Annotated in this window: 202 protein-coding genes, 6 tRNA genes, 2 pseudogenes and 1 riboswitch (1 of these 211 cut by a window edge); of the genes and pseudogenes, 79 read left to right on the forward strand and 131 right to left on the reverse strand. The window is 44.1% G+C overall.

All coding sequences use genetic code 11. The features are described from left to right. Positions 1–422: hypothetical protein (locus tag K0625_RS02255; protein WP_220108182.1), on the forward strand; the 422-nt coding region annotated here is incomplete at its 5' end. On the opposite strand, the gene K0625_RS02260 is transcribed toward K0625_RS02255, so the two are convergent. From K0625_RS02260 to K0625_RS02275, 4 genes are all read right to left on the reverse strand, one after another. Beyond that, positions 419–2,272, reverse strand: a complete 1,854-nt coding sequence (locus K0625_RS02260) for an ABC transporter transmembrane domain-containing protein (RefSeq protein ID WP_220108183.1) — start codon at positions 2,270–2,272, stop codon at positions 419–421. The two genes, K0625_RS02255 and K0625_RS02260, sit on opposite strands and share 4 nt — an antisense overlap. Positions 2,273–2,367: 95 nt before the next feature. Then, positions 2,368–2,961 (reverse strand): heme utilization protein HutZ, encoded by a 594-nt coding sequence (gene hutZ / locus K0625_RS02265; RefSeq protein WP_065187796.1) that lies wholly within the window; start codon positions 2,959–2,961, stop codon positions 2,368–2,370. Between the two features lie 29 nt (positions 2,962–2,990). Beyond that, positions 2,991–3,497, reverse strand: coding sequence for a heme utilization cystosolic carrier protein HutX (hutX, locus tag K0625_RS02270; RefSeq protein WP_220108184.1), 507 nt, complete (start codon positions 3,495–3,497; stop codon positions 2,991–2,993). Between the two features lie 189 nt (positions 3,498–3,686). Next, positions 3,687–5,723 (reverse strand): TonB-dependent hemoglobin/transferrin/lactoferrin family receptor, encoded by a 2,037-nt coding sequence (locus K0625_RS02275; protein WP_220108579.1) that lies wholly within the window; start codon positions 5,721–5,723, stop codon positions 3,687–3,689. A gap of 181 nt (positions 5,724–5,904) precedes the next feature. Here K0625_RS02275 and K0625_RS02280 point away from each other — a divergent pair, with 181 nt between their 5' ends. The 7 genes from K0625_RS02280 to K0625_RS02310 all read left to right on the forward strand — a co-directional run bounded on the left by K0625_RS02280 (position 5,905) and on the right by K0625_RS02310 (position 11,026). Beyond that, positions 5,905–6,651 carry an energy transducer TonB gene (locus tag K0625_RS02280; RefSeq protein WP_220108185.1) on the forward strand — a complete coding sequence of 249 codons (747 nt, stop codon included), beginning with the start codon at positions 5,905–5,907 and terminating at the stop codon, positions 6,649–6,651. Between the two features lie 38 nt (positions 6,652–6,689). Further along, positions 6,690–7,424: a MotA/TolQ/ExbB proton channel family protein gene (locus K0625_RS02285; protein ID WP_065187793.1), complete on the forward strand. Its 735-nt coding sequence runs from the start codon at positions 6,690–6,692 to the stop codon at positions 7,422–7,424. Beyond that, positions 7,421–7,834: an ExbD/TolR family protein gene (locus K0625_RS02290; RefSeq protein WP_220108186.1), complete on the forward strand. Its 414-nt coding sequence runs from the start codon at positions 7,421–7,423 to the stop codon at positions 7,832–7,834. Before K0625_RS02285 ends, K0625_RS02290 begins: the two co-directional genes overlap by 4 nt. 42 nt (positions 7,835–7,876) lie before the next feature. After that, positions 7,877–8,791, forward strand: a complete 915-nt coding sequence (locus K0625_RS02295; RefSeq protein WP_220108187.1) for a heme/hemin ABC transporter substrate-binding protein — start codon at positions 7,877–7,879, stop codon at positions 8,789–8,791. Positions 8,792–8,832: 41 nt separating this feature from the next. After that, positions 8,833–9,849 (forward strand): FecCD family ABC transporter permease, encoded by a 1,017-nt coding sequence (locus K0625_RS02300; RefSeq protein ID WP_220108188.1) that lies wholly within the window; start codon positions 8,833–8,835, stop codon positions 9,847–9,849. Positions 9,850–9,862: 13 nt separating this feature from the next. After that, positions 9,863–10,627 (forward strand): heme ABC transporter ATP-binding protein, encoded by a 765-nt coding sequence (locus tag K0625_RS02305; RefSeq protein WP_220108189.1) that lies wholly within the window; start codon positions 9,863–9,865, stop codon positions 10,625–10,627. A 66-nt stretch (positions 10,628–10,693) separates the two neighbouring features. Further along, positions 10,694–11,026, forward strand: a complete 333-nt coding sequence (locus K0625_RS02310) for a DUF2956 domain-containing protein (RefSeq protein WP_220108580.1) — start codon at positions 10,694–10,696, stop codon at positions 11,024–11,026. A gap of 80 nt (positions 11,027–11,106) precedes the next feature. Here K0625_RS02310 and K0625_RS02315 read toward each other — a convergent pair whose 3' ends face one another. The 7 genes from K0625_RS02315 to K0625_RS02345 all read right to left on the reverse strand — a co-directional run bounded on the left by K0625_RS02315 (position 11,107) and on the right by K0625_RS02345 (position 19,868). Continuing rightward, positions 11,107–11,934: an ion transporter gene (locus tag K0625_RS02315; RefSeq protein ID WP_220108190.1), complete on the reverse strand. Its 828-nt coding sequence runs from the start codon at positions 11,932–11,934 to the stop codon at positions 11,107–11,109. A 173-nt stretch (positions 11,935–12,107) separates the two neighbouring features. Beyond that, positions 12,108–12,398: a winged helix-turn-helix domain-containing protein gene (locus K0625_RS02320; protein ID WP_012326610.1), complete on the reverse strand. Its 291-nt coding sequence runs from the start codon at positions 12,396–12,398 to the stop codon at positions 12,108–12,110. Positions 12,399–12,617: 219 nt separating this feature from the next. Then, positions 12,618–13,418, reverse strand: coding sequence for an aspartate/glutamate racemase family protein (locus K0625_RS02325; RefSeq protein WP_220108191.1), 801 nt, complete (start codon positions 13,416–13,418; stop codon positions 12,618–12,620). Then, the gene (locus K0625_RS02330; RefSeq protein WP_220108192.1) at positions 13,411–15,087 is read right to left on the reverse strand and encodes a hydantoinase B/oxoprolinase family protein; all 1,677 of its coding nucleotides are present in this window, start codon (positions 15,085–15,087) and stop codon (positions 13,411–13,413) included. Before K0625_RS02330 ends, K0625_RS02325 begins: the two co-directional genes overlap by 8 nt. Further along, positions 15,080–17,215 carry a hydantoinase/oxoprolinase family protein gene (locus K0625_RS02335; protein WP_220108193.1) on the reverse strand — a complete coding sequence of 712 codons (2,136 nt, stop codon included), beginning with the start codon at positions 17,213–17,215 and terminating at the stop codon, positions 15,080–15,082. The genes K0625_RS02330 and K0625_RS02335 overlap by 8 nt, the downstream gene beginning before the upstream one ends. Next, on the reverse strand, positions 17,212–17,706 hold the full coding sequence (locus tag K0625_RS02340; RefSeq protein ID WP_220108194.1) for a GAF domain-containing protein: 495 nt from the start codon (positions 17,704–17,706) through the stop codon (positions 17,212–17,214). The genes K0625_RS02335 and K0625_RS02340 overlap by 4 nt, the downstream gene beginning before the upstream one ends. Positions 17,707–17,708: 2 nt before the next feature. Beyond that, complete coding sequence (locus tag K0625_RS02345; RefSeq protein WP_220108195.1) at positions 17,709–19,868, reverse strand: TonB-dependent receptor; 2,160 nt, start codon at positions 19,866–19,868, stop codon at positions 17,709–17,711. Positions 19,869–20,113: 245 nt separating this feature from the next. Here K0625_RS02345 and K0625_RS02350 point away from each other — a divergent pair, with 245 nt between their 5' ends. From K0625_RS02350 to K0625_RS02365, 4 genes are all read left to right on the forward strand, one after another. Next, entirely contained in the window at positions 20,114–22,804 is a 2,691-nt protein-coding gene (locus K0625_RS02350) for a winged helix-turn-helix domain-containing protein (protein WP_220108196.1), read from the forward strand. A gap of 113 nt (positions 22,805–22,917) precedes the next feature. After that, positions 22,918–23,631, forward strand: a complete 714-nt coding sequence (locus tag K0625_RS02355; protein ID WP_220108197.1) for a PH domain-containing protein — start codon at positions 22,918–22,920, stop codon at positions 23,629–23,631. Between the two features lies 1 nt (position 23,632). Next, a complete protein-coding gene (locus tag K0625_RS02360) occupies positions 23,633–25,189 on the forward strand; it encodes a PH domain-containing protein (protein ID WP_220108198.1) in 1,557 nt (518 codons plus the stop codon). Positions 25,190–25,262: 73 nt separating this feature from the next. After that, positions 25,263–25,841 (forward strand): DUF924 family protein, encoded by a 579-nt coding sequence (locus K0625_RS02365; RefSeq protein WP_220108199.1) that lies wholly within the window; start codon positions 25,263–25,265, stop codon positions 25,839–25,841. A gap of 176 nt (positions 25,842–26,017) precedes the next feature. On the opposite strand, the gene K0625_RS02370 is transcribed toward K0625_RS02365, so the two are convergent. The 8 genes from K0625_RS02370 to K0625_RS02405 all read right to left on the reverse strand — a co-directional run bounded on the left by K0625_RS02370 (position 26,018) and on the right by K0625_RS02405 (position 31,516). Continuing rightward, positions 26,018–26,206, reverse strand: a complete 189-nt coding sequence (locus K0625_RS02370) for a hypothetical protein (protein ID WP_220108200.1) — start codon at positions 26,204–26,206, stop codon at positions 26,018–26,020. 31 nt (positions 26,207–26,237) lie between these two features. Continuing rightward, a complete protein-coding gene (locus K0625_RS02375; RefSeq protein ID WP_220108201.1) occupies positions 26,238–26,813 on the reverse strand; it encodes a pyridoxamine 5'-phosphate oxidase family protein in 576 nt (191 codons plus the stop codon). Between the two features lie 13 nt (positions 26,814–26,826). After that, positions 26,827–27,675, reverse strand: coding sequence for a DUF6999 family protein (locus K0625_RS02380; RefSeq protein WP_220108202.1), 849 nt, complete (start codon positions 27,673–27,675; stop codon positions 26,827–26,829). After that, positions 27,668–28,351 carry an iron-containing redox enzyme family protein gene (locus K0625_RS02385; protein WP_220108203.1) on the reverse strand — a complete coding sequence of 228 codons (684 nt, stop codon included), beginning with the start codon at positions 28,349–28,351 and terminating at the stop codon, positions 27,668–27,670. Before K0625_RS02385 ends, K0625_RS02380 begins: the two co-directional genes overlap by 8 nt. 3 nt (positions 28,352–28,354) lie before the next feature. Further along, a complete protein-coding gene (locus K0625_RS02390) occupies positions 28,355–29,461 on the reverse strand; it encodes a beta-ketoacyl-ACP synthase III (protein ID WP_220108204.1) in 1,107 nt (368 codons plus the stop codon). Then, the gene (locus K0625_RS02395; RefSeq protein WP_220108205.1) at positions 29,458–30,024 is read right to left on the reverse strand and encodes a diguanylate cyclase; all 567 of its coding nucleotides are present in this window, start codon (positions 30,022–30,024) and stop codon (positions 29,458–29,460) included. Before K0625_RS02395 ends, K0625_RS02390 begins: the two co-directional genes overlap by 4 nt. 156 nt (positions 30,025–30,180) lie before the next feature. Beyond that, complete coding sequence (locus K0625_RS02400; protein WP_220108206.1) at positions 30,181–31,050, reverse strand: AraC family transcriptional regulator; 870 nt, start codon at positions 31,048–31,050, stop codon at positions 30,181–30,183. Between the two features lie 139 nt (positions 31,051–31,189). Beyond that, on the reverse strand, positions 31,190–31,516 hold the full coding sequence (locus tag K0625_RS02405) for a DUF1330 domain-containing protein (protein ID WP_220108207.1): 327 nt from the start codon (positions 31,514–31,516) through the stop codon (positions 31,190–31,192). Between the two features lie 183 nt (positions 31,517–31,699). On the opposite strand from K0625_RS02405, the gene K0625_RS02410 reads away from it, so the two are divergent. Beyond that, positions 31,700–32,392 (forward strand): winged helix-turn-helix transcriptional regulator, encoded by a 693-nt coding sequence (locus K0625_RS02410; protein WP_220108208.1) that lies wholly within the window; start codon positions 31,700–31,702, stop codon positions 32,390–32,392. A gap of 130 nt (positions 32,393–32,522) precedes the next feature. Here K0625_RS02410 and K0625_RS02415 read toward each other — a convergent pair whose 3' ends face one another. From K0625_RS02415 to K0625_RS02430, 4 genes are all read right to left on the reverse strand, one after another. After that, a complete protein-coding gene (locus K0625_RS02415) occupies positions 32,523–33,011 on the reverse strand; it encodes a gamma-glutamylcyclotransferase family protein (RefSeq protein ID WP_220108209.1) in 489 nt (162 codons plus the stop codon). Between the two features lie 43 nt (positions 33,012–33,054). Beyond that, complete coding sequence (locus K0625_RS02420) at positions 33,055–33,399, reverse strand: Fis family transcriptional regulator (protein ID WP_220108210.1); 345 nt, start codon at positions 33,397–33,399, stop codon at positions 33,055–33,057. Positions 33,400–33,443: 44 nt separating this feature from the next. Then, positions 33,444–33,881, reverse strand: coding sequence for a hypothetical protein (locus K0625_RS02425; protein ID WP_220108211.1), 438 nt, complete (start codon positions 33,879–33,881; stop codon positions 33,444–33,446). A 243-nt stretch (positions 33,882–34,124) separates the two neighbouring features. Beyond that, the gene (locus K0625_RS02430; RefSeq protein ID WP_220108581.1) at positions 34,125–35,177 is read right to left on the reverse strand and encodes an alkene reductase; all 1,053 of its coding nucleotides are present in this window, start codon (positions 35,175–35,177) and stop codon (positions 34,125–34,127) included. A gap of 126 nt (positions 35,178–35,303) precedes the next feature. Between K0625_RS02430 and K0625_RS02435 the strand changes: the two genes are divergently transcribed. From K0625_RS02435 to K0625_RS24520, 3 genes are all read left to right on the forward strand, one after another. Next, positions 35,304–35,885 (forward strand): TetR/AcrR family transcriptional regulator, encoded by a 582-nt coding sequence (locus K0625_RS02435; RefSeq protein WP_220108212.1) that lies wholly within the window; start codon positions 35,304–35,306, stop codon positions 35,883–35,885. Between the two features lie 173 nt (positions 35,886–36,058). Next, positions 36,059–36,349 carry a YkgJ family cysteine cluster protein gene (locus tag K0625_RS02440; RefSeq protein WP_220108213.1) on the forward strand — a complete coding sequence of 97 codons (291 nt, stop codon included), beginning with the start codon at positions 36,059–36,061 and terminating at the stop codon, positions 36,347–36,349. 109 nt (positions 36,350–36,458) lie between these two features. Continuing rightward, positions 36,459–37,295, forward strand: coding sequence for a LysR family transcriptional regulator (locus tag K0625_RS24520; protein ID WP_220108214.1), 837 nt, complete (start codon positions 36,459–36,461; stop codon positions 37,293–37,295). A 73-nt stretch (positions 37,296–37,368) separates the two neighbouring features. Here the strand turns inward: K0625_RS24520 and K0625_RS02450 are convergent, their stop codons facing one another. Next, a complete protein-coding gene (locus tag K0625_RS02450) occupies positions 37,369–37,812 on the reverse strand; it encodes a universal stress protein (RefSeq protein WP_220108215.1) in 444 nt (147 codons plus the stop codon). A gap of 77 nt (positions 37,813–37,889) precedes the next feature. Then, a complete protein-coding gene (locus K0625_RS02455; RefSeq protein ID WP_220108216.1) occupies positions 37,890–38,321 on the reverse strand; it encodes a universal stress protein in 432 nt (143 codons plus the stop codon). A gap of 458 nt (positions 38,322–38,779) precedes the next feature. Between K0625_RS02455 and bufA2 the strand changes: the two genes are divergently transcribed. The 3 genes from bufA2 (at position 38,780) to K0625_RS02470 (ending at position 41,034) form a co-directional block, all read left to right on the forward strand. Next, positions 38,780–39,247: a BufA2 family periplasmic bufferin-type metallophore gene (bufA2, locus tag K0625_RS02460; RefSeq protein ID WP_012326646.1), complete on the forward strand. Its 468-nt coding sequence runs from the start codon at positions 38,780–38,782 to the stop codon at positions 39,245–39,247. 75 nt (positions 39,248–39,322) lie between these two features. Next, complete coding sequence (gene bufB / locus K0625_RS02465) at positions 39,323–40,228, forward strand: MNIO family bufferin maturase (protein WP_220108217.1); 906 nt, start codon at positions 39,323–39,325, stop codon at positions 40,226–40,228. Further along, positions 40,228–41,034 carry an HvfC/BufC N-terminal domain-containing protein gene (locus K0625_RS02470; protein WP_220108218.1) on the forward strand — a complete coding sequence of 269 codons (807 nt, stop codon included), beginning with the start codon at positions 40,228–40,230 and terminating at the stop codon, positions 41,032–41,034. The genes bufB and K0625_RS02470 overlap by 1 nt, the downstream gene beginning before the upstream one ends. Positions 41,035–41,050: 16 nt before the next feature. Here the strand turns inward: K0625_RS02470 and K0625_RS02475 are convergent, their stop codons facing one another. Continuing rightward, the gene (locus K0625_RS02475; protein WP_232846891.1) at positions 41,051–41,467 is read right to left on the reverse strand and encodes a nuclear transport factor 2 family protein; all 417 of its coding nucleotides are present in this window, start codon (positions 41,465–41,467) and stop codon (positions 41,051–41,053) included. 219 nt (positions 41,468–41,686) lie between these two features. Between K0625_RS02475 and K0625_RS02480 the strand changes: the two genes are divergently transcribed. Next, positions 41,687–43,126, forward strand: a complete 1,440-nt coding sequence (locus K0625_RS02480) for a coniferyl aldehyde dehydrogenase (protein ID WP_220108220.1) — start codon at positions 41,687–41,689, stop codon at positions 43,124–43,126. 170 nt (positions 43,127–43,296) lie between these two features. Further along, positions 43,297–43,878, forward strand: a complete 582-nt coding sequence (locus K0625_RS02485) for a TetR/AcrR family transcriptional regulator (protein ID WP_220108221.1) — start codon at positions 43,297–43,299, stop codon at positions 43,876–43,878. A 59-nt stretch (positions 43,879–43,937) separates the two neighbouring features. On the opposite strand, the gene K0625_RS02490 is transcribed toward K0625_RS02485, so the two are convergent. Both K0625_RS02490 and K0625_RS02495 read right to left on the reverse strand, forming a co-directional pair. Further along, positions 43,938–44,159 carry a hypothetical protein gene (locus K0625_RS02490; RefSeq protein WP_220108222.1) on the reverse strand — a complete coding sequence of 74 codons (222 nt, stop codon included), beginning with the start codon at positions 44,157–44,159 and terminating at the stop codon, positions 43,938–43,940. Then, positions 44,160–44,747 carry a hypothetical protein gene (locus tag K0625_RS02495; protein WP_220108223.1) on the reverse strand — a complete coding sequence of 196 codons (588 nt, stop codon included), beginning with the start codon at positions 44,745–44,747 and terminating at the stop codon, positions 44,160–44,162. It lies immediately after the preceding gene. Positions 44,748–45,080: 333 nt separating this feature from the next. On the opposite strand from K0625_RS02495, the gene K0625_RS02500 reads away from it, so the two are divergent. Continuing rightward, a complete protein-coding gene (locus K0625_RS02500; RefSeq protein ID WP_220108224.1) occupies positions 45,081–45,989 on the forward strand; it encodes a LysR substrate-binding domain-containing protein in 909 nt (302 codons plus the stop codon). Between the two features lie 339 nt (positions 45,990–46,328). Then, positions 46,329–48,296, forward strand: a complete 1,968-nt coding sequence (locus K0625_RS02505; protein WP_220108225.1) for a PKD domain-containing protein — start codon at positions 46,329–46,331, stop codon at positions 48,294–48,296. 207 nt (positions 48,297–48,503) lie between these two features. Here the strand turns inward: K0625_RS02505 and K0625_RS02510 are convergent, their stop codons facing one another. The 12 genes from K0625_RS02510 to K0625_RS02565 all read right to left on the reverse strand — a co-directional run bounded on the left by K0625_RS02510 (position 48,504) and on the right by K0625_RS02565 (position 60,977). Next, positions 48,504–49,895: a sensor histidine kinase gene (locus tag K0625_RS02510; RefSeq protein ID WP_220108226.1), complete on the reverse strand. Its 1,392-nt coding sequence runs from the start codon at positions 49,893–49,895 to the stop codon at positions 48,504–48,506. A 25-nt stretch (positions 49,896–49,920) separates the two neighbouring features. Continuing rightward, positions 49,921–51,348, reverse strand: a complete 1,428-nt coding sequence (locus K0625_RS02515; RefSeq protein ID WP_220108227.1) for a sigma-54-dependent transcriptional regulator — start codon at positions 51,346–51,348, stop codon at positions 49,921–49,923. Positions 51,349–51,475: 127 nt separating this feature from the next. Continuing rightward, complete coding sequence (locus tag K0625_RS02520; protein WP_220108228.1) at positions 51,476–52,690, reverse strand: ABC transporter permease; 1,215 nt, start codon at positions 52,688–52,690, stop codon at positions 51,476–51,478. Positions 52,691–52,715: 25 nt separating this feature from the next. Continuing rightward, a complete protein-coding gene (locus tag K0625_RS02525) occupies positions 52,716–54,017 on the reverse strand; it encodes an ABC transporter permease (protein WP_220108229.1) in 1,302 nt (433 codons plus the stop codon). Between the two features lie 11 nt (positions 54,018–54,028). After that, positions 54,029–54,790, reverse strand: a complete 762-nt coding sequence (locus K0625_RS02530; RefSeq protein WP_220108230.1) for an ABC transporter ATP-binding protein — start codon at positions 54,788–54,790, stop codon at positions 54,029–54,031. A gap of 79 nt (positions 54,791–54,869) precedes the next feature. After that, positions 54,870–55,166 (reverse strand): hypothetical protein, encoded by a 297-nt coding sequence (locus K0625_RS02535; RefSeq protein ID WP_220108231.1) that lies wholly within the window; start codon positions 55,164–55,166, stop codon positions 54,870–54,872. A gap of 10 nt (positions 55,167–55,176) precedes the next feature. Continuing rightward, on the reverse strand, positions 55,177–56,439 hold the full coding sequence (locus tag K0625_RS02540; protein ID WP_220108232.1) for an efflux RND transporter periplasmic adaptor subunit: 1,263 nt from the start codon (positions 56,437–56,439) through the stop codon (positions 55,177–55,179). 334 nt (positions 56,440–56,773) lie between these two features. Then, on the reverse strand, positions 56,774–57,259 hold the full coding sequence (locus tag K0625_RS02545; RefSeq protein ID WP_220108233.1) for a DUF6691 family protein: 486 nt from the start codon (positions 57,257–57,259) through the stop codon (positions 56,774–56,776). Positions 57,260–57,302: 43 nt separating this feature from the next. After that, on the reverse strand, positions 57,303–57,734 hold the full coding sequence (locus K0625_RS02550) for a YeeE/YedE family protein (protein WP_220108234.1): 432 nt from the start codon (positions 57,732–57,734) through the stop codon (positions 57,303–57,305). Beyond that, positions 57,731–59,377 (reverse strand): FAD-dependent oxidoreductase, encoded by a 1,647-nt coding sequence (locus tag K0625_RS02555; RefSeq protein WP_220108235.1) that lies wholly within the window; start codon positions 59,375–59,377, stop codon positions 57,731–57,733. The genes K0625_RS02550 and K0625_RS02555 overlap by 4 nt, the downstream gene beginning before the upstream one ends. A gap of 309 nt (positions 59,378–59,686) precedes the next feature. Then, positions 59,687–60,070 carry an MAPEG family protein gene (locus K0625_RS02560; RefSeq protein ID WP_220108236.1) on the reverse strand — a complete coding sequence of 128 codons (384 nt, stop codon included), beginning with the start codon at positions 60,068–60,070 and terminating at the stop codon, positions 59,687–59,689. Between the two features lie 82 nt (positions 60,071–60,152). Continuing rightward, entirely contained in the window at positions 60,153–60,977 is an 825-nt protein-coding gene (locus tag K0625_RS02565; RefSeq protein ID WP_220108237.1) for a cobalamin-binding protein, read from the reverse strand. Between the two features lie 188 nt (positions 60,978–61,165). On the opposite strand from K0625_RS02565, the gene K0625_RS02570 reads away from it, so the two are divergent. Next, positions 61,166–61,252 (forward strand) — tRNA-Leu (locus K0625_RS02570). 416 nt (positions 61,253–61,668) lie between these two features. Here the strand turns inward: K0625_RS02570 and cobO are convergent. The 8 genes from cobO to K0625_RS02610 form a co-directional block, all read right to left on the reverse strand. Then, positions 61,669–62,319: a cob(I)yrinic acid a,c-diamide adenosyltransferase gene (gene cobO / locus K0625_RS02575; RefSeq protein WP_438944483.1), complete on the reverse strand. Its 651-nt coding sequence runs from the start codon at positions 62,317–62,319 to the stop codon at positions 61,669–61,671. A 58-nt stretch (positions 62,320–62,377) separates the two neighbouring features. After that, positions 62,378–63,961, reverse strand: coding sequence for a cobyric acid synthase (locus tag K0625_RS02580; protein ID WP_220108238.1), 1,584 nt, complete (start codon positions 63,959–63,961; stop codon positions 62,378–62,380). 4 nt (positions 63,962–63,965) lie between these two features. Continuing rightward, complete coding sequence (gene cobU / locus K0625_RS02585) at positions 63,966–64,508, reverse strand: bifunctional adenosylcobinamide kinase/adenosylcobinamide-phosphate guanylyltransferase (protein ID WP_220108239.1); 543 nt, start codon at positions 64,506–64,508, stop codon at positions 63,966–63,968. Next, a complete protein-coding gene (locus tag K0625_RS02590; protein ID WP_220108240.1) occupies positions 64,505–65,278 on the reverse strand; it encodes an adenosylcobinamide-GDP ribazoletransferase in 774 nt (257 codons plus the stop codon). The genes cobU and K0625_RS02590 overlap by 4 nt, the downstream gene beginning before the upstream one ends. A 75-nt stretch (positions 65,279–65,353) precedes the next feature. Continuing rightward, positions 65,354–66,394 (reverse strand): nicotinate-nucleotide--dimethylbenzimidazole phosphoribosyltransferase, encoded by a 1,041-nt coding sequence (cobT, locus tag K0625_RS02595; RefSeq protein ID WP_220108241.1) that lies wholly within the window; start codon positions 66,392–66,394, stop codon positions 65,354–65,356. A gap of 162 nt (positions 66,395–66,556) precedes the next feature. Then, complete coding sequence (locus K0625_RS02600; protein ID WP_220108242.1) at positions 66,557–67,606, reverse strand: FecCD family ABC transporter permease; 1,050 nt, start codon at positions 67,604–67,606, stop codon at positions 66,557–66,559. After that, positions 67,584–68,429, reverse strand: a complete 846-nt coding sequence (locus K0625_RS02605) for an ABC transporter ATP-binding protein (RefSeq protein ID WP_220108243.1) — start codon at positions 68,427–68,429, stop codon at positions 67,584–67,586. The genes K0625_RS02600 and K0625_RS02605 overlap by 23 nt, the downstream gene beginning before the upstream one ends. Positions 68,430–68,593: 164 nt before the next feature. Then, a riboswitch (cobalamin riboswitch) is annotated at positions 68,594–68,796 on the reverse strand. A gap of 134 nt (positions 68,797–68,930) precedes the next feature. Beyond that, positions 68,931–69,578: a histidine phosphatase family protein gene (locus K0625_RS02610; RefSeq protein ID WP_220108244.1), complete on the reverse strand. Its 648-nt coding sequence runs from the start codon at positions 69,576–69,578 to the stop codon at positions 68,931–68,933. Positions 69,579–69,879: 301 nt separating this feature from the next. Here K0625_RS02610 and metH point away from each other — a divergent pair, with 301 nt between their 5' ends. The 6 genes from metH to K0625_RS02640 all read left to right on the forward strand — a co-directional run bounded on the left by metH (position 69,880) and on the right by K0625_RS02640 (position 83,811). Next, the gene (metH, locus tag K0625_RS02615) at positions 69,880–73,635 is read left to right on the forward strand and encodes a methionine synthase (protein WP_232846892.1); all 3,756 of its coding nucleotides are present in this window, start codon (positions 69,880–69,882) and stop codon (positions 73,633–73,635) included. A gap of 1,096 nt (positions 73,636–74,731) precedes the next feature. Then, positions 74,732–76,642 carry a hypothetical protein gene (locus K0625_RS02620; RefSeq protein ID WP_220108245.1) on the forward strand — a complete coding sequence of 637 codons (1,911 nt, stop codon included), beginning with the start codon at positions 74,732–74,734 and terminating at the stop codon, positions 76,640–76,642. 66 nt (positions 76,643–76,708) lie between these two features. Next, on the forward strand, positions 76,709–77,914 hold the full coding sequence (locus tag K0625_RS02625) for an RHS repeat-associated core domain-containing protein (protein ID WP_220108246.1): 1,206 nt from the start codon (positions 76,709–76,711) through the stop codon (positions 77,912–77,914). Positions 77,915–77,938: 24 nt separating this feature from the next. Further along, positions 77,939–81,742 (forward strand): RHS repeat domain-containing protein, encoded by a 3,804-nt coding sequence (locus tag K0625_RS02630; protein ID WP_220108247.1) that lies wholly within the window; start codon positions 77,939–77,941, stop codon positions 81,740–81,742. Between the two features lie 236 nt (positions 81,743–81,978). Next, the gene (locus K0625_RS02635) at positions 81,979–83,178 is read left to right on the forward strand and encodes a DUF418 domain-containing protein (protein WP_220108248.1); all 1,200 of its coding nucleotides are present in this window, start codon (positions 81,979–81,981) and stop codon (positions 83,176–83,178) included. Positions 83,179–83,436: 258 nt separating this feature from the next. Next, the gene (locus K0625_RS02640) at positions 83,437–83,811 is read left to right on the forward strand and encodes a TM2 domain-containing protein (protein WP_220108249.1); all 375 of its coding nucleotides are present in this window, start codon (positions 83,437–83,439) and stop codon (positions 83,809–83,811) included. 106 nt (positions 83,812–83,917) lie between these two features. Here the strand turns inward: K0625_RS02640 and K0625_RS02645 are convergent, their stop codons facing one another. After that, complete coding sequence (locus tag K0625_RS02645) at positions 83,918–84,448, reverse strand: hypothetical protein (RefSeq protein WP_220108250.1); 531 nt, start codon at positions 84,446–84,448, stop codon at positions 83,918–83,920. Positions 84,449–84,946: 498 nt separating this feature from the next. On the opposite strand from K0625_RS02645, the gene K0625_RS02650 reads away from it, so the two are divergent. Further along, positions 84,947–85,810: a delta-class carbonic anhydrase gene (locus K0625_RS02650; protein WP_220108251.1), complete on the forward strand. Its 864-nt coding sequence runs from the start codon at positions 84,947–84,949 to the stop codon at positions 85,808–85,810. Positions 85,811–85,883: 73 nt separating this feature from the next. Here the strand turns inward: K0625_RS02650 and K0625_RS02655 are convergent, their stop codons facing one another. Together K0625_RS02655 and K0625_RS02660 are read right to left on the reverse strand one after the other, a co-directional pair. Beyond that, positions 85,884–86,792: a DMT family transporter gene (locus K0625_RS02655; RefSeq protein ID WP_220108252.1), complete on the reverse strand. Its 909-nt coding sequence runs from the start codon at positions 86,790–86,792 to the stop codon at positions 85,884–85,886. Between the two features lie 61 nt (positions 86,793–86,853). Further along, entirely contained in the window at positions 86,854–88,062 is a 1,209-nt protein-coding gene (locus K0625_RS02660) for a bifunctional alpha/beta hydrolase/OsmC family protein (RefSeq protein ID WP_220108253.1), read from the reverse strand. A gap of 407 nt (positions 88,063–88,469) precedes the next feature. Here K0625_RS02660 and K0625_RS02665 point away from each other — a divergent pair, with 407 nt between their 5' ends. The 9 genes from K0625_RS02665 (at position 88,470) to K0625_RS02705 (ending at position 100,898) form a co-directional block, all read left to right on the forward strand. Next, positions 88,470–90,422 (forward strand): BCCT family transporter, encoded by a 1,953-nt coding sequence (locus K0625_RS02665; protein WP_220108254.1) that lies wholly within the window; start codon positions 88,470–88,472, stop codon positions 90,420–90,422. Positions 90,423–90,733: 311 nt separating this feature from the next. Further along, a complete protein-coding gene (locus tag K0625_RS02670) occupies positions 90,734–91,672 on the forward strand; it encodes a diguanylate cyclase domain-containing protein (protein ID WP_220108255.1) in 939 nt (312 codons plus the stop codon). Positions 91,673–91,743: 71 nt separating this feature from the next. Further along, positions 91,744–92,583: an EAL domain-containing protein gene (locus tag K0625_RS02675; RefSeq protein ID WP_220108256.1), complete on the forward strand. Its 840-nt coding sequence runs from the start codon at positions 91,744–91,746 to the stop codon at positions 92,581–92,583. 164 nt (positions 92,584–92,747) lie between these two features. Next, positions 92,748–93,488 carry an ABC transporter ATP-binding protein gene (locus tag K0625_RS02680; protein WP_220108257.1) on the forward strand — a complete coding sequence of 247 codons (741 nt, stop codon included), beginning with the start codon at positions 92,748–92,750 and terminating at the stop codon, positions 93,486–93,488. Between the two features lie 48 nt (positions 93,489–93,536). Beyond that, entirely contained in the window at positions 93,537–96,059 is a 2,523-nt protein-coding gene (locus tag K0625_RS02685) for an ABC transporter permease (RefSeq protein WP_220108258.1), read from the forward strand. Continuing rightward, positions 96,059–97,231, forward strand: a complete 1,173-nt coding sequence (locus K0625_RS02690) for a lipocalin-like domain-containing protein (protein ID WP_220108259.1) — start codon at positions 96,059–96,061, stop codon at positions 97,229–97,231. Before K0625_RS02685 ends, K0625_RS02690 begins: the two co-directional genes overlap by 1 nt. Positions 97,232–97,620: 389 nt before the next feature. After that, positions 97,621–97,872, forward strand: coding sequence for a chaperone NapD (locus tag K0625_RS02695; RefSeq protein WP_220108260.1), 252 nt, complete (start codon positions 97,621–97,623; stop codon positions 97,870–97,872). A 90-nt stretch (positions 97,873–97,962) separates the two neighbouring features. Further along, complete coding sequence (gene napA, locus K0625_RS02700) at positions 97,963–100,443, forward strand: nitrate reductase catalytic subunit NapA (RefSeq protein WP_220108261.1); 2,481 nt, start codon at positions 97,963–97,965, stop codon at positions 100,441–100,443. A 26-nt stretch (positions 100,444–100,469) separates the two neighbouring features. Beyond that, on the forward strand, positions 100,470–100,898 hold the full coding sequence (locus tag K0625_RS02705) for a nitrate reductase cytochrome c-type subunit (RefSeq protein ID WP_220108262.1): 429 nt from the start codon (positions 100,470–100,472) through the stop codon (positions 100,896–100,898). Between the two features lie 65 nt (positions 100,899–100,963). Here K0625_RS02705 and K0625_RS02710 read toward each other — a convergent pair whose 3' ends face one another. After that, positions 100,964–102,313, reverse strand: coding sequence for a hypothetical protein (locus tag K0625_RS02710; protein WP_232846893.1), 1,350 nt, complete (start codon positions 102,311–102,313; stop codon positions 100,964–100,966). A 171-nt stretch (positions 102,314–102,484) separates the two neighbouring features. Between K0625_RS02710 and K0625_RS02715 the strand changes: the two genes are divergently transcribed. Further along, positions 102,485–103,510 (forward strand): AraC family transcriptional regulator, encoded by a 1,026-nt coding sequence (locus K0625_RS02715; RefSeq protein ID WP_220108264.1) that lies wholly within the window; start codon positions 102,485–102,487, stop codon positions 103,508–103,510. A gap of 124 nt (positions 103,511–103,634) precedes the next feature. Next, positions 103,635–103,895 (forward strand): DUF5062 family protein, encoded by a 261-nt coding sequence (locus K0625_RS02720; protein ID WP_012326703.1) that lies wholly within the window; start codon positions 103,635–103,637, stop codon positions 103,893–103,895. A 91-nt stretch (positions 103,896–103,986) separates the two neighbouring features. On the opposite strand, the gene K0625_RS02725 is transcribed toward K0625_RS02720, so the two are convergent. From K0625_RS02725 to K0625_RS02745, 6 genes and pseudogenes are all read right to left on the reverse strand, one after another. Further along, positions 103,987–105,618: a GGDEF domain-containing protein gene (locus K0625_RS02725; RefSeq protein ID WP_220108265.1), complete on the reverse strand. Its 1,632-nt coding sequence runs from the start codon at positions 105,616–105,618 to the stop codon at positions 103,987–103,989. Beyond that, positions 105,605–106,018 (reverse strand): hypothetical protein, encoded by a 414-nt coding sequence (locus K0625_RS02730; RefSeq protein WP_232846894.1) that lies wholly within the window; start codon positions 106,016–106,018, stop codon positions 105,605–105,607. The genes K0625_RS02725 and K0625_RS02730 overlap by 14 nt, the downstream gene beginning before the upstream one ends. 8 nt (positions 106,019–106,026) lie before the next feature. After that, complete coding sequence (locus tag K0625_RS02735) at positions 106,027–107,340, reverse strand: hypothetical protein (protein ID WP_220108267.1); 1,314 nt, start codon at positions 107,338–107,340, stop codon at positions 106,027–106,029. A 220-nt stretch (positions 107,341–107,560) separates the two neighbouring features. After that, entirely contained in the window at positions 107,561–108,457 is an 897-nt protein-coding gene (gene rimK / locus K0625_RS02740; protein WP_232846917.1) for a 30S ribosomal protein S6--L-glutamate ligase, read from the reverse strand. A gap of 84 nt (positions 108,458–108,541) precedes the next feature. Continuing rightward, positions 108,542–108,940, reverse strand: a pseudogene (locus tag K0625_RS24525) (ATP-dependent zinc protease family protein); the annotation flags it as partial. Between the two features lie 309 nt (positions 108,941–109,249). After that, the gene (locus tag K0625_RS02745; RefSeq protein ID WP_220108269.1) at positions 109,250–113,806 is read right to left on the reverse strand and encodes an ATP-binding protein; all 4,557 of its coding nucleotides are present in this window, start codon (positions 113,804–113,806) and stop codon (positions 109,250–109,252) included. A gap of 120 nt (positions 113,807–113,926) precedes the next feature. Here K0625_RS02745 and K0625_RS02750 point away from each other — a divergent pair, with 120 nt between their 5' ends. After that, a complete protein-coding gene (locus tag K0625_RS02750) occupies positions 113,927–114,838 on the forward strand; it encodes a LysR family transcriptional regulator (protein ID WP_220108270.1) in 912 nt (303 codons plus the stop codon). Positions 114,839–114,930: 92 nt separating this feature from the next. Here K0625_RS02750 and K0625_RS02755 read toward each other — a convergent pair whose 3' ends face one another. The 6 genes from K0625_RS02755 to K0625_RS02780 all read right to left on the reverse strand — a co-directional run bounded on the left by K0625_RS02755 (position 114,931) and on the right by K0625_RS02780 (position 121,114). Then, complete coding sequence (locus K0625_RS02755; RefSeq protein ID WP_220108271.1) at positions 114,931–116,238, reverse strand: transporter; 1,308 nt, start codon at positions 116,236–116,238, stop codon at positions 114,931–114,933. 207 nt (positions 116,239–116,445) lie between these two features. After that, positions 116,446–117,162, reverse strand: a complete 717-nt coding sequence (locus K0625_RS02760) for a hypothetical protein (RefSeq protein ID WP_220108272.1) — start codon at positions 117,160–117,162, stop codon at positions 116,446–116,448. 8 nt (positions 117,163–117,170) lie between these two features. Beyond that, positions 117,171–117,878, reverse strand: coding sequence for a C39 family peptidase (locus tag K0625_RS02765; protein WP_220108273.1), 708 nt, complete (start codon positions 117,876–117,878; stop codon positions 117,171–117,173). A 55-nt stretch (positions 117,879–117,933) separates the two neighbouring features. Further along, positions 117,934–118,998, reverse strand: coding sequence for a FapB/FapC family functional amyloid domain-containing protein (locus tag K0625_RS02770; protein ID WP_220108274.1), 1,065 nt, complete (start codon positions 118,996–118,998; stop codon positions 117,934–117,936). Between the two features lie 25 nt (positions 118,999–119,023). Continuing rightward, positions 119,024–119,608, reverse strand: coding sequence for a FapB/FapC family functional amyloid domain-containing protein (locus K0625_RS02775; protein ID WP_220108275.1), 585 nt, complete (start codon positions 119,606–119,608; stop codon positions 119,024–119,026). Positions 119,609–119,773: 165 nt separating this feature from the next. After that, positions 119,774–121,114, reverse strand: a complete 1,341-nt coding sequence (locus K0625_RS02780) for a sigma-54 dependent transcriptional regulator (RefSeq protein WP_220108276.1) — start codon at positions 121,112–121,114, stop codon at positions 119,774–119,776. A gap of 449 nt (positions 121,115–121,563) precedes the next feature. On the opposite strand from K0625_RS02780, the gene K0625_RS02785 reads away from it, so the two are divergent. From K0625_RS02785 to K0625_RS02810, 6 genes are all read left to right on the forward strand, one after another. After that, positions 121,564–122,724 carry a PA0049 C-terminal domain-containing protein gene (locus K0625_RS02785; protein WP_220108277.1) on the forward strand — a complete coding sequence of 387 codons (1,161 nt, stop codon included), beginning with the start codon at positions 121,564–121,566 and terminating at the stop codon, positions 122,722–122,724. A 68-nt stretch (positions 122,725–122,792) separates the two neighbouring features. Continuing rightward, complete coding sequence (locus K0625_RS02790; protein ID WP_220108278.1) at positions 122,793–123,383, forward strand: SprT family zinc-dependent metalloprotease; 591 nt, start codon at positions 122,793–122,795, stop codon at positions 123,381–123,383. Between the two features lie 146 nt (positions 123,384–123,529). Then, positions 123,530–124,267, forward strand: a complete 738-nt coding sequence (locus K0625_RS02795) for an endonuclease (protein ID WP_333473832.1) — start codon at positions 123,530–123,532, stop codon at positions 124,265–124,267. A gap of 8 nt (positions 124,268–124,275) precedes the next feature. Next, positions 124,276–125,007: a 16S rRNA (uracil(1498)-N(3))-methyltransferase gene (gene rsmE, locus K0625_RS02800; RefSeq protein ID WP_220108279.1), complete on the forward strand. Its 732-nt coding sequence runs from the start codon at positions 124,276–124,278 to the stop codon at positions 125,005–125,007. Positions 125,008–125,073: 66 nt separating this feature from the next. Then, positions 125,074–126,024 carry a glutathione synthase gene (gene gshB / locus K0625_RS02805; protein WP_220108585.1) on the forward strand — a complete coding sequence of 317 codons (951 nt, stop codon included), beginning with the start codon at positions 125,074–125,076 and terminating at the stop codon, positions 126,022–126,024. 11 nt (positions 126,025–126,035) lie between these two features. Next, complete coding sequence (locus K0625_RS02810; RefSeq protein WP_220108280.1) at positions 126,036–127,451, forward strand: alkaline phosphatase; 1,416 nt, start codon at positions 126,036–126,038, stop codon at positions 127,449–127,451. A gap of 46 nt (positions 127,452–127,497) precedes the next feature. Here K0625_RS02810 and K0625_RS02815 read toward each other — a convergent pair whose 3' ends face one another. From K0625_RS02815 to K0625_RS02825, 3 genes are read right to left on the reverse strand one after another with little or no spacing between them, the layout of a single operon-like run. Beyond that, on the reverse strand, positions 127,498–129,924 hold the full coding sequence (locus K0625_RS02815) for a putative bifunctional diguanylate cyclase/phosphodiesterase (RefSeq protein ID WP_333473829.1): 2,427 nt from the start codon (positions 129,922–129,924) through the stop codon (positions 127,498–127,500). 58 nt (positions 129,925–129,982) lie between these two features. Then, complete coding sequence (locus K0625_RS02820; RefSeq protein ID WP_220108282.1) at positions 129,983–131,155, reverse strand: hypothetical protein; 1,173 nt, start codon at positions 131,153–131,155, stop codon at positions 129,983–129,985. Continuing rightward, the gene (locus K0625_RS02825) at positions 131,139–131,552 is read right to left on the reverse strand and encodes a type 2 periplasmic-binding domain-containing protein (protein ID WP_220108283.1); all 414 of its coding nucleotides are present in this window, start codon (positions 131,550–131,552) and stop codon (positions 131,139–131,141) included. Before K0625_RS02825 ends, K0625_RS02820 begins: the two co-directional genes overlap by 17 nt. Before the next feature lie 484 nt (positions 131,553–132,036). Here K0625_RS02825 and K0625_RS02830 point away from each other — a divergent pair, with 484 nt between their 5' ends. The 6 genes from K0625_RS02830 (at position 132,037) to K0625_RS02855 (ending at position 141,769) form a co-directional block, all read left to right on the forward strand. Beyond that, positions 132,037–133,074, forward strand: coding sequence for a methyltransferase (locus tag K0625_RS02830; protein WP_220108284.1), 1,038 nt, complete (start codon positions 132,037–132,039; stop codon positions 133,072–133,074). Between the two features lie 209 nt (positions 133,075–133,283). Further along, positions 133,284–134,954, forward strand: coding sequence for a flagellar assembly protein A (locus K0625_RS02835; RefSeq protein WP_220108285.1), 1,671 nt, complete (start codon positions 133,284–133,286; stop codon positions 134,952–134,954). Between the two features lie 103 nt (positions 134,955–135,057). Continuing rightward, complete coding sequence (locus K0625_RS02840; protein ID WP_220108286.1) at positions 135,058–136,200, forward strand: site-2 protease family protein; 1,143 nt, start codon at positions 135,058–135,060, stop codon at positions 136,198–136,200. Between the two features lie 381 nt (positions 136,201–136,581). Continuing rightward, complete coding sequence (locus K0625_RS02845; RefSeq protein ID WP_220108287.1) at positions 136,582–137,613, forward strand: efflux RND transporter periplasmic adaptor subunit; 1,032 nt, start codon at positions 136,582–136,584, stop codon at positions 137,611–137,613. After that, positions 137,610–138,704 carry an efflux RND transporter periplasmic adaptor subunit gene (locus K0625_RS02850; RefSeq protein ID WP_220108288.1) on the forward strand — a complete coding sequence of 365 codons (1,095 nt, stop codon included), beginning with the start codon at positions 137,610–137,612 and terminating at the stop codon, positions 138,702–138,704. Before K0625_RS02845 ends, K0625_RS02850 begins: the two co-directional genes overlap by 4 nt. After that, a complete protein-coding gene (locus K0625_RS02855; RefSeq protein ID WP_220108289.1) occupies positions 138,704–141,769 on the forward strand; it encodes an efflux RND transporter permease subunit in 3,066 nt (1,021 codons plus the stop codon). The genes K0625_RS02850 and K0625_RS02855 overlap by 1 nt, the downstream gene beginning before the upstream one ends. 214 nt (positions 141,770–141,983) lie before the next feature. Here K0625_RS02855 and K0625_RS02860 read toward each other — a convergent pair. After that, a tRNA-Leu gene (locus K0625_RS02860) sits at positions 141,984–142,068 on the reverse strand. 355 nt (positions 142,069–142,423) lie between these two features. On the opposite strand from K0625_RS02860, the gene K0625_RS02865 reads away from it, so the two are divergent. Next, positions 142,424–142,552 carry a DUF3149 domain-containing protein gene (locus K0625_RS02865; RefSeq protein WP_012326731.1) on the forward strand — a complete coding sequence of 43 codons (129 nt, stop codon included), beginning with the start codon at positions 142,424–142,426 and terminating at the stop codon, positions 142,550–142,552. Positions 142,553–142,661: 109 nt separating this feature from the next. Here K0625_RS02865 and K0625_RS02870 read toward each other — a convergent pair whose 3' ends face one another. After that, the gene (locus K0625_RS02870) at positions 142,662–143,273 is read right to left on the reverse strand and encodes a superinfection exclusion B family protein (protein ID WP_220108290.1); all 612 of its coding nucleotides are present in this window, start codon (positions 143,271–143,273) and stop codon (positions 142,662–142,664) included. 235 nt (positions 143,274–143,508) lie between these two features. Between K0625_RS02870 and K0625_RS02875 the strand changes: the two genes are divergently transcribed. Beyond that, on the forward strand, positions 143,509–145,149 hold the full coding sequence (locus tag K0625_RS02875) for a sensor histidine kinase (RefSeq protein ID WP_220108291.1): 1,641 nt from the start codon (positions 143,509–143,511) through the stop codon (positions 145,147–145,149). A 51-nt stretch (positions 145,150–145,200) separates the two neighbouring features. Here K0625_RS02875 and pepT read toward each other — a convergent pair whose 3' ends face one another. Beyond that, positions 145,201–146,433, reverse strand: a complete 1,233-nt coding sequence (pepT, locus tag K0625_RS02880; RefSeq protein ID WP_220108292.1) for a peptidase T — start codon at positions 146,431–146,433, stop codon at positions 145,201–145,203. A gap of 197 nt (positions 146,434–146,630) precedes the next feature. Beyond that, positions 146,631–147,437, reverse strand: a complete 807-nt coding sequence (gene tcdA / locus K0625_RS02885; RefSeq protein ID WP_220108586.1) for a tRNA cyclic N6-threonylcarbamoyladenosine(37) synthase TcdA — start codon at positions 147,435–147,437, stop codon at positions 146,631–146,633. A 722-nt stretch (positions 147,438–148,159) separates the two neighbouring features. Between tcdA and K0625_RS02890 the strand changes: the two genes are divergently transcribed. Beyond that, positions 148,160–149,206 (forward strand): porin, encoded by a 1,047-nt coding sequence (locus tag K0625_RS02890; protein WP_220108293.1) that lies wholly within the window; start codon positions 148,160–148,162, stop codon positions 149,204–149,206. A gap of 408 nt (positions 149,207–149,614) precedes the next feature. Continuing rightward, positions 149,615–150,643: a porin gene (locus K0625_RS02895; RefSeq protein ID WP_220108294.1), complete on the forward strand. Its 1,029-nt coding sequence runs from the start codon at positions 149,615–149,617 to the stop codon at positions 150,641–150,643. A gap of 93 nt (positions 150,644–150,736) precedes the next feature. Here the strand turns inward: K0625_RS02895 and K0625_RS02900 are convergent, their stop codons facing one another. Together K0625_RS02900 and K0625_RS02905 are read right to left on the reverse strand one after the other, a co-directional pair. Beyond that, positions 150,737–151,408, reverse strand: a complete 672-nt coding sequence (locus K0625_RS02900) for a thiopurine S-methyltransferase (RefSeq protein ID WP_220108295.1) — start codon at positions 151,406–151,408, stop codon at positions 150,737–150,739. 158 nt (positions 151,409–151,566) lie between these two features. Further along, positions 151,567–151,911 carry a hypothetical protein gene (locus tag K0625_RS02905; RefSeq protein WP_220108296.1) on the reverse strand — a complete coding sequence of 115 codons (345 nt, stop codon included), beginning with the start codon at positions 151,909–151,911 and terminating at the stop codon, positions 151,567–151,569. Positions 151,912–152,233: 322 nt separating this feature from the next. Here K0625_RS02905 and K0625_RS02910 point away from each other — a divergent pair, with 322 nt between their 5' ends. Next, positions 152,234–154,105, forward strand: coding sequence for a serine/threonine protein kinase (locus K0625_RS02910; RefSeq protein WP_232846895.1), 1,872 nt, complete (start codon positions 152,234–152,236; stop codon positions 154,103–154,105). Between the two features lie 40 nt (positions 154,106–154,145). Here the strand turns inward: K0625_RS02910 and K0625_RS02915 are convergent, their stop codons facing one another. After that, positions 154,146–154,709, reverse strand: a complete 564-nt coding sequence (locus K0625_RS02915; protein WP_220108297.1) for an FxsA family protein — start codon at positions 154,707–154,709, stop codon at positions 154,146–154,148. 274 nt (positions 154,710–154,983) lie between these two features. On the opposite strand from K0625_RS02915, the gene cutA reads away from it, so the two are divergent. Together cutA and K0625_RS02925 are read left to right on the forward strand one after the other, a co-directional pair. Next, positions 154,984–155,307, forward strand: coding sequence for a divalent-cation tolerance protein CutA (gene cutA / locus K0625_RS02920; RefSeq protein WP_220108298.1), 324 nt, complete (start codon positions 154,984–154,986; stop codon positions 155,305–155,307). Between the two features lie 91 nt (positions 155,308–155,398). Then, positions 155,399–157,234: a protein-disulfide reductase DsbD gene (locus K0625_RS02925; protein ID WP_220108299.1), complete on the forward strand. Its 1,836-nt coding sequence runs from the start codon at positions 155,399–155,401 to the stop codon at positions 157,232–157,234. 48 nt (positions 157,235–157,282) lie between these two features. Here the strand turns inward: K0625_RS02925 and K0625_RS02930 are convergent, their stop codons facing one another. Further along, positions 157,283–159,766, reverse strand: coding sequence for a S9 family peptidase (locus tag K0625_RS02930; RefSeq protein ID WP_220108300.1), 2,484 nt, complete (start codon positions 159,764–159,766; stop codon positions 157,283–157,285). Positions 159,767–159,952: 186 nt separating this feature from the next. Beyond that, positions 159,953–160,525: an anthranilate synthase component II gene (locus K0625_RS02935; protein WP_220108301.1), complete on the reverse strand. Its 573-nt coding sequence runs from the start codon at positions 160,523–160,525 to the stop codon at positions 159,953–159,955. Between the two features lie 130 nt (positions 160,526–160,655). Between K0625_RS02935 and K0625_RS02940 the strand changes: the two genes are divergently transcribed. Continuing rightward, positions 160,656–161,756, forward strand: coding sequence for a GGDEF domain-containing protein (locus K0625_RS02940; protein ID WP_220108302.1), 1,101 nt, complete (start codon positions 160,656–160,658; stop codon positions 161,754–161,756). Between the two features lie 46 nt (positions 161,757–161,802). Here the strand turns inward: K0625_RS02940 and K0625_RS02945 are convergent, their stop codons facing one another. The 14 genes from K0625_RS02945 to K0625_RS03010 all read right to left on the reverse strand — a co-directional run bounded on the left by K0625_RS02945 (position 161,803) and on the right by K0625_RS03010 (position 175,796). Then, the gene (locus K0625_RS02945; RefSeq protein WP_220108303.1) at positions 161,803–162,267 is read right to left on the reverse strand and encodes a ClpXP protease specificity-enhancing factor; all 465 of its coding nucleotides are present in this window, start codon (positions 162,265–162,267) and stop codon (positions 161,803–161,805) included. Beyond that, a complete protein-coding gene (sspA, locus tag K0625_RS02950; protein ID WP_220108304.1) occupies positions 162,268–162,897 on the reverse strand; it encodes a stringent starvation protein SspA in 630 nt (209 codons plus the stop codon). It abuts the gene before it with no gap. 108 nt (positions 162,898–163,005) lie between these two features. Further along, a complete protein-coding gene (locus K0625_RS02955) occupies positions 163,006–163,707 on the reverse strand; it encodes a cytochrome c1 (RefSeq protein ID WP_220108305.1) in 702 nt (233 codons plus the stop codon). Then, positions 163,707–164,921, reverse strand: coding sequence for a cytochrome b (locus K0625_RS02960; RefSeq protein WP_220108306.1), 1,215 nt, complete (start codon positions 164,919–164,921; stop codon positions 163,707–163,709). The genes K0625_RS02955 and K0625_RS02960 overlap by 1 nt, the downstream gene beginning before the upstream one ends. After that, positions 164,921–165,511 carry a ubiquinol-cytochrome c reductase iron-sulfur subunit gene (petA, locus tag K0625_RS02965; RefSeq protein WP_220108307.1) on the reverse strand — a complete coding sequence of 197 codons (591 nt, stop codon included), beginning with the start codon at positions 165,509–165,511 and terminating at the stop codon, positions 164,921–164,923. The genes K0625_RS02960 and petA overlap by 1 nt, the downstream gene beginning before the upstream one ends. A 323-nt stretch (positions 165,512–165,834) precedes the next feature. After that, a complete protein-coding gene (hflC, locus tag K0625_RS02970; protein WP_220108308.1) occupies positions 165,835–166,713 on the reverse strand; it encodes a protease modulator HflC in 879 nt (292 codons plus the stop codon). 2 nt (positions 166,714–166,715) lie between these two features. Then, positions 166,716–167,855, reverse strand: a complete 1,140-nt coding sequence (gene hflK / locus K0625_RS02975) for an FtsH protease activity modulator HflK (RefSeq protein ID WP_220108309.1) — start codon at positions 167,853–167,855, stop codon at positions 166,716–166,718. Positions 167,856–167,898: 43 nt separating this feature from the next. Next, on the reverse strand, positions 167,899–169,197 hold the full coding sequence (gene hflX / locus K0625_RS02980) for a ribosome rescue GTPase HflX (RefSeq protein ID WP_220108310.1): 1,299 nt from the start codon (positions 169,195–169,197) through the stop codon (positions 167,899–167,901). Between the two features lie 22 nt (positions 169,198–169,219). Next, a complete protein-coding gene (hfq, locus tag K0625_RS02985) occupies positions 169,220–169,504 on the reverse strand; it encodes an RNA chaperone Hfq (RefSeq protein WP_012326755.1) in 285 nt (94 codons plus the stop codon). A 93-nt stretch (positions 169,505–169,597) separates the two neighbouring features. Further along, the gene (miaA, locus tag K0625_RS02990; RefSeq protein WP_220108588.1) at positions 169,598–170,488 is read right to left on the reverse strand and encodes a tRNA (adenosine(37)-N6)-dimethylallyltransferase MiaA; all 891 of its coding nucleotides are present in this window, start codon (positions 170,486–170,488) and stop codon (positions 169,598–169,600) included. Between the two features lie 31 nt (positions 170,489–170,519). Beyond that, complete coding sequence (gene mutL, locus K0625_RS02995; protein WP_220108311.1) at positions 170,520–172,367, reverse strand: DNA mismatch repair endonuclease MutL; 1,848 nt, start codon at positions 172,365–172,367, stop codon at positions 170,520–170,522. Between the two features lie 61 nt (positions 172,368–172,428). Further along, positions 172,429–173,748: an N-acetylmuramoyl-L-alanine amidase gene (locus tag K0625_RS03000; protein ID WP_220108312.1), complete on the reverse strand. Its 1,320-nt coding sequence runs from the start codon at positions 173,746–173,748 to the stop codon at positions 172,429–172,431. 2 nt (positions 173,749–173,750) lie between these two features. After that, on the reverse strand, positions 173,751–174,209 hold the full coding sequence (gene tsaE / locus K0625_RS03005; protein WP_220108313.1) for a tRNA (adenosine(37)-N6)-threonylcarbamoyltransferase complex ATPase subunit type 1 TsaE: 459 nt from the start codon (positions 174,207–174,209) through the stop codon (positions 173,751–173,753). A gap of 108 nt (positions 174,210–174,317) precedes the next feature. Next, on the reverse strand, positions 174,318–175,796 hold the full coding sequence (locus tag K0625_RS03010; RefSeq protein ID WP_438944486.1) for an NAD(P)H-hydrate dehydratase: 1,479 nt from the start codon (positions 175,794–175,796) through the stop codon (positions 174,318–174,320). 137 nt (positions 175,797–175,933) lie between these two features. On the opposite strand from K0625_RS03010, the gene K0625_RS03015 reads away from it, so the two are divergent. Then, positions 175,934–176,101 carry a hypothetical protein gene (locus K0625_RS03015; RefSeq protein WP_012326761.1) on the forward strand — a complete coding sequence of 56 codons (168 nt, stop codon included), beginning with the start codon at positions 175,934–175,936 and terminating at the stop codon, positions 176,099–176,101. A gap of 114 nt (positions 176,102–176,215) precedes the next feature. On the opposite strand, the gene K0625_RS03020 is transcribed toward K0625_RS03015, so the two are convergent. The 6 genes from K0625_RS03020 to orn form a co-directional block, all read right to left on the reverse strand. After that, positions 176,216–176,671 carry a hypothetical protein gene (locus tag K0625_RS03020; protein ID WP_220108315.1) on the reverse strand — a complete coding sequence of 152 codons (456 nt, stop codon included), beginning with the start codon at positions 176,669–176,671 and terminating at the stop codon, positions 176,216–176,218. Positions 176,672–177,260: 589 nt separating this feature from the next. Beyond that, positions 177,261–177,336, reverse strand: a tRNA-Gly gene (locus K0625_RS03025). 132 nt (positions 177,337–177,468) lie between these two features. Continuing rightward, positions 177,469–177,544 (reverse strand) — tRNA-Gly (locus K0625_RS03030). A 164-nt stretch (positions 177,545–177,708) separates the two neighbouring features. Next, positions 177,709–177,784: transfer RNA gene (locus tag K0625_RS03035), tRNA-Gly, on the reverse strand. A gap of 48 nt (positions 177,785–177,832) precedes the next feature. After that, positions 177,833–177,908 (reverse strand) — tRNA-Gly (locus K0625_RS03040). 225 nt (positions 177,909–178,133) lie between these two features. Beyond that, a complete protein-coding gene (gene orn, locus K0625_RS03045; RefSeq protein ID WP_220108316.1) occupies positions 178,134–178,679 on the reverse strand; it encodes an oligoribonuclease in 546 nt (181 codons plus the stop codon). Between the two features lie 111 nt (positions 178,680–178,790). On the opposite strand from orn, the gene rsgA reads away from it, so the two are divergent. The 5 genes from rsgA (at position 178,791) to K0625_RS03070 (ending at position 185,699) form a co-directional block, all read left to right on the forward strand. Continuing rightward, the gene (rsgA, locus tag K0625_RS03050; protein ID WP_220108317.1) at positions 178,791–179,849 is read left to right on the forward strand and encodes a small ribosomal subunit biogenesis GTPase RsgA; all 1,059 of its coding nucleotides are present in this window, start codon (positions 178,791–178,793) and stop codon (positions 179,847–179,849) included. Positions 179,850–179,885: 36 nt separating this feature from the next. Then, complete coding sequence (gene asd, locus K0625_RS03055; protein WP_220108318.1) at positions 179,886–180,749, forward strand: archaetidylserine decarboxylase; 864 nt, start codon at positions 179,886–179,888, stop codon at positions 180,747–180,749. After that, positions 180,749–181,642: a DMT family transporter gene (locus tag K0625_RS03060; protein WP_220108319.1), complete on the forward strand. Its 894-nt coding sequence runs from the start codon at positions 180,749–180,751 to the stop codon at positions 181,640–181,642. Before asd ends, K0625_RS03060 begins: the two co-directional genes overlap by 1 nt. Before the next feature lie 137 nt (positions 181,643–181,779). Then, positions 181,780–184,992, forward strand: a complete 3,213-nt coding sequence (locus K0625_RS03065) for a mechanosensitive ion channel domain-containing protein (protein WP_220108320.1) — start codon at positions 181,780–181,782, stop codon at positions 184,990–184,992. Beyond that, entirely contained in the window at positions 184,992–185,699 is a 708-nt protein-coding gene (locus tag K0625_RS03070; protein ID WP_220108321.1) for a glycerophosphodiester phosphodiesterase, read from the forward strand. Before K0625_RS03065 ends, K0625_RS03070 begins: the two co-directional genes overlap by 1 nt. Before the next feature lie 17 nt (positions 185,700–185,716). On the opposite strand, the gene K0625_RS03075 is transcribed toward K0625_RS03070, so the two are convergent. Continuing rightward, positions 185,717–186,049: a DUF3392 domain-containing protein gene (locus tag K0625_RS03075; RefSeq protein WP_220108322.1), complete on the reverse strand. Its 333-nt coding sequence runs from the start codon at positions 186,047–186,049 to the stop codon at positions 185,717–185,719. 48 nt (positions 186,050–186,097) lie between these two features. Here K0625_RS03075 and K0625_RS03080 point away from each other — a divergent pair, with 48 nt between their 5' ends. Beyond that, positions 186,098–187,024, forward strand: a complete 927-nt coding sequence (locus K0625_RS03080) for a D-2-hydroxyacid dehydrogenase (protein WP_220108323.1) — start codon at positions 186,098–186,100, stop codon at positions 187,022–187,024. 190 nt (positions 187,025–187,214) lie between these two features. Here the strand turns inward: K0625_RS03080 and K0625_RS03085 are convergent, their stop codons facing one another. Beyond that, positions 187,215–188,795, reverse strand: coding sequence for a methyl-accepting chemotaxis protein (locus K0625_RS03085; RefSeq protein WP_220108324.1), 1,581 nt, complete (start codon positions 188,793–188,795; stop codon positions 187,215–187,217). A 279-nt stretch (positions 188,796–189,074) separates the two neighbouring features. Here K0625_RS03085 and K0625_RS03090 point away from each other — a divergent pair, with 279 nt between their 5' ends. Next, complete coding sequence (locus K0625_RS03090; RefSeq protein ID WP_012326772.1) at positions 189,075–189,266, forward strand: bacterioferritin-associated ferredoxin; 192 nt, start codon at positions 189,075–189,077, stop codon at positions 189,264–189,266. 80 nt (positions 189,267–189,346) lie between these two features. Here K0625_RS03090 and parC read toward each other — a convergent pair whose 3' ends face one another. From parC to nudF, 7 genes are all read right to left on the reverse strand, one after another. Continuing rightward, positions 189,347–191,620, reverse strand: a complete 2,274-nt coding sequence (parC, locus tag K0625_RS03095) for a DNA topoisomerase IV subunit A (protein ID WP_220108325.1) — start codon at positions 191,618–191,620, stop codon at positions 189,347–189,349. Then, a complete protein-coding gene (locus tag K0625_RS03100; protein WP_220108326.1) occupies positions 191,620–192,780 on the reverse strand; it encodes a PQQ-dependent sugar dehydrogenase in 1,161 nt (386 codons plus the stop codon). Before K0625_RS03100 ends, parC begins: the two co-directional genes overlap by 1 nt. Before the next feature lie 51 nt (positions 192,781–192,831). Then, complete coding sequence (parE, locus tag K0625_RS03105; protein WP_220108327.1) at positions 192,832–194,718, reverse strand: DNA topoisomerase IV subunit B; 1,887 nt, start codon at positions 194,716–194,718, stop codon at positions 192,832–192,834. Positions 194,719–194,766: 48 nt separating this feature from the next. Continuing rightward, positions 194,767–195,345, reverse strand: coding sequence for a YqiA/YcfP family alpha/beta fold hydrolase (locus tag K0625_RS03110; RefSeq protein ID WP_220108328.1), 579 nt, complete (start codon positions 195,343–195,345; stop codon positions 194,767–194,769). Between the two features lie 239 nt (positions 195,346–195,584). Then, positions 195,585–196,424, reverse strand: coding sequence for a 3',5'-cyclic-AMP phosphodiesterase (gene cpdA / locus K0625_RS03115; protein WP_220108329.1), 840 nt, complete (start codon positions 196,422–196,424; stop codon positions 195,585–195,587). Between the two features lie 9 nt (positions 196,425–196,433). Beyond that, a complete protein-coding gene (locus tag K0625_RS03120) occupies positions 196,434–196,895 on the reverse strand; it encodes a DUF1249 domain-containing protein (protein WP_220108330.1) in 462 nt (153 codons plus the stop codon). A 34-nt stretch (positions 196,896–196,929) separates the two neighbouring features. Beyond that, positions 196,930–197,532 (reverse strand): ADP-ribose diphosphatase, encoded by a 603-nt coding sequence (nudF, locus tag K0625_RS03125; RefSeq protein WP_220108331.1) that lies wholly within the window; start codon positions 197,530–197,532, stop codon positions 196,930–196,932. 313 nt (positions 197,533–197,845) lie between these two features. Between nudF and tolC the strand changes: the two genes are divergently transcribed. Further along, entirely contained in the window at positions 197,846–199,177 is a 1,332-nt protein-coding gene (gene tolC / locus K0625_RS03130) for an outer membrane channel protein TolC (protein ID WP_220108332.1), read from the forward strand. 116 nt (positions 199,178–199,293) lie between these two features. On the opposite strand, the gene K0625_RS03135 is transcribed toward tolC, so the two are convergent. The 3 genes from K0625_RS03135 to K0625_RS03145 are packed head-to-tail and all read right to left on the reverse strand — an operon-like array spanning position 199,294 to position 201,532. Continuing rightward, the gene (locus tag K0625_RS03135; RefSeq protein WP_220108333.1) at positions 199,294–200,043 is read right to left on the reverse strand and encodes a TIGR04219 family outer membrane beta-barrel protein; all 750 of its coding nucleotides are present in this window, start codon (positions 200,041–200,043) and stop codon (positions 199,294–199,296) included. A 7-nt stretch (positions 200,044–200,050) separates the two neighbouring features. Continuing rightward, positions 200,051–201,022 carry a DUF2333 family protein gene (locus tag K0625_RS03140; RefSeq protein ID WP_220108334.1) on the reverse strand — a complete coding sequence of 324 codons (972 nt, stop codon included), beginning with the start codon at positions 201,020–201,022 and terminating at the stop codon, positions 200,051–200,053. Positions 201,023–201,055: 33 nt separating this feature from the next. Then, positions 201,056–201,532, reverse strand: coding sequence for a copper chaperone PCu(A)C (locus K0625_RS03145; RefSeq protein ID WP_220108335.1), 477 nt, complete (start codon positions 201,530–201,532; stop codon positions 201,056–201,058). Between the two features lie 32 nt (positions 201,533–201,564). Here K0625_RS03145 and K0625_RS03150 point away from each other — a divergent pair, with 32 nt between their 5' ends. Further along, entirely contained in the window at positions 201,565–202,302 is a 738-nt protein-coding gene (locus K0625_RS03150) for an enoyl-CoA hydratase-related protein (RefSeq protein WP_220108336.1), read from the forward strand. A 44-nt stretch (positions 202,303–202,346) separates the two neighbouring features. On the opposite strand, the gene K0625_RS03155 is transcribed toward K0625_RS03150, so the two are convergent. The 4 genes from K0625_RS03155 to dusA form a co-directional block, all read right to left on the reverse strand. After that, entirely contained in the window at positions 202,347–202,700 is a 354-nt protein-coding gene (locus tag K0625_RS03155; RefSeq protein ID WP_220108337.1) for a hypothetical protein, read from the reverse strand. Between the two features lie 78 nt (positions 202,701–202,778). After that, complete coding sequence (locus tag K0625_RS03160) at positions 202,779–203,000, reverse strand: PspC domain-containing protein (protein WP_220108338.1); 222 nt, start codon at positions 202,998–203,000, stop codon at positions 202,779–202,781. A 156-nt stretch (positions 203,001–203,156) separates the two neighbouring features. Beyond that, a complete protein-coding gene (locus tag K0625_RS03165) occupies positions 203,157–203,456 on the reverse strand; it encodes a hypothetical protein (protein WP_220108339.1) in 300 nt (99 codons plus the stop codon). 293 nt (positions 203,457–203,749) lie between these two features. Continuing rightward, positions 203,750–204,745, reverse strand: a complete 996-nt coding sequence (dusA, locus tag K0625_RS03170) for a tRNA dihydrouridine(20/20a) synthase DusA (protein ID WP_220108340.1) — start codon at positions 204,743–204,745, stop codon at positions 203,750–203,752. 324 nt (positions 204,746–205,069) lie between these two features. On the opposite strand from dusA, the pseudogene K0625_RS03175 reads away from it, so the two are divergent. Continuing rightward, positions 205,070–205,531 (forward strand): annotated as a pseudogene (locus tag K0625_RS03175) (chemotaxis protein CheX); the annotation flags it as partial. A gap of 186 nt (positions 205,532–205,717) precedes the next feature. Here the strand turns inward: K0625_RS03175 and K0625_RS03180 are convergent. The 3 genes from K0625_RS03180 to dnaB all read right to left on the reverse strand — a co-directional run bounded on the left by K0625_RS03180 (position 205,718) and on the right by dnaB (position 209,623). Beyond that, positions 205,718–207,040 (reverse strand): BamA/TamA family outer membrane protein, encoded by a 1,323-nt coding sequence (locus tag K0625_RS03180; RefSeq protein ID WP_220108342.1) that lies wholly within the window; start codon positions 207,038–207,040, stop codon positions 205,718–205,720. Positions 207,041–207,130: 90 nt separating this feature from the next. Beyond that, a complete protein-coding gene (gene alr / locus K0625_RS03185) occupies positions 207,131–208,207 on the reverse strand; it encodes an alanine racemase (RefSeq protein WP_220108343.1) in 1,077 nt (358 codons plus the stop codon). A gap of 9 nt (positions 208,208–208,216) precedes the next feature. Next, the gene (gene dnaB, locus K0625_RS03190; protein WP_220108344.1) at positions 208,217–209,623 is read right to left on the reverse strand and encodes a replicative DNA helicase; all 1,407 of its coding nucleotides are present in this window, start codon (positions 209,621–209,623) and stop codon (positions 208,217–208,219) included. Positions 209,624–209,729: 106 nt separating this feature from the next. Between dnaB and K0625_RS03195 the strand changes: the two genes are divergently transcribed. Further along, entirely contained in the window at positions 209,730–211,949 is a 2,220-nt protein-coding gene (locus tag K0625_RS03195) for a S46 family peptidase (protein WP_220108345.1), read from the forward strand. A 272-nt stretch (positions 211,950–212,221) separates the two neighbouring features. Here the strand turns inward: K0625_RS03195 and rplI are convergent, their stop codons facing one another. Genes rplI through rpsF form a run of 4 tightly spaced genes read right to left on the reverse strand, consistent with a single transcriptional unit; the run spans position 212,222 to position 213,673 of the window. Next, a complete protein-coding gene (gene rplI, locus K0625_RS03200; protein WP_012326794.1) occupies positions 212,222–212,674 on the reverse strand; it encodes a 50S ribosomal protein L9 in 453 nt (150 codons plus the stop codon). Positions 212,675–212,700: 26 nt separating this feature from the next. After that, positions 212,701–212,928 (reverse strand): 30S ribosomal protein S18, encoded by a 228-nt coding sequence (gene rpsR, locus K0625_RS03205; RefSeq protein ID WP_005497284.1) that lies wholly within the window; start codon positions 212,926–212,928, stop codon positions 212,701–212,703. Positions 212,929–212,939: 11 nt separating this feature from the next. Beyond that, positions 212,940–213,245, reverse strand: coding sequence for a primosomal replication protein N (gene priB, locus K0625_RS03210; protein WP_220108346.1), 306 nt, complete (start codon positions 213,243–213,245; stop codon positions 212,940–212,942). A gap of 8 nt (positions 213,246–213,253) precedes the next feature. Continuing rightward, a complete protein-coding gene (rpsF, locus tag K0625_RS03215) occupies positions 213,254–213,673 on the reverse strand; it encodes a 30S ribosomal protein S6 (protein ID WP_012326796.1) in 420 nt (139 codons plus the stop codon). A 233-nt stretch (positions 213,674–213,906) separates the two neighbouring features. Here rpsF and K0625_RS03220 point away from each other — a divergent pair, with 233 nt between their 5' ends. After that, positions 213,907–214,656 carry a DUF481 domain-containing protein gene (locus tag K0625_RS03220; protein WP_012326797.1) on the forward strand — a complete coding sequence of 250 codons (750 nt, stop codon included), beginning with the start codon at positions 213,907–213,909 and terminating at the stop codon, positions 214,654–214,656. A 106-nt stretch (positions 214,657–214,762) separates the two neighbouring features. Here the strand turns inward: K0625_RS03220 and K0625_RS03225 are convergent, their stop codons facing one another. The 11 genes from K0625_RS03225 to zapE form a co-directional block, all read right to left on the reverse strand. After that, complete coding sequence (locus K0625_RS03225; protein ID WP_220108347.1) at positions 214,763–216,088, reverse strand: SPFH domain-containing protein; 1,326 nt, start codon at positions 216,086–216,088, stop codon at positions 214,763–214,765. Beyond that, entirely contained in the window at positions 216,063–216,419 is a 357-nt protein-coding gene (locus tag K0625_RS03230; protein ID WP_220108348.1) for a methanolan biosynthesis protein EpsI, read from the reverse strand. The genes K0625_RS03225 and K0625_RS03230 overlap by 26 nt, the downstream gene beginning before the upstream one ends. Before the next feature lie 231 nt (positions 216,420–216,650). Next, positions 216,651–217,694, reverse strand: a complete 1,044-nt coding sequence (locus K0625_RS03235; protein WP_220108349.1) for a hypothetical protein — start codon at positions 217,692–217,694, stop codon at positions 216,651–216,653. Between the two features lie 473 nt (positions 217,695–218,167). Then, complete coding sequence (gene rlmB, locus K0625_RS03240) at positions 218,168–218,905, reverse strand: 23S rRNA (guanosine(2251)-2'-O)-methyltransferase RlmB (RefSeq protein ID WP_012326800.1); 738 nt, start codon at positions 218,903–218,905, stop codon at positions 218,168–218,170. 17 nt (positions 218,906–218,922) lie between these two features. Further along, positions 218,923–221,403 (reverse strand): ribonuclease R, encoded by a 2,481-nt coding sequence (gene rnr, locus K0625_RS03245; RefSeq protein WP_220108350.1) that lies wholly within the window; start codon positions 221,401–221,403, stop codon positions 218,923–218,925. Positions 221,404–221,463: 60 nt separating this feature from the next. Continuing rightward, the gene (locus K0625_RS03250; RefSeq protein WP_438944487.1) at positions 221,464–222,057 is read right to left on the reverse strand and encodes a tetratricopeptide repeat protein; all 594 of its coding nucleotides are present in this window, start codon (positions 222,055–222,057) and stop codon (positions 221,464–221,466) included. Positions 222,058–222,330: 273 nt separating this feature from the next. Continuing rightward, positions 222,331–223,626: an adenylosuccinate synthase gene (locus tag K0625_RS03255; RefSeq protein WP_012326803.1), complete on the reverse strand. Its 1,296-nt coding sequence runs from the start codon at positions 223,624–223,626 to the stop codon at positions 222,331–222,333. A 66-nt stretch (positions 223,627–223,692) separates the two neighbouring features. Next, entirely contained in the window at positions 223,693–223,881 is a 189-nt protein-coding gene (locus K0625_RS03260) for a DUF2065 domain-containing protein (RefSeq protein ID WP_220108352.1), read from the reverse strand. Between the two features lie 160 nt (positions 223,882–224,041). Next, positions 224,042–224,434 carry a 30S ribosomal protein S9 gene (rpsI, locus tag K0625_RS03265; RefSeq protein WP_012141096.1) on the reverse strand — a complete coding sequence of 131 codons (393 nt, stop codon included), beginning with the start codon at positions 224,432–224,434 and terminating at the stop codon, positions 224,042–224,044. A 14-nt stretch (positions 224,435–224,448) separates the two neighbouring features. Beyond that, positions 224,449–224,880 (reverse strand): 50S ribosomal protein L13, encoded by a 432-nt coding sequence (gene rplM / locus K0625_RS03270; RefSeq protein ID WP_012326805.1) that lies wholly within the window; start codon positions 224,878–224,880, stop codon positions 224,449–224,451. Positions 224,881–225,141: 261 nt separating this feature from the next. After that, the gene (gene zapE / locus K0625_RS03275) at positions 225,142–226,248 is read right to left on the reverse strand and encodes a cell division protein ZapE (protein WP_220108353.1); all 1,107 of its coding nucleotides are present in this window, start codon (positions 226,246–226,248) and stop codon (positions 225,142–225,144) included. 114 nt (positions 226,249–226,362) lie between these two features. On the opposite strand from zapE, the gene K0625_RS03280 reads away from it, so the two are divergent. The 3 genes from K0625_RS03280 to degS all read left to right on the forward strand — a co-directional run bounded on the left by K0625_RS03280 (position 226,363) and on the right by degS (position 229,454). Then, positions 226,363–226,737, forward strand: coding sequence for a ZapG family protein (locus tag K0625_RS03280; RefSeq protein WP_220108354.1), 375 nt, complete (start codon positions 226,363–226,365; stop codon positions 226,735–226,737). Positions 226,738–226,885: 148 nt separating this feature from the next. Further along, positions 226,886–228,238, forward strand: a complete 1,353-nt coding sequence (degQ, locus tag K0625_RS03285) for a Do family serine endopeptidase DegQ (RefSeq protein ID WP_220108355.1) — start codon at positions 226,886–226,888, stop codon at positions 228,236–228,238. A gap of 130 nt (positions 228,239–228,368) precedes the next feature. After that, complete coding sequence (gene degS / locus K0625_RS03290; RefSeq protein ID WP_220108356.1) at positions 228,369–229,454, forward strand: outer membrane-stress sensor serine endopeptidase DegS; 1,086 nt, start codon at positions 228,369–228,371, stop codon at positions 229,452–229,454. Between the two features lie 74 nt (positions 229,455–229,528). Here degS and murA read toward each other — a convergent pair whose 3' ends face one another. Further along, on the reverse strand, positions 229,529–230,686 hold the 3' portion of the coding sequence (gene murA, locus K0625_RS03295) for a UDP-N-acetylglucosamine 1-carboxyvinyltransferase (RefSeq protein ID WP_012326810.1). The gene runs 102 nt beyond the window's last position; the window shows 1,158 of its 1,260 coding nt (coding positions 103–1,260); the start codon falls outside the window, past its right edge — the gene reads right to left on this strand; it ends in the stop codon at positions 229,529–229,531.

Consider the following 230,686-nt stretch of genomic DNA (forward strand, 5'->3'; position numbering starts at 1 on the left):
AATCTGGCGCGGATCTCATCGTAGAGCTGGGACTAATGAAGGTCTCAATAGACTCTGAATACATTAGCGCAAACCAACTCCTGTTATCTTGCTTTATTATTTGCAATAACGGGGCGTACCATACATTCTGTCCAAAAATGAGTTACAACAAGAGTCCACTTCGAAGAGGTAAACAACCTCGTGTGAATGCGGCTATGACCTTCGACAGCATGGACGCTGCCGTAGAGGCTATAGGGATATACTTGCGCCGAGTCATAGAAGTATTTACACATCAGCATGCTGCAAGCAATAAATACCAGTTCAGCTATGATTCCCAACAAGCTAATCAAACACAAACTAAGCCCAATGAAACCAATCAAAAGATATTTAAAGGGCTTGTTATCCGGCAAGCTAAGCCTATTTGTTATCCCACAAGCCCCTAAGTTTCTGTTATCAACTGCAAACTCGCAAACTCACGATAAAGCTCACTCGATTGCATCAACTCTTGATGAGTTCCAGTTGCGACTAGCTCTCCCTTGTCCATCACAAGAATTCTATCGGCATTGAGTACCGTTGCTAGGCGGTGGGCGATGATCAGCGTGGTCTTCCCCTCCATTAAGGTTTCCAGCGCTTGCTTAACCTGCTGCTCACTGATGGCATCTAGCGCACTTGTGGCTTCATCGAGTAGCAGTATCGGCCTGTCGGCAAGTATGGCTCTGGCAATGGCGACACGTTGCTTCTGCCCGCCGGATAACCTAACCCCCCGCTCACCTAAATAGGTCTGGTAGCCATCACTAAACTCACTGATAAATTCATGGGCTCGAGCGGCCTTACACGCTGCGATCACCTCCTCCTCACTGGCATCGAGTCTGCCGTAACGCACATTCTCTAGCACACTCATGGCGAAGATGACTGAGTCTTGGGGAACAAGGGCATATTGCTGACGCAGCTCTTGAAGTTTTAACTGGGCAATGTCGATCCCATCTAACTCTATTGCACCACTGTTTAAGTTGTAAAACCTCTGCAATAGCTCAAACAGGGTACTCTTACCTGCGCCACTCTCCCCCACTAAAGCGACTCGCTCACCGGGCTGAATATTAAGTGATAAATCGCGGATCACCTCCTCATCCAATACTGCTTTTCCGCCACCCTCTCGGATATTTTGATAGGCGAAACGCACCTCTTTTAGCTTCAGGCCACCTGTGACCTTAGCCGGTAACAACAAAGGCTGCTCGACATCAGGAATATCCACGGGGGCTTCTACCAGCTCAATCAGGCGCTCGGCTGCACCAGCCGCTCTTTGGATCTCACCAATCACTTCACTGATGGTGGCAACCGATCCCGCCACCATCACAGCATAAAACATAAATGCAGACAGCTCGCCGCCAGTAATGGCTCCAATCATCACATCCTGTGCGCCGACCCAAGTGACCAATGAGATAGCTAAAATACTGAGAAACATCACAGTGGAGATTAAGATAGAGCGGTATTTTATTCGGCCACTGGCCGCACTCATCACAGCTTCGACACGGTCGTCAAACAGATATCTATCCCGCGCTTCATGGGTATAAGCTTGTACTGTGTGTATCTCGTGCAAGGTTTCATCGACGTAGGAGCCCAGATCCCCCACTCTATCCTGGCTCTGACGAGACAGATCCCGCACCTTACGTCCAAAGAAGAAGATAGGTCCTAGCACCACTGGTACCGCAAGCAACACTAAACCAGTCATCTTCAAACTAGTGATCGCCATCATCACGATGCCGCCAATAACGGTCACGCTTGCCCTAAGCGCCATTGAGAGGCTAGAGCCGACGACTGATTGCAGCAGAGTTGAGTCAGCAGTAAAGCGGGAGATCACCTCACCGGTACGCAGCTTGGCATAAAAGGCCGGTGAGAGTTTAAGCAGATGGTCATACACTTTTAGACGAATATCGGCGCTCACCCGCTCACCCAACCAGGTCATCAGATAAAATCGACAAAACACTGCTGAACTGCTGATGGCAGTGATGCCGATAACTAGGAAGATGATCTGATTCAGCCTCTCACCATTATCTTGCAGAAATCCTTCATCCACCATCAAACGCACTCCTTGGCCTAATGAGAGCCAAGAAAGAGAGCCGATAAATAGGAATATAATGGCAGCGATAACACGAGTTTTATAGGGACGAAGAAAACCGCCAATCCAGGGAAGTACCGCACGTTTAGCTGACTTATCCCTGCCAGAGTGAATTGGAGCCCTTGCTGTCGTATTTGAACTTACATTCATGGGCGCAGAGGAGAGATCTTGGCTCAAGGCTATATCCTTAGGGCAATAACATTTAGGGTATCTTGCTAGAATAACAAAACCCACGTATAAACGTGGGTTTTGTTTGTATCAGAAGGTTATTTTTAAATTGCTGCTGTTGGGCTTGTAAACTCAGACTTGGCAGGAGCGCCATGGTGGCCATCGCGCTTCCAATTTACATCTAGCAGTTCAGAACCTGTCAGGCTAAACGCTTGACCAAAGCCCTTCACATAGAGCCCCTGCTGAGGATTTAATTTAAATAGATTAAAATCACTCAATTTAGCTAGGTTATCTATCATCTCACCAAATCGTGCTGAGAGTGCTTCCACCCCTTTGTCGAATCCTAGACTATCTCTTGCCACTAGCTCAGCCACAGCATCGAAAGTGAGTCGCTTACGGGCGAAGACGCTTTTAGCCTCCGTCTCATCTTCAAGTAACATCACAGAGACCATTGAAGATTCTTTGAGATTTACACCATGTCGAGCTAACTCACTGACCAGTATATAAAAGCCGTCATCGGCCAGTGCAAAGGGGGCATAGCTTGCGTTAGGCACACCCGCTTTATTTTGAGTCGCTAACTGTAGCGTCGAGCGCTCAGCTTTAAAGCTCTCTATCTCTGGCAGCAGTCTCTCCCTTAATCGCTGGTTTTTCTCTTGAGTAGACACTCCACTCTCACTACTTTTCAGCTCTTGTGACATAATTTTCTCTCCTGCGCTATTTTGTAAAGCTAAGCCGCAATGGCTCGCTCCTTCAATGCATTAAAACGAGTCACCTGCTCAGGAAGGAGAACTCGGTTACTATCTCGCCCTAAATACACCTTAAAGATCATCTCCCCTTCACTGCCAAAGAAGTTGATTGAGTGACTCTCCTTTCCTCGAAATGGACGGCTCACCAGCGCAATAGCTGTGAGGCCATCAAGACTCAGATGACCGTGCAGACCATTACCTTGAGTGATCAAGTTGTAATAGCCATAGGCATATTTCCCCTGTGGGAAATCCCCCTTAAACTCAAAAATACTGCCAGAGACTGAGACGATGGTGGTCATCGGCCCCCAGTGAGGCAGACAGGAAAGCAGCTCATCTTTATCCGCCAATGGAAATAGACAGACCTGATCTTCGGGCAGGGCGGATACAACCACCAGCTCTGAAGTGCCAAGTTCGGCAGCGGCCTGGCTTGGCATCGCATTGGGGTGACTGTCGAAATACTCACGTATCACATCATTACTGGGCTGCATCAATTGACTCCCTATTTTTGAAGCTAAAATCGGATAGCAAAGCCTGACCTCTACTATCCGATCCGCTCCTGTAAACTTATATATAGATATCAACAAGGGAATAACCATTATCCTCAATCACTGCCTTGTTCAGCTATCCTACGGGAGCTCTGAAACGAGCATCTTGAGGTAGCTTGGGTATAGACCATGTTAGAAACGGTAACGGGCGGAGAGCTTCATGTTTCGACCTTGCTCATAGAGGGTCTGCCATGCTTGGCGATACTCCTCATCACCGATATTTTCAATGGCAAAATCGACACGAAGACCTTCAAATGTTCCCATAGCAGGCTCCCATGCTAAGTAAACATCCCACAACGTATATGAATCGTAATCTTGCTTGTTCTCGCTTGGTAGTTGATCTTGCTGGGCCACATGGGTAACACGTGTCCCAAGCTTCATATCTCCCTCCATGATCCCCTGCGAGAGATCTACGCCAAACTTCTTAGCTGGAATATTGCTTAAGTACTCATCAGAGCGCTTATCTTTCCCCTCTGTCTGGCCGTAATCAAGTGTCAGACGAGTCTGGTTAAAGCGGTAACGCGTCTTAAACTCAAACCCAGTAAGACGAGCTTCGTCGACATTATTCCAAGAGGTTGTTTGCTCGAGCCCTGGAATACCCATAAGCGGGTTCGATACCGATTGCTCAATAAAGTCGTCCACATCATTTCTAAAGACGTTAAGGGTGATCCCTAGCTCATCATTACCCGCTAAATCGGTGAAATGAAGATCCGCTTTCAGCTCTTTATTCTTCGCCTTTTCAGCCTTTAGATCGGGATTGATCTCGAAGGTGTTACATAAGCCACCGGGCAGAAAGCCTGGAATTGGCGGAATGCAGTAGTGAGTGCCTGTGGAGTACATCTCCTCAAAACTCGGCGCACGAAAAGCCTCATCGTAACGCGCACTAAGAGTTAGCCAAGAACTGGTATTCCACACGAGACCTAAAGAGGGAGACCATGCAGTGTCATCTGAAGATTTTGACAACGTTTTGCTTTCATTTTCAAAAGTGTCGTATCTAAGTGCTGGCTCTAACGACAGTGAGTCTGTCAGTGTCACCTGAGCCTTAGCAAACGCGCCCCAAACTGATGTTTCACCATCAATATCACCTGGGCGCTGCCCCACTTGGCCGGCATCATCTCTGACTGTTTTTATCTTGTCCTGATAACCATCGACACCATAGGTCAATGTTGTGTCGCCAAAGATAGAACTGTTGTTAATACTAAAACCTAAGGTCTCATATTCGGTGCTATCGATTTGACCCTTAGTGACTCTGTCTTCATCATAATCTGTGCTGTTCCAGTAGAGCGTACTCTTGATATCCAAATAAGGATTACCGCCAGAGTTAAAGCTGTGCTCTAAGGTGAAGTTTTTATCTTTCGTCTTACGCTTAACAAGCGGGACAGATCTGCCCACTTCTGCCGCAGGATTACTAGGCACCAACTCATCGGTATCTGAGAATCGAGCCGAGAACTGTAGACGCTGTTCATCACTTGGCTCCCAACCAAACTTCATCAAGCCACTGCTTCTTTGTGAAGCGCTATTTGCTAATGTTTGGTCTCGACCTATCTTGATATTATTACTGTCGTTATAGCTCCCATTAATCAACCAATCGAAGCTATCGGCGATCCCATAAATGGCGCCACTGGTTTTTACATTATCGCCGTTAGTTTCATAACCTTGTTTAAGGTAACCTCCAAAACTTTCGCCTTCATCGAGCATCTCTTTAGCTGACTTGGTATTTTGCGCTACCACACCACCAATAGCACCACTCCCCCACAAGCTACTGGCTGGGCCGCGAACCACCTCAACCGAGCTTAGGAGCTCAGGATCCATAAAATAGGTTCCTCTGTGCCCAGAGGCTGTATTTTGTCTGGCACCATCTATAGTCTGCAGAACTCGCTGCCCCCCCAAGCCTCGGATCTCAACCCCTTGTGACGAGGCTCGGGGACCATTACTCACAGTGACATTGGCTTCATTGCGCAGTGCTTCAGCCACAGATGCAGGTTGCTCCTCTTGTAGCTCCTCTTCATCGACAACTGCAACGCTGCGGCTACTCTGAGATGCCTTTTCGGCAATTCGAGTAGCAGTCACTAATACTTCATCAAATTCAGTTACTTGTTCAATTTGTTGAGCGTAAGCAGTTGAGCTAAAAGCCATGGTTAGCGCAACCACAACAGGCTTCTTGGTCATCATCTTCATTTTCAAGTTCTCAGTTTTATGCAGTTATATGTAAGGTATATGTGGTTATAAGGTCTATTTTTGGCACTCTACCTGAGAGTAAAAAATAGATCAAATGAAAATCATTATCATTTGCGATCTTATTTTTATTCGTATATCTTGGATGGGTAATAAACAAAGAAGCCCAGCAAACATGACACCTAAACGATATTTTACCTTTGCCTGTTTAACAGCCCTCATTCAGGGCGGGGTCATTGCATCGCAAGGAAAACCATCACAGCTTCCAGCTGGAGTAGCGATGGGATCACTACAAAGTGTGAGCCTAGCACTCTCAACCCCAGCCGCTCAGGCATCACAAACTGCAGATAGTAAGCCTGTAGAGAAAAAGGTGGATCAAACAGCCGAGATAAGCACAACACCCGAGCTAAAGAGTAAACCCAGTGCACCGAAAACAGTGGAGCATCAAGTCGCTAAACATAAAAAACAGGTTGAACAGAAGAGTCTCGATAACAATTCAGCCCCACAAACTAAACCGAAAAGCAAAATAACAGAGCTTAATCAACAAGCTGACACAGAAACATTAATGGCTGATACAGCCTCCAAAGCAAACTTAGCCCCCGAACAAGTCGAGGTTCAGGCGAAACAGGGAGTATCACAAACCAGTATCGCCCTGAGCCGCCCCACTTTTTCGGTGCCTCCATCACGACCCAGTTATCCTAAACTGGCCAGAAAACGGGGATTTGAAGGAACTGCAACTATCGAAGTGATGTTTAACCAAATAGGAGAGCAACTCTCCCTCACCTTGATCAACAGTTCAGGTTTTAACCTGCTAGACAGGGCTGCTTTGAGCGCAGTAAAGAGCTGGCAATTCGCGGCTCCATCACCACAAACAGCCTACGCCTATACCGTGAGAGTGCCGGTTAAATTTGCCCTTAACTAAATAAGCTGAAGATTAGTCATATCATCAAGGAACACCCCATGCCCCACTCGCTTTATCACACTCTGAGTGAACAGTTAGGTTATCTCACTTGGCCACTGTTTATCTGCGCCTTCATCACCTTGATGATCATCTTGGAGCGGCTAGCCCTTATGCTGTTTGAGCTACCTAAACGTGATACTTGGCTAACTAAGCTTAGAGAGGGAACAAGTAGCGCTACTTCGGAGCAGTGTCAGCAGCTATTAACCCAACTAAGCAGAGGCAACAGCATGTTGGCTAAAGGCAGCTACCTTCTGCTCACCCACAGAGATCAGAGCCGCGAGATGCGCGAAGAGATCATCAATCTGTGGCTGCTAAAACAGCGTGGAAAACTGCAATCGGGGCTAAAAGTACTACAGGTGATGGGGATCATCACTCCCCTACTTGGATTATTGGGAACTGTGCTTGGACTGATAGAGATGTTTAACCAACTTGGATTATCGCAAGGCCCAGTAACGCCAGCCCAACTCGCATCCGGGCTAGGATTAGCCATGAACACCACTGCGGCAGGACTTATCATCGCCGTGCCAGCAATCACCTTAGCTCACCTGTTCACCCTCTGGGCAGAACAGCGCTGCAGTAGTATCGCCCACGGACTTAACCAGCTTAATCTCTGGTTGGACGGTTTTGATCAAGCCATGAAAATAGGTCAAGAAGCTGCCGGCCACCAACAGATAATGACACAAACCAGTTTAGACAAGATTCAGGAAAACAGGCCTGAGAGCACCACACCATGATAGAAGTTCAAAATGAAGGAAATAACACGATTTCTGGACTAGATCTCACGCCTCTAATCGACATTATCTTTATCGTTTTAGTCTTCTTGCTGCTCACGGCGAATACTCAACTGCTTAGTCTGCCAGTGGATGTTCCCACAGAGTCCAGCGCTGAACTAACCCCGATAGATCAAGTTGAAAATATCACGATTAATGTTCTGGCTTCAGAGCCTCACTGGGCACTCGACGGAATAGCCTTTGAGCAGTTTACTGAGTTCGAACACGCCTTTATCAAACAGTATCAGCAACAGAGCGAGGCCAAGGTGATTATTGCCGCTGACAAAACTGCGCCAGTTCAACCTTTAATGACTTTACTTTCACTGCTGCAGAGGCAGCAGATAACCAATACTCAAATTTTGATGGAACAGTAACCAACAGTTCCCTCAACACATCTATCGATTTGGAGAGATATCATGTTAAACAAGACAAAACTAAATGGGTTTATTCCGCCAAAAATAGTGGCCACGACCCTACTTTGGGCTGGACTGTCAGCTGGCATTTCGGCACATGATGCTGAGCATCACAATGAAGTCACTCGCCTAGTCAGTGCTGGGGCTGGTATGACAGAACTGGTCATTGCACTCGATGCTGGCGATGAGCTGGTTGCAGTCGACTCCACCAGTCAACTTCCTGAAACATTGAGCTCGGTAGAGAAATTGGGTTATCACAGAATGCTATCAGCTGAAGGTATTTTAGCCTTAGAGCCTGACTTGGTCTTGGGAAGCGATGCCATGGGACCGGAAACGACCTTAGAGGTACTAGAAGGCGCCGATATTAAAGTCGTAAAACTTGCAGGGGCGGAAACTGCAGAGCAACTACTGAGTAATATTAATAAGCTAGGTGAACTGCTAGACAGGCAGAAGCAGGCTGAAACACTGAAATTTCGTGTTGCCCAATCCTTCGACTCAATTAAGCAAAAAAGAGTGAGTATTACAGGTTCCGACAAGGTTCCCTCTATCCTGTTTATGTTGCTGCAAGATGACAGACCCGTACGTGTTGGCGGCGAAGGAACTGCTGCCGATACCATCATTAAACTCGCTGGAGGAAAAAACATCGCTGACTTTGTTGGCTACAAAAGCCTCTCTCAAGAGGGAGTACTAGCGCTTCAGCCGGATCTTATCTTAATTTCAAGCCGCTCAGAGAGTGAGGAGCAGAGCGCGCCAGATAAGGTCTTAAAACAGATGCCGCTGCTTATCCACACTCCAGCGGGTGAACATAAGATGATCCATACCTTAAAGGCACAGGCACTGCTCGGCGGTTTAGGGCTAAGCTCACTCGAAGCCGCTGATAAGTTAGCAAGCAGCCTTATTGAGATACAGAAGTATTAGTCGATCTCAAATACAGCAAACTTTAGAGAAAGATAACTCCTATGGAAAATCGCGCCTGGCTTTGGCCTAGTATCCTTACTTTTTTAGTGATCACTTGCCTACTATCGATTGTGACAGGGCCGCTACAGATAGCCCCCTTAACCAGCTTCAATGCGGTGCTGAACTGGGCGACACATTTAGAGCTTGGCGCTGTCGCTCCCCACGAGCAGCTCGTCATTAATAACGTTCGCCTTCCTAGGACACTGCTGGCCATGACTGTCGGAGCAACGCTAGCTCAATGTGGCGCCGTGATGCAGGGGTTGTTTCGCAACCCTTTGGCAGATCCCGGGATCATAGGCGTTTCATCTGGCGCTGCTCTTGGGGCCGCTATTTGTATCGTGCTTTTCCCTGGAAGTGGTGAGTATTCAGTCGCTTTTGGGGCATTTATTGCAGGCCTAATTACGACACTGGTGGTTTATCGTTTAGCAAGTAGTTCATCGGGAACCTCTGTCGTCCTTTTACTACTTTCCGGTGTCGCTATTGCAGCCTTAGCAGGGGCTGGTATCGGCTTGCTAACCTACTTGGCTGATGACATGGCACTTAGGGATCTAACACTGTGGCAGATGGGATCTATTGCTGGGGCGCAGTGGCAATATGTCACCTTAAGCCTGCTGGCACTCCTGCTGATTAGCTGGCAGTTCTATCGCTCCTCTAAAGCATTAAACGCCCTACTGTTAGGTGAGGCAGAGGCACGCCATTTAGGGGTCGAGGTAGATAAATTAAAGTTTAAGCTTATTTTTCTGTGCGCTGTTGGCGTTGGGATATCCGTTGCCGCCACAGGGATTATCGGCTTTATCGGTCTGGTGGTGCCCCATATAGTCCGCATGATTATCGGCCCAGATCATAAGCGTCTACTACCTATTAGCGCCGTACTCGGTGCCATCATCTTAGCTTTAGCCGATGTGGGAGCCCGATCATTGGTCGCTCCCTCAGAGCTGCCAGTTGGTTTAGTTACGGCTATGCTCGGTGCGCCTTTCTTTATTTTTATGCTGCTAAAGCAGAAAAACAGGCTGATTTAGGAGCTTAACAACCATGATAGATATCAAGCATGTTTCAGTCAGAATTAATCACAAGCCAGTACTCACCAATATCAATCTGCATATTCCATCTGGCAAAGTCACCGCGTTACTTGGCCCTAACGGTGCAGGCAAGTCCACCTTACTTAAAAGCCTCAGCCAAGAGGTGCAACTCGATGCGGGAAAAATAACCTTAAATGATCGACCGCTGCAGGATTTTGATCGTCTTGAATTAGCCAAGCATCTCGCTGTTCTACCACAACATGCCAGCCTCACCTTTCCCTTTGCGGTTCATGAGGTCGTGGCCATGGGTCTCTATCCACTGACCTTAAGCAGTAAACAGGGGATGGAATTGGTAGACGAGCAGCTCAGCAGGTTAGCGCTAACCTCTTTAAAATACAGAAGCTACCCAACACTCTCAGGCGGTGAAAAACAGAGGGTGCAACTGGCTCGAGTGCTCACCCAACTCCAGCAAGCACAAAGACCGCCAGTATTACTCTTAGATGAGCCCACTTCCGCATTAGATCTCGCCCAACAACACAGAGTCCTATCTTTAGCAAAAGAGTTGGCCCACCAGCACAACTATGCTGTGGTTGTGGTGCTACACGACCTTAACCAAGCCTCACGCTACGGCGATAACTTAGTGATCCTTGAACGTGGCCAAATTGTAAGTCAGGGGCCAGCAAGAACCACCTTAACACCACAGACTATCAAACAGGTCTGGCAATATGAACCTCAGATAGTTAACGCCCCAGGATGTGAAACACCTTTGCTATTTTAAGGGCATGTACCTCACCAAGGATTTTCGATATAGTCTTTGCCATTCGCGCTTAAGTAAATATGAATGATGGCAAAAACAATCTCAAACGAAACTCAAAACGAAGCCATGAAGGTGGCTAAAGCGACTCAAAAGCCGGGACAGACCAAAGAGCAGACTAAGCTGATTGCTGCTGGTATCGAAAAAGGGATAGCTGAATATAAGAAGCAGCACAAGAGTAAAGCTCGTGACAGAGACAAGGCTCGCAAGCAAGATATCAAGGCAAAAGCGCGCGCCAATGCCGATAAAAGTGAAGCCAATACAGAGGAAGAACCAAGCACCAGCTCCACCACTCAATACCTGCCTTGGGGACTACTGCTATTGAGCTGGGCTGGATTTATTGGCTTCTACCTTACCCGTTAAAAACGGGAAGTATCAAGCTACGAGCTTATCTGTTCAACTCGTAGCTCGAAACTCATAACCCGTAACTCGCAACAGGGAGTCTACCCCGCCTTTTGCATCAGCATCCCTTTCAGCTCAGCTATCTGGGCCTTAAGCTCAGCCACATCGGCAGCACTAGCAGGTTTATCCACTTCAAGCGACTCATCGGCCTCCTCTTCACGCATAGCCTGAGTTTCTTGGGTCATCACATCCAGCACTGCACCCACCATCATGTTTAAAAACACAAATGCTGTCAGGAAGATAAAGCTTAAGTAATAGAGCCAACTTAGGGGATACACCGCCATGGTCTCATACATAACCGAGGTCCATGATTCGAAGGTTGATACCCTAAACAGGGTTAACATGGCAACCGACACATCGCCCCAAAGAAAGTCATTGATATGAGCGAACAACATGCTACCAATCGCGCCATAAATGTAGAAGATCACAAACATCAGCAGGGCGATATAACCCATACGAGGGATCGCTTTAAGCAGTGCATTGACCAACATTCGCAGCTCAGGGATCATCGACACCAGACGCAGCACCCTAAAGATACGCAGCAGTCGTGCAATCAAAATACCCGCGCCACCTGCTGGAATTAGACTGCCGATAACAATCAAGGTATCGAAGATGTTCCAGCCGTTACTGAAAAACTTTTTCGGTCCATCGCTGGCCAAAAAACGGATAACAATCTCAATCGCAAAAAATACCGTGATCCCCACGTCTAACACTACTAAGCTCTGCTCCATCCAAGTCGGAAGATGATAGGTGTGGGCACCAATTGAGAGCGCAGAAACGATAATCACAAAAATAACAAAGCCCTGAAAGGCCTTACTGTTATCAATCAACTTAAGCTTGCTCTGTAATCCAGAAACATTTGCCAGCACGACATTCTCCTAGCATGTATAAGGTTTGTTTGTTTATGTATGGATGATGGAGTGGCAATTCAAGTTGGGTAAAGGTGATTATACCTGTTAGCCATAAGCACCACAGCCGATCGAATCTAGCAGAGATTACTTAAGAGGAGCTTAATAGAGACTAGAGGCTATAGCTAAATAGCTTATGCTAAAATCTCAGTGATCTCGCTTAGGTGAGTATCAACCCAAGCACTGCTGATAGGCCCCCAAGTTATGATGCGGTAGTAGCCAGAGTTATTGCGCTCACCATCTTGAATAAAACGGCACTCGATACCTATGTCACCCAATACGGCGATGGCATCTTGCAGCGTTCGTCTAGGCATACCTGTTAACTTATTTAATGAGAGCAGATTATGTTGTTCACTGTCGATATGATGTGCAAGGTAGAGTTTGCGCAAAAACGCTTTCTTCTGTTTAGAGATCTCAATGTCCAAATCGGTACCTAAAGGGTTAAATTATTCTTGTTCTGCTAAACATGCTAACAGAGAAAAACCTTATCCCCTAAAAGTCGCTCTAAAGATGTTCATAAAAAGGCCCCTGGATAATAGTAGAGACAGGTGTAGGGTGTCCTGTACCTTCTAATCTGGGGCTGAGTTAATATAATATTTAGATATCAATGTCACTCAAGAGTTAACACCTCCCTGTGCTAACAGCTAACTTATTAAAAAACGGTTTCCTATCGACTCTGTTAGGCTGTGCAACCCAAATTTAAGCATCTCACTCTCAGAAGGCGGCTCACAACTCCACTTATTACTCGGAGCCAAATTAAAAGCATGCTTCATTGATGCCAGCATCTCAGCCTGTTTTAGCGCTGCGATTAACGGGTCGATGACAGGAACGCCTAACTCCTGCTGCACTTTTTCATACAGGCCAAAGTTACAGGTACAGCCTAAAATTAACGCCTCAGCATGATCTTCCTCTATCGCCAACCTTCCTGCCTCAATAATACGATCGGTTGTCACTTGAGTATCACACTGCAATGAATTTGCACTCATATCAATTGAGCGCATAGAAGCTAAATACCCCCCATACCCGTAGCGTTCAGCCCTCTCTGTCATCTGTTCAATCCACTTTACCTGACCCACAATCACAGAGAACTTATTGGCAATATTAGCTGCAACTTGCATACTCGCCTGACAGGGAGCGACAACCAAAGTGTTTTGGCAGATCTCGCGGCAATCCTCCAAAGCCAGATCGTAGAAACAACCAATCACCATGGCATCGACGCCATTCACATCTCCCTCCTTAGCAACTTTCACCACATCGCCTATTACGAGTGATTCATAAAAACGGTATTCCAAGTTATCCATCTTGGCTTCTGATTGAAGCGAGACAACTTCAACCTCAGTACCTTCATTTGCAACCTGCTTTAATGCCATTCCCATAGGTTCATCATAATGAGATTGAGCAATAGGATTGAGCCAGCGAATGCGAATTTTACTTTGGTTATTCATAACTTCCTCCATGAGTGACATCGAATCCATACTTAGCTTTGGCGTACTCAAGGCTGACGTAGCCATTATTTATATCATCCACTAACGCCGCTGTTTTGCGCTTTTTCGGATCCCCAAAACCTGCACCATTTGCCGTAATGACCCGCACAATATCATCTGTATCAAGGGTCACTTCAGACGCCATCGCATGTACCTCAATCTCACCATTGGTGCGGATAACCTCAACTCGGTTTACGCTACCGTCCTCACCTTTGTTAAGCCCCCATGGAGCTATTTTATTACGTGTGTACGCACAGGTGAGGAAGCTATTATCGGAGCGAATAACATAATCAATCACCACGCCTTTGCCACCTCGATACTCACCCGCCCCAGCATCTTCATCATTCAACGCCACTTGTCCTACGGTCACGCCGTAGCGAGTTTCAGCAATTTCTGCTGGGCAGTTAAACGTATCGCCATGCATGGCGCAAAACATAGCATTGGCACCATCAAAGCCATCTCCGGCTCCCCAACCACCAATTTCGGGCTCAATAATGGAGTAGTGCAGTCCTGTATCAGGGTGCTTTCCTCCCATAATGGTGGCGCAAATTGAAGAGAAGTTACCACTGGGCAGGGTGTCGGTGACTTTTTCTGCCAAGCAACGCCAGATAAGATCATTAAGGCGGATCATGGTTTCAAAATAGATCCCACAGGGCCCTGGCGCTTGCACATCATAGATGGATCCCGAACGAGTTTTGACATCCAACACTCTGAAACAGCCCCCATTCGCAAGCTGACGGTCACCAATCAAGCCCATCAGAGCCATCTGACACGCCAACATGGTGCCATCTTTAGAGAGGTTGATAGGCAGAGGGCTCTGAATAGGCGCCTGAGTTAAATCGATAACCAATTTGCTTCCTGATACCTCGATAGCAACAGATAGATGGCTACCATCGTCTTGAGCTTCATCTATCTCATACTGGCCATCAGGTAGTGCCTTAATGGCTTTCTCTGCCATGGCTTGACCCAGTTCAAGATAATTCTCCACCGCATGGACATAGCTGGAACGACCATATTTATTGACCAGACTCAGGATTCGTATGCCCCCCAATCTCAATGCCGATATCTGTGCCCATAGATCACCCTTTAGAAATTCCGGCATTCTAGAGTTTGCAGTGAGCATATCAAACACCGAAAGTATCGGCTCATCATTGACGAACAACTTAACGGCGGGAATACGGATCCCCTCTTGATAGATCTCAGTCGCATCCACAGACATTGAGCCAGGAGATTTACCGGAAACATCATTCCAATGGGCAATATTCACCGCCCACGCTAGGAGCTCCCCCTCCATAAATACAGGCTTAATCAGCACCACATCATTGAGGTGGGTTACGCCGCCATAGTAAGGATCGTTAGTGATAAATATATCGCCATCATTGATATCTTCAGGCTTGAACTTGTTGATAATGGCTTTAACAGACTTGTCTAGCGCCCCTACAAAAGCAGGGATCCCGGCGCCCGCACTCGCTAACTCTCCTTTGGGATCGGTTATCGCCGTCGCCATATCTAATACCTCATAGATAATCGGACTCATCGCCGTCTTGGCTATGGTGTAAAACATCTCATCACTGATTGAGCGTAATGAATTTTGAATAATTTCCAGTGTAATGGGGTCGTCATTAAACATGCTCGCCTCCCTTATTCTTTAGCAGCTCAACAATCACATTGCTGTATTCATCAAGAAACACGGTTTGATCAGGATGGATGACAATCGTAGTGCCAGTTTGCTCGATAATCGCAGGGCCGGAAAATGCCATCATCGGCTCCAGCAGATCACCGTCATATATTACAGAGGTATGCACGCCGTCTTCGGCAAAGTCGACTTCACGCTCCCCTTTGATGGTTTCGGCAATCAAACGTCCGCTTTGCTGCTGTTTAGCTAACTTCACTTTGCCAACGTCCGCTTTGCCAACAAGATGCAATCCGACCAGCTCTATCTCATTATCTAGGTTGTAGGTGTATTCCTGTTTATAGAGTTGCTGAAAAGACTCCCTGACTTGATCGATAGAACTCTCATTGAGTATCAATGGCAAAGGCACCTCAATAGAGTGCTCCTGGTTCTCATACCTAAATCTGCCGAAGAACTGAAATCGAGTATCTTTTGATGTGAAGTTTTCACTAATAAACTCATCCGATAGCTCTTGGTACAGCTGCGCCATCTGCTCATTAATAAATACTAAGGTTTGATGTTCCCACGGGCTTAAGTAGGTTAATAATATGTCTCTTCGAATATCAGACATCATCATCCCCCAGGCGGAGAATACTGCGGCTGTTGCGGGGATAATCAATCTCTTAATACCTAACTCTGCCGCCAATGCTGCTGCATGCATCGCACCACCGCCGCCAAATGCAACCATAGTAAAGTCTCGTGGATCATGGCCTCGATTGACCGAAACCAGCTTTAACGCATTTACCATATTATTATTGGCAATCCGCACGATCCCCCGTGCCACATCTTGAGTTGAAATACCCATTGGTGCGGCAATCTTCTCTAATGAGGTTTGAACACTGGCCATATCCGCTTTTAATTCGCCACCACAGAAGAACTCAGGATTAATACGGCCCAAAGCCAGATTAGCATCTGTGGTCGTTGGTGCTGTGCCACCTTTGCCATAAGCAACGGGGCCAGGATAAGCCCCTGCACTTTGAGGGCCCACATGAAGTTTATTAAAATCATCAACCCAAGCGATTGAACCACCACCGTTACCAATTTCAACCAGATCAACCACAGGTACCATAATCGGATAACCAGCACTGAGATGACTCTTCTCGATGTAATAGTCTGAGGTGATTTTAACTTCGCCGTCACTAATCAATGCGCACTTGGCCGTGGTGCCACCAATATCTAACGCAATGATATTGGGCTCATTGATTATTTTACCTAGTTCGGCAGCGCCCCATATACCACTTGCGGGACCAGACTCCACCATAGTGATCGGAACCTGCTTAGCTGATTTTAAGGTATCTACACCGCAGTTAGACTGCATCACATAGAGCTGACCTGAGAAATCCTTCTCCTGCAAACCATGATGCAAACGGCTTAAATAACGCGAAGCGATAGGTTGCACATAGGCAGAGAGAGCTGTGGTACTCGTCCTTTCATATTCACGCCACTCTCGGGATATTTGATGGGAGCAGATAACCTCCAACTTATCCGTCAAAGCATTAATAGCGTTTGAAAGGAGAGTTTCATGTTGTGGATTCTTGTAGGCGTTCAATAAACAGATCGCCACAGCTTCAACGCCCTTATCCTCCAACTCCCTTATGATATTTGCCAAAGGGAGTAACTCTAATGCCTGAGTCACCTCGCCGTGATAATTAACTCTTTCATTAATCTCAAACCGCAAATGCCGCGGTACATAAGCTGGTGGTTTTTGGTAGTTAAGATTAAAGAAGTCTGGTCTATTCCCTCGACCGATCTCCAAAACATCTCTGAAGCCTTGAGTGGTTATTAGCGCAGTTTTGGCGCCTTTCCTTTCGGTTAAGGCATTAATAACAACAGTAGTACCATGAGCCATCACATCTATCTGTTTGGCATCAACCAGTGCTTTGTCCATGACATTCAACACCCCCAGTTCAAAGTTAGGAGGAGTGGTATCTGATTTTGCCGTTTTAAGCTGCTGCCTTCCTGTTTTAGGATCCTCACTTAAGTACACAAGGTCAGTAAAGGTACCGCCCACATCTGTCGTCACGAAGACCTTATCTTTTACCCTACCTTCCTTCATGATATTTTCCTCCTTAATCACTGCTTTCATAAAGAACTCTCCTGTAACACCGGCAATAAGAAGGCGATAACAAACCAGGAATACAGCGCCTCAAACTCTTCTAGGTCGCAATCTAGGTAAGCATTTTCACTGGAAAGAATATTGACTGTCCCAATCACCTTTCCCTCAACAATGACGGGCCAATTAATCACAGCACCTAAGCCCATGGATGAGATAAGCTGATGATCAAAAAACACTTCAGATAGTGCTTTCTCGGTATTAGCGATAAAGGCTTCACCCTGTTCAAGAACCTGTTTACTCCAGTCATTGGTTTCTATCTGTTTATAACCCCCAATAGGATACTGCTTAGGGGCAGAGCTATAGATCCGTTTAGCTTGTCCCCCCTGATGATCGATCTCTGTTAGCGTAAATAGTCTGATGGAGTAGCTCTTAGCCAGCTCATTATTAAGTACCTCAAAGAAGAGATCTGCTGACACTTTTCTAAGGGAGTTAATCAGAGCACGTTGTATAAAAGGCGTCATAATTACTCCATATTCCAGCGCAGCTCGATACCAAAGGTTCGCTCTTGAGCTGGGTGAGCAAAGCCACCTAGTACCCATTCAGCAAGATACTCTTCGTTACCTAGGTTTTTGGCCCAAAGGTTCACGCTCCAATCCCCTTCATCACGATTAAAACCCAGTCGTGCATTGACTAAATTAATGGCATCACGGGCACTGGTATTAGAGGGATCCCAATACTGCTCACCTCTTTGCTCCCAATCTAGTGTTAAAGTTGATAACCAACCGCTAAAGAGTTCAGCATGGAACTGAGCACCTAAATTAATTGTATATTCAGGTACATAAGGAGCCTTATTCCCAACATCTGCAGGATTTAAGCTGTAAGCTTTAATTTCACTATCTGTAATACCAAATGAGCCATAAAGGTCGATGCTGTCATGTAACTCGGTCTTAAAATCAAATTCACCACCAATCAGGGATACCTCATCGATATTGGTCAATACCTGCGCCCCCAATGACCCAACAAAAACAAAATAGTGTTGGTTATCGATACTGGTATTAAATAGCGATGCATTAAAACGGGTAGATATATCTGGGTAGAGCCCCTTAATGCCTAGCTCAAAGTTACTGGACTCCTCCGCTTTATAGAGATCACTTACCCCAGATAACCCAGCCGATGCAGCTAAGTCGCCCACACCACTTTGGTTAAAGCCACCACTTCTGAACCCTTCTGAGAAGTTGGCATAGAGGCTTAAGTTAGGTAAGCCTGTATAGACGTAGGAGACTTTAGGTTGGAACTTACTGAAGGTCTCTTCGCGAACCTCACCTGAGTTCGAGTCAAAACTAGCCGGAGCACGATTGGTTTGCTCTCGAGTGTCCGAATCATAACGCCCTGATATGCTTAACTCTTGAGTATCTGTAAGGTCATAATTGAGTTGTGCAAATATTGCATAGGATTGGTTATCGTTACTATCAGCTAAAAAAACGGTCGCCGGACTAATGTCATCATTCAGCGGTGGTGTCTTTTCAACTCTTGGGATCCCTTTTCCCAAATCTAAGCCGTTAAAAGATGAGATAAAGCGATCAGTTTGCAGATAGTAGAGGCCGGCAATCCAACGTAGATCACTGTCATCATCAGAGGTAAATCTCAGCTCAGCACTTTGAGAACTGGTATCTAAATATTGAGTTTGTACCCCATCAAATACATTTGGACCAAAAGGTGATGTGGCTGAAATATTACGGCTATAGGGAAACTGGTCGCCAGATAAAAACTCTGTCAGCTCATCAGCTGAAAGGATGAGTCCTGCCGTCACATCTGAGATATTCCAATCAAGCTTTAAAGAGGCCGAGGTGATTTGACGATCATTTTCACCGAGATTATTCGCTTCAATATTTAGACTGGCATCATTAGCGTCGTTAACTCCAAAGAGTGGCTGATAGATATAGTTAACCGCCCCTCCCTCAGTCTCTCCCCTCGCAATTCGTAGATCGGCAGAAAAATCATCATTTGGCTGCCAGATAAATCGACCTCGAATGTTTTTATCTTGTTGAAAATCGACTTTTTTGTTGAGGTAAACATTATCAATCAAGCCATCAAAGTCTTTATAGGAGGCCGTAATGCGATAGTTTAAAGTATCTGTCATCGGCCCACTTATCGCGCCAGACAAGGCTTTCAAACCACCATTACCGAGATCGAGCTCAGCATAACCCGTTAGCTCATCCGTTGGCGCTTTCGTGGTGATATTGATCGCGCCACCGATGGCATTTCGCCCATAAAGTGCGCCTTGCGGCCCTTTTAAGATCTCTATTTGCGCTATGTCATAAAGATCCTGATTAAATTGATTAGGGCTAATTTGCAATACCCCATCAACCGATATGGCCACAGGCGACTCACCATTTCGAACCTGAGTCAGTCCTCTTATGGTGATAAAGCTAGTTCCAGCATTCTGAGCTTCAACCATGGTCATATTCGGCGTCAGTGAGATAAAATCTGCTGCACGCTCAATCCCTAGATCTTCAATATCCTGCTCACCAAATACAGTGATAGCCATTGGTACTTCTTGTATATTCTCTTTACGCTGCCTAGAGGTGACCTCAATCACCTCCATCTCACTCTCTTGTAATTCGCTCTCTTCAGCTTGCAGTGAAAAGCTCACCAAAAGCAGGTTACTTATTGTCGCTGTCACGCATGCTCCAGCTGTTATAACTCTTGAAAATATGCTCATCTCTCCCCCTATTACTCTGCTTTAATCTTGTTCAAATGTGACTAAAGTGTTGCAATCCGCTAAGGTTTGTTCAATGAACACAAGGGGTAGTTAATCGAGCATAGAGTGAAAACCTACCCCATTGGGTAGTTCTTAATGGGTAAGTGTGTTTCAAAGGTTTTTTAGTATTTAATAGATCAGATAATAATGAGAAAAGGGACCTAGCTTTGCCAAAAAAACCGATGCCAAGCTTTCTGCTACAGAAGTTCAAGCCACCTCAGCAACAGGTAAAACTGTCACTGAGAACCCAGCTACTGGAGCTGCTTAGCCAAGCAGAAGCAAAGAGCTTGATCACGGCTGTCAGCCCAGCAGGTTATGGCAAATCAACCTTGCTCTCTCAATATGTAGAGATGCTGAACCAGCAAGGTAAAGCTCAGGTGATCTGGATTGCTATCGACCCATCTGACAATGAGCCTAATAAGTTTTTCAACATTTTCTCTCATGCATTGGTTCACCACAATATCGCCGATAAACAGCTGATCAACCGAGCAAACAGCATCTCAGCGAATACAGATTACGACTCTTTTTTTATCGATATAGTGGCTATTCTTCATGAGGTTAAGCACTCTATTTATCTCTTTATTGACGATTTTCATTTTCTGTCTGATAAGGTGATCTTGCATTTTTTTAATCAAATTTTGCAGTATGCTCCTCAACAACTTCAGTTGATCATTTCTAGCCGGATCCAACCCAGATTAGAGATAGCTAACCTTTTGGCCAGTGGGCAGATGCTGATGCTTCAGCCGGAACATTTTAAACTCAGCATTGATGAAGCCTTTCAGCTCTACTCAGAGCAATTTAGTCAAAGTGAAATCACCGCTTTTCATGATAAGACTGAGGGGTGGGTCGTTGCTATGCAGCTTATAGCCCTCTTTCATCAGCAGCACCCAGAACTTGCTTTGACCAGTCTTCTCAACCAATCTATCGATATTCTCGACCTCTATATGTCAGAGCAGATCTACCACAAGCTCGATGCTAATGTTCAGCACTTTCTGCTGCATACTTCACTGCTGGATAGGTTTGACCCTCTCATTGCCAATTATGTCTGTGAGATAGATAACTCAACCCAATTAATGTCACAGATCATCCCCTTTAGTTCTTTAGTTATCCCCATAGACAGTCAGCAAGGCTTTTTTCGCTATCACCATCTATTTGCTGATTTTTTGAAACAGAGACTATTACAGGAGGTAGGAGAACAAACATGTAGAGAACTAAGATGCAAAGCAGCTAAATATTACGCCAATAATGACTACTTTGAAGAAGCAGTTAACCAATATATTCGCGCTAACCATATTGAATCGGCTATCGCACTTATAGCGTCAGCGGGAGGGTGGGAGCTAATTTTAACGCGAGGAATTGGCTATGTAGAATCACTCTTAAGTCAGTTTAATCGCACCCAGATCACTAACTCACCAACTCTCGGTCTCATTCAATGCTACCTGTATTTGAAACTGGGTGAGGTGAATCAAGCGTCAAACTCCTATGAGCTCGCCTACACCCTTTTCAAAGAGTACCAACAGCAAGAGAAACCCAGCTCAAGCCAGTCTCGCGATTTTAGTATTATCAAGATGCTTATCGATCTCTATCTAGACAGAGGTACCGACAATCGGCTGATTAATACATTAACTGAACTGCTCGAAACCCTTGAAGAGAGTGACCATTTAGGTCGTGGAGTGGTATTGGCAGGCCTTGGGCTTATTCATAACCAACTAGGACGATTTGAAGAGGCACATTCAGCAGCCATCTCCAGCCACCAACAGATGCAACTGGCAAATTGCTGGGTAGGGATTAATTATAATATCTTCCATCAAGGACAAAGCCTTGCTTATCGTGGACAGTTAAGCGAAGCACATGAGCTGTTTAAACGTGCCAGTAAAATGGCAAAAGAGCACCTTGGTTTAGATAGTGGACTACAATCCATGGCGAGCTGTCTCAAAGCCGATATCCACTACCAAGTCTACCAGATAGAGAAGGCAGAGGAGTTACTCGCCAGTGGCATTAAGGTATTGGAAAGTAAAGACTGTTGGCATGATATTTATGCGGTAAGCTTCAAGTTAGCCATCAATCTTGCCATTGCTCATGATGATCACAGCCTATGCCAACATTACTTACAAAGGGGTTATCTGGTCGCCCAAATAAGGCAGTTGGAGAGGCTTGAAAAACTACTAGATGTACTTAACCTAAAGGTCACAGATAAGTTTTGTCACTTGGACAAATTTAACCAACTAAACAGTCAGATCATTCGTGAAACTTATTGGCAAGCTCCTCAACCTATGTGGTTTGTAATAAGCGAGTATTACTATGTCATCGCTAACCACTATTTATCACGTAATATGAGTAATCAAGCACTCAGTTATAGCCAGAAACTCAGCCTACTAGCCCAAGAAAACAACCAAAAAATCGATCAAGTTAAAGCCTTGGGCATTCAATGTTTATCCCAGTTTTCTATCGGTAATGAGAAAAAAGCATTTAGATTAGTGACTCAGATGTTAGAACTTGCCAGCCAAGTTGGCTGTAAACAGGTGTTTTTTGAGCTTCCTAATCACATTGAGGCTCTACTGCTTAAACTGAACCTTCATAGCGACGAAAACCAACTTAGCAGTGAGGGAAACAGCTTACTTACTTGGCTAATCTCTGAGCTAAAAAAGTCACACCAAGCTCAAAATAACCCTTGGCACCTCTCCTCGCGGGAGCAACAGATCTGCCCACTACTCTCTCAAGGTTTCACCAATAAACAGATCAGTACCACCTTAGGGATCTCTGAAAACACAGTGAAGTTTCATCTTAAAAACCTCTTTCAAAAATTAGGAGTCATTAATCGTCAGCAAGCCGTACTCGCATTAGCGACACCTAAATAGCCCCTCTTTAACATCGGTAATCTTATTTAATTGTAGGTAAATATGTCTCCCCCTAGAGATACAACACTGCTTGCTGATATAGTCGTTCACATAATAAAAAATGGAAACTGATTATGTCTGAGCCAGTTAACTCAAAGGTAGAAGCAAGCGAACAGCCAGTTCATCACCTTGAAGCTGAGAGTTATGCCTGCAACATAGATCATGAGCCACTCTCCCCTGCCCAGTGGCAGGGTTTTGATCAAACTCCATTGACCTTAGTTGAGGGCCGCTACTACACCCAAGTGTTAATCGAAACTTCAGTCGCCGCACTCCTGTTTATCACTCTGCTCACAAGCTTCCTTATTATTGGTGCTGAGATGCCAATGCATATCATAGCCATCATTGTTCCGGGTCTGGTGTTAATCGCAGCAACAATTATCTGGCTTAGAGTCTCCCATGTTAAATCCATCGCTTATGGAGTCTGTGAACATGAACTCCTGATGCAGAAAGGGATAATCTGGTTTAAACGTATCTCGCTTCCCTATACACGCCTACAACATATCTCCCTCTCTCAAGGGCCTATAGAGCGTAAATTTAACTTAAGAACGTTAAAATGTTTCAGTGCTGGCAGTGGCAGCGCCGAGATTGAGCTGCCAGGACTCGAGAGCAAGGCCGCCGAAAAGCTCAGGCAGCATCTGCTCACCATGGCGAGTAAAGCCTCGCAAAAGGGTATCGAGGAAACAGAGATAACAGCTCCATTGTCACAAACAGCTCCAAGCCTCGAAGAGCTCGCTACAGACACCCGAGTAGACAGTGATAACCAAGTTGAAAACGATGCAAAGCGCTAATATGTCAGTCCAAACATCCAGATGGGCAGGGCTCTCTGCTTGGTCTATTATCAGCTATAGCTTTAGCACTATTCGACAAGTGTTGACGAATGGCTATGCCATCATCCCCTTCGTTTATACAGGCTGGCAAACAGGCTTTAACTCCCCTTGGCTTATCATAGCGATAGTTGGCGCTATCTTGGCTGTTTTTGCCTACGCCACAGTTCAGTGGGCCATGTTTCGTTATCGCCTCTATGAGGACAAACTCGGTGTTCGCCACGGGCTAATATTTAAGAAAGCCAATGAGCTCCCCCTAAGTAAAATACAGAATGTTCGTCTTGAACAACCTCTCTACTTCAGGCCGATGGGACTCTATAGCTTAGTGGTGGAAACCGCAGGTTCCAAAGAGGATGAGGCAGTATTAGCAGCGGTTAACTATGAAAGAGCGATAGCAATAAAGCAGCATCTGGTCGGGGAAAGAGCTAAAACTCAGCAAAAAGTTGGCTCCCCTTTCACTGAAGCAAAAAATCAGCCAGCGCAAGGCGCTATTCTAGACTCAGCTCTAGAATCAGTCCAAGAGCAAACCCAAGAGCAAACATTAGTGACTAAGGGGGTTAAGGATCTACTACTGTTTGGTTTATATCAAAACAACCTCTTCTGGTTTTCCATTATTGCAGGTCCCATCTTAAGCCAATTAGATTGGAGTGATATCGCCGATACTCAACTGGCGCAAAGTTCACTGCAATGGTACAACCAAGCCGCAAGCAGCAGCCTACTTTACCAAGTGCTCATCATCACACTGCTCATTATCGGCTTCTACCTGCTGCTATCACTCATCTCTATGACTGCAGCCGTACTGAAATATTACCCCTACCACTTAGGGTTAAACAGCAAAACACTCCATAGAACCGGTGGCGTGATTGCAAAACAAAATGATGCTTTAGCCCTGCATAGGGTTCAAGTCACACGTTTCTCACAAACCCTAATAGGCCGCTTATTAAAACTTTGGACGCTTCATTTTAAGCAAGTTCAAGGCACCGAGATTGAGCAAAAAGCTAAAAAGCATATGTTGATCCCAAGCATGAGCCGAGCACAGATATCTGAGTTGATGCCCCAGATTGATGAGTCTGGCACTAAGCCACAACAGCTACCAACATATTACAACCCCATCCACTTCGGTTGGTATTGGCGCAGAGCCTTACTGCCCCTACTTATCCCTCTGATCAACACCATAGGGTTAGGGCTCAACCCTATGACAGAGGTGATGTGGGCAGTTGGGCTAGCACTGAGCTTGGCTATCTACCTTAGATACCGTCAATGGGGCTACCGATTAATCGAGAATACTTGTTGGATACACAATGGTGTATTGGGGCAATCTTGGTATCAGGTTCCGCTCATCAAGGTACAACACGTCGCGATAACGCAAACCTCTGGCCAACGTAAACGTGGAACCGCCACGTTAGAACTAGGCCTGGCTAGCGGAACACAGACCATCCCCTATATGCCAGTTGAGGATGCAAGAGAGATAGCCGAACGTACACTTGTAATTACCAGTAAAGATCCCAATAACTGGATATAGATTGATAAAACCTAGTACCTAGGACCTAGTATCGAAACCAAAAAATCTAGGCTTCAAATAAAGGAGAATTATCTTGAGTAGTAAGGAACAAGTATCCCAGCAAGCAGAGCATATCACCCCAGATACCATTATCGACTTCTGGTTTAAAGAGATAGATCCTAAATGTCACTGGGTTAAAGATTTAGATTTTGACCAGCAGCTCCGTACCTGTTTCGGGCCACTACTGGAGCAAGCGAAAGCTGGCGAACTCTATCACTGGCGGGCGACTCCACAAGGCCGCTTAGCTGAGATAATTGTATTAGATCAGTTCTCCCGTAACATCTACCGCGATACCCCCCAAGCCTTCGAAGCGGATCCAATGGCATTAGTCTTAGCCCAAGAAGCCGTCGCATTTAAGGTAGATCAGGAGATTAACCCAACATATGTTCCTTTTTTGTTTATGCCCTATATGCACAGTGAATCAGCCAAGATACATGAAATAGCCATGGTGTTATTTAAACGTGAAGCTGCACAGGTAAGCTTAAGCTTTGAAGAGAGACATAAGGCGATCATCGACCGCTTTGGTCGTTACCCCCATAGAAATGAGATCCTTGGCCGGTCTTCTACGGCTGATGAGTTAGAGTTTTTGTCAGAGCCTGGGTCGTCATTCTAGTAATACAGAGCAGACTTGTCCGATAACAAGCAAGTTATCTCTTAGATTGGGCTTTAATATCAAAAAGGGTTAGCGGCTCTATTTTTTATTGGTTTGAATTTTTACATGGGCCGTTAATCGCTTTTGAACATAACCACACAGAAGCTTGTAAGTACTATTAATGAGTTTATTACACCCTATGTTTCAGATAACTCTATTAAAAGAGTAAATGATACCAGATTACCAAATAGATCAGTGTTCGCAGAGACAGAGATTATTTCATGACCTTCGCCTTCCATCTCTTCGATTTGAGCATTTAGCAATGTTAAGTCAACTTCCCCGAAGAACCTATTTGTTCTTTTATTAAAAATAACAACTTTACGCATATTAAAGCTCCATCTCTTATGCTCATCAATATTAAGAATCGCTACTGTTTTGCTTTATGCCTGCGCGCTGAACAATCTCAGTATCGAAGCCATCGATGCTCTTTTGGTTTCTTTTAACCCAATAGTTTTCGATCCCCTCAGCCCCATGTTTATCTGACCACTTTTTCAAATCATCTCGATCGCTTTCAAAAGTAAAATAGGGAACAGACATGCCACATGATGATTGCACCAGACTGATATCTAATACAAAGATTTGACGAGCAGCGACACTCTCAGGAAAGAGTTTGGCATACTGCTCCCACTCGGTATCTTTAATATGCAGTACTTCAGCTTGACCATAAGTGCGTAGAATGAGTGGCGAGCCTTCAAATGCACAAAACATGATAGTCATTCGAGGATCTTGCAGTACATGAGAGGCCGATTCATTGCCACTACCAGTTAGGTTTAACCAAGCAATTTTACTTGGACTAATCACTCGTAATGAGTCGCCCCCTTTCGGCGATAGATTCACACTGCCAGTTTGAGCTGCGGTAGCGACAAAATAGATTTTTTGCTTCTCAATAAACTCAATATGTTTACTTGAAAGCTCTGCAAATTGCTTTCCCATAAAATAAATCTCCCTATTCACCTTCATTTGAAGGCGGTATAGCATCATTTCGTATCGATTCTAGCTCGGCGTAGAGATACTCAGTAAAGAAACCATGCATCAGAAAACGTTGACTTAAATTCCAAGGGCCAACGAGGTAGTGTGGGTATTTGTTGTAGGCCATCTCTACTATCTCAGGCTTACCGATAATACGACCGATACGGATAGCGATAGATTGATCTAAGTTAAAACCGTTGATCGCATCTCGGTATTCATCCCGCTTAAGTAAGAAACAAAAAAGGCACATAAACAGCGCATGAGCAGTTTCAAAGTCAATAACTTGAGTTAGCTTTCTATCAAGTTCAAATGCCTTCATATCTATCTTTTTCCAGCGCTTCCATTTCAGCTCTGTATGCGCAATTTCCTGGGCATCTTTTGCATCCCCCAAATGATAAAAGGCATCAAATAGCTCTTGGTCATGCTTAATAAAGGTATCTCGCATCATGTCGTCGACACACTTAGGGTACAGATCAACAACCACCTCTTTGCCACTGTTTTCGGCTAAAAAGTTAATCACATTTGATTCGGTTGAGAAGTGCCTAAGGATTAACAGGTTGGCTTCAGGCGAGACGAGATTTTTACAGAACCAACAGATCATCTTTTGCAGTAATGAATGCCCACTAAACTGAGGCAGCGGCAGCCTTTTGAAGAACCAAGTTAAGTGCAGCAAGATAGCAAAAAGGAACTGTAGTATTGGCCTCAACGTCCAACGAAATGGGTTATCGAGATCTTTAACCCAGAGCTCAACCGCAGCTTTTTCAATCGGTAGTGAGTTGTCGTTCCCTATCGCCCGTATAAATGCACTCTGCTCTCTATTAGACATGGTCAACCTCCTCCAATTGAAGAATATAGAGTCTGGCAACCACTTTCGCGGTTCGCTCAATCGCTTTTATTGCCCCATCATCCACTGCAACGCGATCCACCAGCTTGTAGAGCTCTTCAAGATGATGTTCATCATTTTCACCGTGATAACGCATAAATTGAGTAGCCTCTTTGGGTAGCTCAAGCTGCTCCTCAATCAACTCTGCCCATTTGCTTGCCATCTTGTTGCCAAGCCCCTCAATGATCCACATAGCACCAATGAGATCGACAGGGTTTTCTTGACTAGCTCGATACATCAAAAAGCCGTGCAGCGCCTCTGAGCCAATATTCTTACTGCTGTTTTGAATCACATTGATATCACCACCAACAGCCACATAATCACTCTCCAACATCAGAAAATCTTTATGTTCATCTTTGGCGTGGCCAATCACAATTGAGCGAACATCGGCATACTCCCGGTTGAAACTCGATGCACAGCGGGTGATCCAGCGGGAGCCCTCGATCACCTGCTGACGTAGGTTTAACAGCAGTTTTTGGTAATCTTCATGGCTCAAGCGGCCTTGCTCTAAACGTTTAACGATAGGGGCCTTAGAGAGCGCCAGATCAAAATCAAACCAGACTTTAAGTAATGACTGAAGACAAGTTTGGCCAGAGGTTGTTAATACATCTGCTGTCATAAGCTACTCCACTACCGTTAAATGCATATAGGCACAATTAAATCGGCCACTTTCAGGCACCATACAAAACAGGGTTTCACCAACAGATAAGTCCTGTGTGGCGAGAAACTCATCCAGCATAATGAAAATAGACGCGCAGCCCGTATTTCCCCGTTCATACAGGTTTGTGTACCACTTATCCTCTGGGATCTGCACTCCAGCAACCTCAAGCATCTCAACGATTTTGCTTTTAAAGTAGGCCGATGAAAAATGACATAGCACGTGATCTATCTCTGGCACTTTGAACATCCCATCTTGTAACAGCTTTAAGAAGCCATTTACTCCGACCGAAACAATATTATCGAGCAGGCGAACATCTTGACGTAGCAGCAAGGCACCCGCTTGCTCAGCCTCACTGTACGTTGGAAAGTCTTGCCAGCTTTTAGTTGCATTTTTAGGCATCCCCACCGACATACACACTGGGTATACATCCGCATGAGAAAAGCTTTTTATCCAATCAATTCTTAAACTTTTGCCTGTTTTTCTTGGTTGGCTCTCAAGTAACAAGGCCCCTGCACCATCAGACAACATCCAACGCAAAAATTCAGCATTGAAATCTATTTCCTTCCCCTCAACTTGCTCATATCGAGTATGTTTAAACAAGCGAGAGGCTAGTTCACTGGCGATAACTAAAGCGTTAGCAGACTCCTGCGCCTTAATATTGGTATAAGCCGATTTAAGTGCCATCATGCTGCTGGAGCAGATCCCATGACTCGTCTGTAACTCAACAGAAGAGATATCTAACTCAGCTTGCACCATGCTACCAAAGCCTGGTAACACCAGATCCCCTTGGCTGGTCGCCACACTGAGCATCTCTATCTGGTGAGGCGAAATATAGCTAGCATCTAAACACCTCAGTCCTGCATTTGCTGCCATCTCGCTGTTTGATATTTGCGTTTCTTGCTGCTGATTGATCGCATAATGGCGTGTTTTTATGCCATTCGATTGCAATATTTTATGTTTCAGTCGGCTCTTTTTACCGTTTACCAAGCCTAAGATATTCTCTATCTCATCATTATCAATCGGCGGCCCTGGCAGGTAATGCCCTGTACTATTAATGTAGACACTCACTTTATTGCCCTCGATTTAATGGCCACTCGAATACATCGAATATTTTCCTCAATGTAGGGAAATACACAGACAATCGACATAAAACTTAAATAGGTCAGCAGATAACCACTGCCGCCATGTGGGGTGTCCACAGGCACAAGTGACATATTCCCTTCCCAATTAAAGGTGACTAAATTGATGAATTGTGGCCAGTTAATAATAATGATGGTGATTAACATATACATGGGAAGTGTCCCAAGATAGTTATGAGCATGCATCTCCCAGATAGAGATCTCTCTTTTTGGAGAGGCATATCTCACATCGGCATGAGCAACCATCTCGTGCAGTATCCAAGTAAAAAAGCAGATAATTAGGATGAGGACGTTAACCATATACAACAGACAGAGCACCATGGGGATTGCGATTTGAATCCCCATTAACGAGTGCATTAGGGTCTCTTTAACCCCAGAGGTGTGCTCTATTTTTGTTGCTCTATGACAGAACCAATCGGCTAATCCTGCAATGCCCCATATTGGCAATAACATAAAAAGCAAAAAGTTAATCAGTAGCTGTGACGTATCCATGTCACCGTTTCCTTAAGCGTTTATTCCAACCTTGCTAGACACGTTAACATCCCTGTATCAATTTGTAAGTGAAAAATCATTAATCTCCATGCCCATAAACTCATGGAAAATAGAGTTAAGTTGCAGTTAACTCTATTGATTAAATTGTCGACTTTATTAATTTAGGGGCAGATAGATATCGGTGATAAGTTCATGTTCAGCCACTTCAGGGAAGAAGTTGTGATAATGAAAGAAACAGGGGAAGTCGCGAAGAGATTCGCCACTTTGGGGTAACCATTGACCGTACAGATAGTGCACTTTTGCATCTAAATTATCATGGGAACCATGATGACGGATCACGGCGCAGCGTCCTTGAGGTATCACTTTATTAAGCACACCCAGGCTGTTATCAGGCACTTCATGCAGTACCGAGCCACAGATATCAAACCTGAAATCTTTAGCTGGCACAGATTTAGGATCTTCATAGATCATCCCAAATGTCTGGCTTTTGCTCACTGGTGATAAGCCAGTCTGTTTACGCCAGGCGATAAACTTAGCCGCAGACTCATTAACCAACTCAGGGGCACCACGGTGCTCAAAAACGGCAATTTTAGTCTCTGCAAAATTTACCAATTCAACCTTTTGATCTTTACCCATCTTTTTTACTCCAAAGTGATATTTCTCATTCCATTCCAACCATTTTGGCTGGCGGCGAAATTCAGTAGGAGATTGGTCAAACGCCTTCTTAAATGCCCGAGCAAAAGACTCGGGGTAATCAAACTTAGCGTCTAAGGCGATATCGATAATCTTGGCCTCATGGTCGAAGTAGAGCCGGTATGATGCCCTCTTTAACCGTAAAAGCTGAATATATTTGGCTATGCCTATACCAAGGTAATCTGAAAACTGACGGTGAAAATGATACTTAGAAAACCCTGCAAAATCACTCAGGTGATCAACTGTGAGCTCCTCATCCAAGTTTGCATAGATATAATCACAAACCCTGTCCATCACTCTGATGTAATTATCTAGATCTCCATTAGCTTGCATATCTTCCCTTGTCTGTTTAATTAGCCACTTATTATTGGGATACTCCTGTTTAGCATACCCCCTACTGAATTGTTAGCCAGTATCTAGGGAATTTAAGACGCTTTCCTAACCAAAGTTGCTCAATTGCCGAATATCTCGGTCATCCCTTACTTAAATAGGGGATGGTACCAGCAAGATCTGTATCATCGATAAGTTGAAAGCGGCTTTCACTACCAGCAACTCTAGCGCGGCCATAGGGAGCGTATTCAGGATCAGATATAAACGCCTGCACCAATGCTTCGGTTGGAAACGCTAGCAAAGCGATGAGTGTTGTCTCCAATGGGCTCCCCTCAAGGGTTTTCACATTACCACTGCGAGACAGGTATTTTCCTCCATGTCGGTGCACGATCTCATGCACTGAGGCGGCATATTCCGGCACCCAAGTATCCTCAATAATTTTAATATCTGCGATCACATATACAGTCATGTTTCTCTCCTTAGTCGAAATTAACTATGCTAATTATGCTCAATTGCTATGCCTTTCAGCTTGCCTCTAACACAACATCCTAGATAGTCCAAAAACTGGACTCGAGCAGTACAGTTTCCGTACTAGTGTTCGTAAATGGCATTTGCTAATCTTTTGGCTAAGCCCCACCTCTTGGAAACCGAGATGAGTCAACCTGGTTATAAACAATTTTGCCCAGTAGCCATGGCTGCAGAGATCTTATGTACTCGCTGGACTATGGTACTTATAAGAGAGTTAGTCGCTGGTACAACCCGTTTTAATGAGCTGCGTCGTGGGGTGCCAAAGATGTCACCTACGCTTCTATCACAAAGATTAAAAGAGCTTGAAACTGCAGGTATTTTGGAAAAAAAAGAACATAGATTCGAGAAAGGAATATTTGAATATCATTTAACCAAAGCAGGCAAAGATCTCTACCCCGTTGTTGAAGCCATGGGGAACTGGGGGCAGAAATGGGTCGAGTCTCAGATCTCTCTTAAAAATCTAGACCCCTCGTTACTCATGTGGGATATGCGTAGAAACTTAGATCCAACTCCCCTACCAACAAAACAGACGGTCATTCAGTTTCTGTACCCTGAACTATCCAGATCTAAGCAGCGTTGGTGGTTGGTTATCGAGCCCAAAGGCGATGTCGATCTCTGCTGGGCCGATCCAGGCTTTGATATCGATCTCTATGTCACCACTGACCTTCGTACCATGACAGCAATCTGGATGGGACTAACCACGGTCAAACGGGAAAGTGAGCAGATGAAACTAATAGGCACCAAAGAGATCGCATCATCGATGCAAATCTGGCTGGGGTTGAGCCCATTCGCCACGCAGAAAAAGCTGGTGCCTTAAGGTGAGATTACAGTTAACTCCATGCCCTCTGCGACTTGATAGGCGCTCTTCTAATACGTCCTCCCCCCAAACTCTTCTATCAATCAAATACAACTCAAAAGTAGCTAACTGCGCGAGAAAATGACAACAATTAGTAAACTCCCCGCTCCAGTTTATCTCTAAGCAAGTCTTCATCTTCAATCGATTCTGTAGTTTGAATAAACTTAAGATATGGTGTGGGGAGTTGGCTCTCCATTGCACCTATGATGACGTGGTTGAGATACCAAGAATAAGGCTTGAGTGATGCCGAAATATTAAGGGCGTAGTAAGTGATCGCCTCATGCTCTTCACCTGTAGCACTCACAACCTTGACCACTTTCTCACCATAGCCAACTCCCAGACTTTCGGCGAGATCTAGGTTCAACTTCTCATTTTCATCTATCTCGAAAAGAGCACCGAAAATTTGTGATTGAGGCTCATCTGTTTGATAGGCATCACACTTGCCTGAGCCATCTCTACCTAGCTTATGAAACCGCAGCTCATGGCCAGTTAAAATAAATGTGCCGATCCGTTTAGCGCTGGGGGTTCGCGCTTTTAACCTGGCAATCGACATGTTTGAGCCATATGCGAAGTATTTCATTGTTTTAAATTCCTAAGATATCTAAAAGATATCCTAATCAATACTAAGCAAGGTCGCTAACATCACATAAGGTGCGTTTAGATTTGGTATAGGGATCTTCACACTCAAAGCTAACATGGCGCTTGATATCTTTAATATCGATATCGATTGAGGAGAGTGCTAACTTTATTAATTGATAGAGGTACTCATCATGTTGAGCCGATTTTGCACTGCTAAGCTCTGAGCTTGAGCCAAATACACAAGTTATCTGAATAGAACCAGCCACATTGCCATAATGGACTCTATGGGTCAGCCACTCAAAACCTTCGACGTTCTCCAGTGCGGTTTCACACACCTGAGTCAAGACCTCTCTGATATTATGCTCAATCTTCTTGTCTGACTTTTTCATTACTGTTTAATCGAGTAATCTTCGAAATAACACTCAGCTCGATATTACTCTGATCCCTCCTGTTTTGCCTTCTCTTCATATAATTTTATAAGCATTCCCGATAGTTGCAAGATTTCCGCATTTATCATCTCTCGTTTCTTCTGTGCAACCTCTGATTTATCTCCCTGCAGATCCTTCAACTCCTGCTTGAGCTGCTCTATCCGCTCTTTAATTCGCTCGATCTGCTTATCTATTATAGATGAAGACTCAGATTCACTCCTCTCTGTGGCTTCTGCCCCCCTATCTTTAAGCTGCACCATCGCACTGCCAACATCTAATTTTTGTGCCGCTTTGCCAGCTCGTGAGATAGATACGGTGTCAGCGCTACTTATCTGAGCCGAGGTTTTATCCGGTGAGCCCCTATCCAGTTTGGGAGTGATATATCCCTCTGACACAGATCTTGTCTCTGACTTTAATGAGGTACTAAATCCATTTATGTTCACAGCTCCCCCCTATTTCAGTCGTTACTCTCAAGGTATTTTTATCAAAGCAGACGCCAAATACCCATGACTCAAGCGAACGTATCAATACGTATCAGCCTATACCCACTTATCGGCTAGCTAAGAGGTTGCTTAAGCTTTATTGAAAATAAAAAAAGAGGCTAGCCTGAAGACTAACCTCTCTGTCTAACATATCTATGGGGATAGGTGAGACAAGGTTGATGATTTTGGTAAAACTAAACGCCTCTACAGTAAGGTCGCTAACATCTCATCGGAGTATTCAACGAGCTCCTTGCCCTCACGGACTCTAGATACATAATCTGGATTTGCAATAAAAGGCCTGCCAATAGCGAGCAGATCAAATTTATCTTGAGCTATGGCACTGCTACCTGATTGGGCGGTATAACTTCCGACCCCCACTAGTGTCTTGTTATACACACTACGGACATAAGCAGATGCACTACCTCCCAAATAATCAAACTCCATGGCATCATCAAAAATACCAATATGCAGGAAGGCTAGGTTTCTCAGCTCAAGCTGAGGAAGAAGATAATCGAAAACAGCGCGATCACGCTCATCACTGGCCATATTGAAATAAGCACCTGGCGAGACTCGCAGCGCGGTTCTTTCATTGCCAATACGCTGGGCAACTGCATCCACAACTTCCAGTGCAAAGCGGGCCATATTTTCAGGAGTTTGGCCATATTCATCTTGGCGATGGTTACTGTCATGGTGCAGGAACTGATCAAGTAAATACCCGTTAGCACCATGGATCTCGACGCCATCAAAGCCTGCATCTATCGCATTTGCCGCAGCTTGTGAATAATCAGCAACAAGCTGAGCAATATCTTCATGGGTCACAGCTTTAGGCACTTGATAAGTAAGCTCACGCATTCTTGGAACACTGCCCTCTACGCCTACTGCAGAGGGAGCTAAGACATCAGTTGATCCTGTTTTCTTAAAAAAGTGTGGGTGGGCAACCCGACCTGTATGCCATAGCTGGGCAAATATCTTCCCCCCACCTTGGTGTACCGCATCAGTCACCACTCGCCAACCATCTATCTGCGCTGAGGAAAATAGACCTGGAGTATTAGGATAACCTTGACCGTCAGGGCGAATAATCACGGCTTCAGAGATAATGAGTCCAGCCTCTGCACGTCGAGCATAGTAATCCGCCATCGCCTGAGTCGGTACGAGTTCCTCATCAGCCATGCAACGGGTCAGTGGTGCCATCAAAATGCGATTTTGCAGGGTAATGGTCTCGTTGAGCGCAAAAGTTTGAAAAAGGTTATCAGTCATAGCGACCTCTGTTTCTTGAATGTTCATTCAAGATATTCTTATTTGAACGATCATTCAAGTATTATTTTGAACAAACATTCAAAATTAAGTACAATCCAGTGAACGAGAGTTAATGAGTCGCCGCCCATGCGTAATGCTGAGTTTGATAGAGAGAAAGTACTGAGATCCGCCATGACCGCCTTTATGGACAAAGGTTACGGTAAGACAAGTATGCAAGATCTGACCAAAGCGACTGGATTGCATCCCGGCTCTATCTACTGTGCTTTCGAAAATAAGCGCGGTCTTCTATTAGCCGCGTTAGAGCAGTATAAGATCGACAGAACAACTGAGTTTCAGGGTTTCTTTACTGGCAAGAAAAGTGTATTAGCAGAGCTGAAAGACTATCTGGATAATACGGTTCAGGAGTGTATTAGCTGTGAAGCCGCCAAAGCGTGTCTGCTGACAAAAGCCCTTAACGAGATGGCTCAGCAGGATGAAGAGGTGCAGAAGATCATCACTGAGAACCTAGCCAACTGGCAACAGGGGCTCGCCGACGTGTTTACACGCGCCCAAGAGCAAGGTGAACTCAGCGCAGAGCGTGACAGTCAACATCTAGCACGTTTTCTCGCCATGGGGATCTATGGACTAAGAACTTTTGCTCACACTCACCCTCAAGGAGACACACTGCAGGAGCTAGCCGATCAACTCTTCAAGGATATCTGCGCCTAGTCTTTTTAAGCTCTAAAATAGTAATCAAGCGTTCAGTCCTTAGTAGATAAAAACCTATCTGCTTGATAAATAGAGCTAGCTGGCTCATCAGTACAAAACCTTGCAAGATAAGCACAGACAAGGGCCCTGTTTTTGCGGTATTCTGTCTACTTCAAGTACTATCAAAGCGCCCTATGACCATAGATGTAACTAATCTCAACGAACCAGAAATTACCTGTGGCACTTGCCAAGCATGTTGTTGTCGCCTCCAAGTTCTAATCATCTCTGACACAGGTGTGCCCGATGAGCATATCGAAGAGGCTGAGTGGGGGGGAGAGGTGATGCGCCGTCTGGACGATGGTTGGTGCTCCGCGCTAGATCGTGAAACTAAGATGTGCACCATCTACGAACAACGTCCTTGGATATGCCGTGAATTTGAGATGGGCTCCTATGAATGCAAAACAGAGCGCACCGATAACATGTAACCTCTTGCTATAAGCATTACCTATAGCTCAACCTTGTTAACATAACTAATCCTGAGTAAGCTAACATTTATGACCCATTTCATAGCTCGTAGCTTATTAAGGATCCCCAGTGAAGCTAAGATCGATACACTACTTTCAATCTGTCTATGAACAGGGCAGTATCACCGCAGCTTCACGTCAATGTTTCGTCTCTCAGCCCTCAATCACTGCGGCAATTTCACAGCTAGAACAGCAACTCAATGTTGAGCTGTTTGTGCGCCATACAGGTGGCGTTCGTCCAACTTCCGCCGCCGATAAACTCTATCCATTGGCGAGAGAGATGAGTGAAAATGAGCAAGCTATTCTGCATCTTTTTAAAGATAGTCCCGCCCCAGTGCCGCTCCGTTTAGGCCTAATGCGCTCTCTCGGTGCTCAACGTATGAGTGATTTACTGACAGAGTTGACCCAAAGGATCGACAATCTTGAACTCACTCTTGTGGAGCCTGACGAGCCCAGTGATGCCAGAGTCGTTTTATCTCAATCAGCATCCAGTAGCGAAGACTTTATCCCTATTTGGGAAGATAAGTACCAACTCGCAATCCCCTGTAACTGGTCTTTAGCTTCTAAACCTATTATCAAGATAGAAGATCTCGATGGACTGCCCTTCATTAATCGCACGCCATGTGATGTACAGGACAGGGTTAAACATGCCATGACCAAATGTGGCGCCCAATTTCAGTCCAGAGCCAATATACGCACCATAGAATATACTTGGCCCATGGTCTGCGCTGGCGTAGGCGCAGCTCTCCTTCCCGATTGGCAGGAGATAAAACACAATAAGGCCTTAGTGTTAAGGCCGATTGAGGGGGAGAAATTAATTAAACAGATAGGGTTAGCTTACAGTGCCAGTCGGCTGAGTGAGCCAGTTATTGCGGCGGTGATATCCGTTTGCCGAGGCAAGGCATAACAGGCGCTAACAGCTGTAAATGCTACTGATGAGGCGACAGTAACTTGAGTCAACTAACGCCTCATTTAACGGATCATTTAACCACAAGCACCGGACACTTAGCTTTATTAGCAACGGCTTCCGATACATTAGGGTTAAGCAAGTGAGATAAACCTGTGTGACCATGACTGGCGATCACTATCATCCCCACTTCCTGCTCAATACTCTCCTCTATTATTTGCGCCATCACATCCCCGCTCCTAACCACAGGAATGACACTGAGCGCTTCATCTAGATAAGCCTCAATTTCACTGGCTAACTTAGTGAGCTTCTCTTTTGAGAAATTTTCCATCTTATACTCAAGCTCAGCCGGCGTTTCTACCGCTATGCCATAGTTATGATGGCCTAATGCTTCGCTATTGATATGCAGCAATCGAATATCGACATGATAAAGATTCGCCATCTCGATGGCATATTTCAGCGCATGGGAGGCAGTTTCAGAAAAATCCGTTGGGCATAAAATCTGACGAGTACGCATAATTAGCTTCTCCTAACTCACTGTTTAACTTCAATTCCGTTTAAACTCAATCATCCAATCTCATTACTTCACGGCTTTTATTTCACCACTAAGACTGGACATTTAGCACGATTCGCTATCCCTTCGGCGACATTTGTGTGTAGAAAATGTGATAAACCGCTACGGCCATGACTGGCCATGACTATCATTCCAACATCAAACTCAACTGCATCAGCTAAGATCTCCTCAATGGGAGAGCCCCGCCTAATAACAGTCTCCATCGGTAGCTCACTTTTTAGTTCAGAGAGCAGGTGGCGCATCTTATCTGCAGCCGCGTCCTCCATGCTCTTAGCCAACTCCTCGGGAGTAATGGCGAGTATCTGGTAGTTTTCAGCACCCACAGGCTGATCCACCACATGGATTAATCTCAACCCTACCTGATAAAAATTGGCCATTTCAATAGCGTACCTTAATGCATGAGATGCCGTTTCGGAAAAGTCCGTTGGACAGAGTATTTGTCTGGTTCTCATAACTACCTCCTATGACCTCATAATTATAGTTTTTTCTTAGCCATCCTTTACCGAAAAACCTCTCTCCTTACATTAATTCTAGTTTTATGCAGCCCTAAAAATGTTGATCTTGATCACACATACTGCTTACTTAGTCTCTTAATTTATATGCTAAATAAAGCCATGTTCCGCCTACAACCCGCTTTAAAAACTTAAGACTAAATATCAAGGTAATTAAAGTTAAAACAACCAGAAAACAGCCACAAAAACAGTTCTCATCACTAAAAACCTCATTTTTAATATATGAATACCTGAAATTTTAGCTAACTAAGCTCGGTCTTGATTTTAGGTAGATATGCTGGCTTTTGAGACCGGATAAATGAGCCGTTCACAATCAAAACAGTTTTTTTATGTGGTTACCTGAAAATTGTCACTAATCTTATACCTGAGTTCAATAATTAATCAAAAAGGGTAATATCATGAATACTAAAGCTCAAGCCACCCTGACAGGGGCAGCTCTTGCACTGACAATGGCAGGACTAACTGGTTGTGCTAGTACAGAAAAGTCGGAAACAACTCAAGCGGCAATGGCAAAAGGTAGCACTGATCTCGTCCACTGTTATGGCGTTAATGTCTGTAAAGGTCATAACGATTGTAAGACAGCAACCAACGCTTGTGGCGGTCATGCAAGCTGTAAAGGCACTGGTTTTGTCGCTATGCCATCAAAGAGCTGCGCAGATGTGGGTGGCAAGATTCAGGATGATTGGGTCGGCAGTATCGCTAAAACTGACTTAGTTCATTGCTACAGTGTGAACGTCTGTAAAGGTCACAATGACTGTAAAACAGCCAATAATGCTTGTGGTGGACACGCCAGCTGTAAAGGCACAGGCTTTGTTTCGGCTCCAGCTAAATCATGTGCGGATATTGGCGGCAAGGTAGGCGCTTAATCTTATATCGTAAACAAAACAGGCAGCAGATCCTTTTCGCTGCCTTTATTTACCACTAATCAAGGTGAACCCAGAGTGACAGAAACGGCACTGACACAAGATTTTCTCGGATTTGGATTGGGCTTAAGAACCAATCACTTTGACCATGTTCTGACAAATCGCCCCGATATAGACTGGTTTGAAGTATTATCGGAAAACTACATGGTGGCAGGTGGCAAGCCTAGATACTATCTTGAAGCCATAGCCGAACAATATCCGATTGTGATGCACGGTGTGTCTATGTCCATCGGCAGTACCGACCCTCTGGATATGGAGTATTTAACCGCCCTTAAAAAGCTCGCTAATGATGTTCAACCTCAATGGATCTCAGACCATATCTGCTGGACCTCTATTCATGGAGTGAATAGCCATGATCTTCTGCCCCTGCCCTACACCGAAGAGACCATCAAGCATGTGGCTGAGCGCGTAGTTCAAGTTCAAGATTTTCTAGGCAGACGGATCTTGTTAGAGAACGTCTCCAGCTACCTCTCCTATCAAGACTCAACCATGGACGAGTGGACGTTTCTCAATGCGGTCGCTGAGCAAGCCGACTGCCTCATACTTTTAGATATCAATAACATCTATGTAAGTGCTAGAAATCATAATTTCGACCCTGTCACTTACCTCAACAAGATCGACCCTAAACGGGTACAACAGTTTCATCTTGCTGGCCACTCTGACTATGGAGATTATGTTGTCGATACCCATGATCACGACGTGCCTAATAGTGTGTGGGAGCTTTACCGTATCGCCCTTGAACGTTTCGGTGCCGTCAGTACTATGATAGAGCGAGATGGCAATATCCCTGAGTTTCCGGCATTAGAACAGGAATTACAGATAGCCAGAGATATTGCAGATAAGACATTGCCTGAACTCGCTTCTCAGCTAGCGAGTCTCAATAGACAAGCTCAAAAACAGAGCTCAAAAACAGGAGTGTTTTGATGACGAGTCTTAAGCAAACACAAGCACTCTTTATGGATTACATACTCTCAGATAAAGAGAGTGATGCCGCCCAAGGTGATAAGTTTTCAGCTTTCTCCTCTATTATCACAGCTAAGAGTGAAGAGGATGGCAAAACCCGACTTGGGATCTATGCCAGCGCCTATCGACTTAGATTAATTGAGACCATAGAGACAGATCACGAGATCTTAGGGATATACCTAGGCGATGAGCTTTTTGACAAGATGGCTCAAGCCTATATCAATGCGCACCCTTCATCATTTCGCTCGCTGCGGCACTTCTGTGACGCCCTACCGCAATTTTTAAGTGACGATAGCTTCTTCAGCCAATACCCTATCTTATCCCATATTGCCGCTTTCGAGCGTCGTCTACTCAACGCTTTCGATGCCGAAGAGCAGCCTAGAGCTAGCTTTACCGAACTTGAACAACTTGCCCCAGAGCACTGGCCCGAAAGCCAATTCAGATTCCACTCTAGCGTGCAAATATTTCAGTGCCAAAGTAATGCAGTCGAAAGCTGGCAAGCCTTGAAAAATGCGCAAACACCGCCCCAACCCGACTACAGTATCGCCAGTGCCTGGCTGCTCTGGCGAGGTGAAGAGCGACTCACCGAGTTTATCTCTCTCACTGAGTATCAGCTGGTGCTTTTAGAGGGCTTCATCAAGGGTAATACCTTAGCCCAGCAGTGCGAACTCATGCTCAACTACTTTGATGAGGAGCAAGCTCCCGTTAAGATATTACAAGCGATACGAGCTTGGTTCGAGATGGGGATCATCCGCGCAATCGCGTAAACATTGATAGTTAAAGTTACTTGGGATAAGCCTCCCCCTCCTCTTGGCTGACACTGGCTGAAGAGGCATGCCTATGTATCCATCGCCAGCGATCCGTTTTCTTCAACACCACACTCCATCTAATAGGGATCAATAACTGCTCTCCCTGATAGTCAACATCTATGGTTAACGAGACAGACACTACGGCGCAGTCACCTGAGATGATGATATTTCTCCAGCCCCACAAAAAACGATTCGCTTTGGCTTCGGCAAAGTTTCTAAGAAACAACTGCCTTACCGAATCTCGCCCCTCACAGAGTTCATCCTCCCCAGTTCCAATAACAGAGATCTCTTCACTGTCATCAAAAACATGCATTAAGGCTTCGATATCTTTTGCACAGTAAGCCGATGCATAATCTTCAAGGGTTTTGAGTATTGCTTCGAGTTCACTCATCTTCTCTCCTTCATTCGCTCCCATTTCACTAATCTAGGTCTAGTTCACCAATAACAGGTTATACCTAAGCCAGTAGCAAGCCAAAATAAACTGGACGTTTTTTATTCACTGATTTAAGATAGACAAATAGACCGACCAATCAGTCGGTTTATCTTTTGTATATTTTGATGAAACAAAAGAGCAGCCGTACTCACATTTACCCTAAGCAGGAGCGAGCAGATGAACATGCCTATTCAACAGACAGAGAGTGACCTAGCTCAAGGAGTTAACTTAAACGAACTTCTTCAATCTCAGCAGCAAAGCTATCGCTCTCAACCCGCTCCCACCTATGAACTTAGAGTAAAACAACTTAATGCACTTAAAGCTGCACTACTTAAATTTAAGCAGCCTCTAGCTGAAGCACTTAACCGAGATTACGGCACACGATCTGTCGACGACACAATGATCTCAGACATCATGCCCTGCCTTAACAACATCAACTACAGTCTTAAAAACCTTAAGAAGTGGATGAAACCAAGCCGCCGTCATGCTGGGCTCCTGCTCGCTCCAGCTAAGGTAAAGGTTCAATACCAACCTGTAGGAGTTGTCGGCATTATCGTGCCTTGGAACTTTCCAGTGATGCTCTCGGTTGGCCCACTTATTACCGCACTCTCTGCCGGTAATCGTGCCATGTTAAAGCTGTCTGAGTTTACTCCTGAGACCAATAAGGTGATCACAGAGATGCTAAGCAGTATCTTTGATATCAATACCGTTGCCGTCGTTGAAGGGGAAGCCGATGTGGCCGCAGAGTTCTCAGCACTCCCTTTCGATCACCTGCTTTTTACAGGCTCTACTACAGTGGGCCGCCATGTGATGCGTGCAGCAGCTGCTAATCTAACGCCAGTCACTCTAGAGTTAGGTGGAAAATCCCCTGTTATCGTAGCGCCTGATATGCCGATAGAGACTGCCGTTGAGCGAATGATCTATGGTAAATGCCTCAACTCAGGCCAAATATGTGTGGCACCGGATTACATCTTAGTGCCGAAAGAGAAACAGGTTGAGTTTATTACCGCCTACCAGAAAAAGTTCACCGCCATGTATGGCAAAGTGAGTGAAAACAGTGACTACGGCGCTATCATCAATCAGCGCCAGTTCGAGCGCTTAACCTCAGTGCTCGAAGATGCCAAAGCTAAAGGCGCCACTGTAGTCAGCGCCAATAATGAAGCGATCAACACAGAGAAACGCAAAATTCCCACTCAACTTATCACCAACGTCAGTGATGAGATGATATTAATGCAAGATGAGATATTCGGGCCTCTGCTGCCCATATTAGGTTATGACAATCTCGATGAGGCGATAGCCTACATCAATGACAGGCCCCGCCCACTAGCACTCTACTTGATGAGCTTTAACCAAGGTACTCAAGATAAGGTGCTTAATAACACCCACTCAGGTGGTGTCTGTATCAATGAAACCGTCTTCCACGTTGCGGCCGATGATGCGCCATTTGGCGGTATCGGACCATCGGGCATGGGACATTATCACGGCAAAGAGGGCTTCTTGACCTTAAGTCATGCCAAAACAGTACTTAGTCGAGGTAAACTCAACACAGGTAAATTTGTTCACCCACCTTACGGTACGGGTATTCAGGCCATGCTATACAAGCTATTTATGCGATAGCTATTTCGAGTTTCGAGTTTCGAGTTTCGAGTTTCGAGTTTCGAGTTTCGAGTTTCGAGTTTCGAGTTTCGAGTTTCGAGTTTCGAGTTTCGAGCAGTAGCCTAAAGCAACGCCTAATAGCACTTAAACGAATAATATGAATATAAAACAGTGATAAATATAAGCAATCGATGAGCAAACCAGATAAGAAACAAGCGATTTTAGATACCGCACTGACGCTATTTGTCAGCCAAGGTTTTTATGCTACCTCCACCGCCTCTATCGCCAAACAGGCGGGGGTGGCGACAGGTACCCTGTTCCACCATTTCCCCTCAAAAGATGAGTTGATGAACCACCTGTTTATCTCCATTAAGCAGGAGTTTGCTGACGCTATCATAGTTTCAATCACTGACAGCGGTGAACTAGAACAGGATGCACAACGTCTCTGGTACGCTGCGATTCAATGGGCCATGGATAATCCCCTCAAGCAGGAGTTCTTCCAACAATACTCCATGTCCCCCTCTATCCCACTTGAGATCCGCGAACAAGCGATGAACTCAATACTCAGCTTCATGGGATCCCTGATGCAACAAGGACAAGCCCTAGGACTGTTTGCATCTTACCCATTAGATCTTATGCAGGACAACTGCCACGGCCAATACCTCGCCGCCACCCGTTACTTTCTCGATAACCCAGATAAATGGCAGCTGCCGGCACACAAAGAAGCCAGCTTTGCGATGTTTTGGAATGCGATGAGAACGGATAACGGATAACGGATAACGGATAACGAAAATATAATAGTGCCTCACTAGCAATGAGGCACTATTAAGAGTTACTCCTTCTCTTTCTTACTTTTGCTCTCTTTTTTACCACCAGGCTTACGCTCTTTACTTTTTGGAACACCACTGCCATGGGCATCATTCCAGTGCTTATCATCTAGGTTTTTCTCTGCTTTCTCATGAGCCTTATCATCATGCTCAGGTTCAGCGGCATAAGTGGCGGTACTGAAAAGTAAGATTGAAATAAGTAGTATTAGCTTTGTATGTAACATCATTTAATCTCCATTTATTGATGATGGTGCGCGATTAGCACGTTTTTTTGGGGTAATTTCTTTAGGGAAAACAAGATAAAACGGAGCGGACTCATCATAAATAACGGTGGGCAGCTCCGAAGAGTAAAGGTCCTCTTCCTGTGTTGATTCTTGCTTGATGATCTCTTCTAAAAGCTCAATTTCTTCACTTCTAATTTGATATACCTTTGCTACATCTTCATCTGAATATCCGAGCAAGTTCATCTTCTCTTTCACCAGAATCCAATCCAACGCCTCTTTAGTACTCCTTGGTTTAGCCGCTCCCTCCCAAGGTAGTGTCTGCTCAACTTGAATATAAGACTCAGTACGATAAAAACCTCCAGAAATCGTACCAATAAAAAGTGAAATAGAGACAGCAAGCATGCTAATGCCTAAAAACCTAGCGCCATACTTGTTAGCATTATTTATATTCAGCACATATTGAGTACCCAATAAAGTACCAATAAAACCAAAAATGCTGGTTAAGAACAGCCCGATAACAGGGGTATTCGATGCCCCTAAGAGAAAACCTATAAACAGTGAAAAAAACGTAAATCCAAGATATAGACTCATAACGCTCCCTGTACAATCGATTACGCTCAAAACTGACACTCATTCAAATCAATATATCGAAAAATAGCGCTTTTCCGATTAAAAGCGCCACAAATCAATATATTCTCAGATAACATAACAGAACAAATAATAACCACAAGTCTAAACAATTGAGTCTTGTTACTCTCAGTTCACTGAACCGAAGCAAAGAACAACCTAAGCCTATTTATCTCGACTACAGTCTGGTTATACTCTGCGCGTGTGTTAACCTCTTTACTCATTGGTTAACTGATTATTTCATTTACTCTTTATGACACGTATATCGGTTTATTTTAACTCTAAGGTCGTTTCATTATGGTAGATGCAAAAAAGCACCGATTACCTTCGCTCAATATTCTACGAGTATTTGAATCTGCAGCACGACACCTTAGCTTTAAAAAAGCAGCAGAAGAGCTGTTCATTACTCCTCCAGCTGTAAGTCACCAAATTAGAACCCTTGAACAACAGCTAGATGTGTTGTTATTCAAACGCTTAAATCGTTCGTTGACACTGACCAACGACGGACAGGTCTATTTTTATAAAGTCCAACAGTCGCTCCAACAACTGCAAAGTGCAACCGACGAACTGATTGCCAACAAGGAGAAATTCACCTTTGTGATCAACAGTGTCCCTATGGTCATCAGTGCTTTACTCGCTCCCTTTATCCATGAATTTCAGGAACACCACCCAGATATCAGCATTCAAATGGACTCGGCACCAAATATGATGGACTTTGCGATAAAAGATCTCGATGTCGCGATTAGACGCACTAAAGGTGAAGAGCCTCATCTCATCTACGTACCCATTTTTAAAGTAGAGATAACCCCAATCTGTCGACATGATTATTTCGCTATCAACCCTAGTGTTAATCCTGACACATTAGAAAACAGCCGGCTCATTCGGCTCACAGCAGATAAACATAACTGGCCTCACTGGCTCAATGAGTGGGATCTTGACACCCCGTCGGGCAATGAGCTCATACTCAGTAGTTTTCGCTCTGCCATTGAATCTGTTCGCTCTGGCGCAGGGATAGGTATGGGCTACAAACCTATGATTAACCATTTATTGCAGGAGGGAGAGATCATCACCCCTTTCCCAAATAAAATTTCATCTTACAGTGAGGCCTATTTAGTTTATCGCAAACAAGATAAAAACAGAGCGATCATCCAGGCATTTGAAATCTGGCTAAGAGCAATAATCAAGAGATTGGGTTGGTCTGAATAAGAGCAAAGAATTGATTGAATTAACCTAAGCCCTAGTAACATAAATAAGAGGTCATCATTTCATTTCAAACAAATAACCTTCCCTACCTAGCTTTCAGATAAGAATAACTTACCTGAGAGTATGGCTATTTGCATTTGACCCTTCTGGTCACTCCTTTTAACCTTATTTAATCCATTTTACTTCGAGCACGATTAACCGAAAGTAATACTGATCAGTTTAGTTTCAAAACTCAAAATACACTCTCCAAAACATCTTTATAGGAATAGATGGGATAAATGCTGCCGACTAGAAATAGGTGACCTTATTTATCTGAATAAATTAATAATAAAGGAATAAATAATGAAACAGATCCAGCCTCAATTAACACCACTGCTTATCACTACATTATTAAGCACAAGTATGCTGCTAGGTTGTGGCAATGGAGATAATGAAGCCCCAACACCGACAGATAGAAGCAATACCCCTCCCATTGTATCAATTACGGGGGAGAATACGGTTGTTGAGGGGCAAGCATTAACTCTTACCGCCAATGCATCGGATGCAGATGGCAGCATTAGTAGCATCAAATGGTCCACATCATCAGCAGATATCACCCTAATCGATGATCAAGCCGCCAGCGTTAGATTTATCGCACCAGCGGTAGACAGTGATAGCGAGCTAACACTTGATGTACAAGTTACTGACAACGATGGAGCCACCACAACTGAAAGCATAACCATTACCGTAACCCGCATAACCTCCAGCGTCACGATCAGCGGTCTAGTTACTGATGATATTATCAGTAATGCCACTGTCGAAGTGTTAGTCGCCGATAAGGTCTTTACGACAACAGCTAACTCCCAAGGTCAATACTCAGTTGCAGTCACACTCGATGGTATTGAGCAAAATGATCATTTAGTGCAGATAAGAGCAACCGGTGATGCCGAGATAAATCCCGAGGTTGAATTTGTCTCACAACTTGGATCTTTAAATCGCTTAATCGAGCAAGCTGGGAGTGACAACACCTTAGTAAAGAATGAGAGCTTAGGCGTAAACGTGACTAACGTATCGACATCAGAGTTTGTATTACTCAGTCGTGATGGAGAGCTACCCGCAACTAATGATGCCCTTGATACCGCTAAATTAGCCATAGATCAAAATGAGAAACTCACCCTATCTGCATTGATCAAAATCGTTGTAGATGGTGAGGGAGATAATGCCTTTAGCTTGCCAGAAGGTGTTGATTCAACCCTTGATTTAATTGATGATGCGCTCACTGTTGATGCCTTTATCGACACAGTTAATCAGCATGATGACAGCTTAATCGCAGACACCATACGAACCATATCAAATGATGAAGATCTTGTGGCGCCACTAGCTATTGTTGGCTCTTGGATCTTTGAAGGCTCACATGATCTGGTGATCAATTTCTCCAAGTCAGGTTTTTATACCCATATGGAAGTGTCATCAGATGACTGCGGACAAGATGGCTTTGAAGTAGGAAACTACACTTGGAGCCCCGATACTGGCGTCATGAGCATAACCACGATTGAAGATACTAATGGCTGTATTGGTATGCATGATGAAGAGCCGCTTAATCAAGAGGTCGTTCAAAGTGGCATATTTACTGTTAATGGCAATAGCATGACAGTGACAGAAGAGCATGACGGCGAAACCCTTACGTTTACCTTAACACGCTTAATAAGTGCTACTAACCCTCTAGTCGGTGGCTATTTTAATCCGACCAGCACTGGTTATCAAATATTAGCCATTTTTGAGGATAACCACTTCTTAGATCTCGGCCACTCCCAAAACCGATATGGGTTAAATGCTGGTACTTACCTGTGGGATAGCAGCACAAACTTACTCAATTACACAGACGTAGCACTTAACCAACAAAACGTACAGTACAGTGAAACTGTGGTTGCCGTTCACGGTGATATTGTTATTTGGAAAGATGATGAAGATGCAGGTGTGATGCGTAGAACACGAACAACGAGTCAACAACCTAAGTTAAACTTCGATGATCTGGCAGGTCACACCTTTACAGGTATCGATAATGAGTCCGGTTGGCAGCATGATATAACCTTTAATAACGACAATACCGCCCAAGAGATCAGCAACGATGGTATTGTCGACTTTAATTGGCAACTCAGATTTGGGCAGTTATACATTAATGAAGATGGCTGGACGTTAGTGGGATCGCCTACCGATATCTCGGCAGGAACCCTTAAGTTCGACATCTACGATTTCGAACTCGATGCCAATGATAACGGTACAGAAGCAGGCTTTTATACTATGTCATCAGAAACATGGACTAAAAAATAGCCTAGCTTTTCTACAGTAGAGTGAAGTTAACCAACAAGATAAAGTAACCCTGTTGGTTAACTACTCGATGTTCCATAATACTCTCTCGTTTCCTTGACTGTAATAGTACCAGTATCCCATAGCTCTACTGACAGCTTTGTATCAGTAGATATTCATTAAAGCTCGAGTAAAACTAGAAAGTATAATCAAGCTTCATTCGAAGGCTGGCTAGACAGATGGTAACCAAACCCTTACACAAAGCCCCATATCATCGCGATTATGTAGGCTGATCCGTCCATCGTGGGCTTCAATAATTTCACGGCAAAGAGGCAGGCCAAGTCCTGTACCAGACTGCTTAGTAGAGTAGAAAGGCAGTAGAGCTTGTTTAAGCACATCGGCAGGCATTCCGCTGCCCTCATCTTTTACCTCAATCACAGTCCCACTCATCACTCGTCCTTCACTATCCAGAGCGCGATTATTGGCATTATGTGGGGATGATGCTTCAATGCTTAGACTCACTCCCGCTATTTTTGAACCTGATTCATGGGCATTTTTCAGCAGATTCAGTAGCACCTGTTCCATTTGAATAAGATCAAACTCACCATCCTCTTCAGGCAGTTCACCAAGCAGAGTAAACTGGTAGTGCTGGCCTAACTGATCCACCAGCTTACGCCAATTAACCCGCTCCTTTTTAGGTAGGGGAAGTTTAGCAAAGCGGGCATAATTAAAGATAAACTGGCTGAGGTGACTCGTCCTGTCCTCAATCGTATCGAATATCATCTTAAGCTTAGGATCCTTGAGCTCTTTGGTGATCATACGCCCGGAATTGACCATAGAGGCGATAGGGGCCACAGAGTTATTCAGCTCATGACTGATTATCCGTATCACCTTTTTCCAAACAGCCACCTCTTGTCTATTCAGCTCATGAGTCATCTGCCTTAGCAGTACCAGATGATGATACTGACCATTTAGCAAAAATTGTCCTCGAGAAAGGTGCCAAGTCTCATCCTCATCTTGCCCTTCAACAGAGAGAGTAAACAGCCCGCCTTTGGGCTTGCTGAGTGCCGATGCCAGTTCATCACTGACCCTGTCCATCAACTCCTGCAACAGGAAGCCATTAATATGGTTTCCTTGATGTAATAGATGTCTCGCAGCATCGTTGGCGTAGATTACTCGCTGATCATCATCGAGCAGTAACATCACATTTGGCGAACTCTGGATCACTTTATCCAGCAACAGTTCACGCTGATAGATGTACTGCCGCTCCTGCCTTAGGGTTTCTGCAGACTCATTAAATAGCTCAATCAGAGCCTGTAGCTGAGGATCTCCACTAGCTGGAATCGTGACACTAAAATCGTTATCTTTAAAATTAAGCAAACCCACCTCAAGAGCATTAAGGCTAGTGGCGAGAGTACGAGTGGCATAATAACTAATAACCCAAGCGCACAGGCCTGCAAGCATAAATATCATGATAAAAGAGAACATTGAGGCGGCGATAAAGGTTTGTGGCTGCGTCATCTTAAACATGACAAGTAATGACAAACCGGTACCGACTTGGGAGGCTAATACAGCCCCCAGAATCAGTTTAATGCGAAGCGAGAGTAACGATAGCAGTGCCATAAACAGATATACCTTTAAAATTCGATCATTTATCGATACCAAACTTTTCCATTCTGCGATAAAGGGCCTGTCTACTCAAACCTAATGATTTAGCCACTCTGGCAATAACGCCACCGTGTTGAATCAATGCCGCTTCGATCTCACTCTTCTCGATCTGAGTTTTATCTGTTACTGGCTTATTTAGGTCAAGTGGATCTGTTTCTGAGGCTTCGACAGGACTCACTATATCGGGCTGGTTCTGCTCTTGAACAGAACTAGCTCCTCCCTCCTGTAGATGACCCGCGCTCACTAAACCAAAATCTGACGATGTTAAACTCGCACTGCTCGCCAAGATCACAGCACGCTTACAGGCATTTTCCAGCTCACGCACATTTCCCGGCCAAGGGTGTGCGACTAATGATTCTTGCGCTTGCTTATTCAGGGAAAACTCCCCACCAATAAAGTGCTCTACTAGAGGCAGTATGTCGTCCTGACGTTGATTGAGCGGTGCTAAGGCAAGCTCAATCACGTTAAGTCGATAGAAGAGATCTTCTCGAAAATGTCCCAGTTTAATATCTTCTGCAAGATCAGAATTAGTCGCACTCAGTACCCTAACATTCACTTTTTTCGTTTGGTGACTCCCAAGGCGCTCAAACTCACCAGTTTGTAACACCCGCAGCAGTTTTATCTGACCCGACAAGGGCAGATTACCTATCTCATCCAGAAACAAAGTCCCACCATCGGCCGCCTCGAAACGACCGATACGTGTCTTGTTAGCACCTGTAAAGGCTCCAGCCTCTGCACCAAACAGCTCAGCTTCTAATAGATCGATCGGCAGAGCACCGACGTTAACCTTGATAAAAGGCTTAGTTTTGAGCGATGAGTTGGCGTGTATGATATCGGCAAGCTTATCTTTACCCGCACCATTGGGGCCAGTGATCAGCACTGATACATCGGAGCGAGCAATCTGCAGCGCCAGATCCACGCTGCGCTGCATGGCACCACTGCCAAAGACGATGCCACAGAGATCAGCACCTTTAATCGCTGACATACGATCATTCTCAACCCGAGTCAGTTGAGTATTGGCTTTAGATAACGCATGCAATGAGATCAGATTATTGATACTGGTGACTAACTTGGTGTCATCCCAAGGTTTGCCCATGTAATCTGCTGCTCCCTCTTTAACTAACTCAACAGCTATCTCAAGTTGAGTCCAGGCCGTCAGCAATACGATAGGTAGCTCAGGCTGCTGCTCTCTCAGTGCATAAAACAGGGCCTTTCCCTCTTCACCAGAGGTAGTATCTTGGGTGAAATTCATATCCTGAACCACTAAGGCGATATCGTGTAATCGAATGAGCTCAAGGGCAATTTCTGGAGAGAGACAAGTAAGGGTATTAAAGCCGTTCAGCTCTAACATAAGCGACAGTGCGTTACACACTGCCTGGTTGTCATCGACGATGAGAATCGTATCCATGCTTGGTTATAGTTCTTATATTGTTGAATATCGAAGTATTAGATCCATCAAAGTAACTGAAAGTGAAAGAGAATTAAAGACCAATACTTACAAGCCTCTTTCACTCACGGTTGACGCTCACTAATAACTAAACGCTGCGTGTTGCTATCGCTGGAGATATCTTGGCCGCTTTTCTAGCTGGCAGAATCACAGCTACCGTCGTCAACACCACTAAACCTACAACGGTAGCGATAGGGTAGATAAGCTCAAGCTGAGGTAAGCTGTAAACACTCATTAGCTGCCTTCCTAACTGCACAGCAACCAGCGCACCTATAACCCCACCAGTTAGACAAATAATGTAGTTCTCGACTAGGAAGAAGCTAACAATATCACGCTTCTTCGCCCCTAAAGCGCGGCGCGTGCCTATCTGTTTAGTACGACGTTCAATATTAAACATCACCATGCCCGCTAAGCCCAGAGAGGTGATAAGCAATAATAGAATCACCATCATAGAGAGCACTGTCGCCATCAACTCATGATCACGATAGACACGCTTTCTGTGCTCAGTGATCATAGTAAAACCATCAATCACTCGATTCTTATTCTCTTTGTGTAGAGCCGCTATAATCTGTGGCTTAAGCTCTGTCATCAAGCCCGGTTCTGCACGAACAAGGAAACGGTTAAATGAGGTAAGCCCGAGCTCAACATTCAAAATAATCGCATTATCTAAGTGGCTGCTATTCACCCAAGCCCCTTGTAAGGTTTTAACCACCCCGATCACCTTAAGTGCTTGCTCTCCATAACCGCCAGCATAGATGGTCTGACCCACAGCAGGCTCATCCCCCCAAGTTACAGTAGCAAAAGCTTGACTAACAATTGCAAGGTTGGCGGTATTAGGATGGCCAGACTCAATCTCAGATTGATAGAAGTTACGACCAGCAATCATCTCAACCCCTAAGGTTTCCACCATCTGCTCATCACCATAATAGATCGCAGCCTGCGGTGCATCTTTCGCGGTCTCTTCACTCTGACCATAGGTGAAAGTTGATGACCAGCCACCACCGCTCAGTGGTGTCATACTGCTGGTGGTTGAAGCTTTAACTCCAGCTAAGCCACGAATAATATCCATATCTCGACTGTTTTGAGCCGTATAGTCGACCCCCTCTTCGAAGTTATAGACGGTGAAGTCAAAAACTTCATCTTCTACTAAGCCTGACTCACGACTCATCAACTGCACCCGCTCATTGATAATAAAGCTGGCATTGGCAACGATGGCCACTGATAAAATAATCTGTAGCAGTAACAGTAGCGGACCGCTTTTGTTATGTCGTAGCGTGCTGATAATCGGTTTGATCTGCAACATAGTTCTTTTCCTTAAACTCTTTTGTCTACTGACTCTTCAGGTGAACACTAGGATTCGTAGAGCAGATCCGCCAAGCTGGATAAAGCCCTGCAATCAATGCACTCGCAATAGCTACACCAGGAGCTAACACCCACATACTCATTCCAAGTTGAGTTAATGCCTCCTCAAGTTTGAAGTGCGCTGACAAAATCGATAGCGATCCCCAAGCCCAGAGCAAACCAATCACACCACCAAAGAACCCAATCACTCCCACCTCTACCATATGCTGAGCAAATATTTGTGCTCTGCTAGCACCAATAGCGCGGCGAACCCCGACCTCTGGAGCACGTTTAAGGAACTTGGCCAACAATAGGCCTAACATATTGACTAAACAGACAATTAAGAACAGTACGCTTAGACCCACCAATACCTTATTATCTTCAGGGACAACATTGTTCACCTTAAGCCAAGTGGCCACATCAGAGAGATCTGCTTTAGCTTCTGGCATCTCAAAACGGCCAATCAATTTTTGCTGCTCGATATAGTTGCTAAGCCAGAGCCGATACTCTTTTACCTGCTCAGGGGTATTAAGTTCGACCCAATACTGGTTCCAGTGAGTTTCTGAAGCAAGTCTGTCGGCGTAGGTCACAATATCTTCACGCTTCCAACTTTGGTTATTACCCCAACTCTCAAACTCCTCGATAGGCGCTAGAGAAAAGGGAACGAACATCCGCTCTGCATCATTAAAAGCACCGTTGTTAACGTCATAGTATTTAGGGCTTGGGTTCCAGTACTTGATCACACCTACAATCTGATAGGGCTTCTGGTTAAGATAGATAGTGCGGCCAACACTGTTTTCACCGCCAAATACCTCTTTGTTCAGATCTTCTCGGATCACCACTTGATAGGCAGGATCGATATCGACCTGCTTACCCCAACTGTTACCGTAAAGAAACTCCACAGAGAACAGACCGAAGAAATCACTGTCTGCCACACGTGCGCCCTCTAGGATAGGCACGAAATTGTCATCGTCAGTTTGGACCGCCATCCCAGTTCGAAACATAGGGCTTTGACGAGTAGCAATACTGCTTTTTCGTAGATTAAAACTATCTTGATAGGTGATCTGTGGGTTGATTTCATCCCAAGAGTCGAGCCCTTGGCTCATCAAGCGCACCTCATAGAGCTGGCTTGAACGCTCACCCGCTGGATTAATGTTGGCCATCTGATAGATATTCAGGCTGGTGATAGTAATGCCAATACCGATAGAGATCGCCAGTACCATCAACAGGGACAATAGCGGCGTTTTTTTAATACTGCGCCAAGCTAAATCGAGATAATAGAAAAACATAGCCTCTCTCCTTATCCTGCAACTTGTTCAGTTTGAGCCTGCTGCCCATCACTAGGCGACTCTGTATCAGAGACTAGATGGGGCTTCTCAGCACCACCTTGATACATGGTAAAATCACACACCTGACCATCGACAATCTGGATGTTTCGCTGCGCGCGACGAGCCAGTTCAGGGTCGTGAGTTACCATAATAATCGTGGTTCCCGCCTTATTGATCTCCTCAAGCAGCTCCATCACCTGACGTGCCATCATGCTGTCTAAGTTACCCGTTGGCTCATCGGCCAATAGAAATCTTGGCTCTCCCGCCAGCGCACGTGCAATGGCCACACGCTGCTGCTGACCACCGGAAAGCTGTGACGGCAAATGCTTCATTCGTGCAGCCAATCCAACCTGCTCCAGTGCATGTTGCACACGACGTTTACGCTCGGCGGCATTAAAACCGCGGTAGCGCAGTGGCACCTCAACATTCTCAGCAAGGTTTAGATCTGGAATTAAGTTAAAACCCTGAAAGATGAAACCTATCTTCTCGTTTCGAATCGCCGCACTCTTGTTATCACTCAAGTTAGAGATATTCACGCCATCAAGAAAGTAATCACCATGAGTAAAGCCCTCGAGCAGACCAGCAATATTAAGGAAGGTCGTTTTGCCTGAGCCCGATGGCCCAGTGACAGCCACAAACTCCCCCTCTTTCACCTCTAAATTAAAATCTCGCAGCGCATGGGTCTCAACTAAATCCGTTTTAAATACTTTACTGATACTCTTCATCGATAACATTTTAATATTCCCTGTTTTTATTCGTTCTAAAAGTCAGCTTATAACCGCCCACTTCTGATTCGTTTTCTATCACTTTGGCTTACCGAAAAATGAACTCAACCAAAGCCTTCACCAACTTCCAAATTATCTCGCGTAAATGCTCTAACCCACCAACAGCATCGCTACCCACATTGGAGAGTTCATGGACGGACACATTCATCGGTGCCGTGACCTCCAATACATTCAAACCAAACACAAACCAATCTTCGACGCTCTGAGTTGAAACCTGCACCGCAACCAACAAGATCAGCAATGCACTCACTGTGATCACTTTTTGTGGGCTAAGTCTTCTCTCTTGAGTAAGTTGCATCTCAATTTTTTGCTCTAATCTATTCATCTTGCTCTCCTTAGCGAACCAAGACTTGCTGAGCTTGCTTGAAGGGCTGAACGCTTGAGATGACCCATACATCACCTGCCTTGCCCCCCTGTAGCACCTCGATATGACTCATGCTGCGAGCCCCCAATTGGATCTCTGTCTGCTCAGCGATATCGCCATTCATGGTGTACACCTCTCGCCCACCACCGGTTGATACAAATGCCCCACGCTTCACCATCAAGACGTTGGGTCTGTTTTCAAGTAATACTCGTGCTGATAATCTTTGATTTTGACGAAGGTGCAAACGGTCATCTTGCTCAAAACGGACACGGGCAGTAACCTCACGATTTCTTACCTCAGGAGAGATAGAGGAGAGCTCCCCCATCAAGGTCAGTTCACCAAATTTCAACTCAACATCCATGCCTAGACCAAGTTCATCGGCGTAGGATTCTGGTACCGCTAACTCAGCTTCAAAAGCACTTAAATCCACCACAGTTAAGATAGGTTGGCTCTGACCAATACGCGCTTTCTGCTCTGTTAACCAGTTACCGATGATTCCGCCAACTGGCGCTTTAATATTCAGTGCTGCAACTTGACGCTCAAGCTCACTCACCACTAGCTTCTGACGGTTAACCTCTGAAGCCTTATTTTTAATCTCAAAAGCTAAGGTATCACGAGTCAACTCAGCTTCTTGCTGTGCATGGGCCGATAGTAGCTTAGCCTTATGCAGATCATCTTTACCCTTCTCGAAATCGATCTTTGAGATAAGTTTATTCTCAATTAACTCATCACCACGACGACTCTCTCTGTCTGCGGCCTCAAGGTCGACCTTAGCCATATCCAGTGTCTGTTGCGCTTTTAACTGCTCTCGACGAGCGTCAAGACGGGCGCGCTCCAATGAGCTCTGCATCCCCTCAAGCAAGGCTTCCTGCTGCTTAAGACTATTCGTTAACTGATGGCTTTCGATAGTGGCCACCACATCCCCGAGCTCAACTTTGTCACCGGGTTTTGCCAGTAACGTCACCGTACCTTGATCTGTGCTGTAGAGGATTGGTGCATTAGCTGCAACAATTTTACCTGTGGTGGCAATATCTCGAGTTAGAGTCCCCTGCTCTAAGGTCGCAAACCTTAAGTCACTACGACTAATCGACTCACTGACATTACTGCCACCAACACTTGACCAAACCAGACCTGAAACCAAAAGTGCTGCGGCAGTTGCAATTAAAGGCCATTTAAGTCTGCTAGCTTTGCTTGCCTGTACCACAGTGTCCTGTCCGCTCGTATCCTGAATCATCTTCCTGTCCTGTCCGTTTGGTAAGTGTTTATCGCTCATCTAACTTGATTAATACAAGGTATGTGCCAAAAGCAACTTAACATTAAAAATCAACAAGATAAGCAAAACAAAAGGATAAGAGATTAAGAAAGTGTCCGCGGACAGATAGAGAATGTGTCCGATCTTCTACTCATATCAGTAGAAAGTGTCCGATCTATTCTCATATGGGAAAATAAAGTGTCCGCAGGCCAAAAACTTGGGCGGACACACTAGAGATTTCACGTTATGAAGCTGTGACTTTAAAGAGGGGAAGAACTATCTAAAAATGTGGCTCAGCGCATCGCTCAAGATAAAGCTAGGCTTGGGCTTGACTCCCTAGGTAGTTTTGACTCAGCTTACCGATATAGAGCCCAGTGATCATCGCGAGCATAAATAACCCTAGGCTGATATCTAAGCTGCCGAGATTCACCAGCGCAGGTCCCGGACAGATCCCTGCTATTCCCCAACCTAAGCCGAAGATCCCAGCGCCAAATATCAACTGACCATCAGGCTTTTTCACCTCAGGCAGGTGATACTGACTATCACAGACAGGCCCTGAACTAATCGCAGAGTTTGCGCTGGTTCTAGATTTAACCCTTGGCTTAACATAGAGATGAAACACTGATATATAAACCGATAGTGCACCAGCCATCACAAACATTAGCGAGGGATCCCAGCTGCCATCGAGCAGACCCTTAAGATCGAGAAAACCGATAACCTTTGTTGGTTCTGCCATACCAGAGAGCAACAAACCTGCACCAAACAGCAATCCTGAAAGAGATGCAATCCACTTATTATTCATTTTTTACTCCAAAAACGGCAAGAGTGATTAATATCATTTGATACTAATGGATTAAAACAGCAGCAAGCATGCCAGTTAGCATAAATACTCCAGTCGCAATCACTGAGCGAAGAGATAACCTGCCGATGCCACAGATCCCATGACCACTAGTACAGCCAGAGCCTATGTTGCTGCCAAGTCCCACCAGCAAGCCCCCTATGATTAACAAGGGAGTGGAAACCTGATTAAATTGAGGTTGATTATGTGATGATGAGCCTGAAAGCAACGCATAAACAAAGCCCGCTGAGACTAAGCCAAACAGAAAAAACCACTGCCAAGCTAAGCCAGTTTCTTTATCACTACCAGCCCTCTCCTTGGGCAAGAGAGCCGAAGATAAAATGCCACTGATCCCTGCAATTCGACCATTGAAGAACATCAAACCAATAGCGGCTAGACCAATTAAACTCCCACCTAAAAACGACATTAATAGGCTCATGCAGTCACCGCCTGATAGGTCTTAAACCCACCGCTTAAGTTTCTGGCCTTAAAACCATGACTAACCAACATTCGATAAGCTACATGCCCTCGTAATCCCACCTGACAGAAAACCAGTACTTCCCTATCTCGGGGCAGCTCATTGAGCCTCTCCCTAAGTTGATCCAGTGGAATGTTTACCGCTCCCGCTATTGAACCCGCTTTAAGCAACTCGCCAGGATTTCTAACATCGAGTAAGATCTGGCTGTCATCACGAGCATCAATATCTGCGCTGTGACATAAGCATGTCTCGCCTTTCAATCTATTAGTGGCGACAAAGCCAGCCTGATTAAGCAGATCCTTAGCCGAGCCATAGGGCGGTGCGTAGGTCAGCTCCATATCTTGCAGATCATAAACAGTTAATCCCGCTCTTATGGCCACAGCCAACACATCGATTCGCTTATCAACGCCATCACGTCCCAAGGCCTGAGCCCCTAAAATTTTGCCGTTATCTGTATTAAACAAAAGCTTTAATGAGATAGGGTGCGCACCAGGGAAGTAGCTCGCATGACTGGCGCCATGCAGATAGACTTTATCGAAAGGTATCTCTGTTTTAGCGAGGCGCTTTTCACTCAGGCCTGTACTGGCAATCGCTAAGTCAAACACTCGACAGATAGCCGTTCCTTGGGTCTTTTTATAGCTATCATGACCACCGAAGATATTGTTTGCAGCGATACGACCTTGCCTGTTTGCCGGCCCTGCCAGTGGCACTAGGCACTTTTCACCTGTTAATAGATCAAACTCCTCGACCGCATCTCCCACCGCATAGATATCGGCATCACTGGTTCGCATCATTTCGTCAACAATGATCCCCCCCAGCTCACCGATGGCCAGCCCAGCATCTACTGCTAAACGGGTCTCAGGTTTGACGCCAATAGCGCAGATTAATAGCTCTGTATCAAGAGACTCACCATTGCTTAAGAAGAGGCTCAATCCAGAGCTTGTCTGTTCGACACTAGCAAGGCCAGTATTAAGTCGCAGATCTATCCCTTTCGCTAGAATCTCACTGTGGAGCATATTCGCCATCTCTACATCCACAGGCGCCATCACCTGATTCGAGAGCTCCAGCATGGTCACCTCAATATTAAGAGCATGAAAAGACTCCATCATCTCAAGGCCGATAAAGCCGCCCCCTACAACCGTGACATGGCCAGGCCTGCTTTGTTTAACACTGGCTAAGATCCTATCCATATCGGGGATATTGCGTAGCGAGAAAGTAAGCGGTGTATTTAAACCTGGGATTGGTGGCGTGATTGGCTCAGCTCCTGGAGATAAAAGTAGTGCATCGTAGCTTTCACTGTACTGCTCACCGGTAATGAGGTTCTTCACCAATAGGGTTTTGGCGACTTTATCGATGGCAATCACCTCCTGCTGTACGCGCACATCGACATTAAAGCGGGACTTGAAGCTAGCAGGCGTTTGCAGAATAAGCGAACTGCGCTCAGGGATCTCACCACTGATATGATAAGGAAGACCACAATTAGCAAAAGAGACAAATTCACCACGTTCAAACATGATGATCTCGGCCTCCTCATTCAAACGCCTTGCACGAGCCGCTGCCGATGCACCACCAGCTACACCACCAATAATCAGTAACTTCTTCATCTTCAACCTCAAGCTTTTAGAATATGGATGCAGTCTATTATATTTTTAAGTCCATTAGAATTTTTTTTATTAAAAAAATCTAATGTAACAGTTGTAACATAAGAAAAACTAAAAGATTCATATTGTAGAGTGGAGATAAAGCCTGAATAATTAGCCTAGAACAGACTCATAAGTCGTAAAAAAATATAGGGAGCGCTTGTTCAAAGTAGAAGTGCACCAAAAAGTGAAGAAAGATATATACCTTAGCTCGCAGCTAGAGTTTCGACACTCGACACTCGAAATTCGAAACTCTTAGCCTTTAACCTCTAACTAGAACGCCTGACAGAAGATAGTGAAGGAGGAGATAATGGCAACAAACCAGCTTAAAGAGCGCAATGTGCCTTTGTCGATAAGGTATAACACTTGATAGGCGATGCGAGCTAGCACATGCACGATAGCAAAGATCACAGCGGTATCGTTAACACTGTTTGTCGCGATCACGGTCACGACCGCGAGTCCAAAAGTCAATAAAGATTCAAATGCATTTTGATGACCAGCCACAGCCCGAGCACCAAAACCTGTTAACTTTGCCTGTTGATCTCTCGGGTGAGCATTATCATAGCCACCGGCTTTTGCCATCGCGACAGCTACGGGGCCTTTCGCTAGATAGGGCAACAACATAGCAATAAACAGACAAATAAGTAGGGTGGTCATAGGGTAGAGATCCTTTATTAGTTAAAAACAGGTGCGAGTTAAAGATAAAGCTAAGAAAGTTACTAGTATCATAACTAGCAACTTATTTTCTCGCTTTATCTAAAGCTTCACAAAGCGCATTAACCCCTAATAGTGCCCTAGGCGCTGCCCTATGTAAAAGATCGGCATTAAGCTGGTAGATATGTTGCTGTTTTACCGCAGGGATCTCCTGCCACTTGCTCCAATCAACACCTAGCACATTGCCCTCATCTTGGCTCTGAAGGATCACTTGTGGCATCTTAAGCAGTACACTCTCAAGACTCACCTGAGGGTAATCACTGGCAGCATCAATATAGACATTATCACCATGACAAACATCGATGATCTGTTGGATCCAGCTGTTTTTAGCCACTGTCATCAAGGGGGTAGACCAGAGTTGATAGAAGACTTTTACCTTCTGCTTAGCTAAATTGTCCTTGCGTAACTTAGCCAGCTGAGCAAGGTACTCATCACCAACCCTACCAGCTTGCGCCCTATTTCCGGTCAACTCCCCCAAGGCCTTAAGCTCGTCGGCGACCGCCTCTAGTGTCTTAGGGTCGCTATTAAATACCTTAAACCCTAAGCTCTTAATCCGCTCAATATCTTCTGCTTTATTGCCACTGCCCCACACCAGAACCAGATCAGGGTTAAGCTCAATCACACGTTCAATTTGGACCCCGTGATAGCCGCCAATACGTGGGATATCAAGTGCAGCTTCAGGAAAGTCAGCATGATCTGTGGTGGCTACAATCGTCTCACCCGCCCCTATGGCATAGAGCATCTCCACCGAATGAGGTGATAAAGCAATCACACGTTTCGCAGGCGCAGCCACCACTATGGATATAGGCAGAAAAACAATCAACAACAGCATCTTATCTATTAACTTCATCACACTCTCTTTTTAAATTAATCCACTTTTATCGCTAAAAACCATGCCAACTACAACAGATATCACAGAGCGAGGATATCAGTCACTCGCCATATTGACAGTAAAAACAAACAGCAGTAATATTTATCAATCAAGGACAAAGTAAGTTATTAGTAATCAATAACTTGAAACGCTTCAATCCTTACCTTGCAGATGTGGTGGAATTGGTAGACACGCTAGCTTCAGGTGCTAGTGCCCGCAAGGGCGTGGGAGTTCAAGTCTCCCCATCTGTACCAAACTTCTCAGTCTTGTTTCCAAGTAAAGCCTATACTTTTATCCCCCCCAGAACATACACACTTCGCACCCAAAAGCCGCTGAAGGCTCATGTGATGGGGTGAGCCAGCATAGACAATACGTCACAGTTATGGCTGCGAAGAAATGCAATTTCAAACTGATCGGGATGAGGGGTAAGCCGTCAAGTTTTTCCAGACTATGAGCATATGCACCTTTTACCCTAAAGCCGCTGAAGGCTCATGTGATGGGTGAGTCAGCGTAGACAATAACGCCACAACAAAGAAAGCGAAGAAAGTAAATGGTGTCATGAAGAAGCGAAGTACAAGGCGCCCCACAGCGAACAACGATGACATACCTTTAGGTAGGCGAGTTGTGAGCGAGGACGCAACGCAGTAATTCGCTTCTGCAATAACCATTTTCAGTAGTCGAAGCCGGGCTGGGCTTTGATTCCGGCTTCAAACGCATGTTTGATCGGCTGCACCTCACTCACGGTATCCGCTAGCTCGACAATGGCTCGATGACACGCTCTCCCCGTCACTATCACATGCTGCATCTTAGGCCTGTTTTTTAACGCTTCAACTACCCGCTCAACATCTAGGTAGTGATAACTTATCATGTAGGTAAGCTCATCGAGCATCAGGCAATCAATAGTCTCATCTTTGAGTAACTTCTCTGCCGCAGCCCAGGCACTTTCCGCGGCTTGAGTGTCCTTTTCTCTGTCTTGGGTCTCCCAGGTAAAACCTGTGCCCATCACATGAAAATCAACACCCGCCCCCTCAAGTAGAGTACGCTCACCACAGTCCCAATTTCCCTTGATAAACTGAACAACGACGGCTTTCTTACCATGGCCGACAGAGCGAGCTATGGTACCAAAACCTGAAGTGGATTTACCCTTACCATTACCCGTTAACACGAGCAGTATGCCCTTCTCCTCTTGAGCGGCAGCAATTTTGGCATCCACTGTCTCTTTGACTCTCTGCTGCCTCTCTTTATGGCGCTGAGCTTTTCGCTCCTCCTGAGTCATCTCACTCTTATCTGTCATGTTCGACGCTCCGTTATTTTCTGTCATGATATTTCCATCAATTAGTTAATTGCTCAGGCAAAATTCAGCGATAAAGCTGGTAGCTTCACGATCTCAAAATCTCTTCTATCTTCTCTATATCTAAACTTTTCTCTAGCTGATCGGCAAACCGGTTGAGTTGCTCCTCACGGATGGCATCGATATCCACCACTTGGGCATGATCCAATCCCGCCCATTTGAGGATAAGAGTGCAAGCCTGAGGCGAATCAAATACGCCATGAAGATAGGTGCCTAAAATTTGGTTGTCTTTAGAGAGCATGCCATCACTAAACTTTTCAGCTTCATTCTCAACGGTGAGACTAAACGGAGAGTTTTGGCTCAGCTCAGGATTTAATATTTGAGACTCACCACAATGGATCTCGTAGCCTTTCACTGCAGCCTGCTCCCCTAACAAAGAGAGCTCGCCAGTGACCTGTCTTAATACCTTGTCTGGCTTAAGCTCTGTTACGAGTGAGAGGTAACCTAACCCTTCTGTATCACCCACCTCACCTTCAACCCCACTAGGGTCGTCAATCACCAAGCCTAACATCTGATATCCGCCACAGATCCCCATCACCTTACCGCCATACCTAAGGTGTTTAGCTAGGGCGATATCCCAGCCCTGCTCACGCATAAAATCCAGATCAGCCCGAACATTTTTACTGCCCGGCAGTATGATCAGATCGGCTTGAGGAAGTTCACCAGAAGTCAATGGAAATTGAGACTGAGTCTGCACTGAGACATAGTTAAACTTAATCTGCGGGTGCAACCTAAGGGGATCAAAATCGGTGTGATTACTGATGCGAGGAAACACTAAAACAAGGACATTAAGCTTGCTGTTTTGGGATTTAATGGGCGATACAACCAAGGCATCTTCAGCGTCCAGGTGCAGATCATGTAAATAGGGCAACACACCTAACACAGGTTTATTGGTATAGGACTCTAGCCAATCGAGTCCGGATTGCAGCAGCGCAATATCGCCACGAAAACGGTTAATCACAAACCCTTTCACCCTAGCCTGCTCAGACTTAGAAAGCAGCGCTAAAGTGCCAACCAGATGAGCGAAAACACCACCTTTGTCGATATCGGCTATGATGATCACAGGGCAATCTACCGCTTCGGCAAAGCCCATATTAGCAATATCACCTTCACGCAGATTAACCTCAGCAGGGCTACCTGCCCCCTCTACAAACAAAGTGTCATAACGCTCAGATAGACGCTTAAAGGAGTCGAGTACTGCCGACATCGCCTTGACCCGATACCCTCCTTTCTCCTTTACTCGCTCGCCATCTTGACCAAAAAAAGTCTTAGCTTCCATCTGTTCAAGGGCTCTACCTTGCACAATCACTTGAGCGCCCGTATCTGAACTTGGCTTAAGCAAAATTGGGTTAAAATCTGTGTGCAGAGGTAAACCACAGGCTATCGCTTGCAGCGCTTGGGCACGTCCTATCTCACCACCATCGGCAGTGACCGCACTATTAAGCGCCATATTTTGTGGCTTAAAGGGAGCAACGTTAACACCGCGACGGGCAAACAAACGGCACAAACCTGCGACTAAGGTGCTTTTTCCGGCATCAGAAGTGGTGCCCTGTACCATAAGTACTTGAGCTGGAACTGCTGTATCTGATACAAGTTTATTTTTGGGGCTCATCTATCTATCCCTTTAACCTCATGGGAAGCCCAGCTGTGACTAACACAACTTCGTCAGCAATCTTGGCGATATCCTGATGCAACCAGCCAGCTTCGTCGACAAAGCGGCGGCTTAACTCCCCCATAGGCACTATGCCACACCCTACCTCATTGCTCACTAAATAGAGCTCTCCAGGCAACAATGGCAGGGCTTGCAACAGCATAGTTTTGGCTTTATGCCAACTCTCTTCTGACTGAGTTTTAGGCTCAATGAGCAGATGATTGGTCAGCCAAAGCGTTAAACAGTCCACAACTATCACTCTGTTATCTCTAGCAATGGCTTTAAGTGTCTCCACCAGCTCAAAGGGCGTCTCATAGGTTAACCACTCAATACTGTCTTGCTCTCTATCGAGCTGATGTCTGGCGATCCTTTCATGCATCTCACTGTCCAGCGCCTGAGCAGTCGCGAGATAAACACATTCATACCCCTTTGTAGCGAGTGCAACTGCGGCTTGAGTAGCAAAACGGGTTTTGCCACTCCTAGCGCCCCCTAAAATCAGATGGTTCACAGTGAGAATCCCAACAACATAAGGTAACAGGCTAACTCAGCAAACTGTTGAGTCGCCCCCAGAGTATCTCCTGTATAGCCGCCAATTTGACGATGAAATAGATAGATAAGCCCCCAGCGCAGCAGCACAAGTCCGATAGCAATATAGAGGGCGCCGCTCAATCCACTACACCAGAGCACAAACACTGCCGTCGCCAGTAAGATCAATAACTCATTGACTGTCTGATTTTGAGCCAGAGGTTTGCTTTTACTAGAATCATCATCGCGAACATAGGATTGGGAAAAGATAAGGCTCGCCGCGGTCACTCGGCTCAAGGTGTGGCCGACTATCAGAGCTGTCACGACGATATCTGGGTTATAGAGCGCCAACTCACTGAGCACAATGAACTTAAGCATAAGCCCCATCACCAGAGCGAGCGCCCCATAGGTGCCTATCCTTGAGTCTTTCATTATCTTAAGTTTATCGGCCACACTCCATCCACCACCTAAACCGTCGGCGGTATCGGCCAATCCATCTTCATGAAAGCCACCAGTCACCACTAATCCGGCGATCATGGCAAATATAATGCTGACAGAAACAGGGAGAAACCCGCGAGTTATCTCATAAACCAGCGCACAGATCCCTCCCACTAAAAGTCCAATCAGTCCAAAGTAACGATTAGCTTTATTTAAACTCTCGCCATCAACCTTAACCCATCCCGGCATTGGGATACGGGTAAAAAAGCCCATGGCGATAAAAAAAAGAGTCAACTGTTGACGAAAAACATCCATAGAAATATCCAAAAAGCATTGACGAGTAGAAGCTCGAAACTAGAGACTCGAAGCCCGTAACTCGCCAATCGTGTTTTAAATCTCGATCCCAGCATCACTAAAGCTGGCCATCTCATTGTAAAAACCAGCAGCAGCTTGGATCATAGGCAGAGCTAGAGCAGCTCCGGTGCCTTCACCTAATCTCATATCCAGTTTCAATAGCGGGCGCGCATGCAGGTGCTCCATCATCAGGCAGTGACCCCGTTCATCTGATTGATGGCCAAAGATCATATAACCGCGCACATTGGGGTTTATCTTTACCGCTACCATGGCTGCAGCCGTGGCAATAAAGCCATCAACCACCACCAACATGCCTCTCTCGGCAGCGGCAAGCATGGCGCCGGTCATCTGCACTATCTCAAATCCGCCAAGGCAGGCTAAAATATTAAAGGGATCGGTCAACTCAGATTCATGCACATGCATCGCCTGCTCCACCAACATCTGTTTACGCTTTAAAGTTGCCGCGTCGATCCCTGTGCCACGACCCACACAATCGACACTATCCATCTCCATTATGGTTGCCATAATCGCTGCAGCCGAGGTGGTATTTCCTATGCCCATCTCACCTAGGGCAATTAAGTTACATCCAAGCTGATGGTGATGCTCAATACGTGCTCGCGCCATCTCCATCCCTTGTTTCACCGCACCTAATGTCATTGCAGCTTGACGATGGATCGGCGCAGTCCCTGCTCCCAATCGCTGATCGATAATACCAGCAACGCCTTCTAGCGGCTGTAAAATCCCGCAATCGATCACTTCAAGTTCAAAGCCCACCTGACGGCAGAACACATTGATAGCCGCGCCGCCATTAATAAAGTTCATCACCATCTGAGTAGTCACTTCGCTCGGGGCTATCGATACTCCCGCAGCAGCAATACCGTGGTCGGCAGCGAACACCAACAGTTTAGGGTTCAATATTTGAGGCTTATCTTTACCTAGCACACGCGCTATCTGTTTAGCCAAAAACTCAAGTTCACCAAGCGCCCCTAATGGCTTGGTTTTATTGTCAATTCTATGCTGAATTTCATCATCGAACTCATGATTGATTGGCGCAATATCAAACCCAATATCTAACATATTCTACACCTTGATTTAATCATTTATAATTTCAGTACTACAGGCAAGCCATAAGTCAAAAGTCGTAGCAAATACGAGAACTAAGAAAACATGAAAGCGGTAAAGCCGCAAGCCCCATAACCACTCTTTACCTCAAAGGCTCTATTATTTACCAGTAATGAACTAACTCTTTCTCCGCAAAATTGTCAGGAAGAAAACACTACCAATCACAGCCGTAATAATGCCGATAGGCAACTCCTGATGTTCCAATAGTGTCCGAGCCAATACATCAATCCAGATCATAAATAGACCACCGAATAGCGCTGTGGTCAGCAGAGGAAAGTAGCCAGGAAACAACATTCTGACCGTGTGTGGGATCATTAAGCCAACGAAGCCAATCCCACCACAATTCGCCACTAAAATCGCAGTGATGAGCGAGCAGAGCAGCAACATCTGCAGGCGCAAACGGGCGACATTAACGCCTAATGTATGGGCGGTTTCATCTCCTGCACGCATAGCCATTATCTGACGTTTAAATAACAGTATGATTACAGTAGAAAATATCACGACAGCCAAGGGAAGATACAAAGTATCCCAGCTGGCTTTTGCGAAACTACCTAGACTCCAGAAAAGCACTGATGCCGCAGCCTGAGGGCTAGAGAAGTAGAGTAGGAGACTCGTGAGTGCACCAAACATAAATGAGATAGCGACACCAGAAAGCAGCATGCGCTCAATCTGGCTGCTCATGGTGCGGCCACACAAACTCAGCACCATCAATACTGACAAACCAGCACCGATAAATGCCCCCAATGGCAAACTTAACCACTCGTAACGCTCGAACAGCCCTGAGCCAGATAAGAGCCCAGAGCTAGAGAACAGCGTCAACACCACCACAGCGCCAAACGAAGCGCCCGATGAGATCCCAAACAGATAGGGATCCGCCAACGGATTACGGGTCACGGTCTGTAACACACTACCTGCAATAGAGAGACCCGCTCCCGCCGTAAAAGCCAGTAAGATCCGCGGAAACCTAAGTTCTATGATAATCCGCTCGGCAATTCCTGCGCTCTCTCCCGAACCAAAAGCTTTATGCTCTAGTACATTCAACACGTCGGCAAAGGAGAGATCCGCAGCGCCAAAACTCGCTGCAGCCACCAAGGAGACAAGCGAGATGATCAATAAAGAGAGGTTAATCCCAACCTGATGTAGGCTAGGCTTTATGGCCACAGTCATCTTGCCCTCCCTGCTTCTCTCTAATGGAGGAGTAGCCATAGAAATAGCTGATCTGAGGATTGGCATGTTGAGGATGCGGCTCGACTTTACAGCAAACACCAAATACGTCCCCAATTCGCTGCTCTGTTAACACCTCTACTGGTGTGCCATGAGAGATACACTTGCCAGCATCTAATAACAGCAATTGATCGCACAGTGCACTGGCAAGATTTAGATCATGAATAGAGGTGATAACCGAAATATTAAGGCTGCGAAGCAGCTCTAAGATCTGTATCTGGTAACGAATATCAAGATGATTAGTAGGCTCATCTAAAATCAGCAGTTTAGGTCTTTGGACTATCGCCCGGGCAATTAATGCACGCTGCTTCTCACCACCAGAAAGGTGCTCATAAGTTTGCCCTGCTTTATGGGTCAACCCCACTTTTGCTAGCGCATCAGTGATAATTTCTCTGTCTTTAGCTGTGGTTATATCGAAAGGTCCCTTATGGGGCGTTAACCCAATAGCCACAAGCTGTGCTGTGGTCAGGTCAAAATGGTGTGGCGTATCCTGAAGTACAACCGCAACTCGCTTAGCAAACTCCTTTGCTGATAGTGTTGTTATCTCATCACCAAAAAGGGTAATTGTGCCTGAACTTGGTTTAATGTAGCGGTAAAGGCAGCGCAGTAGACTGGACTTACCTGCGCCATTGGGACCAATGATGCCTAACATCTCCCCTTTCGTCAGACAGAAGTGGATACCGGATAAGATCTCACGCTCATCGGCATGCCAGCTTAAATTATCGACCTTAAGTATTTCAGTCTCTTGAACACTCTGCTTTATCACTTAACGCTCCGAGTGAAGCTTGAGCGGCAAATTTCAGGCACAACAAACATCGAGATGTGGAGCAACCCGAACTGGCTTAACTTGTTGATGATGACGTGGCACTGCCAATTGATGCAGTGAAAAAACAGCATTTGAAACGCTCCCTCGAGTTACCCGCTCGAGTTTTTTAGCGACAAAGTTAGGCAGGTATCCTGACTCATGGTTTAAAGAGGTACTCATGTCCTAGGTCCTAGATTTAGATCCTAACGACCTCTTTAAAACACATACAGTTGCGGGTACAGTTTGGGCTATTAATAGCTAAATGCTACTCCCCAATTCCCTATTAAGATTGAGTTCGCTTTCAAGCGCTTTGTTGTACTCAGCACTTGCTCGCTCCCAACACCTCACTTTGCGGATCTACCTCTGGGCATTCACTCTATCAGCAGCCAAGTTAAACAGATCCTAGGTGGCGCTATTATGCCGTGTTTAATAGCTGAGTAAAACCGTACCGATTGAATAAATTCACTTGGTATTACCGCCCCAATGCAGTTTAGTGAATAGCTCCCCTTGAGCTGAACTGTAAACGGTGATCTTCACCACACAGGCATAATCCAGTGCAAGCTGAGTATAAAAGCCTGCAACTCCTGTTGCACCTAATGCCTTAGACATTAGATGACGGATCACACCACCATGGGTCACCAGTAGCAAGGTCTGCCCGCTGTACTGGCTTATTATCCTCTCCCATCCCTGATTTACTCTGGCCTCAAACTCCTGCATCGTCTCGCCATTAGGTGGCGTAAACGCCCAAGGGTTCTTCCAGTACATATCCAGCACACTTGAGCTCTGCTGAAACAGTGTCTCTAGTGTCTCACCATCCCAGTCGCCAAAATCTATCTCCTTGAGTCCATCCTCCATCTTCAGCGGGATCCCCTTTTCAAGGTAGAGGCTCAAAGCAAATTCGCTACATCGGCGCAGTGGAGAGCAGATCACCTGCTCAAACTCAATATCTAACCCAGCTAATGCATGCTGCATCTGCTCCTTGCCAAGCTGACTCAAGGCCACATCGGTCTGGCCTCGTAATATATCACCGCCTTCGCATTCACCGTGACGCATCAGGTAAAGGCTGGTCGTTTTACCATTGCTCCAATCTTGCGTTTCACTTTCTTCCATCCATCGCCTCCGACATTCACTTCCTTCCACACCTTCAATATCCACACAGCCTAAGTTTGCAATCTATCCCCTCTTAGTCAAGCAATACTAATCGGTATAGGATGGATACTCGACTATCACCGGACTCTGGTTTATTATGGACGTCTATACGTATAAACATCCAAAATAAAGTTCAGATAAAACCACATGCCAAATTAACTGAAATTGGTATAAAAACAGAGTAAACATCTGAAAGTATAGATTTATAATATAGGCACACGCTTGAGCCTGAGCAATTAAGTCGTTAAAACAGGTAGAATTTATGACCACTGGAACCCTAAGTACCAAAAACATAAAAGCGAAAGGCCAACAACTCGAGCAGCAGCTGAAACAGCAATTGAGCGACGGGATCCTTATCCTAGATGGCGCCATGGGCACCATGATCCAAGACTGCAAATTCGAAGAGGATGCCTTTCGTGGTGAGCAGTTTAAGGAGTGGCATTGTGATGTTAAGGGCAACAACGACATGTTGGTGCTCACCCAGCCAGATGCGATTAAACAGATCCACAAAGATTACCTACTGGCCGGTGCCGATATTATCGAGACCAACACCTTTAACGCGACCCGTATCGCCATGGCCGATTACGACATGCAGGAGCATTCGGCCTCGATCAACCTTGAGGGGGCTCGCTTAGCCCGCGCCGCTGCCGATGAAGTCGAACAAGAGACAGGTAGAAGCTGTTATGTGGCTGGTGTTCTAGGTCCAACCAATCGAACCTGCTCAATCAGCCCCGATGTGAACGATCCTGGCTATCGTAACGTCAGTTTCGATGAATTAGTCGAAGCCTATATTGAATCTATCAATGCATTAGTCCAAGGCGGCGCCGATATCATCATGGTGGAAACCATTTTCGATACGCTCAACGCCAAAGCTGCACTGTTTGCTATTGAAACCGTGTTTGATGAGCAAGATTTCCGTTTACCTATCATGATCTCAGGCACCATAACCGATGCCTCAGGCCGTACCCTTACCGGACAAACCACCGAAGCCTTCTACAACTCATTACGTCACGTTAAGCCGCTCTCTATCGGCCTTAACTGTGCACTGGGACCAAAAGAGCTACGTCCCTATGTAGAAGAGTTATCAAAAATCTCTGAGTGTTTTGTCTCGGCGCACCCCAATGCGGGTCTACCAAATGAGTTTGGCGGTTATGATGAAACACCGAAACAGATGGCCGATATCATTGGCGAGTGGGCCGAGGAGGGTTTTCTCAATATTATTGGCGGCTGTTGTGGTACCACACCCGATCACATCCGAGTTATTCGTGAAGCTGTGATTAAGCACCCGGCGCGTAAACTACCCGATATTCCAGTAGCTTGTCGCCTCTCAGGCCTTGAGCCTCTGACCATAGATGAGAACTCACTCTTCCTTAACGTGGGTGAGCGTACTAACGTCACCGGCTCTGCCAAATTCCTACGCCTGATTAAAACTGGCGAATATGAAGAAGCACTGAGTGTCGCCCGCGATCAAGTGGAAAACGGCGCTCAGATCATCGATATCAACATGGATGAGGGGATGCTCGACGGCGTCGAGGTGATGCAGAAATTCCTCAACCTTATCGCTTCAGAGCCAGATATCTCCCGCGTACCGATCATGATCGACTCCTCCAAATGGGAGGTGATCGAAGCCGGCCTAAAATGCATTCAGGGCAAAGGGATCGTTAACTCCATCTCCCTAAAAGAGGGCGAAGAGAAGTTTATTGAGCAAGCCAAACTGGTTAAACGCTATGGCGCTGCTGCCATTATCATGGCTTTTGATGAAACAGGCCAAGCGGACACCGAGGCACGTAAAGTCGAGATCTGTACTCGCGCTTACAACGTTTTGGTCGACAAGGTTGGCTTCCCACCAGAAGATATTATCTTTGACCCCAACATCTTCGCCATCGCAACCGGTATCGAGGAGCATGATAACTATGCCGTCGATTTTATCGAAGCAACCCGCGAGATAAAGCGTACCCTGCCCCACGCTATGATCTCAGGAGGAGTATCCAATGTCTCCTTCTCATTTCGCGGTAATAACCCAGTGCGAGAAGCGATTCACGCCGTATTCCTCTATCACGCGATTCAAGCTGGCATGGACATGGGTATCGTTAACGCTGGGCAGCTAGCCATATATGACGATATCGACCCTGAGCTAAAAGAGAAAGTTGAAGCCATAGTACAAAACCTCCCCTGCAGCGCAGTGGATAAAAACGGTGAAGCAACCAATAACACTGAGCTATTGCTCGAGGTTGCAGAAAAATTCCGTGGCGATGGCGCTCAAACTGGCAAAAAAGAGGATCTCGAGTGGCGCACTAAGCCCGTGAATGAGCGTCTAGCTCACGCACTGGTCAAGGGCATTACCGACTATATCGATGAAGATACTGAAGAGGCGCGTACAGCGGCCACCAGACCACTGGATGTAATTGAAGGTCCTCTGATGGATGGCATGAACATCGTTGGCGATCTCTTTGGCTCCGGTAAGATGTTCCTACCACAGGTGGTGAAATCCGCCCGAGTGATGAAAAAAGCCGTAGCTTACCTCAACCCTTACATCGAGCTTGAAAAGGTCGCCGGTCAATCTAACGGTAAGATCTTAATGGTCACGGTAAAAGGTGACGTACACGATATCGGCAAGAATATTGTTGGCGTGGTACTGGCCTGTAACGGCTATGAGGTGATCGATCTCGGTGTGATGGTTCCTGTTGAGAAGATAATTGAGGTCGCCAAAGCGGAGAATGTCGATATTATCGGGATGTCAGGACTTATCACCCCAAGTCTAGACGAGATGGTGCATAACGTTAAAAGCTTCCATAAAGCGGGCCTAACCATCCCTTCGATTATTGGTGGTGCCACCTGCTCTAAAATTCACACCGCAGTGAAAATAGCCCCACATGCACCAACTGGCGCCATCTATATTGCCGATGCCTCGCGCGCCGTTCCTATGGTTTCTAAGCTAATTAATGATGACACTCGTCAAGCCACCATAGATGAAGCCTATAACGAATATGATGTGATGCGTGAAAAACGCCTTTCACAGGCTAAACGTAAAGTGATCACCTCAATCGAAGCTGCCCGTGAAAATTGTTGCCAGCACGACTGGGAGAGCTACACCCCATTTGTGCCTAACCAATTAGGTCGTCAGGTATTCGATGATTACCCACTAGAAGATCTCGTCGATCGCATCGACTGGACACCGTTTTTCCGCAGCTGGGAGCTGTACGGCCACTTCCCTAAGATTTTAGATGATGAAGTCGTCGGTGAAGAGGCACGTAAACTGTTTAGCGACGGTAAGGCCATGCTTAAGAAGATCATCGATGAGAAGTGGCTCACCGCCAAAGGCGTTATCGGTCTGTTCCCTGCAAATACCGTGGGACATGACGACATAGAACTCTACACAGATGAAAGCCGTAGTGAACTTGAGATAACCACCCATCATCTGCGGATGCAGATTGAGCGTGTGGGCAATGACAACTTCTGCCTCGCCGACTTTGTCGCTCCTAAAGACTCTGGCGTTGCCGATTACATGGGTGGCTTCGCAGTCACCGCAGGTCACGGTATCGACGAGCATGTTGAGCGTTTCGAAGCTGACCACGATGACTACAGCGCCATTATGCTCAAGTGTCTGGCAGACCGCTTGGCCGAAGCCTTTGCAGAGCGTATGCATGAACGCGTTCGTAAGGAGTTCTGGGGTTATGCTGCCGATGAGGTACTCGATAACGAAGCGCTTATTCGTGAGAAATACAAAGGGATCCGCCCCGCACCCGGTTACCCAGCTTGTCCCGATCACACCGAGAAAGGCTTGCTATGGGATCTACTAAAACCCGATGAAACTATCGGCCTTAACATCACCGAGAGCTTTGCTATGTTCCCCACCGCCGCAGTTTCAGGCTGGTATTTTGCTCATCCTAAATCACGTTACTTTGGCGTGACCAATATCGGCCGAGATCAGGTAGAGGATTATGCAGCGCGTAAAGGGATGAGTGTGGAGGAGGTTGAGAGGTGGCTAGCACCAGTGTTGGACTATGACCCAGAGTAAGAGTGACCCAGAATAATCTGGTCGTTCCTATTATTTAAATTGCGCCTGCTGGCTGATGAGATATCTGTTTTGATTCTTATTGGTGGCAGGTGTTTTTGTATCAATTGTGAGAAGTTACGGCGGTCCTATTTTTTCATTGCCATCCCAGTGTTCTTTCCTCAATTAAATCAGCGGAAGCATAGCGCTCAGTAGTGGGAATGTTCTTTGCTTCTTCTCTTATGCTGCAAGCTATTCACCACAGAGGACACGGAGAAAATCAAAAGCGATAATCTTTTACTCTTGTTTTTTCTCACAGCGCAGCGTTCTGTTATCCGTAAGCGAAGCGTTCCGTCAACCATGAGCAGCTCGTTCTGTACTCAAGCGGCCGCCCTCGACGTTCATCTAAGTTTTTCTAACAGTGAGCCTGCGAACGACCTCGCAGGAACCTAGTGCCGTCCTAGCAGGGCAAAGCCCGCCCTCTGCTTCTCCCACTATCTCTCGCAATTATCTCTGCCACTATCTTTCACCACAACCAGACGCCTTCATTAACATTATATAAATTAATATTCTTCTTAATATTATTTAATATAGCCCAACGGTTCTATCAGCTTATCAACCACACACTTTCAAACTCACAACAAAACCGAACAAATAGAGCTTTTAATCTATTAAAAAATATCAAAAAAATCAGATTTAAAAACCTCCAGCGTATATAAAATTGATACGTTCCATATATAAAACTGATACGTCATAAACATCTTTTCATATTTACTCGCCCAAAATTTCGTGATCAAAATCACACTTCAGCACATAGGAATAAAACTTACATAAAATAACAACTAAACCAATTAAAACATATAGATAAAAACAAACACCACAAACCAAGCAGACACAATACAGGCACAAATGAAATATATAACCCCAAGAAAAAGATACATACGACGCGAAAATGTTAACCAGTCAGCGTTCAACCTATAAATTTAAACATATAAAAACCATCATGAAAATAAATAAAAACCAAAACGATTGACACTATTTAAATAAAAAATCTAACATCACAAAAAACAACAAAGTTAATTATTCAAATAGCACTAAAATATAAAAAAGAGGATTAAACATGATAAGAAACCGTTCGGAATCTACAATAATTACCAGTATCAAAGTAATAAGTTCACTAATTGTAAGTGTTATTAGCTTCCAGTCATACGCATTGACAATTGATGCTAAAGATCTACTGTACGGGCAGATCCCTTCATCAGATGAAGTTGTCACTGTCTATGCAAGTGATGCTAACTGGAAGAGAGAGATATTCCTTCCTATCAAGCCAAAAAATAATACAAAAATTAATGTTTCATCAGATGCGGCTTACCATTTTGATGTAAATGGGGAGATCGTTGGATTTAATGAAATAACGGTCAGCAAAGGCGAACGATACCAATTTGTATATAAAAATAATCTAAGAAGTTGGTTACTTACAACTAACAATTTTACCCCCAATAGTATCGGCCAAACCATTCCAAACAGTAAAAAGTATGTCACTTACACACTTTCAAATGCGAATTGGTATAACACCATATTCTTACCAAGCGAAAAAGGAGATGCTGACAAAATACTCATACGTTCAGTCGCAACCTACGACACTCATTTAAATGCTGACAACCTGCTTCATGGACAAGGTGATCTGCTTATAAAAACTGGTGATAGCTTTATTCTTAATTGGAGCGATAAAGAGAGTAAGTGGGCTGTACAAACTGTTGGTTACAAAGCTAAAGCAACCTCAACAATACGCGATATTACTTTTGCAGAGCTATCGATAAACACCTCCACTAAAGGCAATCAACTATACAATAATGGTTATATGCAAAAACCTATTGAGATCAAATATAGAGCCTACCTTTATGGCGATGATATAGCTCAAACCCCCATAGAGTTATCAGCCGAAGAGGAAAAATATTACTTAAAAATAGCTCAATTTGGAGAGTCAACGCCACAGCCTATATCGTTACTTTATCCACAGATAGATATCTCATCCTCAGTCAATGAGCGATATGAATCCAGCCTTGGTCAAAGTAGTTACCGTGCAGAGCCACGCAGCAACAATTACTTCAAGGCCACCGTTTACATGACTTATAAAGGGCTTTCGGGAACTGATACAAACAATAGCTTAGATCTATGTGTATTCGCTAACCCAGAAAGAACAGATGACTATGGTCCTATTTCAGGCTACCCAAATGATAACTGTAACTCCGCGGCACCAGGAAATAACTATAGAAGAGTCAACGTTATCAAAGGGGAATACAATCGATATGTCGACAGTGGCTATGACGCAAACAGTGTCAAAATGTCATTTGATGAAGACAAGGTTCTCTGTGTGAATGAGGTCGATTGTCATAACAAATATAGAGTAAGAAATGGTTGGACCCGAGGTGTCAGTTACGCAAAAGAAAATCATTATGTTTTTAGCTCACAAAGGAATAATCATTATTTCAGACCTGTCGATGGTGTTAAATCGATAGGAGTGGCTAGAGGGTGTGTTTTTGACAGCAAAGGCGATCAAGTTGATGGTATTTGTAACAATGTAAAAAGTAGTAACTGGGATTTAGAAGACTGGTACACGACAGACTTTTTATTTGGCAATACCTCTATGCGTGACTTCTCATACTCAACAAAAGATAAGAACAGTAGTAATAGTGGTTTTAGCTCACAAGATACTTGGCGCTTCTATTTAACCGATGTTAATAGAGAGAACTCATTTTCTATTGTGGCAACCAAATCTGTCATCGATTTTTACTCAGGTGATAGTGGTAACTTTGTATTTTGGACAGACGCAGGTCACTGGTCAGCTTCGACCTCAGGAAACAAAGTCGATATCAGTCATCAAATAGAAGATAACTACGGCAATCATTTCATATTCAGCGCTAAAGTCATTGGCGAAACGAATATGGGGGCCAATGCGGGTGTCTCTGATCAATACGTATTAACTAAACTCGATAGATCTAGCATAAAAATAGTGCCTGTCTACGATTAGTATCCCCACTTAAAAATATAAGGCCGAAAAACGGCCTTTAACTCAATTAGCTTATTGGGAATCCCCATGGAAAATTCAAATAAGAAAGATGCATTAAATTGCATAAGTAGACGAAACTTTTTAAGTGGTAGCATTTCAATTGCGCTCTTAACAGGAATTTCATTAACCTCGATAAAAAGCATGGCAAAAGCCATTAACCTCGATTCAAATTTATTGTTAACTATCATCAAGCATGAACTGTCTGGATTTAATGGTGAACTGCTAGACCCTATTACTGGTAACTATCAGCTTGGGCAAGGTTATCGTTTCTATAACCCCATTTTAATGCGCTTTCAATCACCTGACTCCATGAGCCCCTTTGGTGAGGCTGGCCTTAATGTATATGCCTATTGCCACGGTGATCCGGTCAATTTCAATGACCCAACGGGTCATTTAGACGGATGGAAAATTGGTTTTGGAATTTTTGCTGTCGTCACAGGCATTATTGGTGCCGTTTTAGCCCCCTTTACTGGTGGAACATCATTTGCTGTAGCTATGGGGGTCCTTAGCGGCGTATTAGGAGCTATTGGAGGCAGCTTAACCATAGCTTCGGCTGCTGTTGAAGATTCAAACCCAACAGCCGCTGCAAATTTAGATATTGCCTCAATTGTCTTTTCTGTCGCATCCATTGCTGCTGGCGTTTCCGGCGCACTAAAAGGCACAGTGAGCGGATTTAAATCTCGCTTTAGTACAAGTAACTTTAAAACCACATCGAAATTAAAAATTGGTAAAAGCGCCAAAGCTCGTAATGATAAATTTTTTACCAAAATTAAAGATAATTCTTTTAAAGAAGTCGACGCACGTAGCGGTGCGTTAAGCGTTGAGACTGCCGATACTGTTATGGCAACTAAGCTAGAGTCTCATGTTGTCGGCCAACGTGATCTCTCCTCAAAGTTTATCTCCATGAAGCCAAAAACACAGTATAAACCCACACGTTTTTTGAATAACACCATGGCTTGGAAAGTTGAAAATATAGCTAAGACAGGGATGAACTCTGGACATTTTGCTAGGAGCTTTGCTGGGGCACTTGTTAGGCAGGGCTTATCTATGTCTTCAGGCAGTTTTTTAGCAGCATCAAAACTAGTCACAGCAAGAGATAAACTAGACAATATCAACGAAAACAACAATACCGATACACCACAAGCGCCCGGAACATTCGGACAGATCCAAGCCACCTTCTCTCTCGACACTGACATCGTCAACCGCCAAATACGTAATGGTATTTTCGCCTAAACCTAATAGATATGGAGTGACAAAATGGCTGATCAGGTTTTCACATATGCGAATAACTACAATGGCTTTGCTACAGGTGATGTTAATGAACGCACTGGGTCTTTTGATTTTTCAATACATCTCGTCAAAATTAATGCGAACAAATTAAAAGGGCCTGAATTAGAGATAAATACAAGCATTGATACCTTTAATCAACAGGATCATGGCTTTGGTCCTGGGCTAAAATTAAGCTTATCAAAAATAGATTTGATTAATCATATTTTCACTAATTCAAGTGGCGTTTCAATTAAGTTAGATATTAGAAATATTTTACCAGCAGAGCCCTGTTTAAATGACTTTAAGATTGAATATAACTCAAGGGTAAAAGAGTACAAAGTTAGCTATATAGATGGGCAAAAGGACTTTTTAAAAACTGATGCTCAGGGTAAATCCGCAAACCTAGTGAGAAAAGAAAATACATTAGGGAATGGGGTTAATTTTAGATGGTCATCAACCAATCAATTAATTGAAATAAAAGACGATTCTGGTTTTATATTTTTAAGCGTAAAAAAAATAGGGGCAGGTGGAGCAAAAGAGATTAGCCTGCTAGGCGGTAAATACTTTGTATTCATCAATTCTAATGAAAAACTCACCACGCTTTCTCTACCTTATGAAAACCAAGGCGCTTACCAGAACGCATTAAACTATAAAATAGTTAAAAAATACGATGGGAAAAGCAACGTTTACTGCATTGATGAGGTGCTTTTACCCGATGAAACAGCCCATAAGCTAGTATATGGTCAATATCTATCACTCCCTGCACGTGCCGGTTTTACATCACTGCCCGTTGTCACTGAACATTCGCTAATACGCTCAGGGCAGACAATCAGGAAGACGACCTTCGACTTCCTGCTAGAGGGTCATCAAGGCAATAATGCTTATGGCCTAGGCGCTTCTGTGCCCTATCAAGCCTATAGCGACACCATGTATAGAATAAAAACTCCCTACTTCTATCGTAGTCAAAAAACCAGTGTCGATCATGAAGGACATTCACTGGTAACCACTCAAAAGTTTGATAAATTCCATAATATTCGTGAAGCAAAAATCGAGTATAAGAACTGTATAACAACAGAGGAGACAACTTACTTCTCTACAGACAATGGTGATATATCAACCCAAGATCCAAGATTAAAGCTGATAAAGAACCATAAGAAGCAGTTTTCAAACAATGGTAGCAGTCGCACTGAATCAATTTATTATCAGTTTGATAATTATGGCAATTTACTCAACGAGTATGATCCTGAAGAGGGTGTATCGATTACTTATGAATATTACAACACCCTTAATGGTGCAATAGATAACGCGATTGAAAAATGCCCTAAATACGGCTTTATTTACTTCTTAAAGTCGCAATCAATTACAGATACTAAAACAGATGAAGCACGCATCGTTTCTCGAAGGAAATATCGTTTACTCCATGATTCTGTTTGTATTGAAGAAGATAAAAATGAATATTCACAAACAAAAGTTAGCTACAGCTACTGTCCAGCAGGAGACGATCTTGGCCGAATAAGTGCAATCATATTAGAGAGCAATAACCATCAAAATAGAGAAGAGAGTCATTATGAGATCATTGATAATAAGCTAAAGGTAACGACTACGACGTCCTGCTCTAGTGAATTAAATGACTCCATTAAAAACTTTACACTGTTTAACATGACATCTGGAGAGATAGTAGAGAAAAACGAACAAGGAAGATCCGTTCGTTTAGATTATTATTTTGATGGAAGGCTCCAGGCTGAAATCACAGCTCCAAACTCGGAGTATGAATGCAAAAAAGAGTATATTTACTTCGACTCTCAAAGCAAAATTGAAGAATTCGATTCTTATGGTAATAATAAAACGACTCAGTATGACGCACTCGGCCAAGTAAGAGAGGTCTATCTAACCATACCTGGAGTGATAGAGAACTACCTGAATATAAGCAATGAGTTTAATTCGCTGGGACAGCAAATAACAGAAACTCAATACGATAAAACCTTGCCATCAAGCCTTCAATTACCCATCGCAGAGCAAACATGGGCACTGACCAAAAAATTTGAATATGATGGCTGGGGAGAGTGTTTCCAAGTCACGTTACCAGATGGTCAAATTCAAATCGATCAATTTGATCCCATAAGCTTGAAACAGGTAACAGGCACTGCAGGTCAGCCCTATTCAGTTAACCAACGTGATCCCTTAAATCGTCAGGTGATTACCGAGCAATTTGATCAACACAATCAGAAAATGAACGTTGGAACTACGACGGTTTATGATGGATTTGGTCGCATCCGCAATAGCGTGAACCATCTTGGTGTCAACCAAGATTTTGGCCATGATTTACTCAACAGGGTGACTTCAACTAGAGTGCATTACCTACATAATGCTGACTTTATCGATTTCACCACATCAAAAATATACTCGCCGTACCATACCAGTATCGACTTTATCGAGTCTGTCTCCCTAGACAACATAAAATTAGGCCAGCGTAACTTTGATGGCTTTGGTCGCTTAATAGATGAAACCATTGGACAAACTCAAACGAGTTATCATTATTCGGCAGGGGCGATACATTTTCATAAAGTAAAATTGTCAAACGGACAAGAAGTCGATGCACATTTCAATAGTGAGATTGGCGATTATACTCAATTGGGTTTGAAGCATTACATCCCAGATAACTTACGCGGTTCCATCCGTAACGCAGTCAGAGAGGATACTGGCAACCATGTTGATTACGAATATCGATTCGATGGTTTAACCTCAATAGAGAGAAACCACTCCGATACTCAGCACTATGAGTACACGTTATTTGGCTTCCCAGTTGCTTCTAAATTCAGCGATACAGACTATGAGCTTATCGAATACGATGATTTTCAGAGAGTAAAATCGACCTTCGATGGAAGTAATACAGTTAATTATATGAACTATGACCAATTTTCTCGTGTAACAAAAATCATAGTCACAGGTGCTAACCCTACTGAAATAAACCACGATTACTCAAAATTTCCCTATGAGGTCGTGACAACTAGCACACAGGAGACACATCAACTGATTGAAACACGTCAATTTACTGATGACGGTAAAGTTAGAACAAAGCTCACCAGCCTAAACGGCGATATCTTAACTGAACATTTTGAATATGATCCTATTGGACGTTTAACCTCTTACCGAGCAGATGGCGCCAGAAGCCCTAAAGATCAATATGAAAATACTATAGTAAGTCAGGTGTTTCGTTATGATAATTTGAATAATATTTGCCATGTAGCAACCGTTTTTGATGACAGTTCAGTAGATAACTCTGAGCTTATCTATGACATAAACAATCCCACTCAATTAATGCATATTTCACATACCCATGCCTCATATGAAGATATAGATTTGAGTCACGCTTATAATGAGTTTGGCAAGCTCACTCAAGATGAGAAAGGCTTACAGTATTCATATGATGAATACGGTGAAATGAGGGCTATTTATGATGAGCATGGACTATTAATATCATCCTATGAATACGACGCTGTTGGACGACTGATAAGCCAATCGATTAATAATGAACCTAACTTAGAGTTAATCTATTCAGGTAATAAATTAATAGGTCAAAAACAGGGAGAGTTAAGAGTACAGCACCTGCTCGCCGACAATAAACTTATCGGGAAAAAGTTCAGCAGTGCTGAAACTCAACTGGTTTCATCATACCTAACAGACTCAAGTAACACGCCCCTAAGCGTCTCAAAAAAAGGAGATATCAACAATACAGAAAACTACCTTTATACCACTTATGGGTATAGGCACCTTCTAGCTCCACCTTCGTAATTATCGAACTTAAAGTATCAAGGCACGCTCCGTGCCTTCTTCTCTGCTTTCAACCTTTCCACTCGTACCTCGAAGCAAAGTGAGCTAACAGTGGGCCTGCAAACATTCTCACAGGTTCGAAATGCTCCCCAAGCAGAGTAAGGTGATTCCTATCAACTTCAAAAGCTTTCCGCTGAGCCCTAAATACTGATATTGTGTTTTTTACTTTTATGGCACATGGAATGTAGGCCAAACTGATGGAATCGATAACTCAAGTCTCTGATACCCCAGAAAATCACAGTACAAAACCTATACGTAACGCAAATATTGATGCTATTCGTGGACTCGCAGTACTGGGGATTTTGTTTATGAACATCTATTATTTTGGTAACGCCGTTTCAGGTTACGCCAGCCATGAAATATCCCCTCTTCATGACACCTTAGTGGAACTATTTAGTAATTTTTTTCTTGAAGGACGCTTTATCAGCCTATTTGCAATGTTATTTGGTGTAGGCTTAGCGGTTCAGTTCGATCGGTATTCTAAACAGAATATCGACGCCTATAAGCAGATTAAATCACGACTGAAGTGGCTATTAGTTTTTGGCGCCGTACATGGGATTGTTATCTGGTCTGGTGACGTACTGTTTGCTTACGGGCTCAGTGGTTTTTTAGCCCTTTGTTACCTGCAGCTTGATAACGATAAACTAATAAAAAAATCACTGCTGTTTATTGCCATCTCAGTGTTTACTTTTACTCTTTTTAGTATCTTCTCTCCCGAAGAGCGGTTTATTCGAGGGTCTGAGCTATTTGAAGAGGAGTACTTGATATGGTTCAGCACATACTCTGAACAGCTATTGATGCAACTGATTATATTTACGACTTTGTTGTTGGTTGTCCCATTAACACTAATGTGGCTTTCAGCAGGTTTGATGCTGCTTGGCGTAGCACTTTATCGTAAAGGCATTTTTCAGCAAGGATTTAGCAAGCGACATCTTATCTGGTTTGCTTTGACGAGTATTTTTTTCTCTACTCTAGATAGCCTACTCTCCTTTTCTGAAAATCCAATATTACATACCCTATCGGGCGTGATCGTACTGCTCAGTGCAATTCCGATGGCGCTAATTTACATGCATCTGCTGATAAAAATATGCCAAAATCGCTCAACAGTTTTAGCTCCTCTACAAAAAGTAGGTCGACTTGCCTTCAGTCTATACATACTGCAATCAATTTGCGGAGTATTGCTGTTTCGTCACTTTGAGCCAACTCTGGTAAACACCCTAGATAGACCAGACTATATGCTAATTGCCATTGGCTACTCAATTCTCCAGCTTATTCTAGCCACCATATACCTTAACTATTTCAATCAAGGGCCATTAGAGAAACTGTGGCGGAGACTAGCAAAAGCTAAACCAAATGCGGTTCAAGAAAACGATCAACTTCTAGATCAAAGGAGATGATAAGATTGATAAAGAGATATCAAGCTCCTACTCAAATTACCTATCAAACATAGTTGATACAAAAGTACCCGCTAAGCTCGCTGTGAAGGTTAACTCAATCTTGAAGGAGGGATAAAAAGCCACTCAAACCTTCAGAGCTGCTGAGATTGTTTTTATTTCAATTATGTGAACTGTGCAACTAGGTTTCAGCGCACACTTGTACTCATAATAAGCCACGCCAAATAGTATCTGACCACTTTTTGACAACTGGAGCTTGTAATGAAAACTAGTGACTACCCACTCTCACAGCATAAAGAGTCTCTATGTACGCAGTGCAGCCAAAAGATCGACTCAAGTTTAATTACCTGCCCTGAATGTCATGCAACCCAAGGGTTAGAAGCCCTTGCTGGCGTCGATCCAAACATACATATCAAGAACCAAAAACTCGCAATTTGGTTTAGCTTTCTGCTGAGTGGGCTCGGAATACACAAATTCTATTTAGGCCAGTATATGAAGGGCAGCTTATACCTAGTCTTTAGCTGGACTTTAGTCCCTGTACTCGTCGGCTGGATTGACGCTATCCGAACTTTGAATATGAGCCCCTTTAACTTTGCCCAGCGTTACTCAAAAAGAGTAGAGCGCTATTGCATATAACAAATACCAACTTAACTCATTATCTAGATTACCTGTCACACCTAGGCACATATTTAACGAGGTGATCTAGCAGATGAGGCTTCAACTCTAACCATACCAAGTAACATTACTGCTTATGGTATTCCTCAAAATCTGATGCGATATCTTTCATCTCCTGCATCTGTAATTCACGTTGCTTTTTAGAAAGTTGCATAAGCTTATTTTCCAACTCAATAATCTGTTTCTCATCTACAGCTGTTAAATCCTCTTTCTCTTCAAGCTGTAATATCTTCTCGTTTATCAGATCCATCTCATCAAGGAGCTTTTCTGAGGGCATTTGCGCCTCACCTTCCCCCTCCCAAGCATCCAATTGCGCTGCAGATAAGCCTGTTGCACTGGGAACTTCTCTACTCATGCATGCCTCAAGCTCTGACTCATCCCCTTGCATGTTATGATTTTTCAAACAGTGGGTTAAAGCAGCTCTAAAGCCTTTTTCTAAGTGGGCTTCAGATACGCCAGTTGCAGAAGAGAGCCCCTTAAACTCTCCCATACGCTTCATTTGAGTTACGGAAAACTCGACCATCTTATCCACTTCATTGGCAATTGAAGAGAAGCTAAGCGATGCTAACAGCAACAGTGGTAGTACGTTCACTTTCATAAATTAATCCTTTAATTCCTAGGGATGAGTTACAAATCAACTTACATTCACCATACCTAAAGTAAAAGTGAAAGTCTGTAACTTCAATAGAGGATAAAACTGACGAAAGAGATGAAATTCTAAGAGTACAAAACGGGCTTGGAACGGGAAGCTTTGCTAACAGAAAAATTAAACCCACTTTTCGGTATGAAAGGGGAGGTATTGCGCTGAGCATCACTCTCCACGCCAATAGAGTTTCCACTCATTAGGCCCTATTTCGCCTTAAAATAGGGTGAAATCATAAATTTATGTCTAAACTCAAATGGCTCAATGCTTCTCTTGACGGAGCTTGTCCGTGGCGAGATCTATAACAAATAAAACTTGAATTTATGGTTTTTTATCTCGCAGACGGTTGCAAATGCAGAGGATTATCAATAGATTATTTTCAAGCCTGTAATCCCTTCTCACTCAACCCTAAACCTAGCAGACACGATCTGCTTGCTAAAAAAGGACTAAAAGATGAGTTACAAGACACGAGTATTATGCGCGACAGCGATGCTTCTACCATTTTTGACAACTGCCGCTTCCGCTAAAAGTGCTGAGCACAACGTTTCAGATCAAGTGATCGAAAAGCAGAGAGCCGCACTGGCCGCCAATACAAAAGGTAAAGGTTACGGCCCTCAGTCGCCACGTGATATTGATACCATCCAAGGCAGTAACAAACGAATATTTGCTCAGGCCCCTATCTACACACAAATGAACCTATGCAACATTCATTTTCACAAAAATGCAGAACATAAAGGTGGTGAATTCACCAAATATGCCGGAAATGGTGATGGTCATGGATACCACAGTGGTTACCAATACTCAGGAAAATTATCCAAAGCGGAGCTCACTCCACTTAAGCATAAAGTAGGTGCAAGTAAGCATGGTAGCCTGTATCCAGGAGATACCATTGAAGTCCACTATGTGCACTCAACAGCTCAAGTCGCACCGGGAGCAACATTAGGTGCCTGCCTTAGCGATGCCAATAAAAATCCTCAACTCAGAGTAGAGACTCAGGTGTATGTGTTGGTCAATGACGCTAAGGCTAATAACTTTTTAACACTCACTGAGTTAGGCATGAAAAACGGCTTAAATCAGGCTATTAATATTCCAAGTAATACTGGAAAGCCAGTTCAATATACAGGATCGACAACAGGACCTGGCTATAACGAAAAAGCCTCACCACTTCAGGTAAGTTGGAGTGTTCGACCTCAGGTGATGAAGGTTGATATTAATAGTGTTGGTAAGTGGTTAGAATCGAATGCTTTCGATGAAGATCATGCCCATGGCGTGAGAAATCTAGTGACGAACCCAGATCTTCTCTCTGCTGCTCATTAGCCTTGGCATAGGCGATAATTAGAAGTTATTTTATATTATCAAGGTAACTATCATGATGGTCACCTTGATAAATCTACGCCTCTTCTCCTCTAGAGGCTTGGAGGTACTGACGCCCCAACAGCACAAGTAAAATCCCACCTAACACAGCAAACGATGAGATAACCAGTCGCATCGTAATCGCTTCACTGGCAAATATCACTCCACCAATTGCGGCAATAATTGGCACAAGCAACTGCAATGCCGCCGCTTGCATAACTGACAATCCCCTCAAAGCAAAATACCATAGCGCATAGCCAACACCGGATGCGATGACACCAGACAAGACAGCAAAGATGATCCCAGCTTGAGTCAAGCTGGCAGATTGGATTGTGAGTAGAAGTAAAATGGCGATAAAAGGTAAGGTTCTAATAAAGTTATAGGTCGTATCTAATATGGGGTCTTTACAACCTCTCCCCTTTACCGTGTACAAACCCCAAGCTACGCCCGAGAGTGTCATCAAAATAAAGCCTGCCATTGATGGTGTACTCAAGGTTGGCAGAACTAAATAGACAAATCCGCTAAAGGCGATAACCACTCCCATCCACTCAAGATAGTGCAGGCGATTACCGGAGAGTAGGCTTATCAAGATCATGGTTAACTGCACCGCACCAAACAGAATCAAGGCGCCAACTCCAGTATCTAGAGAGATATATGCATATGAGAAAGTCACGCCGTAAAGGAATAACATAAAGCCCGCTAGCCAAGAGCCTCGCCCTGTTCTTATCTCTTGCTCTTTATAGGTTTGTCGCTGTTTTATCAGCCTAGTCAGCAACAAAATAATCACTAATACTAAACTGCCGGATAGAAACCGAATGACGGTAAAGCTGGCGGCATCTATAGCCCCGTCACCTAAGGCTAAACGACATAAAACGGAGTTCCCTGCAAATGCCAGTAATGCGAAAATAGTGGCTAAGATAACCTTTAACTGAGCAGGACTCTTCATTAAATGCTCCACCACAAACCCCTTCGGATGACTGGACTTAACCCTTTAACGACAAAAGAGATCACTCTTTAAGCTCTGTCGCCACTTTCAGTTTACTGTGCAGTGTTTTATGAACCGGACACTTTTCCGAGATAGCTAACAAGCTCTGCCTCTGCTCCCCGGTAAGCGCACCAACTAGCTCTATCTCTCGGCTTAAGGTGTCGAGTTGAGTATTAGCAGTCTCACAATCTTCACAGTCTTTGATATAAGTTCGGGAGTGAGAAAGATCTATCTTAATATCTTCCAGAGGCCACTTTTTTCGTTCTGCATACATACGCATGGTCATCGATGTGCAGGCACCAAGAGCTGCGAGCAGGTGCTCATAGGGATCTGGACCTAAATTTTTACCCCCCACTTTTAATGGCTCATCGGCGAGCCAAACATGGCTATCGCTGATAATAGTCTGAGTAAATTTATGATCTTTCTCCTCCACTCTTAAGTGCCCCTCTGTCACTTTATGAGAATGCTTAGCTGCGATGGAGAAGTCCAGATAACGGCCACTCCAACTGGCAACCACACTCGCGACATAATCAGCATCAGCTTTACTGGTCAACAGGTGATCGGCAGTATCTAAACTCACAAAGCTTTTAGGGTGCTTAGCTTGGGTATAGATCTTCTCAGCCTGTGCGATAGAGACCGCATCATCAACCGGAGAGTGCATCACTAAAAGGGCTTTTTTATCCAGAGAGAAAGCCTGTTTAGCATGATGATCCAGATCCTCCAAAAAGTGCTTTTTAATGGTAAATTGTCGTGGACCTAAATTAACAGCAGCTAAACCTTGTGAATTGATTTCATCAATTGCACCGGAAAAATTATGCACCACATGCTCTGCGTTTGCGGGAGCCGCTATTGTCACCACCGCCTTGCACTCTGGAATGTCATTAGCAATAGCGAGCACTGCAGAGCCACCTAAACTGTGACCGATAAGCAGCTGAGGTGCATCGTATTGTGCTCTTAAAAAGTCAGCAGCAGCCTTGAGATCGTCAAGATTGGATGAGAAGTTAGTATTGGCAAAGTCACCATCACTGTTACCTAATCCAGTAAAATCAAACCTCAATACAGCAATCCCTTTTTGCACCAAAGCGCGGGAGATCCTTGAGGCCGCAGCAATATCCTTACCACAGGTAAAGCAGTGAGCAAACAAGGCGTAAGCACCAATCTCCCCCTCCGGACGTTCTAGCAGACCTGCCAAGGTGATACCGTTACTGGGAAACTCAATTTTCTCTTTCATTTTAACAACCTCAGGTAAGGGGTTTACAGGGAGATTAGGACCACTAATTAAACTGCGCAACCGGATTCAAGATATAGACCCGAGCAAAGAGGAAAAGCTTTCCTATCCAAATAAAATATAGCCTATCTCAAACGACTGAAATTATCAGACATGCATCACAATTCCTGATTATTCAGGAGATAAGTCTGTCGACAAAAAAAGCGATTCGAATTATTTTATCAAAAGATAATACTCACAAAAATCAGGTAAATAGCCGGGTAATAAAGCCCAAAAAACAGCACTTCAACACCAACAATTCGCGCACAACTGAAAAATGTAACTTAACAAACAACCCCTATCGGATCCTCAGGTAGCGGGGCTTTTCTGTGTGCGCTCTCAACAGCTATACAGTTGTTACGGAACGTAAAATGAAAAAACACTTTGAACTTATCGATAAGCCAACCTTTTTTGGGGCTTTAATACTGCTTTTTTCGGTTGTGATCCCCTTGCTTATATTCCCAGCAGAGGGAGCACATTGGATTGCTGTAGCTAAAACTTTTATGACAGATAAGCTAGGTTTTGCTTATCTTGGCCTAGGGTTAGCGGCATTCTTCTTTATGATATATATCGTCTTCTCCGATATAGGTCAGATAAAACTAGGGGACCCTGATGAGGCACCCGAATTCGCTCTCGCCTCCTGGGCAGCCATGCTATTTTGTGGCGGTATCGGTGCTAGCATCCTCTATTGGGGAACGATTGAGTGGGCCTACTACTATCAAAATCCCCCTTTCCAATTGGAAGCGGGTAGCGAGGAAGCTGTCCGCTGGGCAGCGACCTACGGCCTATTCCATTGGGGACCGATTGCTTGGTGTATCTATATGATCCCAGCAATCCCGATTGCCTACTTCTTCTATGTTCGCAAGCAGCCTGTACTTAAAGTTTCTGCCGCACTTATGCCTGTTATCGGTGAAGCAAATAGCTTTGGTAAACTTGGTAAAGTGATCGATATTCTGTTTATCTTCGGTCTATTGGGCGGAGCAGCAACCACACTAGGTTTAGCCGCACCTCTGATCAATGAGGGGATAAGTTATCTGTTCGGCATTCCTACATCCACAGACAGCCAGATTGGCGTACTTTTACTTTGTACGGCTATATTTGCTTACTCATCCTATAAAGGGATGGACGAAGGGATTAAAGTTCTAAGTAACATCAACTTCTGGGGCGCGTTAGGCCTACTGGCTTTTGTACTTGTCTGCGGTCCTACCATCTTTATGTTAGAGACAGGTTTGGACTCTATCGGTCGCATGCTATCTAACTTTTTTGTTATGGCGACTTGGGCAGAACCTTTTGGCGGCTTAGGAACCTTTGCTGATACCCACTTCCCTCAAGATTGGACCATATTCTACTGGGCTTGGTGGTTGGTATTTGCACCTAGTATGGGTCTGTTTGTTGCGCGTATCTCTCGAGGCAGAACCATTAAACAGATGGTATCTGGAGCCGTATTCTTTGGTTCGCTAGGTTGTGCAATGTACTTTATGATCTTAGGTAACTACGGATTATCACTGCAGTTATCGGGTCAACTCGATGTCGTCGGCATACTGAACTCAGAAGGGGCAACTCGCGCTATCTTCTCTATCTTAGAGCAGCTACCGTTTAGCACCTTGATCATCGCTCTATTTACCTTACTATGTATCATCTTCACTGCGACCACTTTCGACTCTATCTCCTACATTCTAGCGTCGGTAGTACAGACAAATGTCACTGAAGACCCTATGCGTTGGAACCGACTTTTCTGGGCTTTTACCCTCTCGTTTATGCCATCAGTTCTGATGTTTATGGGCGGCTTAGCCACACTACAAACCGCCGCGATTGTAGGAGGCCTGCCCCTACTTGTTATCGCGATAATGTTGATGATCTCAGGCGTTAAAGCAGCCATGTTAGATCTGAGCCATCAGGATGATTATGTGGATCCGGTGATCAATATATCTGATCTGCCAGAGGTCGATCCTTGGAGTAAAGAGGGCCAAGCCCTTGCGCGTTTTGAACTGTTACGAGATAACGCCATTGAAGCCGCAAATTTAGAGCGCGAAGCCATCGATGCTATCTGGTTGCTAAAGAAACAACTACGCAGGGAGGCTCTATCTCGTGGTGAGTCTAGCCTAGAGCTTGGCAATGCTCCGGATGAAATTATTACAGAGTTACGCCAACTGACTGAGGATGCGATGAAAGCCAAAGAGCGCAAGCTAGAAGCTTCAGAACAAGCTCAAGCAGCTAGAGCCTCTTTTAACGAGCTTATGCGTGACAAGGAGGAGGGTGAACTATCATTGGCTCAAGAGGAAGCTAAAGCCGCTATTCAAGCAAGATTGAATACACAAGGCTAATCCATTAATTAGAATAATCCTAACAAAAAATACCTAACTTATGCCCGTAGTAACCACTTCTGCGGGCATTTAATACCGCCCTACCAAAAAACACCTGCCAAAAGTACAATCAACTACAAGAAAAAGCCTTAGCAGTTCCAAACCCTACCACCTCAAGAAAATTCAGCTATACAAGAGGGAAATATCACATTTTAAATTTAAAACCTCTTATCACACCTAGAACCACGTCTATACTTTATAAACTTATCTGAAGTGCATCTTTATCGCTCAGAACAATGCAATCAAATGAAAACTAAAGAGGTTGACCATTAATGACTGAATCTAATGTTTTTCATATTGGACACCAGCAATCAGATCAACTCAGAGTAAAAGAGTTGAGTCACTATATATCGGTCATTGAAGAGAGCGAGTCTTCATTAAACTCTTTGGTCACCCTATTAGCACAGCTATGTGATGTTCCCTTCGCAGGAGTCAGTGTTATTGATAGTGATAAAGTATGGATCAAAGCCCATTACGGCATTGAAGCTAACTACTTACCCAGAGAGGGAGCATTTTGCGCCGAAGCGATAGAATCGGCGCAACCTTTGTTTGTGGTAGAGAATGCTATTAAAGATAAACGCTTTATGAATAATCCCTTAGTGATTAATAATCCATATATTCGATTCTATGCTGCAGCCCCCTTTCATGGTGAACATGGGTTCGCTATCGGAACCTTATGGGTCATGGATATCAAACCTATAAAAATAACTGACAAGATGGCGCTGATAATAAAATGTTTAAGCGCCTACTTAGCACAGGCACTGGAGACCCAATATAAATGTGAAATCACCCAACTCCCTAATAAACAGTGCTTTCAACGGCAGCTGCAAGGGTTAATGAATAATGTAACCAATCGGTTTTCCGTAGGAACAATTCATATCCAAAGGTTGCGGCACATCAGTAATATCTATGGGCCTGAATTTCGAGATGAACTCATTGCTACCATAGGTCGTCGATTTAATAGTTGGGCTCAAAGTGATCAACTGGTTTCCCACTTTGGTAATGGAAATTTTGCCTTCTCTTTTATCGGTGAGAGAGAACAACAGAACATCGAAGCGCTCTTATCCTTATTAACATCCCCTATCACTTTATCAGGTATCACCACCTCAGTGACTGTTAATGCAGGCATCGCCTATACACTAGCAAAAGAGGCAAGCGCAGCTGCATTAATTGATATGGCGGAATTGGCTTCAGTGGAAAAAAGAGCATAGGTATCACCAATATTCATTATCAGGAAAATGGAAGCAGTAACAATCAACTGGCGATTGATATTAGATCTTGCATGCATCAAGATGAAGTCGACAACCATCTGACTCCCTTCTATCAGCCTCAAATTGATATGGTGACAGGAACTTTAATCGGCTTTGAAGCCTTAATGCGTTGGAATAACTCCCGCTATTTAAACACCTCAACCTGGCAAGTATTAAGCATTGTCGAGTCAATGGGGATGATACCAGCACTGGATCTGGTTATTTTTCGTAAAGTGTGCAGAGATATCGCTGACTGGAAAGCTAACGGGTTAACGGTTCCTAAAGTCTCTACCAACCTATCTAGAACTACACTACAAACGGCTTCATTACTGGATGAATTAGAGCAAACTCTTAAACAGTATGGGCTTGAAAACACAGATGTAGAACTGGAGATCACGGAGAGTGGCTTCTCTTTGGATGATAAACTGTTTTCAAAGCAGATCTCGGTTCTCAAAGAGGCCGGATTTAACATTGCCATCGATGACTTCGGGACAGGCATGTCCAACATAGCCACGATTAGGGACGTTGAATGTCACCTACTTAAGGTCGATAGGCAGTTTGTTCATGGAGTATCGATCAACCAACATATAGCCGCTTTGCTCAGGTTAATCAAAGGAACTGCCGATCTGTTAAATATTCCTTTATTGGTGGAGGGGGTGGAAACTCAGGATGACTTAGACTGGTTAACTAATGAAGGTATCAATTTAATCCAAGGTTGGTACTTCTCCAAAGCACTCCCTGCAATTATGATCCCTGGACTATTGCAAAAAATCAACAGTACCCCCAAAGAAGAGCAAGGGAGATACTCCAACAATGCTGAGCAACTACGCTGCCTATTGACAACCATAACCGCAGGACAAACACTTCGTTAAGCTTATCCGCAGGAAGACCTATCTCGCTTATATTTGCGATGAGCCCCTCTCCCATTTAACAGCTATTTCACTATATTAATCCTAACTGTAAATAAGTTATCCTAGCTTCGCATTTAAAACCCTTACCTAAAAATGCCGAATTGAGCACAAGGAATGAAGCTGGAATGATCGCACCCGAACAGTTGGTTCAACTATCAGGTATCAGTAAGACCTTTATCGATGGTGACCAACGCCATACTGTGTTGAATAAGTTAGATCTCACGCTTTCTCAGGGAGAAACCATAGCGCTAACTGGTGCCAGCGGCAGTGGTAAAAGCACCCTGCTCAATCTCATCGCAGGTTTCGAAAGAGATGATGCTCACTCAACTGTCACAAACTCAGCCTCCTTGACTGACCATCATTCACACTCAAGCGATACAAACAGCGGTACACTCACCTTACTCGGTCAAGATACCACCCATTGGAAAGACAGGGATTGGAGCCAATTTCGCCAGACCTCTTTAGGAGTTGTTTTTCAGCAGTTTAATCTACTCACGCCACTCAATGTCAAAGATAACATCGCTTTTCCTCTCAGGCTCAATGGTCAAGATTGGAACTCTTGGTGCACGCATCTGGCCAGTACTTTAGGCCTAAATGAACTATTAAACCGCCACGTAGAGAGCTTATCTGGTGGACAACAGCAACGAGTCGCAATCGCGCGGGCTCTTGCCCACAAGCCGCCACTTTTATTGGCCGATGAGCCTACCGGAAACCTAGATCAAACAGCCAGTATGGAGGTAATGCGACTCCTATGTGAGCTGGCTGGTGAACATAAAACCTCAATTCTCATGGTGACCCACAGTCTAGAGTGCGCTGACTTTATGCTTCGAAGATGGCACTTAGACAGAGGCAAGATCCATGAGTAAAACCGCTCAAAATAGAGCAGCGAGTTTTTTATGCGAGCTCAATAATCGATGAATAACTTCTGGCTGAGCCTGACTGTTTTTATCAGTCATTACCGACAAGCGCCACTGCAGGCTGGCGCGATCACTATTGGCATCATTTTGGCTGTCATGCTACTCACTGGTGTGCGGGCCACCAATGAAAACGCAATAAAAAGCTACAGCTCTGTCACTGAACTATTAAGCCAACAAGCTAAATGGAACATCACCCCAAGCTTAGGTAAGAAACACTTAGATGAGTCACTCTATTTCGACATTCGCGCAGCTGGATTTAACCTTAGTCTGCCAGTGATTGAAGGGGTTGCCACCAGCTCGGATAACAGACGATGGCGAATACAGGGAAGCGATTTAATCGCAGCATTAAGTTCAACCTTAAGCAGCAGTGATAACAGCAGCCAAACCAACTCAGAAAGCAATCACAGTCAACCCGCTCTTTTCTCCACGGCTATCCCACTAGGGAAGATCCTTTCGGGTACTCCTATCGTTATCATGAGCCAATCGATGGCCAAACAGTTCGATAAGGGAGCTAAGTTCTCGCTCTCTGGCATCGAGCTTGAGATAGTCGCCCTCGATGATAGTAGTCAATTAGGTTCGAGTATCTTAATGGATATCTCTTTAGCGCAGAAGATACTCAAGCAGACAGGGCAGCTGAGCTACATCGCGCTATTTAGTGATGTCTCAAGCCAGAGAATTCAGCTTGAAACCCTGCTCAGAAAACGTGGCAATCTGATTGAAAGTGATAACGGTGATAGTCTCACCGCCCTAACTGAAAGCTTTCATCTGAACTTGACAGCCATGAGTTTACTGGCTTTTGTTGTGGGGTTATTTATCGCTTATAACGGAGTTAGGTACAGCTTGCTCAAGCGGCAGCGATTGCTCACTCAGCTGCAACAGCTAGGGGTGAATAAGACTGCCTTGATGTCGGCATTGCTCACTGAACTCACCATCTTAGTGCTGTTGGGGTCTATAGCAGGCTTTATCTTAGGTCTTCAGCTAAGTCACTGGCTACAACCTATGGTTTCAGTCACCCTAGAACAGCTCTATGGCGCTAAGATTCTACCCGGTAACTGGCAGTGGTCCTGGCTATTTCAGGCATTTGCTTTAACCCTTTTTGCTGCACTTGCAGCATGTAGTTCACTCCTATTCCAATTAACCCGCCAGGCTTTATCGGGAAGCTCTAACCATTTTACCCAGATAAGCAATACGGCTAAGGTACAAAGATATCAGCTATTCACGGCGTTTATTCTAGGCATTATCGCTTGTATACTCCTACCTCTAAGCCAAGATTATCGCTATACCATGGCTCTGCTCGGGCTCGTTATCATCGCCATTCCACTGGCACTGCCTACCTCTTTAACCATCATGATTAACCTACTACTTAAATGTATTAATAAACTCCAGCAGAGAATTGGATTTAAGGGGTTACTGCATTATCAGATAGCGGAAACTAAAGAGTTAATCGCGCCACTCTCTCTGGCCATGATGGCAATGTTACTTGCACTCACCGCCAATATTTCAATGAATACCTTGGTAGGGAGTTTCGAAACGACCCTCAAGCAGTGGTTAGAATCACGTTTACACGCTGAACTCTATATCAGACCCGCCGCCGATCAGATGCTAGAGGTCGAAAGCTTCTTAACTAAGCAAGCAGGTGTCGATGCCGTCTACAAACAGTGGTACCTCAGGAGTCAGCATGAAAAGCTACCTATTAACTTAGTCACCCGCGATGAAACCTCATTAAGAGAAACCACAGTACTAAAATCATCCCTCAAAAACCTCTGGCCTGAGCTGCAAAGAGGCACACAGGTGATGATAAGTGAGCCTTTGGCCATAAAGCTCCAGATTAACTTAGGTGATGAATTAACCTTAGCAGCCATCCCAAGTATGCGTTTTACTGTGGGCGGCATATTTTATGACTATGGCAACCCTTATGGTGAGATTATTACCTCACCTAAGGTATGGCAAGAGCAGGACTTTCCTTCTACCCCCTTAAGTTTAGCGGTGGGTTATCAGGGGGAAACAGATAGATTAAAACAGGCTTTGCAGGAACAGTTCTCCATCCCTGATGCGATGATCTACAGCCAAGAGAAGATAAAGCAACAAGCGATTATCATGTTTAAAAAAACCTTCTCTATTACTCAGGTACTCAATACATTAACCCTTCTTGTCGCGGCTATCGGACTCTTTAGCGCCTGCTTTATGCTAACTCAAGCCAGAATGGCGCCTATGGCCCGCCTATACACATTGGGAGTGAGCAGGGTGCAACTCACCCAGATGGTGTTCATTCAGATGGGGATCATCGTCTTGTTTACCTGCTTTGTCGCGCTGCCGACCGGTGCGATATTAGGCTATCTGTTGATCCATAAGATCACTTTGCAAGCATTTGGTTGGAGCATCGCCATGGAGTGGGACTGGTTAGCTTACGGCAAAGTCGTAGCCCTTGCACTTGTCGCAAGTTTATTTGCTGTTGCGCTGCCTCTGTATCGCCAGACTAAAAAACCACTTATCTCCAGCTTACAAAGTGAGGTTTTGTAATGACGATTGTTCAGATAAAAATAATTCGAAAAAACATCCTCACAACCATCTTAGCTTTAGCCATAAGCTTTATGCTATTTGCCTGCTCCAAACCACACAACACAGAGCAAGCCGTTTCAATGGGTAAGCTAATGGGACACTCTCAAGAGGGAGCAGGTCAAACCTACACTCAAGTCGAGAAAAGCCGAGCTATCTCTTTTCCCCAAGACCATTTAGCTCACAATGACTTTCGTCAAGAGTGGTGGTATTTAACCGCTAATTTAGAGACTGAACAGGGGGAAAAACTCGGTCTACAATGGACTCAATTTCGTATCGCGCTAGCGCCTAAAGAGCTCCTCTCTGCCTCAAATAAAAAGCCTGAAAATGAGGAGACAGAGAACAACAGCTGGGTAAGCAAACAGCTCTATATGACTCACGCAGCAGTCACCACACAAGAGCAACACTTTGCCGAAGAGAGATGGTCCAGACATCACCCAATGCTTGCGGATGTATCAACAGTGCCACTGACCATAAAAATCGATAACTGGCGCTGGATAGGCACTGGGGAAGAGCTCTTTCCTGCCTCACTCGCAGTAGATGGCGACCAGTTTAGTTATCAATTATCTTTAGACACTCATGCTCCCTACCAGCTACAGGGTGAGCAAGGTTATAGCGTTAAAAGTGCAGATGGATCAGTGGCTTCACACTACTATAGCCAGCCTTTTATTCAGGTCTCAGGCCAAGTTACCCTGCAAGGTGAATCCCATCAAGTGACAGGAAAGGCTTGGTTAGACAGAGAGTGGAGCTCACAGTTTTTAAATAAAGATCAAGCAGGCTGGGATTGGTTTGCACTCAGGCTAGATGACGGCTCTACCTTAATGCTGTTTCAGCTTAGGGGAGAGTCAGACAGTGGAGCTAGCTTCTACAGTGGTCGGCGTATGTTTAGCGATGGCAGTGGCCGCAATATTGAATCTGATGAGATAACAATAGAGGTACTAGAGTGGCATCAGATAGACACAAGCCGCTACCCAATCTCATGGAAAATAAGTATCCCTTCAGAGAGTATTCAACTCACAACCCAGGCCTTGAATCCAGATGCAAAGATACCACTAAGTATCAGTTACTGGGAGGGACCTGTGGTGATATCTGGCAGTCATCAAGGTGAAGGCTATATGGAGCTAACCGGATACTAAGTCTAGCTTCTAGCAGAATCAGGTAAAAACATATCTAATTTTAGTTAACACCAGTCAATTTCACTACCTCTAAATGATAATAACCACCGTATTTCACGAGTGTAACAACTCTCCTATCTAACGAACAAAAATCGTTCACTAAATAAGCTTTTTATGAACTAATCTATCAACTAATCAAAGTGTTCGAGCTGATATAAACAATAAAGGTCAAAATGTGAACTCCATCACGCACAAAATATTGATCTTGATCTACTAATACCTCAGATACCCCTTACTAGGTATACCCACAAAATATGTAAGGTCTAGACTCGATAGTAACTTAGACAGGTAGCCCTCCTAAAACTAACCCCAACTGCTACCTGTCACTTCTACGTCGAGGTAAAACAGAGATGAGTCAGGAATATCATGTTACCAGTCTGGTCGTACACGCAGCACCCGCTGAAGTTTCACAAGTAGAAGCCAAGATACGATCACTCGATGGTGCGGATATTCATGCCGTGACCTACGAAGGTAAATTTGTGATCACTTTAGAGGGCAAGACGCAAAAATCTATCTTAGATAACGTTGAAGCGATAAATGCCTTTGAGGGGGTTCTCAACAGCAGTCTGGTCTATCACCAAGTGGAGCCTATAGAAGAGTAAGCAGTGAAGTAACAAGCTGAAAAGCAATAATAAGATCTAATACTAACATCAAATAAATTTAAGCAAGAAAACAGAAGAGTGAGGAACACCATGAGCATTAGCCGTCGCGAGTTTCTAAAAGCCAACGCTGCCGTTGCCGCTGCAACCACAGTTGGTGTGACTCTGCCAGTGAGGATCGTTGAAGCCGCTGAGCAGAAAGATAACATCAAATGGGATAAAGCCCCCTGCCGTTTTTGTGGCGTAGGCTGTAGCGTTTTGGTAGGCACCAATAATGGCAAAGTCGTTGCCACAAAGGGTGACCCAGAGAGCCCAGTTAATAAAGGCCTTAACTGCATTAAAGGCTACTTCCTATCGAAAATCATGTATGGGAAGGATCGTCTAACGACACCACTTCTACGTATGACCGATGGAAAGTACGATAAAGAGGGTGAGTTTACCCCAATCAGCTGGGATAGCGCCTTTGATATCATGGCTGAGAAGTGGAAACACACTCTAAAAGCTAAAGGGCCAACTGCAGTCGGTATGTTTGGCTCTGGTCAGTGGACAGTCTGGGAGGGCTACGCCGCCTCTAAGCTGCACAAAGCAGGTTTTCTCACCAACAATATCGACCCTAATGCTCGTCACTGTATGGCTTCGGCAGTAGGTGGCTTTATGCGTACCTTTGGCATTGATGAGCCAATGGGCTGTTATGATGACTTAGAAGCGGCTGACCACTTCGTGTTGTGGGGCGCCAACATGGCAGAGATGCATCCCATTCTATGGGCTCGCCTGTCAGACCGCCGCTTAAGCAGTCCAACGAGCCGCGTTCACGTACTCTCTACCTTTGAAAACCGTAGTTTCGATCTAGCCGATAACGCCATGGTTTTCCGCCCTCAATCAGATCTCGTCATCCTTAACTACATCGCAAACTACATCATTCAAAACAATGCAGTTAATAAAGAGTTCGTTAACAAGCACACTAAGTTTGCCTTAGGCACCACAGATATCGGTTATGGCCTTCGTCCTGAGCACCCGTTAGAGCAGAAAGCGAAAAACCCAGGTAATGGTAAGTCGGCGCCGATAAGCTTCGATGAATATGCAAAATTTGTCAGCACTTATACCCTTGAATATGCGGCCAAGATGAGTGGTGTTGAGCCAGCAAAACTCGAAGAGATGGCCAAAGCTTATGCCGACCCATCCATCAAGGTAATGAGTTTGTGGACCATGGGCATCAACCAACATACACGTGGTGTTTGGGCAAACAATATGCTCTACAACATCCATTTGCTAACGGGTAAGATCGCTACCCCAGGTAACAGTCCATTCTCACTAACAGGGCAGCCTTCAGCATGTGGAACCGCACGTGAAGTGGGTACCTTCGCTCATCGTCTTCCAGCAGATATGGTTGTAAAAAACCCTAAACACAGAGCACTATCAGAAAAACTGTGGCAACTTCCTGAAGGCACCATACCACCAAAACCAGGCTATCATGCCGTGCTTCAGAGCCGTATGCTCAAAGATGGCAAGCTTAACTGTTACTGGACCATGTGTACCAACAATATGCAGGCAGGCCCTAACATTAACGATGAAATTTATCCAGGGTTCCGCAACCCAGAGAACTTTATTGTCGTGTCAGATCCCTACCCAACTGTCACTGCAATGGCGGCAGATCTTATTCTACCGACTGCGATGTGGGTGGAGAAAGAGGGCGCTTACGGTAATGCCGAGCGCCGTACTCAGATGTGGCATCAACAGGTGAAAGCTCCCCAAGGGGCTAAGTCAGATCTGTGGCAGCTGGTTGAGTTCTCAAAGCGCTTCAAAGTTGCGGAAGTTTGGCCAGCAGAGTTAATCGCTAAGAAGCCTGAATATGCCGATAAAACACTCTTTGACGTGCTATTTGCTAACGGCGAGGTCAATAAGTTCCCAACCTCGGACTGTAAGGGTGAGTTAAACGAAGAGTCTGATCACTTTGGCTTCTACCTGCAAAAAGGTCTGTATGAAGAGTATGCTCAGTTTACTCGTGGCCATAAGCATGACCTTGCAAGTTTCGATACCTACCATGAAACTCGCGGCCTACGTTGGCCCGTAGTGGACGGCAAAGAGACACTACGTCGCTTCTCGAAAGGCGATCCCTACCTCAAGGCAGGTGAAGAGTTTAACTTCTACGGTAAACCGGATGGCAAAGCGGTGATCTTCGCACTGCCATTTGAACCAGCAGCAGAGGAGCCAAACGAAGAGTTTGACCTATGGATGTCAACAGGCCGAGTACTCGAACATTGGCATACAGGCTCTATGACAGCCCGCGTACCTGAGCTATATCGCGCTTACCCTGATGCCCAAATCTTCCTCCACCCTGAGGACGCTAAGGCCCGCGGTCTAAAACGTGGGGATGAAGTGATCGTAGCTTCACCTCGCGGTGAAGTGAAAACACGGGTCGAGACTAAAGGTCGAAACAAGCCACCGAGAGGCGTGGTATTTATGCCATTCTTCGATGCTCGCCAGTTGGTGAATAAGCTTTTACTAGACGCGACGGATCCGCTCTCGAAAGAGACAGATTTTAAGAAGTGCCCCGTCAAAGTAATGAAAGCCTAATGTGCCTAAATAGCGGAGAACAAACGATGAAGAAATTATTCACTGCAGCGGCGCTTATCATGGCGCTGGGTGCCTGCTCTGGTCAGCAAACTGATACACAAGCTGATCCGGTCAATATTAACTCTCTTGGAAAGTCTGAGATCACAGAAGTGCGCGCCGCCGATGCGATGCCTCTCTACCCTAAACGCGGTAAGTCAATTGAGCGGGAGTTTGTCCACCAGCCTCCTATGCTCCCCCATAAGGCAGATTATAAGATCACCATGAAGAAAAATGGCTGTATGTCTTGTCACAGCTGGGATAAAGCTGAGAAACGTAAGGCAACACCTATCGATATCTCACATGTTAAAGATGATAAAGGTAGTCTGAACAACCAATATTATTCATGCTCTCAATGCCACGCTCCTATGGCAGAGAATAAGCAACCACTGGTCGAGAACACTTTTTCGAACAAGTAGATGCTAGAGTAAACTGTTAATAAAAAACCACCTTTTCAGGTGGTTTTTTATTTAGCTTAATCTCTTTATTGACTGCAACCTAAGCTCTCAAACTCTTCTGTCGACATATACTCTGTCGTTGGCAGGTAATCCCCCATTACAGCGTATTCATCGCCTGGCATGGAAGTATTTTGAATCGCTTGGGGAAAGTCCTCTTTCGGCAGCATATTTCTGACGATAAGCAGCGCCTCATTCAAACGGTTTTCTCCACCCTCAATTACACGCCCAAATCCATCACCTTGCTCAGTCCAAGGCAGGTAGTTATGCCCGCACTCATTTGTCGCGTTAGTCGGTTTATCGGCTAATAGACTCGTCACAACAGTGTAGTAACCATCCTCATCCAGCGTTAACTCCTCATCAAACAGACAAGCAGTAACGGCCTGAGAGTAATACTCATTTTGACATATAGACCAGTACCTTAGCTGAGAGTCTCTCTCATCATAAGTTGGCACTGATGTTAACGTTCTAGGAACAGATGGGAGCTTTCCTCTTGTCACTGCCACCGCACCAAAATCATTGTTCAGAAATGTACTGACATATTGATTATCGGCATTGGCATAAAAGGTCACCTGCCGCTCAGGCATACCGTCACAGCGACCTAAAAAGGCGCATTGAAAACCAAATGTGCCATTGTAAGCCGCTCTCCAAACAGCAGGGTTGTGAGCAGGTTCTACCGCGGGGTTAGCCCTTACCTGCTGATAAGTTTGTGCAGGAACTAGAGGAATAGATAAATTATCGGTATCAACCTGCAGGGCACTACATGCCTGCTCACCCACAAGCACCTCTCCTGACTCAAGGGTCAATTCAACAGCGGGAAGTGGCACATCTCCAAGCCCATCACGGCCCTCATCAGTGACATAGATACGATAAAGCAGTACCGACTTATCACCCGAATTAACATAGTCATAGAGAGTATTTGGGGCCCCCTCTCCATCAGGTTCGCCTTGGGCTATCTCAATGGTAAAATCTCTTGGACTAAGTTGACGTTCTGCTCCCTGCAGATAGGGATTAAACGATCCCAGATCTGGCACTATGTTCTGATCGGTTAAAGATGATGCCGGAGAAGTATCTAGACGATAACTGTTTAGCGACATATACCTAGCATAAGGATACTGGCCATTGAGGGTTAACTTGGCACCACTAGGCAGTTTGTAGCCCGCATGCCAGTAGTTAGCACCAGTATCTGGGTAGGCAAAGTTACGCTCGGGATGATCAATATTGTAAGGCCCTACCCAAAAACATGGACTCAGTGTCACCTCCTTTTGAACCACCTCTTCAGTGGCATCATCACAACCACTAAGCAACAGTGCTGATAAAGAAGCGCTGATGACAGCAAGCATAAAGCGCTTTCCTCCTAACCAATTTAAGCTATTCATACCCATACACCCTTCCCCTTCTATTTATCATTTTTTATTAAGCTTGCCCCTACAGGTACAACTAAATCAGCACTCTGTTACAAAACTATCTGAGCAGGTTTGAGATCAAGCCTATTTATTTGTAACCTAGCTTATCTGGGAGTGAATTAATGGTTACATCGGGACAGGTTTATGACTTTAGAAGACAAGTTCACCGTACCAGCTGAGGCAACCACCTTATCTTCCTGGGCCCTTGCTATCTGTCGAACCATAGACAGCTACGGCGTTGAAAGTGGCGAGCTGCTGCAACAAGTTGGTATTAACCCCACACTACTTCAAGACCCCAATGCCCGCATACCAACAAAGCTAGTCACACAACTTTGGCATCTAGCGGTGGTGACGACCGGAGATGAGTCCATAGGGCTAAAGGTGGCTAATTTTGTTCAGCCAACCAGCTTTAATGCTTTAAGTTTTTCGCTGCTGGTCAGTGAATCTCTGCTTGATGCTTGGGAGCGGGTAAAACGCTACTATGAGATCATCAGTAATGTGCTAGAGATGAAAATCGAGCGAGGAGAAAAAGAGTCTGCACTCTGCTTTATCCGTTTACCCGAAAAACACTATGCTGATGAAGCGATAGATGCCTTTATGGCGACAAACCTCTCTATGTCGCTACAGATAAGTCTTGGAGAACTGCAACCAAGCAAACTCGAACTTGAGCGATCCTCTCCCTCAGATCCTAGTCCCTTCCACTCGCTATTTCTCTGTCCAATTGAATTCAATGCTGATGCTAATCGTATCTACTTTACCAATGAAGCACTTAACATCCCATTTCCCTCAGCTAACAGGGCGCTAGCACTGAAAAATGATCTTGCCGTTGAGGAGTACTTAGCTCAGCTCTCGACTCAATCCTTCAGCAGCAAGGTTACTAAAGAGATTGTTATCGCCATGAGTCTTGGTAATCCAGAGCGAGAAAGCATAGCTAAAACATTCCACATGAGCAGTCGAAACCTCCAGCGAAAGCTAAAACATGAGCAGACCAGCTTCAGTGAACTGTTAGATCGCATCCGCAAAGAGCTAGCATTGAAGTACATACTTAATTCTGAAGTTGCAATTATTGAGATATCTTTTCGATTAGGCTTCAAAGATCCAAGTAATTTCACCCGTGCATTTAAACGCTGGTACCAGCAATCTCCCCTCCAATACCGTAAACAGAAGTAACTTTTAATCTCTACGCTATAAGGTGTTTATTTAATAACCATCTCGTTCAACAATCGATATTATCACTATTGCTATCTCATCGAATTAAGGTAATTTGATTAAAACGCCAATTAAGGAGCCTTATATGAAACAAGGTAAGCACGATCCGCAACTGTTAAAACTCGCGATGGAGATTGGTGTAGGCTACGCAAAGAAAAGAGGGTTCGCCGATTTCGACAAGGGGATCTCACCTAAAGATAAGGTAGAGTGTATCTACCGTTTACTGGTGACAGATAAACTGATCCAACCTCTGGCAAAAGATAAAGAAGATGGGCCAAATATGAAACATAAGCTGATCTTATGGATCACTCGTCAACTGCCTGCAGATCATGAGCTATTAAACTAGTGGTTCAGTCTAAAGTGTGGGGGGATTGCCGTATCCCTTCGATATAGCACCACTCCTACAGCGCTTGCTCCTTATCTCTTATTGAGTTTTGTTAACTTAGATTTTGAGCTGGCAGCTCTGGCTGGTAGATGCTGTACTGATTCCTTCCTGCTTGTTTTGACTGATACATGGCTAGATCTGCTACCGTCAATAAACGCTCTAAATCACGACCATGTTGAGGGTAAACTGAGATACCAACACTGGCCCCCATCTCTATCGTCACATCATCAGATAAAGAGAAATGTTGGCTCATTGTCTTGACCAACTTTTCCCCCAAGGACGCTATTGCAGCTTCACCTCTGTCTTCAAGTCGGCTTGTATCAAAGTAGCAACCAACAACAAACTCATCCCCCCCCCAGCGGATGCAGATATCATCATTTCTAAACAGAGACATTAATCGCTTACCGACCTCAACGAGCACCGAATCTCCCGCTTCATGGCCATGGATATCATTAACGGCTTTAAACTTATCCAGATCGATATTCAGGATCACTGCCATCTCACTGTTCTCGCTTGCTCTATTAAATAAAGACCTCAATAACCGCTCACCAGCACGCCTATTTTTCAAATGAGTTAGTGCATCATGATCAGCCTCAAAGCGTGTGCTCACCTCTCTCTCTGTCCTCTCAGTCACATCATACATTAAGACCTCGATGATAAGCCCACTCTCCTTATCGCTATCCATCACTTTTGAAAATAAGCAGTGCACCCAACAGTCACGGCTATTGGCCTGGGTTTTCAACTTTAAATCCAGAGCAACTGTGTCCAAATTATGGTCATGGCGGATTTTTAAAAGAAACTCCTCCAACTGCTCTTGCTCATGAAACCAATCAGTTAGCTTTAAGCCTATCGCATCTGAAATGGAGTGAGTTTTTAAAAGAATATTCTGAAAGGCTGGATTGGCGGTAACAAGCAAGTTGTTGCCATCGATTAAACAGATCCCAGCGCTAGCCTGCTCAAAGATCAGCCTAAATTTCTTCTCCAAGACCTCTGTTTTCTCCCTCATATCTCGCTCTGACTCGATAGAACGATTCAATGAAGAGATAAGTCGGTTTATCCCTTTAGCAAGACTGCCAATCTCATCACCGTGATGGAATCTAGGAACCTTAATCTCTATATCTTTTCCAGGCTCTACCTCTTCAAATTTGTCGGTGATCTCATTGAGTGGAGAGGTTAACGTTTGATGTACAATAAGAGAAACAAGAAGGGCTGTTGTGACCGTTAACAGGGCTAGCATCTGAGCTTGGTTAACCGCAGAGCCTTTAGCGTTGTGGTTAATAAACACCTCATCAGCTAACAACTTTAACTCACCTATCTGTTCTGTCTCATTAAAGGGATGAAAGAGCTTTATCTTTTCAACATGATCTAAATTTAACAGTGAGCCTGAACCTGAATCCAGAGAAAACCCAGCAATGCTCATCAACTCAACGGCAGCAACAAGATCATTCATCATCAAACCAGTAATAATCTCTTTAGCCAGCTCCTGATCTTGGACATAAACAGCAATAGTCGCTGTCTTCTCGACCGTTTTCACCAGCTGATGAATGTCAGCTCTGGCTCGCTCCTCAATTCTAGTCACTTCACCAAAATAAAATGCAAAGGAGCTTAAGGCAGCAATAATTGCAGCTCCTACGGCAATAGCAGCTGCAACTTTAAAGTAGAGCTTACGACTAAAACGCCTCAAAACGGTAAACCACCTTCAAACCTTCTGTTAGGTCTTGACTGGAGATATAACCAATCGCCAAATCTGTTTGTTTGATCTGCGTAATTAATGCCTCTGGTGAATCAGCTTCCTCAGGAGGAACACTTCTGCCAGAAAAGAGTAGCCTAGCCCAATAAGCATTCACTTGAGCCTCTGTTCTATTCACCAGAAGTTTATAAAATTGTCCCTTTGTTCTTGATTTAGATGCCAGATCAAACACTTTAGCTTTATCACCATTTGGAAAGGTGACATAACGGCCCATAAAGAGGTCCACCACTTCCCCCTTTGTGAGGGACTCAACCCGACTACTCTCGCTGACCACAACCAACAGCTCTTCGGCTACCACAGTGGGCAATAAGCTAATCAGGGTAAGTAACACCATTAAGCATTTCATAGGCTAAAGATAAAACTGAAGTTGAGTGAAAAGAGGTTGATCTTTTCATCTTGAAGCTGCGGCATTGAGTTTGGCTTAGTCCATAGCACATTACCCGCCATATCGACCTTTGTGTGATCCCATTGAAACTTAAGGCTAGTGTTAGGGTACAGATCCCACCTGACGCCTAAACTGTAGGATCTTTGTTCACCCCTTACCGCATTCACAGCAAACTGTGAACCTTGATATAGCCCATTGATCTGGCTAACAACTTCAGGTGAAAGCAACTGAACAGGAAGCTGAGGTGGTTTAAATGATATTGGATCGTCAAGGTTATTTAAGTAGGAGGCTACAGAGTAAAAAGTAAGATTATCAAAACGATATCCAACACTTAAATAACCACTATAGTAAGGTGGAACTATTCCCCAGTCAGATTCTGTTAAACTAAATTCAGACTGAACAACCCATCTATCACTGTCATATTGCAAACCTAATGCATAGTACTGAATCCCTTTTTTAGGCCCATCTAAAACATTAGAGATACTGGCAGCATCAGGCCAAAGCTGACTCGGCAGCGCCCTCAACCCCTCCACAAGATCTTGAGTGACAAAATCAACCTCATCAACTTCAGCATCTGTTATCGCTAGCCTGAACAACCAAGGAGCCTGAGTAAATATCGAGGTGAAAACAACAACATTGTTAAGATCAATTTCAAATTGATTAGCATTTGCGCTCAGCACTGAGTGCGATTGGCCATACGCTAACTTATTCTCCCATACCCCATCGCCAAAATTAGCAACATAACTGACATCGACACCATCAATTTTAGCTATTGAAGTAGAGAGCTCATAAAACTCTGTAACAGGCCTAGCCCATAAGTAGGCATAACCTACATTTCTATATTCTGAGAGCATATAAAGATCTGAGCTGGTCCGACCGACCCTTAATGCCCAGTGACGACTAGGACGGTAGCGCAGAAACAGTAGCTCCAGACTATCTATCGCTTCGCTGCTTATTCTATCTTTAATAACCACTTGAGCCACTGCATCGAAGCGTTTAGGAAGCCTTGCATTGAGTTGTAAACCTAGCAGGGAGTCGGCATTAAATGAGTAGGTATTATTGGCTGGTTTAACGGTTAATTCACTATGAAATTTAAGTGCATCATTACTGTTATGAACCACACCTAATGTCCCAAAACCGCTAAAAGTCAGGTCAAACTCAGACTCTCCTGCGTGAAGTGAGTCAATAGGTGCCAAAGATAGCGTTAGAGATAAAGAGAGTATCCATCCCCTAGCTAACCATACCTTTGCAATATAAGATTTGATATTCATCCCCTGGGTTCATTCGCTCAAAAGCTGTAACCATTAAACTCAAACTTTCACCGCCTCTATTAAACGTAGAACATCTACCTCTAAATCAGCAATGTATGAAGCTAAATAGTTTGAAAACTCATTGGGATTATTCGCAGGGTAAAACTGAGGAGCTAAAAACAAAAAAGCAGCAGTGAGAAGGTATCTCAACCGCTGCTTCCATTTAGTTAGCTTTTACTATTTAAGCTGTCTCTTTTTTCCAGCCCAATCTTTTCTCAATAGAGTCAATCATCGCTGAGGCAACATCAATACCAGTCGCAGTTTCGATGCCCTCAAGTCCAGGTGAAGAGTTAATCTCTAGCAACAAAGGACCTTTACTTGAACGGATGATATCGACACCAGCAACTTCTAACCCCATGGTTTTAGCCGCTTTAATTGCAAGCTTTCTCTCCTCTGGAGAGATCTGAACCAATGAAGCAGTACCACCTTGGTGAATATTAGCTCTAAACTCACCCGGCGCCGCAGTACGCTCAATCGACGCAACAATTTTGCCGTCGATAACAAAACAGCGCAGATCTTTACCTTGTGCTTCCTTGATAAACTCTTGAACCAACAAGTTAGCCTTCAGAGATTTAAATGCATTGATCACACTCTCCGCCGCTTTTCGGGTTTCGGCAAGCACGACGCCTTTACCTTGGGTTCCCTCAAGTAGCTTAACAATCAGAGGAGCCCCACCAACCATATCAATCAGATCGGTTGTGTCCGCTGGCGAGTTTGCAAAACCACTGGTCGGAATATCTAAGTTATTCTTCTGCAGTAACTGTAGAGAGAACAGCTTATCTCTAGAGCGAGTGATCGCTTCAGAGGTATTCAATGCCATCACACCTAAACTCTCAAAGTGGCGAGTCAGTGCACAGCCGTAAAACGTCATACTTGGGCGAATACGTGGAATAACAGCATCAAGATCATTTAAGATCCGACCATCACGGTAGTGAACCTCAGGTTGAGATGCATCTAACTTCATATAGCACTGCTTCACATTAAGGAAGTACATCTCGTGACCACGTTGCTGGCCAGCTTCAATAATGCGCTGGTTACTGTATAAGTTTGGATTACTAGCAAGTAAACCTATCTTCAATCCACTGCGAGGAACCTCTATATGGCCATACAGCTCTTTAGCTTCATCGTCGCTCATCTCACCTAAACAGCAAGTGGTCGAAGGATCGACTAAGATCTTACTGCCCATAGCTTCACGGCCCAACAACATGCGATATCCCATGTTGGCACGGTTAGTCAAAGTCAGCTCAATCTCCCAACTCTGCTCACCAAGTTGTAGCTGTTCGCGTACAACATAGCGCTTCTCTGTTTCGCCATTGGAACTCTTGATCACACGACGATCGATAAGTTTTGACTCACACTGTAAGGCAACTTTACGGCCACCCTGCAGAGGGTGAACTTCGTAACTCACCCAAGTGCCATCTTCGCGCTTAGAGGTTGAGATATTGATTGCGTGGATAGATGATGTTTTAGCTCCGGAATCGACACGGGCCTTAATCGCTTTAATACCTAAACCAGGTAAAGCGCACCACTCTTCACTACCGACAATGATTTTATTACTCATATTTTTTGCTACATGAATAGATTAATTAAAACGAGAAAGTACACCTGTTTTCTATTTTTACAAAGATATTATTTCTAATATATTTAAATTGATTATTTTCATTAGGTTAGCTAGTTAAACATACCTAAAAAGCCAGCCTACCCATTACTTTTTCTATTGCTAGTACTTTTTTTTGCTCTAAAAACGACCAATTTGTTCAGCTTCAGGCAAAAAAATACCTATCAAAGTGATAGGTATTTTTATTAGTTAATACTTAAGTTGCAGCTAATTTAACCAAAGCTAAGCCCGCTAAACTAGACCTACTTAAGATTAAGCATCTACAGGCGATACAACAAACAGCAGATCACCTTGTGAGACTTGCTGACCATTGCTGTTTAGCACTCGTTCGATACGGTATTTCTTATCTTCAGGATAAAGCACAGCGTCTTTACGGTTATAACCAGCAAGGTTGAGCTGAGAGAACATCTTCATCGCTTCTGTCAACGCTAAAGTCTGATCCGCAGTGACAATGTCACCCTCTTTAACAAAATCAGCCTCACCTGGCGCTGGAGAGGTGTAGAAGATACCTGCACCTTGTGCCATCACTTTAAGCTCATTACTCTCACCAACACGCAGTGATGCAGTATCAACACCCACAGTTTCTGCCGCCGCTTCCATCTCAGCTATCAGTTCAGGAATATCTAGCTCAGCCATCAAACGAGGTAGGTAGTTAGTGTCATACACACCTTCGTTGAATGTACCGTCTTTCAAGATACGGGTCAGTAGTGGGATATTCGTTGCAATCCCCTTAATAACCACACTGTTTGCTAAGTAGTCATGCAGCTTAGTGATCACATCTTCACGGCTTTCACCACGACAGATTATCTGCGCAATTAGGCTATCGTAATAAGGTGATACCTCTTTACCTTCGCCAGCAATAGAGATAATTTCGATATCATCACGCTCTGGCATCACATACTCAGTGATCAAACCAGGATGTGGTAGCAACTGTAAAATACCGTTGCTATCCAGTGCCGCTTTCTCAGCCGTCACACGCACTTCAATCGCATAGCCTTTATCTTGTGGCTCTAAGTCTTCAATTGAACGACCCGCAGCAATATCAAAACCAGCGCTTACGATGTCGATGCAAGAGGTCGCTTCGGTTACTGGATGTTCAACCTGTAATCGAGTGTTCATCTCCATAAAGTAGACTTCATTCGCGTCTAAGTTATAGATAAACTCAACAGTACCAGCCCCCATGTAATCAGTCGCGTTACCTAGTGCACGAGTATACTCAAGTACCTTCTCTTTCAGCTCTTCAGGCAACATAGTCGAGCCTGACTCTTCAACAACCTTTTGGTTATTACGCTGAACTGAACAGTCACGAATACCCAATACCTTAGTGTTACCAAACTGGTCACGAAGCAACTGAACCTCTATGTGACGCAGTGAAGTGACATATTTTTCAAGGTAAAGGTCGCCATTACCAAATGCTGCAGCAGCTTCGGTAGAGGTCTGCTGGAACAGGCTTATCATGTCTCCTGGACGTTCAACAACCTGAATACCTTTACCGCCACCACCTTGTACCGCTTTAAGCAGTACAGGATAACCAATCTCATTGGCTACGTTTACCGCTTGCTCAGCATTAGTCAGGATACCGTGACTGCCTGGAACAACTGGAACACCGTTGGCTTGGGAGGTCTTAATTGCGTTCGACTTGTTACCCATGGTCGTCATCGAGTGAACACTTGGTCCAACGAAGTTAACGCCATTGTTAACACACAAAGCAGCAAACTGCGGACTCTCAGAGAGGAATCCAATACCAGGGTGAAGTGCATCTACATTCTCATATTCAGCAACTTTCAGTACTGAGTATGCGTTTAGGTAACTCTCATCTGAAGTGTTACCCCCGATACAGACAAGCTTATCGTGATCTTTAAGCATATCGGCAGGTACTGAGGTCATATCCGGATCCGATGCAACCAGCACGACATTGATGTCGTTGTCATGTGCCTTGCGGATAAGTTTAACCGCAGTACAACCACGAGCATGAACCAGTACCTTGTTGATAGGCTTCATTAGCTGACGAGGATCGTCTTGGACAATCTCTTCATCGGCCACCAACATCTCAGGCACTAAGGTTGATAACGCTTTGGTGATCACCTCTTCAATCTTCGCCGTTGGTTTAGGCATAAGCGGATCGATTCCCGCTAGCTGCTCATCAATGGTGTCACTAAACGGGTTAGTCACTAGCGCATTCATCGCACCAGGCACTTTTGACAAGTAGTTAGACAGAGTTGCAGTCGATGGCAGGTACGCAGGAACAACCATTTGGCCTGCAAAAGGCATGTTAGTACCAGACAGGTAGTAAGTTTGCACAAGTGGGTGAGTCACAAAGCTCGCCTGTGCACCACCAGTACAGTCACCATAACCAAACATCAGAACTGGAAGCTCATTGTCACGAATAAAGCGTGTGATACGATCGTTTACCACAGCCATAGAGAATAGCGCTGCCGCCCCCTCTTTCGTCTGCATACCACCTGAGCTGATAAAACAGATAACAGGCAGCTTACGCTTAGCACACTCAATTAGCAGTGCAGAGAACTTCTCGGCACTGGCCATATCGAATGCACCCGCCTGGAATGCCGTGTTTGATACCGCTACACCGACTTTCATCTGCTGACCATCTTGCTCAAAATCAGCCATACCTGTGATAAGACCACAAGGACGGATACCTTTATCCAGTGCATCTTCAATAGAGAGTCTAAAACCTGGGAAATTAAGCAAGTTGGCAGACATCTTGTCGCCATTAATCTCTTCAAAATCGGTGAAGAACTTGTTGGTGATATTTTCCCAACTCATCTTACCGCTGCGCTTCTCATCACGTAGCACTTTCTGGATCAACAGATCCTGATAGCCCATGGTGAGACGGTTCCAGAAATCTTTACGACGACCGATACGCACAGGGTTGATAGCACCTGTATACTCATTGTCTTCGCTTTCACTGTCGAAATACTCAGGCAGTAAGCGCTCAAAGAAGTAGGTCAAGATAACGAACAGACTGTCATTTAACTGAGGGAAACCAACACTCTTCCACTGCTCAGTTTTAGTAAGTAGCTCTGCACGATTTGACTGAGACATAAAGAACTTCAGCCACTTGTAGAACTTACCCTTATCGTTAGCCGTATCTTGAGTCGAAATCGCACGGTCGATAGAATCATGAAGCAAGTTATCGACAGATGCGCGAGACAAGCTCTTAGACATCATGGCTTCCTTAGCGATTGACGCTAAGTTACCCACAACATTGTCATAAAGTGCGTTAAAGATAAGAATGTTGTAACACTGCCAGATAAAGTCTTCACGTAACTCGTCGTGAATAACCACATCAAGTACAGTCAGCTGGTTCAGCTCTGGCCAATCGGCTTGAGTGACTTCAGGTGGCAAGGTTTCAAGGTACTGGATAAGCCCTTTAAAGTTGTTCTCAGCGTTGCCTTTCCAGCGGTGGTATAGAGACCAACCAATGTTAAATAACAGCGCCTTACGTGCTTTCTTGTAGTTCTCTTTTGGCTCACCCAAAATCAAACGAGTCAGCATGTTACGCTCTGTAGAAACCTCATCACGCTTAGCAGTAAAGTTGCCCCACAGCTTATTTAGCTCTTCATCGTAAACCAGTTTATCTGGGCTTGATAACCAAGACTGGAAGACTCGATCTTGCTCCTGCTGAATACGCGCTAATAGATCGCCTTCAGGCACACTGACTTTAGACAAGCGGCCATACTGCTCTTGAGAGATAGAGTGAATACGGCTACGTAGCGTCAGATAACGCAAGTAACGATATGCACTACCAAACAGGTTAAGGTGCATCGTCGGGTTATTCGCTACAGCCAGCTCAGCATGATCCTCTAGCGCCGCTAGATTTTTAGAGGGGCTTAGGAAGCGACCTAAACTACGATCATAGTGTTCACGTAGGTCGTCAGACTCACGCACAAACTGAATAGCCGCCTGCTCTACAGCTTCAACACTGCTGATGATTGCACGGCGTAGGTTATGTTGACGCTCATCTTTATCTGATGGAGAGAAATCGATAATGCCGTCGATACAACCTGATGTGTATAGCTCTTCAGGTGATACACCAACAGACTTAGCACACTCCTGCCAAGAGAGGTTGTACTTACGAGCAATGCTCTGCAAACCCTGTGGCTGAATGGTGTTGAAGATACCGTCACGTAGTGAAAGTAGAATGTTAGCTGCTGCTAATGGGATAGCGCCACCAGAGTAACCAGCACCAATCACGATACCGACTGTCGGTACGTCAACGTTAGCACTCTCAGCAATCGCTTTAGAGATACTGTGTGCTTGGTTCTGGCTGTTGGCAATCTCACCGGCATCGGCACCGGGGGTGTCGATAAGGTAAATAATCGGCATCGCCAATTCAGCATACTGACGGATAGCCTTACAAGCTGCGAGGTGATGCTCTGGCAACCAAGCACCATTACCCGTTGTACGCTCTTGGGCAATAAAGCCTAAGCGGCGGGTACGAGTTCCGAAATTAAGTTCAATTTCAGCACTGTAAAATGGGCCCATATGAGTTTCGGCAATCAACTTGCCTTTAAGGTCAGCAATGACGCGCTTAGCGCCAAGGCGGCTCTTATCCAATGTAGGTTGTATCACGCGCGCGACATAACCATCTACATCTAGCTGCTCCAGTTCTTTAAGATTTGACTGGATAGCTTCGTCATCTAAGAGACCTTTAATCTCTTCAGATAAACTCTGTTTACTGTGCTCAGGAAACAGTGAAAAGTCTTGTGACAGGTGCTCAGCTTTCAGAAAAAGCGGATCGGCTGATTGAGCTTGAGTCATGTTTGTGGGCTTATTGTTGCTGGTCATCAATTGATCCTCTGCTTAGCCTCTAAAATTTTTAGCTAATAAATATAACTTTGTTAAGGTGTCAAATACCATTAAACTAGCCTAGACGCTTTGTTCCATATTTGAGACAGTGACAAAAATATGCCAGATCTTAACGGTATGATGCTGTTTGCAGCGGTTGTTAGAGCCAAAGGCTTCTCTCAAGCCGCCCGTGAAATCGGCATGCCAAAATCAACCATAAGTCGTAAGGTTGCTCAGTTAGAGGAGCAGCTTGGAGTCAGATTACTGCAGCGAGACACTCGAAATTTGAGTCTCACTCAGGTAGGCGCACTCTTTTTTCAGCACTGTACTAGCATCAGTGATGAGATTGAAGCTGCTAAGGCCACCATTGAAAATACCCATAATGATGTATCTGGCTCATTGAGGGTGGCGATCCCTGTCTCATTCAGTCAGGAGCTGATTGCCAATCTGTGTAGTAGCTTTATGCGCCTTTACCCAAATATCGAATTAGATGTGCAGTTTACCGACAGAGAGGTGGGACTGGTAGGTGAAGGTTACGACATTGCAATTAAGTATGGACCACTGCAATCATCCGATCTGGTGGCACGCTTACTTCTAGAGCGACAGCCTATTCTGGTTGCCAGCCCAGGTTACCTAAAAGCCAACGGCACACCTGCAACACCACAAGAGTTGATGGAGCATAGCGGTATCTTATTGGGTACTTCACGCTCGGCACCAATCTGGCCTCTGGGTAAAGGCGCTAGAAAAACCATGGTCAGCTTTAAGCGTAAAGTCAGGGTAAATAGTGCAGTCATGGTCAAGCAGTTGGTTCTGGATGATTTTGGCATCGCCATGCTATCTAACTCTGTGTGTAAAAATGAGCTCGCCAGTGGCTCGCTGGTTCCCTTACTGCAAGAGTGGCCAATTGAGCCAATTAAGGTCTATGGCGTTTATTCGAGCAGGCGACAGCTGGCTGCTAATATCAGTGTTTTTCTCGACTTTTTTACCAAACGTTTCAATAGCCATGAATCACTGCAGTCGTTAATGATCTGATACCTGCTCCTACAAACACTCTTATCCCATAGATAGCTGATACAAAAAAGACGCAACAAACTAGTGCGCCTGAGACGAAAATGCCAAAGTCTCTAAAATCGATATGGGAAGCGTAAACTCACCTGATAATCGGGAGAGTCTTCGGTTAAACCAGCACCTATGTTAGTCACCATAGAGAGTGAATCACTCAATGCCAATGTAGCCCCGATACCTAAGGTCGCGGTATTGGTATCTGAGCGTGGAATATCTTCCCAAGCAAATCCTTGTGTCCTCTGTTTTGTTTTAGAGTAAAACCTTTGATTAAAGCTCATACCTAAACTCATCTTCTCTGACACGGCAAAGGCCAAACCTACGCTATAGTCGATATAATCCCCCAGATCTATCTCACCGGGAGAGTTCCCCTCAAGTCCAGACAGATCACCAAACTCACCAGGCAGAGACCAACCATAATTGAGGTTGAAGAAGACGATGGCAGGATCATAGGTCTTAGCAATACTAAATCCTGTGGAGATCCCCCAAACTCCAGAACCAGTCGCTATTTCAGTTGGATAAGTCAAGTTAGCAGTTGGAGATGACGCTAGCGGAATGCCGAAAGGGTGTTTTCCCGTAGGCGCCTTGACCCTGACGTTCCACACTAGATCTGGCCAGCCACTCCCCTCTTTAACTAAACGGTAGTATGCTGCAACGCTCATATCACCAATCTCACCACCATCAGTTTCAGCTGTCTCATAGCGCTGACTTGAGTTCCCCTCACCAACAGAGTCATATTGGTTCCAGCGATACATCACGGGAATATCCATCTCAAACTGCCAACGATCTGTTGCACTGTAACGGGTCACCAAATCCATCTGTATCGTATTGGAACGGATCCTGTCTAAGTTAAGGTTGCCAAGAAAGATGGCATCTAGCGCCAAAAAACCCCTTAATACCAGATCTTTTCGGCTGTAGTAACTGTATGTAAATGAGGTCTCAACGGTAAGAGGACGATCAAACACATTATGGGCCTCCTGAAGCACATCCTCAGTACTACGCCCCCTGTCTGGTGCCTTTTTCTTGGTTGAACTTTGGCTCGAAGCAGTTTGAGCCTTGGTATTAACAGGCGTTTTGGCTACAGGCTGCCGCTGAATGCTGGCATCTCTAGTCACTGACTTTTGATTAACATCACCACCCTTCAAATTGGCCTCTTTGGTCAATACCTGTCTGGCAATATGATTTATCGCTTGTTGTTGCTGTTTTAGCTGCTTATTAAGCATAATAAGTTGACGTTTTAACTGAGCTATCTCCTGCTCTTCTGTCACTGTTTTTTTCACTTCCTCCCCCAGTGCAAAACTCAAGTTAGTGAGTAAACATAGAGGTGAAAAAACAACTAAAATCCCGGCATTTATCCTTGTAAGTTTCATCAGACTATTCCTTTAGCTATGCTTCTAGTATCCCTGAAGTAGCCTTTTCAATATTTCATGGCATTTTCTAAAGCCTATATGCAATCAGTTGTTTATATATTTATTAGCTGATTAAGCACTAGGCTGTGCATTCTTAATTTTTCCTTTTAATTTCATTAAACCTCCTACCGATGTACTTTCTCTAACCTGAGTTAACACTCGAAATTTCTACAACCCCAAAACAATAAGATCGTTAATATGTTGCGCCATCAATTGATTATGTTGGCTCGCAATATCCACTCCTTGGTAGCGGATCATCGCTTGATTACTCACACCATGAAAAGCGCCACCAATATTAATAGATTGTATTAACTGCCCATTGCCATTATTGATGACAACCCCCTGAGTCGCACTTCCGCCAGGCAACGACACCTGATAGCCCAATCCTCCTGGCTGAGTTGAGAACACCACATGGCCATCACCGCTAATCAAGGTTTGACCTATGTCGAACTGAGCTCCTCCAAGGGCTTGCAACCTACCTTCACCGATATCCATATCATTGAGTGCTCTGTTTTGATCGCCCGCGATCTGAATTTTCTGCTGCAAACCTGTCTGTTGACCAAGACTGGTTAACGATACTGAAGATCCATCGGACACAGTCACAGGTTCCTCTATACTCACTATCACAGCAGGAGAGTCACCCTGCAGACTTAACTCCACCTGCATCTGTACCTGTCTGGAGATCCCTTGAGCGGTTAGATATTGAGTTCGCATCTGCAGGCCAAAATAGTAGTCCTGCCCACTTTGTGTATATTTCCCTCTCATCGTCGCCAACACTTCATCCGGCAACTCAAGCTTATTTTTGGTAAAATCGAGGTTTAACTCTGACGCTTCAAGCGGCACCGCCACTGCCGTACATAAGCAAGCCATCCATAGATATTTCATCCTTCCTCCTAAAGCATGTCTGAATACGCGAATCCAAACTCCATTAGCTCCGCATCGGTTAATGGCTTATGGGTAGAGAGAGCCCGATAAGTGAGTCTGGCTCGAGGTTGCAGCAGCTGGTTCTGCTTGTCGTACTCTTTACCAATGACCACAAATACAACCCGATTCCACTTCTGAACAAACTCATCCAGTGCCATTATCCTATTTCCTAACGCTGGATCCCCCAGATAGACCAGACCGTCCTCTACGCGTCTTAACACCACAAAATGGTGATAGCCTGAGTCGTTTAACAGTACAATCGCAGGGATCTTCAGTAACAGCAGCTCCTCATCACTTATGTTATAACCTCGCCCTCTGAATTCACGGGCTGTCAGGTATCGCTTCATATCCAGCAGAGAAAAACCCTGTTGTTTAACCACATCGATATCAGCGGATTCCAACATGCCAAGCAATACACTCTGCTCCGTAATCTCATCGTTGCCATAAGCGTACTTAAGTATGCTAGCAAGGCTTGCGGCCCCGCATGAAAAGTCTGTTTTCTGCTCTATCACATACTCAAAACGACGCTCGCGTATACTCTGTATCTCTTTGCTATAACTCCCCATGCCTTTGACTAAGCCGTCAAGTACCATCTCAGCAGCAACCAAAGAAAAGATAGGAATAGATAACAGAGACACAAGTACAACAATTAATGTGTATTGCAAAAAGATATTCATCTGAATCATTGACCTTAAAAAGGGGGAGTAAACTCCCCCAAAATTAACCTGAGTATTATTCAGAAATAATGGTACCTGCCGCCGAGATAGCAGTTAATGCCAAGCTGTTTGCTTGAAGATTACTGGTACCTGACGCCATATTCACACCAATATTACCGCTAGCACCGGCAAACGCTGTTCCGGATATAGAAGCTGTATTGTTGGTTTTCTGGGTCACTGTTTGAATAAAGAAAGGTAGTTGGCCACTGACTGTACCACCGAGCGCTAGATCTCCCTCTTCAGCAAAGGTCAAACGCTCATCACCGGTTGCATTATCGCCATCAATATCGATATGCCCCCAAGGCTCAGTACCTGGACCATCATGTTCAATGTTGCCGGTCCAGATCTCAGGGTAGTATGCCCCTGTATGAGTTGCTGTACCTTCATAGGTACCTGATGCATCAAGTGCGAGATTGACATCAACATACTCCACAGAGTCCTGTACGACCCCCATGTTGTAAGTGCCATTCGCCATCGCCATCTGCACGTTAGAGACTGAAGCTTCCCCTAGATTTCCGCTATAAGATGACAGGGCCATATTGTTAGCCTGAACATTGTTATTGCCCGATGCCACGTTCACACCGATATTACCTGAAGCGCCTTCAAATGCAGCGCCAGAAACCGATGCAGTATTGGTTGAACCATAATTGTACACGCCGTTGTAAACGCTAGTCTGTTGACTAAATACCTCTGCATCACCTGAGCCGAAAGCAAAATCGGCATCAATAGAAGCTAATGCGGCTGAATTAGCCTGAACGTTGTTATCACCGGCAGCTACGTTGACTCCAATATTACCCGTAGCTTCACTAAATGCATTCTCCCCAATGGAGCTATCATTATCGTGATAACTGTTGTCTGTCATGTTTCCACTGGAGCTCTGGTTATTTTCAACCACAGCCATTCCCAAACCATTAGCCTCAATCTGACCACTGATCCTGACAACACCTTTATATTTTAAGTCTTTTTCAACATTGACAGTTTTAGTCAACGTGACGTCACTGTCTGAATATTCATCTGCATTTACAAAGGTTGAACCACTAATTGCGGCAGCTATACTAAGCACCAAAGTGAGTTTTTTCATCTTTTCTATCTCCATTTATGATGATTTAATTCCCACTGGACAACTGCAGTGAGAATCGGTTTATGGCGGTGTTGCCATCGCCAGAAATTTGATTAAGTTGGACGATCCCTTGGACTTCAGAGAAACTATCAAGAGCGATATCTGTTGAATTTGAGGCCTGCTGTCCAATGGAAATTGGACTAGGTGAGCTCGATACTTGAGTCAAAGCGCTATCACTTAATCCAAGCGCGCTTAACCCAAGTCCATTAACAGTTGCCAGTTCAATTGTGCCTAAGTTTGCTTGGGTATTACCTCTGCCACTAACTTGGTTAATACCAATTAAACCTTGGGCGCCGACAAAAGCTTGGCTTTCAATAACACTGGAGTTAATGGACTCATATTCATCGAGGATTGGATCGTTGAACAAACTTTCCTGAATGGATAACAAGGTGATGCTAGGACCAATGCTATGAGCATTGGCTTGTACATTTTGATCCCCCGCAGCAATATTTACCGCGGTGCGCCCCTGTACATTTTGAAACGATCCTGAGCCTATACTGCTCGTTTGATCTGTGTAAGCCGAGTGGGAGAGTCCCATCATAGACAGGGCTACAAAGTATCGAATATCCATATTTCACTCAAATCCATGTGTGTAGACTTAAGTAAGTAGCAATTGCGATGCCAAAAAAATAAAACCTATATTTCAACAGCTTAACAAAATCCAGAGTTTTCATCGTCTTAATTCTGAGATCGCAACTGCATAAGTTATTGTTTTTTAATAATCTTATTTTTTTTCTTAATTCTTATTTTTTAGACACAGCTCCTCTGACTGGTCAATATCGTGTTTTTCCAGCAGTCGGTATAAAGTCGCTCTGGAAACCTGAAGGTGAGTGGCTGCCTGCTCTGCATGACCATTACTGAGCTGCATTGCATTGATAATTGCGCTACGCTCAACTTGATTTTTCAACACCTTTAATGGCAACACCTCAATCTCTTTCACACTAACGAGATCCAGTGCAGCGGCATTTACCCTGCCTTTATCACTTAATACCACAGCGCGCCTCACCCGATTTATCAGTTCACGCACATTACCGGGCCAATCATGCCTTTGAAGTGCGCGACATGCATCATCGGTCAGATGACAACCAGGAAAATCAAACTCCCTAGCAAACACATCGACAAATTGTCTGGCTAAAGGGAGAATATCTTCACTACGCTGTTGCAAGGTCGGAGTATGAAGCGTAACGCCATTAAGACGATAGTAGAGATCTAACCTAAACTCCCCTTTCGAGATCGCAACATCGAGATCAATATGAGTCGCTGCTAGAATACGGACATTGGCTTTACAAGCCCCAGTACCTCCAACCTTATCGAACACACCTTCTTGCAGAAAACGTAGCAAATTCGCTTGCTGATCTAGCGGCAGATCGCCAATTTCATCAAGAAAGAGTGTGCCGGTATCCGCTAACTCAATTTTTCCTTTTCGCTCAGCGACTGCGCCAGTAAAGGCCCCTCTAGCATGACCAAAAAGTTCAGATTGCACTAACCCCGACACCATAGAACCGCAATTTACGGCAACAAAAGGCCCTGAAGCACGACGTGATTCTTGATGAATATTAAGTGCCACCAACTCTTTACCTGTACCACTTTCACCACGGATCAAAACAGGAATATCGGTAGGTGCGACACGACTAATCTGCTCATCCAAAGCCTGCATAACAGGAGAGTGGATCAACATAGATTCATTTTCTGACTTTAAACTTGATTGGCTTATTCGTTTCAGAGTAGAAAGACCGGAGGCATGACCTAACATCCTAAAAAATCTTCCATGATCTATAGGCTCAGTATGATAATCCCAAGCGTACTTACCTATTACTCTCTTGATATCCGTATTTTTAAGCTGTTGGCGATTGACGATAATCACAATTAGCATGTGGGAGTGGAGCCCATCGAGCAAACGCTCGATCAATATAAGATCCCTATAACCTCTTAGATCTATGACTCCCAGATGTTGATTACTTTCCGAAATCCCTTCCAGCTCTTTAAAATCACAATGAGTGATCTGATATCCATCTCTTTTGATACTCTGATACAAGCAATCATCATAGTGTTGACTGACTAACAGAAGGTTCTTCATTGATCCCCCTAAAAATCTTATTTATAGGTCCAGCCATCCCATTACTACCCTGTTAAGATGACTTATATGGTACTCTCTCTATTGTCCCCTAAGATAAAATACCAACGAAAACGCCTTACTAAAATACGCCTCAACAACAGATTTTTCTACTTAAATACAGCTAAAGATCATTTATAACTCAAAGCAAAAACCAAACTTTACAGTCACCAGTTCGGTAAACATCTAAATAAAAAGCATATAACGCTGAAAAATTTGGTTACAATTGTAACTGGATATCTCTTAAACATTCAGGCAGTCACCAAAAGAATAGTGACTATTAAGCTCAATCACTTAGCGTCGACTTTTCATACTAAGCTTGCTGTTGCATACTGTTCATTAGAAAACAGAACAAGCGCACTGTGATGACTTCCCTAAAAGTAATCACCAAATAACTCACGAATGGACCATCTATGAACAGAGTAAGTACTGCACTCCTCTTCAGCGGCCTATTAAGCCTGCTTCCTAATGCTCATGCTCAAGTTGAGCTCGATATTGAAGAGTCCAGAATTGAAAGTGCCACAGCAACACTTCCTGAGGTAACGACTCGATATCAAGGCTTAATTGATAGTTTAAGTTCACAATATCGTCAGGATACAGATGAACTTAACGTCACCAAAATGGCCGCCAGGCAGGGAGAGCGCCTGTGGCAGCAGGCTGTAAGAGATGTTCAATCAGGCAACATAGATGACAGGCCGCTTTATTGGAGTCGTCTCACCATGCTAAAAGAGTTAAAAACAGCTAAATCTGGATTCAATATTGCCCCATGGCAACGAGAGGTACTACTTAATGCCGTGGAAAAATCCTCTCGTGGTTTCAGTAATATAAAATTTGATGATGACACACAAATCAAAGTTTTATTAAGTGGTTTCGATCCTTTTTTCCTCGACCGTAATATAGGTCAAAGCAATCCATCTGGCGTGACGGCTTTAGCCTTAGATGGGTATCGATTTACGGTTGCAGGCAAAAAAGCTCAGATTGAAACTGTGATGATCCCTGTCCGCTTTGCCGATTTTGATGAAGGCCTCATAGAGTCACTACTTACCCCTATATATCGTGAAAACAGTGTCGATATGATATTTACGGTGAGTATGGGCCGGGATGATTTCGACTTGGAGCGTTTTCCAGGCCGTAACAGAAGTGCTGCTGCACCAGATAATCTAAACGTACTCACAGGTGCCAACAAGCAAAACCCTTTGGCGCCTCTCTTTGAAGGAAAAAGCTTAAATGGTCCTGAGTTTGTTGAATTCTCACTTCCAGTTAAAGCGATGCAATCGGCACAAGGTAAGTGGAAAGTTAACGATAACCACAGTGTCACTACGCTAGAGAAAGGCGCATTCGATGCCAGCTCATTAGCCGAGCTAGAGAGTGCGACATCGGTTGAAGGCTCCGGCGGTGGTTACCTCTCAAATGAGATCTCTTATCGCGCAGTCCTACTCGGTCAGCAACTAAACAGTCAGATCCCTGTCGGCCACATACATACTCCTAGAGTCTCAGGCTATGATGCAGAGGCGGAAGCTGAAATCTTAGCCCAAGTAAAAGCTATGGTCATTGCGGCTGCTACAAGTTTATAATCAAGGTGATCCAAAGGTGCTCGGTTTATCCGAGCATCGATTAATAAAAAGATGACTCAGTGGTATTGATGTTTAACTTATTCCGCCCCTCTAGTACTAAAACGCTAAGTAGAAAAACCTTAAAATTGAAACCTAGCACCACTCAAGCTGAGTATTTCAACCTAGCACACACATTTTCTTCTGCACTTCATAACCGAGTCGCTCAGCGAGTTCTTGAGTGTTATGCCATAGCAGAAAAACAGCTCGAACAGGTTTTTCCTAGACCTGAGATCAACTTTAAGCTCAGAGGAAAAAGTGCTGGCACTGCACATCTACAACAAAACCAACTCAGGTTTAACTCCACCTTGCTGACAGAAAATCAAGACGCCTTCTTTGAGCAAGTTATCCCCCATGAGATTTGCCACCTACTCGCTCATCAACTCTACGGCAGAGTTAAACCCCACGGTCGGGAGTGGCAAGCATTAATGGTCACCTTATTTAAATTACACCCCAGCACCACCCACAGCATGAATACCCAATCGGTGGAGGGTAAACAGTTCTCTTATCGATGCGACTGTGGACCCGTTAACCTCAGTGTCAGACGCCATAACAAGGTTGTCAGAGGGGAAACCCAATACCGATGCAGACGCTGTAAGAGAGAGTTAGTGGCTAACTTATAATACCAATCGGTAGAATGAGACTCTTTGCTTTACTGCCTTCATCCCGTAAAATCCCGCTCAAGACAGACAAAGCTCTGCCAACTGCAGTTGGAATGATGGCGTCCCCATCGCTCCTTTAGGGATCAAAATTGAAATCGTTAACTAAAATCGGCCCAGCCTTCTTAATAGGTTTAGGGCTATCTTTGCTATTTTCTGCGCCAACTTATGCCTCAGGCTCTCACCCAAGCAGCTTCTACCAAGCGAAGAAACGTGCAAAAGAGATCTATGCTCGCTCGCTTCCAGCAACCAGCTTCTACTGTGGCTGTGATATCAAAATTAATGGTAAAAAATGGCAAACAGATTTTGAAACTTGTGGTTATCAAGTCAGAAAGCAGGAAAAACGTGCAGCCCGAATCGAATGGGAACATATCGTCCCCGCATGGGAGTTCGGCCACCAGCGTCAATGTTGGCAGGAGGGAGGACGTAAAAACTGTGGAAAAAAAGATCGACAGTTCAAAAAGATGGAGTCAGATCTTCACAATCTAGTCCCAGCTATCGGAGAGGTCAACGGCGACAGAAGTAATTATCGATTCAGCCAATGGAACGCCTCACCTGAGCAGTATGGCCAATGTGCTATAGTGGTTGATTTTAAATCGAGAAAAGCTGAGCCTCCCAGTTATACACGAGGCCAAATAGCGAGAACCTATCTTTATATGCAGCAAGCATATGGTTTAAAAATTGCGAAAAGCCAATTAAAGCTATTTAAGGCATGGGATAAAACCTATCCAGTTGATACTATTGAGTGCAAAAGAGACAGAGAGATAGCTCGCACTCAGGGGAACCATAACCCTTTTGTAAAAAACCTTTGTGACGCACAAGCAAGAACCCAATCTCTTGCTGAGTAGGAATATAGATGAGAATCCCAAGAATATATCAGGCATCGCCATTACAAATAGGCAATCAAGTCGAGCTTGATGATGAACCAGCCTCTCATATCGGCCGAGTACTGCGTATGAATGCAGGCGAGCAGATCAGCTTGTTTAATGGTGATGGCCATGAATACCTGTCAGAGATCACCTCTGCCAGTAAGAAAAATGTCTCTGTTAAGGTCTTATCTTCAACGCTTAATGAAAGCGAATCACCACTCCACCTTCACTTAGGACAGGTGATCTCTCGCGGAGATCGCATGGATTTCACCATACAGAAGTCAGTTGAACTTGGTGTAAATACCATTACGCCACTGTTTTCTGAACGTTGTGGCGTGAAGCTCTCAGGCGAACGTTTAGAGAAAAAGATACAACAGTGGCAGAAAATAGTAATAGGGGCCTGTGAGCAATCTGGTCGCAGTCGGGTACCTGAAATAAGGCCAGCGATGACAATTGAAGCGTGGAGCGCCGAGCAAACCGATGCAACAAAATTGAATCTACACCCAAGAGCCGCCCACGGCATCGGTGGTTTATCGCTAGCATCGCCTACAGTAAGGCTACTTATTGGTCCTGAAGGTGGACTATCTGAAGCTGAGATCATGATGACAGAGCAGTATCAGTTTACAGATGTTCTGCTTGGCCCAAGAGTATTAAGAACAGAAACTGCAGCACTCACAGCCATTAGCGCCTTGCAATTAAGATTTGGAGATATGGGTTAACGTCCCCATATCATAATCACCCCAATTTATGTCCATCGGATCTCGATGGCAGAAGGAAGTATACAGATGATCAAACTCGGCATAGTGATGGACCCCATCAGTGAGATCAATATTAAGAAAGACTCTAGTTTTGCCATGTTACTTGCAGCACAAAGCCGTGGCTATGAACTCTTCTATATGGAGATGAAAGATCTCGCTATGGTCAATGGTGAAGCCATGGCAACCATGCGTGGATTGAGTGTTCAGCAAGATGAAAACAACTGGTTTGAACTGAGCGAACCTGTCGATACTCCACTTGCCGATCTCGATGTGATCTTAATGCGTAAGGATCCCCCTTTCGATACCGAGTTTATCTATGCAACCTATATGCTTGAGCGAGCAGAAGAGGCGGGCGTACTTATTGTCAACAAGCCCCAAAGCCTGCGTGATGCCAATGAAAAACTCTTTACAGCTTGGTTCTCAGAGTTTACCCCTGAAACCATAGTGACGCGAGATGAGAAACGGATCCGTCAATTTCATCAAGAGAAGAAGGATATCATCATCAAGCCATTAGATGGCATGGGTGGCAGTTCAATATTTAGGGTAAAAGAGAACGATCCTAACTTAGGTGTGATTATTGAAACCTTAACTAACCATGGTCAGCAATACACTATGGTGCAGGGATTTATTCCCGATATCACCTCAGGTGACAAACGTATTTTAGTGGTTGATGGTGAGCCAGTACCTTACTCACTTGCACGTATTCCACAAAAAGGGGAGACCCGAGGTAATTTAGCTGCTGGCGGACGCGGCGTTGCACAGCCTCTGTCTGAGAGCGATTGGAAAATAGCACGCACTATCGGTCCAGAACTAAAGAAACGTGGACTCATATTTGTTGGGCTAGATGTTATAGGTGACAAGCTTACTGAGATAAATGTCACTAGCCCAACCTGTATCAAAGAGATTCAAGCAGCGTTCGATGTCGATATAACAGGCATGCTAATGGATGCTATCGAAGCTCGTATTAAGTCGGCATAAAGGCGAATTCAATGACACTAACACGTTCCCTCTTTACCGGTTTGGCTCTCCTATCTAGTACCCTATTGGGTATTGCCCACGCCAATGATGATAGTCCAGGCCTAACCATGATGGGAACGACACCTAGTGTTCCTAAGAATATTGTTATTATGATTGGCGATGGTATGGGTCCTGCCTATACCAGCGCTTACCGCTACTACAAAAACAACCCTGATACAGAAGAGATTGAACAAACTGTTTTCGACAGGTTACTCGTTGGCAGCGCCAGTACATACCCAGCTAAGGTCAGCGGTTATGTAACAGATTCAGCAGCTGCTGCAACCGCACTGGCAACAGGGGTTAAATCCTATAATGGCGCCGTATCTGTCGATATCCACAAGCAGCCAATAACAACCATTATGGAGCAAGCAAAAAAGCGAGGGCTTGCAACAGGCATTGCGGTCACATCACAGATTAATCATGCAACACCAGCGGCTTTCCTTACTCATAATGAGAGCCGCCGAAATTATGATGAGATAGCAAAAAGCCTATTACATACTTATACCGATGTGATGCTAGGTGGTGGGCAAAGGTATTTTCCCCCTAAGCTAATTCAGCAGTTCGAAGCTAAAGGTTATCAGTATCTTTCAGATTTTTCCCAACTAGAAACAGCAAGTTCACCTAAGGTAATCGGCCTATTTGCTGACGTACAGCTACCTTGGGCTATCAATGAAAAAGGCGCCCACAAGCTGAGTAAGATGACCAGTAAGGCACTGGAACTCTTATCTGAAAACCGAGATGGGTTTGTACTACTGGTTGAAGGCAGTCTTATCGATTGGGCTGGACATAATAATGATATTGTGACAGCAATGGCTGAAATGGATGAATTTGCTAATGCCATTGAAGTTGTTGAGCAGTATACCCGCCAACATAACGATACCTTAATGCTAGTAACTGCCGATCATAATACTGGTGGCTTAAGCATAGGAGCTGAAGGGGAATATATTTGGAAAACAGATATCATCAATGGTGTGTCAACTAGCCCAGATGTGATTGCTACGCGCGCGCTCAAACATGATAATTGGCAAACAAAAGTCAGTGATGATCTTGGCTTTAAGTTAAGTCAGAATGAAGAGACTCAACTCTCGCTAGCTCGCATGCAGGGAGTAGAAGTGATGACTACCGCTATTAAAAAATTGATCGATACTCGCTCATTTACAGGCTGGACAACTGGAGGGCACACTGGAGTTGATGTACAAGTATTTGCGTCAGGTCCCGCTTCAACTCTCTTCAGTGGTTTTCAAGACAACATAGATATCGCCAACAAGCTGATGAGCTTACTCCCCAAAGAAGCTAAAGCTGTAGGTAAAATAAAAGAATCAGCAACCATTGAAGTGGATGATACTAACGTCAAAGACGCTGTCGCAGCGACCCCCCTCAATAATTAACCTAGCTAATCATTCGGGAGCTAAGCTGTGCACAATGACACAAACTTTAGCTCCCCAGCTTACCGAGTTGCGGGATCTGTTCTGCAGGCCATACTCGACTAGCCTCAATCATGTTCAAGATCTGAAAAACCTTATCTTCATCCAAAGGTTTAGAGTAGAGATACCCCTGTGCTAATTCACACCCCATCTCAGCTAAGCAATCAGCCTGCTCCTGTACCTCTATCCCCTCAGCAACCACAGTCCTCCCTAAGTTATGGGCAAGATCGATAACCGTACTCACAATATGTGAATCCACACTTTCATTGAGTACTTCTGAGGTGAAGCACCTATCTATCTTTAAGACATCGAAGGGAAGTTGTTTCAGGTAGCTCAAAGATGAGTAACCAGTACCAAAATCGTCAATCGCGATACGCACCCCTAACTGCTTCAGGGATTTCATCGATGACATGGCCAGATCCACCTGCTCTATCACACTCTCCTCCGTGACTTCCAATAGCAGACTTTGGGGAGGAAGTTCGTACTTGGCCAGAATATGCTGAACCAAGGGGATTAAACCAGGATCCATATAGTGCTTAGCTGAAAGATTCACCGCAAGGTACAGATCATTCCAGCCCTGTTTTCGTAGGCGGGATAACATAGCTCCCCCCTCCTCCAACACATAGTTTCCCACTTGAATGATCGCCTCACTATTTTCGATGTTAGGAATAAAATCCCCAGGCATGATTAAGCCTCGCTCCGGGTGGAACCAACGAATAAGTGCTTCAAAACCTTTAAGCTTTGCATCAGGCAATCCAACAATAGGTTGCAGAAACAGAGATAATTGCCTCTCCTCAATAGCCGCACCTATATCTTGTTCAATCATCAATTTATTGTTCGCTTTAAGCAGCATATCTTCAGTAAAGACACGATAATTACTACGCCCAGCGTCTTTAGCCTGATACATAGCCAGATCGGCATACTTAATAAGTTCATCTGCCCTAACATTCATACTCTTGCAATAGGCAACACCGATACTGGTCGTCACGATTAACTTATGGTTCCCCAAGGCAACTGGCTGCTGCAGTGCAGAAAATATCTTATGGATCACTTTGCGAACATCTTGATCTGAACGTATCCCTCTAAGCAAGATAAGAAACTCATCACCTCCTTGTCTAAATACTGTGTCCATCGCTCTCACGCTATTGTTGAGCCTAGTTGCGACTATTTTTAATAACTCGTCACCTTGTGTATGACCTAAGGTGTCATTAATGCGTTTAAACTCATCTAAGTCTAAATACATCAAAGCAACCTGATCATGAATACGACCCACGCAAGCGATGGTTTTATTAAGTTCATGCATCAGCATCGCTTTATTAGGAAGACCTGTCAGAGTATCTAACATCGCCAGCCTCTCTAACTCGGCAGTGTATTCATCAACTTCGAGCTCAAGATGCTGAAGTCTATCCGCAAGTTGATGGGTCGCGCTGTTTATCTGATCCACCTCATCAATAAAGAATGATGCTCTTTTAGGAGATTGTTGCTTCAAAATCTCAAAGTCATGCTCCGCAAGCAGTGGCAACATGCTGGCATGTCGACTTAGACTGACCACAGGGCTCCAGGCCACTAAGATGACTAAAAAACCAGATAAGAGTAACGATATCAGCAAGGTGCCTAACATACTTTCTTGAAATTCATTCAAGAGTAGTTGCCAATTATTGATATTATTGATCACCAGTATCGACGGGGAGTTAGGTAGCTGAGCTAACGGAAATATCCAGATGGCGGAATACTCATTATTAACTTCATAAACCCCACCTTTATTGGCAATATGCTCCCATGAAAAATATTCAGCGGCTTGCTCTAATAGGGGAAGGCTTGTACGTTTATTGCTTAAGCTGTATAGCTCTCTAGCCCAATAATTACGACCAACAGGACTATCCAATTTAGGGCCTAACACAGCTAGTTCGAAGGTTTCATTAACCCGAAATATTGACAAGATGTCGGTGAGTTCTAACTCCAAAAACAGCAAAAAAGGATCACCATTAATTAAGTTTGGTACTAGCACCTGAATGACACATTCATGGTGACAAACAATCCGCCAATGTGGCTCGACACTAACTGGACTGGTTTCAAACCATTGAAGATCTTCGGAGTCAATCGCTTTTCCAGCATGAGCTAACACCTCTCCAGAGGGAGACATTAAACGCATAGAACCCAACTCCCAATAGAGCTGAATATCAGGCCAACGATTATCCAACATCCTCTGATATTGGCTTATATCCGTTGTTACGCTGCTCTCTTCACTTATCAACAAGGCTATCTGCTGTGCGGCTATCAGTGAATTATCGACGGTAAGAGAGATAGCGCTATCAAGGTTTTGAGATAATTGATTTCTTTGAGTCTCGAGAAGATAGCTCTGCTGGTTGAGCAGTTGACGGAAGGTAAACGCCCCCAATATGCCTCCCAAGATGGTAAACATCATTAAGACAGCCACCAAAAGCTTCCACTTTAGACTAACAAAAAAAGTTCTACCGTCGGACGCTGTCATCAACTTACCACTGGAATCGATATGAAACTTGCAGAGCAAACATAGACCAATTTTTTGCCTGCACTGAAGGGTTGGGGTATACCACAGGAGTGACCCAAGAGGCTCCCTCTACTTGATGATACTCCACAGCTAAAAGCCAATCATGGCTAGGAAACCAACGTGCTCCTATGGTCCAGTCATCGGAATAAGCAAAGTAGGCAGGAATGCCTGTACTATTCTCATAATCCTGCCCATCTTTATCGTCAGTATTATCAATGTGCTTATCGAATCGAATGAATAACTCCACCTCATGGGGGAGATAGGTACGAAAATCCAGATAGTAACCTAAACTAGGCTCCTTAAGCTCACCAAACTGTGCAGGAAAAACTAGGCCATTAATGATCCTGTCACCGGTTACATACTCACCCGTTAACTCAAAGTTCTGGTATCTAAACTGTCCGGAAAACACCCAGTTGATCAGCTGAATATCTCCCGGAAAGTAATTGCCAATCATTGGCGGTACGTAACTCACCTCTGCATCATAATAGGTCATCCCTAGGCGCATATAGTTATTTTGAAACTCTATATCCGCAGCATAATAATGCTCAGAATCGAACTCCCCAAGTTCTGTCCCTCCCATAACATTGCGCTCTAAATCTTCAGTAACATCTACTTTCCCAAAAGTAAGATGCCAATCCAGTGTCCCATCAAAGATCTGATGTACACCAAATAGATCGCCTCCCTCTACGTGCAGTTGAGCATCTCTGAAATAATCACTATAGATCGACTGAGGTAGCATGATACTGGGTCGAGTGAAAGGCACATCACGAGTGCTAGAGTAAAAACCTGCTTCATTTTTAAATAAACCGCCGCGCAGCCCCAAGGTTTCATCGCCAAAATGATAGGTATATTCTGCGAATAGATAGTCAAACTTCACTTTCGAATCGTAGAGCTCCCCCCACTGCCTAAAACTAAGTGCACTGGCAACTCTAAAGTGCTCCATTGGCTTCCATGAAACCCCAAAAGCTGCTTCAGTAATATCGAAAGCATGATCATCACTGCCCACAATGAACTGGGTATCATCGGCAACGATAGCTCCTTGCCCTATAAAGCCATTAAATTGCAGTTCCGATGCGGAGGTTATTGACGATGTACTCAGCAAAATAAGTGAAGCAAAGAACCTAACGGGTATAGACATACAAACCTCCCGCTACTGATGCCGTATTACTGATGTAACCGATAGCACCAGGAGTTTGTAAAATTAACTGTTTCATCTCAGCCTCAGATCTTAAAATTTGCGGTCTCTCCCCTGTACCGGAAAAAACCAAACGGTCCCAGCGTCTTTGCAGCATATAGGGCATCATATCCAGCTGCTGGAAGCAGAACTCTTTATGTAGCTCGGAACTTGGATGAAGGATGAAAACATGGATCTTATTACCATCTGGCCAATAAGTTTTCTGCATAGAAAAGATGAGTCTTAACTCTTTTGCTGGAAGGGGAAAATCAACTGCAGAATCATTCACTATGACTTGCGCCGCAATCGAGTGAGCACAAAAAAGGTAGAACAGTAACATCCATGTAGCCAATAGGCGCATTCAAGGGTCTCCTACATTAATACGTTCGCCATAAACTCCATGGCCTTACCTAATACCAACACATACTTTAGCCAGTACTTAATCGCTCTCAACTAAAGCTTAGGCAAAGAAATCCTATGTCGCTTGAATATTTACATAAACTATTTTAGATTTTATCTCATTCAACCATATTCAAAACTCTTCAACTTCCTTAAGCCTCTAAAAAGGCAATAAGACTCTCAGCTCCCCCTCAGCGAGAAAACGATTCAAAGATTTATCTCTTCGTTGTAAACCCTGTATTCACCTAGGCTATACCAAACAATCACCATATTATTTGTATTAAAGCTGTTAGTTAATGAGGCGAGCTATCACTTGGGTTCTCCCTCCACAAAATCACACAAATAGTAACAATTACGTTTGAAATACAGATCCATTTAAATCTATTACTATCGCTATCTATTTTTGCGATATAATTGCCGACAAACTTAATCAAACGTGATCGTCAGTGCTAACTAATCCATCTCAACTTATTCTTAAGAATAGCGACCTTTTTACCAACCAAAATGTATTAGTTCTCAACTGTGAAGGCGATCTGTTACCTAAACAACTGCTTGAGATAGCCTCTTGTGTGACGGCCCTTTCATTGGATTTTCATCACCACTTAGTGATGAGTCAGCACAGCTCACCTAATCTGGCACTGCATTTTGGTCATCAACTTCCCAACGCCGATCAAACATTCGATAGTGTGATCATCTACTACCCCAAAGCTAAAGCCTTGGCTGGATACTTACTTAACCTTGCCGGACAACACCTCAAAGTAGATGGTGAATTAATCGTTGTAGGAGAGAATAAAGGTGGAGTGAAATCCATTGTTAAACAGATACCAGACTACTTCGACACGCCTTTTAAACGCGATAACGCCAGACATTGCCTGCTTTTTACCAGCCAACTCACTCAAAAAGCACCAAATATTCGGCTAAATGACTGGGTAAACAGCTATCAACTTGATACTCCTCAAGGCGAACTCACCATCTGTAATTTAGTCGGAGTATTCAGTGAGAAACGACTCGATGAAGGAACAAAGTTACTGCTCTCGCACCTACCAAGATTATCGGGAAGAGTATTAGATTTTGGTTGTGGAGCTGGTGTCATTGCTGCAGCGCTGCTTAAGGCCCAACCAGAGCTAGAGATTGAGTGTGTGGATATCAATGCTATGGCACTAAAATCCTGCGAATTAACACTCGAGGCGAATAACTTTACAGCTAAGGTCTACCCATCTGATGGCTTATCCCAGACTCAAGGACGTTTTGACGGCATTATCTCTAACCCTCCTTTTCATGATGGATTAAAAAGTACCACGGATATCGCGAAAACCTTTGTAAAGGAAAGTGTGCAAAAGCTAAAAAATGGTGGAGGTTGGCATATCGTTGCAAATCGACACTTACCCTATAGCGACACAATTGCCGAATTTTTTGGTCAGGTAAATGTGCTAGCAGAAAACAACAAATACAAAATTTACTCAAATAAAATAAAGCATAACTAGACGAACAAACTAAAATTTCGAGTGGTGACCAAATCCAGCACCACTCCGACTTTTCTGCCTCTTTTCTAAAATCACTTCTATTATAAAATAAACAAGTTAGATTGGATCACTTTTCGGCTTCTTAAGCCTTCTAAGGCTAAACTTTATACTGTTATACTCAAAACCAAAGAAATAATAAAAATAACAGATCATCCCAAACGGAATTATATATGTTGGCTCCAGAACTCATTGAATTAAGTGTTGATAATAAATTTGTTGAATTTAAGGTGATCCCCAATACTCATGGCCCCATTTCTGAAAGCGCGGTGATGGCTCTTCTGGCACTACCTGAATTCAATCAGCTACACCCATTAGAGAATATTATTGAAAAAGCGATCACTCAGGTTAATCAGCTATGTGATCAGGAAGATGGTCAATTCGAGCAGTTTTTCAAGATAGCCGAACGTATTGATGGCCAGATAAATGTCAAGATTGCCGAAGATAAGATGTCGGCAAAAATGGAGCTAACTGCACCTTGGGGTGGAGAGAAGGTCACTATTCAAGGGATTCTTCAAGCACTAAAGGCCAGCAATGTCTGTATGGGCTTGAGTAAAATAAAGATACAAGCACTACTCAAAGAGCTATCAAGAAAGCAAGCAGGCGAAACCTGTGAATGCGTTATTGCCACAGGAAAACAGAGCATCAATGGAGACAACGCTTCGATAGAGAGAAAGGTCCCTCTTGCCAGAGAGAGGTTACTACAACCGCAAGAAAGAGAAGATGGCACTGTCGATATGCACAACTTAGGCTCTGTCATCATGGTCGATCCCCAAGATCTGCTAATAGTTAAACACCCCGCGACAGAGGGAACCAGCGGTTACAATATCCATGGAGAGATTTTAGAGCCTGTTCCCGGTAAAGATCTCCAGCTTATCCCAGGCAATGGAACTGAACTTTCAAGCAGCAATCCCAACCATCTTATCGCCAGCGTTTCTGGCCAGCCTGTTGAAACAAAAACTGGTATGCAAGTCGATGATGTGCTGAACATTAAGGATGTTGATGTCGGCTATGGAAATGTCGACTTTAAGGGCAGTATTCTCGTCACAGGCGATGTTCATGAAGGTATGGTAGTAAAGAGTACTGGTGATATTACCGTAATGGGTTTCGCAGATTCAGCAACACTCATTGCTGATGGGGACGTCATTGTCAGTAAAGGGATTATAGGCAGGCAGCTCAAAGAGAAAGAGCTATCAACCAAGATTAGAGCCAAGGGGCAGATCTGCGCGCAGTTCATTCAATATTCAGATCTCGAGGCTGAGGGGGAGATCTTAGTGACCAAACAGCTACTCCACAGCTATACCAAGACTAAACAAACACTCATTGTTAGTGATCCAAATGGTCGACGAGGCGATCTGGTTGGCGGTATTGCTAAGGCTGATAAATCGGTGATTGCCGTGACCATAGGCGCCACAGCTGGAACTAAAACTGAGATATTCTGTGCCAGGAGACAAAACGAGCTTAAGGAGAGGTCAAAAGAGTTAGATCAGAGCATCAAAGCTATGGTCGTAACAAGCCTAGATCTCGAAGCAAGGATGCGCAAACTTCCACCAAAGAGTGAATGGCAAGGCGATGAGATGATGGTTGAACAAGTGCAGATGATGCTTGATGAAAAAGCGGAGCTTGCTAACCGCCGCGTGAGAGAAGAAGCAGAGTTTGGACAACTTCAAGGTGAAATAGAGAATTACTACCGTGAATGCCATGTTGAAGCCCATAAACATATCTTTGCCAATGTAGAACTACATATCGGGCAAGCCTTTAACCGTACCCAACGTGAACACGGCACTTGCATGGTCTTCAACCAAGGCAAAGAAGTCAGATTTGATTACGAAACCAAACATTAGCCTTTTTTAGAGCGGACAGTGACAAGTGTCCGCTCGCATCCCCCTAAGATTCCATGCATAATCTCCTGCTATATCTCAACTCACATCATGCTAAGAGAACATAGTGGAACTATTAAGAATCGATTGTTTAGGAAAGGAGCTAAGGCTAGAGGGCTCGATGGCTGGCTGGCAGCAGCTCTTTTGGGGTGGTGAGCTAGTATCTGTTAAACAAGCATCGGTCGATAATGAAGGCCTGAAAAATCATCAATTTGAACTCAGATCGCAAACAGCGAAAGTCGACTCGACTCAAGCAGTATCTGCCGACTCTATTGCATCAGCAGAGCAAGTAAAAACGATCTTTGTTAATCTTGAAATCGATCTCCAATGGCAGCCTTTTAATCTCGATTATCGTTTAATTGTCGACGACAACATTGTCACTACAGGAACAAGAAACAGTAAAGATATTGAGCGCCAAACGCCTGTGACTCCCATTGAAGTAAAGCGTCAATTTAGTCTTATAGGCCTAGCTTCCTTGGGTTTTAAGCTGCTTAAAAGTGCAAAAGTTATTAAGGTTGTACTGGCAGGAGCCAGTGTCGCAGCATACTCTTGGTTATTCTCTTTCCAATTTGCACTAGCCCTTATCGCCTGTCTGGTTTTTCATGAATATGGCCATATTCGAGCCATGAAATATTTCGGTATGAAAACCAAAGGAATCTACCTTATCCCCTTTATGGGAGGCCTGGCGCTCAGCGATGAAAAGATCAATACCCGTTGGCAAGATGTAGTGATATCCATCATGGGACCCACATTTGGCCTCTTAATGTCAGTGATAGCCTTAGTGGCTTTCTGGATAACAGATAACCCCTTCTTTGCCGGTTTAGCTGCCTTCAATGCCCTACTCAACCTCTTTAACTTACTCCCAATATTGCCATTAGATGGCGGCCATATATTAAAGAGCGTAAGTTTCTCCATGAACAGTATTATGGGGTTAGCAGCCTGTGTTGCTGGCGCAGCTATTGGAGTTTACATCAGCTACACCTTAGGGTTAGCCCTATTAGGTTTCTTACTATTAATCGGCAGTGCAGAGATTGTTTTTGAGTGGAAGGCCCGTCATCAGAGCCACCTACTTCCACTAGACAGATATGGCCAAATATTCTCTACCATTTGGTACCTACTAACTGTCGGCTCCTTGATTGGCATTATCTGGTACTTAGCTGGAACCGGTGACGATATGCTGAGCTTACCGTTACAGATATTACAGAGTTAAGTCCAAATAATAGTAACGCCCTTCGGGGCGTTTTATTTAGCTAATAGAGCAATAGAATCACTAAGCCAGCTCCCCATAAATCCCCTCTTAATGAAATTTATCCAGTAACTCCTCCTAGCCTACTAATATTAAAATCACAATAGATAAATTGTTTTATGCCAATGAAACATCTATAGATTTAACCAAAAAAATCATTTATGTTAAAAAAATCGCAACAAGCAGGATATAAAACCAAAAGTCAGGGAAAGGGCAAAACAATAACACACAAACACAGCGACGTTATGATACCTCTCCCTTAATATCCCCGGAATGGCCAACATAAGGTCACCAAGTACTTTTATCCTGACAAACATATAACCAATCATTACCGGAGAGATGATAATGCGAAATACAATCTTAATCGGATGCAGTGTTATTATTGCAGCATGCGGTGATAAAACCCCCGACATCCCCCCACCAGAATCTCGACCAGCAAAATTAATGACGGTAACAGTCAGTGGTGAAGCCGAAAAGCGTAGCTTCCCCGCCTTGGTCGTCGCCGACGACAGTGCCGTGCTCACCTTCAGAGTTCCCGGGCAGTTAAAACAGATGCAGGTAAAAGCCGGTATGCAGGTAACAGCGGGCCAAACCTTAGCGGTACTAGATCAACAGGAACTCAAACTGCAACTCGCCCAAGCTCAAGCCAGCTATGATCTGGCTAAGGTTCAGTTTGAACGAACTGCTGGTTTACGCAAAGATTTTGTCGTTTCTGAGCAAGATTATGAGCAAGCCGAATCTAAACTCAATGAGGCGATCGCTAACCGAGAGCAAGCCTTTGCCAACCTTGGCTACGCCACCTTACATGCTCCCTATGACGGTGCAATCTCATTAAGACATAAAGAGAACCACGAGTATGTTGCAGCCAATGAGCCTGTAATGAATATACAAACCAGTGACATAGTCAACGTCTCTTTCCAACTACCAGAGCGACTAGCCGGGCAGATCAATCGAAAGCAACAAACAGCCATTGCCGATATCGTTTTTGATACCTATCCAGATAAAACCTTCAGCGCCATGCTCAAACAGATAGATACCGAAGCCGATCGAAAAACCGGTAGTTATAAGGTCACACTCACACTAAAGCGACCTGAAAACGTCAATGTCCTCCCAGGCATGTCCACAACCGTTACCGTGCCTATAAAGGCAGCAGTTAGCTCCCTCATTCCTAAATCAGCCCTACTCAAAAGCGAGCCTGAACTGCATAAAGTATGGCAAGTAGGTGAAGATGGGCGAATTAGTGAATCTTTAATCACTCTGAATGACGATCGCTTGGTGGGAGGATTACAAGATGGTGATGTGATTGTACTTTCAGGTGTTGAATATCTAAATGAAGGCGATAAAGTCACCCCTTGGGTTAAGGAGCGTGGACTATGAAACATCCTCAATATCTTACACTCAAACTGCTCTTTGCAAGCTTGCTACTTTCCGCTTGTAACAATCAGCAGAAGCTCAACACAATTGCCGACCCGGTTGTCACAGTGATGACAATCAACGAAGTCGCCCCATCACCACGAATGCAATTCCCCGCCGTTGCGGCTGCTGCAGATAGATCTGAACTGGCCTTTAGAGTCTCTGGGGAGATAACCCAAATTAACGTCAAACCTGGTGATATGGTTAAAAAAGATCAGGTGCTGGCATCCTTAGACACAACCGATTACCAACTCTCACTCGATGATGCAAAAACCCGTTATAAACTAGCTCAAAGTCAATTCAGCCGCGCCGCTAAATTAGTCAAAACAGGATCATTGGCACAGTCACAATATGATGAGCTTAAAGCTCAGCGAGATATCGCCAAAGCAGATCATGACCTCGCCGCCCTCAAATTAAGCTATACCAAACTATTGGCTCCATTCGACGGTGTTGTATCTCGAGTTCCAGCCTTGGCTTTCGAAGTTGTTGGTGTAGGCCAAAGCATCATGAATATTCACAATGTCTCCGATGTAGATATCAAAATTCAGGCTGCAGACATACTTTACGTCAATCACAGTAACAGAGAGTCAGAAGAGACACTAGCAGAGGTCGATCCCCGTGTCGTACTCGATGATGGTAAAGAGTACCGTTTGAAAATGAAGGAGTTTACCGTAGAACCAGATCCAACATCAGGTGCATTTTTGGTGACCTTAACCATGCCAATGCCCAAAGACAGGATCATTCTTGATGGCATGAGCGTCGATGTGAATGCTAGCGGGGAAGGTTTACTTGCCTACAACGCAGGAGCGATGGAGATCCCTATCGAGGCAGTATTTAATGCCGATGGCGATCCCCTCGATGCCAACGAGCAGTATGTCTGGATCTTGGATGACGATAATAGAGTCCATAAACAGAAAATAGAGGTAGAAAAGCTGACACCGACAGGCATTAGGGTCATCAACGGGATCGTTAAAGGCGAGCGCTTGGTAACCTCTGGAGTCAACAAACTAGTCGATGGACAACTGGTTGTCATCAAGGGCGAGGAAAATAGATAATGAAACAGAATATCGCCACATACTTCATAAAAAACAGCGTAATAAGCTGGATGATGACACTGATTTTCCTTATCGGTGGCACAGTCTCCTTCTTTGGACTCGGGCGACTGGAAGACCCCGCTTTTACCATTAAAGATGTCATGATCGTCACCGCTTACCCAGGGGCGACACCTCAACAGGTTGAAGAGGAGGTGAGTTATCCTCTAGAAAAAGCAGTTCAGCAGTTGGTCTATGTCGACAAGGTGCAATCGATCTCCAGCCGAGGTCTGTCACAAATAACCGTCAGCATGAAAAACAATTATGGCCCTGACGATCTCCCTCAGATCAAAGATGAGATGCGACGCAAAGTCAATGACATCAAAGAGACTCTACCACCTGGGGTCAATACGCCTCAGGTCTTAGATGATTTTGGTGATGTTTATGGTGTTCTACTTGCCGTTACTGGTGATGGTTACGCTTACTCAGAACTCAAAGATTATGTTGACTACCTAAGACGAGAGCTTGAGCTCGTTGATGGAGTGGGCAAAGTACAGGTCTCAGGCGTTCAACAGGAACAGGTCTTTATCGAAATTTCAATGCAGCGGCTCAGTAACTTAGGGATCTCTCCCCAAACGCTGTTTCAGTTACTCGAAACCCAAAATACCGTCACCAATGCTGGCGCTGTCCGCATTGGCAGCGAATATATCCATATCCAAACCACTGGTGAGTTCCAGTCGGTACAGGAACTTGGCAACCTTATCATCAACAACTCAGGTACTGAGGGGTTAATATACTTAAGAGATGTCGCTGATATTAAGAGAGATTATCAAGAGGTTCCCTCTAATCTGGTGACCTACAACAACAGACTAGCACTCAATCTAGGGATCTCCTTTGCAAATGGAGTCAACGTTGTTGAGATAGGAAAAAGTGTCGATCGAAGGCTAGATGAGCTAAGAGAGTTTCAACCCATAGGTATCGATATTGGCCGAGTTTACAATCAACCTACTGAGGTCGATGGCTCAGTACAAGGCTTTGTCGTCAGTCTAGGTGAAGCCGTTGCGATCGTTATCCTAGTGCTTCTGCTATTTATGGGCTTAAGATCTGGCCTATTGATCGGTTTGATTCTACTTCTAACCGTATTGGCCACCTTTATCTTTATGCGGTATTTCAATATTGACCTGCAGAGGATCTCCCTTGGGGCTCTAGTGATCGCATTAGGAATGCTGGTGGATAACGCCATTGTGGTCGTCGAAGGTATCTTAGTCGGGCTTAAAAAAGGCAGAACACGCTTAGAAGCCGCTTCAGATATTGTTACCCAAACACGTTGGCCTCTTCTGGGCGCTACCGTAATAGCCGTCACAGCTTTTGCGCCTATTGGTCTATCGGATGATGCCACCGGTGAGTACTGTGGCACCTTGTTCTCCGTGCTATTAATCTCACTCATGATGAGCTGGTTTACCGCCATCACTCTGACGCCATTTTTCGCCAACCTATTTTTCAAAGAGGAGCCAGCAAGCGATAATGATAAGGAATACGATCCCTATCAAGGTGTCATATTTGTCATCTATAAGCGCTTTTTAGAATTCTGCATTCGCCGGGCTTATCTCACCTGTGCAGTGCTCGTTATCGCATTAGTCAGCTCAATCTATGGCTTTAGTTTTATCAAGCAAGCCTTCTTCCCCTCCTCCACCACTCCAATGTTTATTGTCGATATCTGGATGCCGGAAGGCACAGATATCCATGCGACATCGGAGAAGCTGGCTGAGCTGGAAAACTGGATGCTGCAGCAAGATGATATCGAGTATGTCACCACCAGCGCAGGGGCTGGTAATCAGCGATTTATGCTGACCTATACGCCGGAAAAAAGTTACTCGGCCTACGGTGAGCTTATTATCCGCACAGACAGTTATCAAAGTGTCTTACCTAATATGGAAAAGATACGAACTGAAATGAACAAGAACCATCCTGAGCTTCAATACAAGCTCAAACGAGTGGAGTTAGGTCCATCAGCGGGATCTAAAATTGAAGCGAGAATTATTGGTTCAGATCCACAAGTTTTACGCACCATAGCGGCGCAATATACCGCCGTGATCAAAGCCGACCCTCAAGCTGTTAATATTCGTCATGACTGGCGTGAGCGTACTAAGTTAATTGAGCCTCAATTTAACGAGAGCCAAGCCAGACGTTACGGTATAACTAAGCAAGATGTCGATAACCTACTAGAGATGACCTTTTCCGGACGCTCAGTGGGACTATACCGGGATGGTACCTTGCTAATGCCCATCGTTGCTAGGCTACCTCAAGAGGAGAGAGTCGATGTGAATACTATCGAGGGGATTAAGATCTGGAGCCCGTCGCTGCAGCAGTATGTACCTCTGCAACAGGTCACACTAGGCTACACCATGGCCTGGGAAGATCCCATCATAGTGCGTAAAAACAGGAAGCGTATGTTAACGGTAGCAGCAGATCCCGATCCTCTTGGAGATGAGACCGCTGCTAGCTTACAAGCAAGGATCCAGCCTCTGATTGAGCAGATAGAGCTTCCAAAGGGATACTCTCTGGAATGGGGAGGTGAATATGAGTCTTCAGGCGATGCCCAAGCATCTCTGTTCAGCTCCCTGCCTATGGGCTATCTGTTTATGTTCTTAGTCACCATATTGCTGTTTAATTCAGTCAAAGACTCATTAATTGTCTGGATGACAGTCCCATTGGCGATTATCGGTGGCACAGCAGGGCTGCTGGCTCTCAATACACCGTTTGGATTTATGGCACTGTTGGGATTCCTTAGCCTGACAGGTATGTTGATTAAAAACGGCATCGTCTTAGTCGATCAGATCAATATTGAGCTCAAAGAGGGTAAAGACGCCTATCAAGCTGTTGTCGATGCGGCGGTGAGCCGTGTTAGACCTGTGTGTATGGCAGCCATCACCACCATACTGGGTTTGCTACCACTGCTCCCTGATGTATTTTTCCGTCCCATGGCGGTCACCATCATGTTCGGTCTCGGCTTCGCTACTGTTCTTACATTGATCGCTGTCCCCGTGTTTTATCGCTTAGTTTACAGAGTGAAACTCCCAACCAACTGATAACAACAAGCTTTGTCCTAGGTAGACACAAACATCTCGCTTCCCGAATGTTTGTGTCTGACTTTTAAAACAAAGATGACACCAATCACGGACATTCGAACAACATTTCGATAAGACAGGGAAAACCCAATACGAGGGAGAGGAGAAATAGAAAAAATTGACCATCATTCAGACATAAAAAAACCTGCTCGAGGGCAGGTTTTTCTATTTTAATTGGTACCGGAGGACGGACTTGAACCGTCACGCTCGAAAGCAACGGATTTTGAATCCGTCGTGTCTACCAATTCCACCACACCGGCATCATTAAATAGACTTACTAATATCCTGAGGAGCTCAGTAAGTGATGGCGATTATACCTTTGCCGCCGATAATGGCAAGCCTTTAAAAGCCATAAATATACTAACTGAGTACTTTTCACTCTTATCACTTGCCGTTTGCTTATAACATAAGCTCAATGCTTATTTGGCATACCTAAAAAGCAAAACGCTAACATCAGCTATCTGTAACAACTCAAACACGATCAAGTTCAAACTTTTAGCAATAACCACCCAAGCCATTAACGATCCCACCGATTTTATTGATCGAGATCAGCTTACACAGGCTTAAACAAAGCTAATTTAGAGAAAAGCGAATATTTTGAAAGAGGACTTCACCATGGCTTTCTGGCTAGATCTAATGTTTGGTAATCCGATAGGGCTTCTATCTATGATAGTTATCTTCTGCACTATAGGGATAATGTCATATTTGATGTGGATGTTTATTCAAAAGTCCAAGCCTGAATAAGTTTTCGGTGAAAAAGCGTAGCCAATTCGCTTTTTCTAATGCAAAGGGGCTCTGCAATTAACAAGAGCCCCTATTTTTATGCCTGTTTTATTTCAGAACTTAATCAATATTAAGCTGCATGCTTACGCGGGCTAACCATATTATTTGCAAAAGTAGGTCTGGCCTTTATCAAGTTTTGCATCTCCTCCTGACTAGGCTCGCCCACTGGCAGTCTTAATACCTGGCGATTCAGGTAGGTTCTAGCCCGCATAGAGATCTTATAGTCTGCAGTAGGACCTTGGATGGCGTAATGCTTCTGATTACCTAAACTTTCAATGATATTCGCTGCCAAGAGGCTTTTAACTGCAGGCTCACCTTGAGGTAAGGTTAATATGGTCTCGCCTTGAAGAAAAAACTCCCTTAATAGCGCACGTTCTGCTGGATCTAATAATCTCACTTTCTCTTCAATCACTTCAATGATACGTTTACCTTTAAGGTATGTAATTGCTTCATCAAGAAAGTAGTTCAATACCTGAGTTAGCAGGTATGCAACACCGATAATGAGCCCTAAACCAATAAAGTGTGCATTAGCCGTCACAGCAGTATCGAGATTTAACATCTGCAATAGAGATTCTGGCATAAAAAGAAGCGCACCACTCACTATCGCCAACCATAACATTAGATTAAAGCTCAACTGTTTAGAGCTTAATTGCTTAACATTTTTAGATTTAAGTACCTGCATATACAGACCTAGTGTCAATAAACTGAACAGGCCTAAATCCAAGCAATATTAGTGCCATAAAAATCAACTGATATAAGATTGGCAATATTTCTACTTTTTTATTTGTTTATAACGGATTGAAAGCAACGTTAAGCTAATTATCCGTCTATGCTTATAACAATAAAAATTCGCACATTCTAAGCAGTTGTGAAATATTGAGCTAAGAGATCTCTTTCAAAGCGCAAGAAAAGGATTAATGCAGACATTCACTAGCCAGCTGATTCATAGCCCTATGGGTTTTAAGCTAACGCTATCAATTATAATTTTTAGCTCGTTAATCACCATATTAACAACTGGCTTTCAACTCGTAAGTGACTATAAAAGCGATGTCGATAGGATCGGCCGACAATTTGATAACATAGAGAAAGTAAACCTAGATGTGTTAGCGGCTAGCATCTGGGTGATAGATGAGCGTCTTATCAACACTCAACTTCATGGCCTTATTCAGCTCCCCGATATCACCTATATCTCAATCAATGATGATAGCGGTCAAGAATGGATTGAAGGAGAGCCATCACTAGAAAATACCATAGAGAGAGTTTTTGAGCTCTCATACCAATCTGGAAACGAACAGATCCCCGTAGGCACTCTTCTTATCCAAGCAGATCTCAAAGCTGTGTATGACAAGCTGTTAGATCGCGCCATTATTATCTTACTAACGAACGCAATAAAAACCTCTATTGTCGCTGGATTTATACTCTTCCTCATCTGGTATATGGTTACTCGTCATCTGCACCGTTTAAGCCAGTACTGTCAAAATATCGACCTTGACTCCCCTTTCCAGCCGTTAAGTTTCGAGCAAAACGAAAATAAAAATGATGAGTTTCGTCAAGTTTCCCTCGCTATTAACACCATGCAGCAACAGTTAAGGGCCTCCTTCTCCGATATCAAGCGCTCTAAACAGGAGCTGCAAGATGCTCTCACAGATAGAGAAAGGTTATTAGCACTAGAAACCAGCTATAAAGAGGAGCTTTCCAGTCAAGTTAAAGAAAAAACTCAGGAACTTGAGCAATCGGTTTTAGTTTTAAAACGCGCACAAGAGGTGTTAGTTGAGCAGGAGAAGATGGCGGCGCTCGGCGGCTTAGTCTCAGGAGTTGCCCATGAGATAAACACTCCCATAGGGATATGTTTAACGGCGGCCAGCTCGCAACTAAACCATATCGATGAACTGATAAAGGTCATTCACAGCGAACATGCCACCTTAGAGGAGCTAAACTCTATTCTAGAGGAGCATCAGGTAAGTTGTGAGCTCATTGTCAACAACATTACCCGTGCTAGCAGCCTCATTCAAAAATTCAAAACAGTGGCGGCTCAACAGAGCCAAGAGGAGAAACGCAGCTTTAACCTCCAACAAGAGCTGGTAGATAGTCATGAATCAGTCAAGGTGCTGTTCCCTGAAATTAAGGTAGAACTCCAACTGGATCTAAACCCGGCTCTCTGTATTAAAACAAACCATAATCTGCTGAAGCAGATCATCACCAATGTGCTTTCTAATGCTTACTCACACGCCTTTAAGCATGTTGATACTCCTGTGATTAATATTAAGGCTCAACTCGATGAACAGCAGCTTAATATCTTTATTCAGGACAATGGTTCTGGTATCAATGAAGAGGACGCCACTCGTATTTTTGAGCCTTTCTTTACCACATCACGACATAAGGGGGGAACTGGCTTAGGCCTGTCCGCAGCCTTTAATGCGACCACTCTGCTCAAAGGCGGCATTAAATTGGTTAAGAACTCGGAATTAGGCGGAGCCTGCTTTCATATCGACTTCCCCGTCGATGCGGGAGAGGAGGAGCAAGTTGACTCAGATATCTTTTTCGAAAACTTAGATTAATACCTAACACAAGCCCTACTTATCTGTATGAAGTAGGGCTAAACAAGATGACTAACGATTCAAATACTTTTCACACGTTAATGTGCAGATAGCTAAGATAACCCCAACCGCCTTCTCCATGGATTCGACACAGATATATTCATGCTTCCCATGAAAGTTATGCCCACCGGTAAAGATGTTCGGACAAGGTAGATCCATATAGGAGAGCCTAGCCCCATCGGTACCGCCTCTGATTGGTTTAACTAGCGGCGTGATCCCTTGAGACGTTATCGCCTCTTTAGCAATATCGACAACATGCGGGTGAGGGATAATCTGCTCCTTCATATTAAAATAACTGTCTGTTATCTCAATCTCTAAGCTGCCCACCACCAGATCGGCGTTATAACTATTTACCCGCTCTGTTAGCCAGCGCTTTCTTTGTTCGAAAATATCGATATCGAAATCCCGAATAAGGTAAGTTAATTCAGCTTCCTCTGTTTGTCCTTGCATATTCACAAGATGAAAGAAACCATCATAATCTTTACTGCCTTCCGGTGTATCTTGCAGAGGCATTTTAGCGTGAAAACGCGCCGCCATGGTCTGCGCATTCACCATCACACCATAGGCTGTCCCAGGGTGACAGTTATTCCCTTTAGCTCGGATAACTGCCGTTGCCGCATTAAAGTTCTCGTACTCAAGCTCCCCTAACTCCCCACCATCTATGGTATATGCCCACTGTGCACCAAAACCTGAGACATCAAAGTGATCGGCTCCTCTGCCTATCTCTTCATCTGGTGTAAAACAGAGTCGAATCTCTCCGTGAGGGATCTCTGGATGCTCAATAAGATGAGCTAAGGCTGTAATAATTTCGGCGATCCCAGCCTTATCATCCCCACCTAACAAAGTGGTTCCATCTGTAGTGATAAGGGTTTGACCAACATAATTAAGCAGACTTGGAAACTGCTCAGTACTCAGTAGATCACTGTCACCTAGCAGAATATCTTCCCCATCGTAGTCTTCAATAATTTGAGGGGTGATATTAGCCCCGCTGAAGTCGGGAGCCGTATCAAGATGAGCGATAAAACCAATACAGGGCACGCCATCAACTGTTTTTGGAACACTCGCAGTCAAATAACCTAAACCGCTTAATTCAACGCGTTCAAACCCAAGTTGCTCAAGCTCCTGCTTTAAAATACCTGCAAACTCAAGCTGCGAATCACTGCTCGGAGAGCGAGTATTACTAGCCTTAGATTGAGTATCAATCTTTATATAACGTAGAAAACGCGTTAATAATGCTTGTCTCATAACGGGGTGACCTAAAATAAAAAGTGGCCAGATTCTAACAAGGCAGTCATTACAATCATTAGACCTAAATCAAAGTTTACAGGATTTGAAGTGTGATCAGGATAAAAAGGACTAAGGGAATATCTTAAATAGAGGAGCAAATAACCAAGCGTAACCTAAACAACAAATTACGCTATTATTTTGATTGGTGTTAATTATCAATCAGCCTTTTTAGCTAACTTAATCAACACTCTACTGGCGGCAATAAAACCGAAAGTACCAGTAACAACGGTTACAGCACCGAAACCAGAAGCACAGTCCATTCGCATACTTCCTTCGGCGTCGGCTTTAGTATTACATACACTGCCATCGGCCTGAGGGTAGACCAGTTGCTCAGTTGAAAAAACCGCTTCAATGCTAAAACGTCGCTGTAGATTTTTAGAAAAATTATACTCACGCCTCAATATATTACGTACTTTTGCCAACAGAGGATCTTGGTAAGTTTTAGCAAGGTCGGTAACCTGAACTTGGGTTGGATCAACCTGTCCACCAGCACCACCAACGGTAACAATAGGCAGCTTCTGTCGCTTGCACCAAGCGATCAAAGCCGCTTTAGGTTTGACTGCATCGATACAATCGATCACAAAATCTAAATTCCCTTCCCGTTTTCTACCCATGAAGTAGTCACCTAGGTTTTCTGGCGTAATGAAGTCTTCAACCTGATTAACCTTACAATCTGGGTTGATCTGTAAAATACGCTCAGCCATCACCTCAACTTTAGACTCGCCTATTGTCTCTTTTAGGGCATGGATTTGACGGTTAGTATTTGTCACACAGATATCATCGAGATCAATCAAGGTGACCTCACCAATTCCACTTCTGGCTAGAGACTCAGCAACCCAAGTTCCCACACCACCTATGCCAACAACAGCAACATGAGATTGAGAAAACCGCTTCAGAGCCTTTTGACCATATAAACGACCAATACCAGCAAAACGATTAATATAGGCTTCAGAAAGCACCATCTCTTCCAACACAAACTCCAAAAACAATATTCTAACGGCCTAATCCCGCCCCACTTTATAGCGCGGTGAAAGTCAGCAAACATAAAAGTTGAGCAATTTTATCTTATTTCAATCTTAATAACTAAAACTTGTTTTGCTGGCGCCAAATTACACACCTGTTAAGCCCGCTCGCAAAAAGCAAACAATCACAACGAATGTAATTTCTTTTACCCACCTTTGAAACAAGAAGGTAAACCCCTTGTAAAACAAGGTAATAAAGATCACGTACAATCATCATTTCGTGACTCTAGTCACAAAATAAAGTTCCTCACTTATGCCAGAATCCAGCTCAATAAATTGATAGATGCTGTCTTAGTCACAACAATTTATACCAATAACAATCTGTTTATTCAGATATATAGCTAAACATCTCAATCATGATTCTATCCAGCTGATACGCAAAGTTGTCGCATCACTGCTACAATTTTAGCAATTGCTTATGTAATAAAAATGACACAAACCAGCATACCCGGTTTTTAAACGCTGAATGTGAATCTGTCACAAAAACAGGAGCTAAGCGGCCACAGAAGGTAAAAGTTTGATCTAGTCCACAATCTTATTGACATAAATCTGTAAACTTCGGCCTCATGTTTGTTACAAGGTTGGATGCTTGCAACAAGTCTAAACCATAAATAACCATTAAAAAATGGAGAAGAACTTAGGTTCTTGGGAGCACGTAAAACATGAAAAAAACACTAATCTCTGCATCAGTAGCATCTGTACTTACACTGGCTTCATTCGGCGCGCTAGCCGATGGTCCTAACTTCTATGGTCGTCTAGATCTTTCTGTGACTAACTCTGATAAGAGCAGCACACTTCAAAGTGGTACTAACGGTGCAGAAAATGGCGAAAGCGGTACATACCTAGAAAACAACTTCTCACACGTGGGTGTTAAGGGCAGCGAAAGCCTAACTAGCAACATCGATGTGATCTACCAGATGGAGTTCCAAGTAGAGAACACTTCTGGCTCTGGTGACGTATTTAAGGCTCGTAACACTTTCCTAGGTCTTAAATCTTCAGCTGGTACCGTACTTGTTGGTCGTAACGATACAGTATTTAAGCAAGCAGAAGGTGGCGTAGATATTTTCGGTAACACTAACGCCGATATCGATCGTCTAGTTGGTGGTCAAACACGTTCTTCAGACGGTATCTGGTACTACTCACCAAAGATCGCCGATCTAGTCACGTTAAACGCAACTTACCTGATGGAAGATAACCAGACAGATAAAGCGGGCAACCGAATCGACGAAAACCAATATGCACTAAGTGCAACTATCGGTGACAAGAAGCTTAAAGCACAAAACTACTATGTAGCTGCAGCATACAACACTGTAGGCGGTATTGATGCTTACCGTGGTGTTGCTCAAGTCAAACTTGGTGATTTCAAAATCGGTGGTCTATTCCAGAATACTGAAAGCCAAACTGACTCAACTCAAGAAGGTAACTCTTACTTCGTAAACGTGGCATACAACCTAAACGGCGTTAACCTAAAAGCTGAATACGGTAAAGATGAAGCTGGTTTCGGTAAGTACTACAAAAACATCACTGATGTAGAAGGTACTGACGTAAACGTTCAGTCAATCACTGTCGGTGCTGACTACAAGGTATCTAAATCAACTATGGTTTACGGTCACTACGCTATGTATGAAGGCGACCACAAAACCGCAGCTGGTAAAGTTAACCTAGAAGATGACAACGTATTCACTGTTGGTGTACGTTACAACTTCTAATCTTTATTTCAGAAGAGCCTGTCTATAGCTAGGTTTTCTGATATAAGATTTAAAGGCGGCCTTTGGTCGCCTTTCTATTTTCTACTCAACGCTTAAAGAGTCCCAATATAAATGGGTGAATAACCACACATCCTCTTCACTGTCTTGAGTCAAATCTCACTCATATAAATTCTTACCTCTTTCTTAAATTAAAGTATCTCTTTAATAAGCAATACTTTAACTAAAAGACAATACCTTGGCCTATTATTTGCCTTTATCACTCATGCTCCATGCAGGTTATTCCATATAGCATCAATATAAAGCGTAAATACTCGATTTATTGATGCGAAACTGAAAATAATCAACTGAGTAATATGGGTGGAGCAAAATAAAAATAATAGTTAACACTCAGTTCAAGGGAATATAGAAATGAACAAGACATTAATCTCTACCACGCTTGCCTCAATTTTCACATTAACCTCATTCGGCGCGCTAGCCGATGGACCTAACTTCTATGGTCGACTCGACCTTGCTGTGACCAACTCAGATACTGGCGCAACAACACAAGAGAAGAAAGATGGCACTGTGATTGAAAATAACTTCTCCCATGTCGGTGTAAAAGGCAGTGAAACATTAACTAAGGGTTTCGATGTTATCTACCAGATGGAGTTTCAAGTAGAAAACACCTCAACCAATAAAGATGTCTTCAAGGCTAGAAATACCTACCTAGGCCTAAAAACAGTAGCGGGTACCTTACTGATTGGTCGTAACGACACGGTATTTAAACAATCTGAAGGTGGTATCGATCTATTTGGTAACTCAAATGCTGATATTGATCGTTTAGTCGGTGGGCAAACTCGCTCTGCCGATGGGATCTGGTACTACTCACCAAAAATTGCCAACCTAGTATCCATTAACGCAACTTATCTGATGGAGGACAACCAACGTGACGCCAATGGTAATGTTATTGATGAAACTCAATACGCAATAAATGCCATTATGGGTGATAAGAAGTTGAAAAGCCAAAACTACTACCTGGCAGCCGCATACAATACTATCGGTGGTATAGATGCGTATCGGGGTGTTGCTCAAGTCAAACTTGGTGATTTCAAAATCGGTGGTCTATTTCAAAATACTGAAAGCCAAACTGACTCAACTCAAGAAGGTAACTCTTATTTCGTAAACCTGGCATACAACCTAAACGGCATTAACCTTAAAGCTGAATACGGTAAGGATGAGGCGGGTTTCGGTAAATACTACAAGAACATTACAGCTGGCGTCAGAGGAACAGATATAGATGTGCAGGTTATCACCCTTGGTGCTGATTATAAGCTCGCTAAATCGACACTAATTTATGGCCACTATGCCATGTATGAGGGTGACCATAATACATTAGCGGGCAAAGTGAGCTTAGAAGACGATAACATTTTCACCATTGGTGCACGTTACAACTTCTGATGCTATTGACTTAAATGATATAACGTACAAGTTGATAGATAGCGACCAAATGGTCGCTTCTACGCCTGTAAAGAGGCTGTTAGATAGAGAAATCTAGCCTCTTCTTTTGAGCTGATAAACGGACTCTGTTAGCCAAGGTACCTGTTTATTTATAAAACGTGGGTTCTCGTTTAACACATCTTCACAACTAAGGAGCTCAAGCTCGAAATCATCCGCCATGTTAGCCATTACCCAATCATTAGAAACAGCAAAAGGAGGCCCTTTTAACGCTTCTTGCGGGTAATCTAAAGTAACAAGTAGACCCACACTTTTTGGGGGCAGTAGTTCAGTAAGCTTTTCAACATAAGCTAAGCGCATCGCCTCTGGCCAAGCAATCAAAGCGGCTCTATCATAAAAAGCATCCACTCCAGATAGCTCTTCGGACGTCAAAGAGAAGAGATCTCCTTGGTAGAGTGTAATGTCTCTGGCATCAAATCGATTAAGCTCACTAATGGATTCATTAGCAGGTGTCATCAAATAAGCGAAACTGTTCTCAGCAAAAAACTGCTCTACAGCTGTTTGATTAAGCTCGCAGCCCACCACTTTATGACCTAACTCAGCCAGGTAACAAAGATCCAAACTTTTACCGCATAGTGGAACAAATACCTGACAATCCTGCGCTAAATCAAGCATGGACCAGTGCTTAATCAGCAAAGGGTTCACTTCACTTAAATGAAAACCTATCTGCTCTGCATTCCACTTACTGTGCCAAAAATCGGGTTCCATACATCTGTCCTGTTAAAGTATCCTAGAGAAAGCGCCTCGCTGTCTCATACTGATTGGTATCGGTTTATATCCCGCTACTCTATAGGAACAGATCTTGGAAGCAAAGTGCTTCTCTACTGGTTAGTACCCTCCTTGTTTACCAACTTACTTAAAAGCGGTTATTCGATGGCTAAGACTTTTTGCGTTTTCCTCAGCCAAACACAGTTTTCACAGCTACAGTTTCTTCTCGAGAGATGATGCGGTGTCAGACTCGAATCGATAAAATCGACAGCGATCAGGAGTTGTTGTTTAAGCTCAGCGACCGACTTCTCCTCCACTGCAACTAATTCATCGTTGTGATTCATCCACACACATTCCATCCCCTGATGGCAATTAAGACACTGCTCATCGCTAGTATTAAAAAAACCTGCGTGGGGGCAAAATTTCAACTCCATAGATTGAATAATGCGTTTTCTTGGATAATCAAGTAGCTCAATTAATAGGGCTTTATCTACTTCTGTCATATGCCCTCCTTTACTTTAAATTCAGAGATCTAACGAAGTATTTATCGTTATATTAGTATCTGACTAAGAGATTACCTGCCAAAGTTTGTTACTGAATTGATGTAGGTCAAGGTGTGTTCCGAAAAGGTTCGATAGAGAGGGATATTTACTCTAACCCCATAGCTAGATTCAGTTTTTATTTAAATATAATTCACGATAAAAATGCGGTTCAAGTATAAAGACTTAGAAAGTTACGGCAGAGTTTTATCGAAATGGATTGGCATAGGCTCAGCTTATTGATTTAATGGACTTGCGTCCCTAACACGAGTGTAGATAGTCAAATATGCCGAATTCCCATTACCCCGCTAAGCAGACTCATTCAACCACTCAATCTTCAACAAAGAAACCTGAGCCACAACTGCAACATTTCTACATCTCAGAAGAGCAATCTATCTACCTGCTCAAAGCTAACGATGCCCGCAAACATAGAGCCTGGATTCGACTCTGTAAGCAGCAACTAGCAAAACTGGGTTATGTCGATCTGGACTTAGTCGGTAAAGGCGCTTACGGATTTGTATTTTCAGGCACTGATCCCAATGGTGAAGCCCATGTCTTTAAGTTCTCACGGGTCACATTACCCCAGCATGTACAAGATCGCCTCGAAGAGGAAGCCTTCATGCTATCTCAGGTAATACACCCTAACGTGCCTCCGGTGATTAAGTTTGCCCATGGAGGCAAACAGGGGATCTTAGTTATGGCACGCGCACCCGGCGAAGATCTCGAGCAGCTATGTTTAAAAAGAGGCGCGCTTCCCGCCCATATGGTGATGAGTATTGCTAGGCAACTGGCCAATATCTTACAGTATCTGCACCATGGTCGCCCTTTAGTCCATGGGGATATCAAACCCTCTAATCTGGTTTACGATGTAGAAACAGATCACCTCTCACTTATCGACTGGGGCTCAGCGGTATTCGCTCAACGCGATGCAAAGGGGGAGCCTGTTAATGGCAACGTGATGGATCTACTCTCCAGCGACCATCAACACACCAATGCGAGAATGGGTGATGTTTATTTTATCGGAGAGGAGCAACTTAACGGTGAGCTATCCAGCACTCGATTCGATGAGCAAGGTGCTGCAGCCACCCTATATGCCATCGCTTCAGGTCAAGCGAGTCGTTTTGGCAGCAAGGTGATAAAACCCACCAGCATAGGGCTACCGGTAGAACTGGCTAGAACTCTTGACGGTATGCTTAGCGACAATCCGAAACAGCGACAACTCGCAGGTGATTACTTCCTTAAAAGCATGCTCCACAGTCATAGGATGCATCTACCAGTTTTAAATAAACCTCCCTTAATAGAGGATATTCCTGTTTGGGAGTTGACCCGCGAGCGTGACGTTGAGACCGTGATCTATAGCTCTCGTAAATCCTTCCTTAAGGAGCACACTGGCGAAGATCCCATTGAAAAAATGGACGATCTGCAGCTGGAAAAGTATTACCGCAACTTTATGGCTGGTATGGGAGACACAGAGAAGGGCTTTATTGCTGCCGTAGGTCGATTAAGTCAGTACTCTATCGTCGGAGGGCTAGCGATCCATTGGCAAGAAACAGGGGTGTTTATCGATTCAAATCTAGCACTCTACAGTCGTGAGGAGCGAGAGCCTCTTATTTTAGCCGTGAATAATATGGTCACTCTTGCCAGAGGGATCAAACGTATAGGGGTGTTTAAAGCCTGCTTTTTTAACGCGCGTGACACCTTACATTTAGAGCGTGATGATACTGATAAACCCTTCTTAATCGACCCCAATCAACAGCTCCCCTTCGAAGTTGGTAGAGTCCCCTCTTTGGAAGATAAATCTCGCCTACACTCCTATTTTGAAGATGGACGAGATCCCGATGAAAACCTTGAGCTTCCCAGTGAGATCATGACTGAACTGAGTTGGATCAATAAGATCCATCATACAGGATGTATCATTTTTGAAGTGCTACCAAAACATATGAAGGTACACAGTTACTTAAGGCTGCTTAACCCAAGGAAGCAGGCGGCATTCAGAGCCAGCCTGGACAGAATATTGAGTCATGTGGATAAGATACAGGGCAAAGGTGTATCAGGCTTTATGAAACTGCCATACAAGAATACCCGTAGGTTTAGTCACATCGACAGTAAAGAGGAGTGGTTTTACCCGAAAAATCCAAAAATGGATAATAAGGACTAACTGTTAAGAGGGAGGGAAGTTGACCTCCCTCTTTTTTAATCTAACTCTTAGGATCTTCTTTGCTATCCTCTTTATGCTCAACCCTATGTTCATTTGGATCGCGCTTGTGCTCAAAATCACCATCAAAGGTATCACCACCTTCAGGGTTTTGACTATCTCGCTTAAATGGATCGTTACCAAAAGGACTGCCACCCTGTGAAAAGCCACCAGGACCAAAACCGCCCTGAAAACCACCATTAGCAGCCACTTTGACTTGCATGCGCTTATAAAGAAAACCAGCAACAGGGATACGGGTAAATGGCGTCAGCAAGACTAGACCGATAAAGTCGGTCACAAACCCAGGGATCAAAAGCAGTAATCCGGCCACAGCCAACATCATACCTTCAACTATCTCCTGACCAGGCGCTTCGCCACGAGCCAGCTTCTGCTGAACCTGCATCAAGGTGCTAATGCCTTGACTGCGCACTAACGATACACCAACAATCGCCGTGAAAAAAACCAAACCAACAGTGGTCCAGCTACCTAAAGACTCACCAACTTTAATGAGGACATTGAGTTCAACGACAGGAACCAAAATAAAGATGACTATAAAAACAAAAAACACATCGACCTCACAAAATCTGGCAGAGAAAAAACAATTGTACCCAATATGAAAACTAAATGGGGGTTTACGGGTCTATTTTCAAGTAAAGCGTCTCCTTCAGCTCTTTTCCCAGTACTGAAGATAGGGATAAGCTCACTATTTTAGTGATGCCTTAATGCAAGAAAATATGAAAACGCGTAAAGTAGTTTTCAAATTAGAATATGTTCAGTTTAGCGACTTTAGCTTAAACCAGTTTTAATCATATAAGCTAAAAAACAGATGAGATAATCACACTATGCAAGATGAGCTTCTACTGGTCACGACCAGCTGCCCAACCTCTGAACTGGCGACTCAAATCGCTCAAGTATTAGTGGGAAGTAAGCTAGCTACTTGTATACAGGTATCAGCCCCTGTTACCTCAATATATGAGTGGCAAGGTGAGATATGTGAAGAGACAGAGTTCAACCTGCAGATAAAATGTTTAACGCTGAACTATGCAGAGATAGAAAACCAAATAAAACAGCTGCATCCCTACGAGGTACCAGAAATCATCGCTGTCCCTATCAGTCATGGTTTACCTGACTACCTTAAGTGGATACATGATGTGAGTAAGAGATAAAAGTTAACAGCGAATCTATCATCTTGCCCATTTTAACCGTAACATCTGGGCCAGCCACCGATTTTTGATTGGATAACAGAACAAGATAAGCATGAAAAAAATAATCACTCTGGCACTTTCATTGGTGCTCACAAGCTCCCTACTACTGCTTACTCCTTTAGCTCATAGTGAAGGCGTTTTCAGTAACAGCAAATTCAGCTTTCTTAAGGATGAACCTAAATTAATGCCTGTTGATGAAGCCTTCGTCTTCGATTTTAAACAGGAAGGAGAACAACTTAAAATAAGCTGGGTTATTGCAGACGGCTACTACATGTATCGCGACAAACTCAAGTTTGAAGCAGAGGGCGCATTACTTGGTGAGATAGCTCTACCAAAAGGTAAAGAGCACAAGGATGAATATTTTGGCGAACAAGAGGTTTACTACTCCTTCGTTGAGTTCCCCATCGCAATAAAAGAAGCCAGTGATCAGTCTAATGTCACCATCACCTTTATGGGCTGCGCCGAAGGAAAACTCTGCTTCCCTCCAACCAAAAAACAGGCACTACTATCGGCAGTCCCTCTCAATGACGGTCTACTAAAAGATAAAGCTCAAGAGCTATTGACTCCCGAAGCTAATAGTAAAACCGTTACAGAGCCTATAACCCAGCAAGATAGCTTAAGTCAGATGCTATCAGGTGACAGCCTTATTTGGACTTTAGTGATCTTTTTTGGATTAGGAATTGGCCTTGCGCTAACCCCATGTGTTTTCCCTATGTATCCAATTCTATCTGGCATCATAGTCGGTCAAGGGAAGAAGTTATCGACAGCGAAAGCCTTTAGCCTCTCTATGGTCTATGTCCAAGGCATGGCGATCACCTACTCCTTGTTAGGACTGGTTGTGGCATCGGCTGGCATGAAGTATCAAGCGGCTCTGCAACATCCAGCTGTACTCATCGTATTAGCCATACTTTTCTTTGTCTTAAGCCTATCTATGTTTGGCTTATACGAATTAAAGCTACCTTCAAGCTGGCAGGAGAAGATGAACAGCTTCTCCAACAACCAGAAGGGGGGCAATGTTATTGGTGTCTTCGTAATGGGGATCATCTCAGGCTTAGTCGCCTCACCTTGTACCACTGCGCCACTCTCTGGTGCGCTGGTCTATGTTGCTCAAACCGGCGACCTATTGCAGGGATTTCTAGCGCTATATGTACTGAGTATGGGGATGGGACTACCACTGCTAATTATAGGTACTTCAGGTGGTAAGCTACTGCCAAGAGCTGGTAGCTGGATGGATATCATCAAGACCGTATTTGGCTTCCTACTGATCGCTGTGTCTGTTGTGATGATCGGCCGAATCTGGCCAGGCTTTATCTCAGATATCCTATGGTCTATCTGGGGCGTCGCGCTAATTGGTTACCTGATGCACCAGAATAAGCTCACTGAGTTTAACTGGAAGCAATCGACTCGCTCAGTCCTGCTGACTTTAGGCCTGTTAGCTAGCTTCTCCTATGGTTTCCAAGCGGTAATGAGTGAGCTAGGACTACAAAGTCATAGCCATAGCCAAGGTGAGCAAACACAACTTCATGGCCATAAGCCCATTAAATCTATCGCTGACTTAGAAGCAGAAGTGAGCGCCGCAGCAGCACAGGGAAAGCCGGTTATGTTAGATCTCTATGCCGATTGGTGCGTTGCCTGTAAAGAGTTTGAAGCCATTACCTTTAAAGATCCAGAGGTGCAGAAACGTCTATCTCAGATAGTCTTCCTACAGGCTGATGTGACTAAAAATGATATGACCGATATCGAACTGCTCGAACACTATGACGTACTTGGATTGCCTACACTGTTAATGTTTGACAGCTCAGGTGGGTTAAGTGATGAGCTCAGAGTCACAGGCTTTATGAAGCCTGAAGCGTTTGCTAAACACTTAGATCTATTGCTGGCTAAATAGTAAAGTACCCCAATAAAAAGCCTCCGGATGGAGGCTTTTTATTGAATATTACTTCAACTCTTGTTCAAAGAGTTTATAGATACGTCGGTATTCATCTAACCAGCTCGATGGCTCCTTGAAACCATGTGGCTCAACTGGGTAGATAGCAGTTTCAAACATCGGCTTTTCAAGCTCAATCAAGCGTTGAACCAAACGCACACTATCTTGGAAGAAAACATTATCGTCTAATACTCCACTCATGATAAGCAGAGGCTTTTGTAACCCCTGTGCATGCTCAATTGGCGAGCTACGCTCATAAGCAATTGGATCAACATCCGGTGTATTAAGAATATTTGAGGTATAAGGCGCATTATAGTGTGCCCAGTCAGTCACAGGACGCAAAGCTGCACCCGCTTGGAATAGCTCTGGCTCATTAAAGAGTGCCATAAAGGTCAGGAAGCCACCGTATGAGCCACCATAGGTGCCGACTCTGTTAGCATCAACATTAGCATTAGCTGCCATCCAGTTTACGCCATCTTCAAGATCTTCCACCTCTGGCGTGCCCATTTGACGATACACAGCTGTGCGCCAGTCACGGCCATACCCTTTCGAACCACGATAATCCATATCCATCACCACATAACCTTGCTGGGTGAGTAGATTGTGGAACATAAACTCACGGAAATAGCCTGAGAAGCCATAATGAGCATTTTGCAGATAACCAGCTCCATGATTAAAGATCACCGCAGGATACTTCTCTGCTTGGCTCTTATCATACCCTTGTGGCAAGTAGACTCTGGCATAAACTTCACCAGCGCCATGACTTGATGGAACAGCAACCACCTCTGGTGCTTGCCATGCATAGTCCTTAAAGGCATCACTGGTGTATGAGGTCATCTTCTTCAGCTCACCACCTATCGGCTGCAGATAAAGCTCACTTGGTTCAGTTCGACGAGAAGCGTTAAGCAGCAGGCTCTTACCGTCCGGGCTTAAGCTGTAATCGAGTTGACCATCCCACTGGGTTAACTGCTCATCTTTACCTGTGCTCACTTCAACACGGTACACGTTATCGATACCAGGATGACGCTTATTTGCCTTGTAGTAGATAAACTGCGCTTTCGGGCCCAAGGTGATATCACTGACAACATATTTACCTTGAGTCAGCGGCTCAACCTGCTCGCCAGCACGTTTAAGGTAGATATGGGAATACCCAGTCTCCTCAGACAAATAATAGAGATCATCACTCTTTGGTAACCAACCAAACTGGTTAAAGTTATAGTTCACCCAAGCTTCATCATGCAGTCTGTGCTCAGTTGTTAACGAGCCTTTTCCCAGATCCAGTGTTGCTATCCAGCGATCTTTATTATCGATAGCTTCAAGCATGATAGCGACTTTATTCTCTGTCTCCTGCCACTGAATTGCGCTTTGCTCCCAGCCCCAATCTTGCATTAGCTGAATCTTACGGGGTGTGCGCTCGCTCTTATATGACTCCCCTTTTGCCTTAGCATTTTCAGACTTAACCTTAGCTAGCACATCCTCATCGAAGCCCTCTAGTCCTTCGATAGTGATCGCTTTTTCTGTATGAGTATCAAGATCGAGGAGTACTAAACGCTCACCTGGGTTCTTATCTTCTGCAACGCGTGCTCTAGCAGGTACAGCATCAACATAACCCTCTTTACCTAAGTAGTTAGGCATAATGTCGTGCTCAGCGCGCCAGCTATACTTTTTATCAATGAGTGATAACAGCACAAAGCGCCCGTCAGGTGAAAGAGACAGATTAGTCACCCTCTCCCCCTCTCCTAAATACCAAACCTTGCTGGCCATTGTAGGATCGGCTTTTGTTAGCTCTTTCTTGTACTGCTCTTTTTGCATCTCTTTATCATGTTGCTGCGCAACATATTGAATCAATCTGTGTTGCTGCTTAGCAATATAACTCGATGGTTCTTCAACACCTTTAGGTTTAGCTGACATCTTGATGCTAGCTATCTGCTCATGTAAGCCACTGCTGTTGTGAATTTGGAAGATATTATCTCCCTGCCAGTAAGCGATATCACCATTGTTAAGGAAGCGCACACCATTAACTGGCGTATTTTGTCTAGTCAACTGCGACACCTGACCAGAGCTCAACTGTTTTACAAAGATGTTCCCTTGATAGATATACGCTTTTTTACTTTTTTCGCTATTAAGCACACCATATTGCTGGGAAGTGTTATGCAGTTCATTAAGGGAGAGCTGAGTGGCTGTGGTCTCACCAACTCCTTGCTCAAAATAGCTCTTCACTGGATCGCCATGAGCTTGTCTTGCAAAGTAGATAGACTGACTGTCATCCCCCCAATATGCCCCTTTAGCCAACACTCCCATCCAGTCTGGATTAGCCATGATCTGTTTTAGAGTCAGAGATTCATTAACCTTGGGCGGGGTGGCGAGTAATACCTGATTTTGTAATGGAGTTAGCTGTTCAATCGCAGTTTGATCATTTGATGTTGCTGCACAGCCACTTAAGATGGCAATAGCCAGAACACTCAGTCCTGAATGTCTTATCAGACTTGTCATTACGCTTCCTTTTTATTTTTCAATGATCCTGACCTTCAGATACAGAGAGTCATACAGCGTCATTGATATTATTTTGCGATATTTATATCACAAAATTGAGTAACTTTAGTCAGGAATATAGAGGAATCTTGTAACAAGCTGAGAAATTGAAGCGATAAAAAACAGCAAGGCTAAGAAGTTGTACAACTAGCTTAGACTAAGGAAGTTATGCAACAGCTCATGCCCTTGTTCAGTGAGCACTGACTCAGGGTGAAACTGAACCCCATAAATAGGAAGATGCTTATGACTCATGGCCATGATCTCGCGACCACAATCCTCATCATCAAACCAGGCATCGAGAATGAAGTCTTTAGGCAGAGAGCCGACCAAAAGTGAGTGATAGCGGGTCACTGTAAGTGGGTCTTTCAGCTCTTTGAAGAGTCGATTACCCAGATGGTTAATACAGCTGGTTTTACCGTGCATCACACGTTTAGCACGGATCACTTGTGCTCCAAACACCTGAGCGATGGCCTGATGACCTAAGCAGACACCTAAAATCGGCAGTTTACCTGCAAAATGTTCAATCGCCGCTAACGATATCCCCGCCTCATTAGGGCTACGGGGACCAGGTGAGATAACAATATGGCTTGGTGCTAGCTTATCTATATCTGCTAAAGTGATCTCATCATTACGCTTAACCACGACCTCTTGACCTAGTTGCTGGAAATACTGCACTAAGTTAAAAGTAAATGAGTCGTAATTGTCGATCATTAAAAGCATAAACGGTCCGAAATATAAAACACTGCACTCTACCAATTGGGCGCAGATGCTACCACAGAGTCCCTTTAGGATCATCACACATAATACAAAAACGGCTATGCTTAAGCCTAGATAAATAAGAGCGATTAAAATGCCGAACCTACCCTCTCTTTTTCTTAAGCTATTGACCTTAGGCTGCCAACATAGCAGTAGTAAAACCTTAGAGCGTAAGGTAATACAGGTGAACCTTGGTGTGATGGTCAGCGCGGCGACCATACTCACCTTTGATTTTCTGTTTTACCTCACAGGAAATTGGGCACTCATCTATTCCGGGCTGATACAGACTCCATTCCTGCTTATGCTACCAATCGTCTGGTGGTTAAATCATATTGGCCGACTATTTTTGGCAAGATGGGCTATCTTTATCATTGTCATATCCGATACAACTTCCACCCTGCTTTTGGCTCAGGGAACCCAGCTACTTATACACTACTACTTCTTGCTATTTGCCATCATCCCCGCAGCATTCTTCGAGATGTCCCAATGGCGATCATCGGCGCTCTTATTTATAACTAACCTAAGCCTCTATTTTTTCTTCCAATTAAACGGCTGGCAGGCACTTCCTGAAATATATGAACTGCAGGCGCAGCAACTCAATCTTCTTAGGGTTATCATGGTCGGATCCAGCGTGTTTACCATTATCTTACTGCTATTGATAAGTGAACGTTACTCAGAAAGGAACGAGGTTTTTCTAGAAAAACTCGCCAATACCGACCCGCTAACCTCCCTCAATAACCGTCGCCACTTTATCGATAATGTTCAGCAACGACTGGTAGAAAAGTTAGATCAAAATCTCGCTCTTGCCATCATAGATATAGACCACTTTAAGCAAATAAATGACACGGGTGGCCACGATGCAGGAGATGAAGCACTCAAACATATTAGCCAGATACTTAGTAAACATGTTGGGAAAAAGGAGCTACTGGCTAGAATTGGAGGTGAGGAGTTTGCGATCCTCTACATAAACTCCACTTCAGAGTTAGCGACTAAAAAAGGCAATGCACTCCTTAGGCAATTTGAAAGCACTCCTTTTTACTATTTCGAAAAGGAGTACAAGATCACTGCTTCAATCGGCTTATGTATATTTACAGGCCAGCAGGATCTAGATCAAGTCATGAGGGAGGCGGATGAAGCACTTTATCAGGCTAAAGAGGAGGGAAGAAACCGACAAAAGACCAGAAAACTTGCATAAAAAAGCCAGTCATCTGACTGGCTCTTACTGACTAACTTGCTAAGTTTTACTTAACCAGCGTGAGGTGACCTCGTCGCTTTGGTTCTGATGTTTTAGGAGTATCATCCACAGCCTCAATGACAACGTCCTCATCTTCTGCTTCTTCAACTACAGATAAACCAGACTCAAACTCATCATCTTCAAGTTGATACGCTTCCTCTACATCAAAAACAGTACCTGCACCATTTTCTCTGGCGTAGATTGCAACGATTGATGCCATTGGAAGAACAACCTGTTGAGGTACACCACCAAAACGTGCATTGAACTCGATATACTCATGACCAATCTGTAGATTACCTACAGCTGAAGAGGTGATATTAAGTACAATCTGACCATCTTTAACATATTGCTGTGGAACTTGAGTACCCGGAACAAAGGCGTCAACAACGACATGTGGGGTCAACTCATTATCCATTAACCAGTCATAATATGCCTGTAATAAATATGGACGATTCGGGGTCATAGGTTTCATTTAAGCACCCATGCGCATTTCGCGCTCAGCCTCAGTTAAAGACGCTTTAAATGATTCACGATCGAATAGACGTGTCATATAGGCTTTAACTTCTTTCGCTGTACGGATATCAAGTTCGATACCAAGTACAGGTAGGCGCCACAACAGTGGGCCAAGGTAGCAATCAGCTAAACCAAACTCTTCAGCCATAAAATATGGCATCTCATTAAATACTGGCGCGATAGCCGTTAAACCTTCTTGCAGCTCTTTACGAGCAGCGTCGGCACGATCACCACTTCTGATACGATCAACCAGTGTGTACCAATCATTCTTGATACGGTGCATCATCAAACGTGTGCGTCCGCGTGAAACTGGGTACACAGGCATTAGAGGTGGATGTGGGAAACGCTCATCCAAGTACTCCATAATGATACGAGAGTTGTAAAGTACTAGCTCACGATCGACCAAGGTTGGCACTGTGTTATAAGGGTTCAATTCGATTAAATCTTCAGGCATTTCACTTGGTTCAACCTGAAGTACATCAACTGTAACTCCTTTTTCAGCTAAGACGATACGAACTTGATGACTATAGAGATCGTCAGCACCTGAATACAGGGTCATGATTGAGCGTTTATTGGCAGCAACAGCCATTGATACCCTCCGAGATTTAAAGGAAAAAGCAAAAAAACAAAAAGCAAAACGAGGGGCAAAGCCCCCCGTTTACAGTATGCGAATAATGCATTCTAACCTTTCTAAAGGTTAGTGTACATCTTTCCAGTACTCTTTCTTCAGGAAGTAAGCAATGATGAAGAAGATAAACAGGAAGCCCATTACCCACCAACCTAAGCTTTCACGCTCAAGTTTAACAGGATCACCCGAGTAAACGAGGAACCCGGTAATGTCACGAACCACTTGATCATACTCTTCAGCATTTAGCTTGCCACCAGTAGAGACTATAGTGCCATCCTCTTGCTTAACAGGAAGACCTTGTAGCTCCTCTAATACATGTGGCATACCTACAGATGGGAATACAGTGTTATTCACACCAAATGGACGGCTCTCATCATGGTAGAAACCTTTCAGATAAGAGTAGAGCCAATCTTCACCACGTACTCGCGCAACTAAGGTGAGATCTGGTGGAGTAGCACCGAACCATTTAGCAGCATCTTTAGATGGAATGGAGTTCTCCATCAAGCTACCGATCTTAATGCTATCGTCAAATATATACTTAGCACGCATATCATCGACAGAGATACCTAAGTCATCGGCAACACGACTATAACGCTGATATTGAGTACTATGGCAACCAGCACAGTAGTGCTGAAAACTATCTAAACCACGTTGTAGTGACTCTTTATCATGCAGATCAATATTTGCACTCTCTAAAGGTACATTTGATCCACCAGCTGCAAATGCTAAAGACGGAATTAAGGTAACTAATGCAATAATTAATTTTTTCATTAGTGAGTCAACCTCTCTGGAACAGGTTTAGTCTTCTCATTCTTACTGTAGATCCACAGCGCTAAGAAGAAGCCGAAGTAAGTCAGAGTAAAGATACGAGCAGCGATAGTCAGAGCTGGTGTAGCAGGAACCGCACCTAGGTAACCTAGAACAATAAATGACACTGCAAACTGACTTATGTTCAACTTATGAACCATACTGCGGTAACGTACCGACTTAACCTTACAGCGATCTAACCAAGGCAATACAAACAGTACTGCAATAGCAAGCCCCATACCCACAACACCTAATAATTTATCAGGGATTGCACGCAAGATTGCATAGAAAGGAGTGAAGTACCAAACCGGTGCAATATGCTCAGGGGTCTTCATCGGGTTAGCCGCCTCGAAGTTAGGTTTCTCAAGGAAATAACCACCACCTTCAGGCATAAAGAAGAGCACATAACAGAAGACTATCAGGAAGCCTGCGACACCCATGATATCTTTAACTGTGTAGTAAGGGTGGAACGGAATACCATCAACTGGCCAGCCATTCTCATCTTTATTCTTCTTAATCTCGATACCGTCTGGGTTATTCGATCCCACTTCATGCAGCGCAATCAAGTGAAGGAAAACAAGAACAACTAATACCAGAGGTAGTGCGATGACGTGGAGTGCAAAGAAACGGTTAAGTGTTGCCCCAGAGACGACAAAGTCACCACGGATCCACAAGGTCAGATCATCACCAATAACGGGAATAGCGCCAAACAATGAGATAATAACCTGTGCTCCCCAGTAGGACATCTGTCCCCATGGAAGCAGGTAACCCATAAAGGCTTCAGCCATTAACACTAGGAAGATCAACATACCGAAGAGCCAGAGTAGTTCTCTAGGCTTCTGGTATGAACCGTAAATTAAGCCACGGAACATATGCAGGTATATCACCACAAAAAATGCCGAAGCACCTGTAGAGTGCATATAACGTAGTAACCAACCGTATTCAACATCACGCATGATGTATTCGATTGAAGCAAATGCGCCTTCAGCCGTAGGTACATAGTTCATCGTCAACCAGATCCCTGTTAGTAACTGGTTAACCAGAACTAACATGGCTAGTGAGCCGAAAAAGTACCAAAAATTAAAGTTAGTCGGTGTCGCATATTGACCAACATGACGGTTGTAGGTGGCCGTCATTGGAATGCGAGCATCAATCCAATCAACAATATTCTTAACCATTACGCATCCCCCTGGTCTACACCGATGATGACATTGTTATCGTCGATATACTGATGAGGTGGAACTACTAAGTTTAACGGAGCGGGTACACCTTGGAATACACGACCAGCCATATCAAACTTAGAGCCATGACATGGGCAGAAGAAACCAGAAGGCACGCCTTCAACCTGCTCACCAAATGTATCTGGCAAGTAGGTAGGAGAACAACCTAAGTGAGTACATAGGCCCACGGCGATAAAGAACTCAGGGTTGATTGAACGCCCAGCATTCTGCGCGTAAGCAGGCTGCTGCTCTTCAACTGATGCAGGATCACGAAGTTGATCATCAAGAGTTGCAAGGTTCGCAAGAATCTCCTCAGTACGGCGTACAACCCATACAGGCTTTCCACGCCACTCAACACGGATCAATTGACCCGGCTCTACTTTACTTATGTTTACTTCAACCGGCGCACCTGCAGCTTTCGCTTTGGCACTCGGATTCCATGACTTTATAAAAGGAACCGCTACAGCGACGGCACCTGCACCACCTACTACGGCGGTTGCTGCGGTCAGAAATCTGCGACGTCCGGTATCGACTGGCGCATTGCTCATCCACTTATCTCCAGAGAGTGTTGGAATTTTTGTTGTTTATTTTTCAGAATTTGGTGTTTACCTCAAAACGTAAAAACGAAACTTGAGGTGGTGCTCATTATAGCCAAAAATCAGAAGCAGATCATAGTAAAACAGATAACAAAGTTAACTATGTTAGGAAAATACTCTGCTTAGCTTAAAAAACACACGTTATAACTAAGGTTTTAAAGGGAAGGCAACAAAAAGATAGGAGAAAAACAAATAGCATCTATTGCTAAATTAGAGAGTTAGATGCGGGAAATAAAAAAAGCTCGGACTAAGCCGAGCTTTTAATTCAAACAGATTTATTTCGACTGAGAGTTGTTCATGTACTTGAAAAACTCACTGTCAGGCTCTAAAACCATCACATTAGAACCATCAGCAAAACTCTCTTTATACGCTTCTAAGCTACGAAGAAAGCTAAAGAACTCAGGATCCTTTGAATACGCATCGGCATAAATTTTAGCCGATTCTGCATCCCCTTCACCCTTAACTTCCAATGCTTTACGTTGAGCGTCGGCAAGTTGAACTGTAACTGAAGCATCTGTTTTAGCACGGATAATTTCAGACTGTTCCATACCTTGAGCTCGATGCTCTTTAGCAACAGCAGTACGCTCTGCGCGCATACGCTGGTAGATGCTTGAACTGACGTTTGCAGGTAAGTTGATCTGCTTAACCCTAACATCGACCACTTCGATACCAAGATCAGCAGCACTTTCTGCAGCATTCGTTAACGCATCTTGCTGAAGTTCATCACGGCTACCGGAAACAATCTCCTTAATCGTACGTCGACCAAACTCAGTACGAAGGTCATTGTTAATCTTACGCTGTAATAGAGACTCAGCATTGGCTTTAATACCGCCGCCAGTTGAGAGATAGTATTTCTCAAAATCAGCAATTCTCCACTTCACATAAGAATCAACCATAAGATCTTTCTTTTCCGAAGTGACAAATCTATCAGCCGCGCCATCCATTGTCTGGATACGCGAATCGAGAAACTTGATCTTATCTATCATTGGCAGTTTAAGATGAAGACCAGGCTCATAGATACGAGTCACACCCTCATCTTTTAAAATCTTGCCAAAGCGTGAAACAATTGCTCTTTCACCCTCATTAACAACCAAGATTGAGGACAAGAGTACGGCAACAAGCACCGCTGCAATAATTGCGACTAATCTTCCCATTCTTAGTTTCTCCCCTGACGTTCGCCGCGCGATGGACGTGAGTCAATTGGCATACTGTTTTGGCTCAACGTACTGCTTGATGAATTAAGCGAAGCAGCAGAATTCACTTTTTGAGGCCTAGCATCTGACTGACTCTTTTGCATCAGTTTATCCAGAGGCAAGTACATCATGTTATTACTGCTCTTAGAGTCTACAAGTACCTTACTCGTACCTGACATAACTGTTTGCATTGTGTCCAGATATAGACGTTCGCGTGTCACTTCTGGCGCAGCCTTATATTGAGGAAGTAAAAGCTCGAAGCGAGCAACCTTACCTCTAGCCTCTAGGATTTCACGCTCTTTATAAGCGTTAGCTTGTTGCTCCATACGCTGAACCTGACCACGAGCCTTGGGCTCAATAGCTCTGGCATATGCTTCCGCTTCACGGATAAAACGCTGTTCATCTTCCTGAGCAGAGATAGCATCATCGAAAGCATCTTTAACCTCTTCCGGCGGACGAGCCGGTAGGAAGTTAACATCCTCAATCGAAATGCCTAAGTTATAAGGCTCGATAATACGCTCAACTTCAGCCCAAGTATCACGGCGAATTTGATCACGACCTGTGGTCAAGATGTCATCCATCTTGTTGTGACCAACAACATAGCGCAAGGCACTATCAGTTGCTTCACGTAGACTGGCATTAGCATCAACGGCACTGAATAGGAAACGATAAGCGTCAACCACTCGATACTGAACATCAAGCTCAACTAATACGACGTTTTCATCGGCTGTCAGCATACTTCCAGATGCAGGAATTGAGCGAACTGTATTCACGTTAACAGGGAATACTTCATCAATGAATGTTGCCTTCCACTGTAAACCAGGTTCAACATCCCCCACATACTGACCAAATCTCAGTGCAACACCTTTTTCAGCTTCTTTAACTGTATAGAAACCTGATAGTCCCCACACAACAATGGCAATACCTAAAACAATGATCAGGCTAAATGAGCTTAAGCTCGAGCCAGAACCATTGCCTTTACCACCGCCAAAGCGTTTAGAGATATTACGAAACACCTCATCTAGATCTGGTGGTCCCTTATCGTTACCATTCTTATTCCCCCAAGGGTCTTTACCCTTGTTACCGGGCTCATTCCAAGCCATTTAGCACTCCACTGGTGTATGAAATAAATGAGATCACTAAAAACTACTCAACTGTCGAATGTTCGACAACAAAAGTCTCTAACTCCCCTTCGCTCTGCTTCACAAGTCGACGCCAATCGGCCTCTAAAATGCGAACAGATAAGATACAGTTCCCCAGATCGTCATATTCTTTCTGCTGTATCACATCGAGTCGGTATAACTGACCAAGATAATGTCCGGCTGTCGCCGGAATCTCTAGGTTTAATGATAAAGTTGTCTTACCAACAATACTGTTGATAGCTTCCTTTAATAACATTAAACCTTGCTGCTTCTGAGCCGAAACCCAAACTCTAATTGGTACGCCCTCATCATCGTAATCGATCTTTGGGTTTACCTCGTCCAACAAGTCAATTTTATTGCAAACAATAAGTTGCGGAATTTCTTCTGCGCCAATCTCCTTGAGCACTAACTGGACTTGCTCAAAGTTGTCCCCCATATTCTCATCATGACAGTCGACAATATGAAGTAGCAGATCGGCTTCTCGTGTTTCCTGCAGTGTTGCCTTAAACGCCGCCACCAAGTCATGTGGCAAATGGCGAATAAAGCCAACAGTATCAGCCAAAATAATACTACCATCATCAAGATCTAACTTTCTTAAGGTTGGATCCAATGTGGCAAAAAGCTGATCAGCTGCATAAACATCTGATGTTGTAAGAGAGTTGAATAGAGTCGATTTACCTGCGTTGGTATAACCAACTAATGACACAGTCGCTAAATCACTACGGCGCCTTGCTCTTCGGCTCTGTTCACGTTGTTTATCTACTTTTGCTAAGCGCTTATTGATGTTGCTTATCCGTCCCCGGAGTAAACGTCTATCGGTTTCGAGCTGGGTCTCCCCAGGCCCTCGCATACCGATACCACCCTTTTGACGCTCCAGATGCGTCCAACCTCGTATCAGGCGAGTTGACATATGGCGTAACTGCGCTAGCTCTACCTGTAACTTACCTTCGTACGTTCGTGCTCTCTGGGCAAAAATATCTAAAATGAGTGTAGTACGGTCTAATACCCGACATTGGCACACCATCTCAAGATTTCTCTCTTGAGCTGGGCTTAGTGCGTGATTAAAAATCACCACATTCGCCTCTGTCGCGGCAACCATAGCCGCTAACTCATCAGCCTTCCCCGAACCAACAAAAAACTTTCGGTCAGGCGAACGACGGCTTCCTGTTATCACTCCAACAGACTGGGCTCCAGCCGACTCTACCAATAGTTGTAGTTCGACTAAATCTTCCCTACTATCCTCATCGGAGAAGTCGATATGGACAAGAACCGCATTTTCTCCCGCCTCATAACGATCAAACAAAAAGCAAACTCCTTAACAAATATTACTCACTAGTCTCATCATTCTGACCATTAAAGCCACCAGCTGGTGTTGGTGCAGGTGAAGAGTGATGTGCACTTACGTTAAATGGACGAGCTGGCACAACCGTTGAAATTGCGTGCTTGTAAACCATCTGACTAACCGTGTTTTTAAGCAAAATAACAAATTGATCAAATGACTCAACCTGCCCTTGTAGTTTGATGCCATTAACAAGATAAATAGAAACAGGAACGCGCTCACGGCGAAGTGCGTTCAAAAACGGGTCTTGTAAAGATTGCCCCTTAGCCATTTTGTAATTTCCTTTTTATTAAAAATAAGTAGTAAAACTAATACAACATAACTTTTTCTTTGGTTTTAGTATTATATAGCAAGGACTAATTTGCTAGCGACAATGTCGCAATACAGTGGTTAGATTTGAATCACTCCCACTTTCCAGCCAATTTAACTCAGGCCATCCTCTCAACCATGTTAATTGACGTTTAGCTAATTGCCTAGTAGCAACGACTGCTTTTTCGACCATAGTATCATAGTCATAGTCGCCATTTAGGTATTGCCAGCATTGCCTATAACCAACACATCTCATCGAAGGCAGGTCAATATGCAGTTCACTTCGCTCCCTAAGTGACCGCACTTCCTCAACGAATCCTTGATTTAACATCAATTTGAATCTTTCTTCTATAGAAAGATGTAACTGTTTTCGATCTTTTGGTGAGATCGCAAACTGAACAACCTCATAAGGCAAAGGTTCAGACTTAATTTTGGTAAGTTCTGTCAGCGATTTTCCGCTAATCCTATATACCTCAATCGCCCTAGATAATCGCTGCGGATCATTAGGGTGTATACGCTCGGCAGAAACGGGATCTATCTGCTTAAGCTCATCATGTAAATGATTCCAACCATAGGTATCGGCTTCAATCTGGATCTGTTTACGTATTTCGTCATCTGCAGCAGGAAGTGGTGAAAGCCCCTCTAACAAGGCTTTGAAGTACATCATGGTTCCACCAACTAACAAGGGGGTTTTCCCTTTAGCAAGTATCTCTTCTATTGCTTGCAGTGCATCTGCTCTAAAATCAGCCGCAGAGTAACTCTGTGCAGGATCGCGAATATCAATCAATCTATGAGGTGCTTTTTCCAACTCTTCGGCGCTGGGCTTTGCACTGCCAACATTCATCCCACGATATATAAGTGCTGAATCTACAGAGATAATTTCACAGTTATGCTGCTCAACCAATGCAATGGCAAGGGCTGTTTTCCCCGAAGCCGTTGGGCCCATTAACGTTATTATCTGAGGTAATTTACTATCTTCAGTCACTCAACTGCTCTTCTAACCATGACTGCCAAGGTAATACCTTAGCCTTCTGTGCTAATTCTTGCTGGATCTCATCGTCCAACTGACTAAATGCCGACCAAGTTGCTACTGCAGATTCAAACTTGCCATCATCTTGCTTTGCTAACCATAACGCTAACGCTTCATGGCTCGGTTCTTCAAACCTTACCCACTGCAACAATTCAGGAATAACAGTAACTAACTGGCTCTGTCTTAAATATGGGGGCACTTTCTTTATAATCAACTGTCCGAGGCGAATAGTTATCTCAATCCCTAGTTGCCTTAACAGTTGTGCCCTCTCATCGATAGTATTAAGCCAATCTTCATCAACCTTAATTGAAACAGGCATAAGTAGTGGCTGGCTGACTAAGCCATTATCAATTTTTGCTAAAATATCACGCTTCACAAGCCACTTTGCGACGATATCAATCGGCAGCAAAGAAAGCTCATCACCAGCAGCATAGACCCAATACTGGCCCGCTAACACTGGTGGCATCGGAGTCTTTAAATCACTATTAATTAATGTAGGCGCCTGTGCCGCCTGAGGTGTTTTTAATAATTGAGTATAGGAAGCTATCTCACTCGCCGAAGGCAGTTCAGGCTGAGAACGGGCACTATACTCCCCGCCTCTTGAATAGGATGATGGAGTAGAAACTGAATTCGATTGCCCCTGTGAACCACTCTCTCTTGGTTTTTCATCAAATTTAGACTGTGTTGAGTAATTTGATGGAGAAGCTTCGCTAACACGCCCAGTTGATAAGGGCTTACTATGCCAATCATCTTCGACAAACTCGACCTGCTTTTCTTCAGAAATCGGCATCGACGCCCTAGCCACCTGCATCAAGGCAGACTGTAAAGCCTGGAGTATGTAGTCATGCACATAACGGCTTTGGTGAAACCTGACCTCATGCTTTGCTGGATGGACATTAACATCTACCTGATGAGGAGCAATCTCTAACATCAGGACATAGCTAGCTAACTCCCCTGTTCCATGATCCGAAAATGCTTGTCTCACCGCATGATTCACTAATCTGTCACGAATTAATCTACCGTTGACATAGAAAAACTGTGTGTCGCTAGCTGGAGAGGTAAAAAATGGGGATTGTATATAGCCGCTTAACGTTAACCCTTCATGTTGGCAATCGATCTCAATCGCTTGCTCTGCAAAGTTTTTGCCACAGATCTGCGCTAAACGCATCAAGTATTGATCTTGATTATTTGCAGGGCGATAGTTACGAACCTGCTTACCATTGTGCTTTAAGGTGAAATGGATCTCAGGTTTAACTAAAGCAATACGTTTAAGCCATTCATCAATATGGGTAAACTCTGTTTTATCACTTTTGAGAAATCGCCTTCTGGCCGGAGTATTGAAGAATAGATCAACCGCTTCTATCGTGGTTCCGACAGGATGAGCGGCAGGGATCACTTTCACAGCCATATCTGAGCCTTCGGCATAAGCTTGCCAAGCTTCAGTTTGCTCCGCAGTTCGAGAGGTCAAAGTCAAACGAGAAACCGAGCTAATACTCGCTAATGCCTCGCCACGAAAGCCAAAACTTAAAATTGCATCTAAATCATCTAAAGTACTCAACTTTGAAGTTGCATGCCTTGATAGCGCTAAATTCAGTTCTGACTTAGGGATCCCAGAGCCATTGTCTTGGATTTTTATCAGCTTACTGCCACCCTTATCGATCTCAATATCGACACGGGTAGCCCCAGCATCTAGGCTATTTTCAACCAACTCTTTAATCACTGAAGCGGGTCGTTCGACAACCTCTCCAGCAGCGATCTGGTTTGCCAATTGTGGTGACAGTATCTGTATAGTCATATCGTTTTAATCTTAAATAGTTAAGTTTAAGAGGTAAACTCACCTCCAAGCCTACAGCAAACTATGCCCTAGGAATAACCAACTTTTGGCCTATTCTTAAGGTATTAGATTTTAAGCCATTAGCCCGCTTTATACTGGCAATCGACACTTGATATTTATGCGCTATCACAGATAGAGATTCACCTTTACGGACATTATGCTTAAACGAGCCCTTACTGGCCATCAAGGAGTTAACAGGTGGATTAGCCTCAAAATATTTCAGCACACCTTTATGTACCGCCTTGGCGATATTATTTTGATGCTCTCGCTGAGAGAGTAATCGCTCCTCTTTGTGGTTCGAAATAAATCCCGTTTCGACCAAAATTGAGGGAATATCAGGAGACTTCAATACCGCAAAACTCGCCGACTCAGGTTTATGTTTATGCAGTTTGGTCACTCTTCCTAAGTTTGACAGTACATCATCAGCAATATTGTGACTGATCGCCATAGAGCGATCCATGGACATATCGAGCAGCGTCATCGCTAAATATTGCTCGTTATCCGTATTCTGGATTATCTCACCAGCACCACCAAGCAACTCCGAATGCTTCTCTTTATGCTCAAGCCAACGACCAATCTCACTGTTAGCACGCCTCATAGACAAAACCCACACTGAGGCCCCTCTTGGTTGAGGCGAAGTGAAGGCATCAGCGTGAATAGACACAAGTAGATCGGCTTTACTGGTACGAGCAATTTCAGAACGTTTATTAAGATTAACGAAGTAATCTCCGGTACGAGTCATTACAGCCCTCATTCCCGGCGTAGCATTGATTTTCGCCTCGACTTTCTTAGCGATCTCTAACACCACTTTTTTCTCATAAATTCCCGAAGGCCCAATTGAACCAGGATCGTCACCGCCATGACCCGCATCAATGGCGACCACGACATCTCTAAGTTTGGCCTTAGGCTGACTACTTTGAGCCACCTTCTTTGAGCCGCTGTCATCAAGATCAACAACCAACCTATTACCATAGGGGGCCGTTGGAGGCAGTGAAAACAGGTTCGATTTAACAGGTTTTGTCAGATCAATAACTAGCCTTAAAGTTCCCTTCGATGGTGGCTTACTAATGCGAACTCTTTTAACTAATTTACTATTATTTGCAAGCTTACTGAGATTAACTGAGGTGGAGGTCCCCTTCAGGTCAACGACAAGTCGATAGGGGCCTGTTAACGTAAAATAACTGAAATCAGGGGCCTTATTTAGATCAAAAACGACTCGGGTCGACTCAGGCGCAGCCCAAATTCTCACTCCATCCAGTTTATTAGCACTATGGACAAAGAAAGATGAGCACAAGGTCACCGACAATAGAAAAAATTGTAAAACCGACGCTATTTTTATCATTATTATTTGAATTTACTTAGTAACAACTGCCCTTTTTCAGATCCTGAAACTATCTCAACTTCACGACCTGCATCCAGATATTTTATGTGACAACTTATATCTGCTTCGGGCATTAACCCATGACCACGATCAGGCCACTCAACGATGCAGATACTATTTTTGGTGAAATAATCTCTGATCCCCATAAACTCTAACTCTTCAGGATCGCTTAAACGATAAAGATCGAAATGAAATAGATCGACACCAGCTAGCTCATAGGGCTCTACTAAGGCATAAGTAGGACTCTTTACCGCACCTTGATGGCCAAAAGCCTGTATCAATCCACGACTTAAGGTCGTTTTACCTGCACCAAGCTCACCCGATAGGTTTAAGATCAATGGAGGCGTAATGATTGCCGCTAATCGCTTCCCTAACTCGACCGTATCTTGCTCATTATCTAAGTAGACTTTAACTGATGTCATGGTATCTATCTTTAACACTCTAAAGTTAATTCGAACCCGTTACTTTATATTAAATAGCTTACTAGCTAAACAGCTTTCACTCAATTGCAGTTAAACTTTACTAAAATACTAAAGATTATTAACTAAGTGTCTAATATGCGGCATTAAGTCACTTGCTAACATCCCCCTTTCCCCCTCTAATGCTGCGCGATCAGCAGCCTCACCATGGATAACCACTCCCATCTTGGCAGCAGTGAAGGAATCGAAGCCTTGGGCCATAAGCGCTGAAATAACTCCGCCTAAAGCATCACCAGCACCACCACTTGCTAAACCAGGATTTCCTACTGGCGCAACAACACACTCTTTAGCGTCACAAATCAATGTGCCTGGCCCCTTCAACACCACCACCCCGCCATATTTAGTCTGTATTGCTTTAACAGCCGCAAACCTATCTTGCTCCACCTCGCAAGTCGTAATACCTAAAAGTTTTGCCGCCTCGGCAGAATGCGGCGTCAATACCCACTTTTCCTGTTTATAAGGCTCACGGCTTAACATATTCAATGCATCGGCATCCAATACGCAGGGCTTATCACTTAACCCTACAGCTTTAAGTAAATTATAGCCCCAATCTTGCTGCCCAAGTCCTGGGCCAATCAAGAGAACATCCGCCCAACCTAGTTTGAGGTAAACCTCCATATCAACCAGATCACAACCCCAGAACATCAATTCAGGTCGAGTCGCGTTGACAGCTAATTGATGTGCAGGCTTTGAGATTACCGTAACTAATCCGCTTCCAGCTCTTAAACAAGCCTCAGCTGCAAGCCTAACCGCTCCAGCCATACCTGTATCACCACCTATGACAGAAACCTTCCCCGAGTCACCTTTATGGGAGTCCCTTGCTCTGGGAACAATATGTTCCCTGACAAAATCTAAAGAGATCACTTTTGATGATGGTGGAGATAAATAATCGATTAAACCGATATCAGCAAACAACAGCTCTCCCACGCAGGCTCTTGCTCGGCCAGTTAATAGCCCCTGTTTTACGGCCCCAAATGTAAGCGTTACATTTGCGATAACAGCACCGTCTCCCGCTCCAGTGTCAGGGTTCAACCCAGAGGGGACATCTAAGCTGAAAACCTTAGCCTTACTTAGGTTTACCGCCTCTATGATCGGCTTAAACTCCCCTCTTAATTCCCCTTTACAGCCGACTCCCAGTAGACCATCAACAATGATGGATGCCGAGAGGATTTTATCTATATCAGAACACTCTACTCTACCACCCACTCTACGAAACTCAGACTGAGCAGCTAACACTTCTGTTCCCATCTGTGTTTTATCAAGCCCCATTAAAGAGATCTGATAACCCGCCTCAATCAATAAACGAGCACAAACATAGGCATCGGCACCATTATTACCATAACCTGCCAGTAACAGTATTGGGGAAGATCTGTCTATTGAGGAGGAGAGCAGCTCGAAAGCTTTAGCTCCAGCGGTTTCCACTAATTGGCTTAGGCTTATATCTTCAGCTCTAACAAAGGCTTTTTCCGCATCTTCCACCTGAGAAGCGAGAAATAGATTAACGGGTAAATGAATCATAGAAGTGTGTATCCCTGCCTCGTTAAAATTTGATTAAACAAATATAAACAATTGAATTGAATCTTAGATTCGTAAAGATTAGCAAGTATCACTACACTATAAGTAAGAGATACTTGACCTCAAATTTTTCACTCAATTGGAGCAAATGGATGAAGCTCTTTACCTTAGCTATTTTAGCACTGTCTCTATTGCTAATTAGCTTGCCATTACAGTCAAATATTTTAATACAGGCACTACTGCTTATCTGCATAATATTAGTCGCTTTAGGTATATATAAAGCGCTAATTCAGCTAGATAGTGACAAAGATCAAGATTAAATTTAGATAGATAGCTTTCATTACCAACCAGACCTATGACTTTAAAAGCAATAAAAAAGGCACCCTAAAGGTACCTCATTGTGTGTAACACATACTTAATCTAGCGCAAATTAATTAAAGATCATCCATTCTTATTGAGCTATGTACTAAACGCTGTTGCTGGATTTTTTCGACGCGTACTAAGTCATTTAATGCGCCTGAAATCTCACTTGATGAGGAGTGTTCAGCAGTTTTTTGCAATAGATCAATAAGGCGATTATCCAGATCCAGATGAGCTTCTAGGATATCTTCCTCAGACATATTTGCAGTCAGCGTTAACTCATGACACCTTTTGATAAAATCCTCGAAAGTAATATCTTTATACCAGGTATCCAATACCTTCTTAGGCGCTTCATCAATATAGTCTTCTAACTGCTCAGCCACAGCCTCTTGATGCTGTTTGAAGTACTCAAGCATCATCTTCACACGTGAAGAGTCTGCATCACTCAGTAGTCTTCCATATAGCTGAGACATTTCATGTCGGCAAGTAGCAACATAGCCTAGCAGTTCTCTTAGTTGTTGAAATCGCATTATATCCTCTCCCAAATACTCGCCAAATGCTTTGGCTAAATTGATAAGTGGATTCATTATGCGGTCAAAAAACATGGGAATATTTGAACAAGCTCAAACTTTAAGATCTTTCAAAAGCACTACATTAGGCCTTGTTAAAGAAATCACTAGCTCATCACGCTATGTCTAATAAGGTGAGCTAAGTATTAATAATTAAGGAAGTTTGAATCAGGAAGGGGATTGGAGCGACCATTATTTTGTAAAGAGTGGTTCGAACCGGCTTTTGGTTTAACAAGAAGCTAAACCTTGGCAAAAAGAAGGTATCAACATTTTCTACTAGCACAACTGAGCTAATATCGAGTGATCTTTTAACATTATCTGAGGTCTATTGGAATTTGTTGGAAGTTTGAAACAAGAGAGGAGATTGGAGCGACCTTTCTTTTCATAAAGAGTGGTTCGAATCGGCTTTTGGTTTAACAAGAAGCTAAACCTTGGAAAAAAGAAGGTATCAACATTTTCTACTAGCACAACTGAGCTAATATCGAGTGATCTTTTAACATTATCTGAGGTCTATTGGAATTTGTTGGAAGTTTGAAACAAGAGAGGAGATTGGAGCGACATATCGGGTTCGAACCGATGACCTATACCTTGGCAAGGTATCGCTCTACCAACTGAGCTAATGTCGCATAATCTTTTAAATTGGAGCGCCACTTCTTTCATAAAGAGTGGTTCGAACCGATGACCTATACCTTGGAAAAAGAAGGTATCAACTCTCTCGAGAAAATCAACTGAGCGAAATATCGCTTTTACACATAAATTGGAGCGACATATCGGGTTCGAACCGATGACCTATACCTTGGCAAGGTATCGCTCTACCAACTGAGCTAATGTCGCATAATCTTTCATGTTTAAAGAGTTTGGTAAATCTTTAAACTTTAATTTGGAGCGACCATTCTTTCATAAAGAGTGGTTCGAACCGATGACCTATACCATGGAAAAAGAAGGTATCAACTCTTTCGAGTAAATCAACTGAGCGAATGTCGCTTTTAAACTAAATTTGGAGCGACATATCGGGTTCGAACCGATGACCTATACCTTGGCAAGGTATCGCTCTACCAACTGAGCTAATGTCGCATAAATCTTTTATATTTAAAGAGTTTGGTAAATCTTTAAATTTTAATTTGGAGCGACATATCGGGTTCGAACCGATGACCTATACCTTGGCAAGGTATCGCTCTACCAACTGAGCTAATGTCGCTTTTATCTTCTTACAACCTTAACGTTAATCATTAACCAAAGGTATCGTATTCTCACCTTTAGCAACTGAGCTAATGTCGCAAAACTATCTATTAAGTGAGGCAGAGTATCTCTAGCCAATCCCTTAATATCAACCTTAATCTGCTACAGCAGTAAAGTTGAGGCCGCATTATATGAGAATTTCATATTGCTGCAACCCCTTCTTGAAAATAAAATGACTGATCGGTCAAATTTTAAATACTTTTGCTCGATAATACTGCAATTCAGCAATAGATTCCTGAATATCGATCAATGCTTTGTGGGTACCTAGCTTGGAAAAGCCATTCATTGCCTCTGGATCCCAGCGACGAACGAGCTCTTTTACTGTGCTGACGTCTATATTTCGATAATGGAAAAAATCTTCCAGCTCCCGCATATATAGAGTCATAAAACGACGGTCTTGACCAACACTATTGCCACACATAGGAGAAGACCCCTTGGTGACATGCTGAGAAAGAAACTCAATGGTCATAGCGACAGCTTGCGCTTCGCTATATTGACTCGAACGAACTCTATCCACTAAGCCTGATTCACCATGATGTTTTTTATTCCAATCATCCATCTTGGCCAATTGTTCATCAGATTGATGAATAGCAATGACAGGTCCCTCTGCAATAATATTGAGTTCTTTATCTGTCACAATTGTTGCAATCTCAATAATTCTGTCAACGTCAGGCTCAAGCCCTGTCATCTCCAAGTCGACCCAAATGAGATTGTTTGCGTCTGCAGCCATAAATCTGCCTTTTTCCCTATTTGCCTAAATTCAGGCTTTTTTGTTTAAGACCGTGTATCATACTGCTTTTTTAAGCGACACAAAATCACCTTATTTAACGATGACAAAACTGTGAGTAAAAAGAAACCCCTAAGTCAAGGTCAGCGACGCCGTATGCGAGCTAATCAAGAGAAAAGACTCCAACGGCAAGATTCAGGTAACAATGCCCCTGAGTTACAGGATAGTTCACTTGGGCCAGAACAGCTCGGAACTGTTATATCTCGTTTTGGTCAACATGCCGATATAGAAACAGAATCTGGCCAAATTGTCCGCTGTAATATGCGCCGAAATATACAAAGTTTGGTCACTGGTGATAAGGTTATTGCCAGACTTGCTCAGGATATTGAAACAGGCATAGCTGGTGTGGTGGAAGCCGTTCACCCGCGCCACTCCTCACTTTCACGCCCTGATTTGTATGATGGAATTAAAATAATTGCTGCCAATATTGACCAAATATTGATTGTCTCCTCCGTTGTCCCTAGCTTTACCACACAGATAATAGATCGATATCTTGTTGCGGCTGAGGACACAGGAATTACCCCTGTAATTATTTTAAATAAAATTGATCTCATCTCTGACGAAGAGCGAGCTTCCATTGAAGAGGCGTTGCAAAGGTATCGTGATATTGGCTACCCAGTGCTAAAGGTTAGCAGTAAAACAGGTGAAGGGATCGATCAAATAAAAGCACTACTTAATGCCAAGGTGAGTGTTTTTGTTGGCCAATCAGGTGTTGGAAAATCTTCACTGATCAACTCAATGATGCCAGATGCGGAACTGTTAATCGGTGATGTTTCAGAAAACTCAGGGTTAGGGCAACACACGACAACGACTGCAAAGTTACTTCACTTTGCCAGTGGTGGCGACTTAATTGACTCTCCAGGCGTTCGTGAGTTTGCACTGTGGCACTTACCAGCTGAACGAGTAGGTTGGTGCTTTATCGAATTCAGAGACTACTTAGGTACTTGTAAATTTAGAGACTGCAAACATCAAAACGATCCTGGCTGCGCCATCACCCAAGCCTTCAATGAAGGGAAGATCACCGAAGATAGATATAATAACTACCACAGAATCATCGCCAGTCTAGATGAGCAACGTCATGCTCGCCATTTTAGAAGTGACACAGATCTGTAACTCGGTTAGCAACAGAAAAATTAGGGAAGTAAGAAAGTGGATAAAATAAAAATCGCGCTGCAGTATATAATGCCTAAACATTTAGTCTCACGTCTTGTTGGTAAACTAGCAGCGGCTAAGATGGGAAGCATCACCACAGCAGCAATCAAGTGGTTTATTAAACAATACAAAATAGATATGAGTGAAGCTGCTCAAAGTTCACCAGAAGCGTATAGCAGCTTTAATGACTTCTTCACCCGCGCCCTTAAGCCTGGCATCCGCCCTATTTCAGATAAAAAAGATTACATAGTCCACCCTGTTGATGGTGCTGTGAGCCAATGTGGTCCAATAAAACATGGACAGATATTTCAAGCTAAAGGACATGAATATTCATCACTTGCACTTTTAGGCGATCAAGCTGATGATGCAAAACGATTCGAAGATGGTGACTTTGCAACTATCTATCTGGCACCGAAGGATTACCACAGAATTCATATGCCAATTAAAGGAACCTTGTCAAAAATGACCTATGTTCCTGGTGAACTGTTTTCAGTCAATCCGCTAACGGCGGAAAACGTTCCTGGTCTATTTGCCAGAAACGAACGCGTTGTGGCAATCTTCGAAACCGAGATAGGTCCAATGGCGATGGTATTAGTTGGTGCAACAATCGTTGCCAGCATAGAGACTGTCTGGGCAGGTACAGTTACACCGCCAACGGGTAAGAAAGTATTTACTTGGGATTATCCAACCGAGGGTCCTGCCGCACTTACCTTAGAGAAAGGTGCAGAGATGGGCCGATTCAAGTTAGGCAGTACGGTTGTCATGCTATTTGCCAAAGATGCTTTAGATGACTTTGCCGATGATGTCACTCCGAAAGCCGTTACGCGTATGGGACAGCCTTTCGCAAAAATTGAGGATTAATGACTCAAACTGAGAACAATAGACAATCAGGTTTATTAGAGTTACATATGGCAGTGCTGCTTTTTGGTGGCACTGCACTCTTCTCAAAACTCATTCCTCTTGGCGCACTGGATATCACTCTACTGCGCTGTCTCATCGCTGCTACAGCCTTAGCTTTACTTGTTAAAGCCAGCAAAAGTAGATTACGACTCGACTCATCAAAAGACTATTTTATCGCAATTGGTCTAGGCATTGTCGTCAGCCTTCATTGGGTCACTTACTTTGCTTCAATGCAACTATCCTCAGTTGCTATCGGCATGATAGCTTTCTTCACTTATCCAGTTATGACTGTGTTAGTGGAACCTTTTTTTACAGGTAGCCGTATAAAAAAAGTCGATATCATTAGCGGTCTAGTTGTACTTACTGGCGTCATACTCCTCATCCCTGAGGCTAGCTTAGGCAACGATGTTACCTTAGGAATTGCGGTAGGTATTCTGTCTGCCATCTTTTTTACAGCCAGAAACTTACTGCACAAACGGTACTTTTCAGCCTACTCAGGCTCTAAAGCCATGTTCTATCAAACAGCTGTTGCCGTTATTTTTTTAGCTCCTTGGCATACAATAGAGCTAAGCCAGATAGAGCAAAATATCTGGTGGATGATACTCCTGCTAGGCGTCGTTTTTACCGCTACACCCCACGCACTTTTTACCGCTGCACTAAGACACCTAAGCGCTAAAACAGTCAGTTTAGTCTCTTGTCTTCAGCCTTTTTACGGAGCCATACTAGCCTTAATATTTCTTGGGGAAACCTTAGATATAAAAACAGCAATAGGGGGGATCTTAGTCGTGGCGACCGCTATATTTGAAACACAACAAAGTCGAAAGCAGCCTAAAGTAAACACCTCTAAAAATTAAATAGAAGCGCTAAAGCAGAGCCAGAAGATAAACCAGTAGCTTTGAATTAAATTTATTTGAAAATAGATCGCCAGCGATTTCAATCTTCCATTTTATTGGTACTATACACGAGTCGCTTTCTCAACCAGCACTAGGCTATGTTTCAAACTATCCGCGCAATTTTATTACTTACCTTTTTCCTCTTCACCATGAGTGCTCACGCTGCAAACCCTTTAGATTTAAATAAAAAATTAGGGATAAATCAGACCCAAGGCGAAAACTTAACCGCGGAAGAGAAACTCGCTCATATAGAGCGCAATACCAATGAGCTTGCTGAAGTGGAGAAAAACTATATTGATTTAATCAATAATTATGAGGGTCATAAGCTCAATATTGAACATCAACTACAGGAAGCACAAGCCCCATTAACTTGGTCTAAAAACCAGGGGTTAACACAACAAGCCTCATTTGCTTACTTACGCTTATCTGAGCTAAAGGAGATAGAGGCTGAACTTCACGCCAAGATCACTCTTCTATTAAAAGAGCATAATCAACTTCCAAGTAAGATCATCAGTGCAAGAAAAGCACTCACCGCCCACAGCAAAAATAAAATCAAAAATACAGGCAATATTGAAGAGAAACTTCTTGTTGCACAACGCCAACTCTATACTCAAAGCCTATCGACACTTGAAGCTGAGCTTGCCAGTAGCCAAAAGCGAATCAACCTCAATCAGCAGCAGATGCAACTTGTTAGAAAGCAGCTATCTCAACAAGAGAGCCTAATTGAGTCGATTAATAGCGAAATGGCACAACAACGCCAACATAAAACAGACTCAACCATTGCCAAAAGTCTTATCGAAACGGCTAATGAACAAAATCCACTGACCCAAGAGCTAAGCCAGAAGAATCGTGAATACGCAGATGAGCTAAAAAAATTAACTCTCCTGACTAATGAGGCCGTTAAGCAGCAGGAACAGGCTGAAAACCTTTACCAGCAACAAGCAAAACAGCTAACAAATATCCAGCAACAGATCAGTTGGATTAAATTAAGTTCAGCTTTTGGCGAACGCTTTTTACAGATACTGCAATCGCTTCCTTCTGTACCAGATCAGGAGAAGCTACAAACTAAAATCGCCAATAGCAGGCTGATAAAATATCAATTAGAGCAAGACCAAACGTTAAATGGCCAACAGCTACAGTCAATAGGCTCCTTTACCCTTATTCAGAATCAGTTACTTAATTCACAACATGATCTATTGGTACAGCTCCTTCAAGGTTACGATCTCTATCTGAGTGAGCTTGCCGATCTTAGGGTTATTTATGAGCAGCTAACTCAGCAAAATTTAACCATAAAAAGTACCCTTAATGAGCACCTATTTTGGGTTCCCAATGCGAACTCAATAGGCAAATTATGGTTCACTGATCTGCTGCAAAGCACCCAGTGGTTGATTGCTCAACAACCATTGACCCAAGTATCTGCCTCAATCAGTACCCAGAGTACCTTATGGTCATGGTGGCTTATTCTTTTAATTGTTAGCTTAATTGCTCAGGACATTCTGACGCCTAAGTTTAATAAAACCTTAGAGCAAGATGCGGCCTTTGTAGGGAATGTGACTCAAGATAGTTTTTTTTACACTTTAAGAGCACTCGTTAATACCTTTATCTACAGTATCTTTAAGCCATCTCCTATTGTGCTTGCTGGTATCATCATGCTGAAATCAGAGCAAAATATGGTATCAGCAATTGGTATGGGCGTCTTAGTGATCGGCTTAGTCTATCTGCTATACCGTTTCTCTTACTTACTTGCACTCAATAATGGCTTGTTAATTAGTCACTTCAAAGGCCATGAAGCGCTCATACGTAAGGGGCAACTCAAGCTAAAGGCGTTCACTCTCACCACGATTCCTTTTTTCGGAATTATGGGAGTCACTGAGGTTATCAATAACTCAGTCTTGAGAAACAGCATAGGAAGAGGCGCCTTTATTATATTCTGTATCTTATTGTTTATGTTCTATAAAGAGATACTGTCAATTTCCAAGCGTGAATATCATGCTCATCAGGATGGTAAAAATAAAAAACTATTACAGCGGTTGTTATGGGCAATTCTTCTACTCGTTCCGCCTGTTTGTGCCGTTTTAGCTTTCAAGGGATACTACTACACGGCCTTTCAAATGCTGCTGCAGTTACAGATCTCACTCCTGCTCTCTCTCGGCTTCATGTTGCTTTACCAGTTAACTAAACGCTGGATGTTAATCGAGCGCCGACGCATTGCATTCGATCGCGCTAAAGCGCGACGAGCTGAGATACTGTCGCAGCGAGAAAGGGGGGAGGAAACACAAAGCAGCGGAGATCCTTTAGATACCTATGAAGAGCCTCAGGTCGATTTAGAGACGATTTCAAGCCAATCCCTTGGTTTGGTTCGTTCCTTGTTGATTTTAGCCTTCCTAGTGAGCTTAGTGGGCCTATGGACCCAAACTCACACAGCATTGTTCTCTTTACTCGACGGGATCACTCTCTGGACCAGTAATACGACCATTAACGGCATAGAGCAACCTCTACCAATAACCCTTAAATCTCTGCTGCTAGGACTGATAATCGTCGGCTTCTCACTCATGATAGCCACCAATTTACCCGGCCTCATCGAGTTGACCATTTTACAGCGACTGGATCTGACCCAAGGAACTGGCTTTGCTATCACCACGGTCAGCCGCTATTTAGTTATCTTCTTCGGTATTTTAAGTGGCTTTTCCACCTTAGGAATGGAGTGGTCAAAACTTCAATGGCTCATTGCCGCGCTCTCTCTTGGCTTAGGTTTCGGTCTACAAGAGATCTTTGCCAACTTTATCTCCGGTCTGATAATTCTGTTTGAAAAGCCAGTACGTATTGGCGATACCGTCACTATTAGGGATCTCACCGGAACCGTGAGTAAAATTCAGATCCGTGCAACAACCATTATCGATTGGGATAGAAAGGAGATCATTATCCCCAATAAGGCGTTTATTACCGAGCAGTTGATTAACTGGTCTCTCTCCGATCCTATTACTCGAGTGATTGTTTATGTCTCTGTAGCTCGAGATTCTGATCCCGCTCGTGTTGAAGCCTCACTTTACCAAGCTGTCAAAGAGTGCGATGAGGCTTTGGAGATCCCCGAGCCTGAAGTCTGGTTTGCAGGCTTTGGTAAACACACCCAAGACTATGAAGTTCGAGCGTACGCTAAAGATATGAATACTCGATGGCCACTTCGCCATAAACTACATAAAGAGATTAGTAAAAAGCTTAGAGAAAATAATCTGGAATTGGCCTTCCCACAACTGGAAGTTCATATCAGCAACACCCACAATAAAGACACTCAAGGATTGATAAGAACCTAATGATTATTTTTGCTCACAGAGGCGCGAGTGGCTACGCTCCCGAAAACACCTTAGCTGCGATGAAAAAAGCCATCGAACTGGGTTGTCGCGCCATCGAGCTGGATATTCACAGTGTTGAGGGGGAGCTGTATGTCTATCACGACAGAAGATTAGATCACAAAAGCGACGGTAAAGGCGTGATTGACCAAGTCTCTCAACAATATCTGAATACAGTTTCAGTGCAAAATGAGCCCATTCCGACACTTTGGGAGGTGATGACATTCCTGAGTAAGTATGATTGCATCGTCAACATTGAGCTAAAGGGAATGACCTGTTTAGCGCCATTTATTACACTCTATCCCAGACTTTTAAATGAGTTAAACTTCACTCCAGATCAACTACTCATCTCATCTTTTCACCACGGTTTTTTGCAACAGTTTCGCCAATTATATTCAGATGCCTACATTGCTCCCCTAATCGAAGGAGTACAACTTGATAACACCCACACAGCATCACTTCTGAACGCCTACTCAATCCATTTGAGCCTAAGTTTTATTAATCAGGCTCTTATTGATGAGGCTCACGCTAAAGGGTTGAAAGTTTTTGTTTACACTGTCGACCATATTGATGATGTAAAAATGTTATCAAACATGGGGATCGATGGTATATTTAGCAATTATCCTGATAGGGCATCCAAAATCCTAGAGGAAAGTGGCATTCGCGCCTAAACTTTATCTAGGTAAAGTCAAACTTGGCGATTTTTCTGTGCCCAACTACCAATTAGTAAAAAAATCAAGATCACAGACCATAACAGCCAAGGAGCAGGCAGTTTAGCCATGCTCCTAGCCAGTAGTGGGCTGACGGTCACGATCAACATGCCGTAACCAAAAGCATTAACCAAAACAAAGGTAAATGTACGCAGAATAAAGGAACGACCTAATAATTTCCGCCTTAGGAAACGGTTGATATCAGCACCAAAGGCCACGAGAAAACAGGCTATAATTGCGGTAGCGACCTCATTCAGCCAAGGGTATAACAAGCTACCAACTTGATGAAAAATTGAAATAATTTGTTCCATATTAGGGTCCATTAACAAAAAATCGAGTTAAGAATAAGCGGAGTAAGTATGAGACACAAGTTGCTATTACTAACCAGTAAAAATGAACGCTATAGGGAGTTGCTAGCTTCTTGCCATCTTCCTGACATCGTTTTACTTGGTGACGAACCTAGTAGCATTTTAGAGGCTAATGTTTGGCTGGCTGAACCAGCATTGGCAGCCCCACTACTTCCTCACGCTAATAACTTAACTTGGATGCAATCGACCATGGCTGGAGTCGATGCCCTAGTCAAACCTCGCCAGCGAAAAGATTACCAACTCACAAATGTTAGAGGGATATTCGGCCCATTGATGAGCGAATACCTTTTTGGGTACCTACTAGCGCACCAACGTGAACATCAAAAATATAAAACCCAGCAAGCTGAAAAAATCTGGCTTCCCGGTAGCTTTAAAACTCTGCAAGGTCAAAATCTGCTACTTTTAGGAACAGGAAATATAGCAAAACACTTAGCCCAAACAGCAAAACACTTTGGAATGCACGTCACAGGAATAAACCGCGGGGCCAAACCAACCAAAGGGTTTGATAAAGTTGATACGCTAGCCAATATCTCACAACACCTCGCGCAAGCAGATGCTGTGGCCAGCATTTTACCTAGTACCCCCCAAACAAGAGGGGCTCTCAATGCTGAGCTGCTCTCTATGATGAAACCTGGTGCTATCTTTTTTAACTTAGGCCGTGGCGATGTGTTAGATCTTGATGCACTCTACATGCAGTTAATAGAGAACAGTGACCAACATGCTATTTTAGACGTGTTCAATCAGGAGCCTTTACCAAAAGAGCACCCAATCTGGACACTGGATAATGTGATTATTACCCCACATATCGCCGCACCTAGTTTTCCAGAGCAGGTAGTAGAGATATTTTCAAATAACTACCACAAGCTACTGCAGGGAGAGCAGCTCACTCATGCAGTAAATTTTGCTCGAGGCTATTAAGCACAAACTACAAAACTGATATTCGCCGTATAGAAAAGGACGACTAGCGGCAAATAACACTCTTAAACGATTTCCCCCTCACATGCACCTCCTTCCTTGAGTCTCATACTGTAATATCTTTAAGGTTTTAGACCACTAACTTTATAAAAAAGGAAGCCTAAGCCTCCCTTATCTGTTTATACTAACGGTGCTATAAAGCTTGCTTCTGACTCCGTTTAAGGAACTGCTCTACCAAGGCCTTCTGCGAGTTAATATTGGTCACCACAACATGATTTAAACCTATCATCTCATCACCTAAATCATTGGATGAGCCATTGAGTTGAGAGATATTAACCATACTCCGATTCACCTCATTAGAGACGCTTGACTGCTCCTCAACGGCACTGGCGATATGGTGAGTCATATCTGAAATAGAGACAATAGCCTCTTTTATTGTCCTCAATGCATTACCCGCTTGAGCCGCTTGGTCAACACATTGTGAAGCTGAATCTGCACCTTGATGCATACTCTGCACAGCTTTTGCCGTTCCCTGCTGCAGCAGGTTAATCATATTTTGAATCTCAGTCGTTGAATCATGGGTTCGTTTGGCTAACGCTCGCACCTCATCCGCAACAACAGCAAAACCTCGACCTTGCTCACCAGCCCTTGCAGCCTCAATAGCAGCATTTAATGCAAGTAGATTAGTTTGCTCTGCGATACTTTGGATCACATCTAAAACGGTACCAATCCCTTTACTCTGCTCCTCTAGGTCTTTAATCACTAATGATGTTTCTGTGAGCTGGGAAGACATTAACTCTATTGAAGATATGGTCTGAGTCACAATTGCATCACCAGCATTTGCTTCATCAGAAGCAGATTGAGATGAGTTAGCAGCATCGGAGCAATTTGAAGCCATATCTCCTAAGGTTGCGGTCATCTCTTGCATAGCCGTTGCAACCTGTTCAACCTCACGGGTTAAGGAGTCACTATTATTTTTCACCTCCTCCCCTTTTGTCACTGATTCTGTTGCTTTACATGCAGACTGTTCACAAGAGTCTAAAGCGCGGCCAAGCATGGCTTTCATCTCAGATGACTGCATTCGCAGCGCCAATTCAATTTGGGCTATATCATCAGTGTGACCTGTATATAGATAGGACATTAACGGGCTAGAGTAGATCGCCTTACAGTGAGCAACAATAGCCTTATATCTTACCAATAGCATGTTCAAACCAACTAGTAACACAACAGCCGTCACAGCAAAAAGAGCCATTGCTAGTAAACCAGACTGTATTGCAACATATAGCATTGGTAAAAGTGCGATAACTGACAGCGCCATAATTTTATTTGGCAAACTCATAACACGCTTCAGTTTAGCAACACTTCCCTTCTCATTTAGCTCTTTATAGGACTCTTCGGCCCTATCTATCTGCTCAGATGTAGGTTTAGTTCGAACAGACTGGTACTCCACCACCTTCCCGCCTTCAGAGATAGGAGTAACAAATGCATCAACCCAATAATGATCACCATTGGCACAACGGTTTTTCACCATCCCCTTCCATGGGTGCCCGCCTTTAATGGTCGTCCAAAGATCTTCAAATGCCGCGGGTGGCATATCTGGGTGGCGCACCATATTATGGGGTTCACCCACCATTTTATCTAATTGGTAACCAGCAACATTACAAAATGAAGGATTTGCATACTTAATTATGCTGCTGGTATCTGTCGTCGAAAGCAGTATCCAATCAGCTGGATAATCATAATTTTTCTGAGTGACGGGTAAATTTTGTCTCATGCCATGACTCCACTAAAATAGTGTTCTTTTTAATCATTTACCCGTCAGAGTAGCTGCTATGAGTAGAAAAAACGACACCCAAGGCCAAATTCATACTAAAAAACAATTTATTTCGCTACAAACAGGTCTAAGTTCAACTTTTTGCTATTAAATAAATATAGCTCACACTTTTTAATAACGACTGACTAGTTTTTTGTTTTTAATAATAATCAGCAGTTATTAGCATTGAGAATCGTTTTCATTTATACTCACATTAATCCAAATTGCAGGTTTAATTAAATGTACGTTTGTCTTTGCCATGCTGTAACCGATACTCAGATCAAAGAAGCTGTTAGCCAAGGTGACATCTCTCTCAATGATGTAAAAAAGCGCTTAGGTGTAGGCGATCAATGTGGTAAATGCGTAAAAATGGCAACTCAGATAATTCAAAGACAACTGGATGTTGAACCTAACTATTATGAAGTTGCCTAATGATTATGAAGCAGCCTAGTTAACAGAAATAAAAAAAGCTGCGTATAGCAGCTTTTTTTATGTCTAACATTGATAAATCATTACTCAACGATGGTTTGTGTGCCTTCACCGAGCTCCACACTATCAACACGCTGTAACCCTCTTGGAAGCTTAGCACCACGTCTGCCTCGCTCACCTCTGTAGTGTTCAAGGTCGCTCGGCTTAAGGGTGAGTTTTCGCTTACCAGCCCAAAGAGTCACACTGGTATCTTCTGGCACAACATAGAGATGAATTAAGAGCTCCTCACGCGCTTTAGCACGCTCACCAGGAATGCCAATAATCTTATTGCCTTTACCTTTAGATAGCTGTGGCAGTGCTTCCATAGAAAACAGCAGCATTCGCCCTTCGTTAGTAATAGCCAAAATAGACTCAGATCTTGACCTATCGACCAGCTTAGGTGAAATCACTTTTGAATTAGCAGGTAAGGTCAATAGCGCCTTGCCAGCTTTATTCCTTGAGATCATATCTTTGTAGGAGCCGACAAAACCATAACCGGCATCAGAAGCCAATAGGTAATATTTATCTTCATCGCCCAGCAACACATGTTCCATGATCTCACCAGGAGAGAGATTAAATCGAGTTGTAATTGGCTCTCCCTGACTTCTAGCCGATGGCAAGGTATGTGTTTCAGTTGCAAATGCACGACCAGTGGAGCCAATAAAGACACTCGGTTGATTACTCCGACCAGTGGCTGAACACAGGAAGCTATCACCCGCTTTATAGGACAAGGCTTTAGCATCTATATCATGCCCCTTAGCACAGCGAACCCAACCCTTCTCAGACAGAACGACGGTAACAGCCTCAACGGGTGCAAGTTCATGCTCAGTTAACGCCTTGGACTCACTTCGCTCAATTAAGGGTGAACGTCTATCATCACCATAAGTTTCGGCATCTTGCTTCAACTCTTTCTTAATCAAAGTCTTCATTCTTCTATCAGAGCTTAACAGCAGCTGTAACTTATCACGCTCAGCTTCAAGTTCGCTCTGCTCAGTTTTAATCTTAAACTCTTCTAGCTTGGCTAAATGACGTAGTTTAAGATCCAAAATGGCGTCGGCTTGCTTATCAGATAAGTTATACCGCGACATCAATTCAGCTTTAGGATCTTCCTCATAACGGATGATCTCAATCACTTCATCAATATTCAAAAATGCAATCATTAACGCATCAAGAATATGTAACCTTGCGAGTATCTTATCAAGTCGATATTGAACTCGGCGAGTGACCGTTTGAAAGCGGTACTCCAACCATTCATTCAATATCTGCAGTAGCCCCTTAACTTGAGGACGGCCGTTTAAACCAAGAATATTCAGGTTAACTCGGAAGGATTTCTCCAGATCTGTGGTTGCAAACAGGTGAGCCATCACTTGGTCACAATCTATACGATTAGAGCGAGGAACGATGACGATGCGAACAGGGCTTTCATGATCTGACTCATCCCTAAGGTCAACAACCATAGGAAGCTTTTTAGCCTGCATTTGAGCGGCAATCTGCTCTAGTATCTTTCCGCCACTGGCCTGATGCGGAAGTGCTGTTATCACAATCTCGCCATTCTCAACCGCATAAACTGCACGGGCCTTTATCGAGCCACGCCCAGTGGTATAGATTTTAACAATATCGGCAGCAGGTGTGATGATCTCAGCTTCAGTTGGATAATCAGGCCCAGGAACATGCTCCATAATTTCAGCAAGCTCGGCTTTGGGATTATCCAAAAGCTCAATACAAGCAGACACCAACTCTCGGGTGTTATGGGGTGGCACATCAGTTGCCATACCCACAGCAATACCGGTAATACCGTTGAGCAAAATATGAGGTAAACGGGATGGAAGGACTAAAGGTTCCTTCATCGTACCGTCAAAATTCACGCCCCAATCAACTGTCCCCTGACCTAACTCGCTGAGTAAAACCTCAGAAAACTTAGATAAACGAGCTTCGGTATAACGCATTGCGGCGAAAGATTTAGGATCATCCGGCGCCCCCCAGTTACCTTGACCATCAACTAAAGGGTAACGATAGGAGAATGGCTGTGCCATCAACACCATAGCTTCATAACAAGCACTATCACCGTGAGGATGATATTTACCCAATACATCACCAACGGTACGAGCTGACTTCTTATGCTTTGACTGTGCAGTTAACCCTAACTCACTCATCGCATAGATTATTCGACGTTGAACTGGCTTAAGGCCATCACCAATATGGGGTAAAGCTCGATCCATGATGACGTACATGGAGTAGTTTAGGTATGCATCTTCCGTGAAGCGGCGCATCGGCATCTGCTCAACACCATCAAGACTTAAATCTATCGCATCACTCATTATTCATTATCCTGTTCTGGCTCAGGTTCACTCTTTTCATTGATAGTTTCTTTATAATACAAACGATAGATGTTGCCTTTCAGATCATCTGAAATATACATAGCGCCATCAGGGGCGGTTAATACCGAGTAAGGTCTAGCGACTGGAAACTCTCCATCTAAAAAGCTAACAACTGGACTTCGTTTGATGACTTTATTGTTCTCAATTTCCAGCATTACGACTTGGTAGCCAATTTTACTGGATCGGTTCCAAGAACCATTTTCCGCCACAAACATCTGATTATGGTATCTAGGCGGGAACTGCTCACCACGGTAAAAATGTAGTCCCATGGGAGCGACATGAGCAGGCAACTCATAATTAGGTAAAGTGATCTTTAGGTTTTTGGGTTTCTCATAAGCAGGTTCAAGTACAGATTTGGCGTGTAGGTAGGGAAAGCCATAATGGCCGCCTACAGCTTCAACGCGATTGATCTCATCTGGCGGTAACCTGTCTCCCATCCAATCTCTACCGAGATCGGCAAACCATAAACTTTGATCTTGAGGAGACCAATCGAAACCGGTGACGTTACGGATCCCAGAAGCTATCTGTTCACTGCTACCAGTTTCTATATCGATAGCAATAATGCTACCAAAAGGGTCTTCAGCTTCACAGACGTTACAGGGCGCCCCTATAGAGACATACAAACGCCCATCAGGTCCAAAGTTTAACGCTCTATGGCTCTTGTTTGTCTTACCAGGCAAGCGGTCATACACCTCCTTGCCACGCCCAGGACGTCTCAAACGGTTTTCGATATCTTTAAAACGTATGATCCGCTCATCTACTGCGGCATAAAGATCGCCATTATAAAATGCGATCGCTTCGGGGTTATCTAAGCCTTTTGCTACCACATAACGTTTATCAACCCGGCCATCTTGATTACTGTCAACTAGCGCAAGTATGGTCCCTTTCTTATGGGAACCAACAAACAGCGTACCTTTATCACCTAACGCCATCTGTTTAGCATCACCGAGATCCGATGCATAGAGTGTGAGACCAAAGCCTTTAGATACCGTAATCATCTTAGGCTGCGAAGCGGCTTGTACCGACAGGCTAAAAAGCCCTGAGACACAAGCCCAAAACATGCAGATCCATTTGTGATTCTTTGTCTGATTCAACAACATTATTATTATAAAGCCTACTTAAATATAGATTGGCATATAAGCTAACTTGGTCTAAAAGTCTGCCAAATCACCCTTAGTTTCTAACCAGGTTTTTCTATCTCCAGAACGCTTCTTAGCAAGCAGCATATCCATTACTGCCATTGTATCTTCTACATCGTCAATCGTTAACTGAACGAGTCTACGGGTATTAGGATCCATGGTAGTCTCTCTTAACTGAAGAGGATTCATCTCACCTAGCCCTTTAAATCGGGTAACCTGAACCTTGCCTTTCTTCTTTTCAGCCGTAATACGGTCTAAAATGCCATCCCTCTCCGCCTCATCCAGTGCATAAAAAACCTCTTTACCCACATCAACACGGAACAGTGGTGGCATAGCAACATAAACATGACCATGCTCAACCAGCACCTTATAATGCTTCATAAATAGTGCGCACAGCAAGGTAGCAATATGCAGCCCATCGGAATCAGCATCCGCTAATATACATATTTTACCGTATCTAAGCTCGGAAATATCTTCACAATCTGGATCGCAGCCTATTGCCACAGAGATATCATGAACCTCTTGCGACGCTAACACTTGGCTTGCGTCCACCTCCCAAGTGTTTAAGATCTTACCACGAAGGGGCATAATTGCCTGAAATTCACGATCTCGCGCCTGTTTTGCACTTCCGCCAGCAGAGTCCCCCTCCACAAGGAAAAGCTCCCCACGCATAGGATCTTGACCACTACAATCGGTCAGTTTACCCGGTAGTGCTGGACCAGATGTTACCTTCTTTCGCGCAACCTTTTTAGCAGACTTTAAACGCTTCTGAGCGTTGTTGATACACATCTCAGCGAGGGCTGCGGCTTGGTCTGTATGGGTGTTTAACCACAAACTAAAGGCGTCTCTTACAATACCCGATACAAATGCTGCACTTTGACGGCTCGAAAGCTTCTCTTTAGTTTGGCCTGCAAATTGCGGATCTTGCATCTTCACCGACAAGATAAAGCTACTACGATCCCAAATATCTTCAGGGGTTAACTTTATGCCCCTAGGGATAAGGTTGCGAAACTCACAGAACTCACGCATCGAGTCCAATAAGCCCTGCCTGAAACCATTAACATGGGTGCCACCTAGAGGCGTAGGGATCAGGTTGACATAACTCTCATTGAGATAATCACCACCCTCTGGTAACCAAGTAATTGCCCAATCAACCGCTTCTTGATTCCCCTTCATCGAGCCAACAAAAGGATCTTCAGGTAGCATCAAGGAGTCTTTTACCGAGGAGATAAGGTAATCGGTCAGGCCACTCTCATAATGCCACTCTGTTGTCTCATCGGTCTGTTTATTGACAAACTTAATCTTAAGCCCAGGACATAATACTGCCTTGGCTCTTAACAGATAGGTCAGCTTGGGAATAGAGAAATTGGCGGAATCGAAATAGCTAGGGGTAGGCCAAAAGTGCACTCGAGTACCTGTATTACGTCGGCCACAGGTTCCGGTCTCTGTCAGATCTTCAACCTTATCACCATGCTCAAAAGCCATATCATAAACAAGGCCGTTTCGGCGTACAGTTATCTCAACTCGGTTAGATAAGGCGTTAACGACTGAGATACCGACACCATGTAAACCACCAGAAAACTGGTAATTGTCGTTAGAGAACTTTCCGCCAGCATGGAGTTTGGTTAAGATAAGTTCGACACCTGGGATCCCCTCTTCAGGGTGGATATCGATAGGCATACCACGACCATCATCGATAACCTCAAGAGAGTTATCTTTATGCAAAATAACATCAATTTTAGTTGCATGCCCCGCCAGAGCTTCATCGACACTGTTATCAATAACCTCTTGTCCTAAATGGTTCGGACGCGTGGTGTCGGTATACATACCAGGGCGGCGTTTTACAGGATCCAGTCCATTAAGGACTTCAATTGCATCAGAGGTATATTGATTTGTCATGGCACACATATTTTATAGTTATTAAGGCCATGTTGCGGCCCTGTATGGTTATTTGTCAAGAAACAGAAACTGACAGATCCTTTTCAACTTCTTATCATAGCCAACAAAGCTATGGTCACCGCCAGCCTCAAGTAGTAGTTGGCAACAGTGATATTTCTGAACGGCTTGTCGATAATCAAGCACTTCGTCACCCGATTGTAGTAACACTAAAAATCGATCAGGATTTAAAATAGCTTCTGTATTAAATGCTTTTACATCATCTTTATGCTGCGCAACCACTTGATAATGTTCGTCTGTATAGGGGTTATGTTGAGGCCCTATAAATTCATCAAACAGTTCAAACGGTTTTACTGCTGGATTAACCAGTACTGCTCGGCCACCATACTTCTCAACTAAGTAACTGGCATAGTAACCACCAAGAGATGAGCCAATAAAATTCAGCGTCTCACCTTGTGCTAATGCTGACTCTACGATCGATGATAATAGTGTCACGCCATCAGTTGGGTCTGGAGGTAGTTGAGGCTGATGGAAAGTGATATCAGGGTAAAACTCAGCCATAAACTGGGCAGTCATGAGCCCCTTTTCCGATAAAGGGGAGCTATTAAACCCATGGATATAAAGCAGCATAGTTCCTCATATATAAGATTATGCAAACACCCTATAATCTTAAGGTATCAATTTAATTGAATTTCAAAACTCATAAAACAATCGATTGAATGCTAACACTTGCTAGGGGTTCTACCAAGTACAATGGCCGAAATATGTCACTTAGAGCCATTATATCGCTCAATTTGCCTTAAGTTAACGTCTGTTTAGCGCAAGCGAAAAATAACTCCTGTTAGCAAAGGCTACAAAACTTGAGTTATCTAATACCCGCTGGCACTTTTATCCGGAGAGAAAAGCTCACCAGGAACTCGGTATACATTCGTTAAGATATTGCCGTCGGCTTTAAGTTCAAGCAGACGATAGCCTGGCTGAACGGCATCCAATGCAAAATAGGAAGATTTAGGTTTGAACTGAATGCAAGTTGAGGGTGTAGCCATCAACTTTATCGGGCCGTGCAGCCCAAGGTATTCTTGATCTATCTGTTGATGTACATGCCCCCATAGCAAACCTTTAACTTGCGGGATCTTAGCAACCAACTCAAGAAACTCACTACCGTTACTCATCCAGTGCTGATCTAACCAAGCACAACCGACGAGAATAGGATTATGATGCATAGCAAGCAAGATATGACGCTCTGGTTGATCCTCTGCGGCGGCTTTAATAAGCTCAAACTCCGCATCAGACATGTAACCACCTGGCTTACCACGAACAGTTGAATCCAGCATAATAACCTGCCAGCTGCCAACTAAAATACGTCTGTGACCAAAAATCTTAGGCCCCTGCATATTCAACCGCATGATCCTTGGATCATCATGATTTCCAGGCAGGTAGTGACAAGGTAAGCCCAGAGGAGAGATCGCTTTAACGAAGTTATGGTATGACGCTGCCGAGTAATCTTGACTAATATCGCCAGATGCCAACATAAAATCCGCAGGATAGTGAACAGCATCAATCGTATTTAGAACCGCATGCAAACTCTGGGCTGTATTGACACCTAATAGCTGCGCATCATGATCGGCAAACAGATGTGGATCCGTAACTTGTACGATCTTCACGCTAGCTTCAACATCAATGGAATAAGAGATAGCCTCTTCTAACACATTCTAACCCTAAGATTCTGACAGACAAATGGCGCTCATATGGCCACCTATCTTTAATAACTCTTCTAGAAAAGCATTCACTTGATACTTTTCGTCTCGATGGTACATACGTATATTTGGATAATCATATACTGGACTTAACTGAGAAATCTGTCGACTAGTTAACACTTCTGCTAATTTAGCATCATGATAAACACGAACTGATACGCAAGGTGAATGAATATAATCAGATTGACCTACGCACCTAGAGATCTCAATAAGCTGGGTATAACTAGTATTTTCGAGCAATCGTACATTCAGACAACCAATATCCTCTTCAACCACCCAAGCATCTCCTTGGCTAGCATCACTAGGTAACCACCTTAAGATATGGAAATAATTTCGACCACAAAGTGATAAAAACTTATTAATATCAGGTTGGTACCTCTTAGTATTTAAATATCCATTAAGAGGACGTGCTAGCTTACTCACTACTAGTTCCTTCGATACGACAAAAGTTTCAGGGTTATTTTTGCAAATTCTGATAGTTCAGTTCAAGCCATTGGAGCCCAATGACAGTAGATGCATTATTGATTATACCATCTTTAACTAAAGTAAATGCTTGTTCACGGCTCATCACATGTACTTGAATATCCTCATCCTCCTCATCAAGCCCATGAACACCTTTCGCTAAACTCGCATCCACTTCCGCCCAAAAGAAATCAAACTTCTCACTTGTGCCACCTGGGCTAGAAAAATAACTGGAGATCAAATTAACCTGTTTAGCCTTAAGTCCCGACTCCTCCAGCAACTCACGATGGGCAACATCAATGGCGACTTCATTTGGCTCTATCATTCCCGCCACTAACTCTAATAACCAAGGAGTTTGTCCCGAGCGGATAACAGGAATACGGATCTGCTCAATCAGCACGACTTGATCCCGAATTGGATCATAAGGAAGCACCACGACGGCATCCCCACGTTCAAAAACCTCTCTTTTTACCTCACCACTCCAACCACCTTTAAACAATTTATGCTTAAATCGATATTCATCCATGGTAAAGAAACCATTAAATATACTTTTCACTTCCAACAGTTCGATATCTTGGCGATTGAATTTCTGTTTCATTCTCATCCCTCTATTTAATCTGATTACAACAAGCCAGAATAAAAAATAATACAATAAGTCCTTAGTATTAAGAGTAGAGCCAATTTTAAGAGAAAAAACATAATTAAAATTAAAAACTGTTACACTTCCGAGTTGACTTAAAAACTGGTAATTTCTTAATATCTATCTTTAAAAGATTATCATCATTAAGTTTAGATGTATCGGGAAGCGTCGGGAAGCGCAAACCGCCTCGCATTGATGTGCAAGGTATCATTTAGCTCTAACAAGTTAATTTGCTCCTCCAGTGGAGGATTTTGTCTAAAAAGGACAACTAATGAAATTCAAGATCCGAACGATATGTGCAGCCCTTACGCTTGCAGCAACCTCTTCAGCGGTTCAAGCCGATGACTTATTGCAGATATATCAACAGGCGCTAACAAGCGATCCAGTTGCGCTACAAGCTCAAGCTCAACGTGATTCACTGTATGAACAGATAGAAGAGAATCGTGCACCTTTACTTCCAACAATCAGTGCAAGCGTTGGTTACGGTAAAAGCTGGCGTGATGAGGAGACCCTTCCTCAAACTGATTCAAGCGGACTCAATGCAGGTGTAAGTTTAAATCAAGTCATCTATGATCACAGCGCTTGGGTAGGATTAAGCTTAGCAGAGCTAGCCGCTTCTCAGGCTGACTCTATCTACGCATCAACCTTGCAAACCCTAATTATCCGTGTAACCACAGCATACTTCGATGTCCTTTCTGCAAAAGATAATTTTGAGTTTAAGGGGTCTGAGAAACGTGCAATTGAGCGTCAATTAGAGCAGACAAAGCAAAGATTTGCTGTAGGTCTAACTGCGATTACCGATGTACATGAAGCTCAGGCTCAATACGATTTAGCCCGTGCATCTGAAATTTTAGCTGAAAATCAGCTTATCAATAGTTACGAAGCCCTACGTGAAATCACAGGTATCGATCATAAGTCTATCAACATTCTAGACACTAACCGTTTCACCGCTGTTACCCCAACACCTGCACTATCGAGTGATTGGTTAAAGATGGCTGAAACAAACAGTGTCGATCTGATGACCAATCGCATTGGTAAAGATATCGCCCAAGAGACCATTACACTTTATAAGGCTGGCCATATGCCCTCTTTAAGCTTAAATGCTGGTTACACAACCAACATTGAGCAGGAGAATCAAGATGGTTCTCAAAATAACTTTGATAATGCCAATGTTGCATTAAAACTCAGCATCCCTATTTTTGAAGGCTTTAAAGTCAGCTCAAAAGTAAACCAGGCGCAGTACCAGTTTGTTGAGGCAAGTGAGAAGATGGAGCAAACCTACCGTAAAGTAGTTAAAGATGTCCGTAACAACTTTAATAATGTCGGTGCTTCAATCAGTTCAATCAAGGCTTATGAGCAATCGGTAGTGTCATCTGAGAGTGCACTGAGTGCAACTCAAGCAGGTTTTGAAGTGGGTACTCGTACGATTGTCGATGTACTAAACCGTACTCGTGATCTGTATGACTCTAAGCGTCAGCTATCAGATGCAAGATACAGTTACATCAAATCAATTCTAGCGCTAAAGCAAGCAGCTGGAACCTTGAATGAAGATGATGTGATTGCTATCAACAATGGTCTAATAGCTCAAACGACAAACCCATAAGTTATTATCAGCTTGGCTGTGACAGCAAGCTATACCAACTTCTAATATCGATTGATATTAAATAAAAAACCGCCAGTTAATCAGATTAACTGGCGGTTTTTTTAAATGCTAAAATATTAGAAAACCAGTTCAACACCAGCGAAGTAACCTTTGAATTGAGAGTTTGTGCTCACACCATCAAAGTCATTCACATCGAAGCTAAAATCACGGTAACCTAGGCGCACCTTAGTATCGAGTGCTACGCCATCAAACTGCCAGCCTAGACCCACAGAGTAATCGTAAACACTTGTCTCATCGACACCTAACATCACCTCAGCAAAACCATAAAGTCCAAGGCCTGGCACGCCAACTTGTGCATCGGCATAAGCCATTACGATACCGCTATCTAGATCTTTCTCTGCAGAAACACGACCTTGAGTCTCTGTATGGTTAACACGCAGTGATCCATGCATCTTCTTATAAGCTGCACCTAAATCTAGTGCCACTAAGTCGTTGTCTAACAACTCATAGTAAAGAACGAAGTCAGTATTGCTTAAGTTAGTACTAGTGCTCACAGCACCATCAAAAGTGGTTCCACCAAACTCAAAGCCATCAACAGTTGCACTACCGTTATCATCCAAACGGTTTTCTCTAATTTTCACATTAGGAACCAATGGAATAGGATGCTCTACTGCAACCCAGATACTGCCCTGAGAAGATGAGCTGTAGTCAAAATCTTGTTGAGGTTGGCCGCTCTCAGCAAAAGTACCACTGGTATCAGCTTGCCAGTAGTCACCACCGACTTTAAAGCCGACAAGAGTTGAAGCCTGTGCAGAAGTTGCAGCCAATGAACCCAATAGCGCACACGCTAGTAATGTTTTTTTCATTTTGAAATTAACCTTTAGTTAATAAGTTAGTTAGATCAATCACCGCAGCGTTCGCGCGGGAAATATAGTTAGCCATCACTAAAGAGTGATTAGCCACAACACCAAATCCAGAACCATTTAAGACAATAGGACTCCAAACCGCTTGTTGTGTCTCCTCCAGTTCACGAATAATTTGCTGCAAACTGACCTCGGCATTCTTTTTACGCAGTACATCAGCGAAGTCGACCTCAATCGCCTTCATAAAGTTCAGCAGAGCCCACGTGGCACCACGAGTCTCATAAAAGACATCATCAATTTTCCACCAGCTTGTTTTAATCTGCATACTGGCAAGATTAGGGGTAGATTGCGATGCCTCACTGTCACCAGCAAGATCGGTATTTAAGCGCTCCTGACCAACACTCGCAGATAGACGTTGTGACATGCTACCAAGGCGTTTCTGCACCTCTTTAAGCCACTCATTTAAGTTGTCAGCTCGGGCATAAAACTGTGCATCTTGATTATTCACATCGGCAATTTTTGCACGGTAAACTTTAAGCAGCTTAACCGCATCCTTATACTCACCTTCCGCACTAGGAACAAGCCAGCTGGTGTGCTCAATATTTAGTTTTGAGTGTGCGGCAAGCAAGTCTGCATCAGCGGCAGACTGAGATTGAGAGCGGCTAAACTCTTTGCGCATAATAAGTGCAAGATCTCTAGCTTGCTCTAACGCGCCAAACTCAAACGCCGGCATATTATCCATAAAGATTGAAGGGGGCAAAACGTCATTGGATAGCCAACCACCACTTTTTCCTAAAAGTGTCTCCATCGTCAAAATTAACGACGTTGTTGTTGCATAGCCAACCACCTCATGATTGCTTTGGCTTCTTAGCTCCTGAGGCTTAATCGTATCAGGTTCAATGCTCCACCAAACACTAATAAAGTAACCAATTAACAATATAAGTACTGCAATTCCAGCACCTTTTTTCCATGTCATCTGCATCTGTTGCGCTCCTTATCTATATCCAAAATTTAATTAATGGTGATGCTCATGACTGTGCATTTTAGCCATTCCTTGCTTACTCACCACTAAGCTGATGGGGAGTTTACTACCATCATCAAAGGTTAAAACTAGTTCAAGAGTTTCTCCAGATACCAGTGGCTGCTTCAACCCCATCAGCATCACATGTTCACCAGACTCATTTAGGGTTAACGTGCCGTGTTTAGGGATCTCAAAGCTAGACACCTGGCGCATCTTAACCATGCCATCCTCCTCCAACACCGTATGCAATTGAGCCTCATCAGTAAAAGTAGTCTCAATCCCAACTAGTTTTATGCTTGGACCATGATTCATCAAGGTAAAGTAGGCTGCACTGTTTGGCACACTTGGTGGCATCGCTCTGATATGTCCATCCACTAACATCACGCTCGCTAGAGAGGAGAAAGAGATTGACATCAGGACGAGCAAATTAAACACTTGTTTGAATATCTGTTTCAATGTATTAAACTCCATTTAACCCCATTCGTCTAAGAGGATATAACGAAATGAGTACAATTCAGGTTCAGGATGAGCAAGGCGTTAGAATAATTACAATTAATCGCCCCGAAAAGCGTAACGCACTCAGCCTTGAGATGTACACTAGCCTCACAGAATACCTTATCCAAGGTGAGTCGGACAACGCAATTCATGCCTTTTTAATCAGAGGGCAAGCAGAATGTTTCACCTCAGGCAATGATGTTGCAGACTTTTTAACAAATAGTAATCTGGACGCAGAACATCCTGCTTTTCGTTTCTTATTCACGCTACTGGATCTAACAAAACCAATTGTTGCCGCAGTAACAGGAGCTGCAGTGGGGATCGGCACCACCTTACTACTCCACTGCGATCTGGTTTATGCCGCTCCCTCTGCAAAATTTCAACTACCTTTTATTAACTTAGCCTTGGTACCTGAAGCTGGGGCAAGCTTATTACTTCCTCAACTCATTGGTTTACAAAAAGCCTCTGAACTTTTACTCCTTGGCGAAAGTTTTGGGCCAGAAACGGCTAAATCACTCAATATCATTAATGAGTTGGTGCCCGATGAGAAAGTGTTTGAACACTCACTCTCTCAAGCAAAAAAATTAGCTAGCCAGCCACCCCAAGCACTCCAGGCAACACGTGCGCTACTTCGTCCCAATAAAGAACAGATACGGGAGCAGATGAAGATGGAACTTAAGGAGTTTGAGACAAGATTAAAAAGTGATGAAGCTAAAATGCGCTTTCAGGCTTTTCTAAAAAAATAATAAAACTTACGATAAAGAACTAGATATGAAACAGGCAAGTTAGGCTAGTCTATTTGGCTAGCTTGGCTTACACCCCAAGTTGCAAGCAGAAGAAGTAACACTGGCCACAATAGTGAAAAACCAGTAAAAATCATGACTAACGCAGCTGCAATACATAATGCAGAAACCAAAGCGATAACACTAAATGCTAAGGTTAACCAAAGCAGAATTATCAGTAATATCACACCAGTAAAGAGTAAACTCCATACACTAAAACCCATCCAGAATACAGGTTCAGCACCTAAAACGACGCCTGTGAATAGCTCAGCTGTTCCCCAAGTTTGTACCGCCGCGATTAAAATACTCACAGCCAAAATGACGATACTAAATCCAATCAGTAGATCCAAAATTCTTTTCATTGTTAAGGTTCGCTTTAACTTCATAGAGGCGTACGCTCAATTAGCATAGCGATATTCCATGAATGATTAAGCCTATTCTCAGTAGCCACTTTTCTGCCATTTAGGTAACACCAAGGCTAATACAAAGTAGACTAACAGCCCCAAACTAGGATTCATGATCACAGCTAATGCCCAAACTACCCTAGTCCACAAACAGGACCAATCAAACTTATCTGCCATCATGGCTGCCACACCGCATACTAGCGTATCGGGTTGCTTCATTCGTGCAATATAGCCACTTAACGAATCTAAACTACTCATAAATCTCTCCATACATTTAAAAATATCTTGCTAGAAAGCTCAGTTACCAGCCTTAAACTTTGTGCCAATTAAATCTGCATACGATTAAGGCACAAAGCGCAAAACTAAATACAGGGGTCAATAACAGGGCCACAATGTCCGACGTAAATAACATATTTATTCCTTAACCATGGCACTTGTAATTGCTAGCTCAGTCGGCTCTTGAGCAAGTTGTTCTGCTTCATCTGACTCTTCAGCATCGAACATGCTTGAAGAAAGTTGTGCTTGTAGTGAGATGCTTAACTCTCTTTGAGCTACCTGCATCATATCTTGCATCTGTGCTGCAATATTCTGCTCAAGATTACTGGTTAAATCTGTAGGAATAAGTGTGTCGGCATTTGCTGTTACACTTGCTCCCATTAACACTGCTACGACTAAAGATGACTTTGCTACTTTGCTGATAGTTGAATTAAACATGATTCCTTCCTCTCTATGATTTAAGTAATTTGTAGAGTGATTAACTCTTTGACATAGAAGGTACTGCGAGGAGCGTGCCAACTTTTTGATAACAAGGTAAACAACTGTAAAGTAACAACAAATATCACATGTAAGGAGCATGAAAAACAAAGTTGCAACTGAGATTATTTAGGTTTTAGTGAATTTCACTATGGGCTAGTGAAATTCACCAAGTAAGTAAGATGATTGCAAGATAAATGGAGATAAAAACAAAAAAACCGCCTTTATTAGCGGTTCTTATTGAATAACTGTACTCAAGAAATCATATTTTTTCTTGCTTGTTCAATGACTTCTATACCTGCACCAGGCTTATGAGCATTTTCACTAATATAGCGTCTCCAGCTCCTAGAGCCTACTTCCCCTTGAAACAACCCTGTCATATGGCGAGTAATATGGTTCAAACGACCACCTGCTTGCAGATGTTTCTCTATATAGGGAATAAATTTCTCTAAAACAGCATCTCGGCTTAACACAGGTTTATCTAACCCACAAAGCTGCTGATCGACCTCGGCCAAAATATAGGGGTTTTGATACGCTTCACGCCCAACCATCACGCCATCTAATTTTGCCAAATGAGCCTTACACTCCTCTAATGACTTCACACCGCCATTAATAGAGATACTTAAATCAGGGTAATCACGCTTAAGCCGATATACTCTATCGTAATCCAGTGGTGGGATCTCACGATTCTCTTTTGGACTTAATCCCTGCAACCAAGCTTTTCTCGCATGAACAATAAAAGTGTCACAACCAGCACCTCGTACCGTTTCTACAAACTCAGTTAAAAACTCATAACTGTCTTGCTCATCGATACCAATACGCGTCTTTACGGTTACCGGAATATCAGCCACTGCGCGCATAGCCGTCACACATTCAGCCACTAATGAAGGTTCAGCCATCAGGCAAGCACCAAAACGCCCACTCTGTACACGATCTGAAGGACAACCAACATTCAAGTTGATCTCATCATAGCCTCGCTCTACAGCCTGTTTGGCACAAATTGCTAAATCATCTGGATTAGAACCACCTAATTGCAGGGCTAAAGGGTGCTCCTCTTCGTTATACGCTAGGTAATCCCCCTTACCATGAATAATAGCGCCAGTGGTGACCATCTCAGTATAAAGAAGCAGTTCTGCTGACATCAAACGAGCGAGATAACGATAGTGACGATCGGTCCAATCGAGCATGGGCGCGATTGAGAAGGTGCGGTTGAGAGGTTTTGCTGGTGATTTTGTGTTTTGCGACGACATATGACTAACCAATAAATAAACAGGGCACAGCGAGCATAGCCGCGCATTTTACACTGACGGAGGAGAAATGCACAGCGGATTCCCCCGCTACTGCCATCTAAACTTCAGTCATTACCTACTGCCGCCAAAGGCTGTTACAAGCTCCTTCTCAGCCGATTAGTATTTGCTTTTTAGCATAAGAGGGTGATTTTACCGCACTACTTTTCATTACAGAATACAACTTTAAAGCTGAACTCTAGTCCAAAATAGCCTAACCTTTACTAGAGTAGCTACAAAGTATCACTATCATCGCCATACCATTTTTTGCCAGGGGATAATGAATATATGAATGTTAATTTTATCAACCCTTTTCTTGAGTCGTTAATTAACGTCATCTCTACCATGGCCAATATGCAGTTAACACCGGGTAAACCTGGATTAAAACAGGGGAACCTAGCTAAAGGAGATGTTTCAGGCCTTATTGGTATGGTAGGCCCACAGACAAAAGGCTCACTCTCTATCACCTTCGAGCTCAACCTTATTCTAGAGATCATGCAAAATATGCTGGGGGAGAACCCAGGTATGATGAACGAGGAGATCACAGACCTTGTTGGCGAAATAACAAACATGGTAACAGGAGGCGCTAAAAATAAGCTAGGCGATAAAGGGTATGAATTTGACATGGCTACCCCAGTTGTCGTATCGGGAATTGGCCACACCATCTCTCATAAAGCCAACGGTAAAAAAATTATCATGCCTTTTACCAGTCCACATGGCGCCGCTTATATCGAGATCTGTTTCGAAGATGTCAGTAAAGCACCAGAAGCAGCTTCAGCTGATGCAGAGTCAAATGAAGCCGAAAATGAGGAGACAGAAAGTGACACTAAAGCTGACGTTAGTGAAGCTGATAGTAAAGACAGTGCCAAAGATGAGGCCACTCCCGAATCTTAATGACTCAATAAGAGGTGCCTCAGTATTTAAAGAGGGAGTAACTTAAAAGGGTTGATTAACCATAACCCAAAACTGGCTTTCCTCACCACTGTAAGCAAACTCAGTTCTCACCACCACACTTTCAACTTCAAATCGAACCCCTGCCCCTAAAGTCCACTTCATATCTCGATGCAACTCATTGAAGCTAAACTTGTCACTCACCTGTCCAGTTTCTGCAAACACAACCCACTGCCACCAAGGGACATTATATAGATTAAACACAGGTAAGCTTTGTAGTGGCTGCCACTTCGGCTGCATTCTATATTCTGCAGAATATAATACTGCACTTCGCCCCACAAACTCATCACTGGAATAACCCCGCAGGCTATCGAAACCGCCTAAACTTACTCCAGCAAAAGAGGGAGGTCGATGATACTCACCGGATATATGATCCCCATCATTCCAAGTTGGTGTATCAGCTAAATACAGGTTGAGAGCTAACGTTTGCTGCTCGAACCAGCTGCTATTTCCCAGCGAAAGAAAAGCACTCTGCTCAAACTCCCAGGTTGTCCAGCTTTGGCGATCATTAGCGTTTCTCCCTGAGTCTCCACCAAAATCTCGGCTCAAGGTAAAACTGGTGCGACCGCCGCTATGGCTATTTTTACCATTGTCTCTGTTATCCCAATCCAGCTTTAATTTGAGCCCTTGTGCCTTGGTCGGAAGCTCATCAAACCCTGTTAAATCTTGGGTTTGAATAAAGGGGGTTAAGGTTATGCTCGATACACCTGACTCTCTAGGATCCCAGCTAATAGCTCCCCCTCTAGGAAGCAGGCTTCTAGCAGCCCCCTGTGAGCCTCTCCCCCATGGCAACACATACTTAAAATGTAACTTAGCGTAGGTTTCATCGCCGACAGTCACAACCTTATCTGTCGGCAGTCCTACATTATGGTGTGGCTCTTCGCCATTAGGCACAAAGTAGATCCCTTGTTTATAGCTCGCTCTATAGTATTCAGCAGAAAATAGCCATCGATCTAAACTAGGCAGTTGATAGTTGTAGGCACCTAAGTATGTTAGCCAGCTGTCATTCTTACTGTAGAGACCAATTCCCAATAAAGAAGCTTGTGCCTGTCCGGCATGCTTAAGCACCCCGGCACCACCTATGGTAGTGCTTAAGGTTTCAGTAGAAAAGATGAAAGGAACGGCTACAAAGTCCGCTTTATACTCTCTTTTCTCATCGTATTGTGAAGGGGGGTGCTCAATCTCGACAATAGAACCTAGCAAAGCATCAGAATTGGGGCTCTCTGACTCAGTAGCTTGAGAAGGCGACAAATTAAAGGCGCAATAAAGCGCCAATATCATTCGGTAATTTATTATTTTTTTCAGCACAACTTCCACTCAATAATAGGTAATAGACCTATAAAATTGATACGACTAAGAAGATAGGTATGTCTAAATAAACGACTTATTTGTATTTTGCTAGTCTAAGCAAACAGCTACTCTAGGAGTGAGCTTAGTGACCAACTCATAGGCAATCGTGCCAATATGTTCAGCCACCTCTTCAACGGGTAACTCTCTTCCCCACAAAACGACATCATCGCCAATACTATCCGTAGCATCGATACCAAGGTCCACCGTCAACATATCCATAGAGACTCGTCCCACGACAGGAACACGGCGGCCATTAACCCAAACAGGAGTACCTTCTGGTGCATTGCGGGGATAACCGTCACCATAGCCGATTGCGACGACCCCCAATCGAGTATCGGCTTCTGCATGCCAAAAACAGCCATAACCAACAGGTTGACCCGCTTTATGTTCTCTAACTGCAATGAGCTGAGACACAAGCTTCATGGCAGGTTCTAAACCATGATTACGTCCAAGATCCCCAATTACGGGAGAAACACCATAAAGTGCAATACCGGGCCTTATCCAATCAGCTTGGCTATCAGGCCAATATAGAGTCCCGGCAGAGTTTGCCAGTGTACGGTAACCTTGTGAATTTTTTGTCAACGCCTCAAAAACCTGTAACTGCTCCTGTGTCATCGGATTATCAGGTTCATCGGCGCAGGCAAAATGAGACATAATATTGATAGGTTTGGCCACTTGAGGACACGCTTCAAGGCGGGCATAGACCTGCGCAAACTGCTCAGGCGTAAAGCCAAGCCTGTGCATACCAGAATCTAACTTTAACCATACCGTGACAGGTTTAGAGAGGGGAGCATTTTCCAACATCTCCAGCTGCACTTCGTTATGGATAACGGTATCGATACCGTGCTCAACCAAGGTAGTGAGATCCACCTGCCTGAAAAAACCTTCCAGCAAAACAAGTTTAGCCTTCACACCACCCGCTCTTAACGCTAGCGCTTCCTCTAGGCGAGCAAGGCCGAAACCATCAGCCTCGGTAAGGCAGCTAGCGACATTGAGTAAACCATGGCCATAACCATTCGCTTTCACCACCGCCATAACACTGCTATTGGGCGCAATTTGCCGAAGGCGCGATAAATTATTTTTTAATGCTTGCGCACTGATCTCTGCACGGGGAAAGGGTTTCAAGCCATAACCTTAATCTTCTTCAAACTGCGGACCTGCATAATTGTCAAAACGAGAAAACTGACCTTGGAAAGTTAAAGGTACGCGGCCAATAGGGCCATTACGTTGCTTACCAATAATAATCTCAGCAACACCTTTATGTTCAGAATCATCATTATAAACCTCATCACGATAGATAAACATGATGAGGTCGGCATCTTGCTCAATCGCTCCAGATTCACGAAGATCCGAGTTTACTGGGCGTTTATCCGCACGTTGCTCCAATGAGCGGTTAAGCTGAGACAGTGCAATGACTGGGATCTCCAGCTCCTTAGCAAGCGCCTTAAGCGAGCGGGAGATCTCGGAGATCTCTAAGGTACGGTTGTCTTTTAACGCGGGAACCTGCATCAACTGAAGGTAATCGATCATGATCATAGACAAACCACCATATTCACGGGCAATTCGCCTAGCACGACTTCGGACTTCCGTCGGGGTTAAACCTGAGCCATCATCGATATACATCTTGCCCTGTTCCAGCATGATCCCCATGGTGGATGATACTCGCGCCCAATCATCATCATCGAGCTGACCAGTACGAATTTTAGTTTGGTCGACTCGGCCCAATGAGGCCAACATACGCATCATGATCTGTTCTGAAGGCATCTCCAGACTGAAAATAAGCACAGGTTTGTCTTCATTAAGAGCTGCGGCTTCACACAGGTTCATCGCAAAGGTGGTTTTACCCATAGATGGACGAGCAGCCACAATAATCAAGTCACCAGATTGGAAACCCGCTGTCATCTTATCGAGATCATTGAAGCCGCTGGAAACCCCTGTAACACCACCAGTTGGGTTGTTATAGAGTTCTTCAATCTTATCCACTGTCTTTTCGAGGATCACCTTGATCCCTTCGGGACCTTCATTGGCATTGGCACGAGATTCGGCAATCTTAAAGACTTTGGTTTCGGCAAGGTCGAGCAGTTCACTTGAATTACGCCCCTCCGGGTTAAAACCCGCATCGGCTATTTCATTGGCAACCTTAATCATGTCGCGAACCACCGCTCGCTCACGAACAATGTCACCGTAGGAGAGAATGTTGCCCGCACTTGGCGTGTTCTTAGCAATCTCACCTAAATAAGCGAAACCGCCTGCCTCTTCAAGTTGATCTTCAACCTCTAACTGCTCAGAAACGGTGATCAAATCCAAAGGTTGACCAGCAGCAATCAAGGCTTCCATCGCATTGAAGATCATTCGATGAGAGCGTGAATAGAAATCTTCCGCCACAACCGCTTCGGCCACTCGATCCCAGGCATCGGAATCGAGCATGAGTCCACCCAGTACAGACTGCTCCGCTTCTAATGAATGCGGCGGCATTTTGAGTGCATCCATCTGGATATCTCTAGGCTTCTTTTTGGCCTTGAAGGCACCTTGTTGTGACATTTAATCTCCAAATTCCCAACGGTTAAGCAAAATATGGTATAAAACTGAGTCAAGCAAAAGGAACCTTATGTTCCCATCCATACAACAACTAAAACAAGGAAAGAACATGCGCAATGCATTGATCTCAGCACTCTTGCTGTCATCTGGTGTCGTATTGGCATCGAGTGACGCATCCGCGGATGAGGGCCAGTGGCAACCTTATCAGATGCCATCCATCGCCGATAAACTCAGTGAGCGTGGCATTAAGATCCCAGCTAAGCAGCTTGCCGATCTTACTCAATACCCGATGAACGCAGTTGTCGGACTCGGGTATTGTACCGCCAGTTTCGTATCACCCCAAGGCTTAGTTGTCACAAACCATCACTGTGCATATCGCGCTATCCAATATAACAGCAAAAAAGAACATAATTACATCGCTAATGGCTTTTTAGCCAAGGGTAAAGAGCAGGAGCCAAGTGCAGGCCCTAACGAGCGCCTCTACATTACCGAAGCGGTAACCGATGTATCAGCACAGATAACCCAAGGATTAAGCCAAGCTCCCTTAATTCGATATGAAGAGATCCAATCTAAACGTAAAGCACTCATTAAAGAGTGTGAGAGCGATGAAAACTACCGCTGCTCGGTTCGCAGCTTTCATAGCGGACTCGAATATTATCTCATCAAGCAGCTAATCATTCGAGATGTTCGCCTCGTCTATGCGCCGCCAAACAGTGTGGGGGCTTTTGGCGGAGATATCGACAACTATGAGTACCCCCGCCACTCTGGCGATTTTACCTTCCTTCGTGCTTATGTTGGTAAAGATGGCAAGCCTGCCGCCTACTCAACAGAGAATGTGCCCTTCACACCTAAAAGCTACCTTAAGATTAATGCCGATGGCGTTAAAGCGGGTGACGGCGTATTTGTTGCAGGCTATCCCGGTTCTACCAGCCGTTACCGCTTAACCAGTGAACTTAAATTTGCCAGTGACTGGCTCTATCCAACATCGGCCGAGCGCTATCAATTACGAATAGACACCATCAAGGCGATGGGTGAGGCAGACAGTGATATCGCCATAAAATATGCGGGCACTTTGGCGTCAATGGCCAACCGCATGAAGAAATATAATGGTTTGCTAGATGGATTCAAAGCCACCGATATCATAGGCATTAAACAGAGCCGTGAAGATGACTTTCTAACTTGGCTCGCTGGCGATAGCACCTATCAGTCATACCGCACTCAATTCGATCAACTTGAAACTCTATTAGAGAGAAAACGTGTCGGCATGCAAAGCCGTCACTACTTCAACAATGCCCAATCGAGTGATCTACTTAATGCAGCCAATAAACTGTATCGCTTAGCAAAAGAGAGGAGTAAGCCCGATAGCGAACGTGAAGAGGGCTATCAAGAGCGCGATATGAAGATGTTCAAAGCGCGCCTAAAGCGCATCGACTCCAGCTTTGATGTCTCTGTTGATAAAACACTTTGGCAGCAAGACTTAGAAGCTTATATGGCCCAAGAGCACCGTGTTGCCGCCTTAGATAAGATGCTCAATGAGGAGGGAAGCTCAAGTCTATCCGATAGACTCGATGGCCTCTACGCCCTTACCTCTTTAACAAACCAAGAGAAACGTCTGGCTTGGGTAGATGCCGATGCCAACGCATTTGAAACCAGCTCAGATCCTTTTATCAGACTCGCGGTCACACTCTACCAAACCAATATGGCTCAAGAGAAAGAGAACAAGACACTTCTGGGTGAACTTTCTCAAGCCAGACCTGATTTTATGAAAGCCATTATCGCCTATAACACAGCCAAAGGTTGGCCTGTTTATCCAGATGCTAACGGCACCCTGCGTATCACCTACGGCATGGTCGATGGTTATCAATCACGTGATGCTCTCTATAAGCAACCATTCACCCGACTCGAAGGGATCGCTGCCAAGCATACAGGTATTGAACCCTTCAATGCGCCTAAGAAGGTGTTAGATGCCATTAAAGAGCAGCGTTACGGAAGCCATAAGGTCGCCTCAGTCATTGAAGACCCAAGCAGCTGGCTCTGTAAACTCTTCTCATGCCTTGATAAGCCTGAAGAGTTCAACTCAGTGCCAGTCAACTTCCTCTCCAGTGTCGATACCACAGGTGGCAACTCAGGCTCCCCCGTATTTAATGGAAAAGGTGAACTGGTAGGACTTAACTTCGACTCTACCTATGAGGCGATCACCAAGGACTGGTTCTTCAACCCAATTATTACACGGGCTGTCCACGTCGATATTCGCTACATCCTCTGGATGATGGATGAAGTCGACCATGCTGATAATCTGATTGAAGAGTTGGAGCTAGTCAGGAATTAAGTTTGAAAAGAGCTAAGGTCTAGATCTTAGGCCCTGGCTCCTACTGCATAGCTGCGAGAACGCCACTACGTGGCTACTAGAGCTCTGCCCTTCGAGATCGCTGACTACGTCAGCTGCTAGACAAAGCAAAGAAAGCTGCGAGTATCAAATTAATGCTCGTAACTCAGTTTACTACAGACATAAAAAAACACCGCCTAATTAGATTAGTGCGGTGTTCTCTTTTAAAGCTTCGTCTCAACGCCTAAGCATTAACACTCGGCTTTAAACTAATATTAGTCTTCTGCAACAACAGAAAGCTTAACAATAGCTTTAACTTCAGTGTGAACCTGAACTTCAACTTCGAATTCACCAGTAGTACGTAAAGCACCTAGTGGAAGACGAACTTCGCTCTTAGCAAGTTCAACACCAGCAGCTGTAACTGCATCAGCGATATCACGGTTACCAATTGAACCGAATAGCTTGCCTTCGTCACCAGCTTTAGAAGCGATAACAACAGACTCAAGTGCGTTGATTTTATCAGCGCGCTCAGTAGCAACCGCTAGATCAGCAGCTAACTTAGCTTCTAGTTCAGCACGACGTGCTTCAAAAACTTCAGTGTTAGCAGCATTAGCAACAACAGCCTTACCTTGTGGCAGAAGGAAGTTACGTGCGTAACCAGCTTTAACTGCAACTTGGTCACCTAGATTTCCTAGGTTAGCGATTTTATCAAGTAAAATAACGTTCATTATTAATTCCTCTAAATTGTTGCGTATTACTGATGTAAATCAGTGTACGGCAGTAGAGAAAGATAACGAGCACGCTTAATAGCGCGAGCTAGTTGACGTTGATATTTAGCATTTGTACCAGTGATACGACTTGGAACAATTTTACCACTTTCAGTGATATAGTTCTTCAAAGTAACGATATCTTTGTAATCGATCTCGGTAACACCTTCTGCAGTGAAACGGCAGAACTTGCGACGACGGAAATAACGTGCCATGTGACAGTCTCCTAAGTTTTCAATTCGACATTTTCAGCGTGTAATACCAAACGGTTTTGACCATTTCGACTCTGTTGAAGAGCGATAAAGCCTTGCACTTCGATATCCACACCAATTTTCAGTTTATCTGTAACGCTTTCAAAGCGTTCGCCACTAAAAATCACTTGCATCTGACAGTATACGTTTCGAAGCATCTCTGCTTCATAACACTGAGATTTGTGTTCCAACATGATCACACTATGTGCGATGCCTGATGGGCTATGAAAGCTTCTAGAACGCGTAATGGTTCCCGATAACACCAAATGGTTTGTGGCCACAAAAAAACTTACTCAGCTGTTTTTTCAGCGGCTTCTGTAACTTCTTCAGTTGCTTCAGCTGGCGCACTACGACGCTCGCCTTCGCTAGCACGGCGTGAATCACGCTCGTCTTTAGCTTTAGCCATTGGAGATGCTTCAGTGATAGCAGCTTTAGTACGCATAACCATGTTACGCAGTACAGCGTCGTTGAAACGGAAAGCTGTCTCAAGTTCTTCAACCGACTCAGCAGTTGCTTCTACGTTCATAAGAACATAGTGAGCTTTATGCAGTTCGATTATTGGGTAAGCCAGTTGACGACGGCCCCAATCTTCTAAACGATGGATTTGACCGCCAGCTTGGGTAAGAATACCCGTGTAACGCTCAATCATGCCAGGTACTTGTTCACTCTGATCAGGGTGAACCAAAAATACGATCTCATAATGACGCATTTTTTGCTCCTTACGGTTATCTAGCCTCGTTGTTGGCTCAGTCAGACCAAATAGAGGCAAGGAACTAATTAAAGTGACTGATTTAAGCCGCGGAATGATACATAAGAAACCAAACCAACTCAAGCTAAATCGTTTAGATAATCACTTTACCCATAAGCGGCATTGTAGGTATGATGTTGGCTTGCCAAAATAGATCCTCACCACATTAAAAAACAATAGTAAGAATAAGAATAATGTTTAGAGCTATCGCAGTACTATTTTTAACTTTCCCCATGACAGCTTGGGCCTTAGTACCACCTGATTATCAAGAGCCGCCAAGCGACTTCACCGCTGAGATTGAAGCTGGCTTTCAGCTCAATACAGGTAACACAGATTCGAGCAGCTTTAACGGTCGAACTAAACTGGTTTATGACACTAAGCAAACTAAGCAGGAAGCGACCTTTAAAGCGTACTTCGCCTCAGATGATGAGAAGACCACATCCGAGAAGTACGATATTCAGCTACAGTCTAACTACAAGTTACAGAGTGACTGGGGCGGCTATGTTTTTGGCCGAGGTGACTTCACCTCTGACAGATTTGGTAGTTACACTCAAATATCCACGGTATCGACCGGTTACGGTTTCGATGCCATTTCAGATATCGATACTAAGCTCAGCTTAGAGATAGGCCCAGGTTATCGATATAATATGCCCATAGAAACAGAAGCTGAGCCAGATCCTGAAGCCAATGCCGATGTGATCATACGTACCGCAATAAAGTTCGAGCAGAAACTACAGGAGTACACTAGTTTAAATGCCGATCTAACCGCCGAAGCTGGTGAAGACAACAGCACGTTAACTCTCGATATGAACTACAAGAATACGCTTTTCCAAGACTGGGCATTTAAGATAGGCGTTAACGTCAAGTACACTGATGTAGTGCCAGAAGGCACTAAGCAGACAGATACCATCACCACATTTAACTTACTCTACACCTTCCAGTAGGCTGTAAAAAAACTAAATAAAAAATGCCATTAGATAATGAAATCTAATGGCATTATTATCCAGTAAAACAAACTAATCAGCCTTTTAATTCGGCCAAATCAAGTCATTACTTTTTCTCTAAACGCTTTTTAAGGTTAAGTGCTGCATCAGCCGCCAATAAACGCATAAACTCAGAGCCATTGCTCTGCTCACCCTGTCCGCCACCTATCATGATCTCAGGCACCAAACGGCTATTGCCTAAACTGTTAAACAGCGCAGTCTGAATTTTTATCTCAGCCTTTAATGTTTCATCGAACACATATTTAGGATCCAGTGCTGCCGACTTAGCACGTTGACGCGCTTCAGCAAGTACATCCATCCCCATAGCTTCTAGACGCTGCTGCTTAAGGATCTCTGCTTGCTCTAACGCCAACTGCGCCTTTACTTCAACACGCTGCTGTGCCGAGATAATCGCATTGGCCTTAACCCTTTCAGCATCGATCTGCTCCTTAATCTTTAGCTTTTCAGATTCAGCTCTCTGTTTAGCGATAGCCTGCTCACCCAGCGCCACTTCGGTGCGTGCTTGCTGCTCAGCCTTCTTCAGGTTTTGTCTCGCCAGCGCTTCATCTGCCGCAGCCTGCTTTTGTGCCTCAAGTCTAGAGTTCACTTTACTCTCGTAGTCGATATCGATAATACTCGCATCAACGACTGTGATCCCATAAGCCCCTAAGATCGGTGCATTACGTAGCTTCTTGCCGTTGCTGCCCTCTTTTATCTTGATCGTGACACGCTGCTGCTTACTTAGATTACTCAGCTCCTCAGATTTCTCATTGCTACTGGTACCAAATATCTGCTCAGTAACAAAAATACCGTTCACTAGCTGATCTGAGAAATCTTGACTTAGTTGACCATTACCACCAGAGTAGTGCTGCTCAACCGACATCATTCTGGCAGATGCTTTTACGTTCTCTGTAGTTGCACGCAGTAGCAGGTTCGAGACTAATGTTTCTTGTGAACCAAACTCCTCATGAATTTTAAGCAGGCCTCTTAACTGCCCCGACTCAGTAGCAGGCACATTACCTGGCAGCCTAAAACGAGCCACCCCTCTTGCATCACCAGTAGTTGTATCAAGAAAGCGGATAGGGATTAATGGCACCAAGGCACTCGCCTTAGCCGCACTATCGCCAGTGAAGTTAATCGAGATCACCTTGTTATAAGCAGAAACAGTACCAAAGGCTTTAAAATAGGGGCCCGCCTGATTAATCACAGTGAGATTACCGGTAAACGCCGATTGATGAACCAGTCGTTCATCGGCTTCATTCCAAGCGATCATCTGCGAAATTAAGGTTGCAATCACGATTAATACAGTGAGAAATGCCGAAATTAAGATGATATTACGACGGCCAATTCGGCTTACTAAACTTCCTTTAGTCTCTTGCACTTGACTCTCCATGTGTACTGCTCTCCATGTTTAATTTCTTTTTGACAAAATAGATGATCTCTTCCTCGCTCAAATGAGTACAGAAACTGCCGGACCTGTGTAGGTCGATAAAGGTCGCCAGTATGTCCTCTTTACTTTGTGCTGTTTTCTCTTCATTTTCTTGATGTTGATTCTTCTCGGTAAGTTGCGTGATTAACTCATCAACAACCGTGTCTTCATCAAATAACACATTATACTCTTTCGCCCTCTTTACCCGACCGCTATGCATATTGCGGTAGATAACATAAAGCGCGGCGCACAAGATAATAATGAGTACACTTAACCCTGTAATATAAAAAAACATAATGTCTACTTATGGTGTTTTGAATATTTGGTGTTGCCGAACAGCGCTACATTAACGCACATATGTTACGACAAACACCATTTTACAGGTTTAAAATGTAAAAAACAGGTTGTAACTGGTATACCCCACTGATTAACAATGGGAATCAATATCTCCATCAGCCGACTGGAGTTTAAGGGGAGAGGGTGTTGCCCTATCTAACAAATTTAATGACTTGTCAGATAACAAGTTTCAAGTATCTTTTAACTGAGTTGGTATTGATTTGTATAGTTCTCCGCATTCTGCTCTAGCAAACCACAATAAAGAATCTAGAAAATCACTATTGTACGGCTCAAAATTGCCATCAAGTCCAGCCAGAGGCGTATTCATTATTTTGTGATCAATCTGCAGGTTATTTAGCCCTCGCTCTTCTCTTAATTTAAAAATACTCAAAATCTCGACAGGTAAGTAGTACTCTAAAGATAAATTCGAAAAGTCGTAGTACCTATTGTTATTGAAACTATCCTGTCGGCATTGATGAGTATGCCTATCACATAAATCGATAATACTTTCAGTCAATTGAAAGGCATCATCCGACTTCCAATTGTCAATAATTTCGTTAAAAATTGGAACGTCATAGGCACACTTAATTTCTTTTTCTAACTGAATATCCGAAATTTCATCATGAGAGTTAAGTAGTCTGATTAGAAAATGCTGTGTCCTCCTCCTGCCAAAATGATCATATCCATCATTGACCATATCATGCTCTAAAGAGAAACTAATTTTGTCTCTTAGCTCTCTGGCATATTCTAACCAGCCAAGAGCTATACATATTCCCAATGTAACTCCCGAACTTCTTAAATGGGATACTGGTTTTTGTTTTCGCTTGCCCTTAAGGAATTGCTCAAGCACCAATTTGTGCTCAATCAATTCCATTCTTAAAGCCCAATAATCATATGTTGCCGCTTCACGAAAAACCTCTTGCCACGTAGCATCACCTTTAAAGCACATTAGATAGGAATCAATAAACCTTTTAGTAGAATAAGAGCTTAAATCTCCTGCCATAGACAACCATGTATATGGCTTAGGCTCGTATTTTAAACCAAGCTTCTTACACATATCTTCATCAGCATGACTAAAAGTAAATCGCTCACCACTAGCGCATTTATCTAACCTCAACTTTTCTTCTGAGTAATCAACATGCCAGTTTTCCAAATTCTTAGTGTAAGTAGGTAACTTTGGGAATCGTTTATAGATCCCTGTAATGTCTTGTTTCAGTTCATTGGGTTTATACATTTAACTCTCGCGATAAATATAGCTAATAGGAGTAGGCTGAATTCAAAATAAGAACACTTGCAATAAAAACAAGCAGCCAGTTTTCTATCACTCTAAGATAACAGTAAAATCAATGAACATCGCTGAGCTAAAATTAAAAAATAACACAGAGGTCATAGCGTTTTAGCTAATGGTAAAATCGAAGAGGTAACCTTCTTGGAAATCAGCCAGTGTAGATACAGCTACGAGCTTCGATTTCAGGGATGAAATCGCAGAGCGTATAGGGATATATTCACAGCGGCTCGCTGAAGTGTCTACACATTAGCACGCTGCAGGCGATTAATACCAATATGGGTACGGCATCCAATCCACCATCAAGTAACTAATAACCAGACACAAAAATGCCGATGAGGACTACTCCACATCGGCATTCAATAACGCAGACTAATACTTAACGGGACAGCCAGAGAAAATTAACCTAGTCGAATTCGCGACTATAGACGCTGGCGTACAGCCTCAAACAAACAGATACCGGTTGCAACCGAAACGTTCAAGCTTGAAACGGAGCCAGCCATAGGGATAGAGGCAATCGAGTCGCAACTCTCACGTGTTAAGCGGCGTAGACCTTTATCTTCTGCACCCATGGCAATCGCCAGTGGGCCTTTAAGATCTGTCTTGTATAGGTCGCTATCGGCTTCACCAGCGGCACCCACTATCCACACACCTTTCTCTTGTAGACTCTTCATGGTGCGCGCTAGGTTCGTCACCTGAAACAGGGGCACCACTTCTGCAGCGCCACAGGCAACTTTACTCACTGTTGGTGTTAAGCCTACTGAGTTATCACGTGGCACGATAACACCGTGCACACCCGCGGCATCGGCATTACGTAGGCATGCGCCTAAGTTATGTGGGTCTGTCACGCCATCAAGAATCAAAAAGAACGGCGTTTCTGTTTTCTCAACTAATGAAAGTAGATCGTTGTCATTAAGTTGTTTCACCGCTTTTACACGGGCTAAAACCCCTTGGTGTTGACCACTGTCTGACTTGTCATCCAATACTTTACGTGCGGCTTTTTGTACGGAAATACCATACTCGGCAGCCATCTGAAGAAGTGATGCCAGGCGTTGATCATCACGACCTGCCTGCACCCACATCTCGATAACTCTTTCAGGGCTATGCTTTAGTACCGCTTCAACAGCGTGGATCCCGAAGGTGATATCTTGTTTTTTCATCTAATACTGTCTCTACTCTACGACTTACTGACTTTAGCTTTGCGCTTAGCCGAACTTTTCTTTGCTGAAGACTTTTTCGCCTTCGACTTCTTCGCTGCTGACTTTGCTTTACCTGCAGAGCTCTTGGCTCCACCGCTTTTATCTGTTTTAAAGCTCTTTTCGCCAGTGGCTTTAGCTACACCAGACTTTGAGCGTGAACCGCGACGTTTAGGCTTGTCACTCTTATCCGCCTTGGCGAGCTTTGCTCCCTCGGCATTGACGCGCTCTCTCGCAGTCATCGGCTTTTTACCACGACTTGGGCGTTTTGATCTGCCCTCTTCGCCCGCCATCATCAGATCAATTTGACGATCATCAAGATTAACGCCTGCGACCTTAACCGTGACAGAATCGCCCAGTTGATAGGTTTGACCTGAAGCTTCGCCCACAAGACGCTGACGCATATTATCATATTGATAGTAGTCACTTCCTAGACTTGAGATATGCACTAAGCCATCGATAAACAGCTTATCGAGACGAACGAACATGCCAAAGTGAGTCACGGAAGCGATGACAGCTTCAAACGTATCACCAACATGATCGCGCATAAACTCACACTTAAGCCAGTCACTAACGTCACGAGTCGCTTCATCGGCGCGGCGCTCAGTGGTTGAGCACTCTTCGCCTAACAGATCCAACTCCTCAATCTGATAGTTGTAACCACCATCTGGCGTCCACTTCTCTCTGGCTTCTCCACGCTCTTTCGCCAGCAAGTAACGGATCACTCGGTGTAAAATAAGATCCGGGTAACGGCGAATAGGTGAAGTAAAGTGAGAGTATGCTTCAAGTGCTAAACCAAAATGCCCTTCATTATCTGGGGTATAGGTCGCCTGCTTCATAGAGCGAAGCAGCATGATCTGAATAAGCTCAGCATCGGGCCTGTCAGCAACCTGTTCCATAATCGCTTGATAGTCTTTAGGGCTTGGCTCTAAGCCTCCCTCCATCGTCAAACCACGCTCTTTAAGGAAATCCTTGAAGTTAGTTAGCTTCTGCTCAGAAGGCGATTCATGTACACGGTAAAGCACTTCGCCTTTATGCTTCTTAACAAACTTCGCCGAGGCAACGTTAGCCAAGATCATGCACTCTTCGATGATCTTGTGGGCTTGGTTACGGTTACTCGGTACTATGCTGTCGATCTTACGATCTGCATTAAAGACAAACTTGGTCTCAGTCGTTTCAAATGCGATAGCACCACGCTCAGCGCGGGTCTCATCTAAGGTTAAGTACAGAGATTGCAAGGTCTGCAGATGCGGGAAGATAGGCTTAAGCTTGTCACTGACCTCTCCTCCCTCAAGCATATCGGCAACTTGAGTGTAAGTAAGGCGTGCATGTGAGTGCATCAGTGCTGGATAAAACTTATAACCTGACAGTTTACCCGCTGCAGAGATAGTCATCTCGGCCACCATACAGAGACGATCAACTTGTGGCATTAATGAACATAGTCCATTAGAGATCTTCTCCGGCAGCATAGGGATCACTTGCGATGGGAAGTAGACAGAGTTACCACGACTACGCGCTTCTCTATCCAGTGCAGATTCGGTGCGAACGTAATGGCTCACATCGGCAATCGCGACCCATAAACGCCAGCCGCCACTCTTTTTCTTCTCTGCATAAACCGCATCATCGAAATCTCGAGCGTCTTCACCATCTATGGTAACTAAAGGTAGTTGACGAAGATCGACACGACCTTTTTTGTCATCTTCAGTCACTTCATCGGGAATAGCACGCAGCTTCTTCTCAATCAGGCCAGACCATTTATGGGGAAGATCGTAGTTACGCAGCGCGATCTCAATCTCCATGCCTGGTGCCATCTGCTGTCCAAGCACTTCTGTCACCTTACCGGCCGCTTTTACGTAGCGTCCAGGACGGCGAGTCAGCTCAAGTACAACAATATCTCCCTGACGGGCACCAAGACGGTCCTCATCGGGAATTAATATCTCTTGAGTTATGCGCTTATCATCGGCAATAACAAATGCCATACCTGAATCCATATGGAAACGGCCCACTAAGGCAGCGGCTCTTTGCTGAACCAAACGCACGATTCTGGCTTCACGACGTCCTTTGCGATCGACACCGGCTTTCTGAGCCAATACCTTATCGCCATGGAAATACATCAGCATGTCACGGTTGTTAATAAAGAGGTCATCGCCACCCTCTTCTAGCTTGAGGAAGCCAAAACCATCTTTGTGCCCTATGATGGTTCCTGTTAACAGATCCATTCTTTCTGGCAGGCCATAAGCTTGGCCACGGGTAAAGACAAGCTCACCGTCACGCTCCATTGCACGAAGTCGACGTCTTAAGGCTTCAATGTGTTCTTCACTTTCAAGCTTAAGTGCTGCGGCAATGCGTTCACGGTTAAGGGGTGATTTTTCAGAGCGCAGGTAATCTAAAATGTACTCGCGGCTAGGAATTGGGTTTTCGTAATTTTCTTGTTCACGCTTTAAATGCGGATCTTTGATCATTCAATGTCTCAAATTTATGCCCAGAACACTATCTGGGTAATACAAATCAATTTGTATTATTTATCGGGATTTCAGGTGTTGCAGCTTTATCTTAGCAACTATGCTCGGTGGTATTTTCTCTTCGAGCACCTTCAATAATTCGTAGGCTTCTTTCTTAGTCGCCTCATCACTAAATACGTCGTTGTACAGCCAGTGGTATCCCAGCTCAAAATCTCTGTAGCTGCCATACCCTTCACCAAACAGTCTCACTAACAACATACGGGCGGGGAGATCGCCGCTTGCCGCTGCCGGTAACACATAATGCACGGCGCGCTCTTTATCTTGGAATACAAAGGTACCATGATAATAATATTCAGCAATTCTCACCATCGCCTCGGCACTGCCTTGAGCCACTGAATCTCTCAATAGTGCCATCCCTCTAGGAGGGTTTGCTTTTACACAGATGCCATAATTTAACATCTCACCCCAGAGATATTGATAGAGCGGCTGTTTTAGCACTTCGGCTCTTGCTTCGATATCCTGGACTAACTGGCAATCATCCCCTTCAACACGGGTCAGATATTGCTTGCTACGAATAAGCTCAATAAGCTGCTCCTGACTGTAAATATCTACAGCTTGGGTTTCAGCCTGGCTAGACAAAGGCGCCAGCAGCATCAAGATAATTATCGATGCAGAACGTGGCAAACTTGCTATAAAACCTATCGATGCTTTTAAAAACATGGCTTTTCTCACAAAATATTTATCAGTGTAAGTAGCGATGAGACACAACACTCAAGGTGTTAAATGTGTTGTCTCATCCATACTTACTCTTCCTATCCATAATAGCTCATCGGCAATATGGTTTTTTTCTTAAGGCTTGCGATCCCTAAGTGACTTAAAAGTGCACCTCCTTAAAATAAAAAGGCCGCTTAACGCGGCCTCTATACATTAACTAAACGGATTCACTAGAATCATGGTCTCGTTTCTGTCGGGACCCGTTGAGATAATATCGATTGGCGTATCAAGTAACTCTTCTAGACGCTTGATGTAGTTAAGCGCTGCTTGTGGCAGTTGCTCTACAGATGTTGCGCCGAAAGTGTTCTCACTCCAGCCAGGCATAGTTTCAAGTACTGGAGTCACCTGCTCGTAGCCTTCAGCTGCAAGTGGCGTCACAGTAGCAACACTGCCATCTGGGTATTGGTAACCCACACAGATCTTAACCTCTTCAAGACCATCTAGAACATCTAGTTTGGTCAAGCAGAAACCGCTGATGCTGTTGATCTGCACTGCACGCTTCATGGCAACAACGTCTAACCAGCCTGGACGACGCTTACGACCAGTAGTTGCACCAAACTCGTGACCTTTAGTACCTAAGTGATCACCAATTTCACATTGAAGTTCAGTTGGGAATGGACCAGCACCAACACGAGTGGTGTAGGCTTTCATGATACCCAAAACATAATCAAGGTGACGTGGGCCGAATCCAGAACCTGTCGCCACACCACCTGCGGTAGTGTTTGAAGAGGTTACAAATGGATAAGTACCGTGGTCGATATCAAGCAGTGTACCTTGTGCGCCTTCAAATAGAATTGGCTCACCAGCTTTACGTGCCTGATCAAGAAGCTCAGTTACGTCAACACACATGCTCTTCAAGTAGTCAGCAATCGCAAGCGCATCTTTCAATGTCTCTTCATAATCGACTGCTTCACACTTGTAGTATTCAGTCAGCATAAAGTTGTGATAAGCCATCACCTCTTTTAGCTTCTCTGCAAATAGCTCTGCATCAAACAGATCGCCAACACGAAGACCGCGGCGTGAAACCTTGTCTTCATAAGCAGGACCAATACCACGACCCGTTGTACCGATAGCATTATTACCGCGCGCTTTTTCACGAGCAATATCTAGAGCACAATGGAATGGAAGGATGAGTGGACATGCTTCAGAGATAAGTAGACGCTCCTCAACAGGAACTCCACGCTCTTTAAGCATTTTAATCTCAGTCATCAGCGCGTCTGGTGCAAGCACCACACCGTTACCAATAATGCATTTTACATTATCGCGTAAGATCCCTGATGGAATAAGATGAAGAACGGTTTTTTCGCCATCGATCACAAGAGTGTGACCAGCGTTGTGGCCACCTTGATATCGAACGACATATTTTGACTGTTCGGTAAGAAGATCGACTATCTTACCCTTTCCTTCGTCACCCCATTGGGTGCCGAGAACTACGACGTTTTTGCCCATTATTTGCTGCACGGTAGTGGTTAAAACGGGATTTTAGCAGATCTATAGGGGCGGTAGGCAAGCCCTTTATGAAAAAATAATCAACAAAACGACACCTGAGGTAACTAAAGCACCGCCTAATCGTTGCAGAAGTTGCTGATTTTGGTTAGAAATTTCCTTTAAATACGCCTTCCATCGATTGGGAAATAAAAATGGTCCAATTCCCTCAATAATGAGCACAATTCCCAACGCAAGCATGATTAGCTGTAGAGACATAATTTAGAATTCCGGGTAGCGTACAGTCATTAAGTTTAGATTAAGAAAACAGCACATTTTGTCTGTAGATATTATACAAAGTATACCGATGACAGCCACAAATTTGAGGCAATAAAAAACCCAGCATAAGCTGGGTTTTTTGTATTCTGAAAGCGAAAAATTAACGCTTAGAGAATTGTGGCTTACGACGTGCTTTGCGTAGACCAACTTTCTTACGCTCAACTTTACGAGCATCACGGGTAACGAAACCAGCGGCACGTAGAGAAGGACGTAGAGACTCATCAAGTTCCATCAACGCACGAGTAATACCGTGACGAATAGCACCTGCTTGGCCAGTGTTACCACCACCCTTAACAGTTACAAAGATGTCTAACTTGTCAGTCATTTCAACTAGCTCAAGTGGCTGACGAACAACCATACGAGAAGTTTCACGACCAAAATATTGATCTAGAGGAAGTTGGTTAACAACGATGTTACCAGTTCCTACTTTCGCGAATACGCGAGCTGTAGATGTTTTGCGACGGCCTGTGCCGTAGTACTGAGTTGCAGCCATTAGCTTAATCCCGTTTAGATATCAAGAACTTGAGGTTGTTGTGCAGCGTGGTTATGTTCTGTACCAGCGTAAACTTTAAGTTTACGGAACATGGCACGTCCTAAAGGACCTTTAGGTAACATACCCTTAACTGCTTTCTCGATAATCATTTCAGGCTTATGATCTTGCAGCTTTTCAAAAGTGATTTGCTTAATACCACCGATGAAACCCGAATGCGAGTAGTACACTTTGCCTTTCGCTTTATTACCAGTGACAGCAACTTTCTCAGCGTTAATAACGATGATGTAATCGCCGGTATCAACATGAGGTGTATACTCTGGCTTATGCTTACCACGTAGACGTGTAGCAATTTCAGTAGCGATACGACCTAAAGTTTTACCTTCAGCGTCAACGACAAACCACTCGCGAGTGACTGTCTCTGGTGTAGCAGTAAAAGTAGTCTTCATTTACAAAAACCCAATGTTAAAATTCTGTCTCAAATGTTTTCACCATCATTGGTAAAAAACACAAATAGTGCCATTCCCCGCCCCTTCGAGCAAAGAATTAGGCTTTACAACTTCCGTCATATCGACGGAGTAACGAGGGCAGGTGGCGGATTATAGACAAAGCTGAGCTAAAAATCACCTAATTTTTACAATCTAGGTAAATTAATTCGTCGCTAATGACTCTCTCGCCAATATGGGTGGCTAACAGTCTCTTTTATCCAGCTATGGTAGATGCTCTAACGCGAGATAATCATGGGATTGCATCTCGGTTAAGCGAGAGCGACAGCGCCTAAACTCGAAGGTTAATAAACCTTGGGTATAGATCTCCTCTAAAGAGACCTCTGCCGATAGGATCAATTTGACGTTTCGTTCATAAAACTCATCCACCATGGCTAAGAATCGCCGTGCGATATCATCTCCAGTGGATTTGTCTCCCATCTGTTCAACCCCACTGAGCAACACAGTGTGGTATAAACACGCCAGCTCCATGTAATCACGTTGACTTCTGGGCCCATCACATAGATCCCTAAAGTCGATAAGTAATACGCCTTGAGCCTGCTGCCTTATCCCTATGTTACGACCATCGATATCGATATCACTCCTCGACACCTCTGACTCGGGAGCCAACTTTTCGAAATAGCTAAGTAGGTTCTTATCCGCTTGAATATCCAGAGGGTAGTGATAGATCTCCGCTTGCTCCAAAGTACGTAAACGATAATCGATGCCAGAGTCGACATTTAAGATTTGGCAATGCTTATTAATAAGTGCAATCGCAGGCAGAAAACGCGCCCGTTGCAGACCATTGCGGTAAAGCTCATCGGGAATAATGTTTGAGGTAGCAACCAGTGCCACTCCCTCTTTAAACAGGGCTTGAAATAGTGTCCCCAACAACATGGCATCAGTAATATCTGAGACAAAAAACTCATCGAAACAGATCACCTGATATTTATCCGCCATCTGCTTAGCGATAATGAGCAGAGGATCTCGTTGCCCCTTTAGATTGTCGAGATCGACATGGACCTGATGCATAAAACGGTGAAAATGTGCCCTGAGCTTCTTATCACCTGGTAGTGAGTCATAGAAGGTATCCATCAGATAGGTCTTACCACGACCAACACCACCCCACAGGTATAAGCCCTGAACCGTTTGCTCCTTTGCCCCAAGAAAAGAGAACAGTTTACGAAAACCCGTTGGTTTACTGTTCGCAAGTTGGATCTCATCATAAACACGTTGCAGGCTTTTCACAGCTTGCTCTTGCGCACTATCATGGGAAAAGTCATCTCGGGTCAGATCTTGCTGATAATGTTGCCATGGTGTTGGTTGGGGCACGTCGATTGATCTCTTCTATCCTTAAAATTCATCTAAATGGTACCATGCTAAGAATAGTCAATGTTACTATTGTTTTAATCATCACTGTCGATGATTTATATAGAGGATTCATATATGGAATGGCCATTAGTTGTTGCCACTTTTGTACTGGGTATCGTTTTAGGTTATGTGATCAGAACCATTTTCGCGAAAAATCACGAGTCCAACGATAAAGATGAGGCCCTTGAACAAACTCGCTTAGAATTGAGTCAACATAAGCAAGAGGTAACAGATCATTTTGAGGATCACTATCAGCAACTTGCTGAGCTTACCGAGCAGCTTAATAAGGTTAATAAGAAGTGGAATGAAGCAGCAAATACTTTAGCGCCTAAAAGCAGCGTTAAGCCACTGGCCACACTCACTAGTGACAAAGCGGAGCATACGAAACAACAAGAGCAGGCAAACGAACTCGACAGTCAAGACGTCATCATTGTGAACCCAAATAATTAACCTTTGTTAATAAAGGTGAACTTTCATTACATCTCTTAGGTCGGACTCTGTAACAATTGATTTGTGATCACTTCTTGAAAAAGTCTAGGTAATCCCTAATATCCATTAGTGATCATATTTCCATATCCGACATTGGAGCCATGAATTAATGAAAACGAAATTAAGCTTACTCTCAGCCGCATTATTAACGGCATCCCTAACCTTAACACCAGCGATAAGCCAAGCGGCTATCCCTATGGCTGTTGATGGTGAGTCAATTCCAAGCCTAGCGCCTATGCTTGAGCGTACGACTCCTGCTGTAGTTGCGGTTGCCGTTGAAGGCACCCATGTTTCTAAGCAGAAGCTTCCCGATGCTTTTCGCTATTTCTTCGGCCCTAATGCACCACAAGAGCAGGTGCAAGAGCGACCATTTAGAGGCTTAGGCTCAGGTGTGATCATCGATGCTAAAAAGGGCTATATCGTCACGAATAATCATGTGATTGATGGCGCCGATGAGATCTTAATCGGCCTACATGACGGCCGTGAGGTAGAGGCTAAACTGATTGGTGCCGACGCTGAATCTGATATTGCACTGCTGCAGATAAAAGCTAAAAACTTAGTAGCGGTTAAGCGCGCCGACTCTGATGAGCTTAAAGTGGGTGACTTTGCTGTTGCTATCGGCAACCCCTTTGGATTAGGCCAGACGGTCACATCGGGTATTGTCAGTGCAATGGGTCGCAGTGGTCTGGGCATAGAGATGCTTGAAAACTTTATTCAAACCGACGCAGCTATCAATAGTGGTAACTCTGGTGGCGCACTCGTCAACCTTAATGGCGACCTCATCGGTATCAACACCGCCATTGTTGCACCTGGAGGCGGTAACGTAGGTATTGGATTTGCTATCCCAGCTAACATGGTCAACAACTTAGTCGACCAGATCATTGAACATGGCGAAGTACGCCGCGGCGTATTAGGCGTATCGGGCAGAGATCTCACTAGCGAACTTGCTCAAGCCTTCGGTCTCGATACCCAACATGGTGGTTTTGTCGATCAGGTAATGGAAGATAGCGCCGCTGAAGATGCTGGTATTAAAGCTGGCGATATTATCGTTAGTGTTAACGGACGCAAGATCAAAAGCTTCCAGGAACTTCGCGCAAAAGTCGCGACGATGGGTGCTGGGGCTAAAGTTAAATTTGGCTTAATCCGCGATGGCGACTCCAAAACAGTATCGGCCACATTGGGTGAAGCGAGTCAAACCACAGAAGCTTCCGCAGGCGCAGTTCATCCTATGCTCGCAGGAGCTGCACTGGAAAATGGCGATGATGGTGTCGAGATCACCGATATTGCCCAAAACTCACCAGCCGCAGCTAGCGGGTTGCGTAAAGGGGACATCATTGTTGGTGTAAACCGCAGCTCAATAGATAATCTCAACTCACTTAAAGCTAAGCTAAAGGAGCAGCAAGGTACGGTGGCACTTAAGATACAAAGGGGCCATAGCAGCCTTTTCTTAGTGCTCAGATAAAGCGATAAATCTATCACGGCTAATCTCCTGTGTTAGCCGTGATGAATAGATGAGGGGATTATCATTCCTCTCATGCTTATTCACAGCAATCGTGTTAATCTAATTCAAATTTTGCTTAACTCTCTCAAATATGGCTATAAAAGACACACTCTTATACGTCGGTAAGGCAGTTACTTTCGGCCTGATTATGGCGGCTGTCTTTCTGTTTGTTACCCCGCTTCTCACCGATAACAGCTCTTCAAATCTATTTTTTCAAAAGCGTGGTGATAATGGCTTTGAGCTCTCATTTTCTAAAGCGGTTAGGCGCGCAGCGCCAGCAGTAGTCAACATCTATAGCTTAAGTGTTAATCGCAATCAGCCGCTCAACTCAGGCTCACTTCAAGGGCTTGGCTCAGGTGTGATAATGAGCAAAGAGGGCTATATTTTGACAAACTATCATGTTGTCAAAAAAGCCGATGAGATTGTTGTAGCGCTTCAGGATGGACGAAAATTTACCTCTGAAGTTGTCGGCTCAGATCCTGTCACCGACCTTGCCGTATTAAAAGTTGAGGGTGACACCCTTCCAATAGTACCGATTAACTTAGGTGTGCCAGCTCAAGTTGGCGATGTGGTGTTAGCGATAGGTAACCCATACAACTTAGGGCAAACCATTACCCAAGGCATTATCAGTGCGACGGGACGAAACGGCTTGAGCTCTGGCTATTTAGACTTTTTACAAACCGATGCCGCCATTAATGCCGGTAACTCAGGTGGAGCGCTTATCGACACCAGCGGCCAGCTTATCGGTATCAATACTGCCGCTTTCCAGATTGGCGGAGAGGGAGGCGGGCATGGGATTAACTTTGCTATCCCCATCAAGCTCGCCCACAGTATTATGGGGAAACTGATCAAAGATGGTCGAGTTATTCGTGGTGCGCTGGGAATAACTGGTGAACCTGTTGGCCCTGTTATCGCCCAGATCCTTAATCTTCCAGATCTAACTGGTGTGGTGATAACCGGCGTCGATCCCCATGGGCCCGCAGCTCAAGCTCAACTGCAAGCTAGAGATGTGATCACAAAATATGAGGGCGAAGCGGTTCCCGGTGTAGAGATGTTGATGGATAGAATTGCAGAATCTACGCCGAATAAACAGGTCACCATGACCATTATTCGTAAAGGTAAGGTATACGATGTACCTGTCACTATTGGTGAAAATGTCGTTGAAGAAACAGACTAGTTTCTACAAATGCTAAATGTAATAAGGCCTGCATGATGCAGGCCTTTTCGTGTCAATAATCACGACCAGAACGGTTAACTCACGCGAACAACCTGTCCACCTAAGCCTTTGAACTTATCTTCAATATGTTCATAGCCGCGATCTAGGTGATAGATACGATCAACAATCGTAGTTCCCTCTGCAACGAGACCCGCAATCACTAAGCTTGCAGACGCTCTCAGATCCGTTGCCATCACCTGAGCACCATTGAGTCTCTCTATCCCCTGAATAATACAGGTGTTGCCCTCAAGCTCCATATTTGCCCCCATACGGATAAGCTCAGGCACGTGCATAAAGCGATTCTCAAAAATAGTCTCTGTGATGGTTGAGGTACCCTCAGCTAGCACATTTAACAAACAAAATTGTGCCTGCATATCGGTAGGAAAACCAGGATAAGGCACAGTCTTAATATTAACAGCCTTTGGGCGTTTACCTTGCATATCAAGCTCAATCCAATCACTACCTGTAGTGATGGTTGCGCCCGCATCTTCAAGTTTAGCCAACACAGCTTCAAGAGTAGATGGGTCAGCATCGACACAGCGTATCTTTCCGCGAGTCACAGCAGCAGCGATTAAAAAGCTGCCAGTCTCGATTCTGTCAGGCATCACTCGGTAGTGACATCCATTAAGAGATTCAACACCCTGAATACGGATAGAATCGGTGCCCGCACCTTCAATCTTTGCGCCCATAGCGATCAAGCAGTTAGCCAGATCGATCACTTCAGGTTCACGAGCTGCATTTTCAATAATGGTCTCACCATCGGCAAGTGTCGCAGCCATCAACAGGTTTTCAGTAGCACCAACACTCACCATATCCATAAAGATATGAGCGCCTTTAAGACGACCATCGACTCGCGCCTTAATATAACCCTCTTCAACCTCGATTTTAGCGCCCATCTGCTCTAAACCGTGAAGGTGAAGATTCACCGGGCGGGCACCGATCGCGCAGCCACCAGGCAAGGAGACATCAGCAGTACCAAATCGCGCCAACAAAGGCCCTAAGATAAGGATCGACGCTCTCATGGTTTTAACTAAATCATAGGGCGCACAAAAATGATCGAGTGAACTGGTTGAAATACGCACTTCACTATTATCACTGCGGGTCACTTCAGCGCCTAAGCAACGAAGCAGTTCACAGCTGGTATTGACATCTCTAAGGTTCGGAACATTAGTGACCACAAAATCGGTTTCAGC

It is taken from the genome of Shewanella nanhaiensis, from assembly GCF_019457885.1.
GTDB classification, from domain to species: domain Bacteria; phylum Pseudomonadota; class Gammaproteobacteria; order Enterobacterales; family Shewanellaceae; genus Shewanella; species Shewanella nanhaiensis.

Excerpts from the sequence above, each read along its gene's own strand:
- hutZ (WP_065187796.1), bottom strand. The coding sequence starts at position 2,961 with ATGTCACAAGAGCTGAAAAGTAGTGAGAGTGGAGTGTCTACTCAAGAG.
- hutX (WP_220108184.1), bottom strand. The coding sequence starts at position 3,497 with ATGCAGCCCAGTAATGATGTGATACGTGAGTATTTCGACAGTCACCCC.
- K0625_RS02275 (WP_220108579.1), bottom strand. The coding sequence starts at position 5,723 with ATGACCAAGAAGCCTGTTGTGGTTGCGCTAACCATGGCTTTTAGCTCA.
- K0625_RS02280 (WP_220108185.1), top strand. The coding sequence starts at position 5,905 with ATGACACCTAAACGATATTTTACCTTTGCCTGTTTAACAGCCCTCATT.
- K0625_RS02285 (WP_065187793.1), top strand. The coding sequence starts at position 6,690 with ATGCCCCACTCGCTTTATCACACTCTGAGTGAACAGTTAGGTTATCTC.
- K0625_RS02290 (WP_220108186.1), top strand. The coding sequence starts at position 7,421 with ATGATAGAAGTTCAAAATGAAGGAAATAACACGATTTCTGGACTAGAT.
- K0625_RS02295 (WP_220108187.1), top strand. The coding sequence starts at position 7,877 with ATGTTAAACAAGACAAAACTAAATGGGTTTATTCCGCCAAAAATAGTG.
- K0625_RS02300 (WP_220108188.1), top strand. The coding sequence starts at position 8,833 with ATGGAAAATCGCGCCTGGCTTTGGCCTAGTATCCTTACTTTTTTAGTG.
- K0625_RS02305 (WP_220108189.1), top strand. The coding sequence starts at position 9,863 with ATGATAGATATCAAGCATGTTTCAGTCAGAATTAATCACAAGCCAGTA.
- K0625_RS02310 (WP_220108580.1), top strand. The coding sequence starts at position 10,694 with ATGGCAAAAACAATCTCAAACGAAACTCAAAACGAAGCCATGAAGGTG.
- K0625_RS02325 (WP_220108191.1), bottom strand. The coding sequence starts at position 13,418 with ATGAATAACCAAAGTAAAATTCGCATTCGCTGGCTCAATCCTATTGCT.
- K0625_RS02330 (WP_220108192.1), bottom strand. The coding sequence starts at position 15,087 with ATGTTTAATGACGACCCCATTACACTGGAAATTATTCAAAATTCATTA.
- K0625_RS02335 (WP_220108193.1), bottom strand. The coding sequence starts at position 17,215 with ATGAAAGCAGTGATTAAGGAGGAAAATATCATGAAGGAAGGTAGGGTA.
- K0625_RS02340 (WP_220108194.1), bottom strand. The coding sequence starts at position 17,706 with ATGACGCCTTTTATACAACGTGCTCTGATTAACTCCCTTAGAAAAGTG.
- K0625_RS02355 (WP_220108197.1), top strand. The coding sequence starts at position 22,918 with ATGTCTGAGCCAGTTAACTCAAAGGTAGAAGCAAGCGAACAGCCAGTT.
- K0625_RS02360 (WP_220108198.1), top strand. The coding sequence starts at position 23,633 with ATGTCAGTCCAAACATCCAGATGGGCAGGGCTCTCTGCTTGGTCTATT.
- K0625_RS02370 (WP_220108200.1), bottom strand. The coding sequence starts at position 26,206 with ATGCGTAAAGTTGTTATTTTTAATAAAAGAACAAATAGGTTCTTCGGG.
- K0625_RS02375 (WP_220108201.1), bottom strand. The coding sequence starts at position 26,813 with ATGGGAAAGCAATTTGCAGAGCTTTCAAGTAAACATATTGAGTTTATT.
- K0625_RS02380 (WP_220108202.1), bottom strand. The coding sequence starts at position 27,675 with ATGTCTAATAGAGAGCAGAGTGCATTTATACGGGCGATAGGGAACGAC.
- K0625_RS02385 (WP_220108203.1), bottom strand. The coding sequence starts at position 28,351 with ATGACAGCAGATGTATTAACAACCTCTGGCCAAACTTGTCTTCAGTCA.
- K0625_RS02395 (WP_220108205.1), bottom strand. The coding sequence starts at position 30,024 with ATGGATACGTCACAGCTACTGATTAACTTTTTGCTTTTTATGTTATTG.
- K0625_RS02400 (WP_220108206.1), bottom strand. The coding sequence starts at position 31,050 with ATGCAAGCTAATGGAGATCTAGATAATTACATCAGAGTGATGGACAGG.
- K0625_RS02405 (WP_220108207.1), bottom strand. The coding sequence starts at position 31,516 with ATGACTGTATATGTGATCGCAGATATTAAAATTATTGAGGATACTTGG.
- K0625_RS02410 (WP_220108208.1), top strand. The coding sequence starts at position 31,700 with ATGAGTCAACCTGGTTATAAACAATTTTGCCCAGTAGCCATGGCTGCA.
- K0625_RS02415 (WP_220108209.1), bottom strand. The coding sequence starts at position 33,011 with ATGAAATACTTCGCATATGGCTCAAACATGTCGATTGCCAGGTTAAAA.
- K0625_RS02420 (WP_220108210.1), bottom strand. The coding sequence starts at position 33,399 with ATGAAAAAGTCAGACAAGAAGATTGAGCATAATATCAGAGAGGTCTTG.
- K0625_RS02430 (WP_220108581.1), bottom strand. The coding sequence starts at position 35,177 with ATGACTGATAACCTTTTTCAAACTTTTGCGCTCAACGAGACCATTACC.
- K0625_RS02435 (WP_220108212.1), top strand. The coding sequence starts at position 35,304 with ATGCGTAATGCTGAGTTTGATAGAGAGAAAGTACTGAGATCCGCCATG.
- K0625_RS02440 (WP_220108213.1), top strand. The coding sequence starts at position 36,059 with ATGACCATAGATGTAACTAATCTCAACGAACCAGAAATTACCTGTGGC.
- K0625_RS02450 (WP_220108215.1), bottom strand. The coding sequence starts at position 37,812 with ATGCGTACTCGTCAGATTTTATGCCCAACGGATTTTTCTGAAACTGCC.
- K0625_RS02455 (WP_220108216.1), bottom strand. The coding sequence starts at position 38,321 with ATGAGAACCAGACAAATACTCTGTCCAACGGACTTTTCCGAAACGGCA.
- bufA2 (WP_012326646.1), top strand. The coding sequence starts at position 38,780 with ATGAATACTAAAGCTCAAGCCACCCTGACAGGGGCAGCTCTTGCACTG.
- K0625_RS02470 (WP_220108218.1), top strand. The coding sequence starts at position 40,228 with ATGACGAGTCTTAAGCAAACACAAGCACTCTTTATGGATTACATACTC.
- K0625_RS02475 (WP_232846891.1), bottom strand. The coding sequence starts at position 41,467 with ATGAGTGAACTCGAAGCAATACTCAAAACCCTTGAAGATTATGCATCG.
- K0625_RS02480 (WP_220108220.1), top strand. The coding sequence starts at position 41,687 with ATGAACATGCCTATTCAACAGACAGAGAGTGACCTAGCTCAAGGAGTT.
- K0625_RS02485 (WP_220108221.1), top strand. The coding sequence starts at position 43,297 with ATGAGCAAACCAGATAAGAAACAAGCGATTTTAGATACCGCACTGACG.
- K0625_RS02490 (WP_220108222.1), bottom strand. The coding sequence starts at position 44,159 with ATGATGTTACATACAAAGCTAATACTACTTATTTCAATCTTACTTTTC.
- K0625_RS02495 (WP_220108223.1), bottom strand. The coding sequence starts at position 44,747 with ATGAGTCTATATCTTGGATTTACGTTTTTTTCACTGTTTATAGGTTTT.
- K0625_RS02500 (WP_220108224.1), top strand. The coding sequence starts at position 45,081 with ATGGTAGATGCAAAAAAGCACCGATTACCTTCGCTCAATATTCTACGA.
- K0625_RS02505 (WP_220108225.1), top strand. The coding sequence starts at position 46,329 with ATGAAACAGATCCAGCCTCAATTAACACCACTGCTTATCACTACATTA.
- K0625_RS02510 (WP_220108226.1), bottom strand. The coding sequence starts at position 49,895 with ATGGCACTGCTATCGTTACTCTCGCTTCGCATTAAACTGATTCTGGGG.
- K0625_RS02515 (WP_220108227.1), bottom strand. The coding sequence starts at position 51,348 with ATGGATACGATTCTCATCGTCGATGACAACCAGGCAGTGTGTAACGCA.
- K0625_RS02520 (WP_220108228.1), bottom strand. The coding sequence starts at position 52,690 with ATGTTGCAGATCAAACCGATTATCAGCACGCTACGACATAACAAAAGC.
- K0625_RS02525 (WP_220108229.1), bottom strand. The coding sequence starts at position 54,017 with ATGTTTTTCTATTATCTCGATTTAGCTTGGCGCAGTATTAAAAAAACG.
- K0625_RS02530 (WP_220108230.1), bottom strand. The coding sequence starts at position 54,790 with ATGTTATCGATGAAGAGTATCAGTAAAGTATTTAAAACGGATTTAGTT.
- K0625_RS02535 (WP_220108231.1), bottom strand. The coding sequence starts at position 55,166 with ATGAATAGATTAGAGCAAAAAATTGAGATGCAACTTACTCAAGAGAGA.
- K0625_RS02540 (WP_220108232.1), bottom strand. The coding sequence starts at position 56,439 with ATGATTCAGGATACGAGCGGACAGGACACTGTGGTACAGGCAAGCAAA.
- K0625_RS02545 (WP_220108233.1), bottom strand. The coding sequence starts at position 57,259 with ATGAATAATAAGTGGATTGCATCTCTTTCAGGATTGCTGTTTGGTGCA.
- K0625_RS02550 (WP_220108234.1), bottom strand. The coding sequence starts at position 57,734 with ATGAGCCTATTAATGTCGTTTTTAGGTGGGAGTTTAATTGGTCTAGCC.
- K0625_RS02555 (WP_220108235.1), bottom strand. The coding sequence starts at position 59,377 with ATGAAGAAGTTACTGATTATTGGTGGTGTAGCTGGTGGTGCATCGGCA.
- K0625_RS02560 (WP_220108236.1), bottom strand. The coding sequence starts at position 60,070 with ATGACCACCCTACTTATTTGTCTGTTTATTGCTATGTTGTTGCCCTAT.
- K0625_RS02565 (WP_220108237.1), bottom strand. The coding sequence starts at position 60,977 with ATGAAGTTAATAGATAAGATGCTGTTGTTGATTGTTTTTCTGCCTATA.
- cobO (WP_438944483.1), bottom strand. The coding sequence starts at position 62,319 with ATGACAGAAAATAACGGAGCGTCGAACATGACAGATAAGAGTGAGATG.
- K0625_RS02580 (WP_220108238.1), bottom strand. The coding sequence starts at position 63,961 with ATGAGCCCCAAAAATAAACTTGTATCAGATACAGCAGTTCCAGCTCAA.
- K0625_RS02590 (WP_220108240.1), bottom strand. The coding sequence starts at position 65,278 with ATGGATGTTTTTCGTCAACAGTTGACTCTTTTTTTTATCGCCATGGGC.
- cobT (WP_220108241.1), bottom strand. The coding sequence starts at position 66,394 with ATGTTAGATATTGGGTTTGATATTGCGCCAATCAATCATGAGTTCGAT.
- K0625_RS02600 (WP_220108242.1), bottom strand. The coding sequence starts at position 67,606 with ATGACTGTGGCCATAAAGCCTAGCCTACATCAGGTTGGGATTAACCTC.
- K0625_RS02610 (WP_220108244.1), bottom strand. The coding sequence starts at position 69,578 with ATGGAAGAAAGTGAAACGCAAGATTGGAGCAATGGTAAAACGACCAGC.
- metH (WP_232846892.1), top strand. The coding sequence starts at position 69,880 with ATGACCACTGGAACCCTAAGTACCAAAAACATAAAAGCGAAAGGCCAA.
- K0625_RS02620 (WP_220108245.1), top strand. The coding sequence starts at position 74,732 with ATGATAAGAAACCGTTCGGAATCTACAATAATTACCAGTATCAAAGTA.
- K0625_RS02625 (WP_220108246.1), top strand. The coding sequence starts at position 76,709 with ATGGAAAATTCAAATAAGAAAGATGCATTAAATTGCATAAGTAGACGA.
- K0625_RS02630 (WP_220108247.1), top strand. The coding sequence starts at position 77,939 with ATGGCTGATCAGGTTTTCACATATGCGAATAACTACAATGGCTTTGCT.
- K0625_RS02635 (WP_220108248.1), top strand. The coding sequence starts at position 81,979 with ATGGAATCGATAACTCAAGTCTCTGATACCCCAGAAAATCACAGTACA.
- K0625_RS02640 (WP_220108249.1), top strand. The coding sequence starts at position 83,437 with ATGAAAACTAGTGACTACCCACTCTCACAGCATAAAGAGTCTCTATGT.
- K0625_RS02645 (WP_220108250.1), bottom strand. The coding sequence starts at position 84,448 with ATGAAAGTGAACGTACTACCACTGTTGCTGTTAGCATCGCTTAGCTTC.
- K0625_RS02650 (WP_220108251.1), top strand. The coding sequence starts at position 84,947 with ATGAGTTACAAGACACGAGTATTATGCGCGACAGCGATGCTTCTACCA.
- K0625_RS02655 (WP_220108252.1), bottom strand. The coding sequence starts at position 86,792 with ATGAAGAGTCCTGCTCAGTTAAAGGTTATCTTAGCCACTATTTTCGCA.
- K0625_RS02660 (WP_220108253.1), bottom strand. The coding sequence starts at position 88,062 with ATGAAAGAGAAAATTGAGTTTCCCAGTAACGGTATCACCTTGGCAGGT.
- K0625_RS02665 (WP_220108254.1), top strand. The coding sequence starts at position 88,470 with ATGAAAAAACACTTTGAACTTATCGATAAGCCAACCTTTTTTGGGGCT.
- K0625_RS02670 (WP_220108255.1), top strand. The coding sequence starts at position 90,734 with ATGACTGAATCTAATGTTTTTCATATTGGACACCAGCAATCAGATCAA.
- K0625_RS02675 (WP_220108256.1), top strand. The coding sequence starts at position 91,744 with ATGCATCAAGATGAAGTCGACAACCATCTGACTCCCTTCTATCAGCCT.
- K0625_RS02680 (WP_220108257.1), top strand. The coding sequence starts at position 92,748 with ATGATCGCACCCGAACAGTTGGTTCAACTATCAGGTATCAGTAAGACC.
- K0625_RS02685 (WP_220108258.1), top strand. The coding sequence starts at position 93,537 with ATGAATAACTTCTGGCTGAGCCTGACTGTTTTTATCAGTCATTACCGA.
- K0625_RS02690 (WP_220108259.1), top strand. The coding sequence starts at position 96,059 with ATGACGATTGTTCAGATAAAAATAATTCGAAAAAACATCCTCACAACC.
- K0625_RS02695 (WP_220108260.1), top strand. The coding sequence starts at position 97,621 with ATGAGTCAGGAATATCATGTTACCAGTCTGGTCGTACACGCAGCACCC.
- napA (WP_220108261.1), top strand. The coding sequence starts at position 97,963 with ATGAGCATTAGCCGTCGCGAGTTTCTAAAAGCCAACGCTGCCGTTGCC.
- K0625_RS02705 (WP_220108262.1), top strand. The coding sequence starts at position 100,470 with ATGAAGAAATTATTCACTGCAGCGGCGCTTATCATGGCGCTGGGTGCC.
- K0625_RS02710 (WP_232846893.1), bottom strand. The coding sequence starts at position 102,313 with ATGAATAGCTTAAATTGGTTAGGAGGAAAGCGCTTTATGCTTGCTGTC.
- K0625_RS02715 (WP_220108264.1), top strand. The coding sequence starts at position 102,485 with ATGACTTTAGAAGACAAGTTCACCGTACCAGCTGAGGCAACCACCTTA.
- K0625_RS02720 (WP_012326703.1), top strand. The coding sequence starts at position 103,635 with ATGAAACAAGGTAAGCACGATCCGCAACTGTTAAAACTCGCGATGGAG.
- K0625_RS02730 (WP_232846894.1), bottom strand. The coding sequence starts at position 106,018 with ATGGTGTTACTTACCCTGATTAGCTTATTGCCCACTGTGGTAGCCGAA.
- K0625_RS02735 (WP_220108267.1), bottom strand. The coding sequence starts at position 107,340 with ATGAATATCAAATCTTATATTGCAAAGGTATGGTTAGCTAGGGGATGG.
- K0625_RS02745 (WP_220108269.1), bottom strand. The coding sequence starts at position 113,806 with ATGACCAGCAACAATAAGCCCACAAACATGACTCAAGCTCAATCAGCC.
- K0625_RS02750 (WP_220108270.1), top strand. The coding sequence starts at position 113,927 with ATGCCAGATCTTAACGGTATGATGCTGTTTGCAGCGGTTGTTAGAGCC.
- K0625_RS02755 (WP_220108271.1), bottom strand. The coding sequence starts at position 116,238 with ATGAAACTTACAAGGATAAATGCCGGGATTTTAGTTGTTTTTTCACCT.
- K0625_RS02760 (WP_220108272.1), bottom strand. The coding sequence starts at position 117,162 with ATGAAATATCTATGGATGGCTTGCTTATGTACGGCAGTGGCGGTGCCG.
- K0625_RS02765 (WP_220108273.1), bottom strand. The coding sequence starts at position 117,878 with ATGAATATCTTTTTGCAATACACATTAATTGTTGTACTTGTGTCTCTG.
- K0625_RS02770 (WP_220108274.1), bottom strand. The coding sequence starts at position 118,998 with ATGAAAAAACTCACTTTGGTGCTTAGTATAGCTGCCGCAATTAGTGGT.
- K0625_RS02775 (WP_220108275.1), bottom strand. The coding sequence starts at position 119,608 with ATGGATATTCGATACTTTGTAGCCCTGTCTATGATGGGACTCTCCCAC.
- K0625_RS02780 (WP_220108276.1), bottom strand. The coding sequence starts at position 121,114 with ATGAAGAACCTTCTGTTAGTCAGTCAACACTATGATGATTGCTTGTAT.
- K0625_RS02785 (WP_220108277.1), top strand. The coding sequence starts at position 121,564 with ATGAACAGAGTAAGTACTGCACTCCTCTTCAGCGGCCTATTAAGCCTG.
- K0625_RS02790 (WP_220108278.1), top strand. The coding sequence starts at position 122,793 with ATGTTTAACTTATTCCGCCCCTCTAGTACTAAAACGCTAAGTAGAAAA.
- rsmE (WP_220108279.1), top strand. The coding sequence starts at position 124,276 with ATGAGAATCCCAAGAATATATCAGGCATCGCCATTACAAATAGGCAAT.
- gshB (WP_220108585.1), top strand. The coding sequence starts at position 125,074 with ATGATCAAACTCGGCATAGTGATGGACCCCATCAGTGAGATCAATATT.
- K0625_RS02810 (WP_220108280.1), top strand. The coding sequence starts at position 126,036 with ATGACACTAACACGTTCCCTCTTTACCGGTTTGGCTCTCCTATCTAGT.
- K0625_RS02820 (WP_220108282.1), bottom strand. The coding sequence starts at position 131,155 with ATGTCTATACCCGTTAGGTTCTTTGCTTCACTTATTTTGCTGAGTACA.
- K0625_RS02825 (WP_220108283.1), bottom strand. The coding sequence starts at position 131,552 with ATGCGCCTATTGGCTACATGGATGTTACTGTTCTACCTTTTTTGTGCT.
- K0625_RS02835 (WP_220108285.1), top strand. The coding sequence starts at position 133,284 with ATGTTGGCTCCAGAACTCATTGAATTAAGTGTTGATAATAAATTTGTT.
- K0625_RS02845 (WP_220108287.1), top strand. The coding sequence starts at position 136,582 with ATGCGAAATACAATCTTAATCGGATGCAGTGTTATTATTGCAGCATGC.
- K0625_RS02850 (WP_220108288.1), top strand. The coding sequence starts at position 137,610 with ATGAAACATCCTCAATATCTTACACTCAAACTGCTCTTTGCAAGCTTG.
- K0625_RS02855 (WP_220108289.1), top strand. The coding sequence starts at position 138,704 with ATGAAACAGAATATCGCCACATACTTCATAAAAAACAGCGTAATAAGC.
- K0625_RS02865 (WP_012326731.1), top strand. The coding sequence starts at position 142,424 with ATGGCTTTCTGGCTAGATCTAATGTTTGGTAATCCGATAGGGCTTCTA.
- K0625_RS02870 (WP_220108290.1), bottom strand. The coding sequence starts at position 143,273 with ATGCAGGTACTTAAATCTAAAAATGTTAAGCAATTAAGCTCTAAACAG.
- K0625_RS02875 (WP_220108291.1), top strand. The coding sequence starts at position 143,509 with ATGCAGACATTCACTAGCCAGCTGATTCATAGCCCTATGGGTTTTAAG.
- pepT (WP_220108292.1), bottom strand. The coding sequence starts at position 146,433 with ATGAGACAAGCATTATTAACGCGTTTTCTACGTTATATAAAGATTGAT.
- tcdA (WP_220108586.1), bottom strand. The coding sequence starts at position 147,437 with ATGGTGCTTTCTGAAGCCTATATTAATCGTTTTGCTGGTATTGGTCGT.
- K0625_RS02890 (WP_220108293.1), top strand. The coding sequence starts at position 148,160 with ATGAAAAAAACACTAATCTCTGCATCAGTAGCATCTGTACTTACACTG.
- K0625_RS02895 (WP_220108294.1), top strand. The coding sequence starts at position 149,615 with ATGAACAAGACATTAATCTCTACCACGCTTGCCTCAATTTTCACATTA.
- K0625_RS02900 (WP_220108295.1), bottom strand. The coding sequence starts at position 151,408 with ATGGAACCCGATTTTTGGCACAGTAAGTGGAATGCAGAGCAGATAGGT.
- K0625_RS02905 (WP_220108296.1), bottom strand. The coding sequence starts at position 151,911 with ATGACAGAAGTAGATAAAGCCCTATTAATTGAGCTACTTGATTATCCA.
- K0625_RS02910 (WP_232846895.1), top strand. The coding sequence starts at position 152,234 with ATGCCGAATTCCCATTACCCCGCTAAGCAGACTCATTCAACCACTCAA.
- cutA (WP_220108298.1), top strand. The coding sequence starts at position 154,984 with ATGCAAGATGAGCTTCTACTGGTCACGACCAGCTGCCCAACCTCTGAA.
- K0625_RS02925 (WP_220108299.1), top strand. The coding sequence starts at position 155,399 with ATGAAAAAAATAATCACTCTGGCACTTTCATTGGTGCTCACAAGCTCC.
- K0625_RS02930 (WP_220108300.1), bottom strand. The coding sequence starts at position 159,766 with ATGACAAGTCTGATAAGACATTCAGGACTGAGTGTTCTGGCTATTGCC.
- K0625_RS02935 (WP_220108301.1), bottom strand. The coding sequence starts at position 160,525 with ATGCTTTTAATGATCGACAATTACGACTCATTTACTTTTAACTTAGTG.
- K0625_RS02940 (WP_220108302.1), top strand. The coding sequence starts at position 160,656 with ATGCCGAACCTACCCTCTCTTTTTCTTAAGCTATTGACCTTAGGCTGC.
- K0625_RS02945 (WP_220108303.1), bottom strand. The coding sequence starts at position 162,267 with ATGAAACCTATGACCCCGAATCGTCCATATTTATTACAGGCATATTAT.
- sspA (WP_220108304.1), bottom strand. The coding sequence starts at position 162,897 with ATGGCTGTTGCTGCCAATAAACGCTCAATCATGACCCTGTATTCAGGT.
- K0625_RS02955 (WP_220108305.1), bottom strand. The coding sequence starts at position 163,707 with ATGAAAAAATTAATTATTGCATTAGTTACCTTAATTCCGTCTTTAGCA.
- K0625_RS02960 (WP_220108306.1), bottom strand. The coding sequence starts at position 164,921 with ATGGTTAAGAATATTGTTGATTGGATTGATGCTCGCATTCCAATGACG.
- petA (WP_220108307.1), bottom strand. The coding sequence starts at position 165,511 with ATGAGCAATGCGCCAGTCGATACCGGACGTCGCAGATTTCTGACCGCA.
- hflC (WP_220108308.1), bottom strand. The coding sequence starts at position 166,713 with ATGGGAAGATTAGTCGCAATTATTGCAGCGGTGCTTGTTGCCGTACTC.
- hflK (WP_220108309.1), bottom strand. The coding sequence starts at position 167,855 with ATGGCTTGGAATGAGCCCGGTAACAAGGGTAAAGACCCTTGGGGGAAT.
- hfq (WP_012326755.1), bottom strand. The coding sequence starts at position 169,504 with ATGGCTAAGGGGCAATCTTTACAAGACCCGTTTTTGAACGCACTTCGC.
- miaA (WP_220108588.1), bottom strand. The coding sequence starts at position 170,488 with ATGGGCCCAACGGCTTCGGGGAAAACAGCCCTTGCCATTGCATTGGTT.
- mutL (WP_220108311.1), bottom strand. The coding sequence starts at position 172,367 with ATGACTATACAGATACTGTCACCACAATTGGCAAACCAGATCGCTGCT.
- K0625_RS03000 (WP_220108312.1), bottom strand. The coding sequence starts at position 173,748 with ATGATAAAAATAGCGTCGGTTTTACAATTTTTTCTATTGTCGGTGACC.
- tsaE (WP_220108313.1), bottom strand. The coding sequence starts at position 174,209 with ATGACATCAGTTAAAGTCTACTTAGATAATGAGCAAGATACGGTCGAG.
- K0625_RS03015 (WP_012326761.1), top strand. The coding sequence starts at position 175,934 with ATGAAGCTCTTTACCTTAGCTATTTTAGCACTGTCTCTATTGCTAATT.
- K0625_RS03020 (WP_220108315.1), bottom strand. The coding sequence starts at position 176,671 with ATGCGATTTCAACAACTAAGAGAACTGCTAGGCTATGTTGCTACTTGC.
- orn (WP_220108316.1), bottom strand. The coding sequence starts at position 178,679 with ATGGCTGCAGACGCAAACAATCTCATTTGGGTCGACTTGGAGATGACA.
- K0625_RS03060 (WP_220108319.1), top strand. The coding sequence starts at position 180,749 with ATGACTCAAACTGAGAACAATAGACAATCAGGTTTATTAGAGTTACAT.
- K0625_RS03065 (WP_220108320.1), top strand. The coding sequence starts at position 181,780 with ATGTTTCAAACTATCCGCGCAATTTTATTACTTACCTTTTTCCTCTTC.
- K0625_RS03070 (WP_220108321.1), top strand. The coding sequence starts at position 184,992 with ATGATTATTTTTGCTCACAGAGGCGCGAGTGGCTACGCTCCCGAAAAC.
- K0625_RS03075 (WP_220108322.1), bottom strand. The coding sequence starts at position 186,049 with ATGGAACAAATTATTTCAATTTTTCATCAAGTTGGTAGCTTGTTATAC.
- K0625_RS03080 (WP_220108323.1), top strand. The coding sequence starts at position 186,098 with ATGAGACACAAGTTGCTATTACTAACCAGTAAAAATGAACGCTATAGG.
- K0625_RS03085 (WP_220108324.1), bottom strand. The coding sequence starts at position 188,795 with ATGAGACAAAATTTACCCGTCACTCAGAAAAATTATGATTATCCAGCT.
- K0625_RS03090 (WP_012326772.1), top strand. The coding sequence starts at position 189,075 with ATGTACGTTTGTCTTTGCCATGCTGTAACCGATACTCAGATCAAAGAA.
- parC (WP_220108325.1), bottom strand. The coding sequence starts at position 191,620 with ATGAGTGATGCGATAGATTTAAGTCTTGATGGTGTTGAGCAGATGCCG.
- K0625_RS03100 (WP_220108326.1), bottom strand. The coding sequence starts at position 192,780 with ATGTTGTTGAATCAGACAAAGAATCACAAATGGATCTGCATGTTTTGG.
- parE (WP_220108327.1), bottom strand. The coding sequence starts at position 194,718 with ATGACAAATCAATATACCTCTGATGCAATTGAAGTCCTTAATGGACTG.
- K0625_RS03110 (WP_220108328.1), bottom strand. The coding sequence starts at position 195,345 with ATGCTGCTTTATATCCATGGGTTTAATAGCTCCCCTTTATCGGAAAAG.
- nudF (WP_220108331.1), bottom strand. The coding sequence starts at position 197,532 with ATGAAACAGAAATTCAATCGCCAAGATATCGAACTGTTGGAAGTGAAA.
- tolC (WP_220108332.1), top strand. The coding sequence starts at position 197,846 with ATGAAATTCAAGATCCGAACGATATGTGCAGCCCTTACGCTTGCAGCA.
- K0625_RS03135 (WP_220108333.1), bottom strand. The coding sequence starts at position 200,043 with ATGAAAAAAACATTACTAGCGTGTGCGCTATTGGGTTCATTGGCTGCA.
- K0625_RS03140 (WP_220108334.1), bottom strand. The coding sequence starts at position 201,022 with ATGCAGATGACATGGAAAAAAGGTGCTGGAATTGCAGTACTTATATTG.
- K0625_RS03145 (WP_220108335.1), bottom strand. The coding sequence starts at position 201,532 with ATGGAGTTTAATACATTGAAACAGATATTCAAACAAGTGTTTAATTTG.
- K0625_RS03150 (WP_220108336.1), top strand. The coding sequence starts at position 201,565 with ATGAGTACAATTCAGGTTCAGGATGAGCAAGGCGTTAGAATAATTACA.
- K0625_RS03155 (WP_220108337.1), bottom strand. The coding sequence starts at position 202,700 with ATGAAAAGAATTTTGGATCTACTGATTGGATTTAGTATCGTCATTTTG.
- K0625_RS03160 (WP_220108338.1), bottom strand. The coding sequence starts at position 203,000 with ATGAGTAGTTTAGATTCGTTAAGTGGCTATATTGCACGAATGAAGCAA.
- K0625_RS03165 (WP_220108339.1), bottom strand. The coding sequence starts at position 203,456 with ATGTTTAATTCAACTATCAGCAAAGTAGCAAAGTCATCTTTAGTCGTA.
- dusA (WP_220108340.1), bottom strand. The coding sequence starts at position 204,745 with ATGTCGTCGCAAAACACAAAATCACCAGCAAAACCTCTCAACCGCACC.
- dnaB (WP_220108344.1), bottom strand. The coding sequence starts at position 209,623 with ATGTCACAACAAGGTGCCTTCAAGGCCAAAAAGAAGCCTAGAGATATC.
- K0625_RS03195 (WP_220108345.1), top strand. The coding sequence starts at position 209,730 with ATGCGCAATGCATTGATCTCAGCACTCTTGCTGTCATCTGGTGTCGTA.
- rplI (WP_012326794.1), bottom strand. The coding sequence starts at position 212,674 with ATGAACGTTATTTTACTTGATAAAATCGCTAACCTAGGAAATCTAGGT.
- rpsR (WP_005497284.1), bottom strand. The coding sequence starts at position 212,928 with ATGGCACGTTATTTCCGTCGTCGCAAGTTCTGCCGTTTCACTGCAGAA.
- rpsF (WP_012326796.1), bottom strand. The coding sequence starts at position 213,673 with ATGCGTCATTATGAGATCGTATTTTTGGTTCACCCTGATCAGAGTGAA.
- K0625_RS03220 (WP_012326797.1), top strand. The coding sequence starts at position 213,907 with ATGTTTAGAGCTATCGCAGTACTATTTTTAACTTTCCCCATGACAGCT.
- K0625_RS03225 (WP_220108347.1), bottom strand. The coding sequence starts at position 216,088 with ATGGAGAGTCAAGTGCAAGAGACTAAAGGAAGTTTAGTAAGCCGAATT.
- K0625_RS03230 (WP_220108348.1), bottom strand. The coding sequence starts at position 216,419 with ATGTTTTTTTATATTACAGGGTTAAGTGTACTCATTATTATCTTGTGC.
- K0625_RS03235 (WP_220108349.1), bottom strand. The coding sequence starts at position 217,694 with ATGTATAAACCCAATGAACTGAAACAAGACATTACAGGGATCTATAAA.
- rlmB (WP_012326800.1), bottom strand. The coding sequence starts at position 218,905 with ATGAAAAAACAAGATATCACCTTCGGGATCCACGCTGTTGAAGCGGTA.
- rnr (WP_220108350.1), bottom strand. The coding sequence starts at position 221,403 with ATGATCAAAGATCCGCATTTAAAGCGTGAACAAGAAAATTACGAAAAC.
- K0625_RS03250 (WP_438944487.1), bottom strand. The coding sequence starts at position 222,057 with ATGCTGCTGGCGCCTTTGTCTAGCCAGGCTGAAACCCAAGCTGTAGAT.
- K0625_RS03255 (WP_012326803.1), bottom strand. The coding sequence starts at position 223,626 with ATGGGCAAAAACGTCGTAGTTCTCGGCACCCAATGGGGTGACGAAGGA.
- K0625_RS03260 (WP_220108352.1), bottom strand. The coding sequence starts at position 223,881 with ATGTCTCTACAGCTAATCATGCTTGCGTTGGGAATTGTGCTCATTATT.
- rpsI (WP_012141096.1), bottom strand. The coding sequence starts at position 224,434 with ATGGCTGCAACTCAGTACTACGGCACAGGCCGTCGCAAAACATCTACA.
- rplM (WP_012326805.1), bottom strand. The coding sequence starts at position 224,880 with ATGAAGACTACTTTTACTGCTACACCAGAGACAGTCACTCGCGAGTGG.
- K0625_RS03280 (WP_220108354.1), top strand. The coding sequence starts at position 226,363 with ATGGAATGGCCATTAGTTGTTGCCACTTTTGTACTGGGTATCGTTTTA.
- degQ (WP_220108355.1), top strand. The coding sequence starts at position 226,886 with ATGAAAACGAAATTAAGCTTACTCTCAGCCGCATTATTAACGGCATCC.
- degS (WP_220108356.1), top strand. The coding sequence starts at position 228,369 with ATGGCTATAAAAGACACACTCTTATACGTCGGTAAGGCAGTTACTTTC.